Annotated in this window: 199 protein-coding genes, 4 pseudogenes and 1 riboswitch (1 of these 204 cut by a window edge); of the genes and pseudogenes, 112 read left to right on the top strand and 91 right to left on the bottom strand. The window is 63.2% G+C overall.

Annotated elements, in window-relative coordinates; all coding sequences use genetic code 11:
- Positions 1 to 185: 185 nt before the first annotated feature.
- Entirely contained in the window at positions 186 to 338 is a 153-nt protein-coding gene (locus JGU72_RS21470) for a hypothetical protein (RefSeq protein WP_199686061.1), read from the bottom strand.
- 94 nt (positions 339 to 432) lie between these two features.
- On the opposite strand from JGU72_RS21470, the gene JGU72_RS21465 reads away from it, so the two are divergent.
- The 5 genes from JGU72_RS21465 to JGU72_RS21445 all read left to right on the top strand — a co-directional run bounded on the left by JGU72_RS21465 (position 433) and on the right by JGU72_RS21445 (position 6,856).
- Positions 433 to 1,122 (top strand): DedA family protein, encoded by a 690-nt coding sequence (locus tag JGU72_RS21465; protein ID WP_199686060.1) that lies wholly within the window; start codon positions 433 to 435, stop codon positions 1,120 to 1,122.
- A gap of 10 nt (positions 1,123 to 1,132) precedes the next feature.
- A complete protein-coding gene (locus JGU72_RS21460; protein WP_199686059.1) occupies positions 1,133 to 3,853 on the top strand; it encodes a helix-turn-helix transcriptional regulator in 2,721 nt (906 codons plus the stop codon).
- Positions 3,854 to 4,005: 152 nt separating this feature from the next.
- Positions 4,006 to 5,520 carry an MFS transporter gene (locus JGU72_RS21455; RefSeq protein ID WP_199686058.1) on the top strand — a complete coding sequence of 505 codons (1,515 nt, stop codon included), beginning with the start codon at positions 4,006 to 4,008 and terminating at the stop codon, positions 5,518 to 5,520.
- Positions 5,521 to 5,713: 193 nt separating this feature from the next.
- Positions 5,714 to 6,274: a DUF2867 domain-containing protein gene (locus JGU72_RS21450; protein ID WP_199686057.1), complete on the top strand. Its 561-nt coding sequence runs from the start codon at positions 5,714 to 5,716 to the stop codon at positions 6,272 to 6,274.
- 75 nt (positions 6,275 to 6,349) lie between these two features.
- Positions 6,350 to 6,856 (top strand): PaaI family thioesterase, encoded by a 507-nt coding sequence (locus JGU72_RS21445; protein ID WP_199686056.1) that lies wholly within the window; start codon positions 6,350 to 6,352, stop codon positions 6,854 to 6,856.
- 62 nt (positions 6,857 to 6,918) lie between these two features.
- On the opposite strand, the gene JGU72_RS21440 is transcribed toward JGU72_RS21445, so the two are convergent.
- From JGU72_RS21440 to JGU72_RS21430, 3 genes are read right to left on the bottom strand one after another with little or no spacing between them, the layout of a single operon-like run.
- Entirely contained in the window at positions 6,919 to 7,935 is a 1,017-nt protein-coding gene (locus tag JGU72_RS21440; RefSeq protein ID WP_199686055.1) for a VOC family protein, read from the bottom strand.
- A gap of 26 nt (positions 7,936 to 7,961) precedes the next feature.
- The gene (locus JGU72_RS21435) at positions 7,962 to 8,822 is read right to left on the bottom strand and encodes an alpha/beta fold hydrolase (RefSeq protein WP_199686054.1); all 861 of its coding nucleotides are present in this window, start codon (positions 8,820 to 8,822) and stop codon (positions 7,962 to 7,964) included.
- A gap of 21 nt (positions 8,823 to 8,843) precedes the next feature.
- A complete protein-coding gene (locus JGU72_RS21430; protein WP_199686053.1) occupies positions 8,844 to 10,430 on the bottom strand; it encodes a bifunctional 3-(3-hydroxy-phenyl)propionate/3-hydroxycinnamic acid hydroxylase in 1,587 nt (528 codons plus the stop codon).
- 193 nt (positions 10,431 to 10,623) lie between these two features.
- Between JGU72_RS21430 and JGU72_RS21425 the strand changes: the two genes are divergently transcribed.
- The 21 genes from JGU72_RS21425 to JGU72_RS21325 all read left to right on the top strand — a co-directional run bounded on the left by JGU72_RS21425 (position 10,624) and on the right by JGU72_RS21325 (position 30,946).
- A complete protein-coding gene (locus JGU72_RS21425) occupies positions 10,624 to 11,250 on the top strand; it encodes a TetR/AcrR family transcriptional regulator (RefSeq protein ID WP_199686052.1) in 627 nt (208 codons plus the stop codon).
- Positions 11,247 to 12,035, top strand: coding sequence for a 2-keto-4-pentenoate hydratase (locus JGU72_RS21420; protein WP_199686051.1), 789 nt, complete (start codon positions 11,247 to 11,249; stop codon positions 12,033 to 12,035). The genes JGU72_RS21425 and JGU72_RS21420 overlap by 4 nt, the downstream gene beginning before the upstream one ends.
- A 74-nt stretch (positions 12,036 to 12,109) precedes the next feature.
- Entirely contained in the window at positions 12,110 to 13,003 is an 894-nt protein-coding gene (locus JGU72_RS21415) for an acetaldehyde dehydrogenase (acetylating) (RefSeq protein WP_199686133.1), read from the top strand.
- Positions 13,000 to 14,019 (top strand): 4-hydroxy-2-oxovalerate aldolase, encoded by a 1,020-nt coding sequence (dmpG, locus tag JGU72_RS21410; protein WP_199686050.1) that lies wholly within the window; start codon positions 13,000 to 13,002, stop codon positions 14,017 to 14,019. Before JGU72_RS21415 ends, dmpG begins: the two co-directional genes overlap by 4 nt.
- A gap of 33 nt (positions 14,020 to 14,052) precedes the next feature.
- Complete coding sequence (locus JGU72_RS21405) at positions 14,053 to 15,195, top strand: amidohydrolase family protein (RefSeq protein WP_199686049.1); 1,143 nt, start codon at positions 14,053 to 14,055, stop codon at positions 15,193 to 15,195.
- Positions 15,192 to 15,959, top strand: a complete 768-nt coding sequence (locus JGU72_RS21400; protein ID WP_199686048.1) for a lysophospholipid acyltransferase family protein — start codon at positions 15,192 to 15,194, stop codon at positions 15,957 to 15,959. Before JGU72_RS21405 ends, JGU72_RS21400 begins: the two co-directional genes overlap by 4 nt.
- A 331-nt stretch (positions 15,960 to 16,290) precedes the next feature.
- Entirely contained in the window at positions 16,291 to 17,160 is an 870-nt protein-coding gene (locus JGU72_RS21395; protein WP_199686047.1) for an MlaE family ABC transporter permease, read from the top strand.
- A gap of 1 nt (position 17,161) precedes the next feature.
- Positions 17,162 to 18,016 (top strand): ABC transporter permease, encoded by an 855-nt coding sequence (locus JGU72_RS21390; protein ID WP_233532725.1) that lies wholly within the window; start codon positions 17,162 to 17,164, stop codon positions 18,014 to 18,016.
- 3 nt (positions 18,017 to 18,019) lie between these two features.
- The gene (locus tag JGU72_RS21385) at positions 18,020 to 19,297 is read left to right on the top strand and encodes an MlaD family protein (protein WP_199686046.1); all 1,278 of its coding nucleotides are present in this window, start codon (positions 18,020 to 18,022) and stop codon (positions 19,295 to 19,297) included.
- Positions 19,294 to 20,331 carry an MCE family protein gene (locus tag JGU72_RS21380; RefSeq protein ID WP_199686045.1) on the top strand — a complete coding sequence of 346 codons (1,038 nt, stop codon included), beginning with the start codon at positions 19,294 to 19,296 and terminating at the stop codon, positions 20,329 to 20,331. The genes JGU72_RS21385 and JGU72_RS21380 overlap by 4 nt, the downstream gene beginning before the upstream one ends.
- A gap of 5 nt (positions 20,332 to 20,336) precedes the next feature.
- Positions 20,337 to 21,371, top strand: coding sequence for an MCE family protein (locus tag JGU72_RS21375; RefSeq protein WP_199686044.1), 1,035 nt, complete (start codon positions 20,337 to 20,339; stop codon positions 21,369 to 21,371).
- A 5-nt stretch (positions 21,372 to 21,376) separates the two neighbouring features.
- Positions 21,377 to 22,459 (top strand): MCE family protein, encoded by a 1,083-nt coding sequence (locus JGU72_RS21370; RefSeq protein WP_374101142.1) that lies wholly within the window; start codon positions 21,377 to 21,379, stop codon positions 22,457 to 22,459.
- Positions 22,456 to 23,562, top strand: coding sequence for an MlaD family protein (locus JGU72_RS21365; protein WP_199686042.1), 1,107 nt, complete (start codon positions 22,456 to 22,458; stop codon positions 23,560 to 23,562). The genes JGU72_RS21370 and JGU72_RS21365 overlap by 4 nt, the downstream gene beginning before the upstream one ends.
- Entirely contained in the window at positions 23,559 to 24,812 is a 1,254-nt protein-coding gene (locus JGU72_RS21360) for an MlaD family protein (protein WP_199686041.1), read from the top strand. The genes JGU72_RS21365 and JGU72_RS21360 overlap by 4 nt, the downstream gene beginning before the upstream one ends.
- A 24-nt stretch (positions 24,813 to 24,836) precedes the next feature.
- Complete coding sequence (locus tag JGU72_RS21355; RefSeq protein ID WP_199686040.1) at positions 24,837 to 25,370, top strand: Mce protein; 534 nt, start codon at positions 24,837 to 24,839, stop codon at positions 25,368 to 25,370.
- 95 nt (positions 25,371 to 25,465) lie between these two features.
- Positions 25,466 to 26,134 carry a TetR/AcrR family transcriptional regulator gene (locus tag JGU72_RS21350; RefSeq protein ID WP_199686039.1) on the top strand — a complete coding sequence of 223 codons (669 nt, stop codon included), beginning with the start codon at positions 25,466 to 25,468 and terminating at the stop codon, positions 26,132 to 26,134.
- A 107-nt stretch (positions 26,135 to 26,241) separates the two neighbouring features.
- The gene (locus tag JGU72_RS21345) at positions 26,242 to 27,411 is read left to right on the top strand and encodes an FAD-dependent oxidoreductase (protein ID WP_199686038.1); all 1,170 of its coding nucleotides are present in this window, start codon (positions 26,242 to 26,244) and stop codon (positions 27,409 to 27,411) included.
- The gene (locus tag JGU72_RS21340) at positions 27,408 to 28,001 is read left to right on the top strand and encodes a 2-oxo acid dehydrogenase subunit E2 (RefSeq protein WP_199686037.1); all 594 of its coding nucleotides are present in this window, start codon (positions 27,408 to 27,410) and stop codon (positions 27,999 to 28,001) included. Before JGU72_RS21345 ends, JGU72_RS21340 begins: the two co-directional genes overlap by 4 nt.
- Positions 27,998 to 28,780 carry a P-loop NTPase family protein gene (locus JGU72_RS21335; RefSeq protein WP_199686036.1) on the top strand — a complete coding sequence of 261 codons (783 nt, stop codon included), beginning with the start codon at positions 27,998 to 28,000 and terminating at the stop codon, positions 28,778 to 28,780. Before JGU72_RS21340 ends, JGU72_RS21335 begins: the two co-directional genes overlap by 4 nt.
- A 10-nt stretch (positions 28,781 to 28,790) precedes the next feature.
- Entirely contained in the window at positions 28,791 to 29,930 is a 1,140-nt protein-coding gene (locus JGU72_RS21330; protein WP_199686035.1) for an FAD-dependent monooxygenase, read from the top strand.
- Between the two features lie 8 nt (positions 29,931 to 29,938).
- The gene (locus JGU72_RS21325; protein ID WP_199686131.1) at positions 29,939 to 30,946 is read left to right on the top strand and encodes an LLM class F420-dependent oxidoreductase; all 1,008 of its coding nucleotides are present in this window, start codon (positions 29,939 to 29,941) and stop codon (positions 30,944 to 30,946) included.
- 149 nt (positions 30,947 to 31,095) lie between these two features.
- Here JGU72_RS21325 and JGU72_RS21320 read toward each other — a convergent pair whose 3' ends face one another.
- Together JGU72_RS21320 and JGU72_RS21315 are read right to left on the bottom strand one after the other, a co-directional pair.
- Positions 31,096 to 32,604 (bottom strand): AMP-binding protein, encoded by a 1,509-nt coding sequence (locus JGU72_RS21320; protein WP_199686034.1) that lies wholly within the window; start codon positions 32,602 to 32,604, stop codon positions 31,096 to 31,098.
- 1 nt (position 32,605) lies between these two features.
- A complete protein-coding gene (locus JGU72_RS21315; protein ID WP_199686033.1) occupies positions 32,606 to 33,880 on the bottom strand; it encodes an alpha/beta hydrolase family protein in 1,275 nt (424 codons plus the stop codon).
- Between the two features lie 125 nt (positions 33,881 to 34,005).
- Between JGU72_RS21315 and JGU72_RS21310 the strand changes: the two genes are divergently transcribed.
- The 6 genes from JGU72_RS21310 to JGU72_RS21285 are packed head-to-tail and all read left to right on the top strand — an operon-like array spanning position 34,006 to position 38,478.
- Positions 34,006 to 34,890, top strand: coding sequence for a beta-keto acid cleavage family enzyme (locus JGU72_RS21310; protein ID WP_199686032.1), 885 nt, complete (start codon positions 34,006 to 34,008; stop codon positions 34,888 to 34,890).
- The gene (locus JGU72_RS21305; protein ID WP_199686031.1) at positions 34,887 to 35,735 is read left to right on the top strand and encodes a fumarylacetoacetate hydrolase family protein; all 849 of its coding nucleotides are present in this window, start codon (positions 34,887 to 34,889) and stop codon (positions 35,733 to 35,735) included. Before JGU72_RS21310 ends, JGU72_RS21305 begins: the two co-directional genes overlap by 4 nt.
- Before the next feature lie 3 nt (positions 35,736 to 35,738).
- A complete protein-coding gene (locus JGU72_RS21300) occupies positions 35,739 to 35,981 on the top strand; it encodes a biotin/lipoyl-containing protein (protein ID WP_199686030.1) in 243 nt (80 codons plus the stop codon).
- A 6-nt stretch (positions 35,982 to 35,987) separates the two neighbouring features.
- Positions 35,988 to 36,425, top strand: a complete 438-nt coding sequence (locus JGU72_RS21295) for a cupin domain-containing protein (protein WP_199686029.1) — start codon at positions 35,988 to 35,990, stop codon at positions 36,423 to 36,425.
- 2 nt (positions 36,426 to 36,427) lie between these two features.
- A complete protein-coding gene (locus JGU72_RS21290; protein WP_199686028.1) occupies positions 36,428 to 37,426 on the top strand; it encodes a thiamine pyrophosphate-dependent dehydrogenase E1 component subunit alpha in 999 nt (332 codons plus the stop codon).
- Positions 37,423 to 38,478 (top strand): alpha-ketoacid dehydrogenase subunit beta, encoded by a 1,056-nt coding sequence (locus tag JGU72_RS21285; RefSeq protein WP_199686027.1) that lies wholly within the window; start codon positions 37,423 to 37,425, stop codon positions 38,476 to 38,478. The genes JGU72_RS21290 and JGU72_RS21285 overlap by 4 nt, the downstream gene beginning before the upstream one ends.
- Here JGU72_RS21285 and JGU72_RS21280 read toward each other — a convergent pair.
- From JGU72_RS21280 to JGU72_RS21270, 3 genes are all read right to left on the bottom strand, one after another.
- Positions 38,382 to 39,197, bottom strand: a complete 816-nt coding sequence (locus JGU72_RS21280) for a FadR/GntR family transcriptional regulator (RefSeq protein WP_199686026.1) — start codon at positions 39,195 to 39,197, stop codon at positions 38,382 to 38,384. The genes JGU72_RS21285 and JGU72_RS21280 overlap by 97 nt on opposite strands.
- 84 nt (positions 39,198 to 39,281) lie before the next feature.
- Positions 39,282 to 40,502, bottom strand: a complete 1,221-nt coding sequence (locus JGU72_RS21275; protein WP_199686025.1) for an MFS transporter — start codon at positions 40,500 to 40,502, stop codon at positions 39,282 to 39,284.
- On the bottom strand, positions 40,495 to 41,022 hold the full coding sequence (locus JGU72_RS21270; RefSeq protein ID WP_199686024.1) for a MarR family winged helix-turn-helix transcriptional regulator: 528 nt from the start codon (positions 41,020 to 41,022) through the stop codon (positions 40,495 to 40,497). Before JGU72_RS21270 ends, JGU72_RS21275 begins: the two co-directional genes overlap by 8 nt.
- 60 nt (positions 41,023 to 41,082) lie before the next feature.
- On the opposite strand from JGU72_RS21270, the gene JGU72_RS21265 reads away from it, so the two are divergent.
- Positions 41,083 to 42,618, top strand: a complete 1,536-nt coding sequence (locus JGU72_RS21265; RefSeq protein WP_199686023.1) for a phytoene desaturase family protein — start codon at positions 41,083 to 41,085, stop codon at positions 42,616 to 42,618.
- Positions 42,619 to 42,864: 246 nt separating this feature from the next.
- Here JGU72_RS21265 and JGU72_RS21260 read toward each other — a convergent pair whose 3' ends face one another.
- The 3 genes from JGU72_RS21260 to JGU72_RS21250 form a co-directional block, all read right to left on the bottom strand.
- Positions 42,865 to 43,800, bottom strand: coding sequence for a MerR family transcriptional regulator (locus tag JGU72_RS21260; RefSeq protein WP_199686022.1), 936 nt, complete (start codon positions 43,798 to 43,800; stop codon positions 42,865 to 42,867).
- A gap of 199 nt (positions 43,801 to 43,999) precedes the next feature.
- Entirely contained in the window at positions 44,000 to 45,508 is a 1,509-nt protein-coding gene (locus tag JGU72_RS21255) for a flavin-containing monooxygenase (protein WP_199686021.1), read from the bottom strand.
- Entirely contained in the window at positions 45,505 to 46,455 is a 951-nt protein-coding gene (locus JGU72_RS21250) for a ferritin-like domain-containing protein (RefSeq protein ID WP_199686020.1), read from the bottom strand. Before JGU72_RS21250 ends, JGU72_RS21255 begins: the two co-directional genes overlap by 4 nt.
- Before the next feature lie 193 nt (positions 46,456 to 46,648).
- Between JGU72_RS21250 and JGU72_RS21245 the strand changes: the two genes are divergently transcribed.
- Entirely contained in the window at positions 46,649 to 47,599 is a 951-nt protein-coding gene (locus JGU72_RS21245; protein WP_199686019.1) for an SDR family NAD(P)-dependent oxidoreductase, read from the top strand.
- Between the two features lie 99 nt (positions 47,600 to 47,698).
- A complete protein-coding gene (locus JGU72_RS21240) occupies positions 47,699 to 49,477 on the top strand; it encodes a pyruvate dehydrogenase (RefSeq protein WP_199686018.1) in 1,779 nt (592 codons plus the stop codon).
- Between the two features lie 6 nt (positions 49,478 to 49,483).
- On the opposite strand, the gene JGU72_RS21235 is transcribed toward JGU72_RS21240, so the two are convergent.
- Complete coding sequence (locus JGU72_RS21235) at positions 49,484 to 50,353, bottom strand: class II glutamine amidotransferase (RefSeq protein ID WP_199686017.1); 870 nt, start codon at positions 50,351 to 50,353, stop codon at positions 49,484 to 49,486.
- 216 nt (positions 50,354 to 50,569) lie between these two features.
- Between JGU72_RS21235 and JGU72_RS21230 the strand changes: the two genes are divergently transcribed.
- On the top strand, positions 50,570 to 51,337 hold the full coding sequence (locus JGU72_RS21230) for an alpha/beta hydrolase family protein (RefSeq protein WP_199686016.1): 768 nt from the start codon (positions 50,570 to 50,572) through the stop codon (positions 51,335 to 51,337).
- Positions 51,338 to 51,670: 333 nt separating this feature from the next.
- Here JGU72_RS21230 and JGU72_RS21225 read toward each other — a convergent pair whose 3' ends face one another.
- From JGU72_RS21225 to JGU72_RS21205, 5 genes are all read right to left on the bottom strand, one after another.
- Positions 51,671 to 52,102, bottom strand: a complete 432-nt coding sequence (locus JGU72_RS21225) for a DUF6069 family protein (protein WP_199686015.1) — start codon at positions 52,100 to 52,102, stop codon at positions 51,671 to 51,673.
- A gap of 94 nt (positions 52,103 to 52,196) precedes the next feature.
- The gene (locus JGU72_RS21220; protein WP_199686014.1) at positions 52,197 to 53,450 is read right to left on the bottom strand and encodes an RNA polymerase sigma factor; all 1,254 of its coding nucleotides are present in this window, start codon (positions 53,448 to 53,450) and stop codon (positions 52,197 to 52,199) included.
- The gene (locus JGU72_RS21215) at positions 53,447 to 53,794 is read right to left on the bottom strand and encodes a YciI family protein (RefSeq protein WP_199686013.1); all 348 of its coding nucleotides are present in this window, start codon (positions 53,792 to 53,794) and stop codon (positions 53,447 to 53,449) included. Before JGU72_RS21215 ends, JGU72_RS21220 begins: the two co-directional genes overlap by 4 nt.
- A gap of 128 nt (positions 53,795 to 53,922) precedes the next feature.
- Positions 53,923 to 54,261: a DUF732 domain-containing protein gene (locus JGU72_RS21210; protein WP_199686012.1), complete on the bottom strand. Its 339-nt coding sequence runs from the start codon at positions 54,259 to 54,261 to the stop codon at positions 53,923 to 53,925.
- A 152-nt stretch (positions 54,262 to 54,413) separates the two neighbouring features.
- The gene (locus JGU72_RS21205; protein ID WP_199686011.1) at positions 54,414 to 55,091 is read right to left on the bottom strand and encodes a class I SAM-dependent methyltransferase; all 678 of its coding nucleotides are present in this window, start codon (positions 55,089 to 55,091) and stop codon (positions 54,414 to 54,416) included.
- 102 nt (positions 55,092 to 55,193) lie between these two features.
- On the opposite strand from JGU72_RS21205, the gene JGU72_RS21200 reads away from it, so the two are divergent.
- Both JGU72_RS21200 and JGU72_RS21195 read left to right on the top strand, forming a co-directional pair.
- Positions 55,194 to 56,051 carry a helix-turn-helix transcriptional regulator gene (locus tag JGU72_RS21200; RefSeq protein WP_199686130.1) on the top strand — a complete coding sequence of 286 codons (858 nt, stop codon included), beginning with the start codon at positions 55,194 to 55,196 and terminating at the stop codon, positions 56,049 to 56,051.
- 15 nt (positions 56,052 to 56,066) lie between these two features.
- The gene (locus JGU72_RS21195) at positions 56,067 to 56,732 is read left to right on the top strand and encodes a nitroreductase family protein (RefSeq protein ID WP_199686010.1); all 666 of its coding nucleotides are present in this window, start codon (positions 56,067 to 56,069) and stop codon (positions 56,730 to 56,732) included.
- On the opposite strand, the gene JGU72_RS21190 is transcribed toward JGU72_RS21195, so the two are convergent.
- On the bottom strand, positions 56,729 to 57,013 hold the full coding sequence (locus JGU72_RS21190; protein ID WP_199686009.1) for a hypothetical protein: 285 nt from the start codon (positions 57,011 to 57,013) through the stop codon (positions 56,729 to 56,731). The genes JGU72_RS21195 and JGU72_RS21190 overlap by 4 nt on opposite strands.
- Before the next feature lie 109 nt (positions 57,014 to 57,122).
- On the bottom strand, positions 57,123 to 57,749 hold the full coding sequence (locus JGU72_RS21185; protein ID WP_199686008.1) for a TetR/AcrR family transcriptional regulator: 627 nt from the start codon (positions 57,747 to 57,749) through the stop codon (positions 57,123 to 57,125).
- 94 nt (positions 57,750 to 57,843) lie between these two features.
- Between JGU72_RS21185 and JGU72_RS21180 the strand changes: the two genes are divergently transcribed.
- On the top strand, positions 57,844 to 59,145 hold the full coding sequence (locus JGU72_RS21180) for an NAD(P)/FAD-dependent oxidoreductase (protein ID WP_199686007.1): 1,302 nt from the start codon (positions 57,844 to 57,846) through the stop codon (positions 59,143 to 59,145).
- Between the two features lie 17 nt (positions 59,146 to 59,162).
- On the opposite strand, the gene JGU72_RS21175 is transcribed toward JGU72_RS21180, so the two are convergent.
- The 6 genes from JGU72_RS21175 to JGU72_RS21150 form a co-directional block, all read right to left on the bottom strand.
- Positions 59,163 to 60,506 carry a flavin monoamine oxidase family protein gene (locus JGU72_RS21175; protein WP_199686006.1) on the bottom strand — a complete coding sequence of 448 codons (1,344 nt, stop codon included), beginning with the start codon at positions 60,504 to 60,506 and terminating at the stop codon, positions 59,163 to 59,165.
- 125 nt (positions 60,507 to 60,631) lie between these two features.
- Positions 60,632 to 61,252: a TetR/AcrR family transcriptional regulator gene (locus JGU72_RS21170; RefSeq protein WP_199686005.1), complete on the bottom strand. Its 621-nt coding sequence runs from the start codon at positions 61,250 to 61,252 to the stop codon at positions 60,632 to 60,634.
- Between the two features lie 59 nt (positions 61,253 to 61,311).
- A complete protein-coding gene (locus JGU72_RS21165; protein WP_307828532.1) occupies positions 61,312 to 61,659 on the bottom strand; it encodes a DUF3099 domain-containing protein in 348 nt (115 codons plus the stop codon).
- Positions 61,660 to 61,704: 45 nt separating this feature from the next.
- Positions 61,705 to 62,943, bottom strand: a complete 1,239-nt coding sequence (locus tag JGU72_RS21160) for a lipase family protein (RefSeq protein WP_199686004.1) — start codon at positions 62,941 to 62,943, stop codon at positions 61,705 to 61,707.
- Positions 62,940 to 63,800 (bottom strand): alpha/beta fold hydrolase, encoded by an 861-nt coding sequence (locus tag JGU72_RS21155; RefSeq protein WP_199686003.1) that lies wholly within the window; start codon positions 63,798 to 63,800, stop codon positions 62,940 to 62,942. The genes JGU72_RS21160 and JGU72_RS21155 overlap by 4 nt, the downstream gene beginning before the upstream one ends.
- Before the next feature lie 25 nt (positions 63,801 to 63,825).
- Complete coding sequence (locus JGU72_RS21150; protein WP_199686002.1) at positions 63,826 to 65,082, bottom strand: MFS transporter; 1,257 nt, start codon at positions 65,080 to 65,082, stop codon at positions 63,826 to 63,828.
- A gap of 110 nt (positions 65,083 to 65,192) precedes the next feature.
- Here JGU72_RS21150 and JGU72_RS21145 point away from each other — a divergent pair, with 110 nt between their 5' ends.
- A complete protein-coding gene (locus JGU72_RS21145; protein ID WP_199686001.1) occupies positions 65,193 to 66,182 on the top strand; it encodes a LacI family DNA-binding transcriptional regulator in 990 nt (329 codons plus the stop codon).
- 9 nt (positions 66,183 to 66,191) lie between these two features.
- Here the strand turns inward: JGU72_RS21145 and JGU72_RS21140 are convergent, their stop codons facing one another.
- Complete coding sequence (locus JGU72_RS21140; protein ID WP_307828531.1) at positions 66,192 to 66,821, bottom strand: hypothetical protein; 630 nt, start codon at positions 66,819 to 66,821, stop codon at positions 66,192 to 66,194.
- Positions 66,818 to 68,206: an MFS transporter gene (locus JGU72_RS21135; protein ID WP_199686000.1), complete on the bottom strand. Its 1,389-nt coding sequence runs from the start codon at positions 68,204 to 68,206 to the stop codon at positions 66,818 to 66,820. The genes JGU72_RS21140 and JGU72_RS21135 overlap by 4 nt, the downstream gene beginning before the upstream one ends.
- A gap of 123 nt (positions 68,207 to 68,329) precedes the next feature.
- On the opposite strand from JGU72_RS21135, the gene JGU72_RS21130 reads away from it, so the two are divergent.
- Positions 68,330 to 68,656, top strand: a complete 327-nt coding sequence (locus JGU72_RS21130) for a hypothetical protein (RefSeq protein WP_233532723.1) — start codon at positions 68,330 to 68,332, stop codon at positions 68,654 to 68,656.
- Positions 68,657 to 68,662: 6 nt separating this feature from the next.
- On the opposite strand, the gene JGU72_RS21125 is transcribed toward JGU72_RS21130, so the two are convergent.
- Positions 68,663 to 69,280, bottom strand: a complete 618-nt coding sequence (locus JGU72_RS21125; RefSeq protein WP_199685999.1) for a TetR/AcrR family transcriptional regulator — start codon at positions 69,278 to 69,280, stop codon at positions 68,663 to 68,665.
- 76 nt (positions 69,281 to 69,356) lie between these two features.
- On the opposite strand from JGU72_RS21125, the gene JGU72_RS21120 reads away from it, so the two are divergent.
- Complete coding sequence (locus JGU72_RS21120; protein WP_199685998.1) at positions 69,357 to 69,698, top strand: cupin domain-containing protein; 342 nt, start codon at positions 69,357 to 69,359, stop codon at positions 69,696 to 69,698.
- Between the two features lie 148 nt (positions 69,699 to 69,846).
- On the opposite strand, the gene JGU72_RS21115 is transcribed toward JGU72_RS21120, so the two are convergent.
- Positions 69,847 to 70,116: a hypothetical protein gene (locus JGU72_RS21115; RefSeq protein ID WP_233532722.1), complete on the bottom strand. Its 270-nt coding sequence runs from the start codon at positions 70,114 to 70,116 to the stop codon at positions 69,847 to 69,849.
- 278 nt (positions 70,117 to 70,394) lie between these two features.
- Positions 70,395 to 70,709 carry an ANTAR domain-containing protein gene (locus JGU72_RS21110; protein ID WP_199685997.1) on the bottom strand — a complete coding sequence of 105 codons (315 nt, stop codon included), beginning with the start codon at positions 70,707 to 70,709 and terminating at the stop codon, positions 70,395 to 70,397.
- 229 nt (positions 70,710 to 70,938) lie between these two features.
- Between JGU72_RS21110 and JGU72_RS21105 the strand changes: the two genes are divergently transcribed.
- Complete coding sequence (locus JGU72_RS21105; RefSeq protein ID WP_307828544.1) at positions 70,939 to 71,949, top strand: alpha/beta hydrolase; 1,011 nt, start codon at positions 70,939 to 70,941, stop codon at positions 71,947 to 71,949.
- Positions 71,950 to 71,973: 24 nt separating this feature from the next.
- Here the strand turns inward: JGU72_RS21105 and JGU72_RS21100 are convergent, their stop codons facing one another.
- Entirely contained in the window at positions 71,974 to 72,582 is a 609-nt protein-coding gene (locus JGU72_RS21100) for a TetR/AcrR family transcriptional regulator (RefSeq protein ID WP_199685995.1), read from the bottom strand.
- 3 nt (positions 72,583 to 72,585) lie between these two features.
- Positions 72,586 to 74,817: a fatty acid desaturase gene (locus JGU72_RS21095; protein ID WP_199685994.1), complete on the bottom strand. Its 2,232-nt coding sequence runs from the start codon at positions 74,815 to 74,817 to the stop codon at positions 72,586 to 72,588.
- 235 nt (positions 74,818 to 75,052) lie between these two features.
- On the opposite strand from JGU72_RS21095, the gene JGU72_RS21090 reads away from it, so the two are divergent.
- Positions 75,053 to 76,351, top strand: coding sequence for a serine hydrolase domain-containing protein (locus tag JGU72_RS21090; protein ID WP_199685993.1), 1,299 nt, complete (start codon positions 75,053 to 75,055; stop codon positions 76,349 to 76,351).
- An 8-nt stretch (positions 76,352 to 76,359) separates the two neighbouring features.
- On the opposite strand, the gene JGU72_RS21085 is transcribed toward JGU72_RS21090, so the two are convergent.
- Together JGU72_RS21085 and JGU72_RS21080 are read right to left on the bottom strand one after the other, a co-directional pair.
- Positions 76,360 to 77,595, bottom strand: a complete 1,236-nt coding sequence (locus tag JGU72_RS21085; protein WP_199685992.1) for a serine hydrolase domain-containing protein — start codon at positions 77,593 to 77,595, stop codon at positions 76,360 to 76,362.
- 145 nt (positions 77,596 to 77,740) lie between these two features.
- Positions 77,741 to 78,469 carry a GPR1/FUN34/YaaH family transporter gene (locus JGU72_RS21080; protein WP_199685991.1) on the bottom strand — a complete coding sequence of 243 codons (729 nt, stop codon included), beginning with the start codon at positions 78,467 to 78,469 and terminating at the stop codon, positions 77,741 to 77,743.
- Positions 78,470 to 78,840: 371 nt separating this feature from the next.
- Here JGU72_RS21080 and JGU72_RS21075 point away from each other — a divergent pair, with 371 nt between their 5' ends.
- Both JGU72_RS21075 and JGU72_RS21070 read left to right on the top strand, forming a co-directional pair.
- Positions 78,841 to 79,404, top strand: a complete 564-nt coding sequence (locus JGU72_RS21075; RefSeq protein ID WP_199685990.1) for a YceI family protein — start codon at positions 78,841 to 78,843, stop codon at positions 79,402 to 79,404.
- Positions 79,405 to 79,408: 4 nt separating this feature from the next.
- Positions 79,409 to 79,813, top strand: a complete 405-nt coding sequence (locus JGU72_RS21070) for a VOC family protein (RefSeq protein WP_199685989.1) — start codon at positions 79,409 to 79,411, stop codon at positions 79,811 to 79,813.
- 18 nt (positions 79,814 to 79,831) lie between these two features.
- On the opposite strand, the gene JGU72_RS21065 is transcribed toward JGU72_RS21070, so the two are convergent.
- Complete coding sequence (locus JGU72_RS21065; protein WP_199685988.1) at positions 79,832 to 80,566, bottom strand: hypothetical protein; 735 nt, start codon at positions 80,564 to 80,566, stop codon at positions 79,832 to 79,834.
- A gap of 147 nt (positions 80,567 to 80,713) precedes the next feature.
- Between JGU72_RS21065 and JGU72_RS21060 the strand changes: the two genes are divergently transcribed.
- Complete coding sequence (locus JGU72_RS21060; RefSeq protein ID WP_199685987.1) at positions 80,714 to 81,328, top strand: TetR/AcrR family transcriptional regulator; 615 nt, start codon at positions 80,714 to 80,716, stop codon at positions 81,326 to 81,328.
- 1 nt (position 81,329) lies between these two features.
- Here the strand turns inward: JGU72_RS21060 and JGU72_RS21055 are convergent, their stop codons facing one another.
- Positions 81,330 to 81,773 (bottom strand): MarR family winged helix-turn-helix transcriptional regulator, encoded by a 444-nt coding sequence (locus JGU72_RS21055; RefSeq protein ID WP_199685986.1) that lies wholly within the window; start codon positions 81,771 to 81,773, stop codon positions 81,330 to 81,332.
- A 141-nt stretch (positions 81,774 to 81,914) separates the two neighbouring features.
- On the opposite strand from JGU72_RS21055, the gene JGU72_RS21050 reads away from it, so the two are divergent.
- Complete coding sequence (locus tag JGU72_RS21050; RefSeq protein WP_199685985.1) at positions 81,915 to 83,393, top strand: GGDEF and EAL domain-containing protein; 1,479 nt, start codon at positions 81,915 to 81,917, stop codon at positions 83,391 to 83,393.
- Positions 83,357 to 83,650 carry an EAL domain-containing protein gene (locus JGU72_RS31130; RefSeq protein WP_199686135.1) on the top strand — a complete coding sequence of 98 codons (294 nt, stop codon included), beginning with the start codon at positions 83,357 to 83,359 and terminating at the stop codon, positions 83,648 to 83,650. Before JGU72_RS21050 ends, JGU72_RS31130 begins: the two co-directional genes overlap by 37 nt.
- On the opposite strand, the gene JGU72_RS21040 is transcribed toward JGU72_RS31130, so the two are convergent.
- Positions 83,647 to 83,826 (bottom strand): hypothetical protein, encoded by a 180-nt coding sequence (locus tag JGU72_RS21040; RefSeq protein ID WP_199685984.1) that lies wholly within the window; start codon positions 83,824 to 83,826, stop codon positions 83,647 to 83,649. The genes JGU72_RS31130 and JGU72_RS21040 overlap by 4 nt on opposite strands.
- 46 nt (positions 83,827 to 83,872) lie before the next feature.
- Here JGU72_RS21040 and JGU72_RS21035 point away from each other — a divergent pair, with 46 nt between their 5' ends.
- The 3 genes and pseudogenes from JGU72_RS21035 to JGU72_RS21025 all read left to right on the top strand — a co-directional run.
- Positions 83,873 to 84,055 carry a (2Fe-2S)-binding protein gene (locus JGU72_RS21035; RefSeq protein WP_199685983.1) on the top strand — a complete coding sequence of 61 codons (183 nt, stop codon included), beginning with the start codon at positions 83,873 to 83,875 and terminating at the stop codon, positions 84,053 to 84,055.
- Between the two features lie 78 nt (positions 84,056 to 84,133).
- Complete coding sequence (gene bfr / locus JGU72_RS21030) at positions 84,134 to 84,619, top strand: bacterioferritin (protein WP_199685982.1); 486 nt, start codon at positions 84,134 to 84,136, stop codon at positions 84,617 to 84,619.
- Positions 84,620 to 84,942: 323 nt separating this feature from the next.
- Positions 84,943 to 86,073, top strand: a pseudogene (locus JGU72_RS21025) (transcription termination factor Rho, short form); the annotation flags it as partial.
- A gap of 12 nt (positions 86,074 to 86,085) precedes the next feature.
- On the opposite strand, the pseudogene JGU72_RS21020 reads toward JGU72_RS21025, so the two are convergent.
- The 6 genes and pseudogenes from JGU72_RS21020 to JGU72_RS20995 form a co-directional block, all read right to left on the bottom strand.
- Positions 86,086 to 87,344 (bottom strand): annotated as a pseudogene (locus JGU72_RS21020) (DUF4032 domain-containing protein).
- Positions 87,345 to 87,365: 21 nt separating this feature from the next.
- On the bottom strand, positions 87,366 to 88,451 hold the full coding sequence (locus JGU72_RS21015) for an ABC transporter ATP-binding protein (RefSeq protein WP_199685980.1): 1,086 nt from the start codon (positions 88,449 to 88,451) through the stop codon (positions 87,366 to 87,368).
- Between the two features lie 44 nt (positions 88,452 to 88,495).
- A complete protein-coding gene (locus tag JGU72_RS21010) occupies positions 88,496 to 89,386 on the bottom strand; it encodes a carbohydrate ABC transporter permease (protein WP_199685979.1) in 891 nt (296 codons plus the stop codon).
- Positions 89,386 to 90,354, bottom strand: coding sequence for a carbohydrate ABC transporter permease (locus tag JGU72_RS21005; protein ID WP_199685978.1), 969 nt, complete (start codon positions 90,352 to 90,354; stop codon positions 89,386 to 89,388). Before JGU72_RS21005 ends, JGU72_RS21010 begins: the two co-directional genes overlap by 1 nt.
- A complete protein-coding gene (locus tag JGU72_RS21000; RefSeq protein WP_233532816.1) occupies positions 90,351 to 91,673 on the bottom strand; it encodes an ABC transporter substrate-binding protein in 1,323 nt (440 codons plus the stop codon). Before JGU72_RS21000 ends, JGU72_RS21005 begins: the two co-directional genes overlap by 4 nt.
- 46 nt (positions 91,674 to 91,719) lie before the next feature.
- Positions 91,720 to 92,739 (bottom strand): sugar-binding transcriptional regulator, encoded by a 1,020-nt coding sequence (locus JGU72_RS20995; protein WP_233532815.1) that lies wholly within the window; start codon positions 92,737 to 92,739, stop codon positions 91,720 to 91,722.
- A 126-nt stretch (positions 92,740 to 92,865) separates the two neighbouring features.
- Between JGU72_RS20995 and JGU72_RS20990 the strand changes: the two genes are divergently transcribed.
- A complete protein-coding gene (locus JGU72_RS20990; protein ID WP_199686125.1) occupies positions 92,866 to 93,867 on the top strand; it encodes an NAD(P)-dependent alcohol dehydrogenase in 1,002 nt (333 codons plus the stop codon).
- Positions 93,864 to 95,285: a mannitol dehydrogenase family protein gene (locus JGU72_RS20985; protein ID WP_199685975.1), complete on the top strand. Its 1,422-nt coding sequence runs from the start codon at positions 93,864 to 93,866 to the stop codon at positions 95,283 to 95,285. The genes JGU72_RS20990 and JGU72_RS20985 overlap by 4 nt, the downstream gene beginning before the upstream one ends.
- 35 nt (positions 95,286 to 95,320) lie before the next feature.
- Here the strand turns inward: JGU72_RS20985 and JGU72_RS20980 are convergent, their stop codons facing one another.
- A complete protein-coding gene (locus JGU72_RS20980) occupies positions 95,321 to 95,542 on the bottom strand; it encodes a hypothetical protein (protein WP_199685974.1) in 222 nt (73 codons plus the stop codon).
- 70 nt (positions 95,543 to 95,612) lie between these two features.
- On the opposite strand from JGU72_RS20980, the gene JGU72_RS20975 reads away from it, so the two are divergent.
- From JGU72_RS20975 to JGU72_RS20955, 5 genes are all read left to right on the top strand, one after another.
- Positions 95,613 to 96,020 (top strand): PPOX class F420-dependent oxidoreductase, encoded by a 408-nt coding sequence (locus JGU72_RS20975; RefSeq protein WP_199685973.1) that lies wholly within the window; start codon positions 95,613 to 95,615, stop codon positions 96,018 to 96,020.
- A 171-nt stretch (positions 96,021 to 96,191) separates the two neighbouring features.
- A complete protein-coding gene (locus tag JGU72_RS20970) occupies positions 96,192 to 96,806 on the top strand; it encodes a dihydrofolate reductase family protein (protein WP_199685972.1) in 615 nt (204 codons plus the stop codon).
- Positions 96,807 to 96,831: 25 nt separating this feature from the next.
- Positions 96,832 to 97,173, top strand: coding sequence for a YciI family protein (locus tag JGU72_RS20965; protein ID WP_199685971.1), 342 nt, complete (start codon positions 96,832 to 96,834; stop codon positions 97,171 to 97,173).
- A complete protein-coding gene (locus tag JGU72_RS20960) occupies positions 97,170 to 98,408 on the top strand; it encodes an RNA polymerase sigma factor (RefSeq protein ID WP_199685970.1) in 1,239 nt (412 codons plus the stop codon). Before JGU72_RS20965 ends, JGU72_RS20960 begins: the two co-directional genes overlap by 4 nt.
- A 44-nt stretch (positions 98,409 to 98,452) precedes the next feature.
- A complete protein-coding gene (locus JGU72_RS20955; protein WP_199685969.1) occupies positions 98,453 to 99,496 on the top strand; it encodes a cyclase family protein in 1,044 nt (347 codons plus the stop codon).
- A gap of 24 nt (positions 99,497 to 99,520) precedes the next feature.
- On the opposite strand, the gene JGU72_RS20950 is transcribed toward JGU72_RS20955, so the two are convergent.
- On the bottom strand, positions 99,521 to 101,854 hold the full coding sequence (locus tag JGU72_RS20950) for an FHA domain-containing protein (protein ID WP_199685968.1): 2,334 nt from the start codon (positions 101,852 to 101,854) through the stop codon (positions 99,521 to 99,523).
- Positions 101,855 to 102,643: 789 nt separating this feature from the next.
- On the opposite strand from JGU72_RS20950, the gene JGU72_RS20945 reads away from it, so the two are divergent.
- From JGU72_RS20945 to JGU72_RS31305, 4 genes are all read left to right on the top strand, one after another.
- On the top strand, positions 102,644 to 103,051 hold the full coding sequence (locus JGU72_RS20945; RefSeq protein WP_199685967.1) for a hypothetical protein: 408 nt from the start codon (positions 102,644 to 102,646) through the stop codon (positions 103,049 to 103,051).
- Positions 103,048 to 103,935 carry an alpha/beta fold hydrolase gene (locus tag JGU72_RS20940; protein ID WP_199685966.1) on the top strand — a complete coding sequence of 296 codons (888 nt, stop codon included), beginning with the start codon at positions 103,048 to 103,050 and terminating at the stop codon, positions 103,933 to 103,935. The genes JGU72_RS20945 and JGU72_RS20940 overlap by 4 nt, the downstream gene beginning before the upstream one ends.
- Positions 103,936 to 104,157: 222 nt before the next feature.
- Positions 104,158 to 104,484: a PaaI family thioesterase gene (locus tag JGU72_RS20935; RefSeq protein ID WP_233532720.1), complete on the top strand. Its 327-nt coding sequence runs from the start codon at positions 104,158 to 104,160 to the stop codon at positions 104,482 to 104,484.
- A gap of 46 nt (positions 104,485 to 104,530) precedes the next feature.
- Entirely contained in the window at positions 104,531 to 105,268 is a 738-nt protein-coding gene (locus tag JGU72_RS31305; protein WP_199685964.1) for an IclR family transcriptional regulator, read from the top strand.
- A gap of 1 nt (position 105,269) precedes the next feature.
- Here the strand turns inward: JGU72_RS31305 and JGU72_RS20925 are convergent, their stop codons facing one another.
- The 8 genes and pseudogenes from JGU72_RS20925 to JGU72_RS20890 all read right to left on the bottom strand — a co-directional run bounded on the left by JGU72_RS20925 (position 105,270) and on the right by JGU72_RS20890 (position 111,748).
- Positions 105,270 to 105,581 carry a GNAT family N-acetyltransferase gene (locus tag JGU72_RS20925; RefSeq protein WP_199685963.1) on the bottom strand — a complete coding sequence of 104 codons (312 nt, stop codon included), beginning with the start codon at positions 105,579 to 105,581 and terminating at the stop codon, positions 105,270 to 105,272.
- Between the two features lie 12 nt (positions 105,582 to 105,593).
- Complete coding sequence (locus JGU72_RS20920; RefSeq protein ID WP_199685962.1) at positions 105,594 to 107,030, bottom strand: aldehyde dehydrogenase family protein; 1,437 nt, start codon at positions 107,028 to 107,030, stop codon at positions 105,594 to 105,596.
- A complete protein-coding gene (locus tag JGU72_RS20915; protein WP_199685961.1) occupies positions 107,027 to 107,539 on the bottom strand; it encodes a MaoC family dehydratase in 513 nt (170 codons plus the stop codon). Before JGU72_RS20915 ends, JGU72_RS20920 begins: the two co-directional genes overlap by 4 nt.
- A gap of 15 nt (positions 107,540 to 107,554) precedes the next feature.
- Positions 107,555 to 108,526: an HpcH/HpaI aldolase/citrate lyase family protein gene (locus tag JGU72_RS20910; protein WP_199685960.1), complete on the bottom strand. Its 972-nt coding sequence runs from the start codon at positions 108,524 to 108,526 to the stop codon at positions 107,555 to 107,557.
- Positions 108,519 to 109,727 carry a CaiB/BaiF CoA transferase family protein gene (locus JGU72_RS20905; protein ID WP_199685959.1) on the bottom strand — a complete coding sequence of 403 codons (1,209 nt, stop codon included), beginning with the start codon at positions 109,725 to 109,727 and terminating at the stop codon, positions 108,519 to 108,521. Before JGU72_RS20905 ends, JGU72_RS20910 begins: the two co-directional genes overlap by 8 nt.
- Positions 109,724 to 110,913 (bottom strand): annotated as a pseudogene (locus JGU72_RS20900) (acyl-CoA dehydrogenase family protein). The gene JGU72_RS20905 and the pseudogene JGU72_RS20900 overlap by 4 nt, the downstream one beginning before the upstream one ends.
- Before the next feature lie 440 nt (positions 110,914 to 111,353).
- Complete coding sequence (locus JGU72_RS20895) at positions 111,354 to 111,533, bottom strand: hypothetical protein (RefSeq protein WP_199685958.1); 180 nt, start codon at positions 111,531 to 111,533, stop codon at positions 111,354 to 111,356.
- Between the two features lie 17 nt (positions 111,534 to 111,550).
- Positions 111,551 to 111,748: a PNPOx family protein gene (locus tag JGU72_RS20890; protein WP_199685957.1), complete on the bottom strand. Its 198-nt coding sequence runs from the start codon at positions 111,746 to 111,748 to the stop codon at positions 111,551 to 111,553.
- 142 nt (positions 111,749 to 111,890) lie between these two features.
- Between JGU72_RS20890 and JGU72_RS20885 the strand changes: the two genes are divergently transcribed.
- Positions 111,891 to 112,061 (top strand): hypothetical protein, encoded by a 171-nt coding sequence (locus tag JGU72_RS20885; RefSeq protein WP_199685956.1) that lies wholly within the window; start codon positions 111,891 to 111,893, stop codon positions 112,059 to 112,061.
- A gap of 72 nt (positions 112,062 to 112,133) precedes the next feature.
- Here the strand turns inward: JGU72_RS20885 and JGU72_RS20880 are convergent, their stop codons facing one another.
- Complete coding sequence (locus JGU72_RS20880) at positions 112,134 to 112,490, bottom strand: Rv2640c family ArsR-like transcriptional regulator (protein WP_199685955.1); 357 nt, start codon at positions 112,488 to 112,490, stop codon at positions 112,134 to 112,136.
- A 99-nt stretch (positions 112,491 to 112,589) separates the two neighbouring features.
- Between JGU72_RS20880 and JGU72_RS20875 the strand changes: the two genes are divergently transcribed.
- Both JGU72_RS20875 and JGU72_RS20870 read left to right on the top strand, forming a co-directional pair.
- Complete coding sequence (locus JGU72_RS20875; protein ID WP_199686124.1) at positions 112,590 to 113,087, top strand: ArsI/CadI family heavy metal resistance metalloenzyme; 498 nt, start codon at positions 112,590 to 112,592, stop codon at positions 113,085 to 113,087.
- Between the two features lie 209 nt (positions 113,088 to 113,296).
- Positions 113,297 to 113,662, top strand: coding sequence for a helix-turn-helix domain-containing protein (locus JGU72_RS20870; RefSeq protein WP_199685954.1), 366 nt, complete (start codon positions 113,297 to 113,299; stop codon positions 113,660 to 113,662).
- Positions 113,663 to 113,810: 148 nt separating this feature from the next.
- On the opposite strand, the gene JGU72_RS20865 is transcribed toward JGU72_RS20870, so the two are convergent.
- Positions 113,811 to 114,365, bottom strand: coding sequence for a PadR family transcriptional regulator (locus tag JGU72_RS20865; RefSeq protein ID WP_199685953.1), 555 nt, complete (start codon positions 114,363 to 114,365; stop codon positions 113,811 to 113,813).
- 180 nt (positions 114,366 to 114,545) lie between these two features.
- Here JGU72_RS20865 and JGU72_RS20860 point away from each other — a divergent pair, with 180 nt between their 5' ends.
- Entirely contained in the window at positions 114,546 to 115,535 is a 990-nt protein-coding gene (locus JGU72_RS20860; protein WP_199685952.1) for an NAD(P)H-dependent flavin oxidoreductase, read from the top strand.
- Positions 115,536 to 115,550: 15 nt separating this feature from the next.
- On the opposite strand, the gene JGU72_RS20855 is transcribed toward JGU72_RS20860, so the two are convergent.
- Positions 115,551 to 115,865, bottom strand: a complete 315-nt coding sequence (locus JGU72_RS20855; protein ID WP_199685951.1) for a DMT family transporter — start codon at positions 115,863 to 115,865, stop codon at positions 115,551 to 115,553.
- Between the two features lie 10 nt (positions 115,866 to 115,875).
- Positions 115,876 to 115,942, bottom strand: a riboswitch (guanidine-III (ykkC-III) riboswitch).
- Between the two features lie 264 nt (positions 115,943 to 116,206).
- Between JGU72_RS20855 and JGU72_RS20850 the strand changes: the two genes are divergently transcribed.
- Positions 116,207 to 117,547 carry an FAD-binding oxidoreductase gene (locus tag JGU72_RS20850; protein WP_199685950.1) on the top strand — a complete coding sequence of 447 codons (1,341 nt, stop codon included), beginning with the start codon at positions 116,207 to 116,209 and terminating at the stop codon, positions 117,545 to 117,547.
- Positions 117,548 to 117,707: 160 nt separating this feature from the next.
- Positions 117,708 to 120,092, top strand: coding sequence for a phosphoenolpyruvate--protein phosphotransferase (gene ptsP / locus JGU72_RS20845; RefSeq protein ID WP_199685949.1), 2,385 nt, complete (start codon positions 117,708 to 117,710; stop codon positions 120,090 to 120,092).
- A gap of 109 nt (positions 120,093 to 120,201) precedes the next feature.
- Here ptsP and JGU72_RS20840 read toward each other — a convergent pair whose 3' ends face one another.
- The 3 genes from JGU72_RS20840 to JGU72_RS20830 form a co-directional block, all read right to left on the bottom strand.
- On the bottom strand, positions 120,202 to 120,474 hold the full coding sequence (locus JGU72_RS20840; RefSeq protein WP_199686123.1) for a DUF6131 family protein: 273 nt from the start codon (positions 120,472 to 120,474) through the stop codon (positions 120,202 to 120,204).
- Between the two features lie 95 nt (positions 120,475 to 120,569).
- The gene (locus JGU72_RS20835) at positions 120,570 to 120,743 is read right to left on the bottom strand and encodes a CsbD family protein (RefSeq protein ID WP_199685948.1); all 174 of its coding nucleotides are present in this window, start codon (positions 120,741 to 120,743) and stop codon (positions 120,570 to 120,572) included.
- 151 nt (positions 120,744 to 120,894) lie between these two features.
- Complete coding sequence (locus tag JGU72_RS20830; protein WP_199685947.1) at positions 120,895 to 121,512, bottom strand: LysE family translocator; 618 nt, start codon at positions 121,510 to 121,512, stop codon at positions 120,895 to 120,897.
- A 134-nt stretch (positions 121,513 to 121,646) separates the two neighbouring features.
- Here JGU72_RS20830 and JGU72_RS20825 point away from each other — a divergent pair, with 134 nt between their 5' ends.
- From JGU72_RS20825 to JGU72_RS20800, 6 genes are all read left to right on the top strand, one after another.
- Positions 121,647 to 122,099, top strand: a complete 453-nt coding sequence (locus tag JGU72_RS20825) for an Lrp/AsnC family transcriptional regulator (RefSeq protein ID WP_199685946.1) — start codon at positions 121,647 to 121,649, stop codon at positions 122,097 to 122,099.
- A gap of 126 nt (positions 122,100 to 122,225) precedes the next feature.
- Positions 122,226 to 123,197 carry an alpha/beta hydrolase gene (locus JGU72_RS20820; RefSeq protein ID WP_199685945.1) on the top strand — a complete coding sequence of 324 codons (972 nt, stop codon included), beginning with the start codon at positions 122,226 to 122,228 and terminating at the stop codon, positions 123,195 to 123,197.
- Between the two features lie 9 nt (positions 123,198 to 123,206).
- A complete protein-coding gene (locus JGU72_RS20815) occupies positions 123,207 to 124,244 on the top strand; it encodes a helix-turn-helix domain-containing protein (protein WP_233532717.1) in 1,038 nt (345 codons plus the stop codon).
- Positions 124,245 to 124,316: 72 nt separating this feature from the next.
- Positions 124,317 to 125,198 (top strand): esterase/lipase family protein, encoded by an 882-nt coding sequence (locus JGU72_RS20810; RefSeq protein ID WP_199685944.1) that lies wholly within the window; start codon positions 124,317 to 124,319, stop codon positions 125,196 to 125,198.
- A gap of 124 nt (positions 125,199 to 125,322) precedes the next feature.
- Complete coding sequence (locus JGU72_RS20805) at positions 125,323 to 125,919, top strand: dihydrofolate reductase family protein (RefSeq protein WP_199685943.1); 597 nt, start codon at positions 125,323 to 125,325, stop codon at positions 125,917 to 125,919.
- Between the two features lie 55 nt (positions 125,920 to 125,974).
- On the top strand, positions 125,975 to 126,418 hold the full coding sequence (locus JGU72_RS20800) for a GNAT family N-acetyltransferase (RefSeq protein ID WP_374101141.1): 444 nt from the start codon (positions 125,975 to 125,977) through the stop codon (positions 126,416 to 126,418).
- 40 nt (positions 126,419 to 126,458) lie between these two features.
- Here JGU72_RS20800 and JGU72_RS20795 read toward each other — a convergent pair whose 3' ends face one another.
- From JGU72_RS20795 to mbp1, 3 genes are all read right to left on the bottom strand, one after another.
- Positions 126,459 to 127,214: an amino acid ABC transporter ATP-binding protein gene (locus tag JGU72_RS20795; protein WP_307828530.1), complete on the bottom strand. Its 756-nt coding sequence runs from the start codon at positions 127,212 to 127,214 to the stop codon at positions 126,459 to 126,461.
- A 3-nt stretch (positions 127,215 to 127,217) separates the two neighbouring features.
- Positions 127,218 to 129,029, bottom strand: a complete 1,812-nt coding sequence (locus JGU72_RS20790; protein WP_199685941.1) for an ABC transporter substrate-binding protein/permease — start codon at positions 129,027 to 129,029, stop codon at positions 127,218 to 127,220.
- Positions 129,030 to 129,182: 153 nt separating this feature from the next.
- Positions 129,183 to 129,419: a microaggregate-binding protein 1 gene (mbp1, locus tag JGU72_RS20785; protein ID WP_199685940.1), complete on the bottom strand. Its 237-nt coding sequence runs from the start codon at positions 129,417 to 129,419 to the stop codon at positions 129,183 to 129,185.
- A 320-nt stretch (positions 129,420 to 129,739) separates the two neighbouring features.
- On the opposite strand from mbp1, the gene JGU72_RS20780 reads away from it, so the two are divergent.
- Positions 129,740 to 130,459 carry a TetR/AcrR family transcriptional regulator gene (locus JGU72_RS20780; RefSeq protein ID WP_374101140.1) on the top strand — a complete coding sequence of 240 codons (720 nt, stop codon included), beginning with the start codon at positions 129,740 to 129,742 and terminating at the stop codon, positions 130,457 to 130,459.
- A 51-nt stretch (positions 130,460 to 130,510) separates the two neighbouring features.
- On the opposite strand, the gene JGU72_RS20775 is transcribed toward JGU72_RS20780, so the two are convergent.
- Positions 130,511 to 131,245 carry a TetR/AcrR family transcriptional regulator gene (locus tag JGU72_RS20775; RefSeq protein ID WP_307828528.1) on the bottom strand — a complete coding sequence of 245 codons (735 nt, stop codon included), beginning with the start codon at positions 131,243 to 131,245 and terminating at the stop codon, positions 130,511 to 130,513.
- Between the two features lie 101 nt (positions 131,246 to 131,346).
- Positions 131,347 to 131,700 (bottom strand): STAS domain-containing protein, encoded by a 354-nt coding sequence (locus JGU72_RS20770; RefSeq protein WP_199685939.1) that lies wholly within the window; start codon positions 131,698 to 131,700, stop codon positions 131,347 to 131,349.
- Between the two features lie 346 nt (positions 131,701 to 132,046).
- Here JGU72_RS20770 and JGU72_RS20765 point away from each other — a divergent pair, with 346 nt between their 5' ends.
- Positions 132,047 to 132,652 (top strand): dihydrofolate reductase family protein, encoded by a 606-nt coding sequence (locus tag JGU72_RS20765; protein ID WP_199685938.1) that lies wholly within the window; start codon positions 132,047 to 132,049, stop codon positions 132,650 to 132,652.
- Positions 132,653 to 132,735: 83 nt separating this feature from the next.
- Here the strand turns inward: JGU72_RS20765 and JGU72_RS20760 are convergent, their stop codons facing one another.
- Entirely contained in the window at positions 132,736 to 133,200 is a 465-nt protein-coding gene (locus JGU72_RS20760) for an SRPBCC family protein (protein WP_199685937.1), read from the bottom strand.
- A gap of 254 nt (positions 133,201 to 133,454) precedes the next feature.
- On the opposite strand from JGU72_RS20760, the gene JGU72_RS20755 reads away from it, so the two are divergent.
- Positions 133,455 to 133,751 carry a hypothetical protein gene (locus JGU72_RS20755; protein ID WP_199685936.1) on the top strand — a complete coding sequence of 99 codons (297 nt, stop codon included), beginning with the start codon at positions 133,455 to 133,457 and terminating at the stop codon, positions 133,749 to 133,751.
- Positions 133,752 to 133,800: 49 nt separating this feature from the next.
- Here JGU72_RS20755 and JGU72_RS20750 read toward each other — a convergent pair whose 3' ends face one another.
- Both JGU72_RS20750 and JGU72_RS20745 read right to left on the bottom strand, forming a co-directional pair.
- A complete protein-coding gene (locus JGU72_RS20750) occupies positions 133,801 to 134,841 on the bottom strand; it encodes an alpha/beta hydrolase (protein ID WP_233532716.1) in 1,041 nt (346 codons plus the stop codon).
- A gap of 274 nt (positions 134,842 to 135,115) precedes the next feature.
- On the bottom strand, positions 135,116 to 135,574 hold the full coding sequence (locus JGU72_RS20745) for a winged helix-turn-helix transcriptional regulator (RefSeq protein ID WP_199685934.1): 459 nt from the start codon (positions 135,572 to 135,574) through the stop codon (positions 135,116 to 135,118).
- Between the two features lie 90 nt (positions 135,575 to 135,664).
- Between JGU72_RS20745 and JGU72_RS20740 the strand changes: the two genes are divergently transcribed.
- Both JGU72_RS20740 and JGU72_RS20735 read left to right on the top strand, forming a co-directional pair.
- On the top strand, positions 135,665 to 136,258 hold the full coding sequence (locus JGU72_RS20740; RefSeq protein ID WP_199685933.1) for a dihydrofolate reductase family protein: 594 nt from the start codon (positions 135,665 to 135,667) through the stop codon (positions 136,256 to 136,258).
- Positions 136,255 to 136,635 carry a PPOX class F420-dependent oxidoreductase gene (locus JGU72_RS20735; RefSeq protein WP_233532715.1) on the top strand — a complete coding sequence of 127 codons (381 nt, stop codon included), beginning with the start codon at positions 136,255 to 136,257 and terminating at the stop codon, positions 136,633 to 136,635. The genes JGU72_RS20740 and JGU72_RS20735 overlap by 4 nt, the downstream gene beginning before the upstream one ends.
- 50 nt (positions 136,636 to 136,685) lie before the next feature.
- Here JGU72_RS20735 and JGU72_RS30790 read toward each other — a convergent pair.
- Positions 136,686 to 136,986, bottom strand: a pseudogene (locus JGU72_RS30790) (hypothetical protein).
- 444 nt (positions 136,987 to 137,430) lie between these two features.
- On the opposite strand from JGU72_RS30790, the gene JGU72_RS20730 reads away from it, so the two are divergent.
- Positions 137,431 to 138,819 carry an MlaD family protein gene (locus JGU72_RS20730; protein WP_199685932.1) on the top strand — a complete coding sequence of 463 codons (1,389 nt, stop codon included), beginning with the start codon at positions 137,431 to 137,433 and terminating at the stop codon, positions 138,817 to 138,819.
- Positions 138,820 to 138,924: 105 nt separating this feature from the next.
- Here JGU72_RS20730 and JGU72_RS20725 read toward each other — a convergent pair whose 3' ends face one another.
- Positions 138,925 to 140,343: a multicopper oxidase family protein gene (locus JGU72_RS20725; protein ID WP_199685931.1), complete on the bottom strand. Its 1,419-nt coding sequence runs from the start codon at positions 140,341 to 140,343 to the stop codon at positions 138,925 to 138,927.
- A gap of 89 nt (positions 140,344 to 140,432) precedes the next feature.
- On the opposite strand from JGU72_RS20725, the gene JGU72_RS20720 reads away from it, so the two are divergent.
- The gene (locus tag JGU72_RS20720; protein ID WP_199685930.1) at positions 140,433 to 140,879 is read left to right on the top strand and encodes a glycoside hydrolase family 130 protein; all 447 of its coding nucleotides are present in this window, start codon (positions 140,433 to 140,435) and stop codon (positions 140,877 to 140,879) included.
- Here JGU72_RS20720 and JGU72_RS20715 read toward each other — a convergent pair.
- On the bottom strand, positions 140,859 to 141,563 hold the full coding sequence (locus tag JGU72_RS20715; RefSeq protein ID WP_199685929.1) for a DUF998 domain-containing protein: 705 nt from the start codon (positions 141,561 to 141,563) through the stop codon (positions 140,859 to 140,861). The two genes, JGU72_RS20720 and JGU72_RS20715, sit on opposite strands and share 21 nt — an antisense overlap.
- Before the next feature lie 344 nt (positions 141,564 to 141,907).
- On the opposite strand from JGU72_RS20715, the gene JGU72_RS20710 reads away from it, so the two are divergent.
- Positions 141,908 to 142,129, top strand: a complete 222-nt coding sequence (locus JGU72_RS20710; protein WP_199686117.1) for a hypothetical protein — start codon at positions 141,908 to 141,910, stop codon at positions 142,127 to 142,129.
- A gap of 431 nt (positions 142,130 to 142,560) precedes the next feature.
- Here the strand turns inward: JGU72_RS20710 and JGU72_RS20705 are convergent, their stop codons facing one another.
- The 3 genes from JGU72_RS20705 to JGU72_RS20695 all read right to left on the bottom strand — a co-directional run bounded on the left by JGU72_RS20705 (position 142,561) and on the right by JGU72_RS20695 (position 146,481).
- Positions 142,561 to 142,755: a hypothetical protein gene (locus JGU72_RS20705; protein ID WP_199685928.1), complete on the bottom strand. Its 195-nt coding sequence runs from the start codon at positions 142,753 to 142,755 to the stop codon at positions 142,561 to 142,563.
- A 79-nt stretch (positions 142,756 to 142,834) separates the two neighbouring features.
- On the bottom strand, positions 142,835 to 144,538 hold the full coding sequence (locus tag JGU72_RS20700; protein ID WP_199685927.1) for a hypothetical protein: 1,704 nt from the start codon (positions 144,536 to 144,538) through the stop codon (positions 142,835 to 142,837).
- 146 nt (positions 144,539 to 144,684) lie between these two features.
- A complete protein-coding gene (locus JGU72_RS20695) occupies positions 144,685 to 146,481 on the bottom strand; it encodes a hypothetical protein (protein WP_233532714.1) in 1,797 nt (598 codons plus the stop codon).
- Between the two features lie 145 nt (positions 146,482 to 146,626).
- On the opposite strand from JGU72_RS20695, the gene JGU72_RS20690 reads away from it, so the two are divergent.
- On the top strand, positions 146,627 to 147,385 hold the full coding sequence (locus tag JGU72_RS20690) for an alpha/beta fold hydrolase (RefSeq protein WP_199685926.1): 759 nt from the start codon (positions 146,627 to 146,629) through the stop codon (positions 147,383 to 147,385).
- Positions 147,386 to 147,475: 90 nt separating this feature from the next.
- On the opposite strand, the gene JGU72_RS20685 is transcribed toward JGU72_RS20690, so the two are convergent.
- Positions 147,476 to 147,967 carry an SRPBCC family protein gene (locus tag JGU72_RS20685; RefSeq protein ID WP_199685925.1) on the bottom strand — a complete coding sequence of 164 codons (492 nt, stop codon included), beginning with the start codon at positions 147,965 to 147,967 and terminating at the stop codon, positions 147,476 to 147,478.
- A 345-nt stretch (positions 147,968 to 148,312) separates the two neighbouring features.
- Between JGU72_RS20685 and JGU72_RS20680 the strand changes: the two genes are divergently transcribed.
- Together JGU72_RS20680 and JGU72_RS20675 are read left to right on the top strand one after the other, a co-directional pair.
- A complete protein-coding gene (locus tag JGU72_RS20680; RefSeq protein ID WP_199685924.1) occupies positions 148,313 to 148,642 on the top strand; it encodes a CBS domain-containing protein in 330 nt (109 codons plus the stop codon).
- A gap of 86 nt (positions 148,643 to 148,728) precedes the next feature.
- Positions 148,729 to 148,908, top strand: a complete 180-nt coding sequence (locus JGU72_RS20675; RefSeq protein WP_199685923.1) for a hypothetical protein — start codon at positions 148,729 to 148,731, stop codon at positions 148,906 to 148,908.
- Here the strand turns inward: JGU72_RS20675 and JGU72_RS20670 are convergent.
- A complete protein-coding gene (locus JGU72_RS20670) occupies positions 148,883 to 149,488 on the bottom strand; it encodes a hypothetical protein (RefSeq protein ID WP_199685922.1) in 606 nt (201 codons plus the stop codon). The two genes, JGU72_RS20675 and JGU72_RS20670, sit on opposite strands and share 26 nt — an antisense overlap.
- Positions 149,489 to 149,630: 142 nt before the next feature.
- Between JGU72_RS20670 and JGU72_RS20665 the strand changes: the two genes are divergently transcribed.
- Positions 149,631 to 152,009, top strand: a complete 2,379-nt coding sequence (locus JGU72_RS20665; protein WP_199685921.1) for a phosphoketolase family protein — start codon at positions 149,631 to 149,633, stop codon at positions 152,007 to 152,009.
- A gap of 504 nt (positions 152,010 to 152,513) precedes the next feature.
- The gene (locus JGU72_RS20660; protein WP_199685920.1) at positions 152,514 to 152,849 is read left to right on the top strand and encodes a hypothetical protein; all 336 of its coding nucleotides are present in this window, start codon (positions 152,514 to 152,516) and stop codon (positions 152,847 to 152,849) included.
- A 74-nt stretch (positions 152,850 to 152,923) separates the two neighbouring features.
- Here JGU72_RS20660 and JGU72_RS20655 read toward each other — a convergent pair whose 3' ends face one another.
- The 4 genes from JGU72_RS20655 to JGU72_RS20640 all read right to left on the bottom strand — a co-directional run bounded on the left by JGU72_RS20655 (position 152,924) and on the right by JGU72_RS20640 (position 155,628).
- Positions 152,924 to 153,364: a hypothetical protein gene (locus tag JGU72_RS20655; protein WP_199685919.1), complete on the bottom strand. Its 441-nt coding sequence runs from the start codon at positions 153,362 to 153,364 to the stop codon at positions 152,924 to 152,926.
- 44 nt (positions 153,365 to 153,408) lie between these two features.
- Positions 153,409 to 154,203 carry a PP2C family protein-serine/threonine phosphatase gene (locus JGU72_RS20650; RefSeq protein ID WP_233532713.1) on the bottom strand — a complete coding sequence of 265 codons (795 nt, stop codon included), beginning with the start codon at positions 154,201 to 154,203 and terminating at the stop codon, positions 153,409 to 153,411.
- A 70-nt stretch (positions 154,204 to 154,273) separates the two neighbouring features.
- Positions 154,274 to 154,747 carry a YbjN domain-containing protein gene (locus JGU72_RS20645; RefSeq protein ID WP_199685917.1) on the bottom strand — a complete coding sequence of 158 codons (474 nt, stop codon included), beginning with the start codon at positions 154,745 to 154,747 and terminating at the stop codon, positions 154,274 to 154,276.
- A gap of 53 nt (positions 154,748 to 154,800) precedes the next feature.
- Positions 154,801 to 155,628 carry a hypothetical protein gene (locus tag JGU72_RS20640; RefSeq protein ID WP_199685916.1) on the bottom strand — a complete coding sequence of 276 codons (828 nt, stop codon included), beginning with the start codon at positions 155,626 to 155,628 and terminating at the stop codon, positions 154,801 to 154,803.
- Positions 155,629 to 155,723: 95 nt separating this feature from the next.
- Here JGU72_RS20640 and JGU72_RS20635 point away from each other — a divergent pair, with 95 nt between their 5' ends.
- The 3 genes from JGU72_RS20635 to JGU72_RS20625 are packed head-to-tail and all read left to right on the top strand — an operon-like array spanning position 155,724 to position 160,649.
- Positions 155,724 to 157,424 carry a serine/threonine-protein kinase gene (locus JGU72_RS20635; protein ID WP_199685915.1) on the top strand — a complete coding sequence of 567 codons (1,701 nt, stop codon included), beginning with the start codon at positions 155,724 to 155,726 and terminating at the stop codon, positions 157,422 to 157,424.
- A 14-nt stretch (positions 157,425 to 157,438) separates the two neighbouring features.
- Positions 157,439 to 159,259, top strand: coding sequence for a serine/threonine-protein kinase (locus JGU72_RS20630; RefSeq protein WP_199685914.1), 1,821 nt, complete (start codon positions 157,439 to 157,441; stop codon positions 159,257 to 159,259).
- A gap of 43 nt (positions 159,260 to 159,302) precedes the next feature.
- Positions 159,303 to 160,649, top strand: coding sequence for a protein kinase domain-containing protein (locus JGU72_RS20625; RefSeq protein WP_199685913.1), 1,347 nt, complete (start codon positions 159,303 to 159,305; stop codon positions 160,647 to 160,649).
- 25 nt (positions 160,650 to 160,674) lie between these two features.
- On the opposite strand, the gene JGU72_RS20620 is transcribed toward JGU72_RS20625, so the two are convergent.
- Positions 160,675 to 162,135: a PcfJ domain-containing protein gene (locus JGU72_RS20620; RefSeq protein WP_199685912.1), complete on the bottom strand. Its 1,461-nt coding sequence runs from the start codon at positions 162,133 to 162,135 to the stop codon at positions 160,675 to 160,677.
- A gap of 500 nt (positions 162,136 to 162,635) precedes the next feature.
- On the opposite strand from JGU72_RS20620, the gene JGU72_RS20615 reads away from it, so the two are divergent.
- Positions 162,636 to 163,094, top strand: a complete 459-nt coding sequence (locus tag JGU72_RS20615) for an NUDIX domain-containing protein (RefSeq protein WP_199685911.1) — start codon at positions 162,636 to 162,638, stop codon at positions 163,092 to 163,094.
- A gap of 187 nt (positions 163,095 to 163,281) precedes the next feature.
- Here JGU72_RS20615 and JGU72_RS20610 read toward each other — a convergent pair whose 3' ends face one another.
- From JGU72_RS20610 to JGU72_RS20590, 5 genes are read right to left on the bottom strand one after another with little or no spacing between them, the layout of a single operon-like run.
- Positions 163,282 to 164,100 (bottom strand): alpha/beta fold hydrolase, encoded by an 819-nt coding sequence (locus JGU72_RS20610; protein WP_199685910.1) that lies wholly within the window; start codon positions 164,098 to 164,100, stop codon positions 163,282 to 163,284.
- The gene (locus tag JGU72_RS20605) at positions 164,097 to 165,368 is read right to left on the bottom strand and encodes an LLM class flavin-dependent oxidoreductase (RefSeq protein WP_199685909.1); all 1,272 of its coding nucleotides are present in this window, start codon (positions 165,366 to 165,368) and stop codon (positions 164,097 to 164,099) included. The genes JGU72_RS20610 and JGU72_RS20605 overlap by 4 nt, the downstream gene beginning before the upstream one ends.
- Before the next feature lie 14 nt (positions 165,369 to 165,382).
- On the bottom strand, positions 165,383 to 165,997 hold the full coding sequence (locus JGU72_RS20600) for a flavin reductase family protein (RefSeq protein ID WP_199685908.1): 615 nt from the start codon (positions 165,995 to 165,997) through the stop codon (positions 165,383 to 165,385).
- Positions 165,998 to 166,037: 40 nt separating this feature from the next.
- Positions 166,038 to 166,952: a catechol 2,3-dioxygenase gene (locus tag JGU72_RS20595; RefSeq protein ID WP_199685907.1), complete on the bottom strand. Its 915-nt coding sequence runs from the start codon at positions 166,950 to 166,952 to the stop codon at positions 166,038 to 166,040.
- A gap of 12 nt (positions 166,953 to 166,964) precedes the next feature.
- The gene (locus tag JGU72_RS20590) at positions 166,965 to 167,366 is read right to left on the bottom strand and encodes a 2Fe-2S iron-sulfur cluster-binding protein (protein ID WP_199685906.1); all 402 of its coding nucleotides are present in this window, start codon (positions 167,364 to 167,366) and stop codon (positions 166,965 to 166,967) included.
- Between the two features lie 216 nt (positions 167,367 to 167,582).
- On the opposite strand from JGU72_RS20590, the gene JGU72_RS20585 reads away from it, so the two are divergent.
- The 4 genes from JGU72_RS20585 (at position 167,583) to JGU72_RS20570 (ending at position 170,623) form a co-directional block, all read left to right on the top strand.
- Positions 167,583 to 168,464 (top strand): alpha/beta fold hydrolase, encoded by an 882-nt coding sequence (locus JGU72_RS20585; RefSeq protein WP_233532712.1) that lies wholly within the window; start codon positions 167,583 to 167,585, stop codon positions 168,462 to 168,464.
- Between the two features lie 45 nt (positions 168,465 to 168,509).
- Positions 168,510 to 169,505: an AraC family transcriptional regulator gene (locus tag JGU72_RS20580; RefSeq protein ID WP_199685905.1), complete on the top strand. Its 996-nt coding sequence runs from the start codon at positions 168,510 to 168,512 to the stop codon at positions 169,503 to 169,505.
- 84 nt (positions 169,506 to 169,589) lie between these two features.
- Positions 169,590 to 169,919, top strand: coding sequence for an ArsR/SmtB family transcription factor (locus tag JGU72_RS20575; protein ID WP_199685904.1), 330 nt, complete (start codon positions 169,590 to 169,592; stop codon positions 169,917 to 169,919).
- On the top strand, positions 169,919 to 170,623 hold the full coding sequence (locus JGU72_RS20570) for a cation efflux transmembrane domain-containing protein (protein WP_199685903.1): 705 nt from the start codon (positions 169,919 to 169,921) through the stop codon (positions 170,621 to 170,623). Before JGU72_RS20575 ends, JGU72_RS20570 begins: the two co-directional genes overlap by 1 nt.
- A 140-nt stretch (positions 170,624 to 170,763) precedes the next feature.
- Here JGU72_RS20570 and JGU72_RS20565 read toward each other — a convergent pair whose 3' ends face one another.
- Positions 170,764 to 171,774, bottom strand: coding sequence for a zinc-binding metallopeptidase family protein (locus tag JGU72_RS20565; RefSeq protein ID WP_199685902.1), 1,011 nt, complete (start codon positions 171,772 to 171,774; stop codon positions 170,764 to 170,766).
- 363 nt (positions 171,775 to 172,137) lie between these two features.
- Here JGU72_RS20565 and JGU72_RS20560 point away from each other — a divergent pair, with 363 nt between their 5' ends.
- The 4 genes from JGU72_RS20560 to tkt all read left to right on the top strand — a co-directional run bounded on the left by JGU72_RS20560 (position 172,138) and on the right by tkt (position 177,903).
- Entirely contained in the window at positions 172,138 to 173,637 is a 1,500-nt protein-coding gene (locus JGU72_RS20560) for an FAD-dependent oxidoreductase (protein ID WP_199685901.1), read from the top strand.
- 78 nt (positions 173,638 to 173,715) lie between these two features.
- The gene (locus tag JGU72_RS20555; protein WP_199685900.1) at positions 173,716 to 174,159 is read left to right on the top strand and encodes an SRPBCC family protein; all 444 of its coding nucleotides are present in this window, start codon (positions 173,716 to 173,718) and stop codon (positions 174,157 to 174,159) included.
- The gene (locus JGU72_RS20550; protein WP_199685899.1) at positions 174,149 to 175,807 is read left to right on the top strand and encodes a phytoene desaturase family protein; all 1,659 of its coding nucleotides are present in this window, start codon (positions 174,149 to 174,151) and stop codon (positions 175,805 to 175,807) included. Before JGU72_RS20555 ends, JGU72_RS20550 begins: the two co-directional genes overlap by 11 nt.
- A 2-nt stretch (positions 175,808 to 175,809) precedes the next feature.
- Positions 175,810 to 177,903: a transketolase gene (gene tkt / locus JGU72_RS20545; RefSeq protein ID WP_199685898.1), complete on the top strand. Its 2,094-nt coding sequence runs from the start codon at positions 175,810 to 175,812 to the stop codon at positions 177,901 to 177,903.
- 16 nt (positions 177,904 to 177,919) lie between these two features.
- Here tkt and JGU72_RS20540 read toward each other — a convergent pair whose 3' ends face one another.
- Positions 177,920 to 178,063: a hypothetical protein gene (locus JGU72_RS20540; protein ID WP_199685897.1), complete on the bottom strand. Its 144-nt coding sequence runs from the start codon at positions 178,061 to 178,063 to the stop codon at positions 177,920 to 177,922.
- 484 nt (positions 178,064 to 178,547) lie between these two features.
- Between JGU72_RS20540 and JGU72_RS20535 the strand changes: the two genes are divergently transcribed.
- The 6 genes from JGU72_RS20535 to JGU72_RS20510 all read left to right on the top strand — a co-directional run bounded on the left by JGU72_RS20535 (position 178,548) and on the right by JGU72_RS20510 (position 181,581).
- Complete coding sequence (locus tag JGU72_RS20535) at positions 178,548 to 179,111, top strand: hypothetical protein (protein ID WP_199685896.1); 564 nt, start codon at positions 178,548 to 178,550, stop codon at positions 179,109 to 179,111.
- Positions 179,111 to 179,341, top strand: coding sequence for a DUF6480 family protein (locus JGU72_RS20530; protein WP_199685895.1), 231 nt, complete (start codon positions 179,111 to 179,113; stop codon positions 179,339 to 179,341). The genes JGU72_RS20535 and JGU72_RS20530 overlap by 1 nt, the downstream gene beginning before the upstream one ends.
- 89 nt (positions 179,342 to 179,430) lie before the next feature.
- Positions 179,431 to 179,790, top strand: coding sequence for an ArsR/SmtB family transcription factor (locus tag JGU72_RS20525; protein WP_199685894.1), 360 nt, complete (start codon positions 179,431 to 179,433; stop codon positions 179,788 to 179,790).
- Positions 179,791 to 179,797: 7 nt separating this feature from the next.
- Positions 179,798 to 180,565: an aquaporin gene (locus JGU72_RS20520; RefSeq protein WP_199685893.1), complete on the top strand. Its 768-nt coding sequence runs from the start codon at positions 179,798 to 179,800 to the stop codon at positions 180,563 to 180,565.
- Positions 180,566 to 180,726: 161 nt separating this feature from the next.
- Complete coding sequence (locus tag JGU72_RS20515) at positions 180,727 to 181,140, top strand: arsenate reductase ArsC (protein ID WP_199685892.1); 414 nt, start codon at positions 180,727 to 180,729, stop codon at positions 181,138 to 181,140.
- Between the two features lie 18 nt (positions 181,141 to 181,158).
- Complete coding sequence (locus tag JGU72_RS20510; protein WP_199685891.1) at positions 181,159 to 181,581, top strand: arsenate-mycothiol transferase ArsC; 423 nt, start codon at positions 181,159 to 181,161, stop codon at positions 181,579 to 181,581.
- 147 nt (positions 181,582 to 181,728) lie between these two features.
- Here JGU72_RS20510 and JGU72_RS20505 read toward each other — a convergent pair whose 3' ends face one another.
- Positions 181,729 to 182,637, bottom strand: a complete 909-nt coding sequence (locus tag JGU72_RS20505; RefSeq protein WP_199685890.1) for a universal stress protein — start codon at positions 182,635 to 182,637, stop codon at positions 181,729 to 181,731.
- A 289-nt stretch (positions 182,638 to 182,926) separates the two neighbouring features.
- Here JGU72_RS20505 and JGU72_RS20500 point away from each other — a divergent pair, with 289 nt between their 5' ends.
- Positions 182,927 to 184,381, top strand: a complete 1,455-nt coding sequence (locus JGU72_RS20500) for a wax ester/triacylglycerol synthase family O-acyltransferase (RefSeq protein WP_199685889.1) — start codon at positions 182,927 to 182,929, stop codon at positions 184,379 to 184,381.
- A 466-nt stretch (positions 184,382 to 184,847) separates the two neighbouring features.
- On the opposite strand, the gene JGU72_RS20495 is transcribed toward JGU72_RS20500, so the two are convergent.
- Complete coding sequence (locus tag JGU72_RS20495) at positions 184,848 to 185,930, bottom strand: IS110 family RNA-guided transposase (protein ID WP_463315443.1); 1,083 nt, start codon at positions 185,928 to 185,930, stop codon at positions 184,848 to 184,850.
- Between JGU72_RS20495 and JGU72_RS20490 the strand changes: the two genes are divergently transcribed.
- The 5 genes from JGU72_RS20490 (at position 185,825) to JGU72_RS20470 (ending at position 190,482) form a co-directional block, all read left to right on the top strand.
- Entirely contained in the window at positions 185,825 to 187,069 is a 1,245-nt protein-coding gene (locus JGU72_RS20490) for a porin PorA family protein (protein WP_307828527.1), read from the top strand. The two genes, JGU72_RS20495 and JGU72_RS20490, sit on opposite strands and share 106 nt — an antisense overlap.
- 463 nt (positions 187,070 to 187,532) lie before the next feature.
- Positions 187,533 to 187,958 carry a DUF302 domain-containing protein gene (locus JGU72_RS20485; protein ID WP_199685886.1) on the top strand — a complete coding sequence of 142 codons (426 nt, stop codon included), beginning with the start codon at positions 187,533 to 187,535 and terminating at the stop codon, positions 187,956 to 187,958.
- Positions 187,955 to 188,728 (top strand): sulfite exporter TauE/SafE family protein, encoded by a 774-nt coding sequence (locus tag JGU72_RS20480; RefSeq protein ID WP_199685885.1) that lies wholly within the window; start codon positions 187,955 to 187,957, stop codon positions 188,726 to 188,728. The genes JGU72_RS20485 and JGU72_RS20480 overlap by 4 nt, the downstream gene beginning before the upstream one ends.
- 86 nt (positions 188,729 to 188,814) lie before the next feature.
- A complete protein-coding gene (locus JGU72_RS20475) occupies positions 188,815 to 189,084 on the top strand; it encodes a metal-sensitive transcriptional regulator (protein WP_199685884.1) in 270 nt (89 codons plus the stop codon).
- 45 nt (positions 189,085 to 189,129) lie between these two features.
- Positions 189,130 to 190,482: an MBL fold metallo-hydrolase gene (locus tag JGU72_RS20470; RefSeq protein ID WP_199685883.1), complete on the top strand. Its 1,353-nt coding sequence runs from the start codon at positions 189,130 to 189,132 to the stop codon at positions 190,480 to 190,482.
- Between the two features lie 98 nt (positions 190,483 to 190,580).
- Here the strand turns inward: JGU72_RS20470 and JGU72_RS20465 are convergent, their stop codons facing one another.
- Positions 190,581 to 191,251: the 3' portion of a DUF305 domain-containing protein gene (locus tag JGU72_RS20465; protein WP_307828526.1), read on the bottom strand. 46 nt of this gene lie beyond the right edge of the window; only the last 671 of its 717 coding nucleotides appear in the window; the start codon falls outside the window, past its right edge — the gene reads right to left on this strand; it ends in the stop codon at positions 190,581 to 190,583.

Raw genomic sequence — 191,251 nt, 5'->3', positions numbered from 1 at the left:
CCGCGCAACTCAACAACCGCCCCCGCAAAACTCTCGGCTGGAAAAAGCCGGCCGAAGTCCTCGACGAGCTACTGTCCAATCCACCAAATCCACCCGCTGTTGCAACCACCGCTTGAATCCGCCTCGTTCTAGGGCCCTATTTCGTGTGCGGATCCCGAGGGAGGGTGCGGTTCAACACCAAGTCGTCACCGATCCCCTGACGTTGCCATCGCTCCAGTGGCGAGGCAGGTTGCCACTCCGACCAGTACGACGACGACGCTCCCATCGAGCCAGAATTGGTTGGCGGTGGCGACGACGACTGTGGTGATCACTTGCAGGTACTGGGTGCCGCTGCACATCGGACTGGGGTGAACACGGATGCGATCACACCCCCGAATTTCGGACCCTTGATCGACAGGATGCGCACGCTTCCTGAGCGACGGGAGCGGACCGATGATCAACGCAGGCGATCTGGATTCGTGGATCCTTTCCTCGATCGAGAGCCTCGGCGCGAACGTGGCACCACCATTGCTGCTTGCCCTCATCGCGGGCGTCCTCGTCGTAGAGGCCGGCTGCCTGGTGGGTCTCGCGATTCCCGGGTCGACGATCGTTCTCGGACTGGGCGTGCTCAGCGGGCTGGAGGTGGTCTCCGTCGGTTCGGCAATCGCCACCGCAGCCGCGGCGACTTCGTGCGGTTGTCAATATTCGTTCATTGCGGCGCGACGCCGCGGCCGCGCGATCGCACGAACCGGTCCGAAGTTGTTTGCGAACAAGATTGCCTCAGCACTCGCTCGCGCACAGGCACTTTCGGCCCGGCATCCCCAAGCTGTCGCCCTGGCTGGGCCACTGGTCGGTGGGATACGGACGCTCGCGCCGCGTTTCGTTGCGTCGTCGAACATCTCCTATGCGTGGTTTTCTGCTCTCACGTTGGTGGCGGTCACGTGCTGGGCTGCGCTGCTCGTGTCGATCGGCGGCGTACTGGGCGCAGACGACGACGTTCGGACCGCTGTCGGGTCGATCGGTGTACCCGTCGTCGTCTTGGTCGCCCTAGTTCGGCGGTGGCTGTCGAAGCGTCGCCGGGAGCCCGGACCGCCCGAACAAGCTCGAGACCAAACGCGGATAAATGCGGCATTCGCGGCGTAGCATCCGCACGGTGCTCCACGGAAGGCAGGCTGAAGTAGCCGAGCTGGATCGGCTACTCGCTCGAGTCGATGAGGGTCTGAGCGGCGCGTTGATCCTGCGCGGCGAGCCCGGGATCGGGAAGACTGCCCTGATCGACGACGTCGCGCGGCGTGCCGGTGACCGCGTGTGTTTGCGCGGAAGAGGCGTCGAGTCCGAACGGGATCTTCCGTTCGCGGCACTGCACCAATTACTCAGGCCGCTCTCCGACGGGATCGGCGCGCTCCCACCACCGCAGCGTGCCGCGTTGAGCACCGCCTTCGGATTGGAAATCGGCAGTGGTGCGGATCCTTTTCTGGTCGGCGTTGCGGTCCTGACGCTGCTCGGACGGGCCGCCGCGGGTGCCGGACTCGTGTGCCTCGTGGACGACGCACATTGGTTCGACACCGCGTCGTTGAGTGCGCTTGTCTTCGCAAGTCGCCGCCTCGAAGCCGAAGGCGTGGTCGTCGTCTTTGGCACGCGGCCGGATCCTGGCGGGCTGCTCGAATCTTCCGGGCTGCCCGAGATCCGAGTGAATGTTCTCGACGATGCAGGTGCGGCCGGGCTGATCGCAGAGCGCGCCCCGCTGATAGGCGATCACGTGAAGTCCGCCCTGGCGGGTCGGGCAGCTGGTAATCCACTGGCCCTGTTGGTATTTCTGCGTTCGCTCGGCCCGGACCAGCTGACCGGACTCGAACCGGTGATCGAGCCCTTCGCGATCGATACCACGGTCGAGCGAGTGTTTGCCGACCGCGCCGCAGACCTGCCCGCGGCCACCCAGGCGCTTCTCCTGTTGGCTGCTGCCGAAGGCACCGGCGACCTCGGAGTCCTCCTGCGAGCGGCCGACAGCCGCGGACTGGACGTTCGCGCCCTCGGTCCAGCAGAGGAGGCAGGTCTGATCCGGGTTTCGGGCAACGCAATCGAATTCCGCCATCCCCTGGTGATGTCAGCGATATATCAACACGCGACGACCGCCGACAGGCTCGATGCCCACCGGGAACTGTCGCAATCGATGGAAACCGCGGGGGCCCAGTGGGAAGACCGGCGGGCGTGGCATCTCGCCGCGTCGCACATCGGACCGAACGAGGAAGCGGCACAAGCGCTCGAGGGATCTGCGGAACGGGCAATCCAACGCGGCGGACTCGGCGCGGCGGCGACTGCGTTGACGCGCGCGGCCGCGTTGAGCAGCGATCGAGCCGAGCGAGGCAGGCGGTTGCTGGAAGCCGCGGACCTCGCCTGGCGGGCGGGGCGGGCAGCGCAGGCGATCACACTGCTCGACGAGGCCGCACCGTTGCCGATCGCACCCGCGTATCTGGCGAAGGTGCAGTTCCTGCGCGGCCTCATCGAACTACGAAACGGCATGGTGGACAAGAGTTTCGGTATTCTCGCCGAAGGCTACCGTACGGCGTTGCAGGCCGGCTCCGATCTGGCATTCGGCGCGCTGCAGGCTGCGGGTGAGGCCGCGACCGCGACGGGTGACATCGCCCAACTTGCGGAGATCAAACAGCTGGCACTCGATGCGAAACCACGAAATCCGGGGGACGCGATCGGCATCAACATGCTCATCGACGGCGCGCAGAGCCTCGCGGGAAGTGGCCCCGCGGCCACCTCACGAATGAACGATGTGCTCGACGGCACGGAGAACCTGTCGGATCCGATGCAGCTGCAATGGGCTGCGCGGGCGGCGCTGTATCTCTGTGACGCACATACGGCGTCCTCGATTTACCTCCGAGCTGTCGGCCATGCTCGTGCAACCGGAGCGATCGGTTCCCTGGTTCCTGCATTAGGCCGCTTGGCCTACTGTGAGTTCCTCTCGGGACGGTTCACAGACGCCGCAACCAATGCGCTGGAGGCGATCAGCCTTGCGCGCGACGTCGGCCAGGATCAGTCGTACCCGCTGGCATGCCTGGCGTTGGTCGAGGGCGCGCGCGGCGACGAGGACGCGTGCCGCCGGCATGCGGGTGAAGTACTCGGACTGGCCGTGCCCCGCCGTCTGAACATCGTTGCAGCCCTCGCGGCTTGGTCGCTCGGACTCCTCGAGCTCGGAATGGGAAGGCCACAGCTCGCGCTCGACCGCATGGCGGGACCCGACAGCTACGCCCACCATGCAATCGCCCGCTTCTCGACACCCGACCTCATCGAAGCGGCGGTCCGCGCAGGTGAGCCCGATGTCGGTCGCCGCGCCCTGGACGAATTCGAGAAATGGGCGCTCACGAGCCGAGTTCCCTCGGTGCTTGCGATGGTTTCCCATTCACGGGGAATGTTGTCCGACGGAGCAACCGCAGTGGACAACTACCGAACCGCGCTGACCTACCACGAAACAGCTCCGCGAATGTTTCAAGCGAGCCGCACCGCTCTACTGCTCGGTGAGACCCTGCGGCGGCAGCGCTTCCGCAACGAGGCACGTCCGCTGTTGCGTTCGGCGAGTGAGCGTTTCGAGCGCATGGGTGCTCTGCCGTGGGCGGATCGGGCACGCACCGAGCTACGTGCCAGTGGGGAGAACGCAACCCGGCGGCTGCCCGGAGCCGCACAGAGCCTGACGCCTCAGGAGCTGCGAATCAGCAAACTCGCCGGCGAGGGTCTCCGCAATCAGGAGATCGCCGAGCAACTGTTCCTGAGCTCCAGAACTGTCGAGTATCACCTGCACAAGGTATTCAACAAGCTCGACATCGCATCTCGTGCCGAGCTCATGAGAATCGACTTGGATTCGGCGTAGCGCTTGTCCTAGGGCTCCACCGGTAGCGGGACTAGTGCCGCTACGGATGCGACGCGGTGGTCGATTCGCGAATCCTGAATCCAGTAAATCGGGAAGTCGTCGAAAGATTCACCGCCCGGAGATTCTCTCCACAAATCCAAGTGAGGAACGAAATGACTGTCACAACGTCCGTGCACCGCCGGGCAGTACCGCCCAGCCTTCCGGAAACCACAAAAGTCGAAGCAGCCGTAAACCCGAAGCGCTGGCTCATCCTGGCGGTCCTCGGACTCGCACAGTTGATGGTCGTCCTCGACGCCACCATCGTGAACATCGCACTGCCGCAAGCCCAGCACGACCTGGCGTTCTCGAATGGCGATCGGCAGTGGATCGTGACCGCCTACGCCCTCGCATTCGGCAGCCTCCTGCTCCTCGGTGGCCGCCTCAGCGACCTGTTCGGCAGGCGCACCACCTTCCTCGTCGGGCTCGTCGGGTTCGCTACCGCCTCTGCGATCGGCGGCGCAGCCAGCGATGTGCAGATGTTGATTGCGGCGCGAGCCGGCCAGGGCATCTTTGGTGCGCTACTCGCTCCCGCCGCATTGTCGCTGCTCACGCTCACGTTCACCGATCCGGCAGAGCGCGGCAAGGCATTCGGCATCTTCGGTGCGATCGCCGGTGGCGGCGGCGCTCTCGGACTGCTTCTTGGCGGCTCGCTGACAGAATGGGCGGACTGGCGCTGGTGCCTCTACGTCAACCTGGTGATCGCAGCGATCGCCTTCGTCGGCGCGTTCGCTCTGCTCGCCAAGCAAAAGTCCGACCATCGCCCCAAGCTCGACATTCCCGGCACGGTCGTCGTTTCGTCTGCACTGTTCGGAATCGTGTACGGGTTCTCACAGGCCGAGTCGGAGGGCTGGACCGCACCGGTCACGCTCAGCTGGCTCCTCGGCGGCGTCGCATTGCTCGGAGTATTCGGATATCTGCAGGCACGGGTGTCGAATCCGTTGCTGCCGTTGCGAATCATCGCCGATCGCACACGGGCAGGATCCTTCCTCACCGTCTTCATCACGGGCACTGGACTGTTCGCCTGCTTCCTCTTCGTGACCTACTACATGCAGGTGAATCTCGGCTACAGCCCGATCAAGACCGGGCTTGCCTTCATGCCGATGATCCTCGGACTGGTCTTCACCGCTACGCGTTCCGCCGCAATCGCCCTGCCGCGCTTCGGTCCTCGGCTGCCGATGACTGTCGGAATGTTGTTCTCCGCAGCAGGGATGGCGTACATGACGCGAATCACGCTCGATAGTTCTTACGTCACCGACATCATGCCCGCGTTGATTCTCGTCGGCATGGGCGTCGGAGCGGCGACCGCACCCGCAATGCAGGGAGCTGTCTCCGGCGTCCAACAGGAAGATGCCGGTGTCGCATCGGCAATGGTCAACACCATGCAGCAGATCGGCGGATCTATCGGCACCGCATTGCTCAGCACGGTCGCAGCGACCGCCGCGGCGAGCTACATGGAAGGCAAGGCTGCCAGCCCGCTCGTCGCCGCTCTGGCCGCGGTCGAAAGCTACACGACCGTCTTCTGGTGGGCCTCAGGAATCTTTGCCACAGGGGCGGTCGTCGCCGCAGTGGTCGTCAGGAAGGGGCTCCTGCCGGCAGCTCCGGAAGGGACGGTCGTAGTCGGGCACTGATAACCCTTCCCGTTGCATATCGAGGCCCGGATCCCTCCCCAGGGGTCCGGGCTTCGCCTCTTCCCTGGGTTCGGTCGACTCGCGCCGGTATCCCACTGGTGGAAGTACGGATGCGACGAAGTACCGGATTCGAGAAGAATTGTTCTGGTAGCCAAGCAGATTCGCTGCAAGAAACTCACGAATGGAGCATCCGATGACCACACTCTCGACGTCGGCGCCACTGTGGCGCGAACTCGTCCGAAGCGCGCCACCGCGGAAGGTCGAACGGATCGCGGTACCGCCCGATGCGCTCGTCAACAGCGCCCTGGCGGACGTCGATTGGTCCGACGCGTATCGAATGTCATTGCCCAGAGACGTACCCAAGGACGCGCGATTCTGGCGTCGGCAGATATTCGGCGGATCACCCAAACGGGGCGTCTCACTACTGGCGATTCGAGATGCCCTCGTCCGCCCGTTCGGGCTTGCGCCGTCGCATCCGCAAGGCTCCGCACCCGGTGCATTTCCAGTGCACACTGCCACTGCGGCGGAAGTGGTTGTCGGTACCGATGATCGGCACCTCGACTTCCGCGCATCCATCCTGGTGGAACACACAGGCAACGGCTCGGCCCTGGTCGTTACGACGGTGGTGCGCCGGCACAACCAATTGGGCCGCTCCTACTTTCGACTCGTTCGCCCTTTTCACGAGCTGATCGTGCCGTGGTCGATGCGCCGCGCGGTCAACCGGGTCGCTGCGACAACCTTCGACGTGTGGTGACCTACTACACGCCCCAATGCATAGAACACATTGCAACACAAGCATATTCACCGACACCGAGCAAAGAGGAACATCATGAGCACCATCAAGACCGACGCGCCGACCATCCACACGAGGACCTACACCTGGTCGTCACCGCAACCGACCGGGCCCGCAACCGCCGGACTCACCGGCTTGCAGACATTGCACGCCATCGGGGCAGGCACGATCGCGCAGCCCCCGGCACTGCGCACCCTCGGTATCGAACCGGTCGACGCAGAATACGGCCGAGTCGTCTTTCAACTAGTACCGGAGGAATTCCACTACAACCCGATGGGAATCGTCCACGGCGGCGTTTTGATGGCGCTACTCGACACAGCAATGGGGTGTGCGGTTCTGTCCGAGCTGCCGCCCCTCACGGGGTACACGACAATCGAGGCCGGCACACGCTTCTTGCGTCCGGTCACAGTGGCATCGGGGACGATCACGTGCACTGGCACAACGATCAGCGTGCGTTCGCGGGTAGCGGTCGCCGAGGCTCGAATCGAGGACGATCGGGGACGCCTCGTCGCAACGGCGACAAGCTCCTGCCTGCTGATCTAGCGCCGAGCGCAAAGCAGCCCTGGCTACCAGAGGTGGCCAGGGCTGATTTCTGTTGCGCCGGTTCAGCTGTCGGGAACTCCCACACCGCACAGCTGCGGCACCGTGTCTTCGTCCTGCTTCAGCGATTTCATCGACTGCCGGAACATCTGAAACTTCTCGATCACGGAATCGCCGACCATGGTGTGTCCCCAAGTACTGATTCCCTTGTGCCCGTTCGGCTCCCAAGTGGACTCGTCGACGGTGATCGGATTCCAGCCGACCTCCCAATCGAACCCGGACGGCGTCTTCGCGTAGTAGGACAGCTCACGGTCGTTGGTGTGTTGACCGACCGTCATCCGCATCCCGAAACCGAGTTCTGTCACACGTTCGAAAGACTGCAACATATCGTCCACCTCAGCGACTTGAATATTCAAGTGCTGCACCCTGGTTCGCGAGAAATCGACCGGGAGTTGCTGTACCGACGCGATCGCGACCGAATGGTGGCGCTCGTTGACTCGCAGGAATCGTATCCGGAGTTTGATGCCACCGAACGACTCGTCGATGTAATCGGAAAGACGGGCATCGAAAACCGTGTTGTAGTAGCCGCGGAGGAGGCTCGGTTTTGTCGAGGTGAGCGCGACGTGCCCCATCCCCGCCGCCCCGGTGACGAATTCCCGGGTGTGCATGCGCAGCGGCGTCGGATCGATTGTGGCGGTGGTGAAGATCTCCTGGGTGAGGCCCTTCGGTCCGGGAAATCGCAGCAGCCGCTCGACGCCGCGCAGCGCAGCCTCCTCCGCGGTGCCTTCCGTGACCGGCACACCGTGCTGCGTCACCCTCGCGACGATCCGATCGAACGCTTCGTGGTCGTCGAGGTGCCAGCCGATTGCTGTGACATCTTCTGCACTCCCCCGCTGAACCAGGAATCTGCATTGCCGGTCGTCGAGGCGGAAGCGCATGGTGGTCGCATCGAGTTCGTCGAGATGCATCCCGATCGCCTCCTTGCCGAACCGTCGCCACTCACCGAACTTTTGCGTATCGATGACGACGTAGCCGAGGTGGACGTTCCCGAATACCGATGGACTGCTGTAGAGATCGGGCATGGCGAATCCTGTTCGAAGGTCGGTGTTCAGGCGGTCGGCGCGAGGAAGGTACGAACGACGTCGTTGAACATCTCCGCGCGTTCCCACTGCACCCAGTGGCCGGTGTTGGCCGCCAGCAGCAGGTCGCAATTCGGCATGGTTCGGGCAAGAATGCGACCTCCGTTCGGGCGATTGATCTTGTCCTCCGCGCCCCAGATGACGAGAGTCGGTGTCGTCAGTTGCGCCAGGCGAGGGTCGCGGGTGAAATCCATCCGGCGCATGACACGTAGTTCGCTCAGGCTCGACGGCCGGCGCAGGGGAAAATGCGCGATCGACTCGGGATCGATGCTGTCGCGGTAGCGATCGTCGATCAGATGCGCCGGTACGGAATCCGAGTCGTACACGAGGTACGTGCGGATGAATTCATCGAGCCGTTCCCGGGATGGACCGGCGCCACGGTAGTAGTCCAAAAGCTTCCGAAGGCCGGCTGTCGGCGGCGCTTTCGTCGTTCCGACGCCACCGGGCCCCATGAGAACGAGACGCTCGACCCGGTGTGGCGAGTCGAGAGCCAGCCGCAGCGCACACGCCCCGCCCCACGAATTGCCGACGAGGCTGGCCTTCTCGATTTCGAGAACGTCGAGCATGCCGCGAATCGAGTCGGCCACGAAACCTAACGGGTTCGACTTGTCGGTCTGCCTGGTGGAGCGTCCGTAACCGGGCATATCGGGGACGATGACGCGAAATGATTTAGCAAGTTCCGCAATATTTTTCGAGTAGTTCGAGGTGCCGGTAGCGCCCGGTCCGCCGCCGTGCAGGAGCACGATTGCCGGGCCGGTGCCTGCTTCGGCGAAGAAGATCTGGGTCCCGTCGTAGGACACTGTCTTTTCGGTGAGAGTTGTGGTGTTCATGGTCTGCCTTCGGTTGGGGACTTACACAAGGGAATTGCCGAGAATCGGATTCGTGACATCGGTATGCGCGACAAGACCGATCGGTGGGGCAGAGAGGGTTTCGGCTCCCGCGGCGGCTGCATACACGTAGCCATCGGGCCGGATCGCGAGCGCGGTGGCGCCCATCGCGGTCATCCAGCCGATCAACGAGCCATCGATGTCGGTGATCGTGCCGGGCACCGTCGGTCCGCCCGCGGCCTGCAACCTGACTGTGGGTACACCGGTCCTGGCCCAAAGGTCGTCCTGGGCGGCTCCGATTCGTAGTACGACCCAACGGGATCCCAGTGCGTCGTCGAGTCGCACGCGTACTCCGGACTCGTCGAACACCCAGGGTTGCGGCGGCAGATGCCCGACGGCCTTGTTCGCCGACGGAGCCAGAAAACCTTTCGCGTAGTGCGCCTTCGGGAACCACTTCAACTCGCGCATGTAGGCACCGACGGGCGGAATCCGCATCGCGAACTTGCACACCATGTTTCGCAGCTTCGTCACGGGGACGCGGCGCTCGGTGATCAAACGTGCGAAGAAGATGGTGTACCGAGTCATCGACCGCACGTGCGGTTGCCGCTCTTCTTCGTACGAGTCGAGAACAGACGCGGGCAGATCGCCGTGTACGACTGCGGCGAGCTTCCAACACAGATTCGCCGCATCGCGAACGCCGGCGGCCATGCCCTGCCCGATCCATGGCGGCATCACGTGCGCCGCATCGCCTGCGAAGAAGATCCGCCCGACTCGCCATCTGTCCGCGAACCGGACGTGGTGACTGTAAGGCACTGCGCGCAAGATCTTTACGTGCCGGTCGGTGACACCTTGATCGTTCAGTAGAGCCCACGCGGCGGCGAGTGATGTGAAGTCCTTTTCATCCTCGCCCGGAAGAATCGGAAACTCGAACCGATGATGACCCAACGGCGTCGGACAGTCGAATGCGGGCCGCTTCGGATCGCAATGAAAACGCAGCTGATCGTGCGCGGGCCACGGTTCGACTACCTCTGTGTCGATCACGATCCAGCGGTCTTCGTAGGTGCGGCCCTCGAAGCCGATACCGAGCTGGGTGCGTGTAGGGCTCGAACCCCCATCTGCGGCAATCACATACGAAGCTCTGACTCGGCTCGACAGCTCGGTGGTCGAATCGACGAGCAACAGTTCGACGCTGTCGGAATCTTGCTTGACCCGCAGACACTCCGTATGCAACCGGACCTCGACGTTCGGGTAGCGGTCCACACCCGCGCGGAGCACCTTCTCCAGCGCAGGCTGATACAGGAAGGTTTGTGTCGGGTGCCCGTGCCCGCGGGACGTCGGTGTGATGTCTATGAACGAGCGGCCCTCGCTGTCGACGAAATCGACCTGCTTGTCCCAGATCATGTCCTCTTTGAGCCGCTCGGCGAGCCCGAGCCGCTGCCAGATCCGGAGGACCTCCTCTTCGGTCCCGATCGCCCTGGCCCGGTGGTAGACAGACGGATCGCGTTCTATGACAAGGACATTGAGCCCGTATCGCCCCAAGAAGTTGGCGGCCGTTACACCTGTCGGCCCGTACCCGATGACGGCTACGTCGTAGATCTGGATTTCGGTCACGTCGGGATCCTTCGTCGTTGAATTGCGATCGTCGATCGCGAGCACAGAACGGGCGCGGACTCGTTCTCCGACCCGATTCCTGTATCGATCGGTTTACTTCTGTACTGATCGGTCTTGCTCTGTATTGATTGGTACAGTATGGTCAGATCCACAGAAGGTCAAGCAGCAAATTCCAGTAGCTGGAGGAGCGCGAATGGCAGCCGATAACAAGCAGCGTCGTCGTCGACTGGACGGCGAGGACTCGCGGCGCAGAATCCTGGAGGCAGCCGGCCGTGTGGCCAGCGAGCGAGGGTACGACGGAACGTCGATCTCTTTGGTAAGCAAGGCATGCGGACTGCCGAACAGCTCGATCTTCTGGCACTTCAAAGACAAAGACGACCTGATCGCTTCGGTCATCGAGAGCAGTTTCGCGGACTGGATGAGTGTGTTCACGGTTCCCGAGGGCGATACCGCACTGGAGCAGATCCTCACGCTGTGCCAGGAGACCGCGAAGTCACTGCTCGAGGAGCCGGACTTTCTGCGTCTCGGTCTGATGTTGGCGCTGGAAAGGCGCCCCGAGGAACCTCGGGCACGCGCCATGTTCATGGAGATCCGCCGCGGCGCATTCGAGCGTTTCACCGAAGTGATTCGCGAATTCGCTCCACAGCTCTCGGACAACTCTGTGCAGTTGGTGACCAAGTACGGCGTTGCGGCGGCGGACGGCTTGTTCATGGCCGGCCAGATGGACGGCGACCGCACGGATCTGTATGCCTTGTTCGAAATGCACGCCCGCGCTGTGCATTACACACTGATGCGCCTGATCGAGGAAGAGACGTCATGACCCTGCACGAGACGCAGATAGCGTCTGCCGCCCTTCTACTGCACGACGCAGAACGTGATCGGCGGCCGATATCGCCGATCGTCGAGAGCTACTCGGGCGTCGACCTCGCCGCCGCCTACGCCATCCAGCAGGCCAACCTAGCTCGTCGCCTTGCCGCCGGTGCGTCGGTCCGCGGCCACAAGATCGGCTTTACCGCGCTGGCCATGCGGGAGTTGCTGGGCGTCGAGGAACCCGACTTCGGCTACATCCTCGACGACATGATCGTGCCGGACGACGACTCGGTACCTGCTTCGCGATTCTGCATGCCGCGCGTCGAACCCGAGATTGCGTTCCTGCTCCATTCCCCCTTGCGAGGCCCCGGCGTAACCGTCGCCGACGTCCTGGCCGCAACCGAAGCCGTCGCACCGGCGCTGGAGATCATCGACAGCCGGATCGTGGACTGGCGAATCACGCTCGAAGACACCGTCGCCGACAATGCCAGCGCGGCAGCGGTAGTCATCGGTCCGTGGACCACCCTGTCCGCCGCACCACCGTTGCCCGACGTCCGGGCGAACCTCCTGCGAAACGGCGAACTCATCGGTTCCGGGACCGGACACGATGTGATGGGCGACCCCGCGCTGGCAATTGCCTGGTTGGCAAATGCTCTGTCTGACTTCGATATCGAAATCGAAGCGGGCCAGTTTGTCATGTCCGGATCGTTCACCACCGCGGCGTTCGTGTACGCCGGCGACCGAGCGCAGGCAGACCTGCGCGGGTTGGGCACTGTCGCCGTGAATTTCACGTGAGCGAATACACCGCGTCCGACTTACGCCCATGGCCATGCGCCATCGTCGGGTCGGGCAACATCGGCACCGACTTGATGATCAAATTGCTCCGCAGTTCCGGGATCCTCGAAGTTCGCGCCATGGCCGGAATCGACTCCGCGTCCGACGGATTGGCGCGTGCTGCGCGATTCGGTGTGGCCACGACGGCGGACGGTGTCGGCGGGCTCCTCGCCATGCCTGACTTCGATGCGATCAAGATCGTGTTCGACGCGACGTCCGCTACTGCACACCAGCATAATTGGGCGATTCTCGAGCCCACTGGTGTGCAGGTCCTCGATTTGACACCCGCATCGATCGGCCCGCTCTGTGTGCCGGTGGTGAACCTGGACTCTCATTTGGCTGCGCCGAACTTGAACATGGTCACCTGCGGCGGGCAAGCGACCGTACCCATCGTGGCCGCCGTGGGCGAGTCGGCAACGGTGGCCTATGCCGAGATCGTGTCGTCGATTTCTTCGCGATCGGCCGGTCCGGGCACCCGAGCGAACATCGACGAATTCACCGAAACCACCGCACGCGCGCTCGAGGAGGTCGGCGGCGCTCGGCGGGGTAAGGCCGTGATCATCATCAACCCGGCCGATCCGCCGATCCTGATGCGCAATACCGTGTATTGCCTCGTCGAGGGCGACTGTCGGCACGCCGAGATCGAAGCATCGATTCTCGCGATGGTCGACAGGGTCAAGGCCTACGTTCCTGGCTTCAGGCTGAAGCAGCAGGTGCAGTTCGAAACCTTCGACCAGACCAATGCGCTGAACATTCCCGCCGAGGGTCCGTTCGTGGGCACTCGCGTAACCGTCATGCTCGAAGTTACCGGTGCCGCGCACTACCTGCCGGCCTACGCCGGCAACCTCGACATCATGACGTCGGCGGCGTTGGCTACCGCCGAACGTATCGCGCTTCGTTCCGTGCGCGCAGTCGGTGCGGCGCGATGAACAACCTGTACATCAGTGATGTCACGCTTCGCGATGGGATGCATGCCATCCGTCATCGCTACACAGTCCCTCAAGTCATCTCCATCGCAACAGCTTTGGATGCTGCAGGAGTCGATTCCATCGAGGTCGCACACGGCGACGGACTGTCGGGATCGAGCTGTGTCTACGGCTTCGGATCTCACACAGACCTCGAATGGATCGAAGCCGTCGCAGGCGCCGTCCACCGCGCCAGTGTCACAACGCTCCTGCTGCCGGGCATCGGCACCGTTGCGAACCTAATCGATGCCCACAGCGCGGGCGCGCGGACGATCCGAGTGGCAACGCACTGCACCGAGGCGGACGTCTCCGCCCAACACATTGCCGCAGGTCGCAGGCTGGGGATGGACACCGTCGGGTTTCTGATGATGTGCCACATGGCAAGTCCGCAGGCCCTCGCGCAACAGGCGAAACAGATGGAACAGTACGGGGCAACGTGCGTCTACCTCGCCGACTCAGGCGGGACGTTGACAATGCGTGAGGTCGCCGACCGATTCGACGCGCTGCGCCAAGAACTCGATCCGGGCACCGACATCGGCGTTCACGCACACCACAATCTGTCGCTCGGAGTAGCCAATTCCATTGCAGCCGTGGAACACGGCGCCAATCGCGTCGACGCATCGCTTGCCGGCATGGGCGCCGGCGCCGGCAACGCCCCACTCGAGGTGTTCATCGCCGCAGCCGAACGACTCGGCTGGGACCACGGTTGCGATCTGTTCGCCCTCGAGGACGCTGCCGACGACTTGGTCCGCCCGCTGCAAGATCGGCCGGTTCGGGTAGACCGCGACACACTCACCCTCGGTTTCGCGGGCGTGTACTCCAGCTTTCTGCGGCACGCGGAGACCGCGTCCAGCCGCTATGGCGTGGACGCGCGCGACCTGTTGGTCGAAGCGGGACGACGCTGCCTGGTCGGCGGCCAGGAAGACATGCTGATCGACATTGCGCTCGATCTCGCAGATAAAACTGTTGTATCGCAATAGCTTTCGCAACCATCATCAAGGAATTGGGGTCTCGTGAACGACGACAAGCCCGCTACGACCTGGAGTCGTCGCAAATTACTGGGAACTTCTGCCGCGGCGGCGGCCGGGGTCGCAGGCGCGTCGCTGGTCGGCGCGCGCGCAGCAACCGCAGCACCGGTCGGCGTACGGACCAGCCCATTTCGTCGTGAGCAGCTGCCGAGCGGCAACTACCGCATCGACATGCACGCTCATTTCCTGCCGCCCGACTACCGCAATGCGATGATTTCGCGCGGCATGTTTACAGCCGGCGGATTCCCGTTGCCGCAGTGGTCGCCCGAAGCCGCGATCGGGTTCATGGACGCATACGGCATCCAGGCGCAAACGTTGTCGATCTCGGACCCCGGCGTAGGTTTCCTGCGCGGGCGCGAAGCGATAGATATGGCTCGCTATTGCAATTCGTACGCCGCTGACCTGTTTCGTTCGCACCCAACACGATTCGGTGGGTTTGCGGTGCTTCCTATGCCGGACGTCCTGGCGTCGATCGCCGAGGTCGAGTATGCACTGGACGTGTTGCATCTCGACGGCGTAGTCCTGTTGAGTGCATATGACGGCATCTACCTCGGCGACCCTCGCTTCGAACCGTTGATGATTGCGTTGAATGCGCGTAGCGCATACGTATTCGTGCATCCCGGATCGATTCCCGACGATGCCAAGCCCGCAACATTGCCCGATTTTCTCGTCGAGTACCCATTCGACACCACGCGCGCTGCGGCGACGATGATCACCAGTGGCACCATGAACCGCTATCCACGGATTCGGTTCCAACTGTCACATGCCGGTGGGACGGTGCCCTTCCTGTCGAATCGGCTAGGGCTACTGAGCAATTCTGTCGTCGGCCAGAATTGGCCTGCGGGCGTTCCCACTGTGTCACTTTTCGATTCCAAGCGCCTGATCGAGTCGTTCTACTACGACACCGCCCTGAGCGATGCGCCGGCCGAAATGCTCAGCGTGCTAGCCGTCACTCAGCGACAGCACATCGTCTTCGGCACGGACTGGCCCTTCGCATCGATCATCTACAACGGCGCCGGGGATCCCGCCCCGCAGTTGAGCGAAACGTTCAGTGCGGAAGAACGAGTCGAAATCGAGCGCACCAACCCGTTGCGAGAGCTGCCACGACTCGCAGCTGCAGTCGGTTGACACCGCCGGCGACGAAATTCGCGGCGGCCCGCAGATTCGGAATCGAGTACGTACGGCACTACCATCGCCTGGACCTCACGATTCCAGACGAAAAGTTCGACCAACCAGTACTTTTCGTCGCCAATCACGGTTTCGGCGGCCTGTTCGACTTGAACGCGCTGGCGACGTTGGCGGCCTTCGATGAAATGCAACTAGCGCGTCCCATCACGACCCTGACCCATCAAATGGCGTGGACTCTGAAGTTGGGGCACTTGCTCGAACCGATGGGTCTGCAACCTGCAAGTCGAGCGTCGGCGCAGGCAGCCTTCGAAGCGGGCCACCACGTCGCCGTCGTTCCCGGTGGCGACGCGGATGCCTTCAAGTCATGGTCGGATCGCAACCGGATCGTATTCTCGGGCCGGCGCGGATTTGCGCGGCTCGCAATGGAGTTGGGGGTACCGATCGTTCCGATCGTCACCGCCGGCGCCGGCGAATCACTGGTGGTCATTTCCGACGGCTCACGCGTAGCGCGCGCGTTGAAGCTGAACAAGCTCCTTCGGCTGAAGTGCTTTCCCGTATCCGTGTCTGTTCCGTGGGGTCTCAATGTCGGTGCTGTGGGGCTACTTCCCTATCTGCCATTACCCACGAAGCTATCGACGACAGTGCTGAACCCAATGAACCCACACTCTGCCGAGAGTTCGGACGAATTCGGCGCACGGGTGGAGACCCGGATGCAAGAAACTCTCACCACGATGACTCGCGACCGGACGCCATTGCTGGGGTAAGGGAGCACACGCCAACCACCGCAACTCACAACCGGAAGGAGGAATCGCAAAATGGGATCATCGAGCACATCATGGCTCACAGTGCTGATGGGGCTGTTCTCGTCGACGGGCAGCAGCATCGGGTTGTGAACCGGCCTAGCCTGATCTCAGCAGGCTAGGACGGCGAGATCATTATCTCAGGGGCTGCGCCCCCTGTGCGCGGTTAGCGGTCCCTGGACTTCCTAACCGCGCACGGGGCCACAGCCCTATTGACGCTTTGTCCTCCATGCGCTTAACCTGAGTCCGGTCCTTATTAGAGGATTATTCTAATTTGACTCGGGATGGCGGCGAAATGAGCGAACGCACTGTGGACATCCCACTGTCGACCGTTCGCGATCCCGCTCGTGACGAAATCCGATCCTGGGCAAACGGTTACGTGAAGCGCCACCCGCTCGCCGCGCTCGGCACCGTAGGTAGCCAGTTCGTACTCGGCGTACGTTCGTTCCAATATCTAGCGCTCGACATCGCGGGCCGCCGCTTTCCGTTCAAGGAATTCGTGCGGCAGGCAGCCTTCATGGCAGGCACGGCGGTCGTGCCCACGCTGTGCGTCGCCATCCCCATCGGGGTGACGCTGGCGATCCAGTTCGGTTTACTCGCTGGACAGGTCGGCGCAACGTCGCTGGCCGGCGCAGCCAGCGGACTGGCAGTGATACGGCAGGGCGCACCGATGGTCACCGCGATCCTCATGGCGTCGGCGGTCGGCTCGGCGATCTGCGCCGACCTCGGTTCGCGGCGCATCCGGGACGAACTCGACGCCATGGAAGTCATGGGCGTATCGGTACTGCGTCGCCTGGTTGTGCCGCGGCTTGCTGCGGGCATCGTCGTCGGTATCACCCTGACGGGCCTGACGTGCTTCGTCGGATTCCTCGCCGGCTACCTGTTCACGACTTTCGTCCAATCCGGCACGCCCGGAAGCTTCGTCGCGACATTTGCCTCTTTCGCAACCGTCGGCGATCTCGTGCTGACGCTCTTCAAGGCAGCAGTATTCGGAGCGATCGTCACAATTGTCAGCTGCGACAAGGGATTCTCGACCGAAGGCGGACCGTCCGGAGTCGCGAACTCGGTGAACGCCGCCGTCGTCGCATCGATCATTCAGCTGATGATCGTCAACGTCGTCTTCACCCAGCTGTACGTTCTCGTGTTTCCACGGAACGGGCTCTGAGATGGCAGCCACGTATTACCCGCTCGGCATCCGGCACGTTGTCGACTTCTCGACGGCCACACTGCGACCGATCATGCGGATCGGCTACATGGCGTCGTTCTTCGTACGTGCCGTGTGCTCCGTTCCGGTCGTGCTGCGGCACTACCGCGCCGAACTTGCCCGACTGGTGAAGAACGTGACGTGGGGCAACGGTTCGATCGTCGTCGGCGGCGGCACCGGCGCCGTAATCATCGTTCTCGGAGCGACTGCTGGTGCACTCATCGGAATCGAGGGCTACAACGCCCTGAACCTCATGGGGCTCGGACCCGCCACCGGACTCATCTCCTCGTTCGTATCGACGCGCGAGCTCGCGCCGATCATGGCGGCCCTCGCGTTCGCCGCGCAGGCGGGATGCCGGTTCACCGCACAACTCGGCGCGATGCGAATCGCCGAGGAGATCGATGCGCTGGAAACCATTGCCATCAGATCGATTCCGTATCTGGTCACCACCCGAATGATGGCGTCGATCATCGCCGTACTCCCCCTCTACGTCGTTTGCCTCGGGGTCAGCTACGTCGCGTGCCAGGTCGTTGTCGGTCTCGCCGGTGGACCGTCGTTCGGGACCTACCAGCACTACTTCGGCCTGTTCCTGAGCGCGTCCGATATCGCGTACTCGGTGATCAAGGCTGTGGTCTTCGTCCTCATCGCCGCAACGATCCAGTGCTACTACGGTTTCTACGCCTCGGGCGGTCCGCAGGGAGTCGGGATCGCGGCAGGGCGCGCAATGCGCGCTTCGATCACGCTCATCATTGTCACCAATACCCTTCTGACGATGGCTTTCTGGGGCGTCGACGCCGGTGCACGGTTCGGTGGTTGACCGATGCCGATTGCGCTCGAATCCGACGGCAGAATCCCGTCCGACCGCCTGCTTCTCCTGCGGGGAATCGTCGTGCTGATCGTTCTGGCGGTGACAGTCGCTGTGCTGGTGGAGAAGTCGAGCGGCAGTTTGAACAGTCGCGTCGTCGTGATCGCAGAACTCGTCGACGTCGGCGACGGGCTACCCGCCAAATCCGACGTGAAGTTTCGCGGCGTGCTCGTCGGCACCGTCCGTTCGGTGACGCCGGGGACCGACGGGCGCACTACCGAGGTGCAAGTCGACTTGAAGCCGGACTATGCAAGCGGCATACCGGAATCCGTCACCGCGCGAGTGGTGCCGAGCAACATCTTTGCGGTGTCGACGATTCAACTCGTCGACAACGGTCCGGCACCTGCCCTGCGCTCTGGCGCGCGAATCAAGCAAGACCCCAACGCTTCTACCGTCCAATTTCAAACGACCCTCACCAAGCTGCGCGCACTCGTAGCCGCGGCGGGACGCGAAGAGCCGAGCGCGGTGGTCGGCATGCTCGCCACGCTGGCCGCGGCAACCGACCGTCGGGGCGACGCGCTCGTCACCGCCGGTGCACAGTTGCGGACCGTGCTCGGCGAACTGAACCGAGTTGTCGCACCTGCAGAAACCGACTCGACGCTGACTGAGTTGACCGCGGCGCTCGACGAACTGCACACTGCTACACCCGACCTGCTCGAGGCGCTGCATCAGTCTGTGGTGCCGCTACGCACGGTCGCCGAGCAGAGCGCACAACTGAACGCTTTCCTCGCCGCGGGCCTGCGCACCACCGCCACAGTCGGCACTGCGCTGGACAACAACATCGAACGACTGATCGGTATCACCACCAACCTCGAGCCCGTGCTCGGTGTGCTGGCAGACAATTCCGGCGACTTCCTGCCCATAGCAACGCGACTCCGATCGGTGTCCGACAAGTTCATGACCGAATACTGGGATCCCGCACGCAACGTCGGGACCATCATGACGATCGTCTCGTTCACCCCCCACCGCCTCTACAGCAGGAGCGACTGCCCGCGCTACGGCGAACTGGCGGGACCGAGTTGTGCGAATGCCCCGGTCACGCCACAGGCACCGATACCGCCGCTGACGGCAACACCGGCAGCCTTCGGTGGCAACGTCGGATCAGTAGGTAGTAGCGCCGAGGCCGAACAATTGAGGCGAATAGTGGGCGGAAACGTCACGGCGGCAACAACTCTCCTGCTCGGGCCGCTTGCACGGAATACCGTTGTAAACATCCAGGACGGAACCCGATGAGCATCCGGGGGCCACTGACCGGGCTGATCATCTTCCTGGTGATCTCGCTCGGCGCGACGTGGCTGGTGTTCACAACACTGCAGCGCAACGTGAGCGGCCCGACCGACTCGTACACAGCCGTCTTCACCGATGTGTCGGGTCTGCGGGTCGGCGACGACGTGCGGGTCGCGGGCGTGCGTGTGGGCCGTGTCGATTCCATCGCACTCGACGGGACGCTCGCGAACGTGGAGTTCCGAATTCAGCGAGACCAGGTTGTCCACGCAAACACCAAGGCTGCCATCGTCTATCAGAACATCATCGGCCAGCGGTACGTCGGTCTGTCGAGAGGTCCGGACGGCTCAGCCGCTCCGCTGGAGCCCGGTGCCACCATTCCGCTGGAACGAACCGAGCCGTCGTTCGACATCGCGCTGCTCTTCAATGGGTTCGAGCCGCTGTTCAGCGTGCTCGATCCCGATCGAGTCGACGCGCTCACCGAGGCGCTGATCCAGGCGATGCAGGGCAGGACCGGTGCCATCACCACGCTGGTAGCTCAAACCACCACGCTCGCAGAAACTCTTGGGGGTCGTGATCACATTCTCGGTGATGTCATAACCAATCTCGACGCGGTCGTTGCACACCTCGCAGCGCAGAGCGGCGACCTCTCTTCGATTATCGAACAGACCCGCCGCATTTTCACCGAACTCGGCACTCGCCGAACCGAGCTGACATCAGCCGTCGAGTCGTTGGCCGACGTCGGCGGCCGCACATCGACTGTGTTGCAGTCGATTCAACCCGACCTCGACGAACTGCTCACGCGCGAAACAGGATTCACCGGTCACGTGCTTGCCGACCCGAGCCGCCTAGCGTATCTCGGCTTCAACCTCCCGCTCGCTCTCAAAGGGCTCGCACGCGTCAGTCAGAGCGGCAGCTACGTCGATACATACGCCTGCAATATCGATGCAAACCTCGTTCCTGCTCTGTCCCAGCTCATTCCGACAATTGTCGCCACCGCCACGCCGGGCGGCGTGCCACGACACTCACCGATCTGTAGGTGACCACCATGAGACGACCATCGTTCAAGACCCGACCTTTGGAGCGCTACTCGAAAATCAGCCTCGGCGTCGTCGCGCTCGTCGCGGTGATGCTCGTCGTGGCAGCTGTCGTTGTGACCGGAAACCTCGGACTCGGGACCCAGTCCTACACGGCGGAATTCCTGCAGGCGGCGCAGATTCGACCGGGCGACGATGTGACGGTCGCTGGGATCAGTGTCGGTTCCGTCGAGGGCGCACGGCTCGACAGTGACCACGTACTCGTCACGATGCGGATCGACGACGACGTCGCGATCGGTGCCGACACACTGGCCGCGATCAAGCTGACGACCCTGCTCGGTTCTCGCTATATCGAACTCCAACCGGCAGGAGACGTTGCGCTCCCCGACCGGCGCATACCGCTGAGCAACACGTCGGTGCCCTACGACCTGCAAGCCGCATTGCGCGACGCGACAACCACATTCGAGCAGGTAGATACGAAACGGATCGGCGAATCGATGACGCTGCTCGCCCAGCAACTCGAGGGAACTCCCGCACTCGTACCCCAACTGCTCGGCAACATCGGCGCTCTGTCCGAGGTCGTCGCCGACCGACGGGACGAAATTGGATCGCTCCTGGCCGGCACCGACCGGATCGCCGGCTTGATCCGCAGTCAGCAGGGCGACCTGGGGGCATTGATCGTGCAGGGTCGCGAGTTGCTGCTCGAACTCCTGAATCGCCGTGCCGCCCTGACCGGACTCTTCGATTCCACCACCCGCCTGGTGCACGCACTGCACGAGGTCGTCGTCGACGACCAGCCACAGGTCGATCAAATGCTGGGCGAACTGGCCGAGCTCTCCGGCCTCATCGCGCGACATGACGATTTGCTGCGCAACATCTTCCAGATTCTGCCCGTGCCGTTCCGCAACATCGCGAACGCAAGCGGGACCGCCAACGACATCGATCTCAACGCTCCGGCAGGCCCACTGGTCGACGCATGGATGTGCGCGGTCAGCGGCCGAGCCCAGCAGTTGAATCTTCCCGAGTACCTCCAGGACTGCCAATGATGCGCATGGCCCTGTTGATCGCGATCGCACTCGCGGGTGTCGGATGCTCTTCGGCTCCGACGCCGTTCGGCGACAACACCTTCACCGTGACCGCGCGGTTCGATTCAGCGGTCGGTCTGTACGAGGGCAATGCCGTATCCGTTCTCGGGATACCGGTCGGTGAGGTCGAGTCCATCGACGCGCGGGGTACGCACGTTGACGTCCGATTGCGACTCGGCGGCGGCACGCAGATCCCGGCGGACGCCCAGGCAGTCACAGTCTCGACCTCCGTCCTCACCGACCGGCACATCGAGCTGACGCCGGTCTACCGCGGCGGCCCAGAGCTGGGCGACGGTGACATTATCGGTCTTGCCCGCACGAAGACGCCCGTCGAGTTCGAGCGGGTGTTGGCGATGCTGGACTCGCTGTCGACCGAACTGGGCGGTGACGGCGACGGACAGGGTCCGATGGCGACGTTCGTCGACGTCGGAGCGGCGGCCACCGCTGGCAACGGCGAACAGCTCCGCGTTGCGCTCGATCAGTTGTCGCACGCACTACGCCTCGGAGCCGACGGCGGGGCCGCCACACGGGACGCGATCACGTCGATCGTCGGCAACCTCGACGCGCTGACAGTTGCGGCAGCGGACAACGACACCGTCGTCCGCGAATTCGGTTCGAGCGTCCGGCAATTGAGCGACCTCGTCGCAGACCAGAACATCGGCACAGGCGACACCGGCGCCGCCTTGAACAGAATCGTCGAGCACACGCTGCTGTTACTGCGCGACAATCGCGACGAACTTCGCTCGACAATCACCGACTCGACCACGATCACGACAGCGATGTCGGACTTCCGGCGCGAGCTCGCGGAGTTCTTCGACGTCCTCCCCCTGACCCTCGACAACGGGTACAACGTTGTAGACCAACAGAATCGAGCAGTTCGGATTCATGCGCTGACCGACAAGATTCTGTTCGACGGGCAACTCGTCAAAGAGGTGTGCAACGTTCTCGGTCTTCGCCAACTCGGGTGCAGCACCGGTACTCTGCGCGACTTCGGACCCGACTTCGGACTTGTGTCGATGCTCGAAGCGATGGAGCAGATGCCGAGATGACCGCACTATCGAAGAAGCTGGCGCTCGCGACCACGATTGCAACCACGTTGTCGGCGACGGCATGCGCAGCGGGCCTGCAAAGCCTGCCACTGCCGGCGCCCGGAGTCGAAGGCGACACGTACGAACTGCAAGCCACGTTCGCGAATGCCCTCAACCTTCCCGCGAAGGCGAAGGTCCGCCTCTTCGGCGCTGACGTCGGCGAGGTCACGTCGATGACAGCTGTCGACTACAGCGCCGTCGTGCAGCTGCGAATCGATGCAGCAGTACACCTTCCGGTCGGCACCACGGCCGAGTTGCGCTCCGCTACTCCGCTAGGTGACGTTTTCGTCGCCGTACGTCCGCCGAACGATGTGCCACCCGCAACACCGATTCTCGCCGACGGCGACGCGATCCCGATCGAATCGACATCCGCTGCCGCGACAATCGAGCAGGTGCTCTCCGCCCTCTCGCTCGTCGTGAACGGCGGTGCAGTCCGAAACCTCACCAAGATTCTCAACGGCGCGGGCACGGTAGTGGACGGATCGGGCGGAAATCTCGGTGAATTGATCGACGACGCAACACGATTGATTTCCACGTTGTCGAGCCGGTCCGAGGACATCGCCGCGGCGCTCGAACGCACCGCCGAATTGACGGCAACCATAGGGGCCCAGCAGGACTCGGTTCATGCGGCGCTCGCGGCCGCAGCACCCGCATTGAAAGCCGTCGCCGACAACAGCGCCGGCATGACAGACCTCGCTGTGCTGGTCGACCACGTCGCCACCCAACTGTCGACATTCCCGTCTCTCGCCGGGACCGATTCGCGCAGCACGGTCGATGACCTGAACACATTGTCCAGCGCACTGAACGCAGTGAGCGTCGACCCACGCACAAGCCTCGGCGCGATCGGCAACATTCTCGGACCGGTCGTCAAGATGCTCAGCAGCACTGCGGGTCACGCCGACCTGGACGTACGGCAGTTCGTTGCCGGTGTCGTGCCGGATCCGAACTCGCCCGGCGATCCGGGCAGCCGACTCCCCGAGGTGGGTGACCTGTCCGCGGCTGCCGGAACGCTGACCTACACCCTGCTGAAGTTGCGCGACCGAGTGCTCGGGCCGCCCCGATGACCGATCGTCTCGCTCGCGCAGTCGTACGGCTGAGCCGTTTCGTAACCCGGCACATGACCGGGGTGTCGAGCCTCGCGCTCCTGGTCATCCTGCTGCTCGGAACTGCCTACCTGTCGTTCGGCGCCCTGCGGATCGACCCTTTCCGGCCGAAATTCCACGTGACGATCGAGCTGGCCGGGTCCGGCGGCCTTCTCGCAGGACAGGACGTGACTCTGCGCGGTACGCCGATCGGCCGAGTCGTCTCGGTTGCCTTCAGCGAAAGCGGTGTGGTCGCAACCATCGCTATAGACGGCGACGTCCGCATTCCGGCAGACACCGTGGCCACCGTTTCTGCGCTGTCGCCTGCCGGCGAGCAATATCTCGATTTTCGTCCCAGCACCGACGACGGACCGTACCTGCATGACGGCTCGGTGATCGCTGCCGACCGGACCGAGACGCCGGTGCCCATCGCCACTGTGTTGACCAGCATGGAGGGCTTGGTCGCACAGATCGATCCAGCCAAGTTCGAGACGATCGTGCAAGAACTCGGCGTTTCCGAGGCCGGACCCGAGAAGTTGGGCGCAATCCTCGACGGGGGCATCTGGCTGATTTCCACACTCGACGGCGTACTTCCGCAGACCGTCGACCTACTACGCAACAGCCGCACGGTTCTCACAATGTTGCACGACACCGGACCGGGTCTGCAGGCCACAGCCGACAATCTCGCAGGCATCCTCTCGGGCGTGTCGGCATCCGCGGGTGGTTATCGCACACTGCTCGACAACGGTCCGCAGTTGTTGTCCGCGGTCGACGACGTTATTGCCGACAATTCACCGACCATGGTCGCGTTGCTCGGCAACCTCGCGACCGTCGCACAGTTGTCCTACGTGCGAACGCCGGCACTGGTGGCACTCTTTCCCGATCATCGGGGCTCGACCCTCGACGCGATCGGCCTCGCCCTGCGCGACGGCGGATTCTGGGTGACCTCCGATATCTATCCCCGCTACAGCTGCGATTACGGCCTACCGCGACAGCCACCCGCGATTCCGGACTATCCGGAGCCGTTCCTCTACACGTACTGCGACAACTCGGACCCGAGCGTGCTCGTGCGCGGCGCGCGCAACGCACCACGCCCGCCTGGCGACGACACTGCCGGCCCTCCGGCCGGCGTCGATCCACGAACACGTGCAAACCCGACACCGACAGGTCCCCTGTCCATTCCGACCCCGTACGGCGGGCCGGATCTGTCGAACCTGACCCCACCGAACTGACACATGTCGGCAAAGGAGAAAGCAATGACGGTCATCGATAGGCCCATCGACAAGGCCCCCGTCACGAAGGCCAGACGGTTCTCCCGCAAGCCCCTTGCAACCGTAGCTGTGGTCGTTCTGATCGGGGCGCTGATCGCGCTCTCTGCGACTCTCGGCTGGAAGTTGCACCAGCGCAGTCAGATCGATGAAGCAGCGCGGGAAGCCCTGGACACGGCCCGTACCTACGCGGTCACACTGACGAGCATCGACACCGGCGCCTTGGAGCAGAATTTCACCGCCGTTCTCGACGGCGCAACAGGCGAGTTCAAGGACATGTACAGCCAATCGAGCACCCAGCTTCGGCAACTCCTGCTCGACAACCAGGCGGCCGGCCACGGCACCGTCGTCGACGCAGCGGTCAAGTCGGCGACGAGGGACCGGGTCGAAGTTCTGCTGTTCATCGACCAGTCCGTGACGAACACCGCGAACCCCGATCCACGAATCGACCGTAGCCGCGTATCGATGACCATGGAGCGTGTGGACGGGCGCTGGCTCGCAAGCAACGTGGACCTGCCGTAGCGAAACCCGGCCCGGCAGGCGGACATCACATGGACGCCCGGTCATACTGGAGCTCAAGCGTCCGGATACGTCGTCGAGCAGCCGAGGGGAACGTGATGGTGAGCAAGGCCGCGGCCAAACCCGCACACAAGGCCGAACCCGTTCGTCGCGCGCGTCAGGCCCGCAGCCAGGAAACGGTCGATCGCTTTCTGGATGCCACCGAGGAACTGCTGCACGACAAGCTGTTCCACGAAATCGGCGTCATGGAAATCATCGAGCGGTCGGGCCGTACTGTCGGTTCCTTCTACGCCCGCTTCGACGACAAGTACGCAGTGCTCCGCTTGCTCCGCGAGCGGACGGAGGAGCGCGCGCGAGGCGTCCTTCAGGACGTGACGAAGCCCGAGCGGTTCGCAACGGCGACGGCCGAGCAGATCGTCGACGCGATGGTGCACGCGATGATGGCGACCTACCGCGACATGGGCCCGGTCTATCGCGCGACCGCTGCGCACGCCTGCGTCGACGAGGAGTTCCGGGAGCACCGCCAGCAGATCTTTCATCTTGTTGCCGATCGGTACGCGGGTTTGCTCGAGCCGCACCGAGAACGAATTGCTGCCGCGGATCCGGAGCGGGCAATCGATCTCGGCTTCAGCCTTATGGTCGGATTGCTCGACCAGAGAATGCTTTTCGGCCCACTGGGGCTTACCGACGTGAGCGATGACGACCTGGCCGACGAATTGGTCGCGCTGGCGTCGAACTTGCTTCAGCTGACCCCCGTGCGCGGTTAGCGAGCCAGGCACTCCTTAACCGCGCACGGGCATTGACGGCGCGACCACCACGTCTTAGGCTGCTGACAGAACAAATTTAGAATGTTCCTCTAATTTTACGAGGTGTCATGAAACGTGTTGCCGTCATCGGAGCCGGCCCCGGAGGTATGAGTGCCGGATTGGCTCTGCACAGGGCGGGCTTCCAGGTCTCGATCTACGAGCGCCGGGCAGCGGTCACCGCTGCCGGTTCGGGGTTGAGCCTGACCACGCCACCACTACTCGTCCTGCGGAACCTCGGCGTCGACATCGACGATCTCGGCGCACCCGCACGACTCGGGTTCAGCCGCTTCGACGGGCGCCCACGTGCCGAGTTTCCCGCCATCCCTGAGCTGGAAAAGGACTTCGGTGCAACGTTTTTCGGGTTGCTACGGCCTGACCTGTACGAACGTGTCCACGCAGCTCTCCCGCCCGGCATCCTGCAGGCAGATCGCCGGTGCGTCGGTTTCGAACACGACTCTTCCGGTGTAGAACTGTTTTTCGACGACGGCGGGGCAGCCGAAGTCGACCTGCTCGTCGGGGCCGACGGCATCAACTCGATCGTGCGGCGAACGCTGCACGGCGAGGCCCCGCTCACCTACCACGGCTTTCACTGTTGGCAGGGTTACTGCCAGCTCGACGGGCCCGACAGAAGCTTCGGGCGAATCTGCCACGATCGCGACTCGCAAGCCAGTTGGTCGCCGATTCTGCACAAAGGCCAACCGGCCTGGCAGTGGTGGGTTCTCGAACCGTGGCAGCAGGGCGTTGCGTTCACCGGCGACGCCAAAGACCACCTCGAACGCAAGTTGAGCGGCTGGATCAGCCCACTCGCCGACCTCGTGCGCGCCACCGACCCCGAGCACATCCTGCGACGCGAAATAGTCGACCGCCCGCGGCTCCGCAAGTGGTCGAGCGGTCGGGTGACACTGCTCGGTGACGCCGCGCATGCCACGTCGCCCTACGCCGCGTACGGGGCGGGCATGGCGATCGAGGACGGCTACTACCTCGCACGGCATCTACGGGGGCAGACGCTCGACGACATCGGCGCCATCGGTCGGGCACTTGCCGCCTACGAACGACAGCGCGAGGCCCGCACTGCGCAGACCGCCTTGTTCGCCCGCACCCTGGGCCGGATCTACCACACCAAAAATCCAGTACTGCAACGGCTTCGCGACGCGGCGCTCGATCACAGTCGCATTCCCGAACGACTTCTGATAGCCGGCTATACCCGATCACTTCGAGCAGAGCTGGACGCCATATGACACGCGCAGGAGCACTGTCGCCTTTGCGAAAGGCTGTCGCGGCGACGATGACGGCTAGTGCCGCGATCCCACAATTCACACTCGAGGCGCGCGCGTGCGTTCCCGTTCGGCCGGACTCGAGCGTCGAAGACGTCGTCATCGCCTCGGCCGCACGGGCACTCGCTGCGCACCCACGCCTCAACGCGTCGTTTCGCGACGGGATCGACGAGCACTCGAAGATCAACGTCGGCGTCGCCATTGCACTCGACGACGGCATCGTCGCACCCGCGATCTTGGGCGCAGACACTCTGTCGCTCAACGATATTCGTTCCGAACGGCGCCGACTGGTGACGGCTGCGCGTAGCGGCACCCTGCGCCCGGCCGAGCTGTACTCGTCGACGTTCACGATCTCGAATCTCGGCGGTCATGGCATACCGCGATTTCAGGCTCTCGTCATCCCGCCGCAGGCGGCCATTCTCGCAGTCGGTGCTCTGAGCCGGCGAAACCGGATGTGGCTCAGCCTCTCCGTCGATCACCGCGTCACCGACGGCGTTCCTGCGGCGCGCTTTCTCAACGATCTCATCGGCTTTATCGAAGGAGAACTCGAATGAACCAGGTCAAGTTCCTCACGGCATGCCGCCCCATGCCACACGTGAGCCGATTCGAGATGCATCGGTACTGGGACGAACACCATCTCCCACTGTCACTGCGCGTACGGCGTGCCCTCGACCTGCTGCACAAGGAACACGCGTACACGGTCGAGGACTACCTCCTACACGACGAACTGTGGGGTGACGGCGCCGAGGATCCGGTCGGCTACGACCAGGTCGGCGTCCACTGGCTCAACGCAGACACGGCGCCCGCGACCCTGACATCGCCGCCTGCCCAGCAGGCTATGCGCAAGCTCGGCGTCGACGAGAAGCACATGACCGACCTGACTCGGTCACCATCGTGGTTTGCCACCGAACACGTTGTGTACGAACGTGGCCCGGGCCGGACCGTCGCGCTACCGGGAGGTCCGTATCTGAAGTTCTACTCGGGTTGGTATGCCCGCACCGACGTGGGCCGGGACGGCGCCCACGCCGCCTACCGTGGGGAACACGGAAGCCTCATCACGTCGCTCGCGACAGATCTCGGGCTCGCGCGGTACGTACAGAACGTCAATATCTACGACCCGACGATCGAGCATCTATCGAAGACCGTTCGTGGCACGGTGGCCGACGCCTTCGACGGTCTCGACGAATTCGTCTGGCTCCGTGACGATCTGATCCGTGCACTCGACACACCGGAGGGCAAGCAAGCGGCGAAAGCGATCCGCGAGAGTCAGAACACCTTCGCCGACCGCGCCACGTCGCCGAGTTGGTTCTCCGTCGAACGAATCCTGTACTAGGACCGCCACCGTGAAGATCATCGTGATCGGTGCCGGCATCGGGGGCCTCTTCGCCGGAATCACGCTGCGTGAGGCGGGTTTCGACGTCGACGTGTACGAGCGATATCCGGAGCCGCAGCCGGTAGGCGCAGCCTTGACCATGTGGGCGAACGCGCTCAAGCTGTTTCAGCGCTACGACATGCTCGAGCAGGTTCTCGAGGACGCGGGAACATTCGAGTACTCCGAATTCCGTACCTCCACAGGGCGCACACTCATGCGAGTGTCGTTGGACCAGTTGGTCAATCGCTTCGGAATGCCGATGGTGTGCATGCACCGCCACCGCGTGTCGGACACGTTGCTCAGCCGCTTCGGCACACAGCGGTTGCACCTGGGCAAGGAGCTTGTCGGGGTCGACCAGAGTGGCGACGGTGTGCGAGCGCATTTCGCGGACGGCGAGTCAGCGACCGCGGACGTGCTGATCGGGGCCGACGGCGTGCATTCCGTCGTCCGGTCGCTCCTGTTTCCCGGCACCGAACCGCACTACGACGGTCAGGCGGTGTGGCGCGGGATGGTTGCAACGACAGACGTTCCGGATACATCCTTCGTGGCGTTCGGGCGCGGTAGCCGCGCAGGCTGGAGCCCGATGGGTGGCGGACTCGTGTACTGGTTCGGCGCTCGCTTCCAACCGGCAAATGCGCCGGACCGTTTCGGAAACATGAAGCGCGACCTGCTCTCCGAGTTCGGTGAGTGGGCAGAGCCGCTGGGCCGACTGATCGAGTCGACGCCGCAAGACGCGATAGTGCGCAACGACGTGTACGCCCTTCCCAAACTTCCGTCGTGGACCACCGGACGCGTCGCCTTGCTCGGCGACGCGGCGCACGCGATGGCGCCGCACGTCGCCCAGGGCGCCTGCCTAGCCGTCGAGGACGCAACGGTGCTCGCGCTACGCCTGGCGGCCGCGCGCTCGCCTGAGGAGGGACTGCGGCGCTACTCGGCCGAGCGGGTCGAACGGGTCGGTGAGGTGCTGGACGAGGCGAAAGCGGTCGGGCGACTCGCTGCAATGAACGGTCCCGTCTCGTCACGGCTCCGCGATCTCGCAATGCGCCTGACCCCCAACAAAATGTTCATCGAAGGCTTTGCGAAGCCCGCAGGATACGAGGTAGTTGGATGACGAACGACCTGAAACTGGGTATGACGGTTGGCTATTGGCAGAAGCACCCCGAGGACCTCACCGATACCGTCCAGGCCGCCGAAAGTCTCGGCTACGACAGTGTTTTCACCGCCGAGGCGTACGGGTCCGACGCACTGACCCCGCTTGCGTGGTTCGGCGCGCGTACGTCGAAGATCAAGCTCGGTACGGCCGTCACCCAAATGTCTGCTCGCACACCGACTGCCACGGCGATGCACGCGCTCACCCTCGACGGGCTGTCGGGTGGCCGCCTGATACTCGGAGTGGGCGTATCGGGTCCCCAGGTCGTCGAAGGCTGGTACGGACAACCGTTCGGCAAGCCACTTGCCCGGACCCGCGAATACATCGACATCATGCGCCAGGTCTGGGCACGCGAGAATCCGGTCACCGGCACCGGTCCGCATCACCCGATCCCCTACCCGGGCGGGACCGGCCTCGGAAAGCCCCTCAAGTCGATCGTTCACCCACGCCGAGCCGACATTCCGGTGTACCTCGGCGCGGAGGGGCCGAAAAACGTCGCACTCGCAGCAGAGATCGCCGACGGCTGGATCCCCTTCTTCCTCGACCCCACCCTCGTCGACCAGATCTACGGCCCGTCGTTGGCAGGTCGACCGGCGAACTTCGACATCGCCGCACCCGTCACCACCGTGGTCACCGACGATCTCGACAGCGCCCTGACGATCGCGAAACTGCCACTGGCGCTGTACATGGGCGGAATGGGCGCGCGGGAACGCAACTTCCATCTCGACCTCATCGGCCGGCTGGGCTACGCCGACGCCGCACAGAAGGTTCAGGAGCTGTTCCTCGCCGGACGCAAAGAAGAGGCCGTCCGAGCCGTGCCCGACGAATTAGCCGACGCGACATCCCTTCTCGGCCCGATCGAGCGGATCAAGGAACGCATCCAACTCTGGCGCGACTCCCCCATCACCACCATCTTGATCGGCGGCGTCCGTGACGAGCCGACCCTGCGGGCCCTCCGCGACGTCATCTTGGGCTGACGCAGCCGCCTAGTCCTTCCCGGCCCCGCCGCCACCCGCGCGAGTGTGCAGTTAATTGCGGAAATCGGATGATTTCCGACAATAACTGCACACTCGCGCGGGGGCGGGGTGGCAGGCACCGCGAGCGGCGGAGGGTCCCGCCGATCCGGTCAGACCCTCCGCTCCGCACCCTGCCAGAAGTAGTCGCGCACTTCACGCTTCAGAATCTTTCCGACGCTGCTCCGCGGCAATTTCGGCCATATCTCCACGCGCTTCGGCGACTTCACGCCGCCCACCAGCGCCTTGCAGTGCGCGATCAATTCGTCGGGATCCAGTGTTGTATCCGGCAGCAGTTCGACGACTGCCGTCACCACCTCGCCCCAGTGCGGGTCGGGCGTCCCGACGACGGCACATTGCGCCACCGCCGGATGCGCGAGGACAGCTGTCTCCACTTCTGCCGAGAAGACGTTGAAGCCGCCGGTGACGATCATGTCCTTCTTGCGGTCGACGAGGTAGACGTAGCCGTCCTCGTCGATGCGGCCGACGTCGCCGGTGTGGTGCCACCCGTGTGCGCGAACGGACGGATCCGGATCACCGAGATAGCCCTCCATGACCAGCGCACTCCGGATGACAACCTCCCCGATTTCTCCCTGCGGCAGCAACGTTCCGTCCTCAGCCATCACGGCCACCCGCGCCACGATCGATGGCCGGCCGCACGAGGCCAAACGATGTGGGGCTTCGGCCAGCGCGGTGACGTGGTCGGCGGCAGTGAGGACGGTGCAGATCATGGCCGCCTCGGACTGTCCATAGAGCTGAACCATTTTCGGGCCGAACACATCCAGTGCCTGCCTGAGTTTCTCGGGCGCCATCGGTGCCGCGGCATAGACGAAGGCGCGCAGCGACGAATAGTCGCGACCTCGGACGGTCGGGTGCGCGAGCAACATGTAGATCGCGGTCGGTGGGAGGAAAAGGAACGTCACGCCATCGCGTTCCACGGCGTCGAGAATGGCGCCGGGATCGACCGTGCGGTGAATGAGAATCGTTCCTCCGCATGCCAATACCGGAAAGCACAGAATTCCCGCCGCATGCGTCAGCGGCGCGGCAGCCAGATACACGGGTGGCGACCCGATGTCGACGTGAGCAAGCAGTGCGGTCGTCATCGCCTCCACGTTGCGCGAACTTGCCACGAGAGCCTTGGGTCGCCCGGTGGTTCCACCGGTAAATCCGAGAATCGCCTCGCGCCGCGAATCTTCCAGCACGTCGGGTATCTCTGCCGTCCCGCTCGGCATCGCGTCGAGGGGAATCGACCACGTCAGGGTAGGGACCGCCTGCACGAGCAGCTCGGCAACGTCTTGCAGCACTGGATCGTAGAACAGCACCGCACATTCGCCAATTGTGAGCTGCTCGGCCAGTTCTACCGGCGTTGCCCGCACATTGGCGGGAATCCATGTCGCTCCGCTGCGCAGCACTCCCAGCACGGCGGTGAATGCGGCCGCGGAATTCGGCGCGAGGATCGCGGCGCGGGAGCCGCTCCCAATTCCGCCCTCGAGGAGTCCTGCCGCGATGTTGTGCGACGCCGCAACGACTTCCGAGTACGTCATGCGCTCGTTGCCGTCGATCAGGCAGGTTCGCTCGGGCGCAAGCAGGGCACCTCGGTCGAGGTAGTCGATCATCCGCATGTCAGGGCCTTCCCGGTCCGGAGAACGGCCGCGCACCCGGTCCCGCGTGCCGGTACAGCCACGGCAGAATAATTGCTTCCACCACCGGCAAAGCGGAGACCGACGTATGTGCGTCGGCACCCGTCTCCGGTCCGAGTTCGACGAACTGCTTGTCTTCGACGGTCAATCCGTCGAAGAGCTCGCGGGTAAGCCGTTGCCACGCAGGGGGTTCGGCCGTGCCGCAGACCAGCAGGACCGAGCCCTGGATCGCGGCGATCATCTCGCTCGACACCGAGAACTCGGCGAGATCATGGACGATCTGGCTGTAGCGCTCGACGGGTGCGTCGTAGTGACCGCCGCGCCTGCCCCACCAGTGGAACGAGAAGTCGACCGCGGGCAGATGCCGTAATCGCTCGATGTGCGCGTCGACCTCCGCATCACTCGCGCCGTTGTCGAGCATCTCCCCCACGCCTGCGACCGATCGCGGCAACTCGACCAGCTCGTGCAACGACGCATCGAAGACCCAGCCGCGTACGCGGTGGTCGTGTGCCGCAGCGCGCGGCCCGAAGTACCCACCAGCCGAAAAGCACACGCACCACAGGTTGTCCGGATCGACGCCGGGTAGCGCGATCAGTGCGTCGAGCATCGCAGCGAATGGCACTTCGGCGTCGGCCCGATATTTTGCGACCTCGTTCATCGCGAGCGACCCGACCTGCCCCGGCAGTTCGACAAGTGCGACGTTGTAGCCACGGTCCAGGAGCGACCCGCCACCATAGAAGAAGTTCTCTTCACAGACGACGTCCGCACCACCGAGCATGATGACCGTCGGATAGTCCTGCGGTGAGTCCGAGCCCGGTAGGAAGTACATCGGCATTCGGACGCCGTCGCACTCGAATTCGAGCGGGATCCCCGGCGGGGATGCGAGTTCGCAGACCCTGCCGAAGGCGCCCCGTAGTTTGCGGTAGACCTCGGGCCGTCGTTCGTCGAAGCCGCCGAGAAACTGGTCGCTCGCGTGATAGTAGTTCGCGGCACGCAGGTAGGCCCGCCGGGCGTCGACCGTCGACTCCGGCTGCGCAGCAAGCTTTTCGGCGCTAGTGACCAACCGGTCGGCAAAGCTGGACCAGGCACGGTGCCAGCTTTCGACGTCACCGTCCTCGATCTCGGCAACGATCGCGAGTACCTCGCCGACCGTCGCACCGCCCTGCGAGGCGTACCCCAGGTAGCGGATCACGTTGAAGTCGAGCCAGGGATCGGTGAACAGATGAAAGTGCCGACTGGCCATGTCTATGGAGCTCACGAAGTACCTCCGCGTCGAGGGTGTCCTGAAAATAGAAACAATCTCTAGTTTTGCTGTCAAGAGTACCCCCTCGAGTGCTATACATACATCAAGTCACCTGGTGTCTTTTAGAAGGAGTGGTCCCCTTGGACGATCTGATAATCACCGTCACCTGCGATTCGAGCATGTCGTATCCGGGCTTTCCGCACATGCCACCGATCGAGGACACCGAGGCGGTCGGCCAGCAGTACGTCGACGCCGTCAACGCGGGCGCGTCGCTCTGCCATCACCACGGCGTGCATTACCTGGACAAGGAGATGGGGCCCGACGGCAAGAAGCTCTCGACCATCGATCATGATGGGTGGCAACGACTTACAGACAAGATCAAGTCCGTCGGCACCGACCCCATCATCCAGTACGGCATCGCGAGCGCGCGCCTGCCCGAAAAGATCAAGTTGATGGAGCAGAAGCCGGACATGATGTCCTACGCCTTCAACGTGCACGACGAGTACTTCCGGCCGGATCCTGTGCTGCCCGCCAACGAAATGTACTCACTGCACCCGCGTGACGAACTCGAGGCGGCCAGTAGAGCGGCAGCCGAGCACGGTGTGAAACTCGAGATCGAGTGCTTCTACACCGGCGCGTTCTGGAACCTCGAGTTCATCAGGCAACTCGGAACACTGCAGGACCCGGTGTGGGCAACGCTCTTCTTCGGCTGGCCCGGCGGCGCGTGGACCCCACCGACACACAAGTCGATGACCTACCTCGTCGATCACCTTCCGCCGAACGTCAATTGGAACGTGTCGATCATGGATCCCGTCATGCAGTGGCCGCTCGCGGCGATGGCTATCGGCATGGGTGGACACGTCCGGGTCGGGTGGGAGGACAACCCATATCTGCCGAACGGCGACATGTCCAAGCACAATGCCCAACTGGTCGAGGTCATCGTGCGCATGGCCGAGACCATCGGACGCCCGGTCGCCAGCGTCGAGACCGCTCGCAAGATCGTCTTCGGGCAAGCGGCCCAATGAAACTCGTTCGTATCGGGGAACTCGGCGCAGAGCGGCCGGGCGTACTCGTCGACGACGACCACTACGTCGACGTCTCGGACCGAGTGCCGGACTACGACGCCGCCTTCTTCGCATCAGACGGGCTCGCACGGCTACCCGACCTGATCGAGGGACGGGTCGCGCACCCGCTGGCCGACGTTCGGATCGGCGCGCCCATCGCACGACCGCACCAAATCATCTGTGTCGGTCTGAATTACGTCGCACACGCCGACGAGTCCGCCGCCGCCGTGCCGACGGAACCCGTGATCTTCACCAAGGCACCGAACTGCATGTCCGGGCCGAACGATCCCATCGTCGCGCCGCCGGGCTCGAGCAAACTCGATTACGAGGTGGAGTTGGGTGTCGTCATCGGGGCGCGGTCGCGTTATCTCGCCGATGATGCTTCGGCGATTGCCGCGATCGCCGGCTTCGTGGCCGTGAACGACGTCAGCGAACGCAGCTTTCAACTCGAACGCCAAGGCCAGTGGGTCAAGGGGAAGTCGTGTGAGACGTTCAATCCGTGCGGTCCGGTTTTCGTGAGTCGCGACGAAATCGATTGGCAGAAAGCGGATCTCTGGCTGACTGTCAACGGCGAGAAGCGGCAGGCCTCCTGCACGAGGCACATGGTGTTCGACGTGGTCACCATCGTCCGGTACCTGTCGCAATTCATGGTTCTCGAGCCGGGTGATCTGATCAATACCGGTACGCCCGAGGGCGTCGCCCTCGGCCGCGCCGACCAGGCCTATCTGCGGGCCGGAGACGTCGTCGAACTCGGAATTTCCGGTCTCGGCACGCAGCGGACCGTCATCGTCGATTACAAGGAGTGACACATGCGAGTGGAAGTGCGTCTGCCGCAATGGGGAATGGGCATGACCGAGGGTGAAGTGATCGAGTGGTTGAAGGAGGTCGGTGACTCGATCGACGAAGGCGAAGGCCTCGTCGAAATAGAAACCGCCAAGGTGAACGAGACGCTGGAATCGCCGGTGTCAGGGGTGCTTGTCGAAGTGCTGGCCGCCGTCGGCGCGGTGATCGAAGTCCGTGACGTGCTGGCTGTCATTGAAACGGAAGGCTGAGCGCTCATGTGCGCGCCCGACTCGTTCGACGTCTACGAACACGAAATCGAATGGGTGCCGGTCTCGGATCTCTACGGCTTCGACGGCACCGTACCTGCCGCGATCGGGAATCTGGGCAAGTACCTAGGCAGGCCGGGAGACGAAAGGGGGCCGTGGTTCTACATCGTCAAACACCCGCCCCACACCAGAGTTCCGCGACATTCGCACAGCAGTGCGGTGAGTCATTTCCTACTCGACGGGTCGTGGCTCGTCGGCGACGACGAACCGCAGGTCTGCGTACCGGGCTTCTTCCACCATGAGGATCCGGGTGCGTTCTGGGGGCCGTTACGGTCCGGTCCCGAGGGCTCGCGATTCATCGCGGTCTACAGCGCGCGCCCAGACTTCATTCCCGCGGCCGGCAACGAAGCCGGTTACGTGGATCCCTACTCCGACTCGAAAGGGTGACCGTGACGTCCACCGAAGCCTTGACCGAAATGTATCGCCGCATGTTGCGTATTCGAATGTTCGAGGAATCCGTCCAGCAGATGGCTGCCCGCGGTGAACTTCCGGGTTCGATTCATCTCAGTATCGGCCAGGAAGCGCAAATCGTCGGAAGCTGCATGGCACTGCAGGATTCGGACTACATCACCGGTAATCATCGATCCCATGGGCACCCGATCGGCAAGAATGCGTCGCTGCGCGGACTCATGGCGGAAATCCTCGGCCGCGCGACCGGCGTGTGCCGGGGCAAAGGTGGCTCGATGCATCTCGCCGATTTCAGTGTCGGTTCGCTCGGTGAGAGCGCGATCATCGCCGGCGGCGTACCCGTCGCGACAGGCGCGGCGCTCTCGTCGAAGATCAAGCAGAACGGTCGCGTTGCCCTCACTTTCTTCGGCGACGGCGGCGCAAACCAGGGCGTGCTCTACGAGAGTATGAACATGGCCGCCACATGGGATCTGCCGATGATCTTCCTGTGCGAGAACAATCAGTACGCATCGCTGACCCCGATGGCAGAGGTCACGAAACATACCCGGATCGCCGACCGCGCAACCGGTTTCGGCCTGCCCGGTATACGGGTCGACGACGGTCAGGACGTAGAGGCAGTGCACGACGTGGTTTCGGCGGCGGTGACCCGCGCACGGTCCGGCGACGGTCCGTCGCTGATCGAAGTCCTCACCTATCGCTACCGAGACCACTCGGAGGGACTGCGTTTCCGTGACGCGTATGCGGGCGCGGCGCGGAAGGCGGAGGAAATTGCCGCGTGGCGTGACCGTGATCCGATTGCTATTGCGGCACAGCGGCTTCGGGCGCGAGGCTGTTCCGACAACGACATCGCTGCCGTCGAAGCAGGTGTGCACAACGATATCGACGACTGTCTGCAGTTCGCCCACGAAAGCCCGATGCCCGACGCGAGTGCCGCATTCGACGACGTCTACACCGACCGGAAAGTGGGAGTGACCCGATGACCCGGCTCAACTATCTGGCCGCTATCGCTGCGGCACAACGTGATGCGCTGCGATCCGACGACACCGTCGTCCTCATGGGCGAGGACGTGCGCGCGAATCTATACGGAACAGCACCAGGATTCGTCTCCGAGTTCGGCCTGGACCGAATCATGAACATGCCGATTTCGGAGGCCGGTTTCACCGGGGTCGCAATCGGTGCGGCGATGACCGGACTCCGGCCCATCGTCGACTACAGCTACGCGACGTTCATGTATCTCGCGATGGACCAGTTGGTCAATCAAGCCGCGAAAAACCGGTACATATTCGGCGGTCAGGCGAGCATCCCCATCGTGTTTCGCGCCAGCATGTGGTACGGCGCGGCGTCGGCGGCGCATCACTCGGACCGCCCGTACGCCATGTTCATGAACGTCCCGGGTTTGAATATCGTTGTTCCGTCCAGCGCCTACGAGGCGAAGGGCTTGCTTCGTGCCGCAGTCGAATGCAACGACCCCGTACTGGTTTTCGAGGACGCCACGCTCTGGTCGCGCAAGGAGGAGGTTCCGGACGAGCCGTACACGCTCGAACTCGGTGTCGCCAACATCGTCCGTTCCGGCACCGACGTGACCGTCGTGGCTATTGCCGGCGCGGTTCAGCTTGCCAAGAAGGCGGCCGATCTGCTTGCTGCGCGCGATATCTCGATCGAGCTCATCGACCCTCGCACGCTGTCGCCGTTGGACACCGACACGATTGTCGCGTCCGTCCGCAAAACCGGTCGTCTGCTCGTCGTCGACCCTGCACCCCGCACATGCAGTGCAGCAAGCGAGATTTCGGCGGTGATCAGCGAACAGGCCTTTGCCGACCTACGCGCACCGGTCCGCCGACTGACCGCACCGGACGTGCACGTACCGTTCAGCCCGGCGATGGAGAAGCCGCTGTATCCCACTGCCGACAGCATCGTCGCGGCAGTCACGGACCTTTACGCGTCGCGACGAAACTCGACGTCGGCCGCGATCCGTACCGCTTCGGGATCGGAGAGTCGCAGTGTCGCGAGTTCCGGGTCGTCCGTGAAGTAGCGGCGCTGGTGGTCGAGGTAGTCGGACATTGCGGCCACCGCAGCAGCGGAATCGTGACTGCGAACTGCGTCGAGAATCTTGCGCCGGTCAGGCTGGAATTCGGTGGTGCGCTGCTGCCAGAAGCGAATGCCTCTGCGCTGCAACACCTTGAACTGCATGTGCATGATGAGCGAGACGAGGACGTTCTCGATCGCCGCGGTCAATTCGTTGTGTCCCGCGCGCGACAACACGACTTGGAACCCGGTGACCGCCGCGATCAGGGAGTCGAAGTCACGCAGCTTCGCCGCATCGCCAAGCACGGCGAACGCGTCTTCGAGTGCAGCGAGGTCGGCGTCGGTTGCATTCTTTGCCGCAGCGCGCGCGGACTGCAACCCGAGAGCGCCTCGCACGTCCAGTGCGTCGACCAGTCCGACGTCCTTCATCTGCATGAGAATCTGCAACGCCGTTGCGACGAGGTAGTCGCTGTCACCTCGGACGAACACTCCGCTACCGTGCCGCACCTGGACGAGGCCCATAGCCTCGAGTGCGCGAACTGCCTCGCGCACCGTCGGCTGGCTGACTCCGTAATGCGCGGCGAGTTCGCGCTCGTTGGGCAGTCGCGAGCCCAAAGGCAGCCGCGCCGAGGTGATATCGCGGCGCAGCGACTCGATGACGGCGTCGCCTGCCTTCGGTGAACGCATGCCGGCCATCGGAGCAACCGGCGGATCACGGCGGGGCATGTGGCCTCCTCGACACCAACACATCAGGTCACCTGGATTGTAGGGGCAGCACCCCTGTGCGCGGTTGGGGAGTCCAGGGACTCGCTAATCGCGCACGGGGGCGCAGCCCGCACACTGATGTTCGGCGAGAATTTGCCGCTGCCGCCCGCTGGGCGGGCAGAACACGAGCGCAGCGAGAATTGCGGCGGTCGCTCCCGTGAGCGTCGCCGGATAGCCGAACTGCGTGATTGCCACGCCTGCGATGCTGGGCCCGGCAAACGTTCCTATCGTGAGTGCGGTACTGATGGCGGCCAAGCCGGCGGACGGGTGCTCGGCGAATACTCGGGCGCTCCAAATCCCCTGCGCCGCAATGACGGTGTTGTAGCACACGCCGAACAAGATTGCTGCTGTCAGCGCTCCGGGCACGCTTCCGCCCGCCACCGCCAGAAGCGCGAGCGATCCCGCGAGTAGGACAGAAGCCACGAAATAGCCTGTACGGAGACCGAAGCGCGAAAACACGACACCGCTTGCGGACGCCAGGATGCCTGCGACGCCGCACACCGCATAGACGATCCTGGCCGACGTGGCGTCGAGACCGGCATGCCGCAGGGCGTCGACGCTGAACGCCCACCACACCGCGCTCCCCGTGCCGACGAGGACGGCAGAAACAAGCAGAGGGCGTGACTTCGGGCAGAAGAACCAGGTCCAGCTCAGCTGTGGACGGCGCAGTTGGGCACCAACGTCCTGCGTCGGCGCGGCCAGCACGGCGACAACCCCCACCCCGACAGCGAGGGCTACGAACACCATCCAGGCGATCCGCCACTGGTCACCCGCAACGATGGCGATCGGTCCGGCGATGGCGACGCCCCACCCGGTGCCGGAACTGATCGCCGACCAGGCGAGATCCCGGCGCGGTTCCGAGACGTGCCGGGCGACGAGGTCTGCGTACGGCGGAAAAGCGAAACCTGCTGCCGCACCTGCAACCAGGATCCCTACGGCCATCATGGCGGCACTCTCCGCAACGGCAATTACCGTCATCCCAATCGCAGCGAACGCCGCAGCGACACCGATGGCCGCGCGTGCACCCAGCCGACTCGCGACAGCGACCACGCCGACGTTGGCAACAAGATACGACAGGTAGGTGCCCGACGCGATCAGTCCCGCCTCGCCGGACGTGAGTGCCAACTCGGACTGCATTTCGGGCAACAGCAATCCGTAGCCGTAGCGAGCCAGGCCGAAGGTGACTGCGATCATCGCTGCGCCGGGCAGGACCGTCCGGATTGTCGGGATGGCCTGCGTGGTTTCCCTGGTGGTCAGGTCAGTCATCGTCGCCCTCCGCAGGCACCGTGTGCGCGAGCGGGCATTCGGCGCCACCGGATGCGCACGCCGACCGATCGCATAGTCGGCATACCTGCAGCGCAGGCATTCGCGTCTCGGCCAGTGCCCCGACCAGTTGGCCCAGGAGCCGCTCGAACTCCCCTCGATCGCGGTCGGAGAACGAACCGAGCACGTCAGCGATCGCAGCCCTTCGTGCGCGCAGAATGACCTCTGCGCGTCCGATGCCTTTCTCGGTCAACCTGATTCGTCGACTTCGCGCGTCCGCACCGGCAGTTCGGGTCACCAAGTCCGCGGCGACCAGTCGATCGACCAGTCGCGTGACCCCCGAACTCGACAATCCGAGTACGCCGCCGAGCCACGACACCGCGTGATCCGGATGCGCGAGCAGCGTCACCAACGCTGCACGGCCTGATGCCGACAGGTCGACCCCTTCGTCGCCGTCGGCGGCCAGCAATCGATCGGTCACTGCCAGGGCTTGCGCGCCGAGCAGGTTCTCGAGTCGGCTCATCCTCTCAGTATAGATAGTTGACTGCCGCAGGCAACTAACTCTTCGGATACCGTGAGGCGCATGAATTCCTACGATGCCGTGATCGTCGGTGGCGGCCACAACGGTCTCGTTGCCGCCGCCTACTTGGCACGCACCGGCCGTAGGGTGCTCGTCCTGGAACGCCGAGACGAATTGGGCGGTGCCGCTGTGTCTTTCCGGGCCTTCCCCGGCGTCGATGTGCGGCTGTCGCGGTATTCGTACCTGGTCAGCCTGTTACCGGAGAAGATCGCTACAGACCTCGGCATCGACGTCGAACTGCGTCAGCGCAACATCTCCTCCTACACGCCACGTGGCGACGGCGGACTCCTCGTCGACACCGGAAATCGCGAACGCACCGCGGCGTCGTTTCGTCGACTGACGGGATCCGACCGAGACTTCGCGTCCTGGGAACGGTTCTACGACTTGACTTCCCGCGTCGCCGGTCCAGTCTTCGATTCTCTGACTCGACCGCTCGTAGATCGGTCGACGTTCGAAGCCATGATCGCCGACGCGGAAGCCTGGTCAGTGTTCTTCGAACGGCCGCTCGGCCAGACGTTGCGCGAGTGGTTCACGGACGACACCGTGCGCGGCATTGTGCTGACCGACGCGCTGATCGGCACTTTTACGACAGCCGACGACCCCGACCTGACCCAGAACCGTTGCCTGCTCTATCACGTCATCGGACGTGGTACGGGCGCGTGGGATGTTCCAGTCGGAGGGATGGGCGCAGTGACGGCGGCGCTGACAGGGGCGGCCCAGCGTGCAGGTGCAAAGTTGCTCACCGGCGCCGAAGTGCTGGCCGTTTCACCCGACGGCGAGGTCCGCTATCGCTACGCGGACAACGAGCACGTCGCCCATGGCAGGCATATTCTCGCCAACGTCGCCCCAGCACGGCTCTCCGGACTGCTTGGCGAACACCCGACCGGGCGGCCCGAGGGCGCACAACTCAAGGTGAACATGGTGTTGGACCGGCTGCCTCGGCTTCGCGACACAGCGGTCTCCCCCGCCGATGCCTTCGGCGGGACCCTGCACGTCAACGAATCGTTCGACCAGCTGCAAACCGCATACTCCCAGGCTGCCGGCGGCCGAATACCCACGGTGCCGCCCTGCGAGATCTACTGTCACTCCCTCACGGATCCGTCGATTCTCGGTCCGTCCGAACGCGACGCGGGCCGGCATACGCTCACGCTCTTCGGCCTGCACATGCCGGCGCGATTGTTCAACGACCACAACGATATTGCCCGCGCCGCCGCATTGCGCGCGACCCTTGCATCGTTGAACAGCGTGCTCGACGAGCCGATCGAGGACTGCATCTCGCGAACACCTGACGGCGCGCTATGTGTCGAAGCGAAGACACCGCTCGACCTCGAATCCGAACTCGGCCTGCCCGCTGGCCACATCTTCCATCGGGACCTGCAGTGGCCCTTTGCCGATGACCCGGATGACGTCGGACGCTGGGGCGTCGAGACCGAGTACGACCGAATCCTGTTGTGCGGAGCCGGAGCACGACGCGGCGGCGGTGTCAGCGGAATCCCCGGGCACAACGCCGCGATGGCAGTGCTCGACGCGTCGGACTGAGTCTCAACTTTCGGTCAGGAGTGTCTTCGTCAGACCTTTCACGCTGATCGACAGATGCAGCTGCCCGGAATCGCACTCGGATGCTCGGCAAAACGAATCGCAGTAATGATCAGCGACAGTTCGGCTCGGCATCTTGCCTCTCGCCGAGCGGGCATACCCGGCGGCGACACGCGGGGGGCGCCGCCGTCACGGCCCTCTCGCGGCGACACGCGGGGTGCGCCACCGGTAACGCCCAGTCAGCGTGAATCACCGATCGCCGACACCCGACAGTCGAGGTGCAGCGGTCGAGTTGTGGCGCTTTGCCGCGCGAGCAAGATAGTCGCCGAGCGACGCTTCGATCCGGCCTTCGATCGCGCTCTCGAGGGACGCGCGCACGGAGTCCGAGGCCAGCGCACGAATGCGGACGAGCATGGCGACGAACTTCGTCATTGTCTGCTCGTCGAAAAAATCTTCGCGGGCAACGGGTTTGGACGCCGCGACGTGAGCCGTTCCAGCGTCGACCAAAATGTTCGCGATCTCGTCGACGAGCGGCGCCACGCGCTCGTGTACGGCGAGGATCGCATCCATCGACATGCCATAGGAACGCGTCTCCGCGAAGGCTTGTAAAAGTAGCGGCCGGTGCACGAGAGCGTCGGTTTCGCCCAACTCGACCAGCCCGTCAGCGACCAGGCGAGACAAACCGGCTGCGTCGCCGGCCAATTCCCGGACCTTCGGCATCGGCATCCGGGTCGGCCTGTCGGCGGCCCACGGCCGAACCAACTCCAAACCCAGAATCCCCGCAAGATCGCGACCGCCCTGCCACGCCGCGAGCATTTCACCGATGTGGGCGAGGGTGTAGCCGCGGTCGAGCATCGAAGTGATCAGCTCCAGCCGCGCCACGTGGCTGTCGTCGAAGTATGCGACGCGGCCACTCTTCTGCGGCGGCGGTAGGAGACCGCGTTCCTGATAGGCGCGGATGTTGCGGGTGGTAACACCGGTTTCACGTGCGAGGTCGTCGATCCGATACCGATCGTGCCCGCCACGGTCGCCGCCCTGCAGGGACGCGACGGCTGCCTCGAGTAGATGGCGAACCGCTGTGTCGATGGCCGCGCGAGGGCGACGACTCGCGTGTGCAGGCGCGCGAAGCACCGACTCCAACAGCGCTTCCAACGGGGAGCCCGGCTCACGGGGCGCGCGTGCCAACGGTCAGCCCACCTGATCCGCGCGCAGTCGCAGCGGCCTCGCAGCTCTCACGTGATCACACCGCCTCGTAATTCCATACGACCCATCGTAAACTGCGCCAGTCCACGATGGGCGCGTGTGGGAATTCAACCACGCCAAACATAGCGTGCGATCGACGGAATCCGCACGAGGAAAACGTGTTTCGCCTACCCCGCCGAAGTCACTGCGCGAACGCGACCGACGTACGAGTCGTCGAATGCGGGCTACGTTGGACCATCAGGTAATCCCGCGCATCGAACTTGCGCATCTGCGCGAGATACTGGGTTGCGAATCCCGGATACATCGAGGCGTTGTAACCGTCGGCTGTGAGGTACCAGCTGCGACACCCGGTCATCCAGGTCGTGCGCTCGAGTCGCTTCTGGACCCGCTCGTTGTACCTCCGCTCGACGTCCTCGCGAACGTCGAGATAGCGCAGGTCGTTGTCCACGATCGTCTTGATGCCTTTGACCGCGTAGTCGATCTGCCCCTCGAGGTACACCAGCAGCGAATTGTGGCCTGGACCAGAGTTCGGACCGTTGGTGAGGAACAGGTTCGGGAACCCGTGCGTGTGAGCGCTCTTGTAGGCAAAGGCGTGACCTTGCCATTTCTCTTTCAGAGTGCGCCCACCGAGTCCGGTCACCGGGTACGGCGGTCCGTCGAGATGGACGTCGTAGCCGGTGGCGAACACGATGCAATCGAACTGGTGCTCAATGCCTTCCGCAGTTCGGATGCCGTTCTCAGAGATGCGCGCGATCGGCCAAGTGATCAGTTTGCAGTTGTCAGCTTGCAACGCGGGATAGAAATCACTGGAGGCGATCAACCGTTTACAGCCGGCGCGGAACTCGGGGGTGAGTTGGCGGCGCAGCCAAGGATCGCGAACCTGTGTTCGCAGATTGGCCATGGCGACCTTTTGGATCAGCGTGGTAACTGGTGAATTCCACACCAACCCGGTCGCCAACGTTTCGTGGCCGTAATAGAGGGCTGCACGTGACAGCCGTTGGGTTGCAGGGACTGCGGCGTACACCTTCTGCAGTGCCGTGGGGATCGGGAAATCCGGTCGCGGCAGTATCCAGCCAGGTGTTCGTTGAAACACCTTGACCGATTTCGCAGTCTTCACCAGTTCCGGGACGATCTGCACGGCACTGGCACCGGTGCCGATCACCGCGACGTGCTTACCTGCCATGTCGTAGTCGTGATTCCATTTCGAGCTGAGGATCTTCTGCCCCTGAAAGCTGTCGATCCCGTTGATCTTGGGGAAACTCGAGTCAGTCAGAGGGCCCGCGGCGCTGACGATCGTGCGGGCACGGACGCGCTCGCCCGTGTCGGTCGAGACAATCCAGATGCCCTCGACTTCGTCGAAGTCCAGAGCGACGACCTCCACGTTGAACCGGATATTGCGACGAACATCCAAGCGGTCGGCCAGTCCCTCGATATGCCTGCAGATCTCCGGCCCCGGCGCGAACGTGCGCGACCAATTGGGGTTCGGCGCGAAGGAGAAGGAATACAGCATCGACGGAATATCCACGGCCGCACCGGGATAGGTGTTGTCGCGCCAAGTTCCACCGAGACGGTCCGACCGCTCGAGCAGGACGATGTCGTCGATACCTGCTGCTTTGAGTTTGAACGCTGTGCCGAGGCCGCTGAAGCCGGCGCCGATGATCAGCGTCGTAAAGGTATGGTCTTCGGTCATGCCGCCGACTCCTGACGTGCGGTGCCGACGCTCACAGGTTCGTGAGTGATCTCGTTGAACCAGGACGGGATCGCAGGGAACGCTCGACGCGGAATCCGGTCGCTCGCCCACACCATGGTGTTGGCGAGCAGATGGTAGGGATGCTTGGAGTTGACCACCAGGCTGGCATGCCATTTGACCACTTGGTAGAGCGGCATGCGAGGGGTGAATGTGCTGCGGTCGCCGAGCTTCTTGAAACGGTCCATCGCGAAGTACAAGCGTTCGGCCGCAAATCCCATGTCGACGACTTCGTTGCGCGTGCGATTGAGCAACGGAATATATACGGCCGCTCCGACTATCAAGCTCGGCGACGCAACGGTGCCGACGAACTCGATCAGCAGTTTTCGGAGTTTGCCATGACCGAGCATGTCCAGGACCTCGAAACCGACTGCGATGTGGCGTGATTCGTCGTTGTTGATCTTGGCGAACACTTGATCGCAGACCGGATCATGTACCTCCTCGAGGAGGAACTTCAACAACGCGCCGTCGAGTGCTACCTCGAGCATCGGGATGACCGTTCCGAGCGCGGACATCGACATGTCGTCGCCGAATCGATCCAGCCAGTCCATCGCCATTCTGATATTGACGTTGGGTTCGGGCATCTCGCCGTCGTCGAGCATTCCCCACCGCTTCATCAGCGCGAGTTCTGCATTGGCGTGACGTTGCTCCTCGGCATGGAAGTACGTGTAGATCTCCCGCAGAGTGTCGTTGGGGGCTTTCCGCGCCAGTGCTGCAAAGCCCCGCGCTCCGACGTTCTCGATCCACGCCAGATCGGCCATGAATGCCTTCAGCTTCGGTTTGAACTCCGCGCTGATGGTCTCCGCGCCCGGCGCGTCCCAATCGATGTCAGCGAGGGCCCATTGCCGCTCTTTGACCTTAGCGAGCGTTTCCTCGAGATCCAGCGCCATTGCAGTTTCTCCAAATCCATAGCAGGAAGACCAAATTCAATGCCGCTCCGAGACCGTGCGCTCGATCGGCGGCATTCGCGCGACACCTTTATGTCAGCACTAACTGTGCCAGTTGTCAATGGCGTGGTTGCCGCGCCGCGACGGGCTCTCGTGCCGGCGCAGCGCGATCACGCCATTGACAACTGGCACAGTCATGGCGGACGCTGTGTGCGATCGACTACACAGAAACAGGTGGGCTGACCCATGTTCGGACTCGAGACACTGCTTCGCTCCCGGCCCCTCCCGGAATGCCCGTGCCGTAGTCACCGGCGCCGGCAGTGGAATCGGCCGTGCATTCGCAATCGAACTCGCCAAACGAGGCGGCGAAGTTATCTGCGCGGACATCGACAAGAACCGCGCCGACGACACCGTCAGACTGATCGCCCGTTCGCACCCCGGCAAGGCGCACGCAGTCCTGTGTGACGTCTCCAACCGGAAAGACGTCGAAAGCCTGGCAATGCACACGGAGCTGATCTTCGGCGGACCACCGACCCTGGTGATCAACAACGCCGGCGTCGGGATCGGTGGGAAAGAGGTCGGCGACATCGGACTCGACGACTGGGAGTGGACACTCGGGATCAACCTCTGGGGTGTCGTCCACGGCTGTGAGCTCTTCACGAAACAGCTTCGCGCACAAGATCGCCGAACCGGGATCATCAATGTCGCCTCCGCGGCCGGCTTCGCTGCCGCGCCTGGGATGGGCGCATACAACGTCTCGAAGGCCGGGGTCATGTCACTGTCGGAGACCATGGCCGCCGAACTCAGTGGGAGCGGCGTATCGGTCACCGTGTTGTGCCCGACCTTCGTGAAAACCAACATTCTCGACTCGACCCGAATCAGTGGGCCGTCGGCCGGGCTCGGAGAGTTTCTCATGCGCTGGACGGGGTTTTCCGCAGATACAGTTGCCAGGACAACCCTCGACGCCAACGACAGAGGGCAGCTCTACGTCGTGCCGCAACTGGACGCCACCGTGGTCTGGCACCTGAAGCGCCACTTCCCGACCACCTACGCGACCGCATTCGGCTTGATCCATCGATTCCTCCCGAAGGATGATTCGACTTCGCAGACGCCCGCCTTCGCCGGAGCCGCCGACCCGGTCCGCTGAGCACCTATTCAGGGGAAACTCCAACGCCTTTCGCCCTACCAACCGAACCCTCGGGTGTTACCGTGCGGCAATAGTCGTCGTCTCGAAGAGGTGGTTCCGATGGCAGCGCAAACGGTGGCAGAGCAACTCGTCGAGCAGCTGCGGGACACCGGTGTCAAACGGATCTACGGAATCGTTGGCGACAGTCTCAACCCCATCGTCGACGCCGTCCGCAAAACCGGTGGAGCCGCCCAGGGCGGAATCGACTGGATTCATGTGCGACACGAGGAAGCTGCTGCGTTCGCAGCGGCCGCCGACGCGCAGATCACTGGCGAGCTCGCTGTCTGCGCCGGGTCGTGCGGTCCGGGAAACCTGCACCTCATCAACGGCCTCTATGACGCACATCGTTCGGGTGCACCGGTTCTCGCGATTGCGTCGCACATTCCGAGCTCGCAGATCGGCACGTCGTACTTTCAGGAAACTCACCCGGACCGACTGTTCGTGGAGTGCTCGCACTACGCGGAGCTGATCAGCACACCTGAGCAGTCGCCGCGCGTCGTGCACAGCGCGATTCAGCATGCCGTTGCCCGCATGGGGGTTTCGGTCATCACGCTGCCCGGTGACATTGCCGCGATGCGTGCGTCAGTGCCGGCGCCGAGGGCGGTTCGCACGGCGCAGCCGACCCTTCAGCCCGCCGAATCCGATATCCGCGCGCTCGCCGACGCGATAAACCAGGCAAGCCGAGTCGCGGTCTTCGCAGGCGCAGGGGTGCGCGGCGCGCACGACGAACTCATTGCATTCGCCGACACCGTCGCTGCGCCGATCGGGCATTCGCTACGCGGGAAGGAATGGATCCAGTACGACAACCCGCTCGACGTCGGGATGACCGGCCTGCTCGGCTACGGCGCTGCAAACGCCGGCATCCACGACACCGATCTGCTTCTGCTCGTCGGCACCGACTTCCCCTATGACCAATTCCTCCCCCACAACGTCAAAACTGCCCAGATCGACATTGCCGCAGAAAAATTCGGCCGTCGCACCAGCGTCGACCTCGCCGTCCACGGCGACGTACGGGCAACACTCGCCGCATTGGCGCCGCTCGTACAGCGCAAATCCGACCGGACTTTCCTCGAGCGCAATCTCGAGTTGCACCGCAAGCTGATGACGAAAGTTGTTGGCGCATATACGACACCCGTCAAACAACGACGGCCCATTCACCCCGAGTACGTGGCCTCGATCCTCGACGATCTCGCAGCCGACGACGCGATCTTCACCTCCGATACAGGCATGTGCAACGTATGGACTGCGCGGTACCTCAACCCGAACGGGTTACGACGATTCGTGTCTTCGGCGCTACACGGTTCGATGGCCAACGCCTTGCCACACGCGATCGGCGCGCAAACAGCGCAGCCCGGTCGGCAGGTCATTTCGGTATCCGGTGACGGCGGGTTGTCCATGCTGCTCGGCGAGTTGGTCACGGTTGCGATGTATCGCCTTCCGGTGAAGATTGTCGTGTTCAATAATTCGACGCTCGGCATGGTCAAGCTCGAGATGCTCGTCGACGGCTTGAAAGACTTCGGCGTCGACGTACCCGCCGTCGACTACGCCGCGGTGGCAACCGCGCTCGGCATATCGGGCCGACGGATCGAAGATCCCGCCGACATCGAGTCGGGTTTGCGAGAAGCGTTGGCGCACGAGGGTCCGGCGCTGGTCGACGTCGTCACCGATCCGCTCGCCCTGTCACTGCCGCCGACGATCTCAGGCGAGCAGGTCAAGGGTTTCGCACTCGCGATCTCGAAGATCGTCATGAACGGCGGCATGGGCGAAGCGGTGCAGATGGCCAAATCTAACCTGCGCAACATTCCGCGCGCGTCGCAGATCAACCTCCGGCAAAAATGAGCCGCTCTACTTCGCGGCTTGCGATGCGGCCGCGCCTGCGGTCAATTGATCGAGGGTAAGCGGGAACCGCGGCGCGTCAGGGAGAACGACGCGCGAGTCGACGTTGAGCCCGCCATCGACGTGCAGTAATTCACCGGAGGTAAGCGGGCGCCAGCCTGGATCTTCGTCCATTCGTTCGCTGGCGACGATCACAGCTGGGTATTCGGCCAACGCGCCACTGCGCGCGCGGACTCGACCAGCGGTGCTGGCATGGTCGAGGTGGCGTCCACCGTGCGGTCCGCCCGCGCTCCGCTCGAGCACGTACAGCGGGTGCGTGTCCGGGTAGCGGAGCGCCCACAGGTCGGTAGGCGTCGTCAGCACCAGATTGACCGCGTAGATCGGCACATTTTGCGAAAGCCATTGCACCGCATCGGCAATACCTGCGGCGACGTCTCCGCTATGGAGGTCCGTACGTTTGGTGATCAGCGCGAAGACACGCTCGGAGTCGGTGTCACCGACGACTAGGTCTCGGTATTCGCCGAGTTCTTCTACCAAATCATCGAGACCCTCGACGACTCCGTTGTGCGCAAACAAACGACCTTTCTGCTCGAAGGGATGCGTATTTCGCGGCAGCAAGCCGCCGGTGGACGCGTATCGAATGTGTGCGATGAACGTGACCGATTCGCGTTCCTTGGCTTCACGGGCGAACTCGGCGTCCTGATACGCCGCGATGGGCTCCTTTTCCACCAGCGGCGATCCGTCGGCGGCGAATATTCCCAACCCGGTGCCGTCGGGCTCGAGCCGGCTCTGCTGCGCCAAACTGTCCGGCGCTTCCAAAAGCCAGAATGTTGCGTGCACTCGCTGCGGCGCGGCCGACATACCGAACAGGCGACACATACACACTTCCCTTCGGAAGACGTACTCGTGCTTCTCGGCGTACCACAAGGTGGCCGATTCAGCTACGGTCCGTGCGCCCGATGTCCCGCGAGCCCGGCAAGAATCAAGCCCAGGCGAACGCGAATTCGTCTGCAACCGGCACGGACAGTACTCGAAAATTTTCGGCCGATCTTCACAACGGGATTACTCACGCGGTTGGAGTGATACAAATCGTGGATGGCTGAACGCGTCACATTTCCCAGCTCCACAGGACCGCAACTCGCCGGAATCATCGATCGACCATCCGGCAAGATACGCGGCTGGGGTGTCTTCGCCCATGGATTCACCCTCGGCAAGGACTCCCCCGCGTCCGCACGAATCTGTAAACAGTTGGCGGCCGACGGAATTGGCATGCTTCGCTTCGACGCTCTCGGCCTCGCCGATTCAGAAGGCGACTGGGGTGACGGTTCGTTCACCGTCAAGGTCGACGACATAGTGCGCGCCTGCGAGTTCATGACCGAACGTGGGACGGCTGCCGACATCTTGATCGGTCACTCGTTCGGCGGCGCTGCAGTGATTGCTGCGGCACGGCAATCACCCGGTGTCCGCGCGGTCGTCACCGTTGGCGCACCTGTCGATCCAGCACATGCCGAGAAGCAATACGACGCCGTTGTCGACCGCGTCCTCTCGGAGGGCAGCGCCGAATGGATGGTCGGCGGGCGAACGCTCACCCTTAAGAAGGCCTTTGTCGAGGACGTCCGGAACGCACGACTGCAGGAGAAGATCCGTGCGCTGAAACTGCCCCTGCTGGTTCTGCACTCGCCGACGGACAACACCGTCGGGATCGAGAATGCGAGCGAGATCTTTCGCACCGCACGTCACCCGCGGAGTTTCGTCTCCCTCGAAGGTTCCGAGCATTTCCTCACCCGCCCCGGTCAGGCGCAGCGGGCCGGCCGCATCATCGGCGCGTGGGCGGACGCCTACGTCGGAGCCCGCAAGGCCTGACGTCGCAACTGGACGCGACCCGAGCTAGCGGGGCATTGCGGCGACGCAATCCTGATATGGGGCACCGGAATTGAAGCAGTCGTACAGGCCGGACTGATTATCGCCGGATGTCGGAGGCTCCCCGCAGCGCACTCCGCATCGTTGGTAGTTCGGCACGAAGGATTCGTTTGTCAGTCGGCACACGTCGGTGCAGGTCCGCGCGACCTGTGTGCAGTAGACCGTCCTGCCGTTCGCGAGATAGCCGGCGGCGCCGTGGTCCGCGCAGTTTGCCAGCCCTGTAGGCAGTTACAGGACTGGCATACCCGATGACCTGCCGGTCGAACCGTATTTCCGTCAGCCGCGACGGGGCACGAGACGCGAAGCGATCACGGGGATCACGATCACGGCAGCCACGACATGTGTGAGCATCAGGGTGAGCTTGGTGTCGACCGACGCATCGATGATCGCATCGGGGACCAGCGACAAGGCCGTCAGTGCGACCGTGGTCCGCACAAAAGCGACGCGCGGATTTCCCGCCCATCGGCGCAGCCCGGCGGCGAGAACGATGCCGATGATGGAGAAGATCAGGGTCAGCTGCGCGAAACCGGCGAGGGGAATCGGCTCGCCTTCGATCGCGAGGGAAACGCCGGCAGCATGGGCGACGGCTGCCACCGCCGTCGTCGCCGCAGCGGCTCCGACTGCCGCGAGTGCGGCGGGACGCCAGAATGCGGCGGCTGCAGCGGCGCTGGTGCGGGCGGTGGACGTGGTGTGAGCGGTGGTGGTCATGTCGATCTCCTGTGTGGTTCGGCGGCCCGTTGCTGCCTCTCATAAGTGCCACGAACGGGGCCGACCGGATACGACAGGTCCTCGGAAACTTTTTTCAGATTCCGCCCCGCGCAACCAGGTGATCGCGCCGCCTCGTCAGGTAGGCGCGCTCGGCGGAATTCTGCGTTGCCGCAATCGCGGCGTCGTATGCGGACCGCGCCTCGGTACTGTGCCCGAGCCTGCGCAGGAGGTCGGCACGCGCGGCGTGCCAGGCGTGGTACCGATCGAGGGCGAGCTTGTCGATGATCGCCAGCGCAACGTCCGGACCGTCCAGTTCGGCAAGGGCGACAGCCCGATTGAGTGCCACGATCGGGGTCGGCGCGATCGCATACAGCTGGTCGTAGAGCGCGACGACCTGACTCCAGTCGGTGTCGCGCGCGTCCCGGGCGTCGGTGTGGACTGCGTTGATCGCAGCCAAGAGCTGATATTGCCCGGGTCGGGATCGCTGTGCTGCCACTCGTGCCAGGCATTCACGCACCAGTGCATGACCCTCGGAGATGAGAGCACGGTTCCAGCCACCGCGGTCCTGCTCGTCGATCGTTACGAGTTCCCCGCCTCTGACGCGGGCGGCGCTGCGCGCATCGGTCAGCAGCATGAGGGCGAGCAGGCCGGCGACCTCGCCGTCGTCAGGCAACAGTTGCCGCATAATGCGACCGAGCCGGATCGCCTCGGCGGTCAGGTCGGCACGAATCGGATCCTCGCCGGCACCGGCGAGATAGCCCTCGTTGAAGACGAGGTAAATGACCGTCAGGACACCGGCCAGCCGATCGGTGACGTCGTCACGGTCGGGCACTCGGAACGGAATGTGGGCGGACTTGATTTTGGCCTTGGCGCGGGTAATGCGTTGCGCCATAGTCGTTTCTGCAACCAGGAAGGCGCGAGCGATTTCCTCGACCGTGAGCCCGCCGAGCAAACGTAAGGTGAGAGCAACGCGCGCTTCGGGCGCGAGAGCCGGGTGGCAGCAGGTGAATACGAGCCGAAGGCGGTCGTCCTCGACCAGTCCGGTCGGCTCGTGGGGCGTCGGATCTTCGATCATCATGGCTGCCTGATGCTTTGTGTCGCGCAGGGACTCGCGGCGAATCCTGTCTATAGCGCGGTGGCTCGCAGTGGTCGTCAGCCAGCCACCAGGGTTGGGTGGGATGCCGTCGACCGGCCACCGCTCGATGGCGATGAGCAGGGCCTCGCCCGCCGCGTCTTCGGCGATATCGAGATCGCCGAAGCGTCGGGCGAGCGAGGCAACCACCCGGCCGTACTCTTCGCGATAGATCCGATCGATTCGTTCGGATTCAGAGCGAGAGTTTATGGTCATGCGCCGTCGTAGGTCCGGATCTCGATTTTGGCCTCACAGACCTTCGACGCCCTCGCCGCAATCTTCAGTGCGGCATCGAGATCAGGGGCCTCGATGACCCAGAATCCACCGAGTAGTTCCTTGGTTTCGAGGAACGGTCCGTCGGTGACGATCACCTCCGTGCCGGTGTTGTCGACCGTGGTTGCCTCATCGGCGCGCCCGAGACCACCGGCGAACACCCAGGAGCCCTCCGCCTTCAGCTCGTCGTTGAACCGGCCCGTGGCATCGAACTGCGGCTGTGCCTCCTCGAGTGGCATGTCGTAAACGCTGGGGTCGACGATCACGGAAAGCATGTACTGGGCCATCTCGGATTCCTTTCATCGTGGCGGCCGTCGGCTGCCTCTACCCTCTCCACGAACGCGTCGAACCAGATACGACAACCCTTACCCAGATTTTTCGAATTTTCCACTTCCTCGGCACTGGTACCGCGAGGTCAGCCGGCAAACCCCGGGCACAGGTTCGTCGTGGCCGCGCTCAGGAAGAGGGTGCCCTGGTCGAACTGGTAGAGCTGCTCGATCGAGCTTGTTTCGTCGAGCACCGAGACACCGCCCGCGAGGTCGGCGCACGACGCGTAACCCGCAGCGATCATCTCGGCGGACGACTTGCCCGGCAGCGTCGCGTTGTTGATACCGATCTCCTGGAGGAACGCTGCCTCGGCGATGCCATCGTCCGCCAGAGCCGTTCCGCCGCCGATCACACCGGCGCCGAGGCCGGCAATTGTCAGACTGAAAACCGCTGCGATTGCGCGGGTGCGAATTGGGCTGGTGAACATTTTTGTCCTCTTCTCGGTCGGGGCAAGTCGCCGCCTGGCGTGGTACCTACCCTTCGGGATCCGCGAAGGACAGGAAACCCACCCTCGGGCTAACACCGACCCGCCCTGCGGGTGGCGGGCCGATACCCCACGGTCGGGCCACCCAAACAAGATCAGGTAGTTCGGACGGCACGGTAATAGGTGAGCCGGCCCAGCAGGCGGTGCCGCTCGGACGCTACGACGGTGCAATCGAATCCGTTGGCTTGCAACAGCCTTGGGATTGAATCACCGAGATTTCCGCTGCTGTGATGGCCGCGCATGTGTCGCCGCGCTGCGAATCCGTCCGAATAGGTCATCTCGCCGCCGATGTCCACCAGGTGAAGGCTGCTCCCCGGGCGCAGCACCCGAAAGACCTCGCCGGCAACAGCAACCTTCGCCTGCTCGTCGAGGTGATGAAACATCATCGACGACAGCACACGGTCGAACGAACCGTCGGCATACGGCATTTCCTCACCGAATCCGTGCTCGAAACGGATCCCGGTCAGTCCGGCTGCCTTTCGCTGTGCCCGAGCCAGGGCCTTCGGGTCCGGATCCAGACCGACAACCTCCACTCGGCGGCCTGCGTTCGCGACTCGCACAGTGAGATTGCCTGTACCGCAACCAACTTCGAGCACGCGGTGCCCGTCGTGCAACTGCGCCTCAGCTATCAGCCTCTCGTACACCTTGGGCATGCCGGCCAGCCGAGTGAGCAGATCGTAGCCCGGTAGAAATGCATCGCGACCCGCGGCGGGTAGGTAGTCGCGTCCATGCCCAAGGCCGGATGGCATACGTTCGGGATGATGTTTCGTCATGCTTCCATCGTGATCGATTGCCCTACTGAGTAGTCGGGTGATTCTCGGCGAGAATTGGATTATCTTCGGTTGGTGTCCGACGTCAGGTCCCGCGCTACACGAATGGTCCGCCACAACCGAGGCGTGCCGGTCTTCGCGTATCGCACAGATCCCGGAACACCGCCGGTTTCGGTACTCCGGCTCGACAAGCACAGTCCGGATGACACGAATCATCCGCATATCCACGACTTCCCGCTCCTCGCCTACGTCGGGGAAGACAACGCCGCGTACGTGGTTGCACCCGGCCAGACCATCGACACGTCGGCGATACGAACACCGTCGAGCAGTATCACTGTCTTCTTCGATCCCGCAGCCCTCGCGGGCGGCGAGCATTCACCGTGGTCGACCTGGCACGCCCATCCGCTACTCTCGCCGTTCCTGCACGGACGTCCTGACGGCGTACTGCGCGTCGACCTCCCCGCTGAACACAGCGCCCAGTGGGAACGGACGATAATCGCGATCGAGACCGAAACGACCGCCCGGCAAGACGGCTACCGCCAGGCAGCGCTGGCTTATCTGACGCTCCTTCTGATCGACCTCGCGCGACTGACGACGGACGTGGTCGGCGAACTACGAAACCGTGGCGAACCGCTACTTGCCACCGTCTTCGAGGTCATCGACCGCCAGCACACCGAGGCGCTGTCATTGCGCGATGTCGCCAACATCGTCGGTATCACTCCCGGGCACCTCACAACTGTCGTCCGACGCCGAACCGGACGGACAGTACAGGAATGGATTATCGAGCGACGCATGCAAACAGCGAGACAGCTTCTCGCAAGCACCGACCTGCCGATCGGCGAGATCGCACACGGCGTCGGAATGTCCGACCCCGGGTACTTCACCCGCGTCTTCCGGAACAACCACGAGACCTCTCCACGCGAGTGGCGGAAGAAGTGGCAGGCCGATTCCAAGATCGAGTAGCTTCGCGGGCCTATCGTGGAACCCGTGGACTTCGACGAGGTAGCAACAACGACACGTGCTGTTCGGAAGCGTCTCGACCTGGAACGACCGGTCGAACCCGATGTCATCAATGAGTGCCTCGAGATTGCACTCCAAGCACCGACCGGCTCGAATTCGCAGGGCTGGCGGTTCGTCGTTGTCACGGATCAGGCCAAACGCAGTGGCCTCGCCGAGTGTTACCGCGCCGGTTGGCGCAAAGCGTACGGATCGACCGATCCGACGGCGGGGGTGCCCGCCGACAAGGCAGCGCAGCAGGAACGCGTGCACTCCTCGGCCGACTACCTGGCGAACAACTTGGAAAGAGTGCCCGTTCTCGTCGTCGCATGCTTGCTGGGGAGAGTGCCGGAGGGTACGCCGACGGCGGGGTGGGCGGGGTTTCTCGGATCGATCGTTCCGGCGGTGTGGTCGTTTCAGCTCGCGCTACGCAGCCGCGGCCTCGGGTCCGTCTACACGACGTTGCACCTTTATCAGGAAAGGGAGGCTGCCGAGTTGCTCGGCATTCCCGACACGGTCACCCAGGTTGCGCTCATCCCCGTCGCATACACGAAGGGGACCGATTTCAAGCCTGCTGTTCGCCGACCGGTCGACGAGGTCACGTACTGGAACGGTTGGAAGCAAGCGGCCGGTTCGTCCAGCGACTAGTAGTCCAACGAGGCGAGACGCTGCATCTGGATCCGATACGCGTCACCCGCGACCTTGCCTGCCAGTCTGGCTTGCACCAACAGGGCTTCGGCGGATCCGAGCGTCTCCATATCGACCTGCGTTCGCACATGCGCCTGCATAGAGGGGTGCGACAGCATTGCGACGCGACGGCGCACGTCCGCATCGCGTCGTGCCTCGCGTCGTTTCGCGGCGAATGCGACGGCGTACGACGACATAGAGATCGCGGCAGCCCCGCACATACAGACAGCCATCCAGTGCATGTCATCCACCTTTCGAGGTCGGACGCGAGTGCTCTACGTTTGTTACGGATTGATAACGTGTCGCCACCCCGAATTTCTTCCCGATGTGATGGAGATCACTCGAAAGCCCTCAGGCGGGCTGGGCGCCCCGTGCGGCAAGCAATCCCAGCTCGACGACCGCTCGGGTGATGCGCGGAGCGAGTTCTGCGGGATCGGCGCCGAGACGGTCGGCAAGGTTTCCGGCGAGGGCGAGGGATGCGAGGCCGTGCGAGAGCGACCAGCCGGCGATCACCACAGCGTTGAGGTCTTCGGTCGAAATATCGGCATTGCCATGGAGATCGCGCAGGCTCACCTGAGCGCTGCTGTACAGCAGGTCGAACGCGGCATTCCGCGCCTGCATCAACTGCGGGTCGTCGAGCCGGTACAGATAGGGGCGGAACATCACTTCGAAATAGCCCGGGTGAGTGAGCGCGAACTCTACATAGGCCTGCCCACCCGCGATGAACCCGTCCGGCCCGATCGCAGCAGGTGCGATCATGTCCGTCGCAATCCGAAACCCTTCCGCGGCAACCGCCGTGAAGATGCCGGACTTGTCCCCGAATCGATACGCCAGCGCCGCGTGTGACACACCGGCCCGACGAGCGATCGCACGCATGCTCACGGCACCGATTCCGACCCCCTCCACTTCGGCGACAGCGGCGTCGATCGTGGCACGCTCAAGGTCGCCGTGGTGATACGGACGCTGCCCACTCTCCATAACCGCACGATATCCCTCGAAACTGGCCATTGATAAGTTCTTCCTGTCGAGGCAGACTTACCATTGGTAAGATACATCGAGCAGGAGCACTGCAATGGAGGATTTCGACGTCGCAATCGTCGGGGCACGCTGTGCAGGCGCGTCCCTCGCCACATTGTTGGCACGCCGCGGTCTGCGCGTGTGCGTAGTCGACAAAGCGCAGTTTCCAAGCGAAACACCGTCGACGCACGTCGTCCAACCGTGCGGGGTCCGAATACTCGGCGAGCTCGGTGTGCTCGATGCCCTGCTCGAAACGGCAGTTCCGCTGAACCGGTTCACGATGATCAACGACGACGTGCGGATCGACGGTCCGATCGACGTCGAAGAGTTCGGCGCACCTGGCCTGTGCGTCCGTCGACTGACCTTGGACGCGGCACTCGTCGACGCGTGCAGCGCGGCCGGAGCTGATGTCCGGACCGGCCACGCGGTGACCGGCGTCCTGAAAGACGCAACCGGTCGAGTGCGCGGCGTGCGAAGTAGGGACGGCGATATCAATGCTCGACTCGTCGTCGGAGCCGACGGGCGAAAGTCGGTAGTGGCAAAGTCTGTCGGTTCGGCCGAGTATCTGACAACTCCCCCGGGACGAATCCCGGCGTGGGCGTACTTCGAGGGAGTCGACGATCGGGAGGGCCGGCTGCGGATAGGACGGGTCGGCGATCTGACGTTCTTGGCCAGTCCCACTGATGGCGGGTTGTACATGGCCGGAATCGCTGTCGACGTCGACCGCGTATCCGACTTCCACTCCGCCCGCGACACATATTTCAACGACGCGCTTGCCCGCTGCCCCGACCTGCCGGAGTTGCTCGATGGCGCTCGCCGGGTCGGCCCGATCCGCGTGATGACCGACTGGCACGGCTACTTCAGGCAGTCCGCCGGCCCCGGATGGGTACTCGTCGGCGATGCGGGTCATTTCAAAGATTTCACTGCGGCACAGGGTATCTCCGACGCCTTGCGGCAAGCACGGTCATTGGCGGCGACCATCGGTGACGCCTTCAGCAGTGGCGGCGACACCGACGCACCGCTGCAGAACTGGTGGCGCTGGCGCGACCGCGATGCCTATGAAATGTACTGGCTTGCAACAGACATGGGGCTACCGGGCACATCGACTCCACTGATCACCAGGCTGCTGCGCGGCATCGCCGACGACACGGAGTCGACGCGGCTGTTCGGCCATGTCCTCAACCACGATCTGGCCCCAGCAAAGCTGTTCACGCCGCGCCGACTTCTCGCCGCGTCCGCACGCGCCTTCGCCGACCGGCCCGGACAGATCTGGGCGACGTCGCGCGAGATCGGCTCCGCGATCGGAAACGACATTCGACGAACTCGTGCCCGGCGGACAATCGGGCAACTGCGTTGACCGCTCGAACAATTCGCTCAACGCGGGTCCTGCAATGCTTCGGTGACCTCGAAGGCGGCCCGAGCGCCGGACTCGATGGCGCCTTCGAGATATCCGGCATGACTGCCAGCCGTTTCCGTTCCCGCCCAATGGATATCGCCGTACGGCGCCCACGATACGGGCGAAATAATCTCAGCGGTACCGGGTTCCGGCAATGCCAGATAGCCGCCACCGACGTATTCATCTAGGTGCCAAGACTTTTCGTGCCAGCTCACGGGTGCGAGCACTTCGGGTCCAACGTGTGCGACCAGTGCGCCGAGAAATGCTTCGCGACGAGCTTCGCCGTCGAGGCTGTCGAGGCTGCGCGCTTCGGGACCCGCCACCAGTACACACAGGTGACCTGGTCCGTCCGGCGGCGTGGTGTCGAATACTGCCCTGCCGGGCTTGTCGAGAACAAGGAATTCACCGCCGTGCCGTTGCCGCCAGAATGGCCGTTCGTAGACTGCGATCGCCTTGTAGACCGAGCCCATGTAGCTGTTCTGTTCGACGTCGACTCGCGCCTGCGGGAGCGCGGGTTCGTGCGTGATCCGCCTTGCCATCGGTGGCGCAACGGTGACGATCACTTTCGTCGCCAGCACCGCACCCGACGTCGTCGCAACAGTCACACCACGGTCACCGCGAACAATCGAGGTGACCCGGTGCCCAGTGCGAACCCGCGGACCGAGCTCAGCGGCCAGCTTGTCGACCAGTGCCCCTGCGCCTTCGACGAGCAGCGACTCCTGAGCGCCACCGCTCGTGGAGAGCATCGTCGCCAGACCGCCTTGAAGGCGGATCATCTTCGTCATCGAACGAATGGACAACCGGTCGAGATCCGCGGTCCAGGAGGTCAGCGCGATCACTTCGAGCAACCGCCGAGGGCTGCGGCCCGGCACCCTCCGCAGCCAATCCGCGATTGTCGTGGTGTTCCAGCGTTCGCGGGTTCCGATGCGGGACAACAGTTCTATGCCGACGAGAAGGAGCGCGGTGAGCAACATCGAGGGCCCGGCGGGCGACAATCGACGGTGCCCGTCGATCACGACGGGTAGCCGCCCAGTGTGCATGCGGAATTGCGTGAGGCCGAGTTCGGATGCCAGGGCCGCGATTCGGTGGTGATCGTGCCCGATCCACTGACCGCCTAGGTCCACCCGAGATCCCAGAGCAGTTGTCTCGCTCATCGCTCGGCCGCCAACCCGGTCGGCGGCCTCGAGGACAATCACGTCGATTCCGTTGCGCATGAGTTCGCGCGCCGCGATCAATCCCGACAGACCAGCGCCGACCACCACCACAGTCGTGCCGACTGTCGAAGCCTGCTCTGCCGGTGCCGGTGTCGGATCCTGTTCCATGCGGTCCTCTTCCCCGTGTACGAGTCGTCGATAGAAAGTCTAAGTCGGTCAACCGACCGACATTTTTAGTAGGCCACACTGAAGGCCCCATTTGCAAGGAAAGTGACGAACCAGCTTCGCGACGGTCAGGCGGTATGACGGCCCACGGGCTGCGGATCGGCGAACAGGACAATCATGTCGACCGCACGGTTGAGGTCACGTCGGGCACGATCAGGATCAGGGTTCGCCACGTACTGCACGATCAGGCCGTCGACCATGGCGAGTGAGAGGCGCCCGAGAGTCTCGAAGTCGACAGCGCAGCGCTCGCCCGCCGCCTGTGCCGCCTGCTCGCAGAACTCGGTAACAAGCGACGTATAGCGCTGGTACTGCAGGCGGGCCAGGCTCCCCGAATCCTGGCTCCGAACCGAGTACATCGCGAGTTCGTACTGCATGACCTGGAGTCCGACCTCGCCGTCGACCAACTTGTCCCAGAAACTTGCAACCCCATGCCTGATCGCATGGGCGACTCCCCGATCCAGCTCGAGATCGGCCTGGACCGCAACCAAAACGTCGTCGATGATTGTGGCGATGACGGCACGCAACATCTCATCCTTGGTCGGGAACACGTAGTGCAGTGTGCCCAACGGAATGCCTGCCTCCGTCGCGACGGCGCGCAATGTCGTGCCCGGCACTCCCACGGCGCTGAGTACCTGAACTGCTGCGGTCACGATCTGCGTTTCGCGCTGCGCTGCTTTTATGTAGGCCACGGGTCTCCTAGGTCGGCCTACCGAGTTTCGCATGACCTGGACAGCTCAGGCGCGATTAATCAGTCGGACACCCGACCGATTTGGGTCAACTCGCCGCGCGCAATGTGGGTCACGCCTTCCCACGGCGGCAAGTCGTCGATCACATGAGCCACCGCCCACGGCGCCGGAAGTGCGAGTCCGAGGATTGCCAACGACACCCAACCGATTCCGACGAATCCGTAGACCACGCCGGCCAGCAAGAACGCGAACAGCTGCAACGAGGACACGATCGCGCACCTCCGCACGCGGACCCGATACTGGTCGTCGAGCGAATTGGCCGCAGTCGTGATGCTGATCGGGCGGCGGGCCGTGCCGTTCTGGGCGGTATTCCACCGAGACACCGGTGCCATCAGGTTGAAGGCGCTCACGTCACGGGTGTACCCGGTGGCGAGCACCCCGAACCGCGCCGATCATCACACGATGTGGCAACCGGCCTGCGGCGGCACTCCCGCGAATCGATCACTCAGATAGCCTATGGCGGTGGGTAATCCGGCAAAGGCTGCTGGACCGTGCCCCGCGACGTCGGTGCGGTCGTACGTCACCGTCACACCGGCCGCGCAGTACCCGTTGATCAGTTCGTCGGTCGGGGCGATGGGCAATGCGTCGTCGAGGCTGCTGTGCCACGCGTACATGGGTGCGGTCGGAACGGCTTGGCCGGGCTTCTGTCTGTCGGCAGCAGCAGCCAGGGCCGAGTTGCCCGCCAGATCCGCACCCGACGTCTCGGTCACGCGACGGAAAGAGTTCTCGTTCACGACCTGTTGGACGCATTGATTGCTGGCAGTAGCAATTGCTGCGCGGCTCGAATCGTCCAGCTGTGCCGGGATATTCAATTCCGGGCTCAGCCGGTTCAGGGCCGCGATTGCGATAACTCCGAGGCCCGCATTGTGCGTGCCGTTGTCCATCAGGATGCCCGCACGAATGTCGGCCGGGATCCCGCCCGCAGCGAAGCCGGTGAAGTTCAGTTCCGGTGCATACTGCGGCTGTATTTCCATCAGCGAAACAGTGGCGAAGGCGCCACCGGAATAGCCGAACGCGGCCACCGGCGATGCGGGCGAAAGGCCCGCTGGAGGAAAGGCGAGTGCGGCGCGAATTCCGTCCAAACCACTGTGCGCCGTCTGGCGGCGGTCGAGGAATCGTTCCTGTGGGCCTTCATAATCCGAGACGACGACAGCCCAATTGCGGGACAGCATCAGGGCAGCTATCGGAGTCTCCTGGTCTTGGCCGTTCTGGAGTCCGGCCGCGATACCTGCGCGAATGACATACGACGACGCGCATTGAATTCCCAGACCGTCTTCGGCCATCTGGTAGCTCACCACCGGTCTTGGACCCGGACCGAACCACGGCGTCGCGGGCACCATCACGGTCGTAACCCCTGTGGTCGCTCGATCGTCGGCGTCTGTCGACTTGTACTGGACCTGCCACACGTTCACCGGAAGTGGAAGGCCGTACAGCGCCGACTGCCGCGAATTCAGAATGGCGCCATTGGCATAGCCTGCGAGGTTGGGTGGGGCCGCATAGAACGGATCCCGGTCAGGGGTGAGCACCGGTTCTGCGGAAGCGATACCGCCGTTGAACATGGTCGCGACGATTGCCAGCAAAGCACACAGTCCGCCGAGGAGTGCGCGGCGCCGCTTCCCCTTTTCTCCGTTCATGGCCGAGCTCCGTTCGAGTGGGATGGCGTGGTCGAAATGCATGCTGCGTTGCCGCTGATGAGCGCAACGATGTCGGACCACAGCGGCCGTGGGAGCTCGTGGCCCATACCTCGGAAAATAGTCAATGTGGAACCGGGAATCAGTTCGTGCAGTGCCTTGGCTGCTGCCGGATCGATCAGGCGGTCACCGTCGCCGTGCAGGATCGTCGTCGAGACGGCGATTTTCGGTAGGGCACCCGAGCGGTCCGGCGAAGCAAAGACTGCGGCCAGCTGCCGAGCGGCACCGTCCGGGTCGTAATCGCGGTCGTACATGAGCCCGCCGAGGGTGCGCAGCCAGTCGACATCTGTCGGATAGCCGGGCGAGGAGCAGGCGGCTTCGTTGCGGACGTACAACTCGACAGCGTCGGCTCGATTCTCTGCTCGCGGCAACGCCATTCGTTCTTCGACCAGGTCCTGGCCGGAAAAGGTGCTGCGGTGATTCGGCGCCGTATAGATCAACGTCAGCGACCTCACGAAATCCGGATGGTCGACTGCCAACTCCTGGGCGATCATTCCGCCCATCGACTGCGCAACTATGTGCGCGGAGTCGATCCCGAGTGTCCGCAGCAGACCGGCGGTGTCGGTGGCCATGTCTGCCAGCCTGTAGCCGCCGTCGGGGAACTTTTGAGACAGTCCGACATCACGGTTGTCGAACCGGACGACATAGAACCCGGCGTCGGCGAGCGCGGCACACAACTCGGGGTGCCAGCCGAGCATGTGCCCACCCAACCCCTGGATGAGTAGGAGCGGTGGCGCTTTCGGATCACCGAATGTGTCGTAGCAGATACGTACCCCGTCGGGGGTGTGGGCGATTGCCATCTGGCGGCCTTTCCAAGTTGAGAGGTCAGCGAATCGAACGGATCCGCATGATGATGAGCCCGGCGATCGACGCGCAGACCGCACCGAACACGAAGAGGGCGATGTATCCGCCGAGCCAGGTGATCAGCACTCCGGCAACAACCGACGACAGGATTTGCGGAAGTCCAGTCGCGACAGCGAGGATGCCGAAGTCTCGGCCCTCATTGTCCTTGTCCGGCAATACAAGTGACATGACAGCAAGATCCACGGCGTAGTAGGTGCCGATGAAGGCTCCGGACAGAATCGCGAAGGCGACCATGCCGTGCCATGTCGGACTGATGATCGGCACGAACATCGATGCGCCGAGCCCGACCGAACTGATTCCCACGAACAGCTTGCGGCGATCGAGCTTGTCCGCAAGCCAACCCGCGAAGATGGCAACGATCGTCCATGTCACCACCGAGATCGTGGCCAGCGTGCTGACCGCGACGGCGACGTTGCCGCCCGGAATGTTCTCGACCCCGATGTAGTCCTGCATCGAATAGAACAGGTAACCGTTCACCGTGAAGTAGGCCAGCGACAGACACGCCCTGCTGAGGAAAGCCAGCCCGAAGTCTTTGCTTCCGAACGCCTCGAAGAACGCGCGTAACGCAACCGACGCTCGCCGAGGTGGCCTCGCCACCACCGCCATATCGACTGAGGACGCCTCCCTCGCACCGACGACCAGCACGAAGCTCGACACGACGAGGCACAGGCCGAGGATGGCGTAGCCCCAGACCTGGTCGACCCGACTGGCCACATTGACACCGAACAAGATGCCGAGAGGCGCACCGAGACCTAGCACCGACGAGGCCAGGCCACGTCGCGCCACCGGCACCCTGTCGGGCAAGATTGCCGAAAATGCGCCTTGGTAGAAGTTCGTCGTGAACCACACGATCACGCAGGCGAACGTCAGGACGACTATCCCCGCGCTGAGCCCCATCCCCACCAGCAGAATCGCCGACAACACGGACATCGCGACTATCCACGGCGTGCGGCGGCCGAACGGCGAGCGAGTGCGGTCCGAGACCGCTCCCCCGATCGGTAGCGCCAGCATCGATGCGATTGCGGCCAGCGTCGTGATCAACGCCAGGTTGCCGACCTTCGACTCGGGATCGATAGCTTCGACCTGTGCGGGCAGCAGGATCTGCTGAATTCCGTTGTAGACGGCATACATTGCCGTCGTTGCCGGCAGCAGGAAGGTCAACAACCGACCGAGCCCGGCGGAGTGAACCGGTCTTGTCGAGACCTCGACGTCGATCATAGGCTTCCTCGATTGTCCGGTGATGCGAATCACTAATTCGTATTAGTGAACGGTAGCGGTCTTCTGCGACGAGCGCAATAGACTCGGTGAAACGCGAAGCCGGGAGAGCCATGGCCAGGATCACCAGTAAAGACGTCGCCCGCGAGGCAGGCGTCTCGCAGACGACGGTGAGCTTCGTGCTCAACGACCGCAGTGATCAGACAATTCCACCCGAGACCAGACAAGCCGTGCTCGCCGCCGCACAACGGCTCGGATACGTACCCTTTGCCGCTGCCCGCACCCTGCGCAGTGGGCGCAGCAACGTTGTGCTGTGCGTCCAGCCTGACTTTCCGATCGCGCAGGCATTCGAAGAGTTCAAGATAACGCTGAGCCAGGTCCTCGGCGAGTCCGGCTACGCCTGCCTGTTCGTGCACAGCGCCGGTAGCAGCAAGCCACTCGCGGAGCTCTGGGCGCACGTACAGCCTGCGGTCGTCGTGGCCTTCGGAGCGCTGCCGACTCCCGACGCCGAACCCGTCCGCCGAGCGGGAATTGCTCTGCTGGACAACATCTTCGAGCCGGAGAACAGAATCGTCACCGGCCTGGACCAACGTGCGGTCGGACGCATGCAGGTGCAGCACCTCGTCGAGCAGGGGCACGAGCGGATCGGGTTCGGCGCCGGCGCCGACCCACGAGAGCGTGCCTTCTACGAACCACGTCTACTGGGGGCCACGGACGCGTGTCGCGAACTAGGCCTTGATCCCCCGATCACTGTGCCCGTTCAGTACTCCACCGAGAGTGCCCGATCCGCGGTCGAAACGTGGACCCGAGATTCGAGAGTCACGGCAGTCGCGGCTTTCAACGACCTGGTTGCCCTGGCCATCCTCGCAGCGTGCCGAAGCGACGGGGTCCTCGTGCCGGACGATCTGGCGATCATCGGGGTCGACAACCTGCTTGCCGGTTCGATGACCGGCCCAGCACTCACGACCATCGCGATCAACCTGACCGTGCCGGCACGTTCGCTCTCTGCAAAGATTCTCGAAGTGGCGGGCGCAGCCGCCGCCGTCCCGGCCGGCTGGGATCGGCAACCCATTCTCACTCTCGTTCCGCGCGAAACCACCTAGCAGCCTCGGTCAGCCAGGGAGCAGGTCGCGGAGCCGCGCGACGAGCGAGTCCTTCACCGCTTCGGTGACAGCGGCGTTGATCATGCGGGTGATGTCGTCGGTGTCGTTCATGTCGGCGAGTACGGCGCGAAGGTCGAGGTCGGCGATCGCGCGGCGCAGAATGTCATCGGTCTTCAGCGCGCCGTTCACCAGCGAGTCCGGCAGGCGGCGGAGCAGCGACTTCACGTAACCTGGCAGGTCCGCGTTGACCAACGCCTCGTCGGCCAGATCGGACGCAGGCGGCAGCGTGCCTTCGGCTTTCATCCGGTCGACCGCCTCGAGCAGGCCCGCTCGCATCGCATCGATCTCGGCGTCGGTCCGCTCCCCCTGCAGCGCAAGCTGCAACACCAGCGCCTCGCGAGAGATCTGCAGGCGACAGGCAGCACCGTCCAACCCGATCAGAACAAGTCGCACGCCGAGGGCTTCGATACCGCTCGCGACCGGTTCGACCACCCTGGCAGTACACGGGTCCACAGGGCGGCCAGGGACGAAGTCACCGCCACCGTTGGCGACTTGGACTCCCAGAACGACGCTCACCAGCACCGCGGCGACCATCGGGAGGATTGCAGCGCGCAGGGTGAGGCCGTCGTCGCGTGTCACTTCTTCACCCGCTTACGCAGCAGACCGAAGGGGATCAGCGGTACGAGAGCGGCCAGCGCCAGTGCTGCACCGATGAGGAACGAGTCACGGAAAGCGCGGGTCGCCGCCCGCTCGAGCTGTTCGTCCAGGTTGCGTTCGAGGGTCTGTGCGGCTTGGCGCTGCTCGGGAGCAACCTCCAGGGCTGCGAACGCCGGATGCAGGTCCGGCACCCGGCCACGCTCGCTCTGCAGCTGGTCGCTCAATCCTTTTGCGAGGTCGATCTTGTCTTGCATACGCAAGGGGGCATCGAGCACGAGCCCGGTTATGGCTTCCTGCGCGGGCACTTGCGCATCGACAAGGTCGGCAGTGAACACCGGCGTCAAAAGCGCAAGACCGAGAACGACACCCGCATGCCGGGCGCCGATCGTCCAACCGCCGTGCATCGCCCGCGGCAGCCGATCACGCAGGGCCTCGAACGTCAGGGAATCCACTGTCAACCCGAGTCCGAGCCCGATCAACGCCTGCGGCGCAATTGTCCAGGCCAGATGCGCCGACGGTGGTATCGCGAGCCCGACAAGACCGCCTGCGATGAGCAGACATCCGGCGGCGGACTCCGAGCGCGGCCCGGCACGGACCCGTCGGGCGAGCGGTGTCGCAAAAAACGCAGCGACCGGCACAACCGACACCGTGAGCGCAGCGGTGGCCAGCGAGCGACCCCAGCCCTCGACGAGTAGCAAGACGAGCAGGAACAGGGCGGCGGTCAACGCAGCGGAAAGCAACATCAATGCGACGTTCGGTGCAATGGCCGGGCGGTGCTTGTCCATCGCAGGAACCGAATTGCGAGGGATCGCGAGTGCGGCCGGTACCGCGAGCACGGCGATCGGCACCTGCACAACGAAGATCGACTGCCAGGAGATCGCCTCCGTGAGGAGTCCACCCGCAACCGGACCGATCGCGGTGCCGAGCACGCCCGCTGTCGTCCAGCGAGCGACTCCCCGTTTCTCGTCGGTTGCCGCGACCAGCAGTTCCAGACAGCCGACCAGCGCAAACGCACCGCCGAGCGCCTGCACGCAACGCGCGGCGATCAATGCTTCCATCGAGCCGGCCAATGCGCACGCGGCTGACGCACCGGCGAAGACGGCGATTCCCGCGGCGCACATCGGCCCGGGATTCAACCGGGTGCAGGCCCATGCTGCGGGCACGACGATCAGAGCAAGGACGAGGTTGAACGCGATAAGCACCCATGCGACCTGCGCGACGCTCCCGCCGAGGTGCCGCAGGATCTCGGGCAGCGCGAGCGTGACGATCGCAGAGTCCGCGAGTACCACTCCCACGGTCAGCGACAGCAGGGGAACCGCGACGCGACGCACCAGAACAGACTTACCGGACGCGGCACCCGTGTCCACCCGGACGCGCCCAGGAATTACGGGCCAAATTGCGCATAGCGCTCGGCGAGGTTGGCAATCCGCAAATGGGGGTAGACACAGCCGACCAGTAACCAGGATGTCGACGAGAGACGGTGGTACCAAATGGTGTCGATTGGACCGGTTTTCCGGCCGATAATGATCGGTAGCTTCGCTCTTTCGGCCGCGCTCCTCGGTGGCTGCAGCGATGTCGAAGAGGCGGTGAACAGCGGCGGCGATACGTCTTGCAGCGATTACCTCGAGCAGGACCAGGACGATCGCCGAGTCACCGTCACAAAGTTCTTGAAGGAGGACAGCGGAAACGACGCGGAGCCCGCGGGCACCGCAGTCGACGCCGCAATCCTCGCCATCGACCTGCTCTGCTCTGCACAGCAGAACGGAGACACCCCGATCAAAGACGCGGACCTGGAAGGGATCCTGTCCCCCAAGTGATCGCACTCAGTCGCGTGGTGTGACTACATCCGGATCGGAGCACAGCGCGTGGGCGAGAAGCGCTTGCGCGTTGCGGCGCAACACATCTGCGGCCTCGTCCCGGGACAGGCCCGCAACGTCCACCAGCCAGATCAACGATTCGATACCGGTTGCCGAACGAATCGCCATCGCGAGCCGTTTGGTGTCGATGTCAGGACGGGTGGGGCGCAACGGAGCCAGGGCGTCCTCGATCCAACCGATCGCCCGACCACCGCGCAAGACCGGCATCTCGGCGTGTTCGGGTTCCAGCGAAAGTCGCAGTGCGGTGCGCAGTTCGGGCTCCCAGTCGAGGCTGATCCGCACGCATTCGGTCATCACCAGGTCCAGGCGGGCAGTTGGGTCAGCAGGTGCCGGATCGGGAAGCAGCGAGCTACGTTCGATCTCCGGTCGCACCGCACTCAACAGTGCACGTTGATTCGGGAAGTATCGGTATGCAGTAGTCCGTGAGATATCCGCGGCACTGGCCGCTTCCTCCACAGTCGGGATCATGCCCTCACCCAAAAGCGCGCGCGTCGCGGCGACAAGTGCCGCACGAGTGCGAGCCTTCTGGCTGCGCCGACCGGTGACCTCGTATGGAACTGCCATACGGTTTATGGTACCGAGATGCCCTTCATGGTACTGTGATCCCATATAAAGCGCGTCGAGCATACGAGGATCGGCCATGAGTACAGACCCCACAGTCACCGACGCCGAGCTTTATCGGGTGATCTTCGAGAACGATCGGGTGCGGATCCTGGAGTACCGCGATCGGCCCGGACAGCGCACTCACTGGCACGGTCATCCAGATACGGTCATGGTCCCGTTGGCATCCTTCCAGCGGCGCGTCAGCGCCGGCGGCCGCGAGGTCGAGGTGGAACTGGCCATGGGTCAACCGCGATGGGTGAGCGCGCAGGAACACGCCGGAGAAAACATCGGCGAGACCGAAAGCCATGCCCTGTTCATCGAACTCAAAGAACCTGCTGCTTATCGAGAAGGTTCGGCGCTGGGGCCGTCGCCGACATAGCGGTTACGCGCTGCCCACTGGAGGCACCGACAACTTTGCGTCCGCCCCATGAAGGTCCGCGCTACCGCGAGAATGAACATGCGCCGACGACCGACCACGTCGGCGAGCAACGGCGATCGGAACCTATCCCCTGTTCCGAACGAGACGCTCAGGCCGTGGGTCGGAGGGGGTTCGATGTCGAGGTGGGGTCGCTTCGGTGGGTCCACAGCCGCCGCCGGCATACCTTCAGTAGCTCGTTGGCGGTTTGCTCGTCCAAGCGATGTTGATCCGCCTGCAGGATCCGCTCCAATCGACCGAAGAACTCGTGCGCCGTCAGGCCGAAACGGACCAAGATGTCTTCGTCCGGCCCGCCACCGAATCGCCGCCACGAACATGCGAAATCGATCATCAAGCGCGCGTTGCTGTCGGGGTGCGTCATTCCGTCCTCCTTTTGGGTGCGACGTGAATTCGTGCGGTCGCTCGAACCGCAGAGTGACCACAGTAGGTCGGGAAAATGACGTAGATGTTTCGCGTTTGCCGCGCTACCTGCTTGGTCCCACCGATCCACGACGGACCCCGAGGGCTCGCGCGATCGTGCTGGATCGCAGATTTCAAGCTTTCATCGATAAACGCCGGGTCAGGAGTCGATCACGGACAACACGCGATTGTCGGCATGACTCTGATGGCGGTACTACGCGCCGCCCGCTACCCGGCCGCTCAACGGTGACCGTCGAATTGCCTTGGAGCCGACCGAAAGGACAGATCTTCGCGCCACTGCGGATCGATCAGGTCGGGGCGCCGCGATTCCACACTGGGCGCTCGATCGGTCGAACTGGCCAAATCGACCAAGGCCGCCGCGATAGCGAACACGCTGACCTCCTGCGCATGTGCGACCCGAGCCAACTCCGCATAGGCGGTGTCTGCATCGAAGCCGTACAGCGCCATCAAGACGCCTGTCGCTGTATCGACGACCGATCTTGTTCTCACCGCGTCCGACCGGTCGAGATCGGGCTTCTGAGACATCGCGTTCATCGGTTTCAATTTCTTTGGGCCTCCGCTGTCGGATTGCTGACCCTATCTCTGGATCTCGAATACCCAGCGTTCGCAGAACGAAGCATCATTCCGGATGGCGCAATTTCCGGCGCAACTAATTACAGACATACCTGACGAAGCCCGAGCGGCGTATGGCGCCGAAGCGGGCCCTATTGTGTCATTTGTCGCTGATCCCGCCTACGAACGACGGAGTGGTCTCTTGTTCAAAGTGCCGGAGTCTGCGGTTCGCGCAGCACTGTCCGTCCCGAATTCGCTGCTGCAGTTCGTAATACCGCGGCCCGTCCAGGACGGGCAACAGATGACTCCGCGACTGCAACTGTTGTCCACAATCGCCAAACCGGACCTCGCCGCGAAGAGCCCCCCGTCGAAAACACATCGCGCCCGTGGCGAGTGGGCGATCCGAGTCGCCACGCCGATGCGGTCGGGCGGAGTTCGGACTACCGAACGAACCATCGACGGACCCGCAGGTCCGCTCGTAGCGCGTCTCTACGAACCCGAGGGATTGCCGGAGAAACCGGGCTTGATCGTCCTTGTCCACGGCGGCGGATGGCATTTGCTCAGCGTCGACGCCTACAACGGTGTCGCGGCGCTGCTGGCAGACCATGGCAGGGTGAAGGTGCTGTCCGTCGAGTACCGACTGGCGCCCGAGCACCCCTTCCCCGCGCCGTTCGAGGACGTGCTCGCGAGTTACCGCTTCGCCGTCGACAACGCAGCGGCGCTGGGCGTAGACCCGCGCCGGATCGGCATCGGGGGCGACAGCGCAGGCGGCAACTTGTCGGCGTCGGTGGCCTTCCACCTACGTCACGACGAGCGATATCGGCCCGCGTTCGTCGCGTTGCTGTACCCGGCGGTCGACTGGGATCTAGATCGATACCCGTCGTCTCGGTTGTTCACTGCACCTCTCGACTACGACGGCGTCGCACGCGCGATCGATTTCTATCGAGGAAGCAAGGCGGACAACGACGATCCGCGATTCTTCGTCGCCGCCGCCACGGATCTTTCTGGTATGCCGCCGACCTACATCGCCACCGCCGGGATGGACATGTTGCGCGACCAGGGTGAGGCATTGGGTCAACGGCTCGTGAACGCCGGAGTCGACGCCACGGTGCGTAGGTTCGACAATCTCCCCCACGGCTTCGCCACGATGCTCGTCGACGCAGATGCGCATGCGGCGGCCGTCGAATGTGCGCACGCAATTCGCGAACATCTGAGCAGCTGACAATCGACTGCGCGCCAGTTTTGTTCAGGACCCTGTCGCACTGCGATCGTCGACGGCCGGTCCGATCAACGCCGAGGCAAGCCGAACCAGCCGATCGACGGCTTCGTCCGGTGGAATCGTAGGCGCAACAGCATGGGCGACCGCGACCCGTGCGATTGCGTCGGCGAACGCAATCGCGTCCTCACGGGCAATGCTCGGTTTCACTTGGCGAAACAGTGCTGCCAGTCGCGTGGTCGCTCGCTCGTTGGCAACCCTGACCAGCTCGATCACGTCTGCGTTGTCGGCCGCGAGTGCCATCTGTACCAGTGGCACGTCTGCGATATCGAAGAACCGGGTGAAGCCGCCACGCAATGTCGCGGACAGATCGTTCCCGCTCTCGAGCTCGAGCGTGAGTTCATCCAGCAAGGCATCGAGGTGATGCACGATGTATGCCTCGGCGATCGAGCGCCTGTTGCCGAACTCGTTGTACAGGGTTTGCCGGCTCACACCCGCTGCCTTCGCAACCGCAGTCAACGAGGTCGAAGCCCAGCCGTCGGCACGAACGAGTTCGTCCACCGCGGAAATAACCGTGTGGCGCAGAAGATTCCGCGCAGCGTCGGGGTAGGGCAAGCGCGACAACGGATTCGCGATCATGGCTCAGAGGTCCAGTTCGATGTCGGAGATGGGCAGGCTGGTGCAGACAGTGATCCGTGCCAGTTGCACACCGTCCGGGTCGAGTTGGGTACGGCCGCTGAACTTTCCAGTCACGCAGGCACGGCACATACCGCGTTCGCATCCGGTCGGGACATCAATTCCGGCGGTGCGTGCCGCCTCGAGGAGGGTGGTGCAACCGTCCACCTCAGCCTCGATGTTGCTGCGACGGAAACGCACCCGGTAATTCTCGTCCGCACCCGCGGCCGGTCTGTCCAGTGCTGGCGGGCTGAACGACTCGGTGTGGAAGCTCGCCTCAGGAACGCCGAGTTCGGCGCAGAAGCCGCGTGCGAGATCGATGACCGCGCCGGGCGCACACAGATACACATCGCGTTCGGCAATGTCGGGCACTTCACGGGCCAGGAGCTCTGCAGAAATTCGTTCCTGGACTAAGCCTTTGCGTCGTGTCGGGGCGTGATCGACGAAGTTCACCACTCGAATTCCGCTTCTGGAAGCCAGCTCTCGCAGTTCGCGCTCGAAAACGATCGAACGCTCGTCGCGATTGAAGTAGAGCAGGGTGGCATGTGCGTCTGGTGTTTCATGAGCGAACTTGCGCAGCATGGCGATGATCGGCGTGATACCGACGCCGCCGGCGATGAACACCGGGCGGGGCGGAACACGATCCATGACGAACGGGCCGTCACTGACCGGCGGACCGACCAACGTGATCCGCTTGCCACGACACACGTGGTCGTTGAGCGCATTGGACACCCTGCCGTCCGCAACCCGTTTCACGCAGATCTCGAAATGAGCCGCGCCGATGCCGTCGTTGACCAGGCTGTATTGGCGGACCAATGTCTCGCCGCCGACACAGACCCGAACCGAAATGAAAGCGCCTGGCGCCCAGTCGATGTGCTCCCAACCGCGTGGCTTTTCGATGCGGAACCAGTGCGCCTGTCCGTTCGCCTCTCTGCGCACGTCTACGACCTTTGCCTGCGCGTCGAAGAACTTCGGCGCGTCCAGATATGGGGAGTCGGGATGGGCCCGAAACCGGGCGCCGTAGGCAAGCCTGCGGACGGCGTCGATCGGCCCGCGCAATAACTTCAGCGGGTTGCTCGCTTCACGTTCGCCGAGCGGAAGCGCCAGCAGCAAGAGCTTCTGCAATGCAAACGGGATGAGCCCGCTGATCGGAAAAGTGTTGTAGGGCAGGTCATGACGTGCGACCAGCGCCCGAACTGCACTCTGCAGCTCGCGCTGCCGGTTCGGCGGCAGATCGGGGAACATGTGATGTTCGAGGTGAGTGTCGAGCCCACCGTAGAAGATTCGGAAATCGGGCGGGTTCGGGTAGTCGACGTCGGCAAGGATGAACTTCAGCCAGTTGTCGAAGCGCGCCGAGGCGTCGAAGTTCGTAGTCCCCCGGATCTGTCGCTCGTAGTACTGGTCCGGTGTCTCGTCGGGACCGGGATCGTGGAACACGTCGACATTCGGTGTGTGATGTTCCATCGCGACGAGCAAGAACACCGAGACGTGGCCGAGGGTGGTGCCGAGCGCATTGCCGGCCAGCGTTTGCAGCAGCCGGGAACCCGCCTGCAGCGGTTCACGGATGTAGTCGCGCATGGCGTGCTTAGCGATCAGGCCGGTCATTGCCTCGAACGTCGACGGGTGCAGCATCGGACGACCCTCTGTCCGGGCAGCCGCGATCGCCGAATGAACGCCCATGTAATACGACATCGCCGACAGCAGCACGGGTGCGATGACCGCCAGCTGGGCGGCATGGTGCCCGAACCAATCCTGGCCCGGTTGCAATCGGACGATCGAATACCCGAGGTCGTGGTCTTTGTCGACGATGTTGGTGAACGGATGATGGTTCTGGTGATGCATCACCTTCCACTCCCGTGGATCGACGTTGAAGTCCCACTGCCATCGGTCGGAGTGGAATTCACCGGAGTTCGGAAGATGGTCGTAGCTGCCGTGCATGATGTTGTGCCCGAGTTCGGAGAACTCCAGCAAAGTGTGCAGGGCGTACAGAACGACACCACGACGGAAGGCATCAGGCGAATCGCCGTGCTGGAGCAGTTCCCGGCTCCGATCCTTTATCGCCTGTGAATACGCCGCGACGTCACGGATGTGGTCGAGGTCCTCGTCACCTATCTGTGCGCGAGTGCGTTCGTACAGATCGGCCACATCAGCCGCGAGCCCGGACGTGACTACGGCGTCACTCGGCACTGCCTGCCTCATTCGACCTCCTACTACGCGCGCCACCCTGGGCGCTGCACATCGTTGGCACCGCCCATCGTTTTACATATGGACGACTTTGTCAAGGATGCGCACAACATCGCGAATCTGTCCAACAAGCTCCAGTGCTGCACTCTGCCGACTTTCGAATCGCAGTCGCACTGCGGTGCACGACGTTACGATCGTGCCGCGGCGCACACTTTCAGCACTCATTGCCGCCCATTTCACGGGAGACTCGATGACGGAACTCGGCCACCGCCACTCTCGCACCGTCAAAGCAATCGCCTTACTGTTTGCCGCCAACCTGGTCATCGCGGGATGCAGCGACTCGACCACCGGGAGCGACAAGGAAACGCCGACGCCTTCGCAGTGCGTGCCAGATGTCGACAAGGCGATCTCCACGAAATTGGACGCTTCGGCCGTCACCACCGCGCTACCGGCCGACCTCGTCGCCAAACTCGATGCGGCCGTGCAATCTTCGTTCAAGAACGATGCGACACCGGGCGCAATCGTGGGCGTACGGACGCCGAAGGGCACGTGGATCAAGGCGTACGGCAGTAGCGACACAGACACCAATGCGCCGATGACGGCGGACCTGCACACGCGAGTCGGCTCGATCACCAAAACGTTCACGGGCACGCTGCTACTGCAACTCGCGGCGCAGGACAAGCTGTCGCTCGACGACCCGATCGACAAATATATCGCCGGGGTGCCGAACGGGGATCGCGTCACGTTGCGACTGTTGTCGAACATGACCAGCGGCGTCGCGAGCTATACGTTCAACAAGGAGTTCGACGAGAAGCTGTTCGGCAACACCGAGACGGTATTCACCCCAACGGAATTGGTGGCGTACGGCGTAGCGAAGTCGCCGCTGTTCGAACCGGGCGCCAAGTACGACTACTCGAACACGAACCTTGTTCTGTTGGGCCTGGTCATCGAAAAGGTGACCGGCCAACCGGTGGGCGAGGTCTTCAAGAAGCAGATCATCGAACCACTCGCATTGACGAACACGACGTGGCCGAATACTTCCACGGAGTTGCCCGCGCCATACTCCCAGGGCTACACGCTGCAAGGCCTGACAGCGACACCCGAGAAGCCTGCCAACTCGACACACTGGAACCCATCGTGGATGTGGACCGCCGGCGGAATGATCTCCGGGATGGACGACTTGCTTACGTACGGACGAGCATTGGCCACCGGGCAGGGCCTGCTACCCGCTCCCATGCAGACCGAGCGGTTGACGTCTTTCCCCGAATCGCCGGATTACGCGTACGGACTTTCGTTGGCTTGCGTCGACGGCTGGGTGGGCCACACGGGCGAGACGCCTGGATACAACACCAGCCTGTATCACGACACGACAACCGACACGACGGTGATCGTCCAGACCAACAGCGACATCGCGTCCGGTTCGTGCACCGAATCGCCGACCCTTGCCGACAACTCGACCGACATCGACTGCACGACCCCGTCGACCCGCATCGAGGTCGCTGTCACCGAAGCGCTCGGACATGCCTTCAGGCCCCCGGCCCAGAAGTAGGACCGGCGCTAGGCTCTGGTGCCTCTGAGCGCTTGATGAATCAGCGGCACCAGGAAGAGATTGTCTACGGGCGCCCAGGCCAAGGACATGCGATTGTGCACAAATCCGACGGCGAGTCCCGACCGCGGATCCACCCAGCCACCTGAGCCGAATGCGCCGATGTGGCCGTATCCGCGAGGCGCGCGCGGCGAAGGAAAGCTGTGGTAGCCGAGGTGCCAGAACGGGACTGCCAGAGCCCGGTCCAGGCGGTAGCTGCGGACGCGTTCCAGCTCGCGGACAGTACTGGCAGACAGGAAGCGGCGCCCGTCCACTACGCCGTCACATGCCAACGCGCTGTACATCTTGGCGAGCGCGGATGCGGTGCACACCCCGTTCCCTGCCGGCATGTGGGTGTCGAGAATTCGCGGTCGTTCGCCGGCGAAGATACCTTCGAGTCCAGGCACGTGGATCGACGCGAGCGGTGCCTTGAGGGGACGCGGTAGGCGCAGGCTCGCCGCGACGACTCGCGCCGGAAGCACTCCACGATCGGCACGATCTTTCACAGAGCCCACGAAGTCTGCGGCAACGGTCGGCGCGCCCACCGGCGGTCGCCCGAGGTGAATTCCGTCGACTGCCAGTGGATCTGCAATCTCGCTGCGGTAAAGCTGCGCCATGCTCCGACCGGTGATGCTCCGCGCGATCCCCGCCATCAGCCAACCGACAGTCAAAGCGTGGTAGATCGGTTTACCCAGTAGGCGATCGGGTTTGGCGGCCGCCAATCGCTCCTCCATCAGTTCGTGATCGAGGACCTCCTCCATGTCCGCGGCAGGCAGAGACGACAGACCCGCGCGGTGGCTGAGAACTTGTTCGACGGTGATCGCCCCTTTGCCGTTGGCGGCGAATTCCGGCCAGTATTCGGCAACGGGGGCGGAATAGTCGAGAAGGCCCCGGTCTGCGAGCCTTGCCAAAACTGTGGCCGAGACTCCTTTCGAGGCCGAGTAGATCATGGTGCCGGTGTTGTCCGTCCATAGCCTTCCGGCGGTGTCGGCCGAGCCCGCCCAGATGTCGACGACTGGCTCCCCACGCACCGATATGGCGAGAGCTCCGCCGATCCCGGGTCGCCGTGCGAAGGCACGGGCGAAGGTGCGCACGACGGCGTCGAACCGATGATCGGCGATACCCCGGACGCCCGCGGGTAGCTCACCACCATCGCTGAACATCGCGGTGGCCGGAGCAACCTCTGGCGAGATTTCGGGCATGGACATGGCAGCCTCCTGGCGGCCGCCACGATGCGACCGACTAGGGCAATATAGCCGAATGACATGTCATTCTTAATAGCAATCGCAGTTTCGACGATGACTGCCCCCGCCTGATCGGCGAGGGCAGTCATCGATCCGAACCGCGATCGGGCTACTTCAGCAGAGGCGCACCGATCGGGTACTCACGCCCACCGCTCGCGGCAGACGCAACGGCAAGAAACACATATGCCGCGGCCGCCGCGATGATCAGCACAACAACGCCACCGATCTTGCCAGCCGCGTCTGACGGGTTGAGCGTGCTGATCAGTAGAAGAATCAGCACCACGCTGAAGGCGCCGAAAAGCACGGTGAACGCCGCGGGCAATCGAACGCTCGCAACTGCGAGGATCACGAACGCAACCAGCCAACTGATTTGGAACAGCGCTTGGGAGTGCGCAATATCAGCCGGCTGGATGCCGTACCACGAATGCACAAGACCGAGCACCAGCGCGCCGTAGCTCAGGAAGAACGCTGCCAAGGCCCCGAGCACGATTGTGGGCAGTGACCTGCCACTGCTCCACGGACTGGACACCGGAGTCGACTCGAGGCGAGTAGACCAGATCGTTGCTATCAGAAGACCGAGTCCGCTTGCGGCGATGAGGATCGCGAGCGGCGAACCTACCGATGAGGCGTCGACATAGCCGATCAACTGCAGTCCGAGCGCAACGGCGCCGAGTGCAATCAGCGGCAACCCAAGCACCAGCGGATCGCCGGTTTCAGCCGCTCGGGGGCGTCTGTCCCCCACCGTGGCCGGTGTCGCGTGACTGTGCGCGTCCCCGTTATCGGTGGTGTCATCGGAACGCTGGGTAGCGGCCGGCGAATGAGTAGTGGTCGTTGTCATGAAGTGTTCAACTTTCGGTGAGTAGGAATGCGTCGGGTCGCAAATGTTCTGCCCGACAGCGAGAATCCCCAGCCTGAAGCTGGTTCTGTGCATGATCGGCCGTTAGCCACTACACAGAGGACCCGCGAGGTGGAGAAACTCCATATGCAGCCACGCTGCGAAATTCCACCGCCCACTCACGAGCACGAACGTACTGCATCTGGATGAAGTCAATCCCCTGCCTTGCCGCGGCGGGCGACCCGTTGTCGATCTGCACGAGTCGCGATTGCGCTTGTAGATCAATGAATTTCAGGAAGAAGTACCGATCTGTGCGGACACGTCGGGGAAAGGATTCAGCGTGATCGTTAACGTCGGCGCGATACTGTCGACCGATGATTCGCACAGCGTGGCATTTCGACGAGTCCGACGGGGAACTACAACTCCGTACCGGAGTCGCGGGCCGGGCCGCGAGAATGGGTCATCGACTCACCATCGCAATGACCGCCTGGCGAGGAACGGTGTCGTTGGTCGACGGCGAACCGACCGCCGCAGACCTCACAGTCGATGTCAGCTCGTTCAAGGTGTTGCGGGGCGAGGGTGGATTGCAGCCCATATCCGGTGCCGAGCGGTCGATTGTCCGGACGAACGCTCTGAAGTCTCTGCACGTCAAACGGTTTCCCCACATTCATTTCCGCGCAAGCAAGGTCCACAGTGTCGGCGATGGCGACTATCGCCTCTCAGGCCTGCTCGAGATTCACGGAAAGCCCCAAGAGCGTGTTATCGATTTGCGCGTCGACGATCTCGGCAGCGCCTGGCGGTTGTTCGGCGAGGCCGATGTGCGCCAATCCGATTTCGGAATCAAACCCTACTCACTGCTCGCCGGCACCCTGAAAGTTGCCGACAGCGTTACGGTTTCGATCGCGGTCAATCGGGCAAAAGAGGAACCGAAGGAGTGAAGCAATGTTGCTGAACGGGATCAACCATATTGCCTTGATATCCAACGACATCGATCGATTGCGCGCCTTCTACACCGACGTTTTCGACGCCGAGGTAGGGCCGACGAAGCCGCACGGCGAGCAGCCCGGAGAAACGATGACGATGATTCGCATCGGCCCCCACACCGAACTGAACGTTGTGACGATCGAGGGCAATGCCGAGCCCGATCGTCAGACACCTATGTGGGGACGCGGGCGCCTCGACCACTTCGGCCTACAAGCCGCCTCCGCGGAGAGCTTCGACAAGATTCGGCAACGACTGGTCGAGCACGGCGCGAGCGACGGCAACGTTAACGACTTCGGCTCCGCACTGAGTCTGTTCTTCCGCGACCCCGACGGCCTCGAAGGCGAAGTGTTGCTACCGAAATAGGTTGGTAGCAAAGCACAGTCACCACTTACTGAATGCGGCCTCGATCCAGTTGCTGAATTCGCACGCCAGATGCCACCGATGCTGCGCGATCATGTGTGGCGCCGTGAGGGCTGGGAACTCCACGCACAGACGAGCACGGAAGCCGCTGGCCTCGTCGCAGAACTCGTGCCGAACGCCTCCGATGGCCAGCCCGCCCTCGGTACGGGCAACCCCTGCCGCCTCGATAGCGAACGCCGGGTCCCGAGGCGTGACGAGAGGCGACGTGTCCTCGTAGTCGACGAAGAACCGCGTCGCAAGCGGGCTACCGCCAGTGGTCTCGATGACCTCCTGTCGTCCGTCAGTCGCAGTGTCGATGAGGAAATGATCGGGGTGTGCGGCAATCATGCTGCGCACGTAGTCATCTCGGCCGACATCGGTGAACCAGTCGACGAACTCGTTGGCGGTTCCCCGAGTCACGTGCAGCTCGCACACGCTGGTAGAGCGGCGGCCGAACGACAGCCTCGTCGTCGCCCTGGCGGTCACATCGGCGAAGCGGATGTCACGAGCAAGACGGCGGCGTATCTCGTGTGGGTCCAGTGCGACCTTGCTGTCGGCGAACGCAACCTTCTGCCTGGCAACGTCGCCTGCGGGGACCGGCAGACCAATCTTGCGGGCAGCCTTCGGGATTCGGGCGGCCTCCCAGGCAAGCACTTCGTCACGGGAGACGGGAGAACCATCGATCACCGCACGGATAGTCAATTTGCTGTTCGACATGAGTCTCTTCCGTTCGCTGGATTGCTCTCACAGGTGAGGGTGGCGTTCCGGCGGCCTAACCTCGAAAGACTGACATAAAAGCATCTACAGTTGCTTTTATATGCTGTTGCGCCCCACCCCGTCAAGGTTTGCTGCCAAACTGGATCGGTGACCGACGCCACCGCTTCGCTACGCCCGCGACCGGGAGGGCGTTCCGCGCGCGTAGTCGCCGCTGCGCATGCTGCGACCCTCGAGCTTCTGGAGGAGATCGGCTATGAGCGTCTGCAACTCTCGGACGTGGCCAAGCGCGCACAAGTGAACAAGACGACCGTGTATCGACGCTGGCCGACCAAGGCGAACCTGGTCGCCGACCTCCTTGCCAGCTTCACACAAATCAACGTCGCCACTCCTGACACAGGCTCGCTGCAGGGCGATCTAGAGCAATTGCTCAGCGATATCGCCGCCGTTCTCACCAATCGGGCCGTGCGGGCCATCCTCTACGGCACACTGTCCGGCGCCGACGACGGTGCGGACATCCGGCTGACTCAGGCCGGTTTCTGGCAGGACCGCTTTCGTCGGAGCGGCGCTCTCGTCGAAAGAGCCAGCGACCGTGGCGAAATCTCGCCCGACACCGATCCCCGCTCCCTGCTCGAGATGGCGGCCAGCCCGATCTACTTCCGCACCTTGTTCACGACGGACGAGGTTGACCGTGAGTTCATCTCCGAGACCGCGCGCCGAACGGTCCGAGCCTTCAGTTGCAGCAACAGAGACGGGCAGCCCTGATTCAGCGGATGTGCTCCATTCCGGTTGCGAGGGCGAGGTCGACCAGCGACCGCTTGAACTCGTCGGTCCGTTCGGGGCCGAGCGTGCGGCCCCAGGTGTTCCCGAGCTTGTCGAAACCGCCGGTCGCGCCGACGACCGCGAGTTCACCCTTCGCGGTGAGCATGACGAGTTTCGCCCGCCCGTCAGCCGGATCGGGGCGGCGTTCGAGATAGCCCTGCTTTTCCAGCGCGTTGACCAATTCCGACACCGACTGGACGCTGATCCGCGCACGAGTAGCGATTGCGGTTATCCGAGTCCCCTCGCGATCGAGCATATGCATGACGATGCCTTGACTGCGGGTGATGTCGCCGCACCCGGCGGCACGTAGACCCTCGTGAATGTGGTCCTGGAGCGTGCGTTCGAGGATGGAGACGAGCGTACCGAGGGAATATCCGCTCAAATCCATGCAAATCCTGCTCTCGCTCGACAATACTCAGGGTTCCTGAGTACTCTTGGTACGGCGAAGTCATGATAAACCGACTAATAGTTGGAATATCAGGTGTCGGGACTGATGTCCATAAGCTCGTCGAATGTTGGGAGGACCACCGTGGTCTCGGCTTCCACGCTTGCCCAGCTCGATAGCTGGTCGCCGAAATTCACACCCGGCAGCCTCGCGGTCAGCCCGATTCGAGTCGCGGAATTCCTCCGGGCGGTTCCGGCGATTGTCTTCGCAGTCGATCTCGACGCCATGATCACTTTCTCCAGTGGGGCTGGACTTCGGCCGCTCGGGTTCGAACCGGACCAACTCGTCGGACGCAGTATTTTCGACATCTACCCCGATCGGCCCGACTTCCGTGACGAGTTCGCCCGCGCGACGATGGGCGAAGAATTCCGACTGCAGACGAGACTGAACGGCCGAATCTTCGACACCCAATACACCCCGCTGTTCGACGAGCGCGGCGCACTCGAAGGCAGCCTCGGCATCTGCGTCGACGTCACCGACCTCGTTCAGGCCCAACGATCGCAGCGACGTCTTTCGCTGACCGACAGCGTGACCGGATTGGCCAGCCGCACCCATGTCGAAACACTGCTCGACACGATCCTGACAGCAACAGGCATCGCGACTGTGCTGGTCGTCGATATCGACGGATTCCGCGACGTCAACGACACCCATGGCCACGCTGCCGGCGACGAAGTGCTGCGGCAGCTGGGCGTTCGAGTATCCGACGTCCTACCGGCCGACTCGATCATCGGACGATTCGGCGGCGATCAGTTCGCCATCGTCGTTCAAGAGACAGACACGAACCGGCTCATCGGCTACGCGGAAGACCTCCTGACCCAGTTCGCCCGACCGCTGCAGTTAAGCCTCGCGGTCGACGGCGGGCCCGAACAGGCGGAGGTGTGGTTGAGCGCAAGCATCGGAATTGCCGGCGCGGCCACCTGCAGCACTCCGACGACGTCGTCACTGCTCGCGCACGCCGACGGCGCGGCGCATGTAGCGAAGGGGTCCGGCGGCGGGACGTACAAGTTCTACAGTGCCGATCACGACCGTTCCGCGCGGCGCCTCAGCGTCTCGACTCGCATCCGACGCGCGATCGCCGCGGGCGGCATCACCACCGAATTTCAGCCGGTCGTCCGAATTCAAGACCGGTCGATCGCCGGATTCGAAGCACTCGCCAGATGGACCGATCCAGTCCTCGGCAGGGTAAGTCCGAGCGAGTTCATCGCCCTCATCGAGACATCCCCGCTGATCGACGACCTGTTCGAAACAGTGCTGCAGCAAGCCCTGTCTGCCGCGCTTGCCTGGCAATCCAGCGCGAGCGCAGATCGACCTGCGTGGGTCAGCGTCAACCTCTCCGCACGTCAACTGCAAAATCCGGCGTTGCCGGACCTGATCCTGCGCACAGTCTCCGAGGTCGGCTTGCCGACCGACCTCCTCTCCTTCGAACTCACCGAGACCGCGATCATCGAACCCCCGATCCGATCACTGATCGCACCCTGCGAGCAATCGGCGAGGCTGGACTCGGATTCCATATCGACGATTTCGGCGTGGGCTACTCGAACCTGGCACGCCTCGGCGAATTGATCGCGAAGGGCCTACTGCGAAGCATCAAGATCGATCGCAGGTTGGTGCAACCGCTTCCCGACGTTCACGCCCGGTCGCTGCTCAACGCGCTCCGCAGTATGACTCAGGCGCTGGGACTCGACGTCATCGCCGAAGGTGTCGAAACCGACGCCCAACTAGAGGCGCTCACCAGCCTCGGCTACGAGCACGCCCAAGGTTGGCTGTTCCACCGCGCGATGCCCGCTGACGATGCGCGCAGGCTGATTCTCGGCCACTAGCGATTACGCAGCCGCCCAGTGATCTGAGGGGTCCCCTCGCCGACGTCGAGCTGCTGACCAGGCGTTTGGCGCAGCATCCGTCGAGTGGCGGGCGCAGCAACAGCCTCGTGGCCGACGCGCTCGGGCCGGTCGCCGATGTATCCGTTATCACGCTTGGCCGTCACGGTCTTGCGCACGCCCGCTTGATTATGTAACCCTTACCTAATCTAGTTGGGAGTTCACGTGTTCGTATGTATCTGTAAGGCGGTTACCGAAGCCGAGGTGCACGAGCATTGTGTTGCGGGCGCGCAGACTCCCGATGCCATCGGCGAGCGCTGTGGAGCGGGATTGGGATGTGGAACCTGCGTCGATCGGATTAACGGGATCTTGAAAGACTGGGCGGCGCTGCGAAGCGCTACCGTCTAGATCAAATCCCAGAATATCGAGTATGGCTCAGCCATGTCAGTGGTACGTTCCTCTCAGCTGAGATGAACGGGGTTAGTCATGCGCGGCGACGACGAAGTGATCGCTCTCCTCAACGAACAGTTGACCAGCGAACTCACAGCGATCAACCAATACTTTCTGCACGCAAAAATGCAGGCCAATTGGGGTTTCACCAAGCTCGCCAGTAAAACTCGCGAAGAGTCGATCGAAGAGATGACCCACGCGGAGATACTCACCGATCGCATCCTCTTCCTCGAAGGGCTCCCTAACTACCAGAAGCTGCTTCCTTTGCGGATCGGCCAAAACGTCAAAGAGCAGTTCCAGTCCGATCTTTCGATCGAACTCGAAGTGGTCGAGCGGCTGCGTCCTGGAATTCAGATGTGCCGCGCAAAGGGTGACGCCACCTCCGCTAAGTTGCTCGAGGGGATCCTCGCCGACGAAGAGCACCACGTCGACTATCTCGAAACGCAACTCGAGCTGTTCGACAGATTGGGTGAGCAGCTTTACCTCGCCCAGCTCGTCGACCAGCCCCCGACCGCGGGGTAGTTCCACCGCGTAGTCAGCCTTACGCAGTGACGGCGGGGGCCGACGGGCCGTGCCGCGAGCACGGGAACAACTCTGCACTATTGCGTGTTCTACAAACTGCAGCTACCTTGAGTGCAGTCTTCGCCTTGTGGATGTAGGTGGATAGCTCCCTCCCGCAAGACTTCTGATTCGCCACTTCGGTCCCCGAATACCGCCGGGACATGTGGTGCCCAATTCACGATGCCCCGCCATACGAGCACCACAGGCAGGCTCGCACGGCGAAAAGCCATACCCAAACCCACCCTCCCAAAGGAGAAACCATGCACAACAACACTATTCATACCCAGGCCGAAGCCAACGCAGACATTCGAGCGATGTCGGTCACCGGCATCCTCGACATCACCGACAACCACGCCTCGCTACACGTCGATGGCTACCTACCCGGACCGCGCGACGCTCATGTGGCGCCGCGATTGATCCGCGAATACGGACTCCGCCGCGGCGATACCCTCACTGGCACAGTCGGACTCAGAAATGACGGCGCCAAACTTGCACCGCTGATCCGAATCGACAGCGTCAACGGTCTGCCTCCAGGCAATGCCAAGTCGCGTCCGCACTTCGCTGACCTGGTCCCCATCTATCCGCAAGACCGCCTACGGCTGGAGACCGAGCCGCACGAGCTGACCACACGCGTCACCGACCTGATCATGCCGATCGGTAAAGGCCAGCGCGCGCTTGTCGTCGCACCACCGAAGGCGGGCAAAACCTCTGTGCTGCAATCCATTGCGCACGGCATCGCCAAGAACCATCCCGAATGCCAGCTGATGCTGGTCTTGGTCGGGGAACGTCCAGAAGAAGTCACCGATTTGTCCCGCGCGGTGCCCGCAGAGGTCGCCGCAGCTACCTTCGACCAGCCGGCCCGCGAACATATCGCCCTCGCTGAACTCGCTATCGAACATGCAAAACGACTCGTCGAGATGGGCCGCGACGTCGTCGTGCTGCTGGACTCGTTGACGCGACTCGCCCGCGCCTACAACCTTTCTGCCGCCGGGTCCGGTCGAGTTCTCTCCGGCGGCGTCGACGCCGCGGCGCTCGCGCCACCCAAGAAATTCCTCGGTGCCGCGCGCAACATCGAGAACGGTGGCTCGCTCACTATCATCGCCACGGCTCTGGTCGAGACCGGTTCGCTCGCCGATACCGTCATCTTCGAGGAGTACAAGGGCACCGGTAACGCCGAACTGAAGCTCGACCGGCACGTCGCCGACCGGCGCGTGTTCCCGGCCATCGATATCGACCGATCGAGCACGCGCAAAGAGGAACTGCTACTCACCCCCGATGAGCTCACAGCCACCCGGTCGCTACGAAAAACCCTCTCCGGCCGCGACACTCAGCAAGCGCTCGAACTGCTGCTGACCGGCCTCAAACAGACCGAAACCAACACCGAATTCCTCGCCCAGATCAGCAATGCACGCTGAAAGCAGTAGTCACTAGTCGTCTTCGAGGGACAGTACCGAGAATGGTGCGGTCGGCACCTCGGCGACTCCCATCTTCGCCGCGGAGTCGGTCGGTATGCCGTCACGAGCAAGTGCCGCAAGGGCTTTGCTCGTGCCGACGTCGTGTCCTGCCTTCTCGCTGAGCAACCACCGAACTTCCAGCAGATCGCAGTAGGCCTGAATCGGAGAACCGGTGTGGTGCACCGCAGCGTGCGCTTGCTCCATGCCTGGTGTGAGCACTTCCGCCAGCCACCGTCGCGCAGCAGTCGCCTCGTCGATGTCGCGACCGCACGCCATCGCCTGGTAGGTGTGCAAGTCGCCGAGCAAGATCCGAGCCTGCCCTCCCCCACATCGAGACCGGTCAGCCTGTCCAGGTGATCCGCGTGGTAGCGACGATCCCCTACCGCGACGTGCACCCGCAGCTGATTCGGATCGGCACTGACTGGTTGCATCGACAGTTCGTCGACGGCAAAACCTAGTTCGTTGAGGCGGCGAATTGTCCCTTCGACGCGATACCTGTCCGAGTAACCGAAGACTGGTTCCGCGTGGAGCACGTCCCACAACGCGTTGTATCGCACTTCGATCTGCTCGGCTTCCCTGATGAGCGTCTCGTGCAGTTCCGCTGGACGCTCGAGTCGCTCAGCGAGATCGATCATCCCCATCGCGACGTTCTCCACCATGATCTGGAGGTCGTACTGCCGCTGTCCCCTGCTCAGCGTGGGGTGCACCTCGCTCGTTTCAGCGTCCACGAGCCACGCCTGCAACACCTGGCCGTCGCGGGAGAACAGCGTATTTGCCAGCGAGCAGTCGCCCCAGAAAACGCCGTGGCGATGTAGCTCCACGAGGAGCCCTGCCATCGAATCCAGCAGGCGCGCACGGTGTTTGGGCTGATCAGGTGGTAGGCGCATGAACAGTCGACGATACTGCCAGGATCCTTCGAGATAGTGCGTGACGAGAATCGCGGTGTCGAACTCGGGTTGCAGCACCAGACCCGCCGGGCGCACTGCGGGCAGGCCCAGCTCTTCGAGCCTGCGCAGGACTTCGTATTCCTTGGCAGCGATCCGCGGAGGCATGTCCTTGACCGCCCACAGTTGGTCGTCGGCCTCGACGAATTTGACCAGGTGACGACTGGGTCCCACCGCGATGTCGCGAAGTGGAACGTCAGGGACGATCCACTCCGACAGCGGCCGGTCCCAGGGCAAGGCGACCAAACCCACCGATGGTGTGCGAAGGCGGAACTCGGGAGCGCGCATACCTAGCCCGAGCCGATGCCGTCACTTGCCGATGCGCTCACCGGTCTCCGGATGGAACAGGTGCACAACGCCGTTCTCCTGCTTGCGCAGCCGAACCGTTTCGGCCAGCTTGGCCGGTGACCGCCGGATCGACCGGGCAACAAGAGTCACGTCGGGTCCTGCGTGCGTGTAGACGTAGGCCTCGCTGCCCAGATCCTCGACGAGGTCGACCACGACCTCGATACCACCGGAATCGGCGATCTCGAGCTGTTCCGGCCGGATCCCGACCGTGACCTCGTTGAGGCCCGCGTTGTGCAGCTCAGTCAACTGATCGCGTTCCAGCTCCAGTGTCGAGCCTTCGCCTACCCGAACGCCGTCCGACGTGATCGGCAGGGTCATCAGGTTCATCGCGGGAGACCCGATGAATCCGGCAACGAACGCGTTCGCCGGACGGTCGTACAGATCGGACGGCGAAGCGAACTGCTGCAGCTTGCCGAAGCGCAGCACAGCAACGCGGTCACCCATCGTCATTGCCTCGACCTGGTCGTGGGTGACGTAGACGGTGGTGGTGCCCAGTCGACGTTGCAGGGCAGCGATTTCCGTGCGCGTCTGCACCCGCAGTTTCGCGTCCAGGTTGCTCAACGGCTCGTCCATGCAGAACACCTGCGGTTCGCGAACGATTGCCCGACCCATCGCAACTCGCTGCCGCTGACCACCGGAGAGCTTTGCCGGCTTGCGGTCCAGGAACTCGGTCAGGTCGAGCAACTTTGCCGCCTGCTCCACCTTCCGGCGGCGCTCATCGGCAGGAACCCCACGCAGTTTCAGGGCGAAGCCCATGTTCTCGGCGACGGTCTTGTTCGGGTAGAGGGCGTAGTTCTGAAACACCATCGCGATGTCGCGGTCCTTGGACGGCACGCCGACCATGTCCTTGCCACCGATTTCGATAGTGCCCTCATCGATGTCCTCCAGTCCTGCGAGCATTCGCAGCGCGGTGCTCTTGCCGGACCCGGACGGACCGACCAGGACGACGAACTCGCCGTCCTTGATATCGAGATTGAGCGAATCGACCGCGAGCTTGTCGGAGCTCTCGTAGATGCACGATGCATTCCGGTACGTAATTGCAGCCATTGTCGTTACCTTTCAAAGCTTTTCGGGATTGGGGAGGCGAAGATTTACTTGATGGCGCCGAAGGACAGTCCGCGAACCAGCTTGTTCTGCGCGACCCAGCCGGCAAGCACGACCGGCAGCGCGGCCATCGTCGCCGCCGCGCAGAGCTTGGCCCAGTACAAGCCCTCGCCGGCGATGAACCCGACGAGGAACACAGGCATGGTCTGTGCCTGGACAGCGGTCAGGTTGACCGCGAAGAAGAATTCGTTCCACGCGAAGATCACGCAGATCAACGCGGTCGCCGCGATGCCCGGCGACACCAGCGGCAGAATGACCTCGCGCACCGCACGCCACAGGCTGGCACCGTCCAGGCTCGCGGCCTCGAGCAACTCCCCCGGCACTTCGAGGAAGAAGGACCGCATCATCCACACCGCGATCGGCAGGTTCATCGAGGTGTAGAGGACGATCAAGGCCCAGATATTGTCCAGCAGTCCGATATTGGAGACGATCACGTAGAGCGGGATGATCGCCGCGACGATCGGCAGCATCTTGGTGCTCATGAAGAAGAACAGAGCATCCTGTGTCTTGCGGACCGGCCGTAGTGACAGCGCGAACGCTGCCGGCACGCCGAGCGCGAGTACCAGGATGGTCGAAACCGACGTTGCGAAGAGCGAATTCAGCAGCCCGGTGCCGACACCCTGGTCGAACACCGCTCTGAATCCTTCGAGCGTCGGCTTGAAGAAGAACTTCGGCGTCGTGGTGTAGGCGTCGACCTCCTGCTTGAAAGCGGTCAGCACCATCCAGAAGACTGGGAAGAAAAACATGAGGCCAACGACCCAGGCCACAAGGCCCCACGGATCGAACTTGCGGTGCTTGCGCTTCCGCTTCGCGACCGTCTGGCCGGCGCCGGGAGAAGTCGTTGTGGCAGTGCGTGTCTCAGGAGTCGAAGTACTCATCAGGCGGCCTCTTCCTTGCCGGTGAACGATTTGAAGATCAAGCGCAGCGCGAAGCTGGCGATAACCATGGTGAAGATGACGACGATGACGCCCATTGCCGCCGCCTGGCCGATATCGAAGCCCAGGAACGCGCGCTGGTAGATGTAGAAGGGCAGGTTGGCGCTCGCGGTACCGGGTCCGCCCTGAGTCATCATGTAAATCGCGTCGAATGTGTTGACGAGGTAGATCGCGCCGAGCACCGTGCCGAGTTCGATGAATCGGCGCAGGTGCGGGAGTGTCAGCTCACGGAAGAGTTGCAACGATCCTGCTCCGTCGACCCGGCCGGCTTCGAGCTGGTCGCGTGGCATCGATTGCAGGCCGGCCAGGATGAGCAACATCATGAACGGGGTCCACTGCCACACCAGCGCGATCATCACCGAGGAGAGTGGGAATCGGCTCACCCAGTCGACGTTGTCGACACCGAACGGTGAGAGCACCCAGTTGACGATGCCGAAGACAGGATCGAGCATCGCGGTTTTCCACATGAGCGCTCCCGCAACGGGAGTCACGAGGAACGGTGTGATGAGCAGTGTGCGGATCAGGCCACGACCGAGGAATGCGCGGTCCAGCAAGAGCGCCAGCAACAGCCCGAGTACCACCGAGATCAGAACGGTACCGACGATGAGAACGACGGTGTTCAAAGCGATCTGCCAGAACGTGCTGTCCTTGACGACGTCGATGTAGTTCTGGAGCCCGATGAACTTTCGCGAGCCCGGTCGGACGAGGTTCCAGGAGAGCGTCGAGTAGTAGAGCGTAAAGAGGAATGGGATCTGCGTGACGACGACCATGAAGATCAGGGCCGGGAGCAGCGGTCCCCGACGGCGCCACCCCTCGGCGCGAGAGACGCCTGGATCTTGCGCCTTCTTGATCCGCGCGACGTGCTCGGAGTCCTGCTCGGTGCTCGAAGCACCGCGAGCGATGGTGGTCATGAATTCTCCTGATAGGTCTTGCCGACGACCTCGGCGTATTCCTGTGCCTGTTCGAGTGCGTCCTCCACCGACTTCTGACCGGCGATTGCGGCACTGATCTGCTGGCTGACCCGCGTTCCCAGATCCTGGAATTCAGGGATCGCCAAGAACTGCACGCCCGTGTAAGGGACCGGATCGACCGTCGGATGCAGCGGATCGGCGTTTTCGATCGACTCCAGCGTCAGCGGACCGAACGCCTTGGCCGCTTCGGCGTACTCCGGAATCTCGTAGGTCGACAGCCGACTGCCAGGCGGAACCCGCTCCCAGCCGAGGGTTTCTCCGACCAGCTTCATGTACTGCTTGTCCGTCATCCACGAAATGAATTTCCATGCCGCATCCGGCTTGTCGCTACTTTCAGGGATGCCCAGCGCCCAGGTGTAGAGCCAGCCGGCGTTGTCCTTTTCGACGATCGGCGCCGGCGCATAGCCGATCTTCCCGACGACCGCGCTCGACGCGGGATCTTCGAGTACCGACACCGCTGACGTCGCGTCGTACCACATCGCGACCCGCCCCTGCGAAAGTTGCGTTGCGCACTCGCTGAATCCGCTTGTCGCAGGACCGGGTTCACCGACTTCGCGGACCAGGTCGACATAGAACTTCACTGCCGCAACGGTTTCGGGGCTCGTGAGCTGCGCGTTCCAGTCTTCGTCGAACCAGCGGCCGCCGAAGGTGTTGATCACGGTGTCCAGTGGTGCGAGCACTTCACCCCAGCCCGGCTTGCCGCGCAAGCAGATGCCGGCCATATCGGGGCTGTCGAGGCGCCTTGCCGCGTCGGCGACCTCTTGCCAAGTCGGCTTCGGCGACAACGTGATTCCCGCCTGTTCGAACAGGTCCTTGCGGTACATCAGGAACGACGACTCGCCGTAGAACGGAACGGCGTACATGTTGTCCTCGTAGGACAACGACTCCCGCAGCGATCCGATGAAGTCGTTCTCGTCATAACCGGGGGTTGCCTGTGCATACGGCGTCAGATTGACCAGCCAACCGTTCTCGGCCCATTGCGGCGTCTCGTAGTTGCTGATCATCACCACGTCGAACTCCCCACCGCCCATCGCGGTGGATGCCGTGATCTTGGCGCGCGCCTGGTTCTCGGAGAGCGTGACGAACTTCAATTCGATGCCGGGGTTTTCCTCCTCGAACTGGCTGGCCAGCTCGCGGGCGTCGGTCATCTGGCTGTTCGACACCATCGCGATGGTGATGGTGTCGCCGGACGAACCGAGCGACCCGGCGCCGGCGCAACCGGTCAGCACCAGAGTTGAGGCCACCGCGCATGCGGCCAGCCTCGGGAGTGCTTTTCGTGTTCTCTTCACACCTTCACCTCACTTGTTATTGGCTGAGTAGCCAACGGGCACAATCGATGTCACACACCAGAAGCCTGGCAAGCTTGCCCTTCAGGGCAGCCAGCGTCGCTTGATGCTTGGCAGAACCACTGGAAATCAGAATCGTTTTCGCGCAGGCGCGGACGTCCTCGAGCGGAACCGAGATGACTCGGTGTTGCAGCTCGGTTTCGACGGGAATGCCGTCGGCGTCGAAGAATCGGCCGCCGATCTCCCCCACCGCGCCCAGGGCTCCCAGCTCGTCCAGCATCCGGGTGTCGAGAAAGCTGCCCTCGAACAGCGTCGTCGAGGTCGAAACGGCACCGACGCCGAAAAGCATCAGATCGGCGGTACGCCCGGTGTCGAGCGTTCGGGACATCACCGAGTCCTGGCGCATCGACGCCACCGTCGAGGGGTCCGCATACAGGGGCGCAGGCAGTCGGATCGCCTCGGCTCGAAGTGCGTCGGCGCATCGGCGCAGGATGTAATCCGCGCCCGTCTGGTAGAGCACGGCCGACATGGCACCGTCGAGCTGAACCACTGCGCGACAATCCGCAACGCCCGGAACTACCGCACGGGCGACCGCTTCTTGCTCAGGACCCCAGGTGAAGCCCATAACATCCGCAGGACCCAACCGCCGCATGAGCAAAGCGGCAGCCGCACGGCCGACGCTGGCGAATGCCGTTGGGCCAGAGGATGCCCCGACGTCGATACCGCGGCCGGCAATCACCACCTCGGTGAGCCCGAAGCGCTTTTCCAGCTCGTGCTCTTCCTCCGCGTGCAGATCATCTCGAAGCTCGGGCGGCACAACAACTTCGATACGGACCAATCCGTTCGACTTCGCCCGCGCTACGAGCCTGCCGGCAGTCGGCCGCGAGACACCGAGTCGGACAGCAACTTCGGCCTGCGTCAGTCCGTCGACGTAGTAGAGGACCGCCGCACGCAACGCCAGCCGTAGGTCTTCCGCTGTCCGCCGGAGCGCCGGGGCCTCGGAGTTCGCGATCGACCCGGCAATCTTGCCGTCCGCCATCGATCTGGGCATCGGAGTCGCCTTCCAACCTGTCCGAGCCTGAGCAAATGCTCAGGGGTGCGTTGTTATGCTCAGTACGTTAGCATGGCAAATGTGACGCACTCAACACTTTCTCCGTCGACTCGAATGCGGGCCGCCGTGCTAACCCACACGGGGCAAATCGATATCGAGGACCGTCCTGTACCCAGTCCCGCACCCGGCGACGTACTGGTTCGCGTGTCCTCCGTGGGAGTTTGTGGATCGGATACCCACTATTTCCGCCACGGTCGCGTGGGCAGCTTCGTCGTGAAGGCACCTCTTGTGCTCGGTCACGAAGCTGCCGGAACCATCGTTGCCGTTGGCGACGGTGTATCGACCTCGCGTGTCGGACAGCGGGTCTCGATCGAACCGCAGCGCCCAAATCCCGAGAGCGCCGAAAGCCGCAGCGGCCACTACAACCTGTGCCCGCAGATGCAGTTCTACGCGACACCTCCGATCGACGGCGCACTCTGCGACTACGTGACAATCGGTGCGGCCTTCGCCCACCCGGTTCCAGACACGGTTTCCGACGAGGCAGCCGCGTTGTGTGAGCCACTGTCGGTCGGTATCGCCGCTGTCCGCAAGGCGGACGTTGCGGGCGGTTCGCGCGTACTCATCGCGGGTGCCGGCCCGATCGGCATCATGGTCGCTCAGGTCGCACGCGCATACGGCGCAACCGAAATCGTCGTCACCGACCTCGACGAGGCACGCCGAGAACGAGCGGCAGCATTCGGTGCTACCTCGGTCGTCGACCCCATGGCCCAGGACGTGTCCGGCCTGCGGGTGGACGCGTTCATCGACGCCTCCGGTGCTCCGGCCGCCGTTGCGGGCGGCATGCAGGCAGTCCGTCCCGCCGGCACAGTCGTCCTGGTCGGGTCCGGCGCCGAAACCATGTCGCTGCCAACCCAACTCATCCAGAACCGTGAACTCGTACTCACCGGGGTGTTCCGCTATGCCAACACCTGGCCGACCGCGATTGCCCTGATCCGAAGCGGGCGTGTGGATCTCGACGCTATGGTCACTGCACGGTTCCCCCTGGAGAAGGCAGCCGAAGCCCTCGACTCCGATCAGACGGCAGGAAGCGTGAAAGCGGTGGTGCAAGTCTCATGAAACTCGACAAGTCCACACTGGGACAACTCCCGATCGCCGGCCCGACCTACGACCGCGACAAGGTCGAGGTCGGCATAGTCCACTTCGGAGTCGGCGGATTTCACCGAGCCCATCAAGCGATGTACGTCGACCGTCTGCTCGAAAAGGGGCTCGCACGGGACTGGGGCATCTGCGGCGTCGGTGTGATGCCTGCCGACCGAAAGATGAAGGAGGTCATGGAGAGTCAGGACGGGCTCTATACCCTGATCTTGCAGAACCCGGACGGTAGTCGAGACGCCAGGGTGATCGGCTCGATAGTCGACTACCGCTACGCACCCGACGACGCGGAAGCCGTCATCGAACTGCTGGCGGCGCCGACCACCCGCATCATCTCCCTGACCATCACCGAGGGCGGCTACAACATCGACGTGCCCGCAGCCGAAGACCGGGAAAACGTCTTCCAATTGGTCGTGGAAGCCCTTGCGCGGCGTCGCGACCGCGGTGTCGCCTCGCCGACCATAGTGTCCTGCGACAACATCGAAGGAAACGGTCACGTCGCGCGGGAGGCCTTCATCGCCTATGCCGAGCGGATCGATTCCGATCTCGCCGAGTGGATCGGAAACCATACGAAGTTCCCCAACTCGATGGTGGACAGGATCACTCCGGTGACGACGCCAGAAGTCATCGCGGACCTCGGGAAGGAATTCGGCGTCGAGGACCAGTGGCCCGTGGTTGCGGAGCCGTTCACCTCATGGGTTCTGGAGGACGACTTCTCCGATGGCCGACCGCCTTTCGAGGAGAGCGGCGTGCTGTTGGTCGACGACGTGACGCCGTACGAGTTGATGAAGCTGCGACTGCTCAACGCCAGTCATCAGAGTCTCTGCTACTTCGCCTACCTCGCCGGGTACCGACTTGTTCACGACGCTGCCCACGACCCGCTGTTCGCCGAATTCCTTCTCGCATATATGGATTCCGAGGCGACACCGACCCTGAAGCCGGTGCCCGGCATCTCGCTACCGGAGTACAAGCAGACGCTGATAGAGCGCTTCGCCAATCCCGGCGTACGGGACACGATCGCGCGATTGTGCGCCGACTCGTCGGACCGAATTCCGAAATGGCTGCTTCCGGTGGTCCGCGCCAACCTCGACTCCGGTGAGCCCGTCCGCCTGGCCGCGGCAACGGTCGCAAGCTGGGCGCGCTACACCGAGGGGGTCGACGAGCAGGGCGAGCCGATCAAGGTCGTTGATCAGCTCGCCGAATCGCTGATTCCGATCGCTGAGTCCCAGCGGGAAAATCCGACAGCGTTCATCGAGAACACCGCCGTATTCGGCAATCTCGCGTCCGAACCCCGTTTCGTCGAGGCGTATCTCTGGGCGCTCGACTCCCTGCACCGCAGCGGCGCTCGAGCGACGTTGGAGACACTGCTGCGCAAACCCTGACTACGCAGTCGCCGGCGGCGAATTCGCCGCTGGTCCTACAGGATGCCGTGACCCCGTTCCCCGGTTTGGTAGGCCGCCCGCCATTCTTGATGATCGGGCGAGTCTGGAATCGAAACACTCGACTTCGCGACTATGCGCACCGGCCACTCCCCGTTTTCGACGCAGTGCTGCACCACCTTCGTGCGGATCCACGCCTGCTGATCGTCCGCGCTCAGGTCTACCGGGACGATCACGTCCAGATACTTCCAATCGGACATACAGTGCATTTTGCCCGAGGGTGAGCAGGTCTGCCACCAGTCGTCGCGCTCGCCGACCCATAATGGCGCCATGACGAGTTCCGAAGCATGGAAAAAGGTCGGCCGGGCAGACTATGTGTCGTTCACCAGCTATCGCAAGGACGGGAGCCCGGTCGCGACTCCGATCTGGATCGCGCCGTCCGATGACAAGCTCTATTTCTTCTCCGACACCGACGCGTACAAGGTAAAGCGTGTCCGCCGAAATCCCGAGGTCACACTGCAGCCCTGCAGTATCCGCGGGACGATCACGCCCGGGTCGCCGATCGTCGAGGGCACGGCGCGAATCCTCGAGTTCGACGACAGCCCAAGAGTTCGGAAGATCGTCAACCGCAAGTACTGGCTGATGGGGCGATTGGGCGAACTTGCCGCACGAGTTGCGCGACGCAAGGAAGCGTCGATCGCCATCGAGATTTCTCCGCGGGAACCGGTGTCGTCCTAACCCAAGGCGAGGAGCATCGAACTGGATCGGCTCCGGCCCCAAGGTCCGCGCGATGTCGTGCCGGAAAAAACTCTCAAAGAAATATAGGCGGCGATGTCGGCTCGGGCCGGTGGCGTTCGTAGAAGGGGTGAAGCAGCCCACGAGGGGCAGCGCCGAGGTAAGGAACCCCAAGTGAAACTGACGACCATGACCCAGATAACCCTCGACGGAGTCGTGCAGGGAAACGGCGGCGCATCGGAAGAGGACCGCCGGAACGGATTCGAGCGCGGCGGTTGGGCTAAGGGGGCTGGCGACGACGACACTCGGACGCTGATTGCCGAGACCTACCAGCGCGCCGACGCGTTCCTGTTCGGCCGGCGGACATACGAGCTCTTCGCCGGTGGCTGGGGAGCCGTCGAAGAAATGCGCAACCACCCCGTCGGCGTCGCACTGAACAGGTCGCCGAAGTACGTTGCGTCGACCACGCTCACCGATCCAGAATGGTCGGGCACAACAGTTCTGCCCACCGACGACCTCGCGACCGCACTCACCGAGCTCAAGGCGCAGCCGGGAGGCGAGCTACAGGTGCACGGGAGCGGCACTTTGATTCCGTGGCTGCTGGAGAACGGCCTTGTCGACGAGATGACACTGATCGTGGTTCCTGTGATTCTCGGCCAGGGCGCGCGACTTTTCCCGCAGAACGGACCGGACATTCGACTCGACCTGGTCGAGTCACGAGTCGACTCGAAGGGTGTGACGATTCAGGTCCTCCGGCCGGCCGGGCGCCCACTGTATGCAACCGTCTGACGTACACAGAGGAGATGATCGTCAGATGCAGTACTTGCTTTCCGTGATCGACGACGAGACCAACTCGGTCATCCCGGACGCCACAGAGGAACAGGCCCGCCACGCGGCGATCGACGCGTTCAACGACCGGCTCCGGACCGAGGAATACTGGGTCTTTGCCGGTGGCCTCGCCGCACCGGCGGCCGCCACCGTCGTCGACAGCCGGGGCGGCGACGCGCTGTTCACCGACGGGCCGTTCCTGGAGTCCAAGGAGTACCTCGCCGGCTTCTGGGTCATCGAGGCCCCCGACCTCGACGTGGCGCTGGAGCTCGCCGCCGATGGGTCGAAGAGCTGCAACCGCAGAGTCGAAGTGCGGCCGTTCGGGTGAACGACGTCGACGTCCGAGAGGTGGTCACCCAAGCTCACCATGAGGAGTGGGCACGGGTGGTCGCTGCTCTGACCAGGCGATTTGGCGACCTCGACAGAGCCGAAGAGGCGACTGCCGAAGCCTTCGCGACTGCAGTCGAGCGGTGGCCGACCGATGGCGTACCTCCCAACCCCGGCGCCTGGTTGACCACAACCGCCAATCGCAAAGCCATCGACCGGATCCGGCGCGAGAACAAGCGCGACGACAAACACAGGGAGGCTCTGCTCGTGTACGACGACCCGCACGAGCCTCTCGGGGCTATCGACGACGACCGGCTCAGGTTGATCTTCACCTGCTGTCACCCAGCGCTCGCGATGCAAGCGCGCGTTGCGCTGACCCTGCGCATGCTCGGCGGGTTGACCGTGCCGGAAATCGCCCGTGCCTTCCTCGTGCAGGAAAGCACCTTGGAGCAGCGGATCACCCGCGCGAAGGCCAAGATCAAGGCGGCACACATCCCTTATCGGATGCCCGCCGCCGAGGACCTCCCAGCACGCGTATCCGGCGTACTCGCCGTCCTCTTCCTCGTTTTCAACGAGGGTTACCTGGCGACCGGCCCCAACACCGACCCGCTTCGTCAGGACCTGACCGCCGAGGCGATCCGCCTCACCCGCCTGATCCGAGTTCTGTTGCCGGACAACGGTGAGGTGGCCGGGCTGCTGGCGCTGATGCTGCTCATCGAGGCGCGCCGTTCGGTCCGGCTGTCGGCCGACGGCGAACTGGTCGGCCTCGACGAGCAGGACCGTGCCGCTTGGGACCGCGCGCTGATCGCCGAAGGTCACCAGCTCGTACGCGAGCGCCTCGCCGCTGCCGCCGCCGGGGAGGCGCCCGGCCGCTATCAGATCCTCGCCGCGATCAATGCCGTGCATACATCTGCCCGCGACGTGCGCGACACCGACTGGTCGCAGGTCCTTGCCCTCTACGACCAGCTTGTCCGCGTCGACTCCTCGCCTATCGTCGCCCTGAACCGAGCGGTAGCAGCCGCTGAGCTCGACGGCCCTGAGGTGGCACTGGCCGCCGTCGACCGGCTCGCCGACAATCTGGCCGGCTATCACGCCTACCACGCCACCCGTGCCGACCTCCTGCGCCGGCTTGGCCGCAGTCAGCAGGCGCGCGCCGCGTACGACCGCGCCATCGACCTGGCGGGCAACACCGCCGAGACCGCCGCCTTGACCCGCCGGCGCGACCGACTGCCCTGACGAACCGGGTAGACGCCGCAATTCGAAAGCGGGACGATCTAGCGATGAACGAGCCAACGGACGTCGCATTCCGGCTGTCCAGACGCAGTCTTTTCGCAGGCGCAGCAGCACTGGCAATGACTGGATGTGTCAGTGACACAACAGAACCCGCCGTGGCTTCGCCCTCGACGCCGACCTCCCCCACTATCGAAATCGAAAACGATACCGACCTCGAGCGCGCACTGCCGTCGTTGTCGAATTGGGGAAGGTGGGGCCAGGACGACGAACTCGGGACGTTGAACTACATGACGCCACAGACAAGGCTCGCGGCGACGGCGTTGATTCGCACCGGACGAGTAGTGCCTTTCGCACGCGAGATCAGTTCGACGACACCCAATCTCCGCGACCTTACCTACAAGATCAAGCGCTACGACGATCCGTTGCCCGAAGAATCAGGCTGTATCGACGAAATTGGCATGACCTATCACGGCTTCGCAGTCACGCACGTGGACGCCCTGTGCCACATCTTCACGCCCGAGGGCAAACAGGGCATGTACAACGGCTTTTCTGTCGACGAGGTCACTCCGAGCGGAGCCCAGCGCCTCGGCATCGAACGGATCGGCGAGGTCGGCATCGTCGGCCGTGGTGTGCTGCTCGACGTCGCCGAGGCGCGTGGCGGTCCGCTCCAGGTCGGCTCGGTAATACGACCGGAGGACCTCGAATCCGCCGAACGTTTGCACCAGGTCCAAGTCGGAGAAGCCGACATCGTGTTCGTACGCAACGGCGGTGGCGTCGACAACACCTATCAGCGCGGGACCGGGCTACACGCCTCGTGCCTGCCATGGTTGCGCGAGCGGCGCGTATCAGTCCTCAGCAGCGATTCCGACAGCGACGTGCACCCGCCGCTAGCTGGATTCGAACGCTGGACCGAACCGATGCATATGGTCCTCATCCCCTATTTCGGCATGCCGATACTCGACAACACAGACCTCGATGCCCTCGCCGAAGCCTGTGCCGCAGAGCAGCGTTGGACGTTCTTCGTCAGCGTCAGTCCGTGGCGGTTCAAGGGTGCCACAAGCTCGCCTGTCAATCCGATGGCGATTTTTTGAGCTGGACTTCCCGGGTCGGTCTCCCTACCGGGCCTGACTTTGTTTGTTGCGGCGCAGCCGAAGTCGGCTGTAGGTGAAGACGGCAAGCACGCCGCTGATGAGCGCCAACACACCGACGCTGAGTAGCCACCACGATGCACTGTGCTGCCAGAGTGTGTCCGGCTCCGTACCCGTCGCGTTGGTGCGCAGGTCCACCGTCGATGCGGCAGCGGCGAAACCCCAGCGCGATGGGAAAAGCCACGAGAGCTGTTCGAGCACTGCGCGTCCGGTGATCGTGATCAGTCCTCCGCACATCACCAACTGCACCATGATCGTGACCACCAGCATCGGCATCACCTGCTCGTTCGAGCGGGCGACGGACGACAAGGCCAACCCGACCAGTACGCAGGTGCACGTCATCACGGCGATATCGAGGATCAGTTCGACGGGACCGGAGGGGAGCAAGCTGCCCCGACTCGGAAGTCCCTTTCCCACAAAGACGATCGAGACCATGACAATCGACTGAACGATCGCGGCGGCGCAGAACACGATGATCTTCGCCGCCAGGTATGCAGAGGGCAGCAGGCCCGCGGCGCGTTCCCGCTGGAAGATCGTGCGTTCGCCGACGAGGTCGCGGATTGTCAGCGAACAGCCCATGAAGGCTGCACCGAGGATCAGCACGACCAGAATCTGCGTGAGTTCGCCGGAGTCGTCGAGGCCCGACGGCCCGAAGCCGGTGTCGCCGGGAACGAGCACGGAAAGCCCACCGAGCACGAAGGGCAGAAGCGACAGAAACATCAGATAGCCGCGGTCCGCCCGAATCAGCCGAACCTGGCGCCGCGCAACGGTGCTCAACTGCTTCCGCGTCGACGTGTGCGCAGGACGGCCAAGTTCCCCCGGCGGGCTCGGCGGCGGCCGTTCGCCCGATACGCGACCAGCGCGATACTCGGCGAAAACGCCGTCGGGATCGGACGCCACGCGAGCGAAGATGTCCGCCCAGTCTGTGCTGCCCAGCACTGCCCCGACCTGGTCCGGTGGACCCACGTAGGCAGTCTTGCCACCGGGCGCGAGGAGCAATACCTGATCGCACATCTCGAGGTACGAGAGCGAATGTGTGACGATGACGATGACGCGCCCCGAGTCGGCGAGGCGGCGCAGCGTCGCCATGATCTGGCGGTCGAGCGCGGGGTCCAGGCCCGAGGTCGGTTCGTCGAGGATCAGCAGGGACGGTCCGGTCAGCAACTCCAGCGCGACCGACGCGCGCTTGCGCTGCCCTCCGGACAAACGATCGATCCGGGTATCGGCGTGCTCGGTGAGTTGCAACTCGCCGAGCACCGTTGCGACCACCTCTTCGCGGTCGACCCGATTGGTGTCCGGAGGCAGCCTCAACTCGGCGGCGTAACCGAGCGCCTGCCTGATGGTCAACTGCCGGTGCACAACATCGTCCTGGGGAACCAACCCGATGCGGGAGCGCAGTGCCTGGTACTCGGCATGCACACTGCGGCCGTCGAATTCGACCACGCCCTCAGTGGGTCGTTGGGAACCGGAGATGACTCCAGCAACGGTGGTCTTACCTGCGCCGGACGGGCCGATCACCGCTGTGAGGCTCTTCGGCGGCGCGGTGAAACTGATGTCCTCGAGCAAGCGCCGGCCGCCTTCGATAGTGAGTCCGACCCCTTCCACACGCAGGCCTCCGGTCGGAGTTACCGCCTGCCGCGGGACAAGTCGACCATCCTGCACGCTGAGATCCGTGTTGCCGATCGTGACGACGTCACCGTCGGACAATGGCGCGCGGGAGACCCGCGCCCCGCCGACGAATGTCCCGTTGACGCTCCCGAGGTCATCGATCTCGAGTCCGGACGGCCCGCCGTGGACGACGGCGTGCCGGCGTGAGACGAGGACGTCCCGAACGACGATGTCGTTGTCCGGCGACCGCCCCACCGTGAGCGAATCTGCGGGAATCGGATGGTCCGGCATGCGGCCCGGGACCGCAGCAGCCGAGGTTCCCGACCCGATCGTCGACTCATCCCATCGGCCGCCCACGTCCTGTCGCGTCGCATCCGGATCCTCGATCGAGATCCGCACAACGGGCCCTTTGGTGGCGTTGCCCAATCGGACTTGCACCGAATCCGTGATGGGCACCCGCTCACGGCGCTCACCGCCGACGAAGATCCCGTTCTTGCTGCCGGAGTCGACCAGCTCCCAGCCGTCATCCCACGTCAGCCGGGCGTGTTCACGCGACACCAGCGGATCGACGATCGTGATCTCGAGCTGTGGATCGCGGCCTATTCGAACGTTCCTACCAGGACCGTAGCTTGTGCGGGCGTGGTCGGTCTCGACGACCACCCGCGAATCTCCAGAGTCCACCGGGCCGTTCATCGCTACGGCCTCCCGTCAGCGTCATCGGCGTCGGATTTGAACTCCCCCATATTCGCACGCAGGTCTGCAGGTTCGCCGCACGACGGGCGCACGAGCGGTACACGAGCGAAATCGCGGAGGGTGTCGGACCGCAGCGATCGCTGTAGGCGAACTTCCGCTGTTCCACTCAGCTACGGCGCAGTTGTCGCAAGCCCACCCGGTCGCCCTGAGCACCAACATGTGTAGGGCTAGTTGGGCGTCGGTAGACACGTCGAGCTGAATAGTCTTGATCGGCGCGAGTGAGCGCAGATCATCGGAGAGGCGCCCCTGCCCAAGCCGCAGATCGAGGTTGCGAGGAAGCCGCGCCGTGTCGGCTGCAAGCACGTTGGTCTGACTCGTCGTCGAATACCAGGCACCGTCGATCCTGGTGTGCGTAGCGCGTGAACGGCCCATCGCAAGCCGGGCAGTCGAGATGCAGTAAAGGACATTGGGTGTCAGCGTTGTCCCGATCCGAGACTCGACCCTGGCCTCGGGCAGCCGCCGGAAGAAGTCCACTCCACTGACACGCCGTGACGGTCTCCACTGTGTGCTGCAGAGCCAGCCGTCGGCTCGCAGCGTGCTGCTAGTCGGTATGCCGTGCCGTTTTTCAACACTTTGATCGCGAAGCGTTGACATTATGTGACCCTGTGCACATACTAAATGGGCACGGCGTACCGATGAGCGGCACAGTTCAGAGGTAGTCGAGTAGCGCGGAACGTCTCTCGGACCGCGCGTTTGGGCACACAGTCAGCTTCCTTAGGAGGGAATGCCATGCCGCATGTGGCAACAGAGGAATTCACAGAGGCTCTGAACAGAGACCCCGAATTCATTATCGCGGCGCGCTACTGGAACGCGATCGTCCGCGTCGGACTGGGCGTGGAGACGTACATCCTCAAGTTCCGCGACGGCCGTCTAGAGTCGATGGCGCCGCCCGCGGGCGACAACTTCATGACGTTGTCCCGCAACTACGACATCGAAATCTATGCACCCGAGCACGAATGGGCGCAGTTGTTCGTGGACGTTCCACGACCGTTCTACCAGGACTTGTTCGCGGCAGTCACCAAGCACGACTTCAGGTTTGGCGGGGATATGAAGATGTTCTTCGCCTACTACGCTGCGCTGCGAAGGCTGTTCAAGCTCATGAGCTCCTACACGAAAGTCGTCGAGGAGGCGAAATGACCACCACCGTGAAGCACGACAAGGCAATCGGCCGGTATCTCTATCTGACAATCGACGACATCGAGTACCGGGTCTACTACGAAGAGAGCGGCCAAGGCATCCCCCTGCTGGTACAGCACACCGCGGGATGCGACGGCCGGCAGTACCGTCATTTGCTCGAAGATGAGGAGATCACGTCGAACTTCCGCGTAATCGCCTGGGATCTCCCGTATCACGGACGATCGCTACCTCCGCTCTCGGTGAAATGGTGGGAGCAGGATTACAACCTGACCCAGGGCTTCTTCATGAAGTTCGTTGTCGGACTCGCCGACGCGCTCGGTTGTGAAGATGCGGTCTACATGGGAAGTTCCATGGGGGGCAACCTCGCACCCGACCTGGCACTGCACTACCCAGGCAAGTTCCGCGCTGTCGTCGGTCTCGAAGCGGCGCTGCATTCACCGGGCTACTACCTCGACTACTGGTTCCACCCGGAGATCAGCAATGACGCCAAGCCTGCAGCTATGTACTCGCTGACATCCCCCACCGCTCCCGAGGTCGGCCGCCGCGAAACGACGTGGGTGTACAGCCAGGGCTCGCCGCCCGTGTTCAAGGGCGACCTGCATTACTACAGCGTCGAGCACGATCTGCGGGACACCGCAAAGGAGATCGACACCTCGAAGACGGCTGTTTACGTTCTCAACGGCGAGTACGACTTTGCGACCACGCCGGAGGAAGGCCAAGCACTCGCCGACCAGATCGACGGCGCAAAGATATTTCCGATGCCGGGACTGGGCCACTTCCCGATGAGTGAGGATCCGGCGCAGTTCTTCCGATGCATCAAGCCGGTCCTGTGGGAAATTCGCGATTCGGTGATCCCCGCGAAGGCACTTGCGGCCGCCAATTAGCGCTCACACTCACGAGCGCGCAACATCAGCCAGTGAGAGCAACTCGCGCTTTCACTGGCTGATGTGCGTCGCGCACCCTCCCCAACAGCACGGAGAGACATGGAAACGCCATGGGAAGAACTCGTCGACGACGGATTCATCGGTCTAATAGGCCCTATGCACACGAGAGTCAATTGCGGTACTAGGGAATTCGGCCTTGTCTGTCAAACGAAGCATCGCAATTTGCGGGGCGTCGTACAGGGTGGGCTTATCGTCGCATTCGCCGATCGGGCACTCGGGAGTCTCGCGCTGGAGACGACGTTGACCGAGAACATGTCGACGGTGCAACTCAATATGAGCTTCGTGATGCCGTTGCGTGTGGGCGACTTCCTCATCGCCCGACCGCGCGTCGTCCGCAGGACTGCGTCGCTCGTCTTCGCCGACACCGATCTCACCGCCGACGACCATATGATCGCGACCGCCACCGGAGTATTCAAGATCCTTGCAAGGACACCATCAGCGGCTCGCCGGATCGAGGTACTGGACAATATCGGTATACCGTGCCGATAATTGGCACAGCAAGGAAGAAAATGTCGAGGCGTGAGAGGAACGTTTCGTGCAGGGTATCGAACGTGGGTTACGGGTGTTGGAGGCAGTTGCAGAGCATCAGCCGGTGGGAGTCGGCGAGCTCTCGCGCACCCTCGGCCTACCGAAGTCCACTGTTCAGCGGACCCTGTTGGGTCTGTCGAACGCTGGCTGGATCCGCAGCGACGGAAGCGAATACACCCGCTGGAAGCTGACTTCCAGGGCGCTTGCCGTCGGCCGGCGGGGCTGGGACAAAGGTGACCTACGTGGCGTCGCTCTCGAACCGATGCGGGAACTCCGTGATTTGACGAATGAAACGATCACGCTGCAGGTCCGCGACGGTGCCGAACGTACCGTGCAGATCGAGCGCATGGACTCGCAACAAGCGGTCCGCACCTACATCAAGCTGGGCAGTAGTTGGCAATTACCGCACACGTCAGGCGGTTTGGCCATCATGTCGCGTCTGCCCGACGACGAGGTCGACCGATTGCTTGCGTCGCCCATCGAGAAGCTGACACCGCAGACCGACACCGATCCGGACTCGATCCGTCGCAAGCTTGAAGACATACGCGAAGTCGGCTACGCGGTCAGCATCAACCAGAACCGGATGGGTGTGTGTGCGATCGGCGCAGCCGTGTTGGGCGATGACGGCGGACCCATTGGTGGAGTGGGCATTTCGATGCCCGAGTCGAGATTCGACGAGCAGCGTGTGCCCTGGTGGGGCAAGCAGGTCAAGGCCACCGCACAAATCATCGAATCGCTTGTGTGACTCAGACGATCACGTCGCGGTACTCGGGATGATCGTCGACGAATTGCTGGACATGCGTGCACACCGCATTCACCTTCCAGCCGAGCGAGCGCGCGTGGTCCAACGATCCGCGGACGATATAGACGGCCATATCGGCATCGTCGTACTCGTCGGAGATGATGGTGTGCAGAAACAACATCACACGCGGCGCAGCGGTCTCGGACAGTAGCGTCCGCGAATCGACGTACCCGAGTAGTCCGACGAACCGATTACCCGGGTGCGTGAGTTCAAATCTGCTCAGCGTCTGGTTGTGGGTTACGTGCAACTGGTTCATGGCTTTTCGCTGTCAGATTCGCACCGTGACTGTCTTGAACTGGCAGTAGTGCTTGAGTGCCTCGAAGCCCTTTTCTCTGCCGAATCCGCTCATCTTGTAGCCGCCGAACGGTGTCTCCACTCCCCCGGCGAAATACTGATTGATAAAGACTTGGCCAGCTTCGAGTGCAGCGGCGACGCGATGTGCGCGCGTCAAGTCGCGAGTCCACACGCCGGCGACCAGACCATAGTCACTGTCGTTGGCAATTTCGATTGCCTCGTCGTCCGTGTCGAACTTCAGCACGGTGAGCACCGGTCCGAAGATCTCCTCTCGGGCCACCCGCATACTGTTGTCGACGTCGACAAAGATCGTCGGTTCGACGAACAGCCCTTTGCTCAGCGCGCCGGATGTCGCTGGCGCGCCGCCTGTTACGGCGCGGGCCCCTTCACGGGGACCCAACTCGAGGTAGGACTTCACCTTCTCGAACTGCCCTCTGGTGGCAAGCGAACCGATGTCCGGGTCGTCGATGCCTGGACCGATCACCGTGCTCTTTGCAAACGAAACAAGCCGTTCGACGATCTCGTCGTGAACTGAGCTGTGCACCAGCAATCGGCTTCCTGCAGAACAGATCTGGCCCGCCTTCATAGTGAACGCCGCCCACGCGCCGGCCGCAGCCTTGTCGAGGTCGGCGTCGTCGAACACGATGTCGGGTGATTTCCCGCCGAGTTCCAGCGTTAGCGGAATGAGCCTCCCGGCGGCTGCCTTCATGATCGCGCGACCCGTCTCCACCGACCCCGTGAACACGATTTTGCGCACTCCAGAATGTTCAGTGAGCGCGGCGCCGGCTTCGGCGCCGAATCCGGGAACCACGTTGAAGACGCCGGGGGGAAGCGAAGCATCTGCGGCGATGCGCGCCAGCTCCAAGCTTGTCAACGGCGTGTCTTCGGCCGGCTTGAGGACCACGGTGTTTCCCACAGCGAGCGCGGGCGCAATCGCACGCGCAGCCTGGTTGATGGGGGCGTTCCAGGGTGTTACCACGCCGACGACGCCGAACGGTTCGTTCCGCGTGTAGGACAGGTAGTCCGGACCCAGCGGAATTGTTTCGCCGTGCAGTTTGTCTGCGGCACCGCCGTAGTACTCGAAATAGCGCGCCGCGGTCTCCACGTCGACTCGCGATTGCCGCAATGTCTGACCGGTGTCGAACGTCTCCAGTCGCGCAAGCGCCTCTGCCTCTGTGCGAATTCGGCGGGCAACGTCGAGAAGTACTCGCCCGCGTGCGGCCGGAACGGAATCTCGCCAACCGGCACACGCGGCGAGCGAAGATGCGACCGCGTTATCGACGTCCTCTGACTTTGCCCGCGCCACCTCTGCGATGAGCTCTCCGGTCGCAGGATCGTGAGTGCCGAAGTACTCGCCCGCACGCGTCCGACGTTCTACGCCGTCGACGAAGGCCTCGTAGCGCTGTTTCATCGTGTTTCCTTGATCGGCACTGGACGTCCAGGCTGGTCGCCGCCCCGGACGTTGCCATAATTCCGTTTGGGAACAAGCACCTTGCGGCGAAAGATGCAGACGATCTCACCGTCTTGTTTGTAGCCCCGGGTCTCCACATTCACAATGCCCCGGTCGTCTTTCGACTTGGAGGGGGTCGTTTCGAGCACCTCGGTTTCGCCGTAGATGGTGTCACCGTGAAACGTCGGTTTGACGTGGCGCAACGACTCGATCTCGAGATTGGCGATTGCCTTTCCCGACACGTCTTCGACCGACATTCCGAGCAGCAGCGAATAAATGTAATTGCCGACCACGACGTTCTGCTTGAAATCCGTCGTCGTGCTGGCGAAATGGTTGTCCAGATGCAGCGGGTGATGATTCATCGTCAGGAGACAAAACAGGTGATCGTCGTACTCGGTCACCGTCTTTCCTGGCCAATGCTTGTAGATCTCGCCGACTTCGAATTCTTCGAAATACCTGCCGAATTGCATGATGGATAGCGCCTTTCAGGATGCGGAGTTGACAGGAACGGGCGGAGACCACGTATCGATGCGTCGCATACCCGCTGCTCGGCCCTGGTTGGAGACGACCAGGGCCATTTTGCGAGAAGCCTCGTCGATCATTTCGTCGCCGAGCATGACCGCGCCCAGTCGGCCTCCAGCTTCGGACGTGAACCACCGGTAGGCGTCGAGGATGTTCTCGGCATGGTCGTAGTCATGCTGTGTGGGATTAAATGTTTGGTTCGCTGCGGCAATTTGGCCTGGGTGCAGAACCCACTTGCCGTCGAACCCCAGAGCCGCCGACCTGCCCGCCACGACTCGAAAGCCATCGACGTTGCGGATCTGGACGTAGGGCCCGTCGATCGCTTGCAGGTCGTGAGCGCGTGCTGCCATCAGGATCCGCATCAGCGGGTAATGAAAGGCGTCCCCGATCTCGTAACCGGGTGGCTGCTCACCTATGACCAGCGATTTCATGTTGATGCTAGCCATGAAATCGGCGGGGCCGAAAATGATTGTCTCGTTGCGGGGCGAGGCGGCGGCGATCGAGTCGACGTTGATCAAGCCGGCAGCGTCTTCGATCTGCGCCTCGATACCGATTCGGCCAACCTCGAAGCCCAGGGTCTTCTCGATCTGAGTCAGCGTGAAGTCGAGCCAGTGGATCTGCGCGGCGGACTGCACCTTGGGGAGCATGATGGCGTCGAGATTCTGACCGGCACCCTCGACTACCTCGACTACATCGCGGTAGGTCCACCGCGTGGTCAGGTCGTTGACGCGCACCACGCGGATCTTCGAACCCCATCCGCCCTCGTTGAGAGCGCTGACGATGGTCTTGCGAGCCCCGGGCTTTGCCAGTGGCGCACAAGCATCCTCGAGGTCGAGGAATACCTGGTCGGCGTCCAAGCCCTTGGCCTTCTCGATCATTTTGGGACTCGACCCGGGTACCGCCAGACATGACCGGCGCGGATGTGTACTACGCATGTTCTTCTTCCTTCTGTGTTGTCACCGAAGCGAATTCGGCAAGTACTTCAGCGGTGTGCTCGCCGAGCAACGGTGCGCGACGAACTGTCGCCGGCGGGAGATCGGCGAACCTGATAGGCGTGTTGACGATGGTCACCGGTCGCGCCGATCCGGGGTGCCTGACGTCGGCGAGCATCCCGCGTGCCTTGACATGCGGGTCGGCGAAGATGTCTTCGACGTTGTTCACCGCTGCGACAGGAACGTTTCCGCCCAGTGCGGCCGTGATCTGGTGCTTCGACCGCGTCGAGGTCCATTCCGAAAGCGCCTCGCGCACCAGTTCTTGGTGGCGGGTGCGTGCGACGTTACTGCGAGTTCGTGGATCGGCAATCAGGTCGGGCCGACCGATCAGCGAGCACAGCTCGATCCAGTGACCGTCCGCAGGGGCCGCAATGCTGACCCATCCGTCCGACGCCGGTAGCACCTCGAACGGCGACAGCAGCGGATGCGTATTGCCTTGGCGCGTAGGGACAGTGCCGGTGTAGGAGTATTGATAGACCGTGCGTTCGCACATCGCGAGCATGGCGTCGTACATCGCGACATCGACGAACGAGCCGACGCCGTCTCGTTGTGCTCGATGCAACGCCGACAGCAACCCGACGACCGCGAACAGACCGGCCACAGTGTCACCGAGGCCCGGCCCGGCTTTCATGGGCGGTCCATCGGGCGAGCCTGTGACTTCCATGAGCCCGCTCAGCGCCTGGACGTTGATGTCATACGCCGGCCATTCACGCATCGGGCTCGCTCCGGTCCGCTCGTCCCCGAACCCGCGAACCGCGGTGTACACGAGCTTTGGATTGACCTCGCGCAGCTGCTCGTAGGCGAGTCCGAGTCGGTCCATCACGCCGTGGCTGTAATTCTCTACGAGCACGTCGGCGTGAATTACCATTTCCAGCAACGCGTCACGGCCTCCGATTGTCGTCAGATCGAGGACCACGCTGCGTTTATTGCGGTTGATGCTCTGGAAGTAGCCGCCGTAAGCACGCAATTCGTCATCAGGCGCGAAGGGACCTTGCTGGCGGATGAAGTCACCCCGGGGCGGCTCGATCTTGATGACGTCGGCACCCAGGTCGGCCAACACCATCGTCGCGAAGGGACCTGCGAGTACCGCCGTCAGGTCGAGAACGACGACGCCGCGCAGTGGTCCAGTGCTGTTTGTGTTCATCGTGCGGTCCGTCCGAGAAGGCGGTCGGAGATGATCTTCAGTTGGATCTCGGACGTGCCCTCGAATATTTTCGTCAAGCGCGCGTCGCGCCAATATCGCTCGACAGCGAAGTCGGCGGTATACCCTGCACCGCCATGGATTTGGAGGCCTTCGCTGGTGACGCGTTCGGACATCTCCGAGGCGATGTACTTCAGCATCGACGCCTGCAAACTGATGGGCACACCCCGGTCGACTTCGGCGCAGACGCGGTACATCAACGCCCGAGCAGCCTCGATCTCGGTGGCCATATGTGCGATCTTGAAACGAATTGCTTGGTTGTCGCCGATCGGCCGACCGAACTGAACCCGTTGGTGCGCATAGGTAATCGAGTCTTCCAACGCTCCACGCGCGAGTCCGATTGCACGCGCCGCGGTATGGATGCGCGCGGTATCCAGGTCGCCCATTGCGATCTTGAACCCATCGCCTTCGGCACCGACCAGCGCGTCCGCGTCGACGGGGGCGTTGTCGAACGACAGCTCCCACGTCTTCCAGCCGTGGTACCCGATCTGTGCACCGGTGTTCCGGACACACCCTCCGGTAGCTCACCACGACCCTTCGGCATCAGAAAGCAACTGATTCCACGCGACCGGTGCTGCAGATCGACGGGTGCCGTCCGAGCGAAGACCTGCAGATAATCGGCGCCGTCCGCGAACGTGCACCACATCTTCTGGCCGGTGATCTGCCATCCGTCGGCCGTTCGCTTCGCTCGGGTACTCAGCGCCGAAACGTCGGATCCGGCATCGGCTTCTGACAAAGCGAACGCGCTCAGGAATTCACCCGTCGCCATTCTCGGCAGATACTCACGGCGCTGCGCCTCCGAGAAGCCGGTGGTGAACTGTTGACCCCGCGCGATCAGGCTCGCAACGCTCATCCACGCCCGGGCAAGTTCTTCCACAATTAACGCGTACTCGAACACCCCCAATCCCAATCCGCCGTACTCCTCGGGAATCAGGATTCCGAAGAATCCGAGGTCTGCCATCTTGCGGCGCAGGTCCATCGGAATCTCGCCCTTGACGGGGTCTAGCGCATTGGCAACGGGCAACACCTCTTTGGCCGCGAACTCGCGGGCCATCGATTGGATCGCGAGTCGCTCTTCGGTCATATACACGTCGGCCGCCCCGACGACACGATCGTTCATTAACGTCATTACCCAACCTCCAGCTGTGCCGTTCAACGGCACACTGTGCCGTTAATGACAGTGTGCGCCTGGTTCGCGCGGAGGTCAAGCCCAGTTTCTTCCATTGGCTGATCCAGCGATGAGTGCGCATACCCTCGCTTTTGGGAGTTTGCTGCCAATATTGCGACTGCCGGATGACCAGATCGATGCCGCTCACCGGAACGCCGTGCATGCTTTCGCCGTGCGTCCCTCCGCCGTCGTCAGCGACAGACGCTTGCGCGCTACCTTCAGATGAGTTTGCCGCAGGATTGCACGACCTCGACGGCTTCGTCGGGTTCACCCAGCGGCTGTTCGCCTGCGGCGCTGTACCGCGGGCGGCGACAACCCACGGTCTGTGCACAGCCGTCGTCGAAACGCGATAGTTCGCCGAATCCCGTTGGCAGTCAGTAGAAATAGCCAAGCCGGGCGCGTCAGGTGTCGAGCGTGATGACGACGCCCGGGTCGCCATAGGGGAACTGTTTGCGCTTGATCCAACCACCCACCGTGGCCAGACTACGAAAGATCTTGACCTGCACGCCGTACTTCACAACGACCCGCTCGTACACCGCGTCACGCTCGGCAGCATCGACTACGACAGCAATATCACCCACCGGCGCGGTTCCGGCTCTCAGCTTTCCCTGCGAACTGCACGGCCGCAAAACACCCGCGGATCGTCCTTCAATCTCTTTGTCTTGCCCGACACCGACGGCGTATAGAAGCCCGCCGACCCGTTCCCGAGATCCACGATCCACACGGGCGTGCTCACCGCGGACCCGTCGCGCTTGAAAGTGGTGAAGGAAACGACCTTTTCGTCAACGATCGTCACGGGCGCAGCGTACACCCGCACCCGTCGCCTTCCCCGCTCCTAATGTGTGCTCCGGCGAGCCGAAAGATCCAGGCCGGCGAAAGCGCGCGCACCGTAGCGATATCACCGTTTCAGACGTGCCACATGGGGGAATTCGACAACCATGACAACTCCGTCGACGCCCGACCGCGTATCCACAACGCCGACCACCGACGCGCCGGACGGCGCTCGCGACGACGTCGACAGCGACCCCGGCAAAGGCGATGCCGTTCAAACTGATTGGTCCGACGAGGGCGGAGCAACCAACACCGGACCGAGCACCGACACGGCCTGATGCGTCGCCCGGCGTCCTTGCGCCGCGCCTAGCAAATGGAGCTGCGCCCGGTTACCTAGAGGACACCGACAATCAGGTGCAGCAGTTCGGGTCGAGCACCACACAGAGCGCCGACAACGCCTCGCGCCGCGCCCGATGGTGCACGTTCATGCCGTGGCGTTCGGATTCGATCAGGCCCGCGGTCCGGAGTTGACCGACGTGGTGGCTGACGGTCGACTCGGACAGGCCGACGACGGCGGCGAGGTCGCCGGTCGTTGCCTCGGTGGCGGTGGTGAGCAGCAGGGACATCAGCTTCACTCGGGCCGGGTCGGCAAGTGCTTTGAGTCGCAACGCCACCTCCAGTGCGTCCGCGTCGTCGATCGGCCCGGCGGCAACGGGTGCGCAGCAGACCGGCGCGGACATGTCGACCAGGGGCAACGACTTGGGCATGAAGCAATTCTGCCTATGATATTGACTTATGTCAAAAAGGTGCCATCCTGGTGATGTCGAGCAGTTCGACATATGTCTCACAAGATGGAGGTTCTCATCATGTCTTGTGTCCAGCTCGCCCTCAACGTCGACGACCTCGCCGCGTCAGTCACGTTCTACTCCAAGCTTTTCGGCACCGCGCCGGCGAAACTGAAGGAGGGTTACGCGAACTTCGCGATCGCCGAGCCGCCGCTCAAGCTAGTGCTCATCGAGAACGCCGGTCGAGGTGGTTCGATCAACCACCTCGGCGTCGAGGTCGAATCCAGCGCAAAGGTGCACGCTGAGATCGCTCGCTTCACAGACGAGGGGCTGTTCACTCAGGAGGAAATCGGCACCACCTGTTGTTTCGCCACGCAGGACAAGGTCTGGGTGACCGGGCCGGCGAACGAGAAGTGGGAGGTCTACACCGTGCTCGCCGATGCCGAGACCTTCGGCACCACACCGGATCTGCTTGCAGCCGACCCAACTGGCGAATGCGCTTGCGGCAGCACGACGGCCGCCGCGGATGCGGTCGAACTGCAGGATGCCGGCACGGCACAGGCGACCTGCTGCCGCTGACCGATTGCGTTGGTAGTCGGGCCGGTCACGCGGCCTCACCCCGGTCCGTACTCGAGGCCCTCACATCGGCGCGCTTCGACGTTGCCATCGACCTGTTGACGGCGCAGCGCGACTTCGCCATCAACCTCGCCGGCGTCTTCGCACCGGCGAAGGCTGCCTGACCTAGTAGGTTCAAGGCATCCGCCGCCTCGATCAACGCAGGGACGACAATGCCGACCGATCCCGATGACAGCTCCAAGCTATTGGGCGAATTCATCAGGGCGCAGCGACAGATGGCAAATCTGTCGCTGCGCCAGCTTTCCGCAATGACTGCGGTCTCCAATCCGTACCTGAGTCAGATCGAGCGCGGTATGCACGAGCCGTCGGTTCGCATCCTCAAATCGATTGCCTCTGCTCTCAACCTTTCCGCGGAAGCAATGCTCGAACAGGCCGGGCTACTCACAGACCCCGTCGCGGCCGACGACGGCGCCACCGAGGCAGCGTTGCGTGCGGACCGCAGACTCACCGAGTCGCAGAAACGCGCGCTGCTCTCCGTCTATCGCAGCTACATCGATGCCAATGAGACCGACTCCTGATTCGCAGCAGCTGTACCGGTCGACCGAGAATGCCTGCGGGGATTCCGATTTAGCGTGTGCGGACCTACCGGTCGCACCTCTTCACCGTGGGTCGCGTACCGGGTCCCATACGGACACCGCCGCTGTGGGGGTTTGAAGTCGACCTCCGCTACCGGCCTTCCGCCTCCTGCGCAGCGACTGTGTGAGCGGTCTCGATTGCGTCGGCAAGCCACGCGGTCCAGAACAGTTCCAAGCCCACGCCTGCGCGAAGCACGAGGTGTTGCATCGCCGCTTCGCTGGAAACGACGTCGGAGAAATCGCGCGCTTCGATCTCTCGGTAGTGCTGAAGCTGGCGGCGATGCAACTCGAGGTGCCGGGTGAGTTCATCGACCAAGTCTGTTCCGCCGACGGCCGCCGATGCCCGGATTCGGAGCAGCATCGGATCGCGCAACGGTCGTGGATCCTGCTCTTCGGCTACCCACCGCCGCAGCTCGGCATGGCCGGCCGGAAGTACGTCGAATGTCTTCCGCTGCCCCTGGGCCACGACCTCGCCTTCGCGCGCCCGAATCAGTCCCGCCTCTTCCAACTTGCCCAGTTCGCGGTAGATCTGCTGGTGCGTTGCGGACCAGAAGTACCGAATCGACTTGTCGAATCGGCGCGCGAGGCCGAGCCCCGAGGAGGGCTTCTCGATCAATGCGGTGAGGATCGCGTGCGGCAAGGACATGTCGGGTCTTTCTCTCTCGTCGTCACGCAGCATACGGAGGTGGCTGCACGCCAGCTTGCCTTCCACACGCCAGGTTATGCAACAATTTGCAAAAGCCTGCATTTCCCAATACCCTTGCGTCACGTCTCGAGTACTCGCGGACCGCCAGATGCCGCCAATCGCCCCGACCGAAGGATTCACATGGCACTGCCACCAGCGCTTTCCGGCAAGCTCGCGTTGCCCGTTGTCGGGTCACCGTTGTTCATCTGCTCGGGCCCGGAGTTGGTCATCGCCCAGTGCCAGGCCGGGATCGTCGGGTCTTTCCCGGCACTGAATGCGCGGCCCTCGTCGATGTTGGCGGACTGGCTCGATCGGATTACAGAGGAAAACGCGAGCTACCAGCTTGCACATCCTGATGCGGTAGTGGCCCCCTTCGCTGTCAACCAGATCGTCCACCGTTCCAACGACCGCCTCGAACACGATATGGCGGTGATCGTCGAGCACAAGGTTCCGATCGTCATCACCTCGCTCGGGGCGCGACCCGACATCAACGACGCCGTCCACTCCTACGGCGGAATCGTGCTACACGACGTCATCAGCGACGAATTCGCACGTAAAGCGATCGCGAAGGGTGCCGACGGCATCATCGCCGTCGGCACAGGGGCCGGTGGCCACGCCGGCACGCAGTCACCGTTCGCGCTCGTGCAGGAGATCCGCGAGTGGTTCGACGGGCCCGTATTGCTGTCGGGCGCCATCGCGCACGGTCGCTCCATTCTCGCGGCGCTGGCTGCCGGTGCCGATCTTGCTTACATCGGTTCGGCATTCATCTCCACCGCCGAGGCCAACGCCGATCCCGGCTACAAGAAGATGATCGTCGATTCGACGGCCAAGGACATCGTCTACAGCAACCTCTTCACGGGCATCCACGGAAACTATCTGCGGGGCAGCATCTCCGCCGCCGGTCTGGATCCCGACGGCCTTCCCGAGTCCGATCCGTCGGCGATGAACTTCGGCTCGGGCGGCAACAGCGATGCCAAAGCCTGGAAGGACATCTGGGGCGCGGGACAGGGCATCGGCGCGGTCAAAGACAACCTCACGGTCGCGGATCTGGTTGCGACCTTCAAAGCCCAGTACGATTGCGCAGTAAAAGAACTGGACCACAAGACCGGAACGCGCGCCCTGGCATCCTAGGGCTGCAGCGCCCGCTCAGTGCGCAACCTTGAGGCCCACGACACCTGCGATGATCATGAGCAGGAAGAGAACCTTCAGCACGGAAACGCCCTCGGAGCCAGTCGACATCGCGTAGACGACGGTCAGTACCGCACCGATTCCGACCCAGACCGCGTAGGACGTCCCGATCGGCAGGTCGCGCATCGCGTACGCCAAGCCGGCCATGCTCGCGACCAGTGCCGCGACGAATACGAGCGACGGCACTAAACGACTGAACCCCTCGGACCGCCCGAGCGCCGTAGCCCAGACCGCTTCCAGCACACCGGAAAGCACAAGAACGAACCAAGACACGACAACCTCCAACGGGCCGTCTTGTCGCGCGCCGGGTACAGCACCCCTCGTCCGGGAGCCCGAGTACCAGGCTCTTTCTCACCGTCTCACATCTGCCTCGATGGGACAACGCGATCCCGATCACCGCTTGTCCGGTGCCCGAAGTCAAGGGCCTTTCGCCTCTAACGGCCGCCCGATGTTCTGGCAATGATTGCCCTGGTGTGCCCTGTCCTCTGATACCGCACGCATCGAGCCACCTTTCAGTACGCTCCTCCACCTCTAGAGCACGGCTGCAAACGCATTGATGTTCAACCGATTTCACTCTCGGACCGAGCTATTTTTCTGACCCGGAGGTCAAGTCCATGACGACAACCACGCCCCGCCTGACCGGCGCGGTAGTGCGTGCGGGTGATCCCGATTACGAGGCGGCGCGGACCGGGTGGAATCGCCTGTTTTCCCGCTATCCCGATGCCATCGTTTTCGCCGCCGACACGCAAGACGTGGTCAACGCGATCACCTGGGCCCGCGAGCAGGGGCTGGCGCTGCGGGCTCGGAGCGGGCGTCACAACCTCGAAGGGTGGTCCGCTGTGGACGGGGGCGTCATCATCGACGTCAGTCGGATGAAGAGCGTGCAGTTCGACGAGTCCGCGCGCACGGTGACAGTCGGGACCGGCCTCACACAGAAAGAGACAGTTCGGACACTCGGGCAACGAGGCTTCGTCTTGCCGACCGGCTCGGAAGGAGGCGTCGGCCTCGGCGGTGTCGTTCTCGGAGGCGGATTCGGATTGCTCACCCGCAGCCTGGGATTGGCGTGCGACAACCTGATTGCTACCGAGATCGTCGTGGCTGACGGACCCTCGTCAGCGAAAGCCATCAAAGTCGACGAGGACAGCAACGCCGAGTTGTTGTGGGCCTGCCGCGGCGGTGGTGGCGGCAACTTCGGTATCGCGACGTCGTACACGTTGAAGGTGCACGAACTCCCCCACGTCGAGTTCGTGATCGCCCGGTGGACCGGACACGAACATCTCGGTGAACTGCTGCGCACCTGGCAGCGCGACGCACCGAACGCAGACAATCGTCTGACCAGCGCTCTCGAGGTGGACTCGACCGCAATCGAACTGTCCGCCGTCCTTTTCGGCGGCACGCGCCGAGAGCTGGACGAACAACTCAGGTCGCTGCTGACAATCGGCACACCCGAGCTCACCTTCATGAACGATCCGTGGCCGATCATCTACCAGCATGTCGACCGCGCGCCCGAACTCCCCTTCTGGAAATTCCACTCTCAGTTCGTCAAGACTCCGTTCCCCGACGAGGCCATCGATCTGATCGTCCACTACATGGCCAACACACCCAGCCCGCCGAGCAACTTCTACTGCACCAGCTTCGGCGGAGCGGTCGGGCACGCTCCGCCCGGCGGGTCGGCATTCCCGCACCGAGATGCTCTCTTCTACTGCGAGCCCGGCGCCGCGTGGAACGACCCAACACAACATTCGGCGGCGCTCGGCTGGGCCGGCGAGTTCTGGCGTGCTCTGCGACCGTTCGGCGACGGCGCCTACGTCAATGTGCCGAACGCCCCCGCCTCGGACTGGGAGTACGCATACTACGGCGACCACGTCGAGCGATTGCGCCGAGTGAAGGCCACCTACGACCCACGAAATGTCTTCAGTTTCGAGCAGAGCATCCCCGCGCCGACGACCGGCTAGGCCACCAGCGCACAGGCGACGTTCCGTCTCCGCTTCACCTAAGGCGAGACCAAAGGTGCGATTGCGCGCAACAATGGTCATGACCGTCCTTCCGGAGGAGGCATGACGAGATCAAGGGACGAACCAGCCGCAGCGGGCCCAGCATGATCCGGGTCCGCGGATGATCGGCATCGTCGTAGTTTCGTACAACGGTGCCCTTGCGGGCGCGGCAGTCTCTTTCGCGCACAGGATCGTTCCCAAGGCGCGGATCGAACTCGCCGCGCGGTTGGACGACGACGCTGCCGGCCTCGACCCCACTCAGGTCGCCGCGGCCATCGCACGTGCTGATGACGGCGCAGGGGTCGTCGTGCTGGTGGATCCCGATATCGCGGACACATCCGCAGTGCTCGAATTTCTCGCCGACGAGGTTCGAGAACGCGTGACCCTCTGCCGGGCCCTGCTCGTCGAGGGGTTGATTGCCGGGGTCATCACCGCCGCCGGCGGCGGCAATCGGGACGAAGTTGCCGCGGGTGCACTCGAGGGACTCGTCGGCAAGCATCTGGAGCTAGTGCGACGATCGCTACCCGAACTATCGAATGCAACGGAAACTGATTACTGCGCAGCGCATTTCACAGTCACAGATCCGCATGGACTGCATGCCAGGCCCGCCGCTCGACTTGTTGCGGCAGCGGGACAGTTCGACGCGGTCGTAAATGTGCGCAATGCGACCACCGCGTCGGGTTGGGTTTCGGCAGGCAGTCTGACGAAGGTCGTCACGCTCGGCGTCCGGTCGGGCCACGTCGTGGAAGTTCGGGCGAGCGGCGTTCAGGCAGACGACGCCGTGACAGCTGTTGCCGCCCTTCATTCGAATGCGCCGCTGGCATCCAATTTTCCCAAGGCTCGTACCGTCGGCCTGTCGCGTGGGGTCGCGATCGGACCCGCCTGGACAGCCGACGATTCGTTCGGTCCTGTGCCGGAGGAATCGCAAGGTGCCGACGAGGAACTCCGCCGACTCGAGTCCGCTATAGCTACTGTCACCGACGTCGTGTTGCACGACCGACGTACGGCCGCAGACCGGATCGGTGAAGGGGCGGCACAAATCTTCGACGTGCACGCGGCGTTGCTGACCGATCCCGAACTATTGGACGGGGCTCGCGCGCGAATCTTGGCCGGCGAAAACGCAATACATGCGTGGTCTACCGAAATCGAGCGCGTGACAGCGGCTTTCGGCTACGTCACCGACCAGTACATCCGCGAGCGGGCAGCAGACGTGCGAGCGGTGGGCGCGCAGGTTCGGCACGCGCTGAGCGGCACCGTTGCTCCCTCGATCATCGGCGCATCCGGCATCTTGATCGCCGGCGACCTCACCCCGGCCCAGGTTCTCGAACTCAATCCCGACCGAGTGAGCGGAGTCGTGCTGGCAGCGGGCAGCTCCACCTCGCACACGGCTGTCCTGTTGCGAGCCAACGGCATTCCAGCAGTCGGCGGAGCTGAAGTCGACATCGCGGCCGGAACCGTCGTCGCACTCGACGGATCGTCGGGCGAACTCGCCGTCAACCCGTCCAAGTCGACACTCACCAAGTTTCGATCCCGCCAGGCAGACCTCGACGAACGTCTGAGCCGAGCGCAGACTCAGGCGTTCGAGCCGGCAGTGACGCGTGACGGCGTCGAGATTCTGGTCGGTGCGACTATCGGCTCGGTCGAGGACGCGCGTCGCGCGGCGGAGAACGGCGCCGATCTCGCCGGTCTGGTCCGGACCGAGTTTCTCTTTCTGGACCGACCGACTCCACCCACAATCGACGAGCAAGCCGCGATTTACCAGGCCATCGCCGAAACTCTCGGGGACCGCCCGCTCACCATTCGCACGCTCGATATCGGCGGCGACAAATCGTTGCCATACGTTCCGCAACTGCTGGAGGCAAACCCGTTCCTCGGCACCCGAGGTCTGCGGTACGGACTCACGTTTCCAACACTCCTGTCCGACCAGCTTGTCGCGATCGCGCGCACTGCGCTGACCCATCGGGTCAACGTGATGTTCCCTATGGTGACGACGGTCGCCGAGGTCACGGCTGCACGCAAACTGCTCGACTGGGCTGTGGCCAGGTGCGGCGGCCGCCCGCAAATCGGTGTCGGTGTCATGGTCGAAGTTCCTGCCGCCGCCCTCCGGGCGGCAGCTCTGGCCAAGTACGTCGACTTCGTCAGCATCGGAACCAACGATCTCACGCAATACACAATGGCAGCAGAACGCGGAAATGCCGCGGTGGCCCATCTTTCCGACAACTTGGATCCGGCTGTGCTGCAGCTGGTGAAAGCAACCTGCGATGGATTTCGCGAACGCAAGGTCGCCGTCTGCGGCGAACTTGCCGTCGACAACACGGCAGTTCCGCTCATGTGCGCGTTGGGGATTCGAGCGTTCACAGTGCGCGGGACACATATACCGCTCACGAAGGCCGCGATCCGTGAAACCCACGTCGCCACCGCGACGGACTGGCTCCTCGACTGCGTCGACATGACGGACGGGAGCGCAGTCCGAGCTCGGCTGGACATCTTTCGATCCCTGGTCTGATCCCGCCCGAAACTGCCGGGCGGGATCGGAGATCGTCGCCGAATCGAGTCTCGACCAGAAACACGAGTTCGCCACTCATCGCAGAGGGCGCACAGAGAAGCGCAGCTGGTCAGAAGTAGTGGGCTCGCCCGCCGACCGGTCGGCCAGTCCGACCGAGCAGAACCAGGACCAGCCCGATAACCACGAGCACGATACCGATGGTCCACAGAATGGAGATTTTGGCGATGAAGCCGACTAGAAGCAGAATGACACCGAGCACGATCATTGGGGCACCTCGCTGACGTTGCGCAGGCCTGCGGTGGCCACGCTGCACATAGAGTTCCCGCTGGTCAGCCGCGCCAAACCGACTTTCGAACCTTGAATCTCGAGCCGCACATTGCACGTTGAGCGCGGGTGCGGGTTTTGCACATGCGACGAGCGGCAACCCCGCAGGGTTGCCGCTCGTGTCACCGCCGTCTTGCAAACAGCGACGCAGACTTAGTTGCCGAACGCGTCCTTGACCTTCTCGCCGGCATCCTTCAGGTTCGCCTTGGTCTGGTCACCCTTGCCTTCGCGCTCGGTGCTCTTGTCACCGGTCGCCTGGCCGAGCTTCTCCTTGACGTCTCCGACCAGTTCGTCGACCTTGTTCTTTGCCTTGTCGATTGCACTCATGGCGTATGTCCCCTCTGCGTTGGTGTCAGCCCTGCCCGATCGGCGGGCTGTCAGTGGATTACCCACCACCGAAGTCTGCAACCCGCTACGGGCGCAAATGAGTCACGCGTCACACTGCGTGGCTGCGTGTGCTGCCGGAAGCTCTTGCTGGTCAAGGATTGAGCTGTTGCGTGACCAGCACCCCTCCGATGAGGATCATCGCGCCACCCGAGATCCAGGTCATGACCTGGGCGGCCCCCGGCCGCGCACGCAGCACGTGCCGCGCCGCCATCCCCACGCCGGTATACACCACCGCACAACTCACTGTGTGGACCAGGCCGAGCGCGACGATCTGTAACGCCACAGGCCACCTCGAACCCGTGTCCGTGAACTGCGGCAACAACGCAAGAAACAGCAGAAACACCTTTGGATTGAGGCCGCTGATACCCATGCCCTTCGCCGCCTGCCGCATCCACGAGTTCGGCGCCAAGTTCGTATCGAGCTGCGGCACAGTCGAACTCCTCAACATCGTCACGCCGAGCCAGATCAAGTACGCCGCCCCGAAGAACGTCAAAGCCGTGAGCACACCGGTTGTCCGGGCCACCACCGCAGCAACTCCGGCAGCAACGACCACGGTCATCGCGAGATGCCCCGTGAGCATTCCCCCGACCGCGGGAAGAACGGTTCGATTGCGCAAACCCGCAGCGATCGCGTACGCCCAATCCGCACCCGGTGTAAGCACGAACAACAGCGACACCGCCCAGAACGCGGCAACGGTTTCGACTGGCATTACCCTTCAGCCCCTCCGCATTTGGCGAGCTCGCTTCGGCCCGTATTCCACTACCAGAAACGCTAGAACGAAACACCCGAAAGATGTTTGCGAAGTTTGCTCACGCGACGTCGATTTGGGGAAGAATCTTCCTCGTGGATGCAACAGACAGAAAGATTCTTGCGGAGCTTCAGGCGGATGGGCGCCTAACCCTCACGGACCTCGCCGACCGCGTCCGCCTCAGCCTCTCCCCCTGCCACCGTCGGCTCCGCGCCCTGGAACAGTCCGGTGCGATCCGCGGCTACCGCGCCTACCTCGACGCCCATGTCCTCGGACTCACCTTCGAGGCGCTCATATTCGTCACGATGCGAACGTCCGATCCGGACATCCTCAAAGCCTTCGAGCAGGCTGCGATCGAGACTCCGCAAATTCTGCAAGCCCAACGACTCTTCGGAGACCCTGACTATCTACTTCGCGTCATCGCACGTGATTTACCGGCGTTCCAGCAGCTGTACGACGAACACCTCGGAGCCCTCCCCGGCGTTCAACGCCTCAGCTCCACGCTCGTCATGAAAAGTGTCGTAGAGGACCGGCCGCTGCCGCTGTGACGGCAAGAATCGCAGGGTTCTGACCGCGTCTGCGTGCGAGATCGTCCGACGCCTGTCGGACGACGATGGTCGGACTTCCTCCGTGTGCCCAGTGACGTGGAGCACACCGCGGTACAAGATGAACGCATGACAGCATTTCCCACGCTCGATCCGGAGCTCGCGGCGGCAATTACTATGTTGCCGAGCGTCGACTTTGCCGATATACCCTCTGCGCGAGCGACTTTCGACGTCCTGCTCGAATCCTTCCTAGCCGATCTGTCGTTCGACGGCGTCAACCTCCGCGAGCTGGCGGTACCCGGCCTCGGGGACGACCCGGATGTGACGATCCGCTTCTTCACACCCGAGAACGCAGTCGGACCGCTACCCGTGCTCCTGTGGATCCACGGCGGCGGCTTCGCAATAGGCACCGCACAATCCAGCGACCCGTACTGCGTCGATGTCATTCGCGAACTCGGATTCGCTGTGGCCAGCGTCGAATACCGCCTTGCCCCCGAGACTCCTTTCCCCGGTCCGTTGCACGACTGCTACGCAGCACTGTTGTTCATCCACGCACACGCTGACGAGCTGGGTATCGACCCGAACCGCATCGCCGTGGGAGGCCAAAGCGCCGGCGGTGGTCTCGCTGCCGGAACCGTGCTGAAAGCCCGCGATGAAGGCGTCGTACCCGTCGCGTTCCAGCTGCTCGAAATTCCTGAGCTGGACGACCGGTTGACCACGACCTCGATGACCGAATTTGTGGACACTCCGATGTGGCACCGCCCCAACGCCATCCTGTCCTGGCAGTACTACCTCGGCGACTCTTACACCGGCCCCAGCGATCCCGGCGTATCGATTTACGCCGCGCCCTCGCGGGCCACGGATTTGAGCGGGCTCCCGCCGACCTACCTGTGCACGATGGAACTCGACCCACTACGCGACGAAGGTATCGACTACGCCCTGCGGCTACTTCAGGCCGGGGTCAGCGTCGAGCTGCACTCGTATCCAGGAACCTTTCACGGATCAGCGTTGCTCGCCACCGCCGAAGTGAGCCAGCGCGGGCATGCGGAAGCCCTGGATTCGCTTCGCCGAGGCTTGCGCACGTTGGCTTCGACCTCGTAGCTTTCCTAGATGCAAGGATTGATGTACCGGCTCGGGGAGCTCGACGCGAGTTCCGCGAACCTGGTACGCGTGATCGATTACTTCGACGCGCTCATCCGGCACGGTGCTGACACCGCAGCCATGATGCGGGCCAGCGCAGCTCTCGCAGACTGCGTCGTGGGCATGGATGTCACTGGTTGGCCCGGAGCCGGCCGGGAACCCCGACGCTGCGACACCCGCGGAAAGTGGTCCCCACAACCGCAACTGGCGCCGTCGTCGATCAAAGACGTCGTCATCGACGACGCCGTCGTCGGGAACGTGTGGATCGAGAGGCCAGGTCCGACACTTCCGCTCGATGACATGCTCGTCGACCGAATGGCGCTGACCGCGGCGATATTGCTGCAGCCGCGCCGCGCCCTCACCCCCGCCGAACACACAGTCAACCTGCTTTTCCCGATGGACGATCTGGCGGTGCTGACCTCGTGCGCCGGACTCGGAATCGATCCCGACGCCACAGTCCGAATCGTCGTGTACGCCACCGACGCAGAGCTGAGCTGTCCGTCCGACGCCATAGCGGGAAAGGCACTTCCGATCACCGTCGACGACGAGGTGCTGCTGCCCGTCACCGACCACAGCTCCATCACCACACGTGTTGCGCACGTGGGGATTTCGCTTCCTGCCGCCGCATCGAAAGCCCACCGCTACCTCGGCACAGCTCGCTTCGCGCGAAGCCACGCCTCCGACTCTGTGCCGATTGTCGACGCCGTCGAGCTCGGCGCACTCAATCTACTGGCCGCAGACCACAACCTTCCGCACGAGGCCATCCCCGATCTCGTCCGCGCCCGTACACTGGGCGAGACCGAGTTCGGATCGGAACTTGTTGCAACGCTTCGGATCTATCTGCAATCGGGCACGCTCCGCACCGCCGCCGACCGAATGCACCTGCACCACAGCAGCGTCGCGCACCGGCTCACGAAACTATCGCAGCACTTCGGGTTCAGCGTCGATTCCATCGAGAACCGTGCTCGTGCGACAGCAATGATGATGGTCCTCGACAGCACAGCCTGACGACGTCCGACTGGCTGCCTCTACTGTCCCGCCGCAGTACGGTTCGGTCATCAGCCCATGGAAGGATTCATCGTGAAGCCACACCACATTGCGGGGGCGTTTGCGGCGGTTGTTTCCGTAGCCATGGCGATGGCGCCGTCGGCGCACGCCGCCGAGTTCCCGGTTACGACCGACGCTCTACTGTCTGTCGCAACCGGAATCAGCCAACCCGATGTACCGCCGCCCGGCGCAAATCGGCCGAACTGCCGCAGTGCGACTCATCCCACCCCCGTGGTCCTTGTGCATGGGACAGCGCTGAATCAAAACGCGAACTGGGCTGCCCTTGCCCCGACACTCGCCAACAACGGCTACTGCGTTTTCTCGATGACCTACGGCCGCACGCCGTTAAGTCTCGGTAGCGGTGCAGTCGACAGCCTCTTCACGTCGGCCGACCAGCTCGAAACCTTCGTTAATCAGGTCCGCACCTGGACCGGCGCGAGCCGAGTGGACCTGATCGGACACTCCCAAGGCGGTACGGTCCAGCGCATCTATACCGACCGCAACCCGGCGACTGTACATCGGGTGATCGGACTGGCGGCGGCCAACTCGGGAGTGACGGCTTTCGACGACATCGAGTACCTGCAAAACGCCGTCCCTGCGGTGCAGCCCCTTCTGTCCATCGGATGCCCCGCATGCGACGAGCTGAACGATCCGGCCACTTACCCGCCGACCGCGCCGAATGTGCTCTACCACAACATCATCAGCGTCACAGACGAAGTGATCACCCCGTACACGGTCGGATTCTTGCCACCCGCACCCAACGTGATCAATCAGACCGTGCAGAGCGTCTGCCCAGCTGACAACGTCGGCCACCTCGGCATTGCCTACGATCCGGCAACTCTGCAAATGGTGCTGAACGCGCTGAGCCCCGACGATGCGATTCCGGTGGCGTGCGATCACGGGCTCCCCCTGTAGAGAACTTTCAGTCGACTTCACTGACGGCCGGCACACCGGATCGGTCCATGTCGAAGTTCTCCTGCCGCCTCCGACCCATAGGTGAAGATCGCAAAAGAGCGATCGCCTACGAGAGGATCAGATGATGGGACGCGTGTTCTCCAACATGTCGATGTCGTTGGATGGATTCATCGAGGACGCCGACGGCAGCGTCGAGCAACTCTTCGAGTGGTACACGGCCGGTCCGGTAGTCACAGAGACTGCCAACGCAGACGTCGACTTCAAGCAGTCCGCCGAGGACGCCGAGCACATGACTAACGTGATGGCCGGGATCGGCGCGCTCGTCACCGGGCGCGCGCTCTTCGACCTGACCAATGGCTGGGGAGGCTCCCATCCGATCGGCGTTCCCGTGGTCGTGGTCACCCACAACGTGCCGACCGCCGAGGAATGGCCGCATCCGGACGCGCCGTTCACATTCGTCACCGACGGCATCGAGGCAGCGATCGCAAAAGCCAAGGAGATCGCAGGCGACAGAGACGTCGTCATCGCGAGCACGACCATCGCCCAGCAAGCACTCGACGCCGGCCTGCTCGATGTGATCACCGTCGATCTCGTGCCGTACCTCCTCGGCTCCGGCAAGCCATACTTCGCCAACCTCACCACAAAGCCGGTGCGGCTGGAGAACCCCACGATCCGGCGCGGCAACCGCGCCACCCACCTCACCTACGAGGTGCTCTACTGAGCTGCTTTGCACACTGCCGTGCGGCAGTGGTGTTTACGATCGACGGATGAGCGCGATCACGATCCGGCAGGCGCAGCCCGCCGATTTCGAACGGATCAATGCCGTTATCGACGAATGGTGGGGCTGGCCTGTCGCGCACATGGTGCAACGGTTGTTCCTCGACCATTTCTTCGCGACGAGCCTGATCGCCGAAGAACCGGGAGGAGCGCTCGCCGGGTTCGTCGTGGGATTCCATTCGCCCTCGGTGCCGGACCACGCGTACATCCATTTCACCGGCGTCGCACCAGAACACCGACGTGCCGGACTTGCGCACGACCTGTACAACCAATTCTTCGCCGCGGCGCGGGGCGCCGGTTGCACGACAGTCCGCGCCATCACGTCACCGCTCAACGAGGTGTCGATCGCATTCCATCGCAGCGTCGGTTTTTCGGTCAGCGAACCGATTCCGGACTACGACGGTCCCGGGTTGGAACGCGTGATCTTCAGTCGCGAACTCTGACCCCACGGCGTGGTCGCGTCCTCGCCGTCCGGGTCCGCTGTCACAACACCTGGGCGAGGAATTGGCGCAACCGGTCCGTCTCGGCGTTCTCGAAAAGCGCTGACGGGGAACCGGCCTCGACGACCTGCCCGTGATCCATGAAGACCACGGTGTCGGACACCGACCGCGCGAAACCCATTTCGTGGGTCACGACGATCATCGACATCCCCCCGGATGCGAGGTCCGCCATCAATGACAGGACGCCCTTCACGAGTTCGGGATCCAGCGCAGAGGTCGCCTCGTCGAAGAAGATGATCTCCGGCTTCATCGCGAGGGCGCGCGCAATCGCCACGCGCTGCTGCTGCCCACCGGAAAGATTTCCCGGCCGCGAATCCGACTTAGCGCCAAGACCGACTGCCTCGAGTTGTTCTACCGCCAGCGCACGCGCGGCGTCCTTGCTGAGCCCCAGCAATTTCCGCGGGCCGAGTGCGACGTTCTCAGCGACCGTCTTGTGCGGAAACAAGTTGAATTGCTGGAACACCATTCCAATGCGCTGGCGCAGCTTGTCTGGATTGTCCTTCAGTACAGACTTTCCGTCGATCAGGATGTCGCCCTGCTCTGGCTCGTGCAATCGATTCAGCGCACGCAGCAGTGTCGACTTACCCGACCCCGATGGTCCGATCACTGTTGTCGTCTTGCCTGCGTCGACGTGGATGTCGACCCCCCGCAACACCTTGTTGGTGCCGAACGAGAGATGAATGTTCGTACCGGTCAACGACACCGGTGCGTTCTGAGTGGCCACCGCCTGTGTACTCACCGCCTATCCCCTCTCCACGACGATGGCCTGTTCGAGCGGATCCAGGGTGCCCGATGTGTCTTTCTTTCCGGTCCGCAGCCGTTTGTCGATGTAGTTCACCAGGTGCGTCAACGGGATCGTCAATGCGAGATAGAACAACCCCGCTGCAACTAGCGGCGAGAGGTTACCCGTCTGGGCGTTGAGGTCTCGCCCGACGGCGAACAGTTCGCGTTGCGACGCAAGGAGTCCGAGGAAGTAGATGAGCGACGAATCCTTGATCAGCGAGATGAACTGGTTCATCAACGCGGGCAATACGCGCCGGATACCTTGCGGAATCACGACCAGGCTCATCGACTGCCGGTAGCTGAAACCGATTGCGCGCGCCGCTTCCAGTTGGCCGGGCTCGACGCTCTGGATGCCCGATCGAAAGATTTCGCCGATGTAGGCGGCGGCCAGAAGCGCCAGGGCAACCGCCCCGAGCCAATAGGGGTTGTTGCCGGTGAGCCCACCGACGACAGGTCCGAAACCGAGTCCGATGATCAAGATGATCACGACGGCCGGCAGTCCGCGGAAGATATCGGTGTAAATCCGTGCCGGCCACCGCAGCCAGCGCGTCCGCGAGATCCCCGCCACCGCAAGTGCCATACCGAGCACCGATCCCAGGACCCCTGATACCAACGCCAGAATCAGCGTGTTGGGAAGTCCTGTTTTGAACAGGTCTGGGATCGCCTTGCGATACAGCTCCCAATCGAAGAAGGTATCGCCGAGTTGCTCGAACGTGCCCTTCCGCGCTGCGGGCGCTTCGGCTTCAGCACCCTGCTGCTGCTCCGCGGCGAGCGCAGCGAAATCGGGCAGATCCGGAAGTGCCGTTGCCTTGCTCCCCGGCTTCCAGCCCTCGGGCAGTTCACGCGGCACCCAATCTGAGTAGAGCTTCGCCCATGTACCGTCCTCGATCACAGCGTCGAGTGCGGAGTTCAACGCATCGACGAGCGCCGGATTGTCTTTTGCGACAGCCCATCCGACAAAGTTGTTGAGGCTGAATGTGTTCTGCACGATCGACGCTGGATCGCCGGCTTGAATAGCCCCTTCGGCTTGCTGAGACGGCGCTACCCACGCGTCGATTTGGCCTGTCTTCAAATTCGCGTAGGCAGTGTTGTAATCAGGGAACTTGACTGGATCCAGCTTCAGCGTGTTGACGACATAGTCGTCCTGCACAGTCCCCTGCACAACGCCGATCCTCGTGTCCGGGTTCAGATCGCCGAACCCCTTGATCGCGCTCCCCGAGGGCGCCACGAGCGAGAAGTAGCCGAAGTCGTAGCCGTTGGTGAAGCCGACCGTCTTCCGCCGCTCGTCGGTGGTGGTGATCGACGAGGAGCCGACGTCGAACCGGCGCGTCGCAACCTGCGAAAGCAACCCAGCGAATTCTGTTCCGGAGAACTCGATTTCGAGACCAAGCTTTGCGGCGACAGCCTTCAATAACTCATTGTCATACCCCGTGAACACCCCGGACGAGTTGACGCAAATGCTCGGCGGCGCATCGGAAAGGGTTCCGACGCTGATCTTTCCGGGAGTGATCAAGCCGAGTTTCGTGACATCGATGTCACCGATGGGCTTTGTGTTCGGTGTCGTGTATCGATCTTCGCCCGCTTGCGCGGCAGCCGAATCGAGATTCGTTGGTACTGCCGACGATGCGCCGACGCCTGGCGGCGCACACAGGTCCGTCGTCGACGAGCCGGATCCTCCATCGCTCCCGCATGCCGCGAGCGACAACATGAGCAGTGCAGCCAAGACAACGACGAACAGCGTGCGCACCCTGACAGAAAGTGAGCGGAGCATCACCAGACACTATCCGTAGACGGATGCCTCGACGCGAGTTGCGCTCGGGATGATTCTTCCGCCCAAGTGTTGTCGTGAATGCCGACGGAGGAGCGCCCCGAGTGGGACGCTCCTCCGTCGTGCCAGGCTTAGTGCTGCCTGTCGAATCTCTGTTTACTGGTTTGCGCGTTGCCGTTCTTCGTCAACCTTTGCAGCAGCGCGCGCACTCTCGGCTTCGGCTTCTTTCTTTGCAGCCTCGCGCTGGTTCTCGGCCTTGTCTTGCTGCGCTTGGCCCTCTCGGGTCAGGTCGTCTTGACCGGTGACGGCACCGACAGCTTCCTTGACCTTGCCCTTGACGCCTTCGACAACGCCCTTGACGGCTTCGGCCGGTCCACTGTTCGAGTCAGTCATCAACTGATCCTTCCGTTAGAGGTACTTACGGTCACTCAGATACCCGACCGGACAGCGCGAGAAACCGTTTGCGTGCAGATCGCGACGTAGCTCACGTCTCGAACGTTCAGGGACTGTTCGACAGCTGCGCTGCGGTCGCGCTGTCCGACGTGAAGACGGCTTCGCAGGCACGTTTTTGAATCTGCGAAGCCTTGGCCACCGAAACCTCCGGATGCTGCGGTCGCCTACAGTCCGGGTGCCCGCGCAGCCGTAAAGCAAACAGACACGGCCCGCAGGTCGATCAGCTCGCCTGATTGGCACAACCACCGACTGGGTAGCCGATAAGTAACACCAGTGATGAAGAGGTACCCGTGGGAGACACAGCGCGGCACAGACAGCGCCTCAGTCGAAACATAATTCTCGACACCGCAATCGAATTGGTCGACCGAGCCGGACTCCAGAGACTGAACATGCGCCGACTCGGCGCAGCGTGCGGTGTCGAGGCAATGGCGCTCTACCGCTACGTCGAAGGCCGCGACGATCTACTCAACGGCATCGTCGACCGGATGATGGACACTCTTCACGCCACACACCTTCACGACCGCGACTCCGATGACAGCTGGCAGGATTTCCTGGTCCGCGTGGCCGGCGAAGTCCGAGACGTCGCACTCGAACACCCACAGGTGTTTCCGTTGATTGCGACGCGTCCGCCGAGGGCGCCCTGGATTCGTCCGCCGCTACGGAGCCTCCGGTGGCTGGACACCTTCCTCGACACACTCGTTTCGTTCCATTTCGACGACGAGTCTGCGGCCACGACCTACCGCTCCTTCAGCACATTCCTGCTCGGCCAGTTGCTGTTCGAGGTCACTGCCGAAGACGCAGCCACCGACAACGTCGGTCTCGACGGGTATGCACAGCTCGAGCGATTGCAATTGATCCTGAGCCGCGACAACGCGAGCGCAGATTTCGACTACGACCTGGCCCAACTGATCGCGCGGATCGGCACGATCGGGCCGTCGCGAACTCGAGATCAACAAGAATTCGTTACCTCGACCCGATGAATCGACCGGCGTCGCCGCAAATCCGCACCGCTCCACAATGCGCCGAGCTCGCTACGGCGCGGGAAAGTTCGATTCAATACGATCGAGCAGATCTTCCAGCGATTCTTCGAATTCCGCGAGCGAGTGATCCTCGGCAAGCATCGGCGCCAGTTCGAGCAGATTCGGATATTTGCGAAGATCCAGCGGTGCCGGAGCGCCGCCGTCGATCGCATCCTGAGCCGGACTCAACGGTGCGCCGAGAGCGGCGACCTCGAGCAGCAACTGCCCCAGCAGGAATGTCGTGAACGACCGGTAGACGGCAACGGCGGCTTCACGCTCGAATCCGAAGCCACGCAGGGTCGCAAGAAAGGTTTCCATCCACTTCAGGCTGCGCAATGGCGGACGAACCCATGGCGCTTCAGGCGGACGCGTTGCTATCGCTGGAAACAGCTGTGGGTGATCGAGCGCGATGCGACGGACCCCGTGCGCAACCCGCTGCAAATAGTCTTGCCATCCACCGTCTTCGGATTCCCGGCTGGCAAGCTGATCCTCGTAGAGGGTGTCGATAATATTGTCGACGACCCCCGTAAGTAGGTCCTCGCGCCCCGACACGTACCGGTAGAGCGCCATCGCCTCGACCCCGCACCATGTACCGAGGCGGCGCATCGTCAACTGCTGCACACCCTGCTGGTCGATCATTTCAGTTGCAGCGTCGAGAATTACGCGGCGACTCAACGCGCCCGCGCGACGCTCCGCACCCTGCGCGCTCGCATCGCTGTTGTCGTCCTCGACTGCCCCGCGGCTCACAATCGGTCCCCCGCCCTCGGTTCGCGCCGCACCGATCCACGCACAAAGCGTTCGCTGCCATCGGTTGTTCGGAGCGCCACCGCTCGAGACTACGTCACTTTTCAGGCAACCGACTCGTCCACAGCCGGCTCCGGAGATTCGTTGGGCCCGTTTCGGACCGGAACTATGTCCTCGAACCCCACGATCGCCATCACTCGAATGATTCGCGGCGGAACCGCCACCAAGCAGCACGACCCGCCCGCGGCAACAGCTTGATCGTGCAAAGTCTGAACCAATGCCATTGCTGCGGCACCGAACAGATCTACGCCGGACAAATCGATCTTCAGGTGCCGCCCCGCGAGTGCACGGTCTCCAACCTTTTTCAGCACTTCCGGGCAAGACTCCAGGTCCAGATCTCCCTGCAGCGCAATCACATCCAGCGAGTTGGCGCTGACGCGCCCGATCCGTACCGACATCGGTTGCTCCTTCATGGGACCTATGAGGGATCCCAAAATGCTCTTCGGCGGCGACGCGACATCTGCGCCTCGCGTTCGGCGCCGATCACGCAGGGTCCCCATGGGGTCGGTGAGGGGCACAGGGTGTGCGGCGGCGGCTCCCGAAAGCGCGGCGATTCTCACCTAGACGATATTCACCTAGCCTAGCCGTACGCGTTTACAATGTAAACAGGCAGACGCGGGGCATACCTGGGCAGACCGCGGTGGGGCGGTGTGCGCGCACTCGCTGTAGAACTGGTCGAACCGGTCGACGATTCTCTGATCGGCGGGACGCCCGGTTCCACGTCGCAACAACTTGGAGGCCATGATGTCGGACACCACCTGCCACATGTCGATCTCGCTGGACGGCTTCGTCGCCGGTCCGGATCAGAGCCGGGAGGAGGGCCTGGGCAAGCGGGGGCGGGAGCTACACGGCTGGCACATCGGCGACCCGCGGGCAAACGACGCCGACAGGATCGCGAACGACTGGCTCATGCGCCCCCGGGGTGCGTATGTGATGGGGCGGAACATGTTCGGACCGATCCGCGGGGATTGGGACGAAGACTGGTCTGGCTGGTGGGGCGCCGAACCGCCTTATCACGCACCGGTTTTCGTGCTGACCCATCACGGCCGCGACCCGATTCAGATGGACGGGGGAACGACATTTCATTTCATCACCGACGGCTTCGCGGCCGCCTATTCAGCGGCGCGCGAGGCGGCGGGCGACAAGGGCGTGGACATCGCAGGTGGGGCATCGACTGTTCGGCAGGCGTTGACCGCCGGTGTGATCGATGAGCTCACCCTCGACATCGCGCCCGTGCTACTCGGTTCCGGCGAACGCACCTTCGATGGGGTCGATTCGTTCGGCTTCGAACCCGCCGAGGTGCTTCACTCTCCCCTGGCAACTCACATTCGGTACCGACGAGTCATCTGACTCCACCCGACTTCGACGGCGTGGGACTGCCGACCTGGGTCGGGCCAACTTCCAATCGGTTGACCCGCCCCAGACACGCTCGATCAGGAGGCAGTTGCGGCGGCAAGCCGGCCGAGCGAATCGGTCAGCTGATCCTTGGTGACGAGCGGAAACTTCACTTTCTCGAGCAGCTGCTTGTCGGTCACCTTCGACCAGTCGTACGTGTGCCGAACCAGCGTTTCATTGGGCCCCTGAGACTCCAACTCCCACAACCACTCCCACCCAGGAGGCTGAGTACCTGCCGGCGCGGTTTTCCAGGCCAGCAACTTATCCTTCGCAAACCCGGAAACATGGTTGTCGGTTTTGTACTCGCCGCCCATGTGATCGCCTTGCATATTCATCGTGAACACGTCGCCGACTTTCTGGATCCGGTCGGCGTGGTCCACCCCCCGTATGAACCCCGAGCCGTCGAGTGCCTGGTGCCGCTCAGGATTCGAGAGGACGTCGAAAACGGCGTCGACGGGTGCCGCGATGGTGCGTTCAACAGTGACCTTTGCGTTTTCGCTCATAGCTCCACCCTGCCGAAGTTACGTCGACTCGGCAACGTTGGTCGCCGCGCGCGACGAGATGCGACACCGGTTGCAGCGTTTGTGCATCGTTTTATCGGGTATCCCCCTTTTGGACGCGATGGACTACAGGTGCGGCGGAGCGGGAAAGTCTTGCATCGACTGATCATTCGCTCCAGCACGGACCGAGAAAATACTGAGCCACCCGGGCACCGACACCGCACGTATTCGAGTTCGTGCTCGTCGAAGGAGTCGCTATGCAAGAAATAGATCGGTCCACCGAGGTACCCGACGACGACCGCACCACTCGGGCGCACGCTGGGGAATCGCTCGAGGACTCCAGGAACTGGCCAGGATTGGTTCTGGTAGCCATTGGCATGGCCGCACTCGGAGTCTCGCTGACGTCCGCTGGTTACGGCTTCGCTGGGTGGGCGCTGCTCAGCGCGGGAGTGTGTGCGCTGTGTTTGGGAGCGGGGGTCCTCATCATGGTGCTCGCGCACCGCCGGGTCAAGTCTCGGGAAGGCCTGGAACTGACCGATCCGCAAGGCCATTGAGCGATCGCGGCTCCGTGACGCGTATTGCGGTTCAGTGACAGGTCCGCCGTCAGGCTGTGCCTTCCATCGCCCTCATTGCCTGCGGTAGGTACGCCGTCAACGCGTCGTAATCGTAGAAGCGGTTGCGATCGTTGGGTCCGGGGTGAGTGCCGTGATGAAACTCGGTGGTGACTGGCACGCCGTTCCGGTTCAGTGCTGCGACGAAGTCGTCCGTGACTTGCCTGATCAGCATCTCTTGCGCTCCGGACCGCACCACCGTGCTCACGTCGTCGTGCACGCCGGGGAGGCCATCGCCGGCTGTGACATACAGCGACGTACCGCGTAGTCGGTCAGCCAGTGCCGTCGGGTTGTGTGCATCCCAATTCGCAGCCTGCATCGTCGGATCACCCCAGATGCACGGATCGACAATGTCGAGAAGCATCGGCACCGTCGAGGACAGGCCGTTGATATTCAATGCTCCCGACAGGGAAGCCGCTGCGTCGAAAACTCCGGGGTTTCGGGCCGCGTAGGACATTGCCCCGAACCCGCCCATCGAACTGCCCGCGACCGCGCGATGCCCAGTCGTACGGAAGGTCGCGTCGACCCAGGGCAGCACTTCGCGTATGTGGAAGGTCTCCCACGCCGGCGGCGGGAACGGTATCGGCCCGTTGACAGCATCCGACCCACTACGCGGCGTGCCGTACCAGTCCGTGTAGAAGCCGACCGGGCCGCCGTCGGGCTGCACGACGATCACCGGCGTGTTCCCGACAACTTGCTCGACCTCGGCGGCAGGCCAGGTGATGGGCGAGTTGTTGGCTCCGTGCAGGTGCACCAGGACGGGATAAGCGGCGGTTCCATTCCCATACCCGATGGGCAGCGTGACGCGGACCCGGACGAGCCCATCCGGCAGTATGCCGCCCACAGCCGCCGACCGAAATGTATAGAGCGTGGTCCGCGAACTCACCGGAGCAGCCGAAACCGGGACGAGTTGCGCCACCGGATCCGAGGTTCGGGGCAGGCACTGCGGAGAGTCCTGGGCCGTCGCCTGGCCCGCGCCGAGTAGCCCGAACAGCAGGACCGGGGCGACGACCGCGCTCCATCTGCGCATCATCGACTCCGCCCAGATTCGTCGCCGAGTGTGACAGGCATTTTGAGTGCGGCAGGCACGCGGCCGACCTCGTTGTCGATCATCGGGACCCCGTACTGCCGTTGGCTACTAATTCGTATTAGTAACGAGAATACTGGCGGCAACACGACAGCGCAATACTCAGCTCGGATGTTCAGATCGCCGCAGCGCTCGAGAAGTTGCGCGGGTTTACGCCAGGCTGTCCATACCGCGCGACTACTGCTGCACTTCCCACGCGGCCAGGAAGTGCTCATGCGGATTACTCGCGCTGGGCAGCGCCTGGGCCTGGCAGTAGATCGACTTCGTCCCCGTGCATCGGCTCACCGCAGTGGCTGCAACGTAGGTCGATCCTGCCGATCTCGCCGCAGGCGTGATGACGGTAGAGCACGGGCGGCCCGGCCTCGCCGGCAAGCCAACGGTCGCCCCAGTTCGCCATAGCCATGAGCATGTCGAGCAGCTCGGTGCCCTGCCGCGTCAGAACGTACTCGTATCGTGGCCGCCGGTCGTACGGTCGGCGGTCCAGAATCCCTTGCTGGACAAGGTGATTCAACCTCTCGGTCAACACCTTGCGAGAGATACCGAGGTCGGCCTGGATCTCGTCGAACCTGGCGATCCCAGCCCAGACGTCACGCAGAATCAAGGGTGACCACGGTTCACCGATGACGTCGAGGGTGCGTGCGATAGAGCAGGCCATGTCGCGGAAGTTCGTGCGTTGCATGGAACGAGTCTAGCATTTGGGGTTCCCTAAGGGAACTTCGCTTGCTACGGTTATGGAGTCTCCTCAAGAAACTTCGAAAGGCTTGCGGCAATGAACAAAGTTTTCAGCGCACACTCGGTCTCGGTCGACGGGTACATCACCGGTCGAAATCCCAGTCCCGGACAAGGCCTCGGCGACGGGGGAATGCTGTTCGACTGGTACTTCGACGGCGACACACCCAGCCAAGTATTCGACGGGTTCAGGCTGAGCGAGCCGAGCGCCAGAGTGTTCGACATTGCGGCGGCGCGATCGGGTGCCATCGTCGCCGGCCGAAACACCTATGACGACTCCGACCATTTCGGCGGCGGCAGCCCGCATCCGAAGGCGCAGTTGGTGGTTCTGAGCAATCGATCCGCACCGGAGATCAGCGAACGACAGACCCTCGTCACCACCGGCATCGAGGACGCGATTGCCGCAGCTCGCGAGGTGGCCGGCGGCAAGGATATCGGCCTCATGGGCGGTGGTGTCCTCACCGCGGCGCTGCAGGCAGGACTCGTCGACGAAGTGATCCTGCATCAAGTACCCGTCCTGCTCGGTGGTGGTCGGCCCTTCTTCCAGTCATTGCCTGAACATGTCCACCTTCGCCTCGTCGAGGCCGTCCCAGCTCCGGGTGTCACCCACCTCCACTACGCGGTGCAGCGATGATCCTCGACCCCGAAATCCGCCGAATTCTCGACGGCACCCCGCTCGCCCACTTTGCGACCATCCTTCCCGACGGTGCACCGCATTCCGTTCCAGTCTGGGTCGGCACGGAGGGCGATCACATCGTGATCCTCACCGGACCGAGCTCGCAGAAGGCCCGCAACTTGCGGCGAGATCCGCGAGTAGCAATTTCACTGACCCGGCCCGATAACCCGTTTGCTCCGGTGATCATTCGCGGCAAGGTCGTCGACTGGATCGACGGCGACGCAGGCTGGGCGATCATCGACCGGATCGCGACGAAATACATCGGCGGCCCGTACCCCCGCGATGAGGCGCGAGTTGTTGCTCTCATCGCGTCGGATCACCAGAGCATCAGCTGAGTTTGTCGGTCCATGTCGAGGTTCCACTGCCGCCCCGAGGGACGCGCGTGTTACTGCGAATCACCAGCATCCGGGCGGGGAACATCGGCCTCCCAGCGAGCACGCCGTTCATCGCCCGACTGCTCCCACCACGGCGTACCTCGCTCTCCCAGAGCAACTTTCGCCGCCTGAACACCCGCGCGAGCGGCAGCCGCGCCGTCGGTACGTCGCACCTCCCGGCGCCACGCCATCAGGATCGATCGCAGGTCAGCGTTGCGGTCAGCTGGGATATCGGGATCTGTCGCACGCCATCGACGACCGTCGACCACGATGTAGCGGCCGTCCGTCGGTATGCTCCACCTCTTTCGCCACGTATCCGAGCCTGCCACAGTGCGCGTTGCGCGAATCGCCGAACTCGGCGCCACTGGACCGTGAAAGGCAACAACGTCGCCCAGACGAGCAACCGGCGATACCCTTGCCTGATCGAAGCCGACTCGCGCTACAGCACCTTGTAAGTGATTCCACCACAACTAGTTTCGTCATAATCCCCGCCGACCGCCCGCTCCCCCTGACACTCGAATCGGTTCTTACCGCCAGTGTTGACTGGCACAGTTTGCAATGGACAAATGGGCGTGCGTGTGCGCACACTGTTACGAATCTCGCCGGTGCAACCGACGGGTGCACGCCAGAATCGAGGAGTTCGATGCCGCAGCGATCGCAACGGGGCGAGACAGCTGACCATGCGCACGGCGCGCCGTGTTCCTGGATACCGTTCGGGGCACGGCGTTCGAGACACTCCGGGCAGTTGGTCACGGGATGATCATCGATCCGAGCGGACGCGGTCCCACGATGCGGCAACTGATCCTCGCCGGCATCGCCTTCTTCACGATCGTCGCGTTCGCATTCAGCGTCCTCCTCGTCCGCTACACCGGCTATTTCACAGAGACCGTGGACATCCGAGCAGTCATGAAGTCCACCGGCGACGGCCTTGCCCCGCACGCCGACGTCAAATACCGCGGCATCCGTGTCGGTGACGTCGACAGCGTCGACATCGCAGCCAAAGGGGAACTGCAGCACGTCCACCTCGAGCTCAATCCCGACTACGCAGACGACATCCCCACCACAGTCACCGTCCGGGTGGTGCCCAGCAACATCTTCGCGGTGATGGCGATCGAACTGATCGACAACGGTCCCGCACCCGACACCCTGTCGCCGGGCGACGAAATCTACGAAGACACCAGCAAGACCTCGATCACCCTGCAAACCTCGCTCACCACCATCAGGACCGTCCTCACGGAGATGGATCCTGCGAAACTCGGCGCCGTCTTCTCGGCACTTCGGGACGCGTTCGACCCCAAATTCCGGGTCGCGGGGTCGTCGCTGGAACGTCTGGATCGACTGTTGACCGCAATCGACACCGGCACCCCCACAGGCCAAGACCTGCTGAGCAATCTGAGCGCGGGCATCGGCGCCCTCAACGAATCAGCGCCGGAACTGCTCGACGTGCTCGACGCCGCAGTCGTCACCGCACAGACATTGCTCACCAAACAGGCACAGTTTCACGCAGCGCTGTTCAACGGCGGCCTCACCCTCGATGCACTCAACACCCTGATCGCCCGAAACCCAGAGGTTGGCAAGACTTTGGTCGGCAACGGCGCGACACTCTTGGGCGCGCTCAGCGCGGATCGACAGGCCCTCGCCGAGTCCCTGCCGAACCTGCTCACGGCCCTGCAGGGCGTCAACCACGCCATCAGGCCCGGACCGGGACGCCCCCGCGACTACATCGAACTGACCATTCAAGCCTCGTTCACACCGTTCCAGCCCTACACCCAGGCCGACTGCCCGCGCTACGGAACACTGACCGGACCGAACTGCGCCACCGCGCCGACAATTGCCGATCCCGGCTTCCTGCCTCCCCAGCTGTGGCCGCGACGGCTCGGCTCGGCCGGCCAAGCCCCGGTAATCGCTTTTCCGCCACTGCCCGGCGTACGGGGAATGCCGCAGATACCGGGAATCTCACTCCCGCCCGGGTTCGAGGTTCCCGGTGTCACCACTCCGGCGTCGACTGGGGGCCCAGGCGTTATCCCTGCCGCCTCCTACGTCGGGCCCGCGGCCGTGACCGCCGTCGTCGGGGATAACCCGGACTTCATGCAGATGCTGCTGCTCGGATCCGCGTTGCGCGGCACCGCCCTGCACGTCCAGTAAACCGGTCGACGGCGGCCAGCGCTGAATAGCTCCTTCCCGTGGTCGACATCCCGACGCAGGGCACCATGAACACGGACGCGGCCGGTCGTCCACCCCATCACCGGATCAGGAGTAGTAGACAAAGGTCGCCATGCCGGCGTTCAGGTGATAGTCGTTGTGACAGTGTGTTATCCACTTACCCGGGTTGTTCGTGTCGAAGTCGACCTCGACGGTGTCCAGCGGCGGAACGAGAACCGTGTCCTTGCGGGGCCCCGGCCCATTTGGATGCACCACCTGAAATGTGTGGCCGTGCAGGTGCATGGGATGGAACATCTTTGACTCGCTCACATAACGTAGCCGCACCCGCTTTCCCCCCTCTACCGCCAGCCCGTCGTTCGGCGGATCGTAGAGCTTGCCGTTGATCGGCCAGGTGTAACCGTTGACCGGACCCGCAAGCCGCAGATCGAGGGTGAGATCTGGATTGCGCTGGGATAGTTGAACTTCCGGTGCGGCGACAAGCTGCGCGGTGTTCAGAACGGGCGTTGCCCGCAACGTCGCGACGAAGTCGTTCACGTTCACCGCCGCGGGCGCGCCGTCGACCCGCAGGTTCAGTTGCGCGTACCCGTCCTTACCCTCCGGTGCTGCGACCACCGGCACCGACGACCCGATCGTGATCGTGACGTCCACCCGTTCGCCCATGCCCAAGATGACCGAGTCTGTGGTTTGCGGAATGACCGGGAACCCGTCGGTATGGGTGACGTTCAGTGGGGTACCCGGCACTGCGATGCGGAATGCGCTGTCGGCGCCGGCATTGATGATGCGCAGCCGGATCCGTTGACCCGCACGGTAATCCTTGACCTGCGGGTCGGTCGACACCCTTCCGTTGATCAGGAAGTACGGGTAAGTGACGTCTCCCCCGTCCGCGCCGAGCGGCGTGGTGGCGGTGACACCCGTGCCGGACATGTCCGACATCGGCTTCATGCCATCCTTCTTCAACTTCTCGAGCACCTGATCCGGATTCGTACCGGTTCCGTCGATCCAGTCATCGAGCACCAACACGAGTTCATCGTCGTAGTCGACCCGCTCGTTCGGGTCCTCGATGATCACCGGCCCATACAGGCCACGATCCAATTGCGTGCCGACGTATGAGTGCAGGTAATAGGTTCCCGTATCGGGCGCGACGAATTCATAGGTGAAACTCTGGCCGGGAGCGATCGCCGGCTGTGTCAGCACTGGGACACCGTCCATGGCGTTGGGCACCGCCAGTCCGTGCCAATGGACGGTCGTTTCCTGCGGCAGTTTGTTTGTCACGGGCGCCCGCAGCGTCGGCCCCTTCCGGATCCGGATCTCCCTGGCGGGAACCTGTCCGTCGAAGGCCCACGTACGAACCGAAACGCCGCCGAGATCGATCTCGGTTTCAGCGGGGTTCAGGCTGACCTCGACGGCCCTGGCGGCCGCCTCCGGCTTGTTCGTCGAGCAGGCGGTCGCCACACCGGCGGCAGCGCCCACCGCTGACAGCACCAGAAACTGTCTCCGATCCATCATTTTTGGAGCCTGGCACTAGACGCCCACTCGGGGGAACGAAACTGCGAATTTTCTGTCGGGAAGCGCAGGTTCGTCCTCCCATTCTGGCGATGTTGATCGCGGTTTCGTCAGTGCGCGAGAACGTCAGCGTCGCCAGCTCGACCGACTCGCGAATCTGGAGTGAAGCAACAACCATCTACCGCCCCACGCAACCCTGGGAACTGATCCAGCTCGGCAACTGCGGAGCGCCTATCGAAACGGCAAACGGGTGGCTAGTTCTCACGCACGGTGTGGGACCGGTGCGCACCTACGGTAACGGGGCGATTCTCTTGGATCTCGACGATCCGACCGTAGTTATCGGATCGCTTCGCGAGCCGCTGCTAACGCCCGCCGATGACGAGCGCGACGGCTATGTGCCCAACGTCGTCTACTCGTGCGGATCGATGATCCACAACGACACGCTGGTCCTCCCCTATGGCTGCAGCGACTCGGCGGTGCGATTCGCGTTCGTCGACGTACCCACTCTTCTGGAGCGCTTACAGCAGCACAGATGGTGACGTCGGCCGCGGTATCGGTGCGTGCCGTGCGACAACGCCGACGATCGAGTGTCGGGTCCGTCTTCGCGCAACAGCGTTCGTCAGCGAAGTCGACAGAACAGCAGCGCCGGTCACGGCCATGAAAGCCGGCAACGGGTACAGCACGAGTCGCTCGCTGATTCCGATCTGCACAACGGAACCCACCAGAAGTACCGTCCCGACCAAGCCGCTTATCGCACACAGCGCCGACCACACGGCGACGATTCGCCGCGACTTCCACAACCACACCGCAACAAGAATCAGCACCAGGTGCCGAGACACGAATGCGGGCAGCACTGCGAGCAGGTGGACGACGATACCGTCGTTAGAGGGAACCAGACCGGTCGCAGCAGTGCTCAATCCGGTGAGAACGGCGAGCGACACGATCCACCATCGCCGGTACCCGTGCGGGATTGCTCCGCGAAACAGGACCGCACCCATGATCGTCAGCAGACCCAAGGCGACGAACGTTGCGTTCATCAGCAGATGCAGGGGCGAGCACATGTGTGGCGTGCACGCGGTGACACCGAGATCACTGATCGTGTCGTGCCGAAAGCTGTAGTCGGACTTCCAGGCGTAAGCGGTGACAATCTCGACCGCAAGATAGGCGAATGCGAGGCTCCAGGCGATTCCGGCAGCACAGTGCCGAAAGTTCGTGGTGGGCATCGCAGGAGGGTCCGGTGATCCGGTCATGAGTGGACACCTGACTTCCCTCGAGCACCGTCGACAGGCCTCGCCTACGGTGTATGTCAACATCGTAGACCTACACCATTGACACCACCAGGTACCCGGCGTCTACTTGAGGTCTACGACGTAGGACTACAGGTACCGACGCTGCGCGGACACCTACTCGGTCTCGAATCATCAGTGACAACCCATGACTGGATGCACCGAAGAATTTGTCGTCACACCCACGTCAGAGCGGCAGGAGGCGTGTGATGCGTATAGGAATACGTGAAATCGGATTCGGACGCAGGCGGGATGTGCGAATGGGCGCCGGTCGGCGCGGAATGGCGTCACGCGGCGGGGCAACACGCTGGGTGCCGGCGCTGATCGTCATCTGGCTACTGATCGGCGCGATCGCTTGCGGGCAGCGCGGATACTTCACCGACGCCACAGCGAACTGCGCAACGACGAGCACGATCCTCGTCACCATCGTCGCCGGACCGCTGAACTATCTCGGCATCAATCCCAGAGTTACCGATTGCAACTTGCCGCAACCCAGCCCGTGACCCCCACGTGACGCAGCCGGGGCCTGGGCCGCAGCCTGTCGACCTGGTGCGATCGATTCGCGCCCAACTGGACGACCTCCTCGCGAATATCCCCACCATGGCGGGTGCGGACCGGACATGCATTGTCGAACGTATGGGGAACCTGATTCTGCGTCGAGCCGTGGACATGACTCCCGACGAATCGATCCGATTGTGGGCTCTCTTCGGGGATAGCGGCAATCCGCCGATTTCGCCGGAACAAGTGCTCTGGGGACACCGCCCGGTTCACGGCGGACGCCGGCAAGCAGCGCGTCAGTAGGAACATAATTCTCGACACCGCAATCGAACTGTTCGACGGCGCCGGACTCTAACACCTGAATATGCGTCGACTCGGCGCAACATGCGGAGTGGAAGCCATGGCACTTTATCGCTACGTCGAAGGGCGCGAGGATCTACTCAGCGGCATCGTCGACCCGATGATGGAGACCTTGCACATCAAGTACGCAGGCGATCGCCTCGGCGGCTTCGAAGCCGAAGATTTCAAACCGTCGAAGCGTTCGATGCGCCACCTGCAATGTCCACACCGTGGCACTGCGTCCGCTCGGATCGATGATCATCTCGGGATCGGCTGTCCGGACGATCGCCAACCTCTGCACTCGACCGGGATCCCGGAGCACTCTGTGTCGTGCTCTGGGTCAGCTGTCTCGCCGAGACACGGTTCCGCGCTCAGTTCGCGGGTTTGGTGATGAACGCCGCAACGTAGGTACTTGCGAGCTCTGGCATACCACTGTTCTGCCGCTCGGCGGCGGTCACGATGTCGTAATGCCGATATCCCGGAACGAATTTCGCGTTATAGGGCAACAACCCGCCGTATCCGGTGTTCTGCACCGGCGAATCACCCGATAACAACGTGAGATTGCGCTGTCCCGCCGGCGTGCTTTGCCAACGGCCTAGGTGTAGCAGGAAGTCGAGGACTCCGCCCGACCGATACTCGAGATGACTCAACTCACCTCCACGGCCGAAACCGAGCGCAAACACCATGTCGGTCAACAGCCGAAGCGGGGTGTACTGCTCGAAGAAATCGGTCGGCTGTCCGCCTGGGTTCATCGCGCGGGCGAACTGCCGCACGTCGGTGACCTCATGATCCTGGTCGGTCGGCGGACCGTGCCCGAGGTCGGGACCGTCGATGCTCGATTCTGCGACAGAATCGTAATTTCTCCAGCCGCACAACGTGGAATGGTCAGCGGGCGTGTAATTCTGGCCAAAGCCGACTCGCAAAGGAATGACGAACAACGTGGGCCCGAGGATCGGCACCGACGCAAGCCCGTTCGGAATGGGATATGTCTTGCCCTGCACCGGGCAGTCGTAGAACCCCATACCCGCCTGCAGCACGTACTCCGCAGAGTTCTGGTCGAACAGCATCGCCAGCGCAGTCGTGTTCGTCACCCGAAAATCACGAGGCAGATTGGCGCCGGTGACGATGTCGAGGTAGTCGCGTCCGTAGAACGTACGCATCCATGGTTCGGTCCGCAGATCGCCCGGCACAACGGTGGCCAAGTCACTTTCGCCGCTAGGGTCCTGCGCCGCTGCCATGCCTGCCAATTGGTAGACGTTCATGACTTCTGCCGCCGAGATGACCGGCAACTGTGCAACCGCGAGTCCGTTGGTGAGCAGATAGTTCACCGCATTCTGTGCGACGGTTCCTGCAGCGGTGAGGAATTGGTCGACGAGACCGGTCCCCGCGAAGCCGGCCGGATCCGTCATCGCAACACCGTCCAGCGGAACGCCCCCACCGCCGCACAAATTGAACCCCGCGTCGGCCTCGGTCTCTCGCATGCCGTCGAAGTCCCACGCCATCATCGGACCGACGAGAAATGCGCCCAGCGAATGGCCACCGCAGAACATCTTCTCGTGATCGGCCGGGTCGGGCAGCAGATGCTGGATAACCGCGCGCCAATCGTCCAGGGTCAGCGCGAGACCGTATTCGCCCAGGTAGGCCAGATCCGTTGGGGTTTGGTATTTGTACGACTTGCCGTCGATTTCCTTGCCATGAAAGTAGTAGTCGGCGGCCACCCGATAATCGCCTGCATCATGCGCCGCTCGCCAACCGGTTCGGTCTTCAGCGCAGTTCGCGCGTCGGTCCAGCGAGATGTACTCCACATACTTGCCCTGCGCCGCAGCCTTTCGGACAACCTGCGGCGCTTGAATATTCAGGTTCGCAGCGCCTGAATAGGTTCCCGGTTGCATCGTCAGAATCGCATCCGCGTCAGCGCTGTCCCGCGGCCCACTCGTCGAGCGGTAGCGCAGGAACGAGATCCAGTCGCATTCGGCCGGCTGAGCCATGGTCGCGAAGGGGCTCGGGTAGTGCAGTCGAACGTAGGTCTCCTCGACGTCGTCTCCCAGCAGCGGATCACCAATGACGTGAGTCACGACCTCCTGATCCGGGACCCCCACCGGCGACGGTGTTGCCACCGCAGCGCGCATCGCGGGGCCGACCAATACAGAACTGACAATCACCGCCACAACTAGTGCGACGGTCCCGCGCCGCAGACTTGCAGGGCGCGTTCCCCATCGGCTCATCGCAGACTACTGACGAACTCAGCCAGATACTGCCCGCTGTAGTCCGGGCGGCCGTCGTTCTGTACAGCCGCAGCACCGATCGTGTCTACGTGGTTGTATCCCGGCAGCGTTGTCACCTGTGTCAGCGGCGGCGGTGGGAACAGCGCGCCAGCGCTGGCCTGCACGAATCCGTCGCCGGCAAACGCGACGAAGTTCGGTTTGGTGCGGCTCATACCGGCATACCGCAGATTGTCCATCTCCCCGCTGCGTGCGCCCCCGAAGCCGGCGAAGATGTCCACGACGACCTTCAACGGGAAGTACGTCTCCCAGTACGCGGTCGGCGCGCCGGTACCGAGTTGGCGAGCGACCTCGCGAATGTCGGCAACCTCGTGGTTGGGCGCGGTGTAGTACGCGCCCTGCACCTCGTCGTAGTTTCGCCAACTGTACAAGGCGTTGCGGTCTGTCGGTACGACGCGTTTCTGCGGTCCCGCACTCAAACGCAGATATGTACCGAGCAGCGGAATCTGCGTCGCTTCACCAGAATTCGGGAACGACTTCTCCTGCACCGGTCCGCCGTCGAATGCTCCGATGCCCTGTTGCATGAGCGCGAAGTTGCCCGAGTTGTTGTCGATCAACGCACCCAACAGCGCCTCGTTGGTGAACCGAAAGTCGCGAATATTCCCCGAGCCGTCCGCACCACCGGTGACGAAGGAACTCAGTGTCGGCGCGAACAGCGCATTCAACGTCGTATCGATGATCAGGTCGCGCGGAAGATGCTTCAGCAGTTCACTTTCCGCGTCCGGTTGCAAATGCGCGGCCAGGCCCGCGAGACGGTAGATCAGGAACGCCTTCGTTCCCACCACCGGAGCAGGGCCGAGTATTCGCGGCAGCGCCCCGGCACGAATACCAGGCTGGACGACCCCGTTCGTCCCACCGACGACCACGTCCGTAATCTCCCTGAACAACGGGGTGTTCTGAATCGCGGCGGGGTCCGAGCTGACCATCGAGTCCTGCGCGGCAAATGCCGCACACTGGTTGAATCCCGCGTCCCCCTGCGTCGCGGGATTACCGTCGAAGTCCCAGTCGGCGAACATCCCAGTCACCAATCCGCCCAGCGAAATTCCCGTACACACATACTTCTGTTGCCGCGCGCCCTGGTCGGGCATCTCGGCCAACATGAGTTCGTACTGGTCCCGGACGACGCGGTCCAAGCCCATCCAGTCGAGGATCTGCAGGTCCTGCGACTGCCGAAAGCCCGCGAAGCGCTGACCACCGAGCTCTTTGCCGTTGAAGTAGTAGTCGACGGCATCCAGATAGTTGCCCGACTGCAATGCGAAGTCGAAGCCCGCCATCTCGTCGAGGCACGCACTACGTCGCGCCAGCGCCCAGAACTCGATGTCGGTGCCGAGGCTCATCGCGGATCGAACCGTATTGAACGCGACGCCGTCGGAGTTCACCGCACCGCCACCTAAACCCTGTTGCTGCACGACGACGTGGTCCGCGTCCCGCGATGCTCCGGGTCCGGAGGCCGGGCGGTAGCGAAGAAAACCCGTTCGGTCACAAGCCGCAGGATGTGCCGGTGCGTTCGCCGGCAGCGGCAGCGCGAAACTCACGTACGAGACGGCTATCCCGTCGCGTTCGTAGATCGCCTGCTCTTGCCTATCGGTTGCAACGCTCACCGGTTCGGCGGCAGCAACCGGCGCCAACGAGGACTGGACAACGGCCGATCCGACGATGCCGACGAGCAGTGCCGCAGACCAACGCTTGTCATTTCGCCTAAACGGCAACGTAATACGCCGAACACCTTTGTTCATGCTCAGCGACTCTTCCAGCACAAATACGAGATGTCATTAGGCAGTCCGTCAACCGGCCCCGCGCGGCTTGTGCACAATTACAATTCGCCGATCGGCGTGGTTTGCTGTGGTGTGACCGTGACTCGACGATGAGGACAGGTGATCAATGTCAACGAACTGGCTCCTACTCCGCGGACTCACCCGCGAGCAACGCCACTGGGAACAGTTTCCCGCCACGCTCGCCGAGCGACTCGACGCGAAAGTGACATGCATCGACTCACCGGGATTCGGCACTGAAAGCGCTCGCCTCTGCCCACGAACCATCGCGGCGGTCACCGACGACATCCGTGCGCGTTTCGACAACCACTGCGAGCACTGGTCCCTGCTCGGAATCTCGTTCGGCGGGATGGTCGCACTCGACTGGATGGCTCGCTACCCCAACGATTTTCAACGAGGTGTCGTCATCAACTCGAGCAGTGGCGCCAGCCCGTTCTGGCACCGGGTACGCCCGGCAGGAGTACCCAGCCTTCTACTGCAACGATTCCGGTCCGACTACGCGCAGGAACGCGCAGTGGTCGAAATTTCGTCCAACAGTCCACACGTCGACAAGACAGCCATCGCACGACGCTGGGCCGATTACCTTGCCGACCGGCGACCCAGCCACAACAGCGTCGTGAACCAAGCGATCGCGAGCAGCCGCTTCACCCTGCCCGACCACGTCGCAACGCCCTTGCTTATTCTGTCGTCGCGCGCAGACCGGCTCGTATCATTTCGCGCCTCACAAACGATCGCCGCACGTCTGCAGGCGCCAATTCGCCTGCACGACAACGCAGGACACGATCTGCCCCTCGACGATGCCGACTGGATCTGCGACCGAATCTCGGAATGGTTCTCGACCTCTGAGTCGGAGCCCTCGTTCCACTAGGGGCTTCTCCAACGTCCTCGTGCATGGGTGGTCTCTGCCGTTCCGCCTCCGACTCGGACGATCGCCCCGAGTGGAGGGTCAGGTCCAAGGTCAGTCCTTCGCTTCGCGGACGTCCTTGCCCTGCTCGGCGAACGCCTTGAAGTCCTGCATGTGCTGTTGTGACTGCTTGCGGAAGGTGCCAGGCATCAGTAGCCCCACCACCCGCATCAGCACGCCGCTGAACCGATATTCGCTCTCGCTCACCCAGAGCGTCTTCTCCGGACCCGATTCGGTCAGCCGCTCACGCACGGCGCTCCACATGCCCTCGCCGACGATCTCGCGGTCGAAGTGAACGACGCTCTCTTTCGGGATCCCGCGCAGGTCTGCCGGTTCCCGACGCGTGATGGTCTCGGTGCACTCGAACTTCTGCTTCCCCGTCTGGAACACGACCCGCGATGTGGTACCGACTTGCCCGTGCAACCCACTCAGCGGCTCGTGCAGCACCAGACCCCGCAGCCACTTCGGCAGATGTGCAGAGTCGGCGAGCAGCTGCACCACTGGCTCCCGCGGTAGGGCGATCTCGATCGAGACGGTGTACTTCATGGCGGAGCGCTCCTGGGTCTGGAGTAAGACGCGCACGTCAGGTGCCTCACATCAGCGGCGGAGCCCGGTGGCTCGCGGCTTCTCCCGCGGCCCAACGCAATGCCTCCTGCGCTTCACGGGAGCCGTCGACCCAACTAGCACCGGCTGGTTGATTTGCATGACGTCCCCTTCTTGAATTGCCGGCAGCGACGGGCCACATGCTCGACATTGCGCCCCGAACCGACACTTCGGCGCCGGACATCAGTTATGTACACGATCGGTAATGCAAGGAGCACAACATGTCCGTCGCCGAATCTTCCCGTTGTCGCCAGCGCAGGCTCGAGACCTCTTCGCGCCGGCGATTTCATGAGTCGACCTGCAGTTCTCGTCGAGTCGAGAGAAGAGCTCGCATCGATCGTCGACGTCATGCTGCACACCGGTTTCACGACGCTTCCTGTCGTCGACGCCGACGGTCGCCTGGTCAAGCTGATCACCGAGGATTCTGTCGCGCAGGCTCATCTCGTTCACCTGTTGGCCGATAAACTGCTGCGCGATAACGGCGTAGACGCGGCGGCCGAGCCCAGTTCGGTATTCGATTTCGCGCTCGCGCCGGCTTCGGTCGAACTCGACAGCACACTTACCGAGATCATCGAGGCCATGCTGCGGATGGGACTGCCGGCATTCTCGGCGACCTGACAAGCCGAGTCGGCCCCGAAAGCGTCAGCCCCGTCGTCGCATACCTGGCGCACGAAGACTGCGCGGTCAGCGGCAGCGTCTACTCGGTGGCGGGCGGGCGGGTCGCCAAGATTTTCGTCGCCGAAACACATGGCGTGGTTCTTACCGAGCTGACGCCCGAGGCGATGCGCGATCAGTTGGCAGGTATCGAGGACCAGCGCGACTACCTGCAACCGGCTTCTCTCGACGCCGAGACCACGCTCATCGCGGCAGCGCTGGCACCGTAGGCGGTACGCGGCGGGCGGCGGCGACAATGCCAGCGTTCCAACCAGGCGCGCTCCCGCCCGCGGGCGGCGCCAAGCCCGCCGCGTCGAGACCGGCAACCGAAAGTGCCCACGCGACAACCGAGTTGGAGTTCCACATCGACCCGGTCCGCATTTCGTCTCGACCCCACACCACGCACGGTACTTCCGGCAGCTTCACCAGCAGCGATCGACAGATCTCCACGTCCGACGTCAGTCGCTGCGGGCCGTCGACCGCCTCGCCAACGTCACCGATCATCCCGCCGCGCCAGCAGTGCACCTCGTACCTGCCGAACCGCCACCGACCAGCCCACCGGGCGCCGACTGCACCTTCACCGACCACACCGCGGTCTCCCACTGGAACATTCCAGACAGGCGTCATCTCGACCACGTACCGATGCGGCGGCAGACTGATTCGCAAGGCCGAGTGAAACAAGGGCCTGGCCGCACGTCGTTCGCGCACCGCACAGAGCAATTCGAAGATCCGCCCGTTCCAGCGGACCGAATGCCCGCCCGCCCCGAGCGGCAACCAGTACAGGTCGATGCCGGGTGTCACTGGGATCATTCGCCAATTGTCGAGGAACTTCACGGTCAAGGGCAGGGCGCAAGGCCCTTCTGCTCCGTGACCTCGGACTCTGCCCCCGCAGGCTGGCGACGCGTAGCGTCGAAGACAGGCTGCCGCTTCAGGCGCCTTCGAGGGAGCAGCAATGCAATCGATCGACATTTCGCGCAACCCGACCATGAGCACGAAAGACGTACAGCTGATCGACGCGTACTGGCGCGCAGCGAATTATCTGTCTGTCGGCCAGATCTACCTGCTCGACAACCCGATGCTGCGCGAACCGTTGCAGCCCGAACACGTCAAGCCACGCCTGCTCGGCCACTGGGGCACCACACCTGGCCTTAACTTGCTCTACGTACACATGAACCGCGCAATCAAGCAGCGTGACCTCAACGTGGTCTACATAGCCGGACCCGGTCACGGGGGCCCGGGACTCGTCGCCAACGCATACTTGGACGGCACCTACAGCGAGGTGTACTCCGCCATCACCGAAGATGAGGACGGGATGCGCGAGCTGTTTCGGCAGTTCTCCTTCCCCGGTGGTATCCCGAGTCACGTTGCGCCCGAAACTCCTGGCTCGATCCATGAGGGCGGCGAACTCGGCTACGCCCTCGTGCATGCCTACGGCGCCGTGTTCGACAATCCAGATCTGTTGGCGCTCTGTGTGATCGGAGACGGAGAAGCGGAGACCGGCGCACTCGCCGCGAGTTGGCACTCGAACAAGTTCCTCAACCCGGTGACCGACGGCGCGGTGTTGCCGGTGCTCCATCTCAATGGGTACAAGATCGCGAATCCGACTGTGCTGGCACGAATTCCCGACGCAGAACTCGCCTCGCTCATGCGCGGGTACGGATATACACCGCATTTCGTCGAAGGTGACGATCCCGCGACCGTTCACGAAATGCTCGCTGCAACAATGGATTCGGTGTTGGACGAGATCGCGACCATTCAACGCACCGCTCGCGATGGGACAAACTCCGAGCGGGCGCTGTGGCCGATGATCGTGTTGCGCACCCCGAAGGGCTGGACCGGGCCGAAAACAGTCGACGGACAACCGGTCGAAGGCACATGGCGCGCTCACCAGGTTCCGCTGTCCGAGACGCGCACGAACGCAGAGCACCGCCGGCAGCTCGAAGAGTGGTTGCGCAGCTACCGGCCCGAGGAATTGTTCGACGCAACGGGACAGCTGGTCACCGAGTTGAAAGCGCTCGCCCCGACGGGAATTCGCCGCATGAGCGCGAACCCCCATGCCAATGGCGGCCGGATGCTGCGTGACCTGACAATGCCCGACTTCCGCGACTACGCGTCGCAGGTCGACCAACCGGCAGCAACATCGAACTCGGCGACCGGTGTGCTCGGAGAGTTTCTGCGCGACGTCATCGCTCGCAACCCAGACCGGTTCCGGCTCTTCGGCCCCGATGAGACTGCGTCGAACCGCCTCTCCGCGGTCTTCGAGCAGACCGATCGCGCGTGGGACGCCGAAGTTTTGCCGGGAGACGTTCACCTCGCCCCGAACGGGCGAGTCATGGAGGTGCTGTCGGAGCATCTGTGCCAGGGCTGGCTGGAAGGCTACCTCCTCACCGGCCGCCACGGCCTGTTCAACTGCTACGAGGCGTTCATCCACATCATCGATTCGATGTTCAACCAGCACGCCAAGTGGCTCAAGACCACCCGCGAAATCCCGTGGCGCGCACCGATCGCGTCACTGAATTACCTACTGTCTTCCCATGTTTGGCGACAGGACAACAATGGATTCTCACACCAAGATCCCGGATTCATCGACCACGTGATCAACAAGAAGTCCGAGATCGTGCGCGTCTACCTGCCGCCGGACAGCAACACATTGCTGTCTGTGGCAGACCACTGCCTGCGCAGCCGCAACTATGTCAACGTCATCGTCGCAGGTAAACAGCCCGCGCTGACCTACCTGACGATCGAAGAAGCGATCGCCCACTGCACCCGCGGACTGGGCATTTGGCCGTGGGCAAGCAACACCGACGGCGAACCCGACGTGGTCCTTGCATGCGCCGGAGACATCCCTACACTCGAAACCGTCGCTGCCGCAGACCTGTTGCGGACACACCTACCCGACCTGTCGGTGCGGGTGATCAACGTGGTCGACTTGATGCGTCTCGAATCAGATCGCCAGCACCCCCACGGGTTGACCGACCGGGATTTCGACGCGCTGTTCACCTTGGACAAGCCCGTTGTCTTCGCGTTCCATGGCTACCCGTCGGTCATCCATAAACTGACCTATCGCCGAACCAACCACGGCAACATCCACGTCCACGGATACCAAGAAGAAGGCACTACAACCACACCGTTCGACATGGTGATGCTCAATGGTCTCGACCGTTTCAGCCTCGTCATGGACGTGATCGACCGCGTGTCCTCGCTCGGCAGCCGGGCAGCCACGCTGCGCCAGCAAATGGTCGATGCCCGACTGTCGGCGCGCGCCTACACCCGCGAGCACGGCGAAGACGACCCCGCCATCGGTAGTTGGACGTGGCCTGCGAGAACGTGACCTGTGTCATTGCCGATGCGCTCTCGACGCGACCTGCATTCACGATGGCCGCCCGCGCAATCTAACGGATTGCCGCCGAGCCACGCCCCGAGCGCCTCATTCTCGGTAACCACTTTTGCATCGGTTGTAGTCGGGAGCAGGAGGATATGAGCCTCCCACCACCGTGACCGACATAGCCATGCGCTTGGGAATCATGCACACAGGGCGGTTTGCGGCGTCCTACCGCGAAAAATACGGCGTGCCCCCCGTCGGCCACGCTCGCCCGATAAGTATCAGCAGCGAAATCGTGTCTACATGGTGTGCAGTTCAGACTGTTGCATCGTTTGTGCATCGTTTATAGTCAGAACTAGCTGAGCAGCCAGCTCAGTCCGGTGCCCCCGGTGGTCTCCGCCTCGCCTCCCTGGTCATCGTGGTGCGAACTCCGCGTCAGCGCTCCGGTCGATCCGGATAGCGGTACCGGAGTTCGAAACCAAGCGAAATCGAACAAGCGGACAGGACATGAGCATGACCAGACACACCACGACCGGTGACGACCTCACAACCACCGGCCCGAACGGCCACCAGACCCTCAAACGTGACTGGACCTGGGTGGGTTACGTTCTGGCATGTGCCGGCATCGCACTCTTGGGAGTTGGCCTGACAGCCGCGGGCTACGGATTCTACGGTTGGACGTGGATCATCGCTGCCGCCTCCACGACCTGCGTCGTTGTGGGTGTATGCGTTGTGATCTTCGAGCACAGGCGCAGAGTGAACAGCGAGTCCGAGGACCACTCCGACACAGAACACGAACACCGGTACCTGCCGCGCGGGTTCTCCGGAAATCACACCGACAGTAGGTAATTGGGTTCTATCCCGCGACGTTCGGCCTGGCGACGGCGTTAGGGTGCGTTCGCCTCCGGTCCGCTTACCGATCCTCAGTTGTCGGTCGGGGCAGTGTGCGGCGCGGACAGCAGGCGGCGGACAGCGGAACGCGACAGCATGAGAATCACAATCAGCAGCGAGACCGCGAAGAAGCCACCGAGGCTGACGCGGGAACCGAACACAATGTCCACGGCCTCGAGGACAACAAACTTGCTACCGAACAACACCGCCCACAGCAGGAAGCCGGCGACAACTTTCTCGACCGGAGTAGTAGCTCGACGAAACCGCTCCTTGACACGAATCTTCACCACCACAACGATTTCGAGAACACACTTGAGTAGCACGGCGGTCAAGAGGGATAGCGTGAACGACTCGGTGAGCACCTGAGGAACAAACTCCACGAACAGGTTCAACACGACTACATAAACAAAGACATCGACGATCGCAGCACCTGAAACAGCAAGCCTCGGTGAGCGATCGTCAATGTCGGCCATGTGCGTACCTTAGGCGGATCTCCACTGTGAACACCCCGAAGTGATCACGTTCGAGACAAGGGCCTGCTTTCCGAGTCGGGGCCGCCCCCGTCGAGGTGCATGACGATGACGGTCGTGTTGTCGGCGGAGTCGTCGGCGATCGCGGCGTCGATAAGGCGCTGACAAGTCTTCTCGCAACTTGTGGCGTTGTCGCTCAGGATGTCTCGGATTGCGGTGGGTAGTACCGCGTTGTGGAGCCCGTCGCTGCTCAACATCAACCGGTCGCCTGGAGTCCAGTCGATCGTGGTGCAGCCGGGCAACGCGGGGGGACGCATGCCGGCAAACCGGGTGAGTCGGTGACGTCCTGGGTGGTGCTCGACCTCGTCTCCGGTAAGTTCCCCTGCCTCGACGAGTGCAGCAGCGAGCGTGTGATCGCTGGTCAGTTGAGTCAGGACTCCGTCGCGCAGGAGGTATGCCCGACTGTCACCGAGGTGGGAAACCGTTACGGCGCTCGCATCCACCAGTGCAGCGACGACAGTGGTGCCGGTTCCGGCGAGCTCCGAGTGGCGACGGGTGTGACGGTAGAGGCTGTCGGACATCGAGGCAACGGCTCTGCAGAGATCCTCGCCGGCTCGTTCGCCACCGCCGGGTATAAGGCGGGAGTCGGCGCGGCCTGATTCGTCGAGGTATCGGGGCAGTTGATGCACAACGAGGTCGGCCGCTCGCGCGGCGGACGGTGCTGTGGCGATGCCGTCCGCGAGTACGAACAATCCAATGTCGGGGTGTGCCGCCCAGCGGTCGTCGTTTCGGGATCGGCTACCGATGTGGCTCGCTCCCGCGTGCGTGATGTGGCCCATCATCCTCGACCATGTGTCATGTGCCGGTCGCCGGCCACTACCCGCGGCACACGAGTAAGACTGACGCACGGGGTCACTCGGAGAGCCGGAACCATGCTTCGAAACTTCCTGTCCGCGGCAGCTTCATCGACGTACCGATGTCGTCGAGCATCTGCACGGCGCCGAGGATCGTGCTGTTCGCGAGTGCAGTGAACAGGTCGAAATGCACGCCGCTTCCGAAGTTGTACGAGCTCTTACCGACGACCTGGATCCCTCCGGTAGCCGGTATATCAACGACATATGCTGTGGGCCAACGATTTTCGGAGTTCCAACGGTTCGCACGTTCGAGTAGCCGACTCCGATCCTCGCGCGCAAACTCGTGATCGGATTGCACTCGAATAGTGCAGACACCGGGCGCCGACCGAGACGACTTGAACTTCACCCACACGTCTCGCTCGCCCGCGCGGGCTTTCATGACCACCTTGTGGTCCCCCGTGCGGTCGAAGCGCCAACCGCGGCTGTTCAGATAGCGCTCGACCATTGCAATGTCGAAGCTGTCGATCGCCATTACTTCGGACCTCCATCACGGCCGGTGTCTGCTACCTCGGCGACGCCCGGCGGTCACGGTCGCGTCGTTCTGGACTGTAGCGGGTGGCCGCCCTGGATCAGGTTGCCCCGCCCGCGCGGTGTGCTTGCCCCGCCGACCACCCCCAGCACGAACATCAGCAGCAACCCGACCGGCAACATGGTGAACCCGAACAGAAAGCAGAACCCTTTCACGGTTTCGAGGAACCCGTGCGCCCGTTGCGCGGCCACAACCAGCGCCACCGCCAACGCGATCGACACTACGGCCAGCGTTCCGGCGTGCACACCGAACACGTACCAGCGGTCTTTACGGTTCTCCTGGTGATAGACCGTCGCAATCGAGGAGCCCAACCCGGCCACAGTCACGGCTACGCACCCGATCAAGCCGAGCAGCCACCATTGGGGACCGTCCGCGGTCCGTTGCGAGCCGATACCGACGAGTCCGACTGCCACCAATGCGAACGCCACGACGAAGATCGGACTGCGATACACCGCCGACCACGTGGGCGCGGTCTGCGCACCGAACACACCAGGTCGAAACACATCGTGCAGCATGAAAGACTGGTTGCCACTGGGGATGCTTCGGCTGGTTGGCCGCGGCGGTTGGGTGCCGACGGCAAAACTGATCACTCCGGAACCCCTTGCCGGGGCACGCCGAACCTCGGCACGTCCGTGTGCCCGGTCCTCCACAACGGAGTCCCCCGGTGCGCCGATCGCTCGAGCCTGCAAAAGTGCCCACTCGGTCAGATCGAATACCGGCCACGACGCTGCATACAGCGTCCAAGTGTGTTCTCCTGACGTCGAATCGTCGTAGCCTGATTCCAGAACAGTCAGGTCCGGCGCGGAGAAGTCGTCTGCGGCCATAGTCGCCATCTTGTCAACCGATACGCCGACAGTCACCCACTACCAACCCGACACGCGTGATACTGGGAACCGACGGCGAGGGAGGTGCAGCACGCGTGGTGGGGGGCGAGTTCGCGCCGGGGCACCGTTTCGCCGGCTTCACCATCGAGAGATGCTTGAAGTTCAGCCCGCACAGCGCGGTGTATGTGGCGCGTCATCCGCGACTGCCGAAACGACTGGTTCTCAAAGTTCTGCAATCGATTCCGACTTCCGCCGACCGAATAGCCGCATTCGACGCCGAGGCCGGCCGCGCCGCACACCTGGACCATCCCCACATCGTGTCGATCCTCGACATCGGCCGCGACGCCGATCGGTCCTGGATCGCCACCCAGTACATCGACGCGGTCGATGCTGCCCAAGCGATCGACACCGCGCGAATCGCTCCAGCCCGCGCCGCCCACATCGTTTCAGACATCGCTTCCGCCCTCGACTATGCGCATACCCAGGGTGTGCTGCACGGGCACGTCAAAGCGTCGAACATTCTGCTGGAGACGCCCCGTCCGGGCCGCCGCGAGCGAGTGTTGTTGACCGACTTCGGCTTTACCGCGGCCACCCACGATCCTCGCCGCGACCACTCGCCGACAGCAGCACTGCCGTGCGCACCCGAGCAGATCGTCGGCTCCCCGCCCGGACCATGGTCTGACGTGTACGCACTCGGCTGCACGGCGTATCAGCTACTCACGGGCGAAGCCCCGTATTCCGGGGCGATACCTGTGGTTTTGCGAGCACACCTGGACGCTCCCATCCCCCGGCCCAGCCGAATTCAAAAGGACCTCCCGCCCGCTGTCGATGCGGTGATCGCAACAGCCCTGGCCAAGCGTCCGCAGGACCGCTACCGAACCTGCACCGAACTGGCGCAGGCACTCCAGCGAGCACTCCACGAACGCAGTGGCCTGACCCGCCGCACCCGGCACAAGGTCTGGGGTGCCGCGATCGCAGTACTTGTCCTCGGCGCCACAGCGGCCGCCGCCGTCTGGATCGACGTACGAGGCGCAGACTCCCCGGGCGAGTACAAATCTCCTGTGCCGCTGGCATTCACCGGACTCGACGATCCTGCAGGCATCGCCGTGGACACCGAGGGCACCGTGTATGTAGCCGATGGAGAGAACAACAGGATTCTGTCGTTGAGGGACGATGCAGCAAGTCAGGACGTGCTGCCGTTCGACAACGTGGCGAGCCCTGGTGGTGTGGACGTCGGTGCCGACGGCGAGGTGACGGTGGCATCGTTCGGAACCGGCGATCTCATTCGGCTGGATCAGCGGACCGGTACCGAAACTGTGCTCACCGACCAGTTCACCCATGTTTTCGACGTCGCATCGTCTCCGGTCGACAACTCCGTGTTCGTCACCGACGCCGGCCGCTTGTACCGGTTGGCGCCGGTCACCTCCCGCGGCACCATCACCGAAATCTCGATACCCGATGGGCAGGCGAACTGGCTGGCTGTCGCACCCGATGGCACGGTGGTGGTGACCGATCGGGCAGCCGGCCGGATCGGTCGGGTGGATCCCGACAGCGGCCGCTACGAACCCATCGCCGTCGACGGACTCCGCCAACCCGGCGGCGTCGCCGTCGACTCCGACGGCAGGATCTTCATCGTGGACGGAAACAGCGTCGTCCGCGTCGCTTCCGACGGGACCGACGCGGCGGTACTAGCGTTCGGTGACGTCGGCACGCTCATCGATGTTGCGGTCACGGCAGAAGGTGGCATCGTCGTCACCACCGATGAGGACCGAGTGCTCGAACTCCCTCGATCATGAACAGGGAGGTGCCGATGCCGGGACGGGGCCGCGGGTCTGCCGGTCGCCCGTTTGCCGGGTTCACCCTCGAACGGGTGCTCGGCCGGGGCGGGATGGGCACGGTGTACCTGGCAACGCATCCGCGGATGCCCAAGCGGGTCGCGTTGAAGGTACTGCACCGTAATCTCGCCACCGACAACCACATTCGGTCGCACTTCGAGTCCGAAGCCGATCACGCGGCCAGGCTCGAACACCCCAACATTGTGCCGGTACTCGACCGCGGACGGTTCGAAGAACGTTTGTGGATCGCCTACCAGTACGTCGACGCGACCGACGCATACTCGCTGCTCGACGAGAACGGACCGCCGCCACCCGGCCTGGTAAGCCACATCATCGAGCAGGTTGCCGCTGCTCTCGACCACGCACACGCCCACGGCGTACTGCACCGCGACGTGAAACCCGCCAACATTCTCGTCGAAACGGCCCCGCCAGGACGCCTACCGCGTGTGTTCCTGACCGACTTCGGCATCGCGAAAACCGCCGACTCCAGCTTCGCCACGGCGAACGTCACCGCCAGCCTGTCCTACGCCTCCCCCGAACAACTCCAAGGACACCGGCTCGACTTCCGCACCGACGTCTACTCCCTCGGTTGCACGATCTACGAACTGCTCACCGGCGCGAAGCCCTATCCCGGATCACCGCCGCAGGTCCGATACGGACATTTGCACGGCGCGATACCCACCCCGTGCCAACAGGTCGTGGGGCTCCCGGGCAGTTTCGATGCGATCATCGCTCGCGCTCTGGCGAAATCATCGGCCGACCGGTACGTCACCTGTGGCACCCTCGCGCGAGCGGTCGGACACGCGCTCGCCAACACCACCACACCGAGTCCCGCGCCGACGATCGACTGGACCGAAGCATCGATACCCGATCCACGGTCGCGGCGGCCCCGCGACCCAGCCCAGCCGACACCCTGGCTACGCACGCCGGTCGCGCTGGCGATTGCGGCCGGGCTGGTCGTCGTCAGCGGCGCTGTAGCCGCGTGGAGCCTGCGAGGTGACGACGAAACAAATAGTGCGACAACCAAACTGCCGATTTCCGGCCTCGACTCTCCGAGCGGGATCACAGTGGCACCCAACGGCGATCTCTTGATAGCCGACACGTCCGGTGCGGTACTGAGCTGGAACCGGGACGACGGTAGTACAACCACCCTGCCCTTCCCAAATGTGGTCAGCCCCAACGACATAGCGGTCGACAGCGCCGGCACCATCGTCGTTACCGACCCGCCGCGCCGCGACGTGCTGGCGCTTCCTGCCGGATCCAGCACCGCCCGCCTGCTCCTCGAGGTCAACGAGCCCGGCTCGATCGCGATCACCGACACCGGCCCGGCGGTCTACGTCGTCGACGAATTCGCTGGAGACCTGGTCCGTAAAAGCGGCGACGCCGACTACGAACGCATCCTGACCGGGATCGACACGCAAAACGGCTTCGCCGCACCCGCACTCGCAGCCGGCAAGGACGACACGATCTTCATGTCCGACCCTGAACAAGACCGCGTCCTCGAACTCACCTCCGACAACACCACACAGAAAGTGCTCCCGTTCGGCGAACTACAGAACCCAGTCGCCATCACCACCGACCGCGACGGCGCCGTATGGGTCCTCGACACCGCCGATTACCCGAACAACGACACCGACCTCGGCGACCGCGTGCTCCGACTCGCGCCCGGTGCCCAGACGGCGGAGCTTGTGACCACCGATGTCTCGGACTCGGACCTCGCAATCGCAGTGTCAAGTGACGGCGACCTCTACGTCAGTCGCAGCGACGGCGTATACATGATCACAACGAACCGGTGAAAGCTCACAAATCAGCCGAACCGTCCACACCCGCGGGGGCGAGATGAATCCGACTGTCACGTTGTCGGTGGTCGAGGGACCACTGCGCGGAACCACTTTCGTCTACGACGAACGCACGACCGCCATCGCCGGGCGTGCCGACGACTGCTCTCCCCGGATCGTGGACGCCACCGATCGGCCGACGGTCTCTCGTCACCACTGCCTGTTCGACATCAATCCACCGTCTATCCGGGTACGCGATTTCGGGAGTCTGAACGGCACCCACGTCAACGGATACGAGATAGGTCGCCGCCGCCCGGATCAGACACCCGAGGAAGGTGCCCGCGCCGCGTACCGGGAAGCCGACCTGTCGGCCGGGGATCGGATCAAGCTCGGGTCGTCCGTGCTCGAAGTCGCCATCGCCGCGCCCCCACCAGAACACGCCAACCTCACGTACGACTCCTCGGACGGCAGAATCGCTGATGACCTCATCGATTCAGGCGGGCAGTGGCACTGGTCGTTCGATCTCGACGACGACTACGATCCCGCGACGGCTGCGCTGCAAGTCGCCAAGGACGCTGGCTACGAGGTCATCCGGGAACTCGGCCGCGGCGGGCAGGGAGCGGTGTTCCTCGCCAGGCAGGGCAGCGGGAACCTCGGCGCGTTGAAGGTGCTCCTCGCTGCCAGCGGCAGTTCGCGCGCGCACAAAGACTTCCGCCGAGAAATCGCGATCCTGGCAGGCTTGCGCCACCGCAACATCGTCACCTTCCACGATTCCGGTTCCGAGGGCGGCGCGTTCTTCTTCACCAGCGAATACTGCGACGGTGGCAGCGTGGATAATTACGTCGCCCGCACCGGACCACTCAGCGTCTACGAGGCTGTCCATATCGTGCTGCAAGCACTCGAGGGACTGCAGTACGCCCACACCGCCCCGCTCGCCGATGCTGGCGTGCGGCGCGGCGTGATCCACCGCGACATAAAACCCGCCAACCTCCTGCTCAGTGGTGAAGGCCGCGACCGGATAACGAAAATCGGTGACTTCGGTCTCGCGAAGGCCTTCGATTTCGCAGGCCTGTCCGGACACACCATGACCGGCGCAGTCGCCGGAACGATGGCCTTCATGCCCCGCCCGCAGATGATCGATTTCAAATACGCCAAACCCGACGTCGATGTCTGGGCTATGGCCGCCTCGTTGTATTGGATGCTGACCGGCCGCACCCCCCGCGAATTCCCCCTCGGCGCCGACCCCATCGGCATAGTGCTCGGCACTGACGCGGTCCCGATCCAGCATCGAAACCCCGCTATCCCCGACCAACTGGCCAGCGTGATCGACCGAGCCCTCATCGACCGCCCCGGCATCGTCGTCACCAGCGCAAAGGAACTCGCCGATCGCCTTCGTGCCGCGCTCTGAAGCTGCGAGGCCCCACCGTTCGCGGCTACGGGCTACCCAGCACCTCGCCGGCCCATCGCCGGACGATCTCGCGCTCCTGGCTGGTCGCCGCACGATTTCGCAATCCCCTGACCTGCACTATGCGCCTTGTCTGCGGGTGTAGTTCGATCGTCAAGCGCGGCACGCCGTCTACGCGCAGTGACACGATCGCAGACACATCCACCGCACAGCGACCGGCGTAATCGGCAACGCAATGATCGAGTGCCAGGCCCTCGCGACGCAGTTCGGTGCCGGAGGTCAGTTCGACGAACGACCACACCCTGTCGGAATGCGTCGATTCCCACGATAGACCGTGCGCCTGCCACCGATAACGAAACCAGCTGCGGTTGTGCGCGTGATCCCAAGTCGTGCTTACCGACACCGCCGACTCGACTCCGTACTCGCCCAACGTAAACCGCGAGCCCGAGCCCTGCGACTCGCCGAACTCGTGCACCCCCCAGGCCAGGATCGTCTCGCACTCGTCGTCAGTGACCGCACTGCCATGATCGACGACCCAGGTCACCGCGTCACGCCAGAAAGTGCGGAAATCGAGCGACGATTTCTCGACATCGGTCGGATCGATCTTCAATGCGGAATGAGCAACGATCCGCGCCTGGTCGGCCGCCGATCCACCCACACGCGCAATCTCGGCCAGCAAAGCCGCCTCGGCGAACGACGCCCCGTCGGGCACACGGTAGAGAAACTGCCCGTACCCGGCGGCGATGTCCCAGCCGAGGAGCTGCCCCGCCCGCGCCAGATCTCCACCTTGGCCCAGCACGATGAACCACACCATCCACTTCAGCCGGTACTTCGCGTTGCCCTCGTCCGAAAATCTATCGGCGAATTCCGAAAGCCATGCCGCTTGCAGACATTCCGGCACCTCGCTCCGCGCGAACACATGCGTCGCCAGCGCGGTACGCCGATCCCACGACAGTGGGCTTCGGATCCAGAACGGTGCAAACAAGCACACGTTCGCGGCCAGCGTCGGACTACCGAGCCGTTCCGCTTCCAGTTTGATGACGTCGAGCTCTCGGAAGTTGCTGATGGCATTGTTGATTCGCTGCCTGACAACCTCGGGTGTGCTCGTTACGCCATCGAGCTCACCGACGTAGGTTGCCAGACGTTCCTCGACGGGTATCTCCGACGTCGGTACGCCGTCGACATTGGCGAGCTCAGCTTCGGCGGAGCGCCCCTCCAGCGCCGACCGCAACGGCGAGGGGTGATCGAGAACAGACCGCACCAGGTTGCCGAGATGATGGGCGGCGATCGTGCCCTGGTCGGCCTCCCAACACCACGCGTCGTCATCGATCGAATCGAAGGGACGCAGCGGATTCCAATACTCGTCGGCCTCTCCACTCCACACGTCCACGTCGGCGTCACGGGACCGCACGAACCGTCGACTCAACCGTCGCCGGTCGAACGGCTTGCGCCAGTTGATAATTCTCTTGCCGTTGAACTGTTGCTTCATCGTCGTCTTACTCGAGGTTGCCGTTGCTGTGCGAAGTACTGTCAAGCCTATGCGGGAACGACGGCCCGTCGAAGCGAACACGGGGGCGCGATCGCCCGGGGTGGGAGAATCGACGCGATGAGTACGGATGACAGCGCTCCACCGCCAGCACCCAACGACATTCGGACGTGTGACGAGTGCCAGAGCAGCTACTTCGCGGCTCGTTCCCAGATGGCGCAACTGTGCCCCGAATGCTCCCATTGGATCTACGGATACCCGCCGTGTCTCCACAGCCGCGGACCCGACGGGCGTTGCACGCAGTGCGGTTGGGATGGATCGAGCTCGACATATGTGGCGTCGCTGCGGACCTGAACTCCGCACCGCGATGGAGCAACTCGCGACTGTTACTTGCCGGTGGCGTCGCTCTAGCAATACTTGTGGTCCGAGCAGCTTCGCAGAATCGAACCCGCGCCGAGTTCACCTGCTGTTACCGTCGAATCCTTCAGCCGAAAGGTGTTGCTATGGCACGGGACCCGATTCCGACGTGGGCGTTCGCACTTGTTCTGGTGCGTTTTGGGCGGCGGATTCTGCTCGTCCAAGAGCGAAAGCATCAGCAGCTCTGGTACCTACCAGCCGGGCGCGTCGAGCCCGGCGAGACGCTGGTCGATGGCGCGAAGCGCGAAACATTGGAGGAATCCGGAATCGACGTGACACTCGACGGTGTAGTGGCTATCGATCATTCGCCGAAAGCGGACGGGACGGCGCGGCTCCGCGTGATCTTCGCGGGCAGCCCAACTTTCGACACCCCGCCCCGCAGCGTTCCGAACGAGCATTCTCTCGGCGCCCGTTGGGTGACGTTGGAAGAAATGACTCGCCTGCCGATGCGTGGCGTCGACGCGCAGGCCATAGCTACCCATGTCTTGGGTGGCGGTGCCATCTATCCGATATCCATCTTGCGCGCCGAGCACGATCCGTGGTGACCGGAGACCAGTACGTCGGGCGCACTCGATGTAGAACGCACCCACTTCGTGCTCCCCGACGGTGGTCGGCGTCCAACATGACGCCGACCCGACCCGTCGCGAAGTTCCGGCGCACCGATGATGTCGCTGCTGGGCACCACCAAGGCACCGGCGGTTCAGCCGGGCCGACTCGTGATACCGAATCCAGTCACCGGCCTTCGCGTAGGAAGCCGTCGACGTGTTTGTGGGTGAGGTCGGTTTGCTCGACCTGCGGAATGTGTCCCGCACCGGGCACGGTCGCGACGGTGCTGCCGGCGATTCGGCACGCGAACTCGTCCGCGTACGAGACGTCGATCAGCTTGTCCTGTTCGCCCCAGATGATCAGGGTCGGTGCGGTGATGCGGTGCAGGCGATTCTTCAGGCCCTTGTCCGGGATGGGCCAGACGAATTTACCGGTGCAGCCCAGCGCCCACACCATCCCGGCGCCGGCGGCGATCGCTTCTTCCGGGTCGGTGGGGGGTGTGAACATCGCCTGGGCTGCTTGGCCTTCCGGGTCAGCGAAAAGCATGGCCGGAAGCTCGGTCGGTGCGGCGGTGATCCAGTTCGCGACCGGCTTGTCCTCGCGCCACAGGCCGATCGGATCGAGCAGGACGAGCTTGTCGAACTGATCGGGGTAGGCAGCGGCCAGTTCGGCAGCGAGCATCCCGCCGAATGATTGCCCGACCAGGACCGGCGTACCGATGTCCAGGCGGCGGATGGCCTCCTCATAGAGAAGCACCAGTTGCCACAGGTCGTCGACGTGGTGGATGGCGTAGGGGTCGACGGGTGAAGTGCCGGGGAATTCGGGGGCGTAGACGGTGTAGTCCTGGGCCAACCGGGCGAGAAATCCGTCCCAGGCAAGACCGGCGGCCGGGTGCAGATACACCAGGCCCGGCCCGCTACCGGTGACTTTGAACCGCAGGCGAATCTTGCCGTTCCAGACCTCGACGACCCGTTCGGTGACCTCGGGTAGGGCGATCGTACTCATGCGAGTGCTCCAATCAAATTGTTCGGGCTGGTTGCGAGTGGTCGGCCGCCGAGACTCTCAGGCCACCAATGATGTTCGTGGCCCTCGTCGTCCCACACCTGCTTCAGGCGCGGCATCACGGCGCTCGCGAACAGATCGATGTTGTCTTTTGCCAGATCGTGCGGCATGGAACCGAACTGCAGCATCGCGTGCAGGTTGCCGATGCGATATTCGCGGGCGTAGGCGATTAGTTGCTCGGCAACCGTGTCGGGTGAACCGCAGATCACCGAGCCGGCGTCGACCAGATCAGCGAAAGACGCGGTGCGCATCTTGTTATAGATGCCGAAATCGCCCGGGTCGCGCATGATCGCCTCGACGCCGCGGATATCGATCCCGCCGGGCAACGCGAGGCGTTGCATGGGGATCGAGCCGATGCCTTTCTGGAAGAAGTACTCGGCGTGCTTGGCATACAGTGCTTCGGCTTTCGCGTCGGTGTCGGCGACGCAGATGGTCTGCATGAACCCGAGGCGGTAGGGGTTGGCGTCCTTGCCGGACTTGTCGAGCAGTTCCCAGAACCGGTCGAAGATTCGCCGTCCGGTGACCTTGAGACCGAACCAGCCGAAGTAGTTGAACCCGAACTCGCGATCGATGGTCATCTGCATCGTCTTCGGATTGCCGATGCCGGTGATCCACACCGGAGGATGCGGCGCCTGCTGGATGGGCCTGGGCCAGATGTTTACTGCCGCATGCTGCGCGAAGCGCCCGTTCCAGGGGAACGCTTCGCGTTCGGTCCACGCTTTGAGCACCAGTTCCAGATTCTCGTCGAAACGCTGACGTGTCTGCGCCGGTGGCACACCGTTGTTGATGTTCGCGTCGTAGGCCAGTCCGACGGGGAAACCGCTGACCAAACGGCCACTGGAAATGGCGTCGATCATCGCCAGTTCCTCGGCGACGCGGATAGGTTCACGACTTTTGCCCAACGAGCGCCCGACGGGGTAGATCGCGGTTGCGATGTTCTCGATTTCGGTGGCGTAGGCCACCGCGGATTCGACGATGTTCGGGTTCGGTGCCATGTCGTAGGAACTTTGCCCGTGCTCGGTGACCAGCAGCCCGTCGAAGCCGGCGCGGGCGGCGTGCATGAGTTCGTCGATGGACTGGCGGAACGCGCCAATGACGTTGTCCGAGGTCGTAACATCGAAATACGGTGTCGTGACGACGGATTCGTATCGCTGTTCGAAGTCGTCGGGAAGCTGACGGTACGGAACCTGTTGGAAATAGTTGACTTTCATGATGCATCTCCTGATCAGATATCGAGCGGTTGGTCGTCGATGCCGGCATCGGCCAGCGCGTAGAACATGTTGACGTGGCTGGCCCATTCGCAGGCCGGGCGACCGTCGAACGCGACAGTGCGGGGCAGCTGCAGCAGCTTGAGACCGGGACGTCGGAACTCGCCACGGTGAAAGGTCAACGGTTCCAACGGTCGGGCGTCGTGGTGCTCGACTTCACCGAGGACGAGGATGTGGTCGCCACCGTCGTAGTCACGCCACGAACGGCACTGCAACCACGCCGCCGTACCGGTGAGGCGCGGTGGCCCGACGGTCGGTTCGTGCCACCCCACTACCAGCGAGGTGTTCGGTCTGCCCGCGAAATGCAGAGCGAGGTCGAGTTGATTCGCGGCCAAAATGTTGACGGTGAAGGCGTTGTCGCGCAGCCCTTCACAAGCTTTCGCCTGCCGGGCGACGGACACCAGCACGAGCGGTGGATCCATCGACACCGACGTGAACGAGTTCATCGTGGCACCGCGCGGTTGTCCGTCGCTGTCCCGGTAGGTCACGACGGTGACGCCGGTGGAGAATTCGCCGAGTCGTCGGCGCAAGAGCTTCACGTCGACAGGACTTGGCGCGATCGCGGTATTCATGTCGGCTCCTTCAGATTTCTGTTTGTCCATGGTGAATCCATCAGGTGACGACGTTGAGGAAGTCGGGATCGAGTTCGCGATGGGTGTAGTTGATGCCCTGCGCGGCCTTGTCCATCGTCCAGGTGATGGTGCGGAAGTCGGGACCGGTGCGGTAGCCGCCGGCGAAGATCTCGTTGCGGTTGCCGGCCGGGTCGAAGAAGTACAGCGTTTCCCCGCGGGTGATGCCGTGCCGGGCGGGTCCGAAATCGATCGGGACGTCGCGCATGGAGAAGATGTCGCCGGCGCGGAGCAGGCTGGTCCAGTCGTCGACGTGGTACGCGAAGTGGTGCAGTTTGCCCTGCTCCCCCTTGACGAAGGCGATGTCGTGGGGCTGTTCACCGCAGAACATCCATGAGCCGACGAGGTCGTCGTTATCGGGACCGCCGACGAGACGTTCGGCTGCCCGGAAGCCGAGCACCTCGGAGAAGAACCGTTCCAGCAGGATCGGGTCGGCGGTGGTGATAAGAGTGTGGTCCAGTCGCGGAACCCCGATGCCACGCAGGCCTTCTCGCGGCCACGGGTCGGGATTCCAGCTGCCCGTGGCATTTCCGAGATACTCGACGTCGTTGTAAAGCTCGAGGGTGTGCTCCGACGGCAGAGTTATCCGCAGTCCGTCGCCGACTCCGACGTTGTCGCCCTTGCTCATCCGTTGCACCCGAGCACCGAATACCGTTGCGCGATGCTCGAACTCGTCCAAGTCCTCCGGCGTAGCGACTTTATAGCCGAGTTTGACCAGCCCGACACCGCCTTCTTCCAGGACCACGGAATGATGGTCGTGTTCATCCCAGGACTTCAGGTAGAGCCGCCCGTCTTCCTCGGCGACAGCGTCCATGCCGAGCGTGTTGCGATAGTGCTCGGTCGAGGAATCCAGGTCGGTGACCCGTAAATGGACGTACCCGAGTCTTATGACACCCATGTGTTGTTCCTTTCAGCGGCCAGCGTCGCCGCTGGCAGGATTGATGAAGCCGAATGTGCGGCGTAGCCGGTCTCGCTCAGCGAGCCGGATGACGATCTCGCCGACAGGATGCGCTCGGCACGGTAGGCACTTGCCCTCCCGGCGCTCGGCGACGCTGAGGACCGACTCGGCAATCGGGACCGAATAGTGCACTGTCCCGGCGACCAGGTCCGCTTTGCACGCACCGCAGCCTCCCCGTCGGCAGCAATAGCGCGTGCGATATCCAATCCTGCGAACCGCGTCGACGATCGACTCGCCAGGCTCGACGGAAAACCGCACATTCGCCGGCAGGATTCGCACTGCCCCGGCACTCGAGGTGGCCTGCATGGACAGGTCAGCGACTGAACACGCTGTGCTGCAATCAATGTCGTTCATGAAAACCTCCTCGCCGGTGGAGCTTGCGTTGTCGATGACCCCACTGTGACAGGGCCGCGAACGGATTCCGATCCGCTGCGCGAAGGTCTTATCCGGTTCGCGCAAGCATTTGTGCGCCAACTCACTTCGGATGCGCCGGCGGTCTTGCCCACCGCACCGCCGCATGCGAGATTCGAAACATCAGCCGCTATTCGTGCGGCGAGAAAGGAAATCTCGATGACACAGCAAATCGCCATATCCGAAGCCGATCAGATACACGAAGCTTCACCCGAGATCGGCCGGAGCATAGAGGTGAACGGTCTCGCCACCAACTATCACGACGTCGGGTCCGGGGATCCGGTGCTACTCATTCACGGTTCCGGCCCCGGAGTGTCGGCATGGGCGAACTGGCGCTTGACGATCCCTGAACTGGCCAAACACCACCGAGTGATCGCCCCCGACATCCTCGGGTTCGGCTACACCGAGCGTCCCGACCACGCGGAGTACAACGCCGACACTTGGCTGACGCACCTGATCGGCTTCCTCGACGCACTGGGACTCCAGCGAGTATCCCCCGTGGGCAACAGCTTCGGCGGTGCATTGGCGCTGCGGCTGGCCACGCGTCACCCGGAACGGGTCAACCGGCTCGTACTCATGGGCAGTGTGGGAGTCCTGTTTCCGCTCACGCCTGGTTTGGACGCGGTGTGGGGCCATCAGCCGTCGGTGCAGAACATGCGACGGCTGCTCAATATATTCGCCTACGACCCGAGGTTCGCGACCGACGAGCTCGCCGAGTTACGGCACCGCGCCGCCACGCGCCCCGGCGTCCACGAAGCCTACGCAGCGATGTTCCCAGCCCCCAGGCAGGACAGGGTCACCGCAATGGCCGTTCCGGAAAAGGAGATTGCCGCCCTCACCCACGAGACCCTGATCGTGCACGGCCGTGACGATCAGGTGATCCCTCTGTCGACAAGTCGACGGCTGCTCGACCTGATCCCGAACAGCCAGCTGCACGTGTTCGCCCGTTGCGGGCACTGGGTACAAATCGAACACACCACTCGGTTCAATGCCCTGGTTGACCAGTTCCTCTCCGGAGACTCTGATAAAGAGGCGCAGTGACGCCGCCCGCCCTGCACAATGAGACAACCGACGTAAAGACACACAATGAGCGCTACACCGGACAAGGCCGTCCAACATCACGAACACCCCACATGGTCGACCGACGTCGTGCACACGACCGATCGGGATGAAGCTCAGGACCGAATCTCGTCGATCTTCAGCTCGCACTCTCTCGAAATAGTAGGCCCCACACACGATCTCGACGTGGCCCTGCGAGCGCGGCGAACCGACGCCATCACGATCGCCGACATACGACACGGCACCGAAGTTATCGTCCGCCCCGGGCGGCTGCACTCCTACTACGAAATCAACGTCCCACTGCGCGGATACACCCTGACCCAATGCGGACGCGACGAGATCGAATCGGCACCCGGACGAGCAGCGGTGCTCACCCCGACCGAAGAATCGAGCATGCGGTGGAGCGCGGACTGCGAACAGATCGCGGTCAAAGTCAGCCGCGCCGTCGTGGATCGCACAGTAGAAAGCACCCTCGGATATCCGCCCGACGAAGCTGTCCACTTCGCCATCGGCTTCGACATCGGCAGTGGCCACGGCCGCAACTGGTTACGTGCAGTGTCACTGCTCCGCGACGCGATCGACACCGACGCACCGCAACTCGTCCTGCGGCCACTCGAAGAACTCGTCGTCGGCCAACTCCTCGCGGCCCAACCGAACAACTTCACCGGACGCCTCGCCGGCGACCCACGCCCACCCCGTCCCCGCATGATTTCGCGAGTGATCGACCTGATCGAGTACGACCCCGCCGCACCGCTGACTGTCGCCGACATGGCACTGACCGCAGACACCGGCGTCCGAACCCTGCAGATCGCCTTCGCCGACTACCTCGGCCTCACCCCGATGGAATACCTCCGCAACGTGCGACTTGCCCGAGCCCACCAAGACCTGCTCGCTGCTGTACCCGGAGACGGCCACACCGTCGGTGACATCGCCTACCGCTGGGGCTTCGGACACGTCGCGCGCTTCGCCGCCGCTTACCGAAAGCGCTACGGCCGAACCCCGTCGCAGACCTTGCGCACGTGACCGATGGACCCGCCCACAACTTCATGCAGGTTTGCGTCAAAGTTCATCCTTTTCTGAATACAGAAGTGTATGTACTATCTGTGCATGGAGACGATCCCGCACTCTGACGCGCTCTCTCGGTTCGGTTATGCGCTGTCGGATTCGACGCGTACCCAGATCCTGCTCAGCTTGCGTGACAGCCCGAACTACCCGTCCCATCTGGCCGACGAGATAGGCGTGTCGCGGCAGATCCTGTCCAACCACTTGGCCTGCTTACGCGGATGTGGCCTGGTCGTTGCCGTGCCCGAGGGACGACGCAATCGCTACGAGCTCGCCGATCGGCGAATCGGGAAGGCACTCGACGATCTGCTCGGGCTCGTGCTCGCGGTCGACCCGGCGTGCTGTCCGACTGCCGATACCGATGGATGCTGCTGATGAGCGCTGAGCTGGGAATGCCCGATGTACACGGCCAAGGCCCGTCGCCCGCACGGAAAGTGTTGCTCGCAAAAAGGATTCGTTGGTTCGTCGCCGCCACCATCACCTACAACGTCGGCGAGGCGGCCATCGCGCTCACCGAAGGCACACGAGCGTCCTCGACAGCTTTGATCGGGTTCGGCCTGGACTCCGTTATCGAAGTCGCCTCCGCGGCCGCGGTGGCATGGCAATTCGCCGGCCGAGACCCCGAGGCACGGGAGAAGACCGCGCTGCGGATCATCGCATTCTCGTTCTTCGCTCTCGCCGCGTACGTCACCGTCGACGCCGTTCGCGCACTATTGGGAATCGGCGAAGCGCAGCACTCACCGATCGGGATCGGCCTGGCCGCAGCCAGTCTCGCGATCATGCCCGTGCTGTCATATGCGCAGCGTCGAGCCGGCCGTGAACTCGGATCCCTGTCTGCGGTCGCGGATTCCAAACAAACGCTGCTCTGCACCTACTTGTCCGCGGTCCTACTCGTGGGGTTGTTGCTCAACAGCCTGTTCGGCTGGTCCTGGGCCGACCCGGTCGCCGCCCTCGTTATCGCGGTCATCGCCGTCAAAGAAGGCCGCGAAGCCTGGCGGGGACATACCTGCTGTCCGACACCGATCAGCTACACCGCCGCTCCAACAGAAACCACCCGCGGCTGTGCCTGCTGCGACTGACGACTCGAAATGACCGACTATGCAACGCGTCCCGCGCTGCCGTGCCAAACGCATCGTTCGAGCCGGAAGAACCCGCCCGATCGCGTCCTCGAGGAGTACGTACTTCACTTCGGCCATCATCCGCGACGAACCGGTCGATCTCAGCCCGCCGGAACGATCAGATCGTGCACCAACCGCATTTTCTCGAGGACCTTCGGAGCGAGGACGAACGGATACAGATCCTGATGGCCCATCGAACGGTTTATCTGGTTCAGCGACCATGAGAGCGGGAGCCACCACTCGATAATCCGCGCGAATCCGATCTCGCCCGGCAGTGGGGATTCGAGCGTCGATGCCGCGGGGGCCATCGCGAAAGCGGCAGCCGTGTCCAGGGTGTCGCGAATATGCAAGTAGTGCGCGAAGGTCTCAGCCCAGTCTTCCGCAGGATGCATCGTTGCGTACGAGGATACGAAGTCCGACTCCCACCCCGCTGGTGCACCTTCGCTGTAGTGGCGGTCCAACGCTGCTTGATAGTCGTCATCGGGGTTTCCGAACAACGACTCGAAACGGCTGCGACTCTCTCCCTCGCCGACCAAAACCATCTGGTAGTAATGGCCGATCTCGTGACGGAAGTGCCCGACCAGTGTGCGGTACGGCTCTGCCATCGACACCCGCAGCCGTTCCCGGTGAACATCATCGCCCTCGGCGAGGTCGAGAGTGATCAGCCCGTCGTCGTGCCCGGTGATTACCTTCTGATTCGAACTCGAAAGCAGGTCGAATGCGAGCCCGGTCTGCGGATCCTCGTCGCGCCCGGTGATCGCCAACGAAAGCTCGGTGAGTTCGAGGATCACACGGCGCTTGTTGGTTTCGGCATCGGCAAACGCCGCCATGGCGTCGATATCGTGGTCCGCGGGCCGCGTGCGCGTCAACCGACAAGACACGCACAAAGGTTCGCCGGAATCCGCCTCGACCAGCCAATTACACCGTGCCACTGTGAGATTCGCGCAGCTACGCCACTCGGAGTCGTCCTGTCGAACTGTCTTGTCGGTGTCATCGAGGACAAGCATTGCGCGAGAAGGGAGATGGAACCGCACCGAACTCCGGCAGTTCAGGCACACCGAATTCTCGAACGTCAACCGCTGCCCACAGTTTCGACACACAAAGTCACGCATCAGGCCATACTCCTGTTTCCGCGGTCACCCGCCGATCGATGATGTCGCACGCTGCAACCAGCGCAGAGAAGCGGCCCGCTCGATTCAGTCAGACTGGTGCCTGCCGCACTCCGCACTCCGCACTCAACTGATCCCATCGCTAGAGGCGCTTACCTCCGCTCACATACCCGAGCGGGCCGAGCGAGAAACGCTTGGGACCCAGACGCGACGAAGCTCACGCCCGGCTGACTCGGGGCCGAGTATGCCTCCGTTGCACAGATCGGCCCGGACCGATTGGTTGGCTGGTCGGGTTGCGGGGTACCAACTTGATGACCTCCCGCCGTCGGGCGCAGAGGAATCCAAGCATCGAGAAAGCGTGCGCAGATGAGTTCGTTGTGGCTGGATCGCGGCGTCGACGTCGGAGATGGTTCGTCGGCAGGCGACGCGCTGCCCGACCACGCCGACGTCGTTGTCGTCGGCGCTGGGCTGACGGGATTGACTACGGCAGTGCTACTGGCCACGGCGGGTGTGTCCGTCGTGGTCGTCGAGGGTCGTTATGTCGGTGCCGCGGCGACCGGTAATACGACGGCCAAGGTGAGCCTCCTACAGGGAACCCGCCTGTCACAGATCTCCGCGAAGCATCCCGAGTCCCTGGTCCGCGCCTACGCCAGGGCAAACAGTGCTGCGATGGCGTGGTTGTTGAACTTCTGCGCCGACCACGACGTGAGCGTCGATCGGGAAGACGCTTACACCTACGCTCAGGGTTCCGGGGGTATCTCTGCCGCGAAGGCTGAATATCGGGCGGCACGATCCGCGGGCCTCGACGTGAGGTGGCACGACGAGTTACAGGTGCCGTTCCCCAATAGCGGCGCAGTCATGTTGCGCGATCAGGCGCAATTCGATCCGATGGCGGTCCTGGATGCGCTCTTGGCCGAGTTCCGTTCTCATGGTGGGCGATTGGTCGAACACACCCGTGTGCGTTCGGTGCGGTCCCGCGGCAAGAATATTCGCGTTCGCACGAATCAGGGTGAGGTGTCCGCTGGACACGTAGTGCTGGCAACGGGCACACCCATCCTCGACCGGGGGGCCTTTTTCGCACGCGTGGAACCGTTACGGTCCTATTGTGCGGCGTTCGATGTACCGGACAACGCATTCCCGCGGTCGATGTATCTGTCCGCGGACGGGCCGTCACGCTCGTTGCGTTACGCCCGACATCACACCGGAGAAAAGCTTATCGTCGGCGGCAACGGACATCCCGTAGGTCGTCACGAGTCACCCAACCGAGCGGTCGCGGACCTGGTCGACTGGACGCAGTCCCATTTTCCCGATGCCGTACTGACACATTCGTGGTCTGCGCAGGACTACGAATCGATCGACGCGCTGCCATATGCCGGTCCGTTGCTCCCCGGCGAGCAACGATTACTGGTCGCGACCGGCTTCGACAAATGGGGCATGACCAACGGCGTGGCATCCGCGATCATATTGGCACACAGCATCATCGGCGACGAACAGCCTGCGTGGGCGAACGCATTCGATTCATGGAACGTCCGGCAACTGCGCGGCCTGCCGACTGCGGCGCGGATCAACACGCTCGTCGGTCTCAACATGGCAAAAGGTTGGATCAGCCCCCTCGCTCACGCGCCGGACGGCGCGTTGCCAGATGGGCAGGGGCGCGTGGAACGTGGGTTCCCGTTCCCGGTCGGACGGTGCACGGACGGGGCAGTGGAGCACAAAGTGAGCGCCGTTTGTCCGCACCTGGGGGCGATCGTGCGATGGAACGACCTCGAGCGGTCCTGGGACTGCCCATTGCACGGCTCCCGGTTCGCGGCCGACGGCGCGGTTTTGGAAGGGCCGGCGACCCGCCCGCTGACCAGAGTGGATTAGGAGCCAACGGAGCACGATCGGGTGCCCCGACAGCATCGGCTCGCCGCCGGTGCCACATCCTTCGAGAAAGGGTTGACCATGACTGCCACCAGGGAGACGACTGCGTCTGCACAGCAGGTCTGGGACGTGCTGGCCGATGGGTGGAAGTTTTCGGGTTGGGTTGTCGGTGCGAGTCGAATCCGTGCTGTCGATGCGGACTGGCCACAGCCCAATTCACGCATCAGCCATTCGGTCGGTCCATGGCCGGCGTTGATCAACGACGAGACTGTCGTCGAAAACGTCGTTCCAGAGCGAGAGTTGGTTCTGCGGGCCAAGCTCTGGCCTGTAGGTGAAGCACTCGTCACCATGCGTCTGCACAGCATTCCGGGCGGCTGCCGAATGGAAATGTCGGAGGTAGTCGCAACGAAGCCGCTCGATCTGATACCGGACAAAGTGCAACTCGCCGCCTTCTGGCACCGAAATCACGAATGCCTGTTGCGTTTGGCGTTGATTGCCGAAGGAAAGAAGCCCGATGACGTCTGAGCGCACGGCAACCGCAACCGTTGACGCGATTGTCATCGGTGGAGGACACAATGGCCTCGTCGCGGCAGCTGTTCTCGCGGACTCCGGTTGGGACGTCATCGTCCTCGAGGCGCAACCTGAACTAGGTGGCGCCGTCCGAAGCGCGGAACTTGTGCCAGGCTTCGTGATCGACCTGTACAGCGCGTTCTACCCCCTTTCTGCGGTATCGCCCGCCATTCGCGGCCTCGATCTGGAGCAACACGGACTGCAGTGGAGCCATGCGCCGGTGGTGCTCGGCCACCCACTGTCCAGCAGCGACGAAAACGCTCCGGTCATCCTCCGCGACTCCCATGAAACGGCTGCCCTTCTGGCGCAGCGTGATCCGCGTGATGGGGAAACCTGGCTACGGCTCGTCGAACAGTGGCGAACTATCCGTGAGCCGCTGCTGTCCGCACTCTTCTCGCCGTTTCCCCCGGTTCGCAGTGCGGTAGCACTTGTGCGGGCAATCGGCACAGCGGATGCTGTTCGCCTCGCACGGTTTCTGATGTTGCCGGCATCGGTCATGGCCAGAGAACTTTTTCACGACGATGCCGGTCGAATCTTGTTCCTGGGCAACGCCATGCACTCGGATGTGCCGCCAGACGCGCCGGGCAGCGGGGTGATGGGATATCTACTTACGATGCTGGCGCAAGACGGCGGATATCCGGTTCCTGTCGGCGGAGCGGCCCAGCTGACCGCCGCGCTTGCCGCCCGCGCGCGGTACGGCGGCGCGCAGCTTCGTTGCAACGAAGAAGTCGTCGCGATCGGCGTTCGAGGTGGGCGCGCGGTCAGCGTGCGGACCGCCGGCGGCACGACTCTCACTGCGCGGCGGGCGATTGTTGCCGACGTATCGGCGCCGATCCTGTACACGAACCTGCTTCCGCGCGAGAGTATTCCGCCCCGCCTGTTGGATGACATTAAGAATTTTGCTTGGGACACACCGGTTTTGAAGGTCAACTACGCATTGGACAGCGCAGTCCCATGGCGTTCGGAGAATTTGCGCGGCGCCGGAACGGTCCATGTGGGCGCAGATCCTCGTGAACTGGTCCACTGGATGGCCGACCTCAGCACCGAGGTCGTCCCCGAGAAGCCGTTCATGCTGTTCGGACAGATGACAACGGCCGACCGGACTCGTTCGCCGGCCGGGACCGAAAGCGCCTGGGCGTACACCCATTTGCCTCGAAACGTCATCGACGACGCGTCGGCCGACCTCCTGGCCGGCCGCGTCGACGACGTGTTGGAGTCATACGCCCCTGGCTTCGCAAGCCATGTGGTGGGCCGGGTAGTCCAGCGGCCCCGCGATCTCGAAGCCAGCGATGCCAACCTGCACGGTGGTGCGGTCAACGGCGGAACCGCGCAATTGCAGCAGCAGTTGATCTTTCGGCCGATCCCAGGAACCGGGCGGGCTGAAACACCCGTCGATCGCCTCTACCTCGGCAGCGCATCCGCGCATCCGGGCGGCGGTGTTCACGGCATGTGCGGTTTCAACGCCGCGCACGCCGCATTGAAGGCAGACGGCGCTCGCGGCTGGCCCCGACGCCGCATCAACCGATCAATAACGAAGCTGATGAACAAGCAGCGCTCGACCCCCGCCGACCGGCAACTGCCGGCCGTAGACGAAGGAGTGTGATCATGACCGAAGTCGACATTGCCACCTTGACAAAGCCTCACCACCCGAAGGACTGGGCGAACATCGACTCGGTCGCCGTCGACACGGTGCGGGTGCTGGCGGCGGACGCAGTGCAAAAGGTCGGCAACGGTCACCCGGGCACAGCGATGAGCTTGGCGCCCCTCGCGTACACGCTGTTTCAACGCAAGCTGCGCCACGACCCTTCCGACGTGCACTGGCTGGGCCGTGACCGGTTCGTGCTGTCGGCCGGCCACAGCAGCTTGACGCTCTACATCCAGCTGTATCTGGGTGGCTTCGGCCTCGAACTCGCCGACATCGAGTCGTTGCGAACGTACAAGTCCAAAACCCCTGGGCACCCGGAGTTCCGCCACACCAAGGGAGTCGAGATCACCACTGGGCCGTTGGGCCAAGGTCTCGCGTCAGCAGTCGGGATGGCGATGGCCGCCCGCTTCGAGCGTGGTCTCTTCGACCCCGGCGCCGCATCGGGCGCAAGCCCGTTCGATCACTTCATCTACGTCATCGCCTCGGACGGTGACATGGAAGAAGGCATTACCAGCGAGGCCAGTTCGCTGGCCGGCACCCAGCAACTCGGCAACCTGATCGTGTTCTACGACCGCAACCAGATCTCGATCGAGCACGACACCAACATCGCGTTGTCGGAGGACGTCGCAGCCCGGTACCGCGCATACGGTTGGCACGTGCAGGAAGTCGACGGTGGCGAGAACGTCGACGGCATCGAAGCGGCTATCGAAGCAGCCAAAGCCGTGACCGACAGGCCGTCGTTCATCTCACTGCGCACGATCATCGGCTATCCCGCGCCGACGAAGATGAACACCGGCGGGGTGCACGGCTCTGCGCTCGGCGACGACGAAGTTGCGGCCACCAAGAAGGTGCTGGGCTTCGACCCCGACAAGAAGTTCGAGGTGCGCGACGAGGTGATCGCCCACACCCGGAAGTTGGTGGACCGCGGCAGGGACGCCCACCAGACATGGCAGGTCGAGTTCGATGCCTGGGCGGAACGTGAGCCCGAGCGCAAGAAGCTGCTGGACCGGCTGACGGCTCAGGAACTGCCCGACGGTTGGGACGCCGAGGTGACCTCCTGGGACCCGGGGTCCAAACCGCTGGCGACGCGGGCCGCGTTCGGGCAGGTGCTCAACGACGTCGCACCGAAGCTCCCCGAACTGTGGGGCGGTTCGGCGGACCTGGCCGGCAGCAACAACACCACCATCGAAAACGTTAAATCGTTTGGGCCGCATTCTATTTCAACCAAGGACTACACCGCAGATCCTTATGGCCGGGTGCTGCACTTCGGTATCCGCGAGCACGCGATGGGATCGATCCTGTCCGGCATCGTGCTGCACGGTCCGACTCGGGCCTTCGGCGGCACGTTCCTGCAATTTTCCGACTACATGCGGGGCGCAGTGCGACTGGCCTCGTTGATGGACATCGACACCATCTACATCTGGACCCACGACTCCATCGGACTCGGCGAGGACGGGCCGACCCACCAGCCCATCGAGCACCTCGCCGCACTGCGCGCGATTCCCAACCTGTCCGTGGTTCGACCGGGTGACCCGAATGAGACCGCCTACGCTTGGCGCAGCATCATCGCTCGCGGAAACGGTAGCGGCCCAGTCGGTTTCATTCTGACTCGGCAAGCCGTCCCGGTCCTGGAGGGCACCGATTTCGACGGTGTCTGCAGAGGCGGGTACGTCCTCGGCGGTGGCAATCCAGCTGACGCCGACGTGATCATAATCGGCACCGGTTCCGAACTGCAGTTGGCGGTGGCGGCGCAGAAGCTGTTGGCGGACAGGGACATTACTGCCTCCGTGATTTCGATGCCCTGCGTGGAGTGGTTTCAGTCGCAGCCCAGGGAGTACCGCGACAGTGTGCTTCCGCCCGAAGTGTCCGCCCGCGTCGCGGTCGAGGCCGCCGTCGCGCAAAGCTGGCACAAGCTGGTCGGCACCACCGGAGAAGTCGTCTCGATCGAGCACTACGGCGAATCCGCGGACGCCGAGACCCTGTTCCACGAATTCGGCTTCACGCCGGAAGCCGTGGTCGCCGCGGCCCAACAGTCGATAGACAACCAGAGGTAGGACGCGCGGGGTCGGACTAGCTCGGGGATTCTTTGTCGGCGTTCTCGGCCGCGTCCTGCGAACCGGTCGAGTGATCGGTATCGCGGGGATTGGAACTGAGCGCCTTGTTCTCCTCGTCCGGCACGTCGGCTTTGTGATCTTTCGGCATGTTTGTTGCCATGTCAGCTTCTCTCTGTTGCAGCGGATTTCGAGGGCTAGTTCCGCCAGTTCGATATCGAGCGCACTCGGTCGCTGCCGAACAATGGTTGCGACGTGTAGTCGTTCAGATGGACTGTGCGAGATGGGAGCATGCGACGGCCTCTGACTGTGGTGTGCCGACGGTGCTCAACGGTTCTGGCGAAGCAGACAGCTCTCGTGTAATACCCGCCGTGTCGCGATGCAAACGCGAACCGGTTGCAGCGTTTGTGCATCGCTTTTCGGGGTAACCCACTACTGCCGGAGCTTTGTAGCAAGTGCGGCGCGAACGGATGTCCCGCTCGCAGCAACTCCGTCATCGTGATCGTGAATCCTTGCCCTGATCCCTGCAAGAGAAACGCTCTACTGCACGACGATTTGCTCACCCGAGTAGATCTATTCCACGCTGCCGAGCGCCAATCCCGGCCGCCATGAGACTCGAACCACAGCGTCGAGTCGAAGGAGTCACAGTGAACACACGCAACACAATCGTCCGCGCGATGCACGACGTCGGAGCCGCTGCTTGGTTCGGCGGATCGTTGATGGGCGCCACCGGCCTCAACGGTGCCGCCAGCGACATCGCCGACCCCGACGACCGGGCACGCATCGCCGCCGACGGCTGGGCCAGATGGGCACCGATCAACGCCGCCGCGATCGGAATTCACGCGATCGGTGGGCTCGGACTCATCGCCGCCAACCGGCGCCGGGTGGCCAACCAAGACGGAGTGGGGGCCAACACGACGATCAAGACCTTGATCACCCTTGCAGCAGTAGGAACAACCGCCTACTCCGGGTACTTGGGCAGCAAGATCGCGAACCATGGGCGGCACGCAGCCGACGGCGCAACCGAACCTTCCTCGGCCACTCCTGACGAAGCCGCGGCCGCGCAGAACCAGCTTCGGATCGTCCAGTGGGTGACCCCGGTGCTGACTGGAACCGTGGTTGTTCTGGGGTCCCAGCAGGGCGAGCAGCAGCGCGCGAGCCAAGTGGTCGCCGGTCTCGGCAGGTCACTCTCTCACGCACTGGCGAAGTGATGTCCTCGGCCGACGGCCCAGACACCGGGGCGCTCGGCGCTCCGGGACTGGAACCGGGTGGCGGTGTCGCCCCAGGCGACACTCCCCCGGACACCGGTCAGACCTCCGGGCTCTCACACCCGCAGCCGATGCCCAGCAGAATCGGACCCATTCTCGCGCTGACAGCAGTCGCGATTCTCACTCTGGCGATGATCTGCTTCTTTTCCGCGCGCTTGGTCACCCTGATATGACATAGGCCAGCAAGGCCCTACGGCGCGCGCCCGGGCCGTTCACCTGATGTTCGTTTGCGTCCTGCTTCGACATCGGTCAATATCGACGCGTGTCGAAACAGGATTTGCCGCGCGGCGATGTGCCCGAGTGCGTTATCGCACCGCTGGTACGCGAACCGTTGAGCCCCGAGGCCGCAGCCGAGTTGGCGGTGAAGCTCAAAGCGCTCTCGGATCCGGCACGACTGCGGTTGCTCAGCGCGATTGCCAGCACCGCCACTCGGGAAGCGTGCGTGTGTGATCTATCGGTCGGAATCGAGCTGACTCAGCCCACCATCTCCCACCACCTGAAGGTGCTTCGCCAAGCAGGTCTGGTCGACAGCGAACGCCGTGGCACATGGGTCTACTACCGGGTCGTTCCTGATGCGCTGCAGCAACTCTCACTACTCTTCGGACCGACACCCGTTCTGTGAACGCCCGATGACTGCCATCCCACTACCCCGGCGACTGCTCGCCGAATTCGTCGGCACCGCCCTGCTCGTGACCGTGGTCGTCGGGTCAGGCATCGCCGCAGCGCGGCTGTCCCCCAACGATATCGGGCTGCAACTGCTGCAGAACTCGACCGCCACCGTGCTCGGCCTGGCGGTGCTGATTCTGATCTTCGGGCCCGTGTCGGGCGCTCATTTCAATCCTGTGGTGTCTGCGGCGGACTGGTTGTTGGGTCGCCGCAGCGGGACCGGGATGACCGTGACCGACCTCGGCGCCTACGCGATCGCGCAGATCATCGGTGCGATCGTGGGCGCGATCCTTGCGAACGTGATGTTCGACCTCTCGGCTTTCCAGATCGCCACCAAGGACCGCATCACCAGCGGACATCTGGTCGGCGAGATCGTCGCCAACGCCGGGTTGATCGCATTGATCTTCACTCTCGCTCGCACGGGCAGGGCGGGGCTCTCGGCCGCATCGGTCGGCGCCTACATCGGCGCCGCCTACTGGTTCACCAGCTCCACCTCCTTCGCCAACCCTGCCGTCACGATCGGTCGCGTGTTCTCCGACACGTTCGCCGGCATCGGACCGGGCTCGGTGCCGGGATTCATCGCCGCCCAACTGATCGGCGGGCTGATCGGGCTCGCGCTGGTCGTGGTGCTCTACCCGGACGCTGCCAAGACGGCCGACGACGTCGTCGTGCCCCACCATCCCGACCGCCCCACGCCTTCAGACATCCCCCAGCAACGGAGTTCGTCATGACCGAGTGCCCCGCAGTCCTCGCCTTGCACCCGCGCCGCCGACCTGTGATCACCATGGGCTGCGGTGACGCCTGCCCCGCATTCCCCGGCCGCCGCTACGAGGAATAGGTCCTGCCCGACCCCGCCGACCAAGCGTTCCAGAACTGAAAGAGACTGCTCCCCATGACATCACCCACGCCGAGTGTGTTGTTCGTCTGCGTCCACAACGCCGGTCGCTCGCAAATGGCCGCCGGATTCTTGACTGCCCTGGCCGGTGACAAGATCGAAGTTCGCTCCGCAGGCAGTGCCCCGGCGGAGACGGTCAATCCTGCGGCCGTGGCAGCGATGGCAGAGGTCGGCATCGACATCTCCGATCAGACGCCGAAGGTCCTCACCTTCGACACCGTCGAAACTTCCGACGTCGTGATCACCATGGGCTGCGGAGACGTGTGCCCAACTTTTCCCGGCGTCAGCTACCGTGACTGGACACTGGAGGACCCCGCCGGCAAAGGCGTCGATGCCGTACGTCCGATCCGCGACGAGATCAAGGCTCGCATCGAAGCCCTGATCGCCGAGCTCGTGCCCACGTCGCTCTAGCCGATCACGAGAAAACCCTTGTCGCGCACACCATCTGTTCTGTTCGTCTGCGTCAAGAACGGCGGCAAATCACAAATGGCCGCCGGTCTCATGCGCCAGGCCGCCGGCGACGCCATCGACGTCTATTCGGCCGGCACGCAACCCGTCGGCAGCATCAACGCGCTGTCCGCCGAATCGCTGCTCGAGGTCGGAGTCGATATCCGCGACGAGAAACCCAAACCGATCGACCCGGCACTCATCCGCGAGGTCGATCTCGTTGTCACCCTCGGCCGTGACGCAACAGTCGAACCCATCGACGGCACCGTATTCGAAAACTGGGACACCGACGAACCGTCAATGCGCGGCATCGAAGGCATCGAACGCATGCGCCTCATCCGCGACGACATCGCCACACGAGTGGACCAGCTCGCGCGCGAACTGACCACCGGCAACCGGACTTAGCAGATCCTCTGACGATCGTTCGAACAATGCAGTGACATTCTGGCGCCACCGATGGCCTCGATCGCCTCAGTCACAACGTTGCCCCGACTAACCGGTGACGGCGCGGGGCGAGCCCTTCCCATCCCGTGACGGCCGACGTCACATGTGTCAGTTGGTGACCGACTCAGAACGAGCGGTACAGATCATTACCGGACAGGTGCTGTGATGAAGCAGATTTTGGCTGGTCGACCCGAATACCGCCCCGGCAAGCGCACCCCGGCCCCTGGATCCCACCACGAGCAACTGTGCGCCGTCTGCTTTTCCGAGCATCAATTCTGCGGCGTGGTGACGTGCGTCGAGCACCTCGTCGACAGTGACATCGGGATACTTCTCTTTCCACGGCGCGATATTCGCCTGTAAGAGAGACCTTTCGGTCGTTTCGACGGCATCCCAGTCGACGAGCAACGGGATCGTGACGTCTCCCGCATTGTGACGAGTCGACCAGGCGTGGACCGCCACGAGTGGCGTACCCGCGCGGGCCGCGAACTCGAATGCCGACTCGACGGCGACCGAGCCTGCTGCGCTTCCGTCGACTCCGACAACTACCGGTCGGTCGTCGAGCACAGAAACGTCACCGCGCCACACTACGACCGGACAGGCTGTGCGACCGGCGACTCGCATCGTGGTCGATCCGATCAGCATCGATCCGAGCATGCCTCTTCCGGTGGATCCCAGGACAAGCATTCGGGCCTGGTTTCCGACCTCGATCAAGGCCGAAGCCGGCGGTCCCGGGACAATTTCGGCAGAGATCTCGACCTTTGGGAACTCATGACGAATCTCGAGACGCGCGGATTCGATTGTCTCTTCAGCTGTTTTGCGGATCGCCGAATTCAACTCATTCCTCGAGACGATCGAAACCTCGGTCATCACGAAATTCGGACTCGGCAACGCGGCGACCAAGTGCAGCGGCGCGTCTAGACGGTCAGCTAACGAGGCAGCCCATCGTGCGGCATCGGAGGCTACTGCGGAGCCATCCAATGCTGCCACGATCGGTCGCAGGCCGTCTGAACTCGACATGTCAGGTCCTTTCTGAAATACGAAGCTGTGCGGATCCGATTTAGCGGTGACACTTTCACGCTGACGATTCAGGACGAAGAGTCTTTCGCCCCTGAGAGTTTCGACCTTCGGCTGCATTGGCGATCGGGCGACAATTGCGGGCGACAAAGCACGCCGGAGCCGCGGCTACTCGGCAACTGGCCCTGTCAACCGAGGCCGTTAGTCATGCGCACGTAGGTCGCGCGCCCCTGCCAGCGACTGGCCATCGTGGCGTTCGATTGAGCACGATCCGACAAGAGGAGCCTCGAAAATGACCCATGGCGACGGCGAATTCATGCGAGCTAGCGATGCATTTTCCTGGTACCAGGAGGCAGATCCGGCACTCAGGTCGACAATCGTCTCGATCATCTGGCTCGACAGTTCACCGAACTGGGAGCAACTGCGAACCCGACTCGACAACGCGAGCAGGCACATCATCCGATTCCGAGAGCGAGTCGAGGAACTGCCAGCGCGATTGTCGACGCCAAGATTCGTGATCGACGAGCAGTTCGACATCTCCTGGCACGTCCGCCGAATCCAGGCGCCTGCGCCGTCGACCACCGCGGCCGTTCTGGAGATCGCGCGGGCCGAAGCCATGACCGGGTTCGACCGGGTTCGCCCGCTGTGGAAATGCATACTTGTCGAAGGCGTCGACGACGGTCGCGCAGCACTCGTGATGAAGGTTCATCACTCTCTCACCGACGGTCAGGGAGCGATGAAACTTGCACCGTTGCTATTCGATCTCTCGCAGACACCGGAACCCTTGCAAGACACGACACCTCCGCCTGAAAGTAATCGCGGTCCGCTGCTCGAGGCGAGCATCGCGCATAATTCGCGTCAGGTGGCGCGATTCGCGGGCACAACCACGAGCGCGATGTTCGGCGCGGTTCCCCGCTTGATACGCCACCCGGTGCGGGCGGTGCGTGGCGCGATCGGAACGGTCGTATCGATCGCGGAAACGGTCGCACCTGTTTCGCAGGCGCTTTCTCCCGTCATGCGGGGACGCGGTCTCGGTCGCAATCTCGAACTCGTGACGGTCGACCTCGCCGACCTCAAGCGCGCCGCAAAAATCGCCGACGCCACCCTCAACGATGCGTTCCTCGCCGCGGTGACCGGCGGGTTGCGCCGCTACCACGAGCAGCACGGCGCTGCCGCCGACGAACTGCGTGTGACCATGCCGATCAGTATCCGCAAGGAGGACGATCCGGCGACGAGCAATCGAATCACGTTGATGCGCTTTCGATTGCCCGTCTCAGATGCTGATCCGATATCGCGAATGCGCAAGATCGATAAGCAAGCACGACGGGCGCGGGCGGCGCGCTCACTCCCCTTCGCCAACTCCATCGCGTTCGGCCTCGATCTTCTGCCAACCGCCGTAGCCGGCAGCATGCTGAAGCGGGTCGACTTTCTTGCCAGCGATGTATTCGGACCACAGATTCCGCTGTTCCTCGCCGGCGCCAGGGTCACTGCTTACACCGCCTTCGGGCCAACGATGGGGTGCGCAGCCAATCTCACGCTGATGTCTTACGACGGCGCATGCCATGTCGGCATAACAACGGACGGCACAGCAGTACCGGATCCCGACGTCTTCCTGGAATGTCTGCGCGCAGGATTCGCCGAAGTTCTTGCACTCGCCCCGCCTTACAACTTGGTTCGCGTGCCGGTCGCCGATGGCGAGTATCCGAGCTCGCGGGTGCCGCGTTCAGCCATCGAAAATGAGAGGTAGCAGACATGCGAAAACTGATATGTAGTCGGATTTGTCAATAGGGCATGGAGAAGCGACGCCCGCGACCGTCGTCGTGAGCGTCGCTTCCTTGGACCGGTCGATCATGGGTGATCGCGAGCGTGTCGTGTCGACGCGTTGTCAGTCTGATATGCGCGGGTTGGGTACCAGCAGGGCGGACTGTTTCGGCTGGAGCTGAGTCGCTGAGTCTAGGCTCGAGCGTGATCCCAACGGGGAGTTGGGATTTCTCATAGTTTTGTCGCGGGTCGCTCCCAGACGCTTGCCGTGATCACCGATCTGATCGGCCGGACATTTGTTGCCCATTTCCGCGGTCCTTGCTGCTCTGGTCGTCGCGCAGTTGCCGGTGTCAAGGTGGAGTCCCCGCAGCGCAGCGAGGAGAACCGACCTTGATATCGGCGGAGCGTCGACCACGATCGAGCGGGCCCGGAATGGTGGGTTCAATGTGAGCTCAGTCTTCGAGCACGGCCAACGACCAGCACCAGCCGGCGAGTTCGCGAGCGATCGCGGTGTTTGCGACGGTGACACGTTTGCGACGTTCGTCGAAGCTGAGCCAGCGGGCATGCAGCCGCCGGTTGCCGTGCTGTCCGCGGGCCCGCGCAGCCGGGCTGGCCAAATCCCACCGTCGGCGCAGCGTGACGCCGGGACGGTAGGGCGGACGATGGTGCCATGCCGCCTCGATCAGCAATCGCCGGACGTGACCGTTGCCTGTCTTGGTGATCGAGCCTTGCGATCGTGACTGGCCGGAGGATGTTTCGCTGGGGACGAGTCCGAGGTACGCGCCGATCGAGCGGCCGGTCAACCGATGCCAGTCGCCGATCTCGACCGCCAACCCGAACGCGGTCAACGTGGATACTCCCCGCAGACACGCGAGCCTGGTCACCACCGGCGTAAAAGTACTGTCTGCGGCCATCGCCGCGATCGCGGTGTCGAGCCGGTCACGGCGATCCACCGTCGCCAGCATCGTGTCGAACGCGGTCTCGTAGGCCAGCTGCAACCCGAGGCTGGCGAACTTATGTGACCGCAGCCATCGCTCGTGCTCGCAGGTCCACGCCCTCCCGCCGTAGTACACGAGTCCTTGTCGTAGAAGGAGTTTCGAAACACGATGCCGCGCTGACATCAGATCTGCCCGCACGTCTTCACGCGCACGAACCAGGTCGCGAGCCGCTTCCTGCTCTGGGGAAGGAATCTTCACTGCCACGATCTGTTCGAGATGCAGCAGCTTGGCCAAATGCCGCGCATCCCGCATATCCGTCTTTACCCGATCTCCTGGTGGTCGTTGCAGTTTCGACGGGGCCGCCACCAAACACGCGACTCCTTCGCTGTCGAGGAACCGCGCCAAACCGTAGCCGGTTGGACCTGCCTCATACGTCACGGCGACCGGCGGCGGCAATTTTCGAATCCAGTCGAGAAGCTCGGTGTGCTGCGGTGTCAATCGACGCTCGACCACTTTACCGGTCTCGCCGTCCAGACCGCACGCCACCACCGACCGTGCGTGCACATCCAATCCGACGCTCGTACGCTGATACATCACTGGGGCCTCCACATCTTGTGGCTCTACCGGCCAGGACCACCCTTCACCGGCAACCCACGGTTACATGTGATCGAGGCCCCAGCCCAGGACCCTCATACCGTCTAGGATTCATACTGGCCACCGTCGGTGTGCTCATGCTCGTCGCGGCAGCAGGAATGAGATACGTCGTACTGCCGAGCCGAATGATCCTGCCAGCCGACACGGACACAACAATCGTCTACGACGGCACGGTCAGCGGGGTCAACGCCGAGGCAGCTGCAACAGGCGATCTCGCGAACCTGATCATGCGCAGCGTGCCGGTGCGGGTCGAGCGCCACGTCAAGGTAGTCGAGGCCGACAAGACCCGCGCCCTTGTGAACGACCACTCCGTCGTGTCGTTCGTCGAGTCCGGCAAGGTGTTCGCCACGACCGACTATTTTTACACCCTCGATCGCAAGTCGATGCATTCAGTTTCGAACTTCACGACACATGCCGCCGAGAATAGCGTCGGCATCACGATCGGATTTCCAATCGGCACCGGCACACATAGCTACACAGGATGGGTTCAGGAACTCCGCGCGACCGCGGAGATCGGATATGTCATCACCGAGGACCACTACGGTCTGGAAACTTACCGCTTCTCCGGCAAGGCGACCGGCCCGGTCACAGATCCTGCGACACTTGCGAAGCTGCCTGCGCAGATGCCGAGAGATCAACTTTCGCTGCTGGCGATGGCGCTCGATGTGCCGCAGGCCATGCAAAGTCAGCTCACCTCAGCTTTATCGACACTTCCAGAAACAGTCCAGCTCACCTATGCGCTCGACCAGGTCGGGACATTCTCGGTCGATCCGACTACCGGCATCATCGTTGACATGAGCCGGTCCAACGTGACTTCGGTCGTGCTGAATCAGGCTCCCGCAGTGGCGATCCCGATCTCGACGGTCAAGATCAAGTACACCAGGCAGAACGTCGTAGACCAGGCCGCACTCGCGATCGACGGTAACCGAACAGTCGCATTGTTCGGCACGGCGATTCCAGCCGCTTTGGTCGTGCTCGGCTTGCTCAGCATAGTCGGCTCGATTCCAGCAATCGTCGGCCGTCGCCACACACCGGCGGACAAAGCATCGAATTCGCCGCTGCGTGTCGACATTCATGCGTAGTCCGGTCATGTAAGACACTCGCGTGAGCTCGCGTGCATACCCCAGGGGGTACTTGCATACCCCCCAGGGTATGTGCCACCATGAAGCGAACAACCTGCTCGTTCGTGGAGGAAATCGTGTGTCATATCGCCGACTGCCCGCACTGCCACAAGACCACATGGGCCGGCTGCGGCCTACACGCTCACAGCGTCATGCAATCGATCGAGGAGTCCGATCGGTGCACGTGCCAACCGATACCCGACCCGCCGCAGAGGCTCGGGCTGCGGTCCTTCTTCGGGCGCTGAGTGCCGAGGATCCACACCCGCGCTCCTCGATGCCGTTTTGATCCGACTCGTGCTGTTGCCAGTGCTGCTACGGCTGACCGGGCACGCCGCCTGGTGGTCGCCGACTTGGCTGCGGAACGCTCTCCCATCGATCCCGTTCTCGCACTGACAAATCACTCACACCTCTGGACGGAAATCAGATGAATATTGCACTGAGCACAACGCTCGAGAACACCGATTTCGATACAGCGGTCGCCGAGACCAAGGCGGCCTTGTCAAAGCAAGGATTCGGTGTGCTCACCGAGATCGACATGCAAGCCACGCTGAAGGCGAAAATCGGTGTGGACATGGAGCGTTACCTCATTCTCGGCGCGTGCAATCCGGCGCTTGCACATCGAGCGGTCGGCGTGCTGCCGCAGATCGGATTGCTGTTGCCGTGCAACGTTGTCGTTCGTGCCGACACCACTGTGCCGGAGTCGAACTCGGTGATCGTCGAAGCAATGAACCCGCAAATCATGGTGGAGGTCACCGGCGAACCCGAACTTGCCGCCGTTGCCAGTGCTGCGACGGATAAGCTGCGCGCCGCAATCGACGCCCTGGGCGGGCGGACCATTGTGCGCCAGTGACGCTCATCGTCGCACTCGCCCTGGGCATTGCCATCGGGATGTTTCTCGGGCTGCTCGGTGGCGGCGGGTCGATTCTCGCTGTGCCGGCGTTGGTCTACGGGCTGAAACTGCCGCTCTCGGAGGCTGTTCCGACCTCGTTGCTGGTAATCGGTGTCGCCTCCGCGACCGGCGCGCTCGCCAAGATTCGTGCAAAGGCAATCGAGTGGCGACTAGCCGCGATCTTCGCAGCCACTGGCGTCGCCGGGACGATACTGGGCTCCGCTGTCGGCAGACACGTCTCGGACAAAGTAGTCCTCATCGGCTTCGCCGTCGTAATGATCGCCGCGGGCATACGAATGCTCAGGGGTGGCGATGGCGTTGGGACTGCTTGCAGCACCGAAGGATCGGGCATCGACTGGCGCCGGTGCGCTCCTCGTTCCATACCCACCGGATTCGGAGTCGGTGTGCTCACCGGATTGTTCGGCGTCGGCGGTGGCTTTCTGATCGTCCCGGCATTGGTCGTACTACTCGGCATCGACATGAGCATCGCGATCGGGACATCGCTGGTGGTCATCGCAGTCAACTCGGCGGCGGGGCTCGTCGCTCAGTTCGATGGCCTCGGCTCGAACTGGACACTGACCGTAATCTTTGCCGGCGCAGCTACAGCCGGCTCGTTGGTCGCAGGTCGGTACAGCTCACGCGTCGACAACGCCAAGCTCCAACGATGGTTCGCCTACGTGGTTTTCGCGGTAGCCGCCTTCGTAGCCGTCGACACGCTCTTCCTTGGCTAGACCGCGACCGGCACTTCAGATCGACCACCCACAATGCCCCCGGGGGTACCGTTGCGGGTACCGGAAGAACACAACCAAGGAGAGAAATGGTCGGCGACGAAGACAGCATCGCTTTAGTCCTGAATCGACTGCGACGTGCGCACGGGCAACTTGCCGGTGTGATCGGCATGATCGAGAGCGGCCGTGACTGCAAAGAGGTCGTCACCCAACTTGCCGCAGTCTCGAAGGCCCTCGACAGGGCCGGCTTCAAAATCGTCGCTACAGGCCTGCGGGAGTGCATGACCGGTGCGACCGCCGACAACAAAGAACCCATGACCGAAGCAGAACTCGAAAAGCTCTTTCTCGCGCTCGCCTGAGCACGCCGGACGCGACCAGACCGACTGCCAAAGGACGTGAACAGCGTGGACATCGCCATCATCGAAACCTCCAGCCTGGGTGATCGCAGTTATCTGATCAGCCACAACGGCACGGCGGTTGTCATCGATCCCCAGCGCGATATCGACCGTGTTCAGGACTTGGCTCGCCACAAGAACGCGGCGATCACCCACGTGCTCGAGACCCATATCCACAACGACTACGTCACCGGTGGACTCGAACTTTCGCGAACGTGTGGCGCGGAATACGTTGTCCCCAAAGGTGACTCGGTGGCTTACCACCGGCGCGCCGTCATCGACGGTGACATCGTCGACGCGGGATTCATGAGTCTGCTCGTTATGCACACCCCCGGGCACACCCATCATCACGTGAGTTACGTACTGCGCGACCACACCGCGACGCCCATCGCCGTGTTCACCGGTGGCTCGATGCTGTACGGATCGACCGGCCGCACCGACCTACTCGGTTCCGACCACACCGACGAACTCACTCACGCCCAGTTTCATTCCGTTCGGCGAATCGTCGCAGAGCTGCCACCCGATACTCCGATCTACCCCACTCACGGGTTCGGAAGTTTCTGCTCCGCGACACCCACCAGCGGCGAATCCTCAACCATCGCTGAGCAGTGCGCGACCAATCCCGCTCTGACCCAGGACGAGCAAACCTACGTCGACGAACTGATCGCCGGCCTTTCCGACTATCCCGCCTACTACGCCCATATGGGTGTCATCAACTCGCAGGGACCCGCACCCGTCGACCTGAGCATCCCGGCGCCGGTGGACCCGCACGAACTCCGGCAGCGAATCGACGCCGGCGAATGGGTGGTCGACCTGCGAATGCGAACCGCATTCGCAGCGGGCCACATTAGCGGCAGCCTCGGATTCGAGCTGTCGACGAGCTTTGTCACATACCTTGGCTGGCTCTACGAATGGGGTGCACCGTTGACGCTGATCGGTGAAAGTGCGGACCAAATTGCAGACGCACAGCGAGAACTCGTGCGTATCGGGATCGACGACCTGTCCGGTGCCGCAGTCGGCGACATCCACAATCTCGTCGGCGACGACAAGTTGCGCACCTACGAAGTGTCCGACTTCGCGGGAATGGTGCTTGCCAAGAACGACCGCAACATCGTCGTACTCGACACCCGCCAACAGGGCGAGTTCGACGACAGTCACATCGTCGACGCAGTGAACATTCCCCTCCACGAATTGCCGCACCGCCTGCACGAAGTCCCGACCGGCGAGGTCTGGGTACACTGCGCATCCGGTTACCGATCATCCATCGCTGCATCACTTCTCGATCGCATCGACAGACAGGTCGTCCTCGTCGACGACGATTTCGAGAGAGCTGTCACAGTAGGCCTCGACATTAAGCCCTGACCCTGAGCGAATCGGGTCCGGCTATCACGCAAACGCGCACAGACCACACAGTCGATCGCTGTGAGGCGACGGTTTGACGCCGCCTCACAGCGCAACCGTCACCTCTCCGCGAGCAAGGCGTTCATCTGGCCGATCTCGGCCTGCTGTGCAGACACGATCGCCTCCGCGAGCTGCTTCACTTCGGCATTGCGACCATCGGCGAGTTCGACGTTCGCCATCTCGATGGCACCGCGGTGATGCTCGATCATCATGGTGAGAAACATCCGGTCGAAGTCCACACCGGACGAATCAGCCAACGCTTGCATGTCGTCCCGGTTCATCATCCCGCCACCGCCGTGGTCGGCACCGGAATGATCCATCCCAGCGATCGGCGCGGGCTTTCCGAAACTGACCAGCACCGTGGAAATTTGTGCCATCTCCGGTTGCTGCGCCGCTTCGATACCGGTCGCGAGCTCCAACACCTTCGGATTCTGCGAACGCGAAGTCACCATCTTCGCCATCTCGATGGCTTGCGCATGATGCGGATACATCAGCTCGAGAAAAGCCACGTCAGCATCATTGAAATCGCTGTGTGGCTCAGCCGAGATCGTCGTCGAAGCGGAACTGCCGATTGTTGGCACGCTGGTCGTGTTCGACGAGTCGGTCGACTGGTCGGCGTTGCAACCGACCGAGAACAGGGTCGCTGTCGTAGCTAACGCAGCCGCAAACACACGGGTTTTACTGCACAGATCAGAGAGCATGGAATCGTCTTTCTTTGGTGGGGTTCGGT

The organism is Antrihabitans auranticaus (assembly GCF_016481275.1).
In the GTDB taxonomy this organism is placed as follows: domain Bacteria; phylum Actinomycetota; class Actinomycetes; order Mycobacteriales; family Mycobacteriaceae; genus Antrihabitans.
The sequence above is the reverse complement of the archived record's forward strand: the minus strand, read 5'-3'. Positions and strand labels throughout refer to the sequence as shown.

What these genes read in the sequence shown, in the direction of transcription:
- JGU72_RS21470 (WP_199686061.1), bottom strand. Translation starts at nt 338, where the DNA reads ATGTGCAGCGGCACCCAGTACCTGCAAGTGATCACCACAGTCGTCGTC.
- JGU72_RS21465 (WP_199686060.1), top strand. Translation starts at nt 433, where the DNA reads ATGATCAACGCAGGCGATCTGGATTCGTGGATCCTTTCCTCGATCGAG.
- JGU72_RS21455 (WP_199686058.1), top strand. Translation starts at nt 4,006, where the DNA reads ATGACTGTCACAACGTCCGTGCACCGCCGGGCAGTACCGCCCAGCCTT.
- JGU72_RS21450 (WP_199686057.1), top strand. Translation starts at nt 5,714, where the DNA reads ATGACCACACTCTCGACGTCGGCGCCACTGTGGCGCGAACTCGTCCGA.
- JGU72_RS21445 (WP_199686056.1), top strand. Translation starts at nt 6,350, where the DNA reads ATGAGCACCATCAAGACCGACGCGCCGACCATCCACACGAGGACCTAC.
- JGU72_RS21440 (WP_199686055.1), bottom strand. Translation starts at nt 7,935, where the DNA reads ATGCCCGATCTCTACAGCAGTCCATCGGTATTCGGGAACGTCCACCTC.
- JGU72_RS21435 (WP_199686054.1), bottom strand. Translation starts at nt 8,822, where the DNA reads ATGAACACCACAACTCTCACCGAAAAGACAGTGTCCTACGACGGGACC.
- JGU72_RS21425 (WP_199686052.1), top strand. Translation starts at nt 10,624, where the DNA reads ATGGCAGCCGATAACAAGCAGCGTCGTCGTCGACTGGACGGCGAGGAC.
- JGU72_RS21420 (WP_199686051.1), top strand. Translation starts at nt 11,247, where the DNA reads ATGACCCTGCACGAGACGCAGATAGCGTCTGCCGCCCTTCTACTGCAC.
- JGU72_RS21415 (WP_199686133.1), top strand. Translation starts at nt 12,110, where the DNA reads ATGATCAAATTGCTCCGCAGTTCCGGGATCCTCGAAGTTCGCGCCATG.
- dmpG (WP_199686050.1), top strand. Translation starts at nt 13,000, where the DNA reads ATGAACAACCTGTACATCAGTGATGTCACGCTTCGCGATGGGATGCAT.
- JGU72_RS21395 (WP_199686047.1), top strand. Translation starts at nt 16,291, where the DNA reads ATGAGCGAACGCACTGTGGACATCCCACTGTCGACCGTTCGCGATCCC.
- JGU72_RS21390 (WP_233532725.1), top strand. Translation starts at nt 17,162, where the DNA reads ATGGCAGCCACGTATTACCCGCTCGGCATCCGGCACGTTGTCGACTTC.
- JGU72_RS21385 (WP_199686046.1), top strand. Translation starts at nt 18,020, where the DNA reads ATGCCGATTGCGCTCGAATCCGACGGCAGAATCCCGTCCGACCGCCTG.
- JGU72_RS21380 (WP_199686045.1), top strand. Translation starts at nt 19,294, where the DNA reads ATGAGCATCCGGGGGCCACTGACCGGGCTGATCATCTTCCTGGTGATC.
- JGU72_RS21375 (WP_199686044.1), top strand. Translation starts at nt 20,337, where the DNA reads ATGAGACGACCATCGTTCAAGACCCGACCTTTGGAGCGCTACTCGAAA.
- JGU72_RS21370 (WP_374101142.1), top strand. Translation starts at nt 21,377, where the DNA reads ATGGCCCTGTTGATCGCGATCGCACTCGCGGGTGTCGGATGCTCTTCG.
- JGU72_RS21365 (WP_199686042.1), top strand. Translation starts at nt 22,456, where the DNA reads ATGACCGCACTATCGAAGAAGCTGGCGCTCGCGACCACGATTGCAACC.
- JGU72_RS21360 (WP_199686041.1), top strand. Translation starts at nt 23,559, where the DNA reads ATGACCGATCGTCTCGCTCGCGCAGTCGTACGGCTGAGCCGTTTCGTA.
- JGU72_RS21355 (WP_199686040.1), top strand. Translation starts at nt 24,837, where the DNA reads ATGACGGTCATCGATAGGCCCATCGACAAGGCCCCCGTCACGAAGGCC.
- JGU72_RS21350 (WP_199686039.1), top strand. Translation starts at nt 25,466, where the DNA reads ATGGTGAGCAAGGCCGCGGCCAAACCCGCACACAAGGCCGAACCCGTT.
- JGU72_RS21345 (WP_199686038.1), top strand. Translation starts at nt 26,242, where the DNA reads ATGAAACGTGTTGCCGTCATCGGAGCCGGCCCCGGAGGTATGAGTGCC.
- JGU72_RS21340 (WP_199686037.1), top strand. Translation starts at nt 27,408, where the DNA reads ATGACACGCGCAGGAGCACTGTCGCCTTTGCGAAAGGCTGTCGCGGCG.
- JGU72_RS21335 (WP_199686036.1), top strand. Translation starts at nt 27,998, where the DNA reads ATGAACCAGGTCAAGTTCCTCACGGCATGCCGCCCCATGCCACACGTG.
- JGU72_RS21320 (WP_199686034.1), bottom strand. Translation starts at nt 32,604, where the DNA reads ATGCGGATGATCGACTACCTCGACCGAGGTGCCCTGCTTGCGCCCGAG.
- JGU72_RS21305 (WP_199686031.1), top strand. Translation starts at nt 34,887, where the DNA reads ATGAAACTCGTTCGTATCGGGGAACTCGGCGCAGAGCGGCCGGGCGTA.
- JGU72_RS21300 (WP_199686030.1), top strand. Translation starts at nt 35,739, where the DNA reads ATGCGAGTGGAAGTGCGTCTGCCGCAATGGGGAATGGGCATGACCGAG.
- JGU72_RS21295 (WP_199686029.1), top strand. Translation starts at nt 35,988, where the DNA reads ATGTGCGCGCCCGACTCGTTCGACGTCTACGAACACGAAATCGAATGG.
- JGU72_RS21285 (WP_199686027.1), top strand. Translation starts at nt 37,423, where the DNA reads ATGACCCGGCTCAACTATCTGGCCGCTATCGCTGCGGCACAACGTGAT.
- JGU72_RS21280 (WP_199686026.1), bottom strand. Translation starts at nt 39,197, where the DNA reads ATGCCCCGCCGTGATCCGCCGGTTGCTCCGATGGCCGGCATGCGTTCA.
- JGU72_RS21275 (WP_199686025.1), bottom strand. Translation starts at nt 40,502, where the DNA reads ATGACTGACCTGACCACCAGGGAAACCACGCAGGCCATCCCGACAATC.
- JGU72_RS21270 (WP_199686024.1), bottom strand. Translation starts at nt 41,022, where the DNA reads ATGAGCCGACTCGAGAACCTGCTCGGCGCGCAAGCCCTGGCAGTGACC.
- JGU72_RS21265 (WP_199686023.1), top strand. Translation starts at nt 41,083, where the DNA reads ATGAATTCCTACGATGCCGTGATCGTCGGTGGCGGCCACAACGGTCTC.
- JGU72_RS21255 (WP_199686021.1), bottom strand. Translation starts at nt 45,508, where the DNA reads ATGACCGAAGACCATACCTTTACGACGCTGATCATCGGCGCCGGCTTC.
- JGU72_RS21250 (WP_199686020.1), bottom strand. Translation starts at nt 46,455, where the DNA reads ATGGCGCTGGATCTCGAGGAAACGCTCGCTAAGGTCAAAGAGCGGCAA.
- JGU72_RS21245 (WP_199686019.1), top strand. Translation starts at nt 46,649, where the DNA reads ATGGCGGACGCTGTGTGCGATCGACTACACAGAAACAGGTGGGCTGAC.
- JGU72_RS21240 (WP_199686018.1), top strand. Translation starts at nt 47,699, where the DNA reads ATGGCAGCGCAAACGGTGGCAGAGCAACTCGTCGAGCAGCTGCGGGAC.
- JGU72_RS21235 (WP_199686017.1), bottom strand. Translation starts at nt 50,353, where the DNA reads ATGTGTCGCCTGTTCGGTATGTCGGCCGCGCCGCAGCGAGTGCACGCA.
- JGU72_RS21230 (WP_199686016.1), top strand. Translation starts at nt 50,570, where the DNA reads ATGGCTGAACGCGTCACATTTCCCAGCTCCACAGGACCGCAACTCGCC.
- JGU72_RS21225 (WP_199686015.1), bottom strand. Translation starts at nt 52,102, where the DNA reads ATGACCACCACCGCTCACACCACGTCCACCGCCCGCACCAGCGCCGCT.
- JGU72_RS21220 (WP_199686014.1), bottom strand. Translation starts at nt 53,450, where the DNA reads ATGACCATAAACTCTCGCTCTGAATCCGAACGAATCGATCGGATCTAT.
- JGU72_RS21215 (WP_199686013.1), bottom strand. Translation starts at nt 53,794, where the DNA reads ATGGCCCAGTACATGCTTTCCGTGATCGTCGACCCCAGCGTTTACGAC.
- JGU72_RS21210 (WP_199686012.1), bottom strand. Translation starts at nt 54,261, where the DNA reads ATGTTCACCAGCCCAATTCGCACCCGCGCAATCGCAGCGGTTTTCAGT.
- JGU72_RS21205 (WP_199686011.1), bottom strand. Translation starts at nt 55,091, where the DNA reads ATGACGAAACATCATCCCGAACGTATGCCATCCGGCCTTGGGCATGGA.
- JGU72_RS21200 (WP_199686130.1), top strand. Translation starts at nt 55,194, where the DNA reads ATGGTCCGCCACAACCGAGGCGTGCCGGTCTTCGCGTATCGCACAGAT.
- JGU72_RS21190 (WP_199686009.1), bottom strand. Translation starts at nt 57,013, where the DNA reads ATGCACTGGATGGCTGTCTGTATGTGCGGGGCTGCCGCGATCTCTATG.
- JGU72_RS21185 (WP_199686008.1), bottom strand. Translation starts at nt 57,749, where the DNA reads ATGGAGAGTGGGCAGCGTCCGTATCACCACGGCGACCTTGAGCGTGCC.
- JGU72_RS21180 (WP_199686007.1), top strand. Translation starts at nt 57,844, where the DNA reads ATGGAGGATTTCGACGTCGCAATCGTCGGGGCACGCTGTGCAGGCGCG.
- JGU72_RS21175 (WP_199686006.1), bottom strand. Translation starts at nt 60,506, where the DNA reads ATGGAACAGGATCCGACACCGGCACCGGCAGAGCAGGCTTCGACAGTC.
- JGU72_RS21160 (WP_199686004.1), bottom strand. Translation starts at nt 62,943, where the DNA reads ATGAACGGAGAAAAGGGGAAGCGGCGCCGCGCACTCCTCGGCGGACTG.
- JGU72_RS21155 (WP_199686003.1), bottom strand. Translation starts at nt 63,800, where the DNA reads ATGGCAATCGCCCACACCCCCGACGGGGTACGTATCTGCTACGACACA.
- JGU72_RS21150 (WP_199686002.1), bottom strand. Translation starts at nt 65,082, where the DNA reads ATGATCGACGTCGAGGTCTCGACAAGACCGGTTCACTCCGCCGGGCTC.
- JGU72_RS21145 (WP_199686001.1), top strand. Translation starts at nt 65,193, where the DNA reads ATGGCCAGGATCACCAGTAAAGACGTCGCCCGCGAGGCAGGCGTCTCG.
- JGU72_RS21130 (WP_233532723.1), top strand. Translation starts at nt 68,330, where the DNA reads ATGGTGTCGATTGGACCGGTTTTCCGGCCGATAATGATCGGTAGCTTC.
- JGU72_RS21125 (WP_199685999.1), bottom strand. Translation starts at nt 69,280, where the DNA reads ATGGCAGTTCCATACGAGGTCACCGGTCGGCGCAGCCAGAAGGCTCGC.
- JGU72_RS21120 (WP_199685998.1), top strand. Translation starts at nt 69,357, where the DNA reads ATGAGTACAGACCCCACAGTCACCGACGCCGAGCTTTATCGGGTGATC.
- JGU72_RS21115 (WP_233532722.1), bottom strand. Translation starts at nt 70,116, where the DNA reads ATGACGCACCCCGACAGCAACGCGCGCTTGATGATCGATTTCGCATGT.
- JGU72_RS21110 (WP_199685997.1), bottom strand. Translation starts at nt 70,709, where the DNA reads ATGAACGCGATGTCTCAGAAGCCCGATCTCGACCGGTCGGACGCGGTG.
- JGU72_RS21100 (WP_199685995.1), bottom strand. Translation starts at nt 72,582, where the DNA reads ATGATCGCGAATCCGTTGTCGCGCTTGCCCTACCCCGACGCTGCGCGG.
- JGU72_RS21095 (WP_199685994.1), bottom strand. Translation starts at nt 74,817, where the DNA reads ATGAGGCAGGCAGTGCCGAGTGACGCCGTAGTCACGTCCGGGCTCGCG.
- JGU72_RS21090 (WP_199685993.1), top strand. Translation starts at nt 75,053, where the DNA reads ATGACGGAACTCGGCCACCGCCACTCTCGCACCGTCAAAGCAATCGCC.
- JGU72_RS21085 (WP_199685992.1), bottom strand. Translation starts at nt 77,595, where the DNA reads ATGTCCATGCCCGAAATCTCGCCAGAGGTTGCTCCGGCCACCGCGATG.
- JGU72_RS21080 (WP_199685991.1), bottom strand. Translation starts at nt 78,469, where the DNA reads ATGACAACGACCACTACTCATTCGCCGGCCGCTACCCAGCGTTCCGAT.
- JGU72_RS21075 (WP_199685990.1), top strand. Translation starts at nt 78,841, where the DNA reads ATGATTCGCACAGCGTGGCATTTCGACGAGTCCGACGGGGAACTACAA.
- JGU72_RS21070 (WP_199685989.1), top strand. Translation starts at nt 79,409, where the DNA reads ATGTTGCTGAACGGGATCAACCATATTGCCTTGATATCCAACGACATC.
- JGU72_RS21065 (WP_199685988.1), bottom strand. Translation starts at nt 80,566, where the DNA reads ATGTCGAACAGCAAATTGACTATCCGTGCGGTGATCGATGGTTCTCCC.
- JGU72_RS21055 (WP_199685986.1), bottom strand. Translation starts at nt 81,773, where the DNA reads ATGGATTTGAGCGGATATTCCCTCGGTACGCTCGTCTCCATCCTCGAA.
- bfr (WP_199685982.1), top strand. Translation starts at nt 84,134, where the DNA reads ATGCGCGGCGACGACGAAGTGATCGCTCTCCTCAACGAACAGTTGACC.
- JGU72_RS21015 (WP_199685980.1), bottom strand. Translation starts at nt 88,451, where the DNA reads ATGGCTGCAATTACGTACCGGAATGCATCGTGCATCTACGAGAGCTCC.
- JGU72_RS21010 (WP_199685979.1), bottom strand. Translation starts at nt 89,386, where the DNA reads ATGAGTACTTCGACTCCTGAGACACGCACTGCCACAACGACTTCTCCC.
- JGU72_RS21005 (WP_199685978.1), bottom strand. Translation starts at nt 90,354, where the DNA reads ATGACCACCATCGCTCGCGGTGCTTCGAGCACCGAGCAGGACTCCGAG.
- JGU72_RS20995 (WP_233532815.1), bottom strand. Translation starts at nt 92,739, where the DNA reads ATGGCGGACGGCAAGATTGCCGGGTCGATCGCGAACTCCGAGGCCCCG.
- JGU72_RS20990 (WP_199686125.1), top strand. Translation starts at nt 92,866, where the DNA reads ATGCGGGCCGCCGTGCTAACCCACACGGGGCAAATCGATATCGAGGAC.
- JGU72_RS20985 (WP_199685975.1), top strand. Translation starts at nt 93,864, where the DNA reads ATGAAACTCGACAAGTCCACACTGGGACAACTCCCGATCGCCGGCCCG.
- JGU72_RS20980 (WP_199685974.1), bottom strand. Translation starts at nt 95,542, where the DNA reads ATGTCCGATTGGAAGTATCTGGACGTGATCGTCCCGGTAGACCTGAGC.
- JGU72_RS20975 (WP_199685973.1), top strand. Translation starts at nt 95,613, where the DNA reads ATGACGAGTTCCGAAGCATGGAAAAAGGTCGGCCGGGCAGACTATGTG.
- JGU72_RS20965 (WP_199685971.1), top strand. Translation starts at nt 96,832, where the DNA reads ATGCAGTACTTGCTTTCCGTGATCGACGACGAGACCAACTCGGTCATC.
- JGU72_RS20955 (WP_199685969.1), top strand. Translation starts at nt 98,453, where the DNA reads ATGAACGAGCCAACGGACGTCGCATTCCGGCTGTCCAGACGCAGTCTT.
- JGU72_RS20950 (WP_199685968.1), bottom strand. Translation starts at nt 101,854, where the DNA reads ATGAACGGCCCGGTGGACTCTGGAGATTCGCGGGTGGTCGTCGAGACC.
- JGU72_RS20945 (WP_199685967.1), top strand. Translation starts at nt 102,644, where the DNA reads ATGCCGCATGTGGCAACAGAGGAATTCACAGAGGCTCTGAACAGAGAC.
- JGU72_RS20940 (WP_199685966.1), top strand. Translation starts at nt 103,048, where the DNA reads ATGACCACCACCGTGAAGCACGACAAGGCAATCGGCCGGTATCTCTAT.
- JGU72_RS20925 (WP_199685963.1), bottom strand. Translation starts at nt 105,581, where the DNA reads ATGAACCAGTTGCACGTAACCCACAACCAGACGCTGAGCAGATTTGAA.
- JGU72_RS20920 (WP_199685962.1), bottom strand. Translation starts at nt 107,030, where the DNA reads ATGAAACAGCGCTACGAGGCCTTCGTCGACGGCGTAGAACGTCGGACG.
- JGU72_RS20915 (WP_199685961.1), bottom strand. Translation starts at nt 107,539, where the DNA reads ATGCAATTCGGCAGGTATTTCGAAGAATTCGAAGTCGGCGAGATCTAC.
- JGU72_RS20910 (WP_199685960.1), bottom strand. Translation starts at nt 108,526, where the DNA reads ATGCGTAGTACACATCCGCGCCGGTCATGTCTGGCGGTACCCGGGTCG.
- JGU72_RS20905 (WP_199685959.1), bottom strand. Translation starts at nt 109,727, where the DNA reads ATGAACACAAACAGCACTGGACCACTGCGCGGCGTCGTCGTTCTCGAC.
- JGU72_RS20885 (WP_199685956.1), top strand. Translation starts at nt 111,891, where the DNA reads ATGACAACTCCGTCGACGCCCGACCGCGTATCCACAACGCCGACCACC.
- JGU72_RS20880 (WP_199685955.1), bottom strand. Translation starts at nt 112,490, where the DNA reads ATGCCCAAGTCGTTGCCCCTGGTCGACATGTCCGCGCCGGTCTGCTGC.
- JGU72_RS20875 (WP_199686124.1), top strand. Translation starts at nt 112,590, where the DNA reads ATGTCTTGTGTCCAGCTCGCCCTCAACGTCGACGACCTCGCCGCGTCA.
- JGU72_RS20870 (WP_199685954.1), top strand. Translation starts at nt 113,297, where the DNA reads ATGCCGACCGATCCCGATGACAGCTCCAAGCTATTGGGCGAATTCATC.
- JGU72_RS20865 (WP_199685953.1), bottom strand. Translation starts at nt 114,365, where the DNA reads ATGTCCTTGCCGCACGCGATCCTCACCGCATTGATCGAGAAGCCCTCC.
- JGU72_RS20860 (WP_199685952.1), top strand. Translation starts at nt 114,546, where the DNA reads ATGGCACTGCCACCAGCGCTTTCCGGCAAGCTCGCGTTGCCCGTTGTC.
- JGU72_RS20850 (WP_199685950.1), top strand. Translation starts at nt 116,207, where the DNA reads ATGACGACAACCACGCCCCGCCTGACCGGCGCGGTAGTGCGTGCGGGT.
- ptsP (WP_199685949.1), top strand. Translation starts at nt 117,708, where the DNA reads ATGATCGGCATCGTCGTAGTTTCGTACAACGGTGCCCTTGCGGGCGCG.
- JGU72_RS20835 (WP_199685948.1), bottom strand. Translation starts at nt 120,743, where the DNA reads ATGAGTGCAATCGACAAGGCAAAGAACAAGGTCGACGAACTGGTCGGA.
- JGU72_RS20830 (WP_199685947.1), bottom strand. Translation starts at nt 121,512, where the DNA reads ATGCCAGTCGAAACCGTTGCCGCGTTCTGGGCGGTGTCGCTGTTGTTC.
- JGU72_RS20820 (WP_199685945.1), top strand. Translation starts at nt 122,226, where the DNA reads ATGACAGCATTTCCCACGCTCGATCCGGAGCTCGCGGCGGCAATTACT.
- JGU72_RS20815 (WP_233532717.1), top strand. Translation starts at nt 123,207, where the DNA reads ATGCAAGGATTGATGTACCGGCTCGGGGAGCTCGACGCGAGTTCCGCG.
- JGU72_RS20805 (WP_199685943.1), top strand. Translation starts at nt 125,323, where the DNA reads ATGGGACGCGTGTTCTCCAACATGTCGATGTCGTTGGATGGATTCATC.
- JGU72_RS20790 (WP_199685941.1), bottom strand. Translation starts at nt 129,029, where the DNA reads ATGCTCCGCTCACTTTCTGTCAGGGTGCGCACGCTGTTCGTCGTTGTC.
- mbp1 (WP_199685940.1), bottom strand. Translation starts at nt 129,419, where the DNA reads ATGACTGACTCGAACAGTGGACCGGCCGAAGCCGTCAAGGGCGTTGTC.
- JGU72_RS20770 (WP_199685939.1), bottom strand. Translation starts at nt 131,700, where the DNA reads ATGTCGGTACGGATCGGGCGCGTCAGCGCCAACTCGCTGGATGTGATT.
- JGU72_RS20765 (WP_199685938.1), top strand. Translation starts at nt 132,047, where the DNA reads ATGTCGGACACCACCTGCCACATGTCGATCTCGCTGGACGGCTTCGTC.
- JGU72_RS20760 (WP_199685937.1), bottom strand. Translation starts at nt 133,200, where the DNA reads ATGAGCGAAAACGCAAAGGTCACTGTTGAACGCACCATCGCGGCACCC.
- JGU72_RS20755 (WP_199685936.1), top strand. Translation starts at nt 133,455, where the DNA reads ATGCAAGAAATAGATCGGTCCACCGAGGTACCCGACGACGACCGCACC.
- JGU72_RS20750 (WP_233532716.1), bottom strand. Translation starts at nt 134,841, where the DNA reads ATGATGCGCAGATGGAGCGCGGTCGTCGCCCCGGTCCTGCTGTTCGGG.
- JGU72_RS20745 (WP_199685934.1), bottom strand. Translation starts at nt 135,574, where the DNA reads ATGCAACGCACGAACTTCCGCGACATGGCCTGCTCTATCGCACGCACC.
- JGU72_RS20740 (WP_199685933.1), top strand. Translation starts at nt 135,665, where the DNA reads ATGAACAAAGTTTTCAGCGCACACTCGGTCTCGGTCGACGGGTACATC.
- JGU72_RS20735 (WP_233532715.1), top strand. Translation starts at nt 136,255, where the DNA reads ATGATCCTCGACCCCGAAATCCGCCGAATTCTCGACGGCACCCCGCTC.
- JGU72_RS20730 (WP_199685932.1), top strand. Translation starts at nt 137,431, where the DNA reads ATGATCATCGATCCGAGCGGACGCGGTCCCACGATGCGGCAACTGATC.
- JGU72_RS20725 (WP_199685931.1), bottom strand. Translation starts at nt 140,343, where the DNA reads ATGATGGATCGGAGACAGTTTCTGGTGCTGTCAGCGGTGGGCGCTGCC.
- JGU72_RS20720 (WP_199685930.1), top strand. Translation starts at nt 140,433, where the DNA reads ATGTTGATCGCGGTTTCGTCAGTGCGCGAGAACGTCAGCGTCGCCAGC.
- JGU72_RS20715 (WP_199685929.1), bottom strand. Translation starts at nt 141,563, where the DNA reads ATGCCCACCACGAACTTTCGGCACTGTGCTGCCGGAATCGCCTGGAGC.
- JGU72_RS20710 (WP_199686117.1), top strand. Translation starts at nt 141,908, where the DNA reads ATGGCGTCACGCGGCGGGGCAACACGCTGGGTGCCGGCGCTGATCGTC.
- JGU72_RS20695 (WP_233532714.1), bottom strand. Translation starts at nt 146,481, where the DNA reads ATGAACAAAGGTGTTCGGCGTATTACGTTGCCGTTTAGGCGAAATGAC.
- JGU72_RS20690 (WP_199685926.1), top strand. Translation starts at nt 146,627, where the DNA reads ATGTCAACGAACTGGCTCCTACTCCGCGGACTCACCCGCGAGCAACGC.
- JGU72_RS20685 (WP_199685925.1), bottom strand. Translation starts at nt 147,967, where the DNA reads ATGAAGTACACCGTCTCGATCGAGATCGCCCTACCGCGGGAGCCAGTG.
- JGU72_RS20680 (WP_199685924.1), top strand. Translation starts at nt 148,313, where the DNA reads ATGAGTCGACCTGCAGTTCTCGTCGAGTCGAGAGAAGAGCTCGCATCG.
- JGU72_RS20670 (WP_199685922.1), bottom strand. Translation starts at nt 149,488, where the DNA reads ATGATCCCAGTGACACCCGGCATCGACCTGTACTGGTTGCCGCTCGGG.
- JGU72_RS20665 (WP_199685921.1), top strand. Translation starts at nt 149,631, where the DNA reads ATGCAATCGATCGACATTTCGCGCAACCCGACCATGAGCACGAAAGAC.
- JGU72_RS20660 (WP_199685920.1), top strand. Translation starts at nt 152,514, where the DNA reads ATGACCAGACACACCACGACCGGTGACGACCTCACAACCACCGGCCCG.
- JGU72_RS20655 (WP_199685919.1), bottom strand. Translation starts at nt 153,364, where the DNA reads ATGGCCGACATTGACGATCGCTCACCGAGGCTTGCTGTTTCAGGTGCT.
- JGU72_RS20650 (WP_233532713.1), bottom strand. Translation starts at nt 154,203, where the DNA reads ATGATGGGCCACATCACGCACGCGGGAGCGAGCCACATCGGTAGCCGA.
- JGU72_RS20645 (WP_199685917.1), bottom strand. Translation starts at nt 154,747, where the DNA reads ATGGCGATCGACAGCTTCGACATTGCAATGGTCGAGCGCTATCTGAAC.
- JGU72_RS20640 (WP_199685916.1), bottom strand. Translation starts at nt 155,628, where the DNA reads ATGGCCGCAGACGACTTCTCCGCGCCGGACCTGACTGTTCTGGAATCA.
- JGU72_RS20630 (WP_199685914.1), top strand. Translation starts at nt 157,439, where the DNA reads ATGCCGGGACGGGGCCGCGGGTCTGCCGGTCGCCCGTTTGCCGGGTTC.
- JGU72_RS20625 (WP_199685913.1), top strand. Translation starts at nt 159,303, where the DNA reads ATGAATCCGACTGTCACGTTGTCGGTGGTCGAGGGACCACTGCGCGGA.
- JGU72_RS20620 (WP_199685912.1), bottom strand. Translation starts at nt 162,135, where the DNA reads ATGAAGCAACAGTTCAACGGCAAGAGAATTATCAACTGGCGCAAGCCG.
- JGU72_RS20615 (WP_199685911.1), top strand. Translation starts at nt 162,636, where the DNA reads ATGGCACGGGACCCGATTCCGACGTGGGCGTTCGCACTTGTTCTGGTG.
- JGU72_RS20610 (WP_199685910.1), bottom strand. Translation starts at nt 164,100, where the DNA reads ATGAGTACGATCGCCCTACCCGAGGTCACCGAACGGGTCGTCGAGGTC.
- JGU72_RS20605 (WP_199685909.1), bottom strand. Translation starts at nt 165,368, where the DNA reads ATGAAAGTCAACTATTTCCAACAGGTTCCGTACCGTCAGCTTCCCGAC.
- JGU72_RS20600 (WP_199685908.1), bottom strand. Translation starts at nt 165,997, where the DNA reads ATGAATACCGCGATCGCGCCAAGTCCTGTCGACGTGAAGCTCTTGCGC.
- JGU72_RS20595 (WP_199685907.1), bottom strand. Translation starts at nt 166,952, where the DNA reads ATGGGTGTCATAAGACTCGGGTACGTCCATTTACGGGTCACCGACCTG.
- JGU72_RS20590 (WP_199685906.1), bottom strand. Translation starts at nt 167,366, where the DNA reads ATGAACGACATTGATTGCAGCACAGCGTGTTCAGTCGCTGACCTGTCC.
- JGU72_RS20585 (WP_233532712.1), top strand. Translation starts at nt 167,583, where the DNA reads ATGACACAGCAAATCGCCATATCCGAAGCCGATCAGATACACGAAGCT.
- JGU72_RS20580 (WP_199685905.1), top strand. Translation starts at nt 168,510, where the DNA reads ATGAGCGCTACACCGGACAAGGCCGTCCAACATCACGAACACCCCACA.
- JGU72_RS20575 (WP_199685904.1), top strand. Translation starts at nt 169,590, where the DNA reads ATGGAGACGATCCCGCACTCTGACGCGCTCTCTCGGTTCGGTTATGCG.
- JGU72_RS20570 (WP_199685903.1), top strand. Translation starts at nt 169,919, where the DNA reads ATGAGCGCTGAGCTGGGAATGCCCGATGTACACGGCCAAGGCCCGTCG.
- JGU72_RS20565 (WP_199685902.1), bottom strand. Translation starts at nt 171,774, where the DNA reads ATGCGTGACTTTGTGTGTCGAAACTGTGGGCAGCGGTTGACGTTCGAG.
- JGU72_RS20560 (WP_199685901.1), top strand. Translation starts at nt 172,138, where the DNA reads ATGAGTTCGTTGTGGCTGGATCGCGGCGTCGACGTCGGAGATGGTTCG.
- JGU72_RS20555 (WP_199685900.1), top strand. Translation starts at nt 173,716, where the DNA reads ATGACTGCCACCAGGGAGACGACTGCGTCTGCACAGCAGGTCTGGGAC.
- JGU72_RS20550 (WP_199685899.1), top strand. Translation starts at nt 174,149, where the DNA reads ATGACGTCTGAGCGCACGGCAACCGCAACCGTTGACGCGATTGTCATC.
- tkt (WP_199685898.1), top strand. Translation starts at nt 175,810, where the DNA reads ATGACCGAAGTCGACATTGCCACCTTGACAAAGCCTCACCACCCGAAG.
- JGU72_RS20540 (WP_199685897.1), bottom strand. Translation starts at nt 178,063, where the DNA reads ATGGCAACAAACATGCCGAAAGATCACAAAGCCGACGTGCCGGACGAG.
- JGU72_RS20530 (WP_199685895.1), top strand. Translation starts at nt 179,111, where the DNA reads ATGTCCTCGGCCGACGGCCCAGACACCGGGGCGCTCGGCGCTCCGGGA.
- JGU72_RS20520 (WP_199685893.1), top strand. Translation starts at nt 179,798, where the DNA reads ATGACTGCCATCCCACTACCCCGGCGACTGCTCGCCGAATTCGTCGGC.
- JGU72_RS20515 (WP_199685892.1), top strand. Translation starts at nt 180,727, where the DNA reads ATGACATCACCCACGCCGAGTGTGTTGTTCGTCTGCGTCCACAACGCC.
- JGU72_RS20505 (WP_199685890.1), bottom strand. Translation starts at nt 182,637, where the DNA reads ATGTCGAGTTCAGACGGCCTGCGACCGATCGTGGCAGCATTGGATGGC.
- JGU72_RS20500 (WP_199685889.1), top strand. Translation starts at nt 182,927, where the DNA reads ATGACCCATGGCGACGGCGAATTCATGCGAGCTAGCGATGCATTTTCC.
- JGU72_RS20485 (WP_199685886.1), top strand. Translation starts at nt 187,533, where the DNA reads ATGAATATTGCACTGAGCACAACGCTCGAGAACACCGATTTCGATACA.
- JGU72_RS20475 (WP_199685884.1), top strand. Translation starts at nt 188,815, where the DNA reads ATGGTCGGCGACGAAGACAGCATCGCTTTAGTCCTGAATCGACTGCGA.